The organism is Chryseobacterium sp. FG46 (genome assembly GCF_057809135.1).
The window spans coordinates 173,015-367,184 of record NZ_JBMDJJ010000001.1 but is presented as its reverse complement, the minus strand read 5'-3'; the positions used below and the strand labels follow the sequence as shown (position 1 = coordinate 367,184).

Annotated in this window: 169 protein-coding genes, 4 tRNA genes, 3 pseudogenes and 1 riboswitch (1 of these 177 only partly in view); of the genes and pseudogenes, 80 read left to right on the top strand and 96 right to left on the bottom strand. The window is 36.0% G+C overall.

Annotated features, from left to right (window positions below; genetic code table 11):
• Positions 1–1,220, top strand: a pseudogene (locus tag ACODR7_RS01605) (hypothetical protein); the annotation flags it as partial.
• Between the two features lie 99 nt (positions 1,221–1,319).
• On the opposite strand, the gene ACODR7_RS01600 reads toward ACODR7_RS01605, so the two are convergent.
• The 3 genes from ACODR7_RS01600 to ACODR7_RS01590 form a co-directional block, all read right to left on the bottom strand.
• Positions 1,320–2,357 carry a peptidylprolyl isomerase gene (locus tag ACODR7_RS01600; RefSeq protein WP_228402413.1) on the bottom strand — a complete coding sequence of 346 codons (1,038 nt, stop codon included), beginning with the start codon at positions 2,355–2,357 and terminating at the stop codon, positions 1,320–1,322.
• An 82-nt stretch (positions 2,358–2,439) separates the two neighbouring features.
• Positions 2,440–2,952, bottom strand: coding sequence for an FKBP-type peptidyl-prolyl cis-trans isomerase (locus ACODR7_RS01595; protein ID WP_488836726.1), 513 nt, complete (start codon positions 2,950–2,952; stop codon positions 2,440–2,442).
• Between the two features lie 170 nt (positions 2,953–3,122).
• The gene (locus ACODR7_RS01590; protein ID WP_488836724.1) at positions 3,123–4,193 is read right to left on the bottom strand and encodes a branched-chain amino acid aminotransferase; all 1,071 of its coding nucleotides are present in this window, start codon (positions 4,191–4,193) and stop codon (positions 3,123–3,125) included.
• Between the two features lie 85 nt (positions 4,194–4,278).
• Between ACODR7_RS01590 and mnmC2 the strand changes: the two genes are divergently transcribed.
• Positions 4,279–4,953, top strand: coding sequence for a tRNA (5-methylaminomethyl-2-thiouridine)(34)-methyltransferase MnmC2 (gene mnmC2, locus ACODR7_RS01585; RefSeq protein ID WP_488836722.1), 675 nt, complete (start codon positions 4,279–4,281; stop codon positions 4,951–4,953).
• 223 nt (positions 4,954–5,176) lie between these two features.
• The gene (locus ACODR7_RS01580) at positions 5,177–5,593 is read left to right on the top strand and encodes an NUDIX domain-containing protein (protein ID WP_488836720.1); all 417 of its coding nucleotides are present in this window, start codon (positions 5,177–5,179) and stop codon (positions 5,591–5,593) included.
• 21 nt (positions 5,594–5,614) lie between these two features.
• On the opposite strand, the gene ACODR7_RS01575 is transcribed toward ACODR7_RS01580, so the two are convergent.
• Positions 5,615–6,319 carry a DUF4294 domain-containing protein gene (locus ACODR7_RS01575; RefSeq protein ID WP_488836719.1) on the bottom strand — a complete coding sequence of 235 codons (705 nt, stop codon included), beginning with the start codon at positions 6,317–6,319 and terminating at the stop codon, positions 5,615–5,617.
• 51 nt (positions 6,320–6,370) lie between these two features.
• Here ACODR7_RS01575 and chrP point away from each other — a divergent pair, with 51 nt between their 5' ends.
• Positions 6,371–7,444, top strand: a complete 1,074-nt coding sequence (gene chrP / locus ACODR7_RS01570) for a chryseobasin maturation metalloprotease ChrP (protein WP_488836717.1) — start codon at positions 6,371–6,373, stop codon at positions 7,442–7,444.
• A gap of 356 nt (positions 7,445–7,800) precedes the next feature.
• Entirely contained in the window at positions 7,801–8,451 is a 651-nt protein-coding gene (gene rpe / locus ACODR7_RS01565) for a ribulose-phosphate 3-epimerase (protein ID WP_034698534.1), read from the top strand.
• Positions 8,452–8,884: 433 nt separating this feature from the next.
• Here the strand turns inward: rpe and chrH are convergent, their stop codons facing one another.
• A complete protein-coding gene (gene chrH / locus ACODR7_RS01560; RefSeq protein WP_488836715.1) occupies positions 8,885–9,982 on the bottom strand; it encodes an MNIO family chryseobactin maturase in 1,098 nt (365 codons plus the stop codon).
• A 3-nt stretch (positions 9,983–9,985) separates the two neighbouring features.
• Positions 9,986–10,207, bottom strand: coding sequence for an MNIO class RiPP chryseobasin precursor ChrA (chrA, locus tag ACODR7_RS01555; RefSeq protein ID WP_488836714.1), 222 nt, complete (start codon positions 10,205–10,207; stop codon positions 9,986–9,988).
• Between the two features lie 143 nt (positions 10,208–10,350).
• On the opposite strand from chrA, the gene ACODR7_RS01550 reads away from it, so the two are divergent.
• Complete coding sequence (locus ACODR7_RS01550; RefSeq protein ID WP_488836712.1) at positions 10,351–12,198, top strand: alpha-L-fucosidase; 1,848 nt, start codon at positions 10,351–10,353, stop codon at positions 12,196–12,198.
• Positions 12,199–12,275: 77 nt separating this feature from the next.
• Here the strand turns inward: ACODR7_RS01550 and ACODR7_RS01545 are convergent, their stop codons facing one another.
• The 9 genes from ACODR7_RS01545 to ACODR7_RS01505 form a co-directional block, all read right to left on the bottom strand.
• Positions 12,276–12,692 carry a nucleoside-diphosphate kinase gene (locus ACODR7_RS01545; RefSeq protein ID WP_034687444.1) on the bottom strand — a complete coding sequence of 139 codons (417 nt, stop codon included), beginning with the start codon at positions 12,690–12,692 and terminating at the stop codon, positions 12,276–12,278.
• A 659-nt stretch (positions 12,693–13,351) separates the two neighbouring features.
• On the bottom strand, positions 13,352–14,278 hold the full coding sequence (gene rsgA, locus ACODR7_RS01540; RefSeq protein ID WP_488836708.1) for a ribosome small subunit-dependent GTPase A: 927 nt from the start codon (positions 14,276–14,278) through the stop codon (positions 13,352–13,354).
• A 180-nt stretch (positions 14,279–14,458) separates the two neighbouring features.
• A complete protein-coding gene (locus ACODR7_RS01535; RefSeq protein WP_076594455.1) occupies positions 14,459–15,541 on the bottom strand; it encodes a chorismate mutase in 1,083 nt (360 codons plus the stop codon).
• A gap of 402 nt (positions 15,542–15,943) precedes the next feature.
• Positions 15,944–16,519, bottom strand: a complete 576-nt coding sequence (locus ACODR7_RS01530; protein ID WP_488836706.1) for a hypothetical protein — start codon at positions 16,517–16,519, stop codon at positions 15,944–15,946.
• A 38-nt stretch (positions 16,520–16,557) separates the two neighbouring features.
• Positions 16,558–17,643 (bottom strand): DNA polymerase III subunit gamma/tau, encoded by a 1,086-nt coding sequence (dnaX, locus tag ACODR7_RS01525; protein ID WP_076594454.1) that lies wholly within the window; start codon positions 17,641–17,643, stop codon positions 16,558–16,560.
• Positions 17,644–17,740: 97 nt separating this feature from the next.
• Complete coding sequence (locus tag ACODR7_RS01520; protein WP_047375406.1) at positions 17,741–18,373, bottom strand: TetR/AcrR family transcriptional regulator; 633 nt, start codon at positions 18,371–18,373, stop codon at positions 17,741–17,743.
• A 5-nt stretch (positions 18,374–18,378) separates the two neighbouring features.
• Positions 18,379–19,635 (bottom strand): aminotransferase class I/II-fold pyridoxal phosphate-dependent enzyme, encoded by a 1,257-nt coding sequence (locus tag ACODR7_RS01515; RefSeq protein ID WP_465089710.1) that lies wholly within the window; start codon positions 19,633–19,635, stop codon positions 18,379–18,381.
• A 427-nt stretch (positions 19,636–20,062) separates the two neighbouring features.
• Positions 20,063–20,419 (bottom strand): helix-turn-helix domain-containing protein, encoded by a 357-nt coding sequence (locus ACODR7_RS01510; RefSeq protein WP_488836703.1) that lies wholly within the window; start codon positions 20,417–20,419, stop codon positions 20,063–20,065.
• A 93-nt stretch (positions 20,420–20,512) separates the two neighbouring features.
• Entirely contained in the window at positions 20,513–21,250 is a 738-nt protein-coding gene (locus tag ACODR7_RS01505) for a response regulator transcription factor (protein WP_488836701.1), read from the bottom strand.
• 89 nt (positions 21,251–21,339) lie between these two features.
• Between ACODR7_RS01505 and ACODR7_RS01500 the strand changes: the two genes are divergently transcribed.
• The 3 genes from ACODR7_RS01500 (at position 21,340) to ACODR7_RS01490 (ending at position 26,337) form a co-directional block, all read left to right on the top strand.
• Positions 21,340–21,984 (top strand): DUF1349 domain-containing protein, encoded by a 645-nt coding sequence (locus tag ACODR7_RS01500; RefSeq protein ID WP_488836700.1) that lies wholly within the window; start codon positions 21,340–21,342, stop codon positions 21,982–21,984.
• A gap of 811 nt (positions 21,985–22,795) precedes the next feature.
• Positions 22,796–25,720 (top strand): ligand-binding sensor domain-containing protein, encoded by a 2,925-nt coding sequence (locus tag ACODR7_RS01495; RefSeq protein WP_488836698.1) that lies wholly within the window; start codon positions 22,796–22,798, stop codon positions 25,718–25,720.
• 5 nt (positions 25,721–25,725) lie between these two features.
• The gene (locus ACODR7_RS01490; RefSeq protein WP_076594449.1) at positions 25,726–26,337 is read left to right on the top strand and encodes a response regulator; all 612 of its coding nucleotides are present in this window, start codon (positions 25,726–25,728) and stop codon (positions 26,335–26,337) included.
• A gap of 134 nt (positions 26,338–26,471) precedes the next feature.
• Here ACODR7_RS01490 and ACODR7_RS01485 read toward each other — a convergent pair whose 3' ends face one another.
• Positions 26,472–27,317, bottom strand: a complete 846-nt coding sequence (locus tag ACODR7_RS01485; RefSeq protein WP_488836697.1) for a hypothetical protein — start codon at positions 27,315–27,317, stop codon at positions 26,472–26,474.
• A 272-nt stretch (positions 27,318–27,589) separates the two neighbouring features.
• Between ACODR7_RS01485 and ACODR7_RS01480 the strand changes: the two genes are divergently transcribed.
• The 5 genes from ACODR7_RS01480 to ACODR7_RS01460 all read left to right on the top strand — a co-directional run bounded on the left by ACODR7_RS01480 (position 27,590) and on the right by ACODR7_RS01460 (position 31,883).
• Positions 27,590–28,543: a helix-turn-helix domain-containing protein gene (locus ACODR7_RS01480; RefSeq protein WP_488836695.1), complete on the top strand. Its 954-nt coding sequence runs from the start codon at positions 27,590–27,592 to the stop codon at positions 28,541–28,543.
• A 117-nt stretch (positions 28,544–28,660) separates the two neighbouring features.
• Positions 28,661–29,863, top strand: a complete 1,203-nt coding sequence (locus ACODR7_RS01475; RefSeq protein WP_488836693.1) for an MFS transporter — start codon at positions 28,661–28,663, stop codon at positions 29,861–29,863.
• A gap of 196 nt (positions 29,864–30,059) precedes the next feature.
• Entirely contained in the window at positions 30,060–30,473 is a 414-nt protein-coding gene (locus ACODR7_RS01470; protein ID WP_488836692.1) for a hypothetical protein, read from the top strand.
• A 121-nt stretch (positions 30,474–30,594) separates the two neighbouring features.
• Positions 30,595–31,197 carry a Crp/Fnr family transcriptional regulator gene (locus tag ACODR7_RS01465; protein WP_488836690.1) on the top strand — a complete coding sequence of 201 codons (603 nt, stop codon included), beginning with the start codon at positions 30,595–30,597 and terminating at the stop codon, positions 31,195–31,197.
• 65 nt (positions 31,198–31,262) lie between these two features.
• Positions 31,263–31,883, top strand: a complete 621-nt coding sequence (locus ACODR7_RS01460; RefSeq protein ID WP_488836688.1) for a hypothetical protein — start codon at positions 31,263–31,265, stop codon at positions 31,881–31,883.
• A gap of 182 nt (positions 31,884–32,065) precedes the next feature.
• Here ACODR7_RS01460 and metE read toward each other — a convergent pair whose 3' ends face one another.
• On the bottom strand, positions 32,066–34,369 hold the full coding sequence (gene metE, locus ACODR7_RS01455) for a 5-methyltetrahydropteroyltriglutamate--homocysteine S-methyltransferase (RefSeq protein WP_488836687.1): 2,304 nt from the start codon (positions 34,367–34,369) through the stop codon (positions 32,066–32,068).
• 174 nt (positions 34,370–34,543) lie between these two features.
• Positions 34,544–34,729: riboswitch (cobalamin riboswitch) on the bottom strand.
• A gap of 195 nt (positions 34,730–34,924) precedes the next feature.
• On the opposite strand from metE, the gene ACODR7_RS01450 reads away from it, so the two are divergent.
• Positions 34,925–35,386, top strand: coding sequence for an Lrp/AsnC family transcriptional regulator (locus ACODR7_RS01450; protein WP_488836686.1), 462 nt, complete (start codon positions 34,925–34,927; stop codon positions 35,384–35,386).
• An 87-nt stretch (positions 35,387–35,473) separates the two neighbouring features.
• On the opposite strand, the gene ACODR7_RS01445 is transcribed toward ACODR7_RS01450, so the two are convergent.
• The 3 genes from ACODR7_RS01445 to ACODR7_RS01435 form a co-directional block, all read right to left on the bottom strand.
• Positions 35,474–36,016, bottom strand: coding sequence for a hypothetical protein (locus ACODR7_RS01445; protein ID WP_488836684.1), 543 nt, complete (start codon positions 36,014–36,016; stop codon positions 35,474–35,476).
• Positions 36,017–36,118: 102 nt separating this feature from the next.
• Positions 36,119–36,487 carry a VOC family protein gene (locus ACODR7_RS01440; RefSeq protein WP_488836682.1) on the bottom strand — a complete coding sequence of 123 codons (369 nt, stop codon included), beginning with the start codon at positions 36,485–36,487 and terminating at the stop codon, positions 36,119–36,121.
• Positions 36,488–36,538: 51 nt separating this feature from the next.
• Positions 36,539–37,399: an alpha/beta fold hydrolase gene (locus ACODR7_RS01435; RefSeq protein ID WP_488836680.1), complete on the bottom strand. Its 861-nt coding sequence runs from the start codon at positions 37,397–37,399 to the stop codon at positions 36,539–36,541.
• A 269-nt stretch (positions 37,400–37,668) separates the two neighbouring features.
• On the opposite strand from ACODR7_RS01435, the gene ACODR7_RS01430 reads away from it, so the two are divergent.
• Both ACODR7_RS01430 and ACODR7_RS01425 read left to right on the top strand, forming a co-directional pair.
• Entirely contained in the window at positions 37,669–37,812 is a 144-nt protein-coding gene (locus ACODR7_RS01430; RefSeq protein WP_002980068.1) for a bacteriocin-like protein, read from the top strand.
• 27 nt (positions 37,813–37,839) lie between these two features.
• Positions 37,840–37,986, top strand: coding sequence for a bacteriocin-like protein (locus tag ACODR7_RS01425; protein ID WP_410493433.1), 147 nt, complete (start codon positions 37,840–37,842; stop codon positions 37,984–37,986).
• 118 nt (positions 37,987–38,104) lie between these two features.
• Here the strand turns inward: ACODR7_RS01425 and ACODR7_RS01420 are convergent.
• Both ACODR7_RS01420 and ACODR7_RS01415 read right to left on the bottom strand, forming a co-directional pair.
• Positions 38,105–38,189: transfer RNA gene (locus tag ACODR7_RS01420), tRNA-Ser, on the bottom strand.
• A gap of 834 nt (positions 38,190–39,023) precedes the next feature.
• The gene (locus ACODR7_RS01415) at positions 39,024–40,787 is read right to left on the bottom strand and encodes a S41 family peptidase (protein WP_488836678.1); all 1,764 of its coding nucleotides are present in this window, start codon (positions 40,785–40,787) and stop codon (positions 39,024–39,026) included.
• Between the two features lie 440 nt (positions 40,788–41,227).
• Here ACODR7_RS01415 and ACODR7_RS01410 point away from each other — a divergent pair, with 440 nt between their 5' ends.
• Entirely contained in the window at positions 41,228–42,364 is a 1,137-nt protein-coding gene (locus tag ACODR7_RS01410; protein WP_488836676.1) for a tetratricopeptide repeat protein, read from the top strand.
• Positions 42,365–42,718: 354 nt separating this feature from the next.
• Here ACODR7_RS01410 and putP read toward each other — a convergent pair whose 3' ends face one another.
• The 3 genes from putP to ACODR7_RS01395 all read right to left on the bottom strand — a co-directional run bounded on the left by putP (position 42,719) and on the right by ACODR7_RS01395 (position 44,730).
• Positions 42,719–44,215: a sodium/proline symporter PutP gene (putP, locus tag ACODR7_RS01405; RefSeq protein ID WP_488836674.1), complete on the bottom strand. Its 1,497-nt coding sequence runs from the start codon at positions 44,213–44,215 to the stop codon at positions 42,719–42,721.
• Positions 44,216–44,408: 193 nt separating this feature from the next.
• A complete protein-coding gene (locus ACODR7_RS01400; RefSeq protein ID WP_488836672.1) occupies positions 44,409–44,564 on the bottom strand; it encodes a hypothetical protein in 156 nt (51 codons plus the stop codon).
• Positions 44,551–44,730, bottom strand: coding sequence for a hypothetical protein (locus tag ACODR7_RS01395; RefSeq protein WP_488836670.1), 180 nt, complete (start codon positions 44,728–44,730; stop codon positions 44,551–44,553). The genes ACODR7_RS01400 and ACODR7_RS01395 overlap by 14 nt, the downstream gene beginning before the upstream one ends.
• Positions 44,731–44,966: 236 nt before the next feature.
• Between ACODR7_RS01395 and ACODR7_RS01390 the strand changes: the two genes are divergently transcribed.
• From ACODR7_RS01390 to ACODR7_RS01360, 7 genes are all read left to right on the top strand, one after another.
• Positions 44,967–45,848, top strand: a complete 882-nt coding sequence (locus tag ACODR7_RS01390; protein WP_076594435.1) for a cupin-like domain-containing protein — start codon at positions 44,967–44,969, stop codon at positions 45,846–45,848.
• A gap of 129 nt (positions 45,849–45,977) precedes the next feature.
• Entirely contained in the window at positions 45,978–46,691 is a 714-nt protein-coding gene (locus tag ACODR7_RS01385; protein WP_488836668.1) for a hypothetical protein, read from the top strand.
• Positions 46,692–46,754: 63 nt separating this feature from the next.
• Positions 46,755–47,291, top strand: a complete 537-nt coding sequence (locus ACODR7_RS01380; RefSeq protein WP_488836667.1) for a TetR/AcrR family transcriptional regulator — start codon at positions 46,755–46,757, stop codon at positions 47,289–47,291.
• 10 nt (positions 47,292–47,301) lie between these two features.
• Positions 47,302–47,835: a Crp/Fnr family transcriptional regulator gene (locus ACODR7_RS01375; protein WP_488836665.1), complete on the top strand. Its 534-nt coding sequence runs from the start codon at positions 47,302–47,304 to the stop codon at positions 47,833–47,835.
• Positions 47,836–47,902: 67 nt separating this feature from the next.
• Complete coding sequence (locus ACODR7_RS01370) at positions 47,903–48,286, top strand: hypothetical protein (RefSeq protein ID WP_488836663.1); 384 nt, start codon at positions 47,903–47,905, stop codon at positions 48,284–48,286.
• 134 nt (positions 48,287–48,420) lie between these two features.
• The gene (locus ACODR7_RS01365) at positions 48,421–51,231 is read left to right on the top strand and encodes a TonB-dependent receptor (protein ID WP_488836661.1); all 2,811 of its coding nucleotides are present in this window, start codon (positions 48,421–48,423) and stop codon (positions 51,229–51,231) included.
• A 7-nt stretch (positions 51,232–51,238) separates the two neighbouring features.
• On the top strand, positions 51,239–52,279 hold the full coding sequence (locus ACODR7_RS01360) for a phytase (RefSeq protein ID WP_488836659.1): 1,041 nt from the start codon (positions 51,239–51,241) through the stop codon (positions 52,277–52,279).
• Positions 52,280–52,623: 344 nt separating this feature from the next.
• Here ACODR7_RS01360 and ACODR7_RS01355 read toward each other — a convergent pair whose 3' ends face one another.
• The 9 genes from ACODR7_RS01355 to ACODR7_RS01315 form a co-directional block, all read right to left on the bottom strand.
• Entirely contained in the window at positions 52,624–53,346 is a 723-nt protein-coding gene (locus ACODR7_RS01355; protein ID WP_488836657.1) for a sterol desaturase family protein, read from the bottom strand.
• A 79-nt stretch (positions 53,347–53,425) separates the two neighbouring features.
• On the bottom strand, positions 53,426–53,695 hold the full coding sequence (locus ACODR7_RS01350; RefSeq protein ID WP_062670440.1) for a hypothetical protein: 270 nt from the start codon (positions 53,693–53,695) through the stop codon (positions 53,426–53,428).
• 128 nt (positions 53,696–53,823) lie between these two features.
• The gene (locus ACODR7_RS01345) at positions 53,824–55,164 is read right to left on the bottom strand and encodes a S41 family peptidase (protein ID WP_488836655.1); all 1,341 of its coding nucleotides are present in this window, start codon (positions 55,162–55,164) and stop codon (positions 53,824–53,826) included.
• A 6-nt stretch (positions 55,165–55,170) separates the two neighbouring features.
• Complete coding sequence (locus tag ACODR7_RS01340) at positions 55,171–55,914, bottom strand: hypothetical protein (protein WP_488836653.1); 744 nt, start codon at positions 55,912–55,914, stop codon at positions 55,171–55,173.
• Positions 55,915–56,091: 177 nt separating this feature from the next.
• A complete protein-coding gene (locus ACODR7_RS01335; protein WP_488836651.1) occupies positions 56,092–57,015 on the bottom strand; it encodes a T9SS type A sorting domain-containing protein in 924 nt (307 codons plus the stop codon).
• Between the two features lie 77 nt (positions 57,016–57,092).
• Complete coding sequence (locus ACODR7_RS01330) at positions 57,093–58,385, bottom strand: hypothetical protein (protein WP_488836649.1); 1,293 nt, start codon at positions 58,383–58,385, stop codon at positions 57,093–57,095.
• A gap of 53 nt (positions 58,386–58,438) precedes the next feature.
• The gene (locus tag ACODR7_RS01325) at positions 58,439–58,603 is read right to left on the bottom strand and encodes a hypothetical protein (protein ID WP_488836647.1); all 165 of its coding nucleotides are present in this window, start codon (positions 58,601–58,603) and stop codon (positions 58,439–58,441) included.
• Between the two features lie 85 nt (positions 58,604–58,688).
• Positions 58,689–61,976 (bottom strand): TonB-dependent receptor, encoded by a 3,288-nt coding sequence (locus ACODR7_RS01320; protein ID WP_488836646.1) that lies wholly within the window; start codon positions 61,974–61,976, stop codon positions 58,689–58,691.
• Between the two features lie 51 nt (positions 61,977–62,027).
• The gene (locus tag ACODR7_RS01315; RefSeq protein WP_488836644.1) at positions 62,028–62,984 is read right to left on the bottom strand and encodes a FecR family protein; all 957 of its coding nucleotides are present in this window, start codon (positions 62,982–62,984) and stop codon (positions 62,028–62,030) included.
• Between the two features lie 240 nt (positions 62,985–63,224).
• On the opposite strand from ACODR7_RS01315, the gene ACODR7_RS01310 reads away from it, so the two are divergent.
• Positions 63,225–63,851, top strand: a complete 627-nt coding sequence (locus ACODR7_RS01310) for an RNA polymerase sigma factor (RefSeq protein ID WP_488836642.1) — start codon at positions 63,225–63,227, stop codon at positions 63,849–63,851.
• 190 nt (positions 63,852–64,041) lie between these two features.
• Here the strand turns inward: ACODR7_RS01310 and hxpB are convergent, their stop codons facing one another.
• Positions 64,042–64,689: a hexitol phosphatase HxpB gene (gene hxpB / locus ACODR7_RS01305; RefSeq protein WP_488836640.1), complete on the bottom strand. Its 648-nt coding sequence runs from the start codon at positions 64,687–64,689 to the stop codon at positions 64,042–64,044.
• A gap of 21 nt (positions 64,690–64,710) precedes the next feature.
• On the bottom strand, positions 64,711–65,331 hold the full coding sequence (locus ACODR7_RS01300; protein ID WP_488836638.1) for a helix-turn-helix transcriptional regulator: 621 nt from the start codon (positions 65,329–65,331) through the stop codon (positions 64,711–64,713).
• A 194-nt stretch (positions 65,332–65,525) separates the two neighbouring features.
• On the opposite strand from ACODR7_RS01300, the gene ACODR7_RS01295 reads away from it, so the two are divergent.
• The 4 genes from ACODR7_RS01295 to ACODR7_RS01280 all read left to right on the top strand — a co-directional run bounded on the left by ACODR7_RS01295 (position 65,526) and on the right by ACODR7_RS01280 (position 67,745).
• The gene (locus ACODR7_RS01295; protein ID WP_488836636.1) at positions 65,526–66,152 is read left to right on the top strand and encodes a superoxide dismutase; all 627 of its coding nucleotides are present in this window, start codon (positions 65,526–65,528) and stop codon (positions 66,150–66,152) included.
• Between the two features lie 23 nt (positions 66,153–66,175).
• Positions 66,176–66,676, top strand: a complete 501-nt coding sequence (locus ACODR7_RS01290) for a DUF2480 family protein (protein ID WP_488836634.1) — start codon at positions 66,176–66,178, stop codon at positions 66,674–66,676.
• A gap of 3 nt (positions 66,677–66,679) precedes the next feature.
• Positions 66,680–67,237 carry an NADPH-dependent FMN reductase gene (locus ACODR7_RS01285; RefSeq protein ID WP_488836632.1) on the top strand — a complete coding sequence of 186 codons (558 nt, stop codon included), beginning with the start codon at positions 66,680–66,682 and terminating at the stop codon, positions 67,235–67,237.
• Positions 67,238–67,394: 157 nt separating this feature from the next.
• The gene (locus ACODR7_RS01280; protein WP_488836630.1) at positions 67,395–67,745 is read left to right on the top strand and encodes a 4Fe-4S dicluster domain-containing protein; all 351 of its coding nucleotides are present in this window, start codon (positions 67,395–67,397) and stop codon (positions 67,743–67,745) included.
• A 91-nt stretch (positions 67,746–67,836) separates the two neighbouring features.
• On the opposite strand, the gene ACODR7_RS01275 is transcribed toward ACODR7_RS01280, so the two are convergent.
• Both ACODR7_RS01275 and ACODR7_RS01270 read right to left on the bottom strand, forming a co-directional pair.
• Positions 67,837–68,772, bottom strand: coding sequence for a ketopantoate reductase family protein (locus ACODR7_RS01275; protein WP_488836628.1), 936 nt, complete (start codon positions 68,770–68,772; stop codon positions 67,837–67,839).
• A gap of 64 nt (positions 68,773–68,836) precedes the next feature.
• Positions 68,837–69,418: a Crp/Fnr family transcriptional regulator gene (locus tag ACODR7_RS01270; RefSeq protein ID WP_488836626.1), complete on the bottom strand. Its 582-nt coding sequence runs from the start codon at positions 69,416–69,418 to the stop codon at positions 68,837–68,839.
• Between the two features lie 150 nt (positions 69,419–69,568).
• Here ACODR7_RS01270 and ACODR7_RS01265 point away from each other — a divergent pair, with 150 nt between their 5' ends.
• On the top strand, positions 69,569–70,324 hold the full coding sequence (locus ACODR7_RS01265; RefSeq protein ID WP_488836624.1) for a helix-turn-helix domain-containing protein: 756 nt from the start codon (positions 69,569–69,571) through the stop codon (positions 70,322–70,324).
• Positions 70,325–70,351: 27 nt separating this feature from the next.
• A complete protein-coding gene (locus tag ACODR7_RS01260; protein ID WP_488836623.1) occupies positions 70,352–71,515 on the top strand; it encodes an FAD-dependent oxidoreductase in 1,164 nt (387 codons plus the stop codon).
• 100 nt (positions 71,516–71,615) lie between these two features.
• On the opposite strand, the gene ACODR7_RS01255 is transcribed toward ACODR7_RS01260, so the two are convergent.
• From ACODR7_RS01255 to ACODR7_RS01245, 3 genes are all read right to left on the bottom strand, one after another.
• Entirely contained in the window at positions 71,616–74,651 is a 3,036-nt protein-coding gene (locus tag ACODR7_RS01255) for a reprolysin-like metallopeptidase (RefSeq protein ID WP_488836621.1), read from the bottom strand.
• A 674-nt stretch (positions 74,652–75,325) separates the two neighbouring features.
• Positions 75,326–76,750 carry a tetratricopeptide repeat protein gene (locus tag ACODR7_RS01250; RefSeq protein WP_488836620.1) on the bottom strand — a complete coding sequence of 475 codons (1,425 nt, stop codon included), beginning with the start codon at positions 76,748–76,750 and terminating at the stop codon, positions 75,326–75,328.
• A gap of 171 nt (positions 76,751–76,921) precedes the next feature.
• Positions 76,922–78,415 carry a tetratricopeptide repeat protein gene (locus ACODR7_RS01245; protein WP_488836618.1) on the bottom strand — a complete coding sequence of 498 codons (1,494 nt, stop codon included), beginning with the start codon at positions 78,413–78,415 and terminating at the stop codon, positions 76,922–76,924.
• A 750-nt stretch (positions 78,416–79,165) separates the two neighbouring features.
• Here ACODR7_RS01245 and ACODR7_RS01240 point away from each other — a divergent pair.
• Positions 79,166–80,032 carry an alpha/beta hydrolase family protein gene (locus ACODR7_RS01240; protein WP_488836616.1) on the top strand — a complete coding sequence of 289 codons (867 nt, stop codon included), beginning with the start codon at positions 79,166–79,168 and terminating at the stop codon, positions 80,030–80,032.
• A gap of 296 nt (positions 80,033–80,328) precedes the next feature.
• Here ACODR7_RS01240 and ACODR7_RS01235 read toward each other — a convergent pair whose 3' ends face one another.
• The 10 genes and pseudogenes from ACODR7_RS01235 to ACODR7_RS01190 all read right to left on the bottom strand — a co-directional run bounded on the left by ACODR7_RS01235 (position 80,329) and on the right by ACODR7_RS01190 (position 92,815).
• Entirely contained in the window at positions 80,329–81,519 is a 1,191-nt protein-coding gene (locus tag ACODR7_RS01235; RefSeq protein WP_488836614.1) for a DUF3570 domain-containing protein, read from the bottom strand.
• Between the two features lie 38 nt (positions 81,520–81,557).
• Positions 81,558–81,788: a DUF4266 domain-containing protein gene (locus ACODR7_RS01230; protein ID WP_465089687.1), complete on the bottom strand. Its 231-nt coding sequence runs from the start codon at positions 81,786–81,788 to the stop codon at positions 81,558–81,560.
• Positions 81,785–82,711, bottom strand: coding sequence for an FAD:protein FMN transferase (locus ACODR7_RS01225; RefSeq protein WP_488836612.1), 927 nt, complete (start codon positions 82,709–82,711; stop codon positions 81,785–81,787). Before ACODR7_RS01225 ends, ACODR7_RS01230 begins: the two co-directional genes overlap by 4 nt.
• Before the next feature lie 7 nt (positions 82,712–82,718).
• Positions 82,719–83,162, bottom strand: a complete 444-nt coding sequence (locus ACODR7_RS01220; RefSeq protein WP_488836610.1) for a thioredoxin family protein — start codon at positions 83,160–83,162, stop codon at positions 82,719–82,721.
• A 107-nt stretch (positions 83,163–83,269) separates the two neighbouring features.
• Complete coding sequence (locus ACODR7_RS01215) at positions 83,270–83,659, bottom strand: hypothetical protein (protein ID WP_488836608.1); 390 nt, start codon at positions 83,657–83,659, stop codon at positions 83,270–83,272.
• Positions 83,660–83,697: 38 nt separating this feature from the next.
• The gene (locus ACODR7_RS01210) at positions 83,698–86,205 is read right to left on the bottom strand and encodes a cation-translocating P-type ATPase (protein ID WP_488836606.1); all 2,508 of its coding nucleotides are present in this window, start codon (positions 86,203–86,205) and stop codon (positions 83,698–83,700) included.
• A gap of 77 nt (positions 86,206–86,282) precedes the next feature.
• On the bottom strand, positions 86,283–86,747 hold the full coding sequence (locus ACODR7_RS01205) for a heme-binding domain-containing protein (protein ID WP_488836604.1): 465 nt from the start codon (positions 86,745–86,747) through the stop codon (positions 86,283–86,285).
• A 42-nt stretch (positions 86,748–86,789) separates the two neighbouring features.
• The gene (locus ACODR7_RS01200) at positions 86,790–87,938 is read right to left on the bottom strand and encodes an efflux RND transporter periplasmic adaptor subunit (RefSeq protein WP_488836602.1); all 1,149 of its coding nucleotides are present in this window, start codon (positions 87,936–87,938) and stop codon (positions 86,790–86,792) included.
• 2 nt (positions 87,939–87,940) lie between these two features.
• Positions 87,941–92,288: pseudogene (locus ACODR7_RS01195) on the bottom strand (CusA/CzcA family heavy metal efflux RND transporter).
• A gap of 140 nt (positions 92,289–92,428) precedes the next feature.
• Positions 92,429–92,815, bottom strand: coding sequence for a hypothetical protein (locus ACODR7_RS01190; RefSeq protein ID WP_488836600.1), 387 nt, complete (start codon positions 92,813–92,815; stop codon positions 92,429–92,431).
• Between the two features lie 516 nt (positions 92,816–93,331).
• On the opposite strand from ACODR7_RS01190, the gene ACODR7_RS01185 reads away from it, so the two are divergent.
• The 15 genes from ACODR7_RS01185 (at position 93,332) to ACODR7_RS01115 (ending at position 113,028) form a co-directional block, all read left to right on the top strand.
• Entirely contained in the window at positions 93,332–94,681 is a 1,350-nt protein-coding gene (locus ACODR7_RS01185) for a sigma-54-dependent transcriptional regulator (protein ID WP_488836598.1), read from the top strand.
• A complete protein-coding gene (locus ACODR7_RS01180; protein ID WP_488836596.1) occupies positions 94,682–95,818 on the top strand; it encodes an FIST signal transduction protein in 1,137 nt (378 codons plus the stop codon).
• Between the two features lie 2 nt (positions 95,819–95,820).
• Positions 95,821–98,088, top strand: coding sequence for a PAS domain-containing hybrid sensor histidine kinase/response regulator (locus ACODR7_RS01175; protein WP_488836594.1), 2,268 nt, complete (start codon positions 95,821–95,823; stop codon positions 98,086–98,088).
• Between the two features lie 115 nt (positions 98,089–98,203).
• The gene (locus ACODR7_RS01170) at positions 98,204–98,644 is read left to right on the top strand and encodes a response regulator (RefSeq protein ID WP_488836592.1); all 441 of its coding nucleotides are present in this window, start codon (positions 98,204–98,206) and stop codon (positions 98,642–98,644) included.
• 6 nt (positions 98,645–98,650) lie between these two features.
• Entirely contained in the window at positions 98,651–99,382 is a 732-nt protein-coding gene (locus ACODR7_RS01165) for a polysaccharide biosynthesis/export family protein (RefSeq protein WP_488836590.1), read from the top strand.
• A gap of 10 nt (positions 99,383–99,392) precedes the next feature.
• Positions 99,393–101,540 (top strand): GumC family protein, encoded by a 2,148-nt coding sequence (locus ACODR7_RS01160; protein WP_488836588.1) that lies wholly within the window; start codon positions 99,393–99,395, stop codon positions 101,538–101,540.
• Entirely contained in the window at positions 101,537–102,763 is a 1,227-nt protein-coding gene (locus ACODR7_RS01155; RefSeq protein ID WP_488836586.1) for a lipopolysaccharide biosynthesis protein, read from the top strand. Before ACODR7_RS01160 ends, ACODR7_RS01155 begins: the two co-directional genes overlap by 4 nt.
• Positions 102,754–103,869: a glycosyltransferase family 4 protein gene (locus tag ACODR7_RS01150; protein ID WP_488836584.1), complete on the top strand. Its 1,116-nt coding sequence runs from the start codon at positions 102,754–102,756 to the stop codon at positions 103,867–103,869. The genes ACODR7_RS01155 and ACODR7_RS01150 overlap by 10 nt, the downstream gene beginning before the upstream one ends.
• A 1-nt stretch (position 103,870) precedes the next feature.
• Positions 103,871–105,175, top strand: coding sequence for an O-antigen ligase family protein (locus tag ACODR7_RS01145; protein WP_488836582.1), 1,305 nt, complete (start codon positions 103,871–103,873; stop codon positions 105,173–105,175).
• Between the two features lie 118 nt (positions 105,176–105,293).
• Positions 105,294–107,603 carry a nucleoside/nucleotide kinase family protein gene (locus ACODR7_RS01140; RefSeq protein ID WP_488836581.1) on the top strand — a complete coding sequence of 770 codons (2,310 nt, stop codon included), beginning with the start codon at positions 105,294–105,296 and terminating at the stop codon, positions 107,601–107,603.
• On the top strand, positions 107,600–108,343 hold the full coding sequence (locus ACODR7_RS01135; RefSeq protein ID WP_488836579.1) for an acyltransferase: 744 nt from the start codon (positions 107,600–107,602) through the stop codon (positions 108,341–108,343). The genes ACODR7_RS01140 and ACODR7_RS01135 overlap by 4 nt, the downstream gene beginning before the upstream one ends.
• The gene (locus ACODR7_RS01130; protein WP_488836577.1) at positions 108,288–109,523 is read left to right on the top strand and encodes a glycosyltransferase family 4 protein; all 1,236 of its coding nucleotides are present in this window, start codon (positions 108,288–108,290) and stop codon (positions 109,521–109,523) included. The genes ACODR7_RS01135 and ACODR7_RS01130 overlap by 56 nt, the downstream gene beginning before the upstream one ends.
• Before the next feature lies 1 nt (position 109,524).
• Complete coding sequence (locus ACODR7_RS01125) at positions 109,525–110,601, top strand: glycosyltransferase family 4 protein (RefSeq protein WP_488836575.1); 1,077 nt, start codon at positions 109,525–109,527, stop codon at positions 110,599–110,601.
• A gap of 127 nt (positions 110,602–110,728) precedes the next feature.
• Entirely contained in the window at positions 110,729–111,949 is a 1,221-nt protein-coding gene (locus ACODR7_RS01120; RefSeq protein ID WP_488836573.1) for a DUF1972 domain-containing protein, read from the top strand.
• Between the two features lie 92 nt (positions 111,950–112,041).
• Positions 112,042–113,028: an MraY family glycosyltransferase gene (locus ACODR7_RS01115; protein ID WP_488836571.1), complete on the top strand. Its 987-nt coding sequence runs from the start codon at positions 112,042–112,044 to the stop codon at positions 113,026–113,028.
• Positions 113,029–113,282: 254 nt separating this feature from the next.
• On the opposite strand, the gene ACODR7_RS01110 is transcribed toward ACODR7_RS01115, so the two are convergent.
• Positions 113,283–113,355 (bottom strand) — tRNA-Lys (locus tag ACODR7_RS01110).
• 324 nt (positions 113,356–113,679) lie between these two features.
• On the opposite strand from ACODR7_RS01110, the gene ACODR7_RS01105 reads away from it, so the two are divergent.
• Positions 113,680–113,841, top strand: a complete 162-nt coding sequence (locus tag ACODR7_RS01105) for a hypothetical protein (RefSeq protein WP_171006229.1) — start codon at positions 113,680–113,682, stop codon at positions 113,839–113,841.
• Between the two features lie 188 nt (positions 113,842–114,029).
• Here ACODR7_RS01105 and ACODR7_RS01100 read toward each other — a convergent pair.
• The 6 genes from ACODR7_RS01100 to ACODR7_RS01075 form a co-directional block, all read right to left on the bottom strand.
• A tRNA-Lys gene (locus tag ACODR7_RS01100) sits at positions 114,030–114,102 on the bottom strand.
• 259 nt (positions 114,103–114,361) lie between these two features.
• Positions 114,362–114,988, bottom strand: coding sequence for a DJ-1/PfpI family protein (locus tag ACODR7_RS01095; RefSeq protein WP_488836569.1), 627 nt, complete (start codon positions 114,986–114,988; stop codon positions 114,362–114,364).
• 106 nt (positions 114,989–115,094) lie between these two features.
• The gene (locus ACODR7_RS01090) at positions 115,095–116,069 is read right to left on the bottom strand and encodes a GlxA family transcriptional regulator (RefSeq protein ID WP_488836567.1); all 975 of its coding nucleotides are present in this window, start codon (positions 116,067–116,069) and stop codon (positions 115,095–115,097) included.
• A 222-nt stretch (positions 116,070–116,291) separates the two neighbouring features.
• Entirely contained in the window at positions 116,292–117,884 is a 1,593-nt protein-coding gene (locus ACODR7_RS01085) for an efflux MFS transporter permease (protein ID WP_488836566.1), read from the bottom strand.
• Entirely contained in the window at positions 117,877–118,941 is a 1,065-nt protein-coding gene (locus ACODR7_RS01080) for an HlyD family secretion protein (RefSeq protein ID WP_488836565.1), read from the bottom strand. The genes ACODR7_RS01085 and ACODR7_RS01080 overlap by 8 nt, the downstream gene beginning before the upstream one ends.
• Positions 118,942–118,945: 4 nt before the next feature.
• On the bottom strand, positions 118,946–120,268 hold the full coding sequence (locus tag ACODR7_RS01075) for a TolC family protein (protein ID WP_488836563.1): 1,323 nt from the start codon (positions 120,266–120,268) through the stop codon (positions 118,946–118,948).
• A 131-nt stretch (positions 120,269–120,399) separates the two neighbouring features.
• Here ACODR7_RS01075 and ACODR7_RS01070 point away from each other — a divergent pair, with 131 nt between their 5' ends.
• Entirely contained in the window at positions 120,400–121,212 is an 813-nt protein-coding gene (locus tag ACODR7_RS01070; RefSeq protein WP_488836561.1) for an AraC family transcriptional regulator, read from the top strand.
• A gap of 82 nt (positions 121,213–121,294) precedes the next feature.
• On the opposite strand, the gene ACODR7_RS01065 is transcribed toward ACODR7_RS01070, so the two are convergent.
• The 5 genes from ACODR7_RS01065 to ACODR7_RS01045 form a co-directional block, all read right to left on the bottom strand.
• Positions 121,295–124,780, bottom strand: coding sequence for a glycosyltransferase family 117 protein (locus tag ACODR7_RS01065; RefSeq protein WP_488836559.1), 3,486 nt, complete (start codon positions 124,778–124,780; stop codon positions 121,295–121,297).
• Between the two features lie 62 nt (positions 124,781–124,842).
• A complete protein-coding gene (locus ACODR7_RS01060; RefSeq protein WP_488836557.1) occupies positions 124,843–125,199 on the bottom strand; it encodes a hypothetical protein in 357 nt (118 codons plus the stop codon).
• A 225-nt stretch (positions 125,200–125,424) separates the two neighbouring features.
• Complete coding sequence (locus ACODR7_RS01055) at positions 125,425–126,213, bottom strand: SDR family oxidoreductase (protein WP_488836556.1); 789 nt, start codon at positions 126,211–126,213, stop codon at positions 125,425–125,427.
• A 181-nt stretch (positions 126,214–126,394) separates the two neighbouring features.
• A complete protein-coding gene (locus ACODR7_RS01050; RefSeq protein WP_488836554.1) occupies positions 126,395–127,207 on the bottom strand; it encodes a hypothetical protein in 813 nt (270 codons plus the stop codon).
• A 252-nt stretch (positions 127,208–127,459) separates the two neighbouring features.
• On the bottom strand, positions 127,460–128,062 hold the full coding sequence (locus tag ACODR7_RS01045; protein ID WP_488836553.1) for a TlpA family protein disulfide reductase: 603 nt from the start codon (positions 128,060–128,062) through the stop codon (positions 127,460–127,462).
• Positions 128,063–128,273: 211 nt separating this feature from the next.
• Here ACODR7_RS01045 and ACODR7_RS01040 point away from each other — a divergent pair, with 211 nt between their 5' ends.
• A complete protein-coding gene (locus ACODR7_RS01040) occupies positions 128,274–130,604 on the top strand; it encodes a TonB-dependent receptor (protein WP_488836551.1) in 2,331 nt (776 codons plus the stop codon).
• A 3-nt stretch (positions 130,605–130,607) separates the two neighbouring features.
• Positions 130,608–131,426: a DUF4249 domain-containing protein gene (locus ACODR7_RS01035; RefSeq protein WP_488836550.1), complete on the top strand. Its 819-nt coding sequence runs from the start codon at positions 130,608–130,610 to the stop codon at positions 131,424–131,426.
• 50 nt (positions 131,427–131,476) lie between these two features.
• Here the strand turns inward: ACODR7_RS01035 and ACODR7_RS01030 are convergent, their stop codons facing one another.
• On the bottom strand, positions 131,477–132,202 hold the full coding sequence (locus ACODR7_RS01030; protein WP_488836549.1) for a YoaK family protein: 726 nt from the start codon (positions 132,200–132,202) through the stop codon (positions 131,477–131,479).
• A gap of 368 nt (positions 132,203–132,570) precedes the next feature.
• On the opposite strand from ACODR7_RS01030, the gene ACODR7_RS01025 reads away from it, so the two are divergent.
• Both ACODR7_RS01025 and ACODR7_RS01020 read left to right on the top strand, forming a co-directional pair.
• Complete coding sequence (locus tag ACODR7_RS01025) at positions 132,571–133,257, top strand: Crp/Fnr family transcriptional regulator (RefSeq protein WP_488836547.1); 687 nt, start codon at positions 132,571–132,573, stop codon at positions 133,255–133,257.
• 101 nt (positions 133,258–133,358) lie between these two features.
• On the top strand, positions 133,359–133,754 hold the full coding sequence (locus ACODR7_RS01020; protein WP_488836546.1) for a VOC family protein: 396 nt from the start codon (positions 133,359–133,361) through the stop codon (positions 133,752–133,754).
• A gap of 692 nt (positions 133,755–134,446) precedes the next feature.
• Here the strand turns inward: ACODR7_RS01020 and ACODR7_RS01015 are convergent.
• Complete coding sequence (locus ACODR7_RS01015; protein ID WP_488836544.1) at positions 134,447–135,100, bottom strand: LuxR C-terminal-related transcriptional regulator; 654 nt, start codon at positions 135,098–135,100, stop codon at positions 134,447–134,449.
• Positions 135,078–136,814, bottom strand: a complete 1,737-nt coding sequence (locus ACODR7_RS01010; protein WP_488836542.1) for a sensor histidine kinase — start codon at positions 136,812–136,814, stop codon at positions 135,078–135,080. Before ACODR7_RS01010 ends, ACODR7_RS01015 begins: the two co-directional genes overlap by 23 nt.
• A 685-nt stretch (positions 136,815–137,499) precedes the next feature.
• Here ACODR7_RS01010 and ACODR7_RS01005 point away from each other — a divergent pair.
• The 4 genes from ACODR7_RS01005 (at position 137,500) to ACODR7_RS00990 (ending at position 143,424) form a co-directional block, all read left to right on the top strand.
• Positions 137,500–138,687 (top strand): FAD-dependent oxidoreductase, encoded by a 1,188-nt coding sequence (locus ACODR7_RS01005; protein WP_488836541.1) that lies wholly within the window; start codon positions 137,500–137,502, stop codon positions 138,685–138,687.
• 13 nt (positions 138,688–138,700) lie between these two features.
• Positions 138,701–140,473 carry a flavin monoamine oxidase family protein gene (locus ACODR7_RS01000; protein WP_488836540.1) on the top strand — a complete coding sequence of 591 codons (1,773 nt, stop codon included), beginning with the start codon at positions 138,701–138,703 and terminating at the stop codon, positions 140,471–140,473.
• A 294-nt stretch (positions 140,474–140,767) separates the two neighbouring features.
• Entirely contained in the window at positions 140,768–141,907 is a 1,140-nt protein-coding gene (locus ACODR7_RS00995; RefSeq protein ID WP_488836539.1) for a vWA domain-containing protein, read from the top strand.
• A 62-nt stretch (positions 141,908–141,969) separates the two neighbouring features.
• Positions 141,970–143,424 carry a sigma 54-interacting transcriptional regulator gene (locus ACODR7_RS00990; RefSeq protein WP_488836538.1) on the top strand — a complete coding sequence of 485 codons (1,455 nt, stop codon included), beginning with the start codon at positions 141,970–141,972 and terminating at the stop codon, positions 143,422–143,424.
• A gap of 76 nt (positions 143,425–143,500) precedes the next feature.
• Here ACODR7_RS00990 and ACODR7_RS00985 read toward each other — a convergent pair whose 3' ends face one another.
• Positions 143,501–143,908 (bottom strand): YybH family protein, encoded by a 408-nt coding sequence (locus ACODR7_RS00985; RefSeq protein WP_488836537.1) that lies wholly within the window; start codon positions 143,906–143,908, stop codon positions 143,501–143,503.
• Entirely contained in the window at positions 143,909–144,157 is a 249-nt protein-coding gene (locus ACODR7_RS00980; RefSeq protein WP_488836535.1) for an FUSC family protein, read from the bottom strand.
• Between the two features lie 167 nt (positions 144,158–144,324).
• On the opposite strand from ACODR7_RS00980, the gene ACODR7_RS00975 reads away from it, so the two are divergent.
• The 9 genes and pseudogenes from ACODR7_RS00975 to ACODR7_RS00935 all read left to right on the top strand — a co-directional run bounded on the left by ACODR7_RS00975 (position 144,325) and on the right by ACODR7_RS00935 (position 150,001).
• On the top strand, positions 144,325–144,456 hold the full coding sequence (locus ACODR7_RS00975; protein WP_488836533.1) for a hypothetical protein: 132 nt from the start codon (positions 144,325–144,327) through the stop codon (positions 144,454–144,456).
• Between the two features lie 109 nt (positions 144,457–144,565).
• Positions 144,566–145,507: an MBL fold metallo-hydrolase gene (locus ACODR7_RS00970; RefSeq protein WP_488836531.1), complete on the top strand. Its 942-nt coding sequence runs from the start codon at positions 144,566–144,568 to the stop codon at positions 145,505–145,507.
• A 183-nt stretch (positions 145,508–145,690) separates the two neighbouring features.
• Positions 145,691–146,020 (top strand): ArsR/SmtB family transcription factor, encoded by a 330-nt coding sequence (locus tag ACODR7_RS00965; protein ID WP_488836529.1) that lies wholly within the window; start codon positions 145,691–145,693, stop codon positions 146,018–146,020.
• Between the two features lie 76 nt (positions 146,021–146,096).
• Positions 146,097–146,570: a DUF6428 family protein gene (locus ACODR7_RS00960; protein WP_488836527.1), complete on the top strand. Its 474-nt coding sequence runs from the start codon at positions 146,097–146,099 to the stop codon at positions 146,568–146,570.
• A 19-nt stretch (positions 146,571–146,589) separates the two neighbouring features.
• Positions 146,590–147,201, top strand: coding sequence for an arsenate-mycothiol transferase ArsC (locus ACODR7_RS00955; protein ID WP_488836525.1), 612 nt, complete (start codon positions 146,590–146,592; stop codon positions 147,199–147,201).
• Positions 147,202–147,203: 2 nt separating this feature from the next.
• A complete protein-coding gene (gene arsB, locus ACODR7_RS00950; RefSeq protein ID WP_488836523.1) occupies positions 147,204–148,235 on the top strand; it encodes an ACR3 family arsenite efflux transporter in 1,032 nt (343 codons plus the stop codon).
• Positions 148,236–148,475: 240 nt separating this feature from the next.
• Positions 148,476–149,264: a PhzF family phenazine biosynthesis protein gene (locus ACODR7_RS00945; protein ID WP_488836521.1), complete on the top strand. Its 789-nt coding sequence runs from the start codon at positions 148,476–148,478 to the stop codon at positions 149,262–149,264.
• A 91-nt stretch (positions 149,265–149,355) separates the two neighbouring features.
• Positions 149,356–149,726 (top strand): annotated as a pseudogene (locus tag ACODR7_RS00940) (ATP-binding protein).
• Positions 149,681–150,001: an ATP-binding protein gene (locus ACODR7_RS00935; protein ID WP_488836519.1), complete on the top strand. Its 321-nt coding sequence runs from the start codon at positions 149,681–149,683 to the stop codon at positions 149,999–150,001. Before ACODR7_RS00940 ends, ACODR7_RS00935 begins: the two are co-directional and overlap by 46 nt.
• A gap of 240 nt (positions 150,002–150,241) precedes the next feature.
• Here ACODR7_RS00935 and ACODR7_RS00930 read toward each other — a convergent pair whose 3' ends face one another.
• The 4 genes from ACODR7_RS00930 to ACODR7_RS00915 all read right to left on the bottom strand — a co-directional run bounded on the left by ACODR7_RS00930 (position 150,242) and on the right by ACODR7_RS00915 (position 158,738).
• Entirely contained in the window at positions 150,242–153,304 is a 3,063-nt protein-coding gene (locus tag ACODR7_RS00930; RefSeq protein ID WP_488836518.1) for a non-ribosomal peptide synthetase, read from the bottom strand.
• 1,517 nt (positions 153,305–154,821) lie between these two features.
• Entirely contained in the window at positions 154,822–156,132 is a 1,311-nt protein-coding gene (locus ACODR7_RS00925) for a hypothetical protein (RefSeq protein ID WP_488836517.1), read from the bottom strand.
• 133 nt (positions 156,133–156,265) lie between these two features.
• Entirely contained in the window at positions 156,266–157,735 is a 1,470-nt protein-coding gene (locus ACODR7_RS00920; protein WP_488836516.1) for a helix-turn-helix domain-containing protein, read from the bottom strand.
• Between the two features lie 640 nt (positions 157,736–158,375).
• Positions 158,376–158,738, bottom strand: a complete 363-nt coding sequence (locus tag ACODR7_RS00915) for a winged helix-turn-helix transcriptional regulator (protein WP_488836514.1) — start codon at positions 158,736–158,738, stop codon at positions 158,376–158,378.
• Between the two features lie 161 nt (positions 158,739–158,899).
• Between ACODR7_RS00915 and ACODR7_RS00910 the strand changes: the two genes are divergently transcribed.
• From ACODR7_RS00910 to ACODR7_RS00900, 3 genes are all read left to right on the top strand, one after another.
• Positions 158,900–159,307, top strand: coding sequence for a nuclear transport factor 2 family protein (locus tag ACODR7_RS00910; protein ID WP_488836513.1), 408 nt, complete (start codon positions 158,900–158,902; stop codon positions 159,305–159,307).
• Between the two features lie 77 nt (positions 159,308–159,384).
• On the top strand, positions 159,385–160,245 hold the full coding sequence (locus tag ACODR7_RS00905; RefSeq protein WP_488836511.1) for an SDR family oxidoreductase: 861 nt from the start codon (positions 159,385–159,387) through the stop codon (positions 160,243–160,245).
• 49 nt (positions 160,246–160,294) lie between these two features.
• Positions 160,295–160,600: a YciI family protein gene (locus ACODR7_RS00900; protein WP_488836510.1), complete on the top strand. Its 306-nt coding sequence runs from the start codon at positions 160,295–160,297 to the stop codon at positions 160,598–160,600.
• Between the two features lie 306 nt (positions 160,601–160,906).
• Here the strand turns inward: ACODR7_RS00900 and ACODR7_RS00895 are convergent, their stop codons facing one another.
• A complete protein-coding gene (locus tag ACODR7_RS00895; RefSeq protein ID WP_488836508.1) occupies positions 160,907–161,236 on the bottom strand; it encodes an EthD family reductase in 330 nt (109 codons plus the stop codon).
• A 17-nt stretch (positions 161,237–161,253) separates the two neighbouring features.
• A complete protein-coding gene (locus ACODR7_RS00890; RefSeq protein WP_488836506.1) occupies positions 161,254–162,279 on the bottom strand; it encodes a methyltransferase in 1,026 nt (341 codons plus the stop codon).
• Between the two features lie 105 nt (positions 162,280–162,384).
• On the opposite strand from ACODR7_RS00890, the gene ACODR7_RS00885 reads away from it, so the two are divergent.
• The gene (locus ACODR7_RS00885) at positions 162,385–168,456 is read left to right on the top strand and encodes a non-ribosomal peptide synthetase (RefSeq protein WP_488836505.1); all 6,072 of its coding nucleotides are present in this window, start codon (positions 162,385–162,387) and stop codon (positions 168,454–168,456) included.
• A gap of 278 nt (positions 168,457–168,734) precedes the next feature.
• On the opposite strand, the gene ACODR7_RS00880 is transcribed toward ACODR7_RS00885, so the two are convergent.
• Positions 168,735–169,322 carry an Arm DNA-binding domain-containing protein gene (locus tag ACODR7_RS00880; protein ID WP_488836503.1) on the bottom strand — a complete coding sequence of 196 codons (588 nt, stop codon included), beginning with the start codon at positions 169,320–169,322 and terminating at the stop codon, positions 168,735–168,737.
• A gap of 402 nt (positions 169,323–169,724) precedes the next feature.
• Positions 169,725–170,177 (bottom strand): Hsp20/alpha crystallin family protein, encoded by a 453-nt coding sequence (locus tag ACODR7_RS00875; protein ID WP_488836502.1) that lies wholly within the window; start codon positions 170,175–170,177, stop codon positions 169,725–169,727.
• Between the two features lie 472 nt (positions 170,178–170,649).
• Here ACODR7_RS00875 and ACODR7_RS00870 point away from each other — a divergent pair, with 472 nt between their 5' ends.
• On the top strand, positions 170,650–171,300 hold the full coding sequence (locus ACODR7_RS00870; protein ID WP_488836500.1) for a lysoplasmalogenase: 651 nt from the start codon (positions 170,650–170,652) through the stop codon (positions 171,298–171,300).
• Between the two features lie 11 nt (positions 171,301–171,311).
• A complete protein-coding gene (locus tag ACODR7_RS00865; protein ID WP_488836498.1) occupies positions 171,312–172,292 on the top strand; it encodes a sterol desaturase family protein in 981 nt (326 codons plus the stop codon).
• A gap of 115 nt (positions 172,293–172,407) precedes the next feature.
• Here ACODR7_RS00865 and ACODR7_RS00860 read toward each other — a convergent pair whose 3' ends face one another.
• From ACODR7_RS00860 to ACODR7_RS00850, 3 genes are all read right to left on the bottom strand, one after another.
• Entirely contained in the window at positions 172,408–173,250 is an 843-nt protein-coding gene (locus ACODR7_RS00860) for a GLPGLI family protein (RefSeq protein ID WP_488836496.1), read from the bottom strand.
• Positions 173,251–173,261: 11 nt separating this feature from the next.
• On the bottom strand, positions 173,262–173,441 hold the full coding sequence (locus ACODR7_RS00855; RefSeq protein WP_488836494.1) for a bacteriocin-like protein: 180 nt from the start codon (positions 173,439–173,441) through the stop codon (positions 173,262–173,264).
• Positions 173,442–173,761: 320 nt separating this feature from the next.
• Positions 173,762–173,846 (bottom strand) — tRNA-Ser (locus ACODR7_RS00850).
• Positions 173,847–174,129: 283 nt separating this feature from the next.
• On the opposite strand from ACODR7_RS00850, the gene ACODR7_RS00845 reads away from it, so the two are divergent.
• Positions 174,130–174,501, top strand: a complete 372-nt coding sequence (locus tag ACODR7_RS00845; protein WP_488836492.1) for a helix-turn-helix domain-containing protein — start codon at positions 174,130–174,132, stop codon at positions 174,499–174,501.
• 173 nt (positions 174,502–174,674) lie between these two features.
• On the opposite strand, the gene ACODR7_RS00840 is transcribed toward ACODR7_RS00845, so the two are convergent.
• From ACODR7_RS00840 to holA, 3 genes are all read right to left on the bottom strand, one after another.
• Positions 174,675–174,887 carry a glyceraldehyde-3-phosphate dehydrogenase gene (locus tag ACODR7_RS00840; RefSeq protein WP_076594341.1) on the bottom strand — a complete coding sequence of 71 codons (213 nt, stop codon included), beginning with the start codon at positions 174,885–174,887 and terminating at the stop codon, positions 174,675–174,677.
• A gap of 431 nt (positions 174,888–175,318) precedes the next feature.
• Entirely contained in the window at positions 175,319–176,260 is a 942-nt protein-coding gene (gene trxB, locus ACODR7_RS00835) for a thioredoxin-disulfide reductase (protein ID WP_076594340.1), read from the bottom strand.
• Between the two features lie 228 nt (positions 176,261–176,488).
• Positions 176,489–177,526 carry a DNA polymerase III subunit delta gene (gene holA, locus ACODR7_RS00830; protein ID WP_488836490.1) on the bottom strand — a complete coding sequence of 346 codons (1,038 nt, stop codon included), beginning with the start codon at positions 177,524–177,526 and terminating at the stop codon, positions 176,489–176,491.
• Between the two features lie 7 nt (positions 177,527–177,533).
• On the opposite strand from holA, the gene ACODR7_RS00825 reads away from it, so the two are divergent.
• The 3 genes from ACODR7_RS00825 to ACODR7_RS00815 all read left to right on the top strand — a co-directional run bounded on the left by ACODR7_RS00825 (position 177,534) and on the right by ACODR7_RS00815 (position 179,523).
• Entirely contained in the window at positions 177,534–177,965 is a 432-nt protein-coding gene (locus tag ACODR7_RS00825) for a type I restriction enzyme HsdR N-terminal domain-containing protein (RefSeq protein ID WP_488836488.1), read from the top strand.
• 149 nt (positions 177,966–178,114) lie between these two features.
• On the top strand, positions 178,115–178,726 hold the full coding sequence (locus ACODR7_RS00820) for an HAD family hydrolase (RefSeq protein WP_488836486.1): 612 nt from the start codon (positions 178,115–178,117) through the stop codon (positions 178,724–178,726).
• Positions 178,727–178,779: 53 nt separating this feature from the next.
• Positions 178,780–179,523, top strand: a complete 744-nt coding sequence (locus ACODR7_RS00815; protein WP_488836484.1) for a dienelactone hydrolase family protein — start codon at positions 178,780–178,782, stop codon at positions 179,521–179,523.
• Between the two features lie 151 nt (positions 179,524–179,674).
• Here the strand turns inward: ACODR7_RS00815 and ACODR7_RS00810 are convergent, their stop codons facing one another.
• From ACODR7_RS00810 to ACODR7_RS00780, 7 genes are all read right to left on the bottom strand, one after another.
• Positions 179,675–180,046, bottom strand: a complete 372-nt coding sequence (locus ACODR7_RS00810; protein WP_488836483.1) for a cupin domain-containing protein — start codon at positions 180,044–180,046, stop codon at positions 179,675–179,677.
• Positions 180,043–180,570 carry a GNAT family N-acetyltransferase gene (locus tag ACODR7_RS00805; protein ID WP_488836481.1) on the bottom strand — a complete coding sequence of 176 codons (528 nt, stop codon included), beginning with the start codon at positions 180,568–180,570 and terminating at the stop codon, positions 180,043–180,045. Before ACODR7_RS00805 ends, ACODR7_RS00810 begins: the two co-directional genes overlap by 4 nt.
• A gap of 3 nt (positions 180,571–180,573) precedes the next feature.
• On the bottom strand, positions 180,574–181,176 hold the full coding sequence (locus tag ACODR7_RS00800) for a DUF2911 domain-containing protein (RefSeq protein WP_076594530.1): 603 nt from the start codon (positions 181,174–181,176) through the stop codon (positions 180,574–180,576).
• A 128-nt stretch (positions 181,177–181,304) separates the two neighbouring features.
• Positions 181,305–181,910, bottom strand: coding sequence for a CDP-alcohol phosphatidyltransferase family protein (locus ACODR7_RS00795; protein ID WP_488836479.1), 606 nt, complete (start codon positions 181,908–181,910; stop codon positions 181,305–181,307).
• Between the two features lie 59 nt (positions 181,911–181,969).
• Positions 181,970–182,482: a methylated-DNA--[protein]-cysteine S-methyltransferase gene (locus ACODR7_RS00790; RefSeq protein ID WP_488836478.1), complete on the bottom strand. Its 513-nt coding sequence runs from the start codon at positions 182,480–182,482 to the stop codon at positions 181,970–181,972.
• A 39-nt stretch (positions 182,483–182,521) separates the two neighbouring features.
• A complete protein-coding gene (locus tag ACODR7_RS00785) occupies positions 182,522–183,067 on the bottom strand; it encodes a DinB family protein (RefSeq protein ID WP_488836477.1) in 546 nt (181 codons plus the stop codon).
• Between the two features lie 52 nt (positions 183,068–183,119).
• The gene (locus ACODR7_RS00780) at positions 183,120–183,638 is read right to left on the bottom strand and encodes a Crp/Fnr family transcriptional regulator (RefSeq protein WP_488836475.1); all 519 of its coding nucleotides are present in this window, start codon (positions 183,636–183,638) and stop codon (positions 183,120–183,122) included.
• A gap of 69 nt (positions 183,639–183,707) precedes the next feature.
• Here ACODR7_RS00780 and ACODR7_RS00775 point away from each other — a divergent pair, with 69 nt between their 5' ends.
• Together ACODR7_RS00775 and ACODR7_RS00770 are read left to right on the top strand one after the other, a co-directional pair.
• Positions 183,708–184,562, top strand: a complete 855-nt coding sequence (locus tag ACODR7_RS00775) for a hypothetical protein (RefSeq protein ID WP_488836474.1) — start codon at positions 183,708–183,710, stop codon at positions 184,560–184,562.
• A 3-nt stretch (positions 184,563–184,565) separates the two neighbouring features.
• Positions 184,566–185,609 (top strand): hypothetical protein, encoded by a 1,044-nt coding sequence (locus ACODR7_RS00770; protein WP_488836472.1) that lies wholly within the window; start codon positions 184,566–184,568, stop codon positions 185,607–185,609.
• Between the two features lie 175 nt (positions 185,610–185,784).
• Here ACODR7_RS00770 and ACODR7_RS00765 read toward each other — a convergent pair whose 3' ends face one another.
• The 6 genes from ACODR7_RS00765 to ACODR7_RS00740 all read right to left on the bottom strand — a co-directional run bounded on the left by ACODR7_RS00765 (position 185,785) and on the right by ACODR7_RS00740 (position 192,713).
• Complete coding sequence (locus tag ACODR7_RS00765) at positions 185,785–186,285, bottom strand: hypothetical protein (RefSeq protein WP_488836470.1); 501 nt, start codon at positions 186,283–186,285, stop codon at positions 185,785–185,787.
• A 157-nt stretch (positions 186,286–186,442) separates the two neighbouring features.
• Entirely contained in the window at positions 186,443–186,814 is a 372-nt protein-coding gene (locus tag ACODR7_RS00760) for a hypothetical protein (protein WP_488836468.1), read from the bottom strand.
• A gap of 131 nt (positions 186,815–186,945) precedes the next feature.
• Positions 186,946–190,128 (bottom strand): carbamoyl-phosphate synthase large subunit, encoded by a 3,183-nt coding sequence (carB, locus tag ACODR7_RS00755; RefSeq protein WP_488836466.1) that lies wholly within the window; start codon positions 190,126–190,128, stop codon positions 186,946–186,948.
• 58 nt (positions 190,129–190,186) lie between these two features.
• Positions 190,187–190,537 carry a four helix bundle protein gene (locus ACODR7_RS00750; protein ID WP_309511378.1) on the bottom strand — a complete coding sequence of 117 codons (351 nt, stop codon included), beginning with the start codon at positions 190,535–190,537 and terminating at the stop codon, positions 190,187–190,189.
• A gap of 47 nt (positions 190,538–190,584) precedes the next feature.
• Positions 190,585–191,658 carry a carbamoyl phosphate synthase small subunit gene (locus tag ACODR7_RS00745; RefSeq protein ID WP_488836464.1) on the bottom strand — a complete coding sequence of 358 codons (1,074 nt, stop codon included), beginning with the start codon at positions 191,656–191,658 and terminating at the stop codon, positions 190,585–190,587.
• Positions 191,659–191,822: 164 nt separating this feature from the next.
• Positions 191,823–192,713, bottom strand: a complete 891-nt coding sequence (locus ACODR7_RS00740; protein WP_488836462.1) for an aspartate carbamoyltransferase catalytic subunit — start codon at positions 192,711–192,713, stop codon at positions 191,823–191,825.
• Positions 192,714–192,953: 240 nt separating this feature from the next.
• Between ACODR7_RS00740 and ACODR7_RS00735 the strand changes: the two genes are divergently transcribed.
• A complete protein-coding gene (locus ACODR7_RS00735) occupies positions 192,954–193,415 on the top strand; it encodes an Lrp/AsnC family transcriptional regulator (protein ID WP_002980286.1) in 462 nt (153 codons plus the stop codon).
• A 436-nt stretch (positions 193,416–193,851) separates the two neighbouring features.
• Here the strand turns inward: ACODR7_RS00735 and argH are convergent, their stop codons facing one another.
• Positions 193,852–194,170 carry the 3' portion of an argininosuccinate lyase gene (gene argH / locus ACODR7_RS00730; protein ID WP_488836460.1) on the bottom strand. It continues 986 nt past the right edge of the window, so the window shows 319 of its 1,305 coding nt (coding positions 987–1,305); the start codon falls outside the window, past its right edge; the stop codon is at positions 193,852–193,854.

Below are 194,170 nucleotides of genomic sequence, written 5' to 3'. Positions count from 1 at the left end.
CAATCACCTCAAATGGAAATGTAGGAGTAGCAACCAATACACCCGATACGAAACTAACCGTACAGACACCGGATAATAGTTTTGGAATCAACCACACCAATGGTTCGATTAATCTGAAAACCTATATTGGGGGAGGAGCTGCCTATATGGGAACCGTTACTCCCAATGATTTTAATTTGACGACCAATAATACATCTAAAGTTACAATCACCTCAAATGGAAATGTAGGAGTAGCAACCAATACACCCGATACGAAACTGACTGTCCAGACACCGGATAATAGTTTTGGAATCAACCACACCAATGGTTCGATTAATCTGAAAACCTATATTGGGGGAGGAGCTGCCTATATGGGAACCGTTACTCCCAATGATTTTAATTTGACGACCAATAATACATCTAAAGTTACAATCACCTCAAATGGAAATGTAGGAGTAGCAACCAATACACCCGATACGAAACTGACTGTCCAGACACCGGATAATAGTTTTGGAATCAACCACACCAATGGTTCGATTAATCTGAAAACCTATATCGGGGGAGGAGCTGCTTATGTAGGAACTACTACTGCTAATGCTCTAAATCTTAACACTAATAATACGCCTAGAGTAACAATCACCTCAAATGGAAATGTAGGCGTTGGCCTGAACAATCCAAATCGGACGCTGGATGTAAATGGTAATGCAAGAATCCGAAAGATAGATTATGTCAATACTGCTCTTAATTCAGGAATTGTACTGGCAGACAGTGGCGGTGCTATTTCGCAAATCAGCACCAGCAACTTTATCAATTCCCTGAAAATACCTAATAATATTTTCAATGCCCAACAAACATCATCTATCCCGACTTATATGCCAGGAAATGGGGCGATGAACACTGTAAAATTCGGATCAGTCAACATTAATTCATCAGGCTCAGGTACCTGGAATGCATCAGGCAGCACATACACAGTGGCAAAGACAGGAGTGTATCAGATTGTAGCAGGAGTAAAGCTTGAGAATATAGATCCAAATGCTGCGGTTAGTTTATATATTAACGCAGGCCAGGATAGCTGGGCATTTTCCGGCACCAAACTAGTAGGAAGTAAAAGGTCTTTTGGGGGAACCTTTGTAAAATTACTGAATGCGGGAGAAGTAATAAGCTGTGTAACAAGTTCAGGAGGAACAGCCAGCTATACTCAGGGTGTTTCTTTTTTACACATTATTTATACACCGCTATAGAGCTTGTAATCAAACAAATGATAATAACTTAATTAAAGTACACAATTATAATTAAGATAACAATAAAATAGGCTGCCCCTCAGGCAGCCTATTTTATTGTTATTTCACTTTTACAAGCTCAACATCGAAAACTAACCAGGAATTTGGCGGGATCACTCCTCCTGCTCCTCTTTCTCCGTAAGCCATTGCTGGCGGGATCAATAATGTAGCAGTTTCACCTTCTTTCAATAACAGGATACCTTCATCCCATCCTTTGATTACTCTTCCCATTCCGATTGGAATTTCGATGGGTTCGTTTCTCTTGAACGAAGAATCAAATTCAGTTCCGTCTACCAATTTACCTGCATAGTGTACAGATACGTTATCACCCGCTTTAGGAGCTTTACCGTCAGCTGTTTTTGTGATTTTATAGTAAAGACCTGATTCAGTTTTTTGCATACCAGCTTTTAGGTTTTCCACCAATTTCTCCTGGTTAGCTTTAAATTCTTCTTCTCTTTTCTTCTTTTCAGCTTCTTCTTTAGCGATGAAAGCTTTATTGTTTTCTGCAATTTTAGCTTTTCCTTCATTGAAAGTTTTAGCCGCATCGTAGTGCTTGTACTCGTCACCTTTGCTGAAAACAGAAACTTTTTCTAAAACGATATCAGTTTTAGGTTTATCCTGAGCTCCTTTCTCAACGTTGGCAATCGCATCAATCACATCATTTCCTTTTACCACTTTTCCGAAGATCGTGTGTCTTCCGTCTAACCAAGGTGTAGCTACTTCAGTAATGAAGAATTGAGAGCCGTTGGTATTGGGTCCAGAGTTCGCCATAGAAAGAATACCTTTTCCTGTATGCTTAAGATCGTTTTTCTCATCCTCGAATTTATATCCGGGATCTCCCATTCCAGTTCCCTGAGGATCACCTCCCTGGATCATGAAATCTTTGATTACTCTGTGGAAAATAGTTCCGTCATAGTAAGGAACTCCTTTAGCCTTAGCTTTGTTGTCGATTTTCCCTTCTGCAAGACCGATAAAGTTGGCTACAGTTACTGGTGCTTTCTTGTCCTCAAACTTTACAATTAAGTTACCTTTTGTAGTTTGAAGATTGGCATAAAGTCCGTCATTAAGACCTTCGTAAGTTTCTTTGTCTACGTTCATTTTTTTATAAATTGGGGTACAACTCATCAGCGAAATACTTGCCGCTGCCAGAATTATATTCTTGTTAAACAATTTCATATTTTTATAAAGCTTTTAATTTTATGATTAATGGAATGTCGTTGTCTATTTTTTTTTCGTCTCCGTAAGTTCCGTAGGCCAAAGAAGACGGTACCAAAAGTGTTACTTCCTCTCCATCATGTATAAAACGCAAAGCGTTCTCCACTGCTCTCAGTTCATCAAAGTGCCCGAATTTGGCATCTCTTCTTTCAAAAGGCTGATCATAGATTTTAGTCTGATCAAAATCATACAGATCATAAGAATAGGAAATTGTAGTTTCATCTTTCCTTCTTTCCCTTTGATCATAACCTTCTACCGTTACCCAATAATTAAGCTGTGTTGGATAATACTTTACAGACTGGCCGCTGATCCAATCCTGAATCTGCCCACGTTCTATAATATTAAGATTTTTCATCCTGTTCTTAGAAACATCCAGATCTTTCTGGCTCAAAACACCACCTACAGGAGGATGGGCCGTCTGTGCATTTCTGTTGCAACTCAACAGGCTTATGGCTGATATGAAGATTATTTTTTTCATAAACTTTTGCGAAAATACACATTTCGCGAATCAATTACAAAACTTGACACACAAATATGTAAATGTTGTAACGTATTGATCTCCGCTAAAACGCTTCGTATATTTTACGTGAATACTTCAATACGAAAAAGCCGGGAAAACCCGGCTTTCATATCGTTATATCAATAGTATTACACTGTTTCCAATACGTGATCTACCATCACTCTCCATCCGAACGGATCTTCAGATAAGTTGGTTTGTAAGTCTACCAAATCTTTCTTAAGAAGAGCCGCATAGCTTTCTTCATCAGATAATCTTGGAAGTTCAAGTTTTTCTCCCTGATATCCTAATGCCTGGAACTGAGTGGTTACTACTGCTGTACCTACTCCCCATACTTCTTTAAGCTCCCCTTTCTTTAAAGCTTCGATTACTGTTTTCACAGGAATTGGTTCTATTTTTACTTCGATACCTCTTTTCTTAGCTAATTGAATGAAGCTGTCTCTTGTTACTCCGTCAAGGATTTTCTCAGATGTTGGAGGGGTGTAGATTGTATCATTAATTCTAACAAACACATTCATTGTACCACTCTCTTCGAAATATTCGTGAGTAGCATCATCAGTCCAGATGATTTGCTCATAACCTTCTTCAATAGCCAACTGTGTTGGATAGAAAGAAGCCGCATAGTTACCTGCAGCTTTTGCAGAACCTACACCTCCGTTTGCCGCTCTTGAATAGTGATCAGAAATTTTCACAGATACCGGCTCAGAATAATAGCTCTTTGCAGGTGTTGCAACAATGGCAAACATATATTTATTTGATACTCTTGCTTTCAAAGCTTCCTCTGTGGCAAAAATCAAAGGTCTGATATAAAGTGACATTCCTTCCCCCTGTGGAATCCACTCTCTGTCAATATCTACCAAAGCTTTCAATCCGTCTAAAAACATTTCTTCAGTCACTTCCGGCATAGCAAGACGCTTCGCTGACTTATTGATACGTTCAAAATTCTTTTCAGGCCTGAAAAGGAAAACCTGCCCGTCTTTGTCTTTATAGGCTTTCATACCTTCAAAACAAGCTTGTCCATAATTTACTCCCATCATGGCAGGTGTAAATGGAATCGGACCGTAAGGAACTAATTTTACATCACCCCATTTTCCGTTTTCATACTCACAAATGATCATATGATCAATGAAAGTACCACCAAATGAAAAATTGTTAGGGTCAAATGTAGAAATTCTGGAGTTTTCAGTTTTTTGAATTATCATTTTTTAAAATTTTTACGATGTTCTACAAATTTAACATAATTTTCTAAATATAAAAATTTTAGAGTAAATTTGACAAAAAAATAGCTTGAAAAGAGAAATAAAGACCACCAACGACGGCAGTAAAACATTGTTTATCAATGATTTAAATGAAAACTATCATTCTCATCACGGAGCCTTGCAGGAAGCCGAACATGTGTTTATCAAAAATGGACTTAATTTAGTAAATGATTGCGAAATTAATATTTTAGAACTCGGTTTTGGAACAGGTTTGAATGTTTTGGTAACAATTAATGAATATTTAAAAACTGACAAAAATCATGTCATCAATTATTTTTCGCTGGAAAAATACCCCATAAATGAATCCGAAGTTAAGGATTTGGCTTACTTTGAACTTTTCGATAACCCAGAGTTTAAAAATATTTATCAGAAAATTCATCTGGCAGATTGGGAAAAGTCAGTAGAAATCATTAGTGGATTCAATTTAAAAAAGATAGAATGTGATTTTTTCGACCTGAAAGACATTGATCTGCCAAAAATAAACCTTGTTTACTTTGACTGTTTTGGAGCCAGAGTACAGCCAGATCTTTGGGAAAAGCCATTATTTGAACTGGTTTCTGACAAAATGGCCATTAATGGATTATTAACCACCTACTCTTCTAAAGGCAGTGTGAGAAGAATCCTTCATGAACTGAATTTCCAGGTTGAGAAAAAGCAAGGACCTCCTGGAAAGAGAGAGATGATTAATGCTATCAAATTATAGGATGGAAGATGGAAGCTTGAAGTTGGATGTTGGATGTTTACAGCCCGCTGCTTAATTAATTTGATTTTTTATTTAAAAATAACAATCAATATATATAAGATATGCTACTTCAACATTATTAAGAATAAATAGTGTTAAAACTCCCAGCTTCGCACTTCCAACTTCCAGCTTTTTCTCAACAAAATTTCTTACATTAGCTATACAAATATTATACATTATATATATGATAGATAAGATCAACATTAGAGTGTATGCGTGTGCAGTAAAAAACAAACAAGTTCTGACTTTATTTGAGGAATATGCCGGCGAACCTTTAATGAAATTTCCGGGTGGCGGATTAGAATTCGGTGAAGGCGTACTGGAATGCCTGCATCGTGAGTTTGATGAAGAACTTAACGTGAAGATCAATGTTCTGGAACATCTTTATACTCAGGAAAACTTTCTTGTATCCCGTTTCAGAGAGAATGAGCAGCTTCTTACCATATATTATGTAGTAGATATTGTTAACGAGGAAGATTTTATTATTTTGGATCCCTGCATCGAAAAAACAGAATGGATTGATATAGACAGACCAGACAATCCCTTCCCTCTTCCAATAGATAAAATTGTATTCGATAAATTAAAAGAAAAATTCCTGTAAGTATTCTTACAGGAATTTATATTATTTTTTTACTTTAAAATCATTGGCTCCGGGATAAGGCTGCAGATAACCTGAGTTCCAGTTGGATTGCAGTAACGACTCTATAAATTCATCACTTCTGTTAGCGTGAGGATCATAGCGTTCTTTCAGATCAATATCAGCCATTCTTCCTTTTACATTCCACCAGAAAGCACTCCATCCACCTCTTAATTCCTTGATAATTTCAAATACATTTTTATCGGTTGCCCTGTTCATCAGCTTTGCAAAAACCTGCCCTTCGGTAGTCGTAAGATCTCTTAATTGTTTTTCATATTGGTCAGCAAGCATATTTTGTCTTTCTCTTACAAATTTTCTTTTGGCTTTACTGTCCATGTCATTCATATCTTTCTGGATATCTCTGTACTGCTGGAGTGCAGTAACAAACAAAGGATAAACTCTGTACAGCTTTTTATTCAGGAAGTAATAGTAATTCTTATCCAGCTGGTTATTAAATCGTGGTTTATTTACTAAAACCAACTCATCTAAAACGACTACAGGCTCACCATTGATTTCATACACCTTAATCTTCTGCTGCTCGTCATAATAATATTTATTACCAAGCTCATCCACTTTCAGGGATTCAGGCGGATACTGATTAAGCGGTTTTGCGACAATACCATCCTTCTGGCCAAAAACATTGACTCCAAAAAAGAGAATAAAAAGGCAGATAGTCTTACTAAAATTCATTATTTTTACACTTATAACAACGAAAATTAAACGCAAAAATCATTCCTTTTTATGAAATTTGAAAAGAAATCTTTGAAATTTTTAGAGAAATATTTAAACACTTCATCACCAACCGGTTACGAACATAAAGGACAGGAAGTCTGGATGGACTACATCAGACCTTACGTTGACAAAGTAGAAGTAGATCATTATGGAACCTGCTATGGGATCATCAATCCTGAAGCTGAATTTAAAGTAGTAATTGAAGCACATGCTGATGAAATCTCATGGTACGTCAATTATATTACGGATGACGGATTGATCTACGTGATCAGAAACGGAGGTTCTGACCAGACGATTGCTCCTTCAAAAGTTGTTCATATTCACGGTGAAAACGGAATTGTAAAAGGAGTATTCGGATGGCCGGCTATTCACACAAGGACCAATCAAAATGAACCTACTCCAAAAATCGAAAATATCTTTATCGACTGTGGTGCTACTTCTAAAAAGGAAGTAGAAGAAATGGGAATCTTTGTAGGATGTATGATCACTTACCCGGATGAATTCTTTGAAATGAACGACAGATATTTTGTCTGCAGAGCTCTGGACAACAGAATCGGTGGTTTCATGATTGCTGAAGTTGCCAGACTTTTAAAGGAAAATAAGAAATCTATCCCATTCGGACTTTATATTACAAACTCTGTGCAGGAAGAAGTAGGTTTATACGGTGCGGATATGATTGCTGACACCATCAAACCGAATATTGCTATCGTAACTGACGTTACCCATGATACTACCACTCCGATGATTGAAAAGAAAAAAGAAGGAGATCAGAAATGTGGTGTCGGACCGGTCGTATTTTTTGCACCAAGTGTTCATCATACCATCAGAGAACTGATTATTGATACTGCAAAGACCAAGAAAATACCTTTCCAAAGAGCTGCCGCCAGCCGAGCTACCGGAACTGACACAGATGCTTTTGCCCATTCTAACGGCGGAGTACCAAGTGCTTTAATTTCCTTACCTTTGCGTTATATGCATACTACAGTAGAAATGGTATCTAAAGAAGATGTAGGTAATGTGATTAAACTTATCTATGAAACGGTTCTTAAGATCAAGCCAGAAATGAAACTGAAGTATCATTAATAAAAATGAAAAACGTCTTTTATCATCTAATCCGAAAACCAACTTTTATATCAGTTTTAACTGTTGTCTTTTTTAGCTATATCATCTTTTTAGCTGTATATAAAATATTTTATCCTCCCAAAATAGGGTCAGCATATAACATGATCCTTGAGATGTTGATAATTGTCAGTTTTGTACCTTTAGGATTATTTATAATTGACAGATTATTAGTTATTAAAATTAATCATATCAGATTAACAATCGTAGAAGCTATTATATTCGGATGTATTTCCCTGTATTATTTTTTGGTTGTTAATCCATTTTAAAGAAAGAAAGAAAGAAAGAAAGAAATCTAAGTAAAAGTATAAAAAGTAAAAATGAAAACGAAGCTTATTGCTCCATCCCTTTTATCGGCAGACTTTGGGAATCTGCAAAGAGACATTGAAATGCTGAATAATTCCCAGGCTGACTGGTTTCACATTGATGTAATGGACGGAAGATTTGTGCCTAACATTTCTTTTGGGTTTCCGGTAATGAAAACCGTTCAGCAGCATGCTAAAAAATTCGTAGATGTTCATCTGATGATCGTAGAACCTGAAAAATATGTTGATGAATTCATCAATCATGGTGCTGATCTTGTTTCTGTACATTATGAGGCATGTACTCACCTTCACAGAACCATCCACCACATTCAGAGTAAGGGAGCAAAAGCAGGTGTTGTTTTAAATCCTTCTACTCCGGTATTAATGCTTGAAGACATTATTGCTGATGTGGATCTTGTATTATTAATGAGCGTAAATCCAGGTTTTGGAGGCCAGAAATTTATTGAGAATACTTATAAAAAGATAGCCGAAACCAAAGATCTGATCTTAAGCAACAACTCTACGGCGCTTATCGAGGTAGACGGAGGAGTAAATCTTGACAACGCTTCCAAATTATTTGAAGCCGGAGCTGATGTTCTTGTTGCAGGAAATGCTGTTTTCTCAGCCGAAAGTCCGGAAAGAACAATTGAACTTTTAAAGATATAAAAGAATCAAAACAATAAACAAAAGGCAGCCATTGGCTGCCTTTTCTCTTGTTTGGAAATTTAAGTCGTCTTGGTTATAATCTTTTTTTCAACTTATTTGAAAATGTTTAAAACTATCTTGCTAACAACACAAAGATCTGAATAAAGCCAGACGTACACATGCGTAGAAACACCTAATTTAACAGTAAGTATTTTTACTTAATCCATTATATTTTTCATACTTTTTTGTTCCAGACACAGGCACAGACCACAAAAATGATCAAAATCACGGAAAAAACGGTTCTGATATTATTCAGAAAATTCCATCTGTTTTCAAAACTCTCCCGCATCTGCCTGAAAACTCTCCTATCAGAGCAGTGAGAACAGCAGCAGTAATGATCAATACTAATATTGTCATTTTCATATCATTTGATTTTGTTCGCCAGAGAATGGAATTAATAGGGATTCCATTTTTTAATGATATTCTGGGCAGTAAGAATCATTTCAGCATCCCATTTTTCAGTTTTAAAATAATAAAAATCCAGATCTTTAATGGTTTCAACATCTGCATTATCATAAAGAAGTTGGGTAAGCCTTGATTGTTCTTCATATAAAACCAGGTCTTCCAAAGGTTTTTCCGAAAGTTCCACTTCCATCTTGCTCCAGTTACTTTTTTCTTTCCCATTCAACTCTGAAGCTTCAATGATCATTTTAACTTTACTAAAATCATCCAGGAAGTGATCTCTTTCTTCGTCTGTCTTTAAAGTATGGCCGAGTCTTTCAATGATCATATATTCAAGATTTTCGCATTGTGTAAGTACAGATGGCAGTACAGAAAGAATATCCTGAGGAATAATATCATCATGAGTATCTCTTCTCACCTGTTTTTTTCCATATACACTATCCTGCCAGCTTCCTCCCGAAAGATGAATTTCTTTGACTTTATCCAGCGGGTACAAATCAATGATCTCCTGCATCTCTAATTCAAAATTACAGGATTGACAGTAAATATTATGAAGATCAAGAATTAGAAATCCATTGGTATCTTCCGTGAGCTTGTCAAGAAAAACGCCTTGTTCTTTCACATCTTCAATGGAAAATGAAAATGCCAGATTTTCTATCCCCACAGGAATATTTACGGCTTCCTGCAGCCTGTATAATCTGTCTTTTCCTATTTGTAAAGTTTTGGAGTGTAAAGATACCGGCAACGGTACTCCCTGATGAAAATTTTCGGTATTCATGAAACCAAAATGTTCCGTAATATGATTGTATTTCCGCAGATTAACTTCTTCTTTTAGTTTTTTCAGCCATTCTTCCTGTCTTTCCGTCCACCTGGCATCAAATAAAGAGTAATAAACCCCATGTCCTATCAAGCGGTTATTTTCAGCATAAAAATTCAACAGATCCCTGAGCCAATCCGATTCATTGGCATGATAAAGGGTGTCAAAAGACCACTCCATCACGTCGATGGAATTATTCTGCAACAATGGCAAAACAGCAGAAACAAAATCCGCTTCTGCCATCATTGACACTCCTAACATTGGTTTTTTCATCTTCTACCCCATTCCGCAAGCCGGGCAGCCATGTCCACGGAGCACAAGTGTATCTTTTTTAACAACCGGCTTGGGCGTTCCTGGTTTTTTCTTTTCAACCGTATCTGTAGAAGTGGCTTTCTTTACTTTTTTAACGGACTTTTTTGTTTTACCTTCCGGTTTAGTAGTCTGCGCAGATACACTCACCGCTAATAAACTTGCCATTAATATTGCTGGAATTTTCATAATTTCTTTTCAAATCAATTTTACAATAAACGTTCTATTTATAAAAATACAATAATAAGAAACGTTTTGATAACAATTATCAGAAACTATTTTATACTATAATAATTTCTTTATCTATATTTAATGCTAAAATAAATCTGGATATGAAAAGTAGTCTGATTAAAGCTGTTTTCCTTGGATTGATGTTATCTGCACACAGTATCGATGCACAGGTTCAGACAGTGGACAACAGCAAAAAAATGGAATGGTTCAACAATGCAAAACTGGGTATTTTTATTCATTGGGGAATCTACTCCGTCAATGGAATATCCGAATCATGGTCCTTCTTCAATAATTATATTAATCACGAAAATTACATGAAACAGCTGAATGGTTTTTCAGCTTCAAAATACCAACCCGAACAATGGGTAAATCTTATTAAGGAATCCGGAGCAAAATATGCTGTCATTACAACAAAACATCATGATGGAGTATCACTATGGAACTCAAAAGCAGAAAAAGCGACAAGCATTCCTCAAAACTCTCTGGCAAAAAAGGATGTTTTAACCCCTTTTGTTTCAGCTCTGAAAAAATCAGGATTAAAAACAGGACTTTATTTTTCGTTGCCGGATTGGACTCATCCGTATTATGATATCAATACCCGGACAAAAAAGCGTTACGAACTTAAAAGTGATCCGGCACGCTGGCAGAATTTTTTAAGCTATTATCAAGGTCAGCTTAATGAGCTTTCTAGCCAATATTCTCCGGATCTTCTTTGGTTCGATGGAGACTGGGAACATACTTCCGAAGAATGGAAAGCTTCTCAAACCCTGGATTTACTCAAGAAATACAATTCCAATATCATCATTAATTCGAGGCTTAACAATCACGGAGATTACGATACTCCTGAACAGGGTATTCCTGTTGTTGCACCACAAAATCCATACTGGGAGCTTTGTTACACCATGAATGATTCCTGGGGATATCAGCCTTTTGACAAAAATTATAAGACACCCAACATGATTGTAAGAACACTTGCAGATGTGATCAGCATGGGAGGGAATCTTCTGCTTGATATAGGACCCAGGTCGGACGGAACCATTCCGGAAGAGCAAATTGAAATTCTTAAAAATCTGGGGCGATGGACTTCCAAAAATCAGCATGCCATTTATGAAACCACCCGAGGTATTCCTTTTGACAATTATAAAGGAAAATCTTCTTTATCAATCTCCAAAAAATCTTTATTCCTTTATCTGGAAGAAGTCAAAAACTTTACAAAAATCTATGGAGTGACAACAAAACCTATTTCCGCAAAAATCCTGGGAGATCCATCTGCTGTTATCACAATGGCTTATAATGCTGAAAAAACACTGACACTGAATTTCTCCAATGTAAAATTTGACAAAGATGTCACCGTGGCAGAAATTACTTTTGACACACCTCCTGCGTTTCTGAAAGATTTTAAGAAAGAAGATCATCCTCTTTCCGAAATACTGGAAAACAAAAATACCCGGGAAGCAGCCTATGATATCGCCAATGCTCTGAACTATAATCAAAATTTACTGACACAAAAAGGTCTTACCAATGATGGTCTCGACATGAAAATAAAAAAAACACCTAAAACAAATCCAGAAACCACAGAATGGATAAGCAAACATGCTGAAACTTTATTTGAGACAGGAAAAGGGCTTCCTGCTGGTCATTACTCAGGAATGAGCGCTCTGTCAAAAGACAAACAGACTCTTTATCTTTTTGTGGAAGGAGTGCCTACCGGCCCTATTGCTCTGAAAGGAATAAAAAATGAGATTGCCAGAATAAGAGTGGTTGGTGAAGGCACTATGCTGCCTCATACCATCTACAATAAACTGTACTGGAGCGACAGACCGGGAATTATTTATATTGATGTTCCAAAGGAAAAACTTGATAAACAAATGACTGTCATTGCTGTTTTACTGAATAAACCTCTGGAACTCTACAGAGAAAATGTGGGAGCTATTGAAAACAACCTTTAATATATATGGAACACCCATTTATATCAAAACAAAATCCGGAGAAAACTCCGGATTTTTTATTTTGTAAGATGATTTTCTTAGAAAATCTCTCTTCCTGAAAAATGAAACTGAGCTTCGATTAATGCATTCTCATCAGAATCTGAACCATGAACTGCATTTTCTCCGATGCTTCTTGCAAACATTTTTCTGATAGTACCTTCTGCAGCTTCTGCAGGGTTAGTAGCACCGATTAATGTTCTGAAGTCTTCAACTGCATTGTCTTTTTCTAAAACTGCTGCAACGATAGGACCAGAGCTCATGAATTCTACTAATTCTCCATAAAATGGTCTTTCAGCGTGTACTTCATAGAATTTTTTTGCATCAGCAACTGTAAGCTGAGTTAATTTTAAAGCTTTGATTTTAAAACCTCCTTCAGCAATCTTACCCAATATAGCACCGATATGTCCGTCTGCAACAGCATCAGGCTTAATCATAGTGAATGTAATGTTAGACATAAATGTATATTTTTTTAATGGCGCAAAATTACAAAAAATATCTTTGATTTTTATTTTAATTTTTTTTTAACATAAAAATAACTTTTATTAAGAAATCGTAACACAAACTTTGGCACAGTAATTGTTTATTATTTTCCGATTCTCATGTTTAATTTGAGTTTTCATGGTTATTAGTTTTTACCCAGCTTCGGCTGGGTTTTTTATTTTCAAAAAACAGTGGTTTTTTTTATTAATTATATAATTTTATACTTGATATTGGATTATATTTAATGATTTTCTACATTTTATTTAAATTAGCAAAATAATTTCATTTTTTGAAAATACAATTTCAGGATTGACAAAAATATGACAAAAGTGGAGTTATCTGCCAAAATTGTAAACCTAAAAAGTAGAGTTATTTAAAAACGAATATTTTTTTGATCTTAAATAAAAAAATATTCGCAGTAAATATTATCATTTAACAGCAAGAAGGTTTGAAATCTTGGCAAGGGTTTATTTCAGTAAAATAATTTTTAAAACAAAAAAAGAGACCATACAATGAGAGTCTCTGTATATTTTATTTCTAACGAATACATCAAAATCATTTATATTCTACAGCCACAGGAAGTTCGTCATTTATCTAATCAATCTGTAACGGTTAAAATAAAAGATTTTATTGATTATTTTTGAGAAGCTTCTTCTGCCTCATCCATCAGTTTAATGTAAGTAGCGTAGCGCGAATGCTGAATCTCTCCTGTCTCAAGAGCATCGATAACGGCACATTTCGGTTCATTGATGTGAAGACAGTTGTGAAACTTGCACTCTTCTCTCTTCTTGAAAATCTCGGGAAAGTAATGCTGTACTTCTTCTTTTTCAATATCAATCATTGCAAATTCACGAACGCCGGGAGTATCGATAACGTTTCCGCCAAAATGCCAAAAGTGCATCTGTGCAAAAGTTGTTGTGTGCTTTCCTTTCAAGTGAGTGTCTGAAATTTCAGATGTTTTTAAATTCAGTCCTGGCTGCAGAGCATTCACTAAAGTAGATTTCCCGCAACCTGAGTGACCAAAGAATACTGACGTTTTGTCTTTAAGAATTTCCTGAAGCTGATCCAGATTCAATTTTGAATAGGATGAAATTTCCAGGGTATCATATCCTATTTCCTGATATAAGAATTCAATATCTTTTACCATTTCAATCTCCTCTTCATGCAATACATCAATCTTATTGAAAAGAATCAGCGGTGTAATGTTATAGGCTTCACAGCATGCCAGAAACCTGTCCAGAAATCCTAATGACGTTTCAGGATGTTTCAGGGTAAAGATAAAGCAAGCCAAATCAATATTGGACGCAATAATATGGGCTTCTTTTGAAAGGTTTACTGATTTTCTGATCAGATAATTGGAGCGCGGTTCAATTTTTGTGATCCATGCGATATCATCCTGTTCCAGTTGAAACTCAACAAAATCTCCTACAGCAAGTGGATTGGTAAGCCTTGTTTTTATTAATTTGAATTTCCCCCTGATTCTGGCCTCGAAAATTTTATTTGTTTCCAATTCCAAAACCTGGTACCAACTGCCTGTAGATTTAATGATTTTTCCTTTCATAGATAATGCTGGTGCAAATATACGCAATTAGGGCTTAGCATTCAGGAAATAGGTTTAAAAACACATGTTTCAATTGCCCTAAATACCAATGCATAAGCCCTAATTTGTATTTTTTCTAAAATTTTGGTTTTAATTTTCAGGAATTAAATCAAAATCCCAATCTTTAAAACGCGCTGCAATTTATCTTTTGTCGATCATAATATTATTCTGAACTTCAATAGACTCTTCGTGAATAGCTTTGAATACTTTTTCAATGAATTCCTGAGACATTCCTGTTTCTTTTGCTTTTTGAGTAGCATATTCTGTGATTACTTTCCAACGTTCAGGCTGGAAGATCGCAATGTCATTTTCTTTTTTAAGCTTACCGATCTTTTCAGAAATTTTCATTCTTTGAGAAAGAAGTTCAATTAACTGGAAATCAAGATCAGAGATCAAAGTTCTGTGTCTTCCCATCTCTCCTTCAAAACCTGCAAGATTAGAGCTTCTCACTTTCAGATTTCCGATAAGCTCTGCAAGAACTTCAGGAGTAATCTGCTGTGAAGCATCGCTCCACGCTTCATCAGGATTACAGTGTGATTCAATGATTGCTCCCTGGTATCCTACGTTAAGTGCTTCCTGAGTGATATCCGCAAGACCTGTTCTATTTCCGCAGATGTGAGAAGGGTCGATTAACATTGGAATATTGGGAAACTGGCTCTTGAAATCAAGGGCAATCTGCCAGTTCGGGTTATTTCTGTATTTTGTTTTCTGGTATGTTGAAAATCCTCTGTGGATTACACCCAGGTTTTTTATATCCTGTCCTAAAAGTCTTTCCAAAGCTCCGATCCATAATGCAAGATCCGGATTCACAGGGTTTTTCACAAACACAGGCTTATCTGTTCCTCTTAAAGCCATTGCTATTTCCTGTACTGTAAAAGGGTTCACTGTAGAACGTGCTCCAATCCAAAGAACATCTACATCTGCTTCCAGAGCTGCAAACACATGGTGTGCGTTGGCTACTTCAGTTGCTGTTTTAAAACCATACTCTTCTTTTACTTTTTTCAGCCAGTTTAAACCAATCACTCCTACTCCTTCAAAACCGTTTGGTTTGGTACGGGGCTTCCAGATTCCTGCACGGAAAACCGATACATTAGCATTGGATTCCTTAATTCTCCTGGCCGTTTCAAGCATTTGAGCTTCACTTTCCGCACTACATGGTCCTGCAATCATTAGAGGCTGTGTAAGCCCATCGATCCACTCATTTTTTAAATCATTTAAATTCATTATTCTAAATTTTTGTTGTTTTTTTTATATTATTTATTCATTGACAGCAATAGCCCTTTGGATTATAAAATTTAATTTATAATTCTTTTCAAAAAATGCCGTTCAAAACTGTTTAAAGGAATCAGGAAAATAATAGGGCTCTACTTCTCCTGTATTTTTTGGAAAGAAATTCAGTTAACAGTACCAATAAAATCGGTAATACGTTCTGAAATTTCTATAATAAGAAGCAGAAAAACTAAAATAACCGCTAAAAAAGTAATTAGCGGGTGCAAAAAAAGACTGATATGTGTTAATCAATTTTTCCATTCTATTCTGGAAATGTCTTGTTTTAGCTTTTCTGGTTGTAATTTGTTTTTGTCAAAAACTTATTTCTGACAGAAATATTTGACAAATATATAAAAATTATGTCAAATCAAACTTCATTAAATCATCAAGATCTTTTAAAAGTGGATTTTTTTCTATAAATTTTTCAAACATTTTTCTCTTCGTCACCACCTCAATCTTCAGATTTTCAACGTCTCTGACGTATTCTACATCAATAATATGGTTCTGAATTTTTCTTTTAAAATGATTAAAAAATTCTCCACTTATTTTATCAAATTCTACTTTTGCAGAATCTGAAGGGAATAAAACTTTGATTTTATGCTCTCCCGCTTTTTCCAGCTTGAAGGTTTTTACCGCATTAAATACAAAGTTATTTTTTACCTGAAGCTGTTTAAGCATAATTTTCCATTCCATCTGCAGATCTGTATCTGTAAAATGGTTTTGGGGAAGGTTTTCAGTTTTCACCACAACATTCTCTGTTGTTTCAACTTTATCCTCCTTATTCAGGAAAGAGTTGATGCTAAAACCAGAAGAAATTCCTTGTCTTGATAATGGTTTGGTTGTTTTTGTTACTGAAACTGCCTGAACTTCCTGAGAAGCTACAGATTGTTGTTCTTCTTTAACGTCTTTCTTCTCCGGAGTTTTTTCCGGCATCTTCACCTCCTGTTTCTCACTGAGAAACGGAGCCAGTATCAGGAATTTTTTTTTTTAGTATCGCCTAAATTAGCTGTCAGTGAAGCCAGCTGCATTAATGCAATTTCAACCGTAAGTCTAGGGTTTTTGGAATTTTTATAATTAATATCTGCATGATTGCAGATTTCAATACCATCAATAAGCTGCTGGGCGGCCCATTTCTGTCCCTGCTCTACAAACCTGGCCTTGGTTTTCTCTCCTACTTCTATGAGTTCCATTGTGGAAGCATTCTGTGCCATCATCAGATCTCTGAAATGATTTCCTAATCCGGCAATAAAGATATGGGGATCAAAACCTTTTTTTACAATCTCATTAAACGCGAAAAGCACTTCAGGAATTTTATTTTCCCTGGCGAGATCCACGATGTTGAGATATTGATCATAATCCAGAATATTCAATACCTCGGCGGCTTTGGCCAGTGTAATATTTTTCTGGGAGAAAGTAGAAAGTCTGTCGAAGATGGAGAGTGCATCTCTTAATGCGCCGTCAGCTTTCTGAGCAATCAGATACAATGCATCATCTTCATACCGGATATTTTCTTTTTGGGCTATGTTTCTCAGATGATTCTGAATGTCTTCAATGACGATTCTTTTGAAGTCATAGATCTGACAGCGGGATAAAATTGTTGGTATAATTTTATGTTTCTCCGTGGTAGCCAAAATAAAAATAGCATGAGCAGGCGGCTCTTCCAGCGTTTTAAGGAAAGCATTGAAAGCGGCAGAAGACAGCATATGAACCTCATCTATGATATATACTTTGTATTTACCCACCTGAGGTGCAAAACGTACCTGATCTATAAGTTCTCTGATATCATCTACAGAGTTATTGGATGCAGCATCCAGCTCATAGATATTATAAGCAAAGCCATCTTCTGAAACCGAGCCATCTTTCTCATTGATCTTTCTTGCCAGAATTCTGGCGCAAGTAGTTTTACCCACACCACGAGGACCGCAAAAAAGCAATGCCTGAGCTAATTGGCTTTCTTCAATTGCATGTTCTAAAGTATCCGTAATATGGGATTGCCCTACAACCGTATCAAACTCCTGAGGACGATATTTTCTTGCAGATACTATAAAATTTTCCATTGTCCAAAAGTAAGAAATATAGTTTTAATTTGAAAATTAAAAGTTTTCAAATATCAACAAAAACGTATTTTTGCTCAAATCGGAAAACTTTCAATTTCTACTTTTTTTTGCTGTATGCAAAGTCGATCAACTCAACAATAGCGCCTTCTATCTCTTTTCTTCCTTCTTCGGTCTTCAGATCAATACCGCAGAACTTATTGGCGTTGTATCCTGTATAAAGATTAAGATAGTAAGCACCAGAAACGATTAAAGCCATAATTGCCCTATGCCTTGTTGCTACCCCTTCTCCGAAATAAGGATCTGAGATGTTTCCAAATAAGACTTCTCCTACTTCTTCACGCTGCTCAACCAGTTTCTTAAGAATAGGCTTACTTTCTGAAAGCTCCCAAAGGATAATTTTCTGAAGTTCTTTATTTTTCTTCAGGTTTTCGAACTGATTAAGTACCACCATTTTGGTAAGTTCATGCCCGCCATCAGAGAAATCCATATCAACATCCTGGTTGACCTGGCTCCAGTAATCCTGTGATTTGATATACTCATCGATCAGCTTATCAGTACTTCCAAAGTACTCATAGATCAATTTTTTATCAAATCCGGCAACGGCAGCTATTTTGCTTACTTTTAATCCGGAATACCCTTTTACTCTTAAAATTTTACCAACTGCAGCAAGCAGTTTCTGTTTTGTTTTTTCTTTGTCCCTAATGGGACCCTGCACTACTTTTCTAGGCATAATTATTATTTTTTCGCAATATGCAATTTTTTATTAATATCATCAAACGCATTAAGCGTTTTGTTGAGATGTTCTTTTTCGTGTCTTGCCGTTACGCTCATCCTGATACGCGCATCTTTTCTTGGTACAGCCGGATAAAGAATCGGATTGGTGTAGATTCCTTTTTCTATTAGTAGTTTTCCGGCTTCTCCTGTTACATAGGGATCTCCAATTTTTACGGGGATAATGGCAGAGCAGGTAACACCGGTATCTAATCCTAAATCGTCAAGTCCTTTTTTGAAATAATTGATGTTATCCCAGAGTTTTTCTCTCCAGATAGGTTCTTCGTCAATTAAATCAATGGCCTTAACAATTCCTGCGGATGATGGTGGAGCTGTAGCTGAGAAGATCTGCTGGCGTGAATGGAATCTGATGAATGCAGCTATTTTTTTATCTGCAATAACATATCCTCCAAGGTTTCCAAATGTTTTGCTGAATGTACCTGTGATGATGTCTACTTTATCCAATAACCCAGCCTGTTCCAAAGTACCTCTTCCGGTTTCTCCAAGGATGCCGACCCCATGTACGTCGTCTACCATAAGAAAGGCATTATACTTTTTCACAAGGTCATAGATCTCATTAATACGGGAGGTATCACCATCCTGGGAATACACTCCATCCACAATAACGAGTTTCGTACGGTACAGATTTTCAGATACCTTCAAAATGTGTTCCAAAGATTCCAAATTATTGTGCGGAAATGTTTTTTTATTAGTAAAAGCACATCCTTCGTGCACGCTGGCATGTACTGCCATATCTAAAATAGCCAGATCTTCCTTCTGCATTAAACATTGTAAACTCGCACTATTAGCAGTATAACCTGTTGTAAATACTACGGCTTCATCTTCTGTTCTTTTAAAGAAACCTGAAATTTTCTTTTCTAACGCATTGTGGTAATCAAAATACCCGCCGATAAGAGGAGTTGCTCCGGTACCGGTACCATATTTTTCTATTCCCTCAATGGCAGCTTGTTTTACTTTCGGGTGCTGTGTAAATCCCAAATAATCACTTGATACAAAACTAACAAATTCTCTGTTATGGTTTGCAATATTTACATTCAGTATTGCATTGGTTCCTGAAGTATTCTTCAGTCGGTAATTCATGTGTCCATTAGACTTTACATAGTCTAAATATTCATAAAAAATTTCAGCCCTTTGAGCCATATTATTGTCTGGTATATTCTCAAAGTCTTTGATAGTTGCTGTTGTGAAATTGATGCTCATCCTTAATCTTGTTTGTTGTGGTTTTAAAAAACAAATATATAACTATTTAGAGGGGTTAAGCTCCTTTATTAAGATTAAATATTATTAAAGACACAATAATTTATTCTTATACTCTGGAAACCAAACTCAATTGTATATACATGTTTCTTTTTAACATTTATCTTTTTTGAATTAATTAGTTTTTTCTTACCTAAATTTAATAAAAAAAGTAAACAATAAAGAAATATTAATAAATAAATAATAAAAAAAGTCAATTATTTTTTACAACCACCTCATTTATAAAAGATTATTTTCCGGTAATTTTAACATTATAATTCACTAAATCGCCTTTTACAGCAGGAATTCAGAATGATTAAAACCCTACCCAGAGACGAAAAGGGCATCGAAACTCCTGTGGCAGGAATTTTAAAGAATAAAAACAGTCAGTTCAGACAGTGTGGGAATCTCTGAATTTTCCAGGAGTAAAACCGGTCATTTTTTTGAAAAATTTTGAAAAATTGGAAGGATCGTAAGTAAAAATACGGGCAATTTCTGCTACAGATTTATCCGTAACAATAAGCATATGTTTGGCTTCCCCGATAATTTTTTCATCATAAAAAAAACAGGGATGCTGTCCGGTTTCTTTTTTAATGGTATCGGTAAGATGTTTGTGAGAGACGGCAAGTTTTCCGGCAATTTCATTCAGTTCCAGAAATTCAGGAGCTGTTCCTGAAATAACCTCATGGATATGTTGGTCTAAAAAGGTAAAATACTGATGGGTAATTTCTTCACTTCTTTTCATCATGTATGGTTCTTGCTAATGTGTATTCAAGATATAAAATTAAATATAAGATACAAAATAACATGGTGAACTTTTCGGATGTTTCAAGCTGAATATTTAAGAAAAACTGTCTTTAAAAGCCTGGGTAGAATTTTTTACTTTCAACTTTTCCAGTATATTCTGACGGTGTCTGTTTACCGTATTGATGCTTATAGAAAGAAGACCTGCAATTTCTTTACTGGCATATCCCTCTCCTATAAATTTTAAAACTTCCAGTTCTCTTGGGCTTAAAATATTCTTATAGTCAAGTTTATCTTTCACCACCACTTTCCCTTTTATTATATTAACAATCATGAAATCAGGAACATTAGATGAAGTAAGAGCCATATGATAAAGACAGAGAGCAAACCTCAATCGTCCGTTATCAGGTGAATAAATATAAAACATACGATGTTTTACCCATCTGTATGCATCATTTTTATCTTTCATTCTGATTTTTGAAACGACACTAAATTCCGTACGTTCCTGCGTTTCCATTGTATCCAGTAATTTGAAAAAACGAAGCTCATGAATGTATTTTTTCAAACGGTCATCAGGATGTATCTTTCTCAGCAGCTCTTCTTCCCAGATAGAGTCTATTTCTACCGGATTTTCATCCATCTTTAACCCAAGTTCATCTGCCGCTGCAGACTTATAAATAAAACTCTTATTCTTCTGCATATCGCTCAGCACAGCTATGGCACCTTCCATCTGAGCATATGCTAACGCTCTCTGTTGATAGATCTCTATATCAAGCTGGCATTTTTTCGAAGTGTTATCCAGTAATTTATCACTGAGCTGTTCACGGATTTCCATAATGGTTATTTATCAGTATTGACGCAAATAAAGTTTAACAATACTTTTGCTAAAATAATAATTTACCCTTAGAACACATCCCAAAGAACATGAAGAAATTGATTTTAGGCTTTTGTGCCTTATTCCTTATTCAAAAGTTTTCTGCCCAGAGTCTTGAGAAAATGACCTGGTTTAATGAACCCGCAAAATGGGAAATCAAAAACAACAGCCTCTCTATGTTTGTAACCCCACAGAGTGATTACTGGAGGGTTTCACATTATGGATTCACGGTAGATGACGCTCCTTTCTATTACACTACATATGGTGGAGAATTTGAGGCAAAAGTAAAAATAACCGGCAGTTATAAAGCAAGGTTTGATCAGATGGGTCTTATGCTGAGAACAGATCAGGAACATTATATCAAAGCCGGAGTAGAATTTGTTGATGGCAAATACAATCTCAGCACCGTGGTAACTCACCATAAAAGCGACTGGAGTGTCATTACATTAGAAAAAACACCTCCTGCCATCTGGATAAAAGCAGTGAGAAGACTGGATGCTGTGGAGATATTTTATTCTTTTGATGATAAAAATTATATTATGATGCGAAATGCTCCTCTTCAGGACAACACGCCTGTAATGGTTGGCTTAATGGCAGCCTGTCCTGACGGAGAGGGATTCAATGCTGTTTTTGAAAACTTTAAAGTAAAACACTTACCGGATCAGCGGAGACTAAAGTGGCTTGAAACCCATTAATAACGATTGAATTACACTTCAATATACAGTTAATTTTATTCACCTCCCATCATTTCCGGGAGGTTTTTTTTGATTAAAAAAGATATTCTGAGTGTTTAATAACAAAAAAGAGACTGTTTACTCTTGTACAGTCTCTTTTGTTTTTGAGATAAAAACCGTTTGTGTTCTTAGAATCATTATTTTGACAATAAAGCTTCTTACTTGTTGCGAGAATATTTTTGCAAAAATATGAATATCCATAAGCCCTGACAAAGCTATCATGTAGAATAAACCGTCTTTTTTTTGTCGAATTTTTACTACAAAATCATTTAAACAAAACTTCAACTATTAATCAAAAATTAATAAAATTATTCAAGCACAACAATAACTTTAGTTTATAAAATTCTAAAACAAACCACAAATCCAGTACAATACCAAGATCTTTAGACGAAAATTTACAATGAATATGGCATAAATTTATCACATATTATTGAAATACGACAAGATTGAGAAAAATTTTGAATCTCTTATTGTCTGCAATACATGATAAAACTTACAGAAAACAGGACACGCAATACTAATTTATCTCCATAATTTCACTATTTTTACACGATCAAAAAATATAAAACACAAAAGACCAGAAAACTTCAATGATAAAAATTTATTCTCAATCGTTCCTACCCTTTAAAAAAACATTGACTTGTACAAATACTATTATTAACCGTCTCCTGCATTAGCAGCAGATATAGATCAGTTTTGCACATATATGAGAGTTTGGGTATTTATTTTTGCTTGTATTTATCTAAATATTTCCGGGCAGCACTACACCTCTATGTGGTACAACATAGACAACGGACTGCCGCAAAGCAGTGCAAAGGCCATTGTAAAAGACAAATATGGCTTCATTTGGATTTCTACTGAAAACGGACTCGTACGATATGACGGAAGTTCATTCATTACCTTTAATAACTTCAAGGTAAATAATCTACATTTTGGTGAATTTATAGGAGATCCGTGTCTTGACAGCATAACAGTTCTTAATAATTTCCAGAAAAATAAAATTATTATTAAAAACAGGTTTCCCAAACTGGCAGATCTTACTGCCGGTGATAAAATGACCTACTGCAACGGCAATGATATTCTGCACCGCATTGCCAATAATATCATTACCTCGGATTTCTATAATGACATCCAATATTTTATTCAGCTTAAAAATTCTGTTTATCATTTCACAGAAAAGAATGCCATCATCTATAAGGAAGGAAAAAAGGAAATAAAAATTATCCTTCCTTTTACCAATGAAGATCTGAATTACATTTTTGTACTGAATAATCACCTGTTCATCAATGATCTGAAAAAAAGAAAAACCTACTCCATCTACAAGGGACATCTTTCTGTTTCTGATCAACCTACCCTTTTTAATCACCCAGACACTAAAATCTTTTGGCAACAGATTACCAATCAGACATTTATTATCAACCATGATAATATTTACCTTTTGGAAGGAAATGAAAAGGATCTCCGTTTGAAATTTCTTGTCAATTTTGAAGAAATCGGTAATCACTCTTATTGCTCTATGTATTATGATGAGAGTTTCAACAAATTGTATCTGGGAACTCTCAATAACGGACTGAACGTACTTCAGCTTTCCAATTTCTATGTTTCAAGGAAAAAAGCTGATTTCTCCAGTAATGTATATTTTGCATCTCTCCCTTTCAGTCAAAATACAATTATTGCTGAGGATGGTACAGAATTCGGAAGAAATGGGATTGTAAACAACCATCTTTTCGGAAACAATGACAACTATCTGATGATGTATGATAATTCCGGAAACATTCTGATCAGAAAACGAAACCGTATTATCAGGTTTTATAAAAATTCTGGATATAAAAAAAAGGATTCGTCTTTTGTAAAAAAAGGACTCGAAACGTTTATGAAAAGCGGAACCCTTTATGGAACAACCTTTACAGATCTTACAGGAACGAAGCTTCATCTTTACAGAAAAGATATATTTAGCCAACCGGATTTCACCTATACTTTTAAAAGTTTTATCAATACTTTTTATCAATACAATGAGAATGAAATTCTGACAGGAAACAGTGATGGACTTTATTCCATAACATTGGGAAGCAATACTATAACTCCTTTAATTAAAAACGTCAATGTCAAAAGTATTATCAGAACAAAGGATAATCTGATATGGATTACTACCAATAAAGAAGGATTTTATCTTTTCAGGAATCACCAACTTATCAAGATGCCGAACGACGTTAATGATTATCTCCAGTCAGCTCATTATATTCTTGAAGACCAAAAGGGATATTATTGGATTTCTTCAAATAATGGGATGTTTAAGGTCTCTAAAAAACAATTGCTACAGTATGCAGAAAACAAAAAAACTCCGGTTTTTTATTATCGCTTTACTAAAAAAGACGGCTTTCTGACCAATGAGTTTAATGGAAGTTCAGAACCCAATGCCTATGCTCTTGAGAATGGGGATTTTGTATTTCCTTCAATGGACGGTTTTGTGTTTTTTAATCCGGAAAGTATTCAGACTTATTATCCGGGAAGAAACAAGATTTACATTGAACGGGTAAAAATAGGAAATTCTGAGCCTCGGTATTTTCACCAGATTCTTAATTTGAAAAATAATTACAAAACGGCAGATATCTTTATTGATATTCCTTATTTTTCCAATCCTGAAAATCTTTATATTGAAGCAAAGATATCAGGAAAAGAAAATACTGAATGGGAAAAGATTGCAACAGGAAAAGAATTAAAATACACCATCAGCAACCTTTCTCCCGGTGATTATACTCTGAGTGTAAGGGTATTGATTTCTGCAGATGGAAGATATGAAGAAAAGACAGTACGCTTCAAAATTCAGCCACTTTTTTATCAGACCTTGTTATTCAGAGTCTCTGCTTCCATTGTTATTCTTATTTTGATTATCATTATCGTTCAGTTAACCACCAACTTTCTAAGAATAAAAAATAAAGCTTTAAAACAGATTGTTCATAATAAAAATTCTGAACTGAGAGAAACCTCTCTTCACCTGGAGGTTGTTAAAAACAACCTGCAAAAAGAAACCGAATATCAGAAAAAACTGGTGGAAACCATCAGCCATGATATCACCACTCCAATCAGATTTATTGCCATGCTTTCTCAGAAACTTCATGAATCTGATGATGTGGAGCTTCAGAAAAAATACTTTGACAGTATTTATAAATCTTCCGAACAGCTGTATCAGTTTACCCTGAATTTAAAAGAATATACTGAACTTTATAAAGCTGAAAATATTTTTGAAGAAAAGGAATATCCAATCAACAGAATTCTGGAAATCAAGAATAAATTATTCTGTGAAATTGCAAAAGAAAAAGGGACTATAATTACCAATCTTACTGAAGGAATCGTATATTCTAAAGTAAATGAAAGTATTTTAACAGCCATTATTCATAACATTCTTGATAATGCTGTGAAAAATACCTTTGAAGGAAATATAACCCTTACGGTTACAGAAAATCTACAAAAAACCACCATAATAATTACTGATACAGGAACAGGGATGTCCGAAGAACAGATTTCTGTTTATATGAACCTGTTCAGAAATCCTACATTGGAAACACCTAGTTTTAAAGGAAAAGGATTGGGTCTGCATATGGTTATCCATCTGGTAAAAAAGATCAATGCTGAAATGAACTTCAGACAAAACCAGCCTAAAGGAACAGTTGTGGAAATAACACTCAATAAAAACTAATATTTATGAATGAAAGAATTCTAATCGCTGATGATCATTATGTGGTAAGGGCGGGAACCTCTTTGGTTCTTGAAACAGCTTATCCGTTACTGAATATAGATTTTGCGGAAAATTATGAACAGGTGAAAAAGAAGCTGGAAGATCAACGGTATGACCTTATTATTTTAGATATTGATATGCCGGGAACTCAGTATAAGAAAATGGTTCCGGAGCTTAAAGATATACAGAATGACCTTAAAATTCTCATATTCTCAGGATATGACAAAGATGTTGCGATTCAATATATCAGAGAAGGCGCTGAAGGCTATCTGAATAAACAAAGTAGTGAAGAAGAAATTAAGAACGCCGTGAAAACAGTAATTGAGAAGGGATATTTTTACCCTGCAGAACTGATTGGCCTTATTATTCAAAACAAAAGAGATAATCCCGTAGAAAAGTTATCATCCAGGGAATACGAAATTTTCAAACTTCTGGCGGACGGCAACGGTAATCTGGAAATTGCCAACAGGCTTAATATTCAGATGTCTACGGTAAGCACTTATAAAAAAAGAATTTTTCAAAAGCTTAATGTCGGAAATATTGCAGAGCTGATTAAAGTCTATGAAATGATGCATTAAGAAAATGGGGCTGAATTTCTTATTATTCCAGCCCCAGAAAAAACACAAATCTCATTAGATTTTTAAACAGCTAACCCATTGATTTTGTATAGTTTTATATAATCACTGTATTTTTAGAATCTTCGGACAACCTATTAGTACAGCCTCTGTACAGAGAGAAACAGCTCTCTTGTGTTATCAGAAGTATTGGAATCTGTGGTCGTAGCATCACTGCTTCCCGTTACAGATTTATTATCTACACGAAATGCATAATACACTCTGTACCATCTTGGTTCCGGCTCTTGTATTGTAATATCAAATGTTACGGTCTCATTGTGAGTCTGAGTAAGATAAACTCCATCATCAAACTGTCTGTAAGCTCCCGGTGATAATTTAATATTTCCGTTGTCAGAATCACCGGTATGGGTAGACATTTCCGAAACCCAGATTTTCACATCTGAAGTTCCTACATTATAAAGTCTGGGATTAAAAGTGGTAGCCGCTCCTGTTCCTGCTGAACTGCTGTTAAATTGGGCATCAAGTCTCAGGAAACCTCCCAAAACAGGAAGGTCTGTAAGATAGGTACTGGCTAATGTGCCAGCTCCGGAAGTACCTGCAGGAATACTTCCATGATAGTAGATCAGGTCTCCAATGGTAATATCATCATCTTTTCCTCCGAAAGCAAATTTCCAGGTGGTCCCGTTGAACATATAATAACCGGCTTTATCTACTTTTGCTGTTTTTACAGAAGGAGCGGTTACGGCCTGCGTTACGTAGACCAAAGCTCCGGTCTGAGCTGCTAAATAGACATCATCTTTCGCTCTTAACTGATCTCCTGTCATTCTTGGAGCCATCACTCCGTCTGCCGCAGTAGCCACATCTGGTTTTCCTTCTACATGTAACGTTACTTTAGGAGAATCTGTATTAATCCCTACCTGGGAAAATGTAGCTACTGAAAAACACATCATTATGCTGGCAAAAGGTAATTTTATTTTTTTCATTTTAGTATATTTGTTTAAAAATTATTTGATTTATTTAAGAATTGAATAAATCATGCAGGACCAATTAACCTATCATCAATCAGCCTTTGTTGAGCTAGCTGGTGCAAAGTTATCCACGTTGACAAATCAAATTCATTAATAATCAATGAAAAACCGGAAACGGCTCATGAAAACACAAATAACTAACAATCAATATTTTAACCTAGTCATTTTTTAATATTTGACTGTTATAGAAACGTATTGAAATGATTTAAAATTATTTATTACCGCAAATGAGCATCGAAAAAGAAATAAAAATTGAACAGTACAAAAGACAACTGGTGTATTATTATAATATTCTGATGTCTGTTATTCTTGCCCTATTTGGTTTAATATTTACTTTTATTATTCCCGATAAAATAATGGCCTGGTATCTTTTCGGAGGACTTTTTTTAATGGTTTATACTTATCTGATTGTTCGTAAAACCTATTCGGTTAATGCAATGGTGCATTCCTACATTATTATTGCAACACTTTATAATTTTTACATCATGCTGGCTTTCTGGAACAATTCTATAGCGAGTTTTGTATGGCTTATTCCCATTCCTCTGGCAGCCTATGTCTTTTTTTCAAGAAAGTATATATTTATTTACAGCATATTTGTTTTGCTGAATATTATTATAGGATATCTTATTTCCAAAACCTTCAGCTTTAAATTTCCGATACATCGGCCTGAAGATGTGAGAATTACCGACACCATCCTTATGATTTCCAATGTAGCTGTCATATCACTCCTGCTCTATTTTAAGGATAAAATAAAACGAGTTGAAATGTACCATGAAATTGAAGAAAAGAATGCAAGTGCTGTAATTCAACCGGTCTCTGTGGCAGAGAAAGTTCCTTTTGCAGATGAACTGTTTGAAAAAATTGAATCTGTGATGAGAGAAAAACAGCTTTATAAAGACGTTAATTTTAATATTTCCAAGCTTTCCGCGGAAATAGAAATCAACAGTAGTTATATCTCAAAATCAATTCGTGCTAAAGGATATCCCAACTTCAATAATTATCTGAATATGCACAGGATTGAATGTGTAAAAAGACTTCTCAAGGAAAATGATCTTGAAAAAGTAACCCTCATGTATATTTATACTGATGCAGGATTCTCCAATCAGTCTACCTTCAACCGGGTATTCAAGCAGATGGAAAATATTACTCCTTCAGAATACATCAGCAGTTTGCAGCTTTAATGATTTATTTCACCAATCAATATCATTGCGATAATGATTTTTAAATTCCGAAAATAATCAGGAAATTTACAGAACTTAATTTTCTTTCAAACCACTGCATTTTAATTGCAAAAAATCATGAATTCATCTGAAAAAGCTCTTAAGGGAAGCTCACGTTTCCAATCTATAAAACTTTGTATTTTCTTTTCAGGACTCTCGGTTTTTGCACAGCTTTATCTTTTCCAGCCGATACTGCCTATGGCTGCAGAACAGTTTGGGGTATCTGTAGGTGATACTTCCCTGCTGGTATCATCATCCACAATAGGTATGGCATTGGGATTACTGTTTTTTGCTTTTAAAGCCGACAGTTATTCCAGAAAAAATCTCATGGTTTTCTCGTTGATTTCATCTGCAAGTTTAACTATTATTTCTACCTGGATTCCAGACTTAAGCCTCCTTATTGCTGTCGGAGTACTGAAAGGCTTCGTTGTTTCCGGGGTTTCTGCAGTTGCTCTCGCTTATCTTACAGAAGAAGTGGATGCGTTGGTAGTACCTGCCGCCATCAGCATGTATCTCAGTGGCAATACAATTGGAGGAATGAGCGGAAGGATAATGGCTACCTTGTTTGCAGGGGAATTCGGCTGGCGGAATGCCGTTCTTCTGATTGGGATAGAAAGTTTCATTCTCGGTCTTGTATTCTGGAAACTGTTTCCGGAGTCAAAATTTTTCAATCCACAGAAAACGGATTATCATCTTAAGGTAAAACAGATGAAGTTTTTCCTTACCAATCCTTATATGCTTCGCTTATATTGTACCGCAGCATTACTGATGGGAGTTTTTGTAAGCGCTTATAATTACCTTACATTCAGACTGGAAGCAAGCCCTTTTTCATTAAGCCACTTTATTATTGCTTTTATCTTTCTGATGTATATTTTTGGAGTTTTCGGAACGATGATTGTAGGCCGTCTTTCAAGAAAATTTCCTATGAATAGCATTCTGAGGGCTTCTATTCTGTCCATGCTTACCGGAACCACTCTACTATTATCTGAAAATATTTATATCCTTATTTTCGGACTTGGGCTTTTTACCCTTTCATTTTTCGCTGCACACACGATGGCCAGCCAGATGACAGCTTTGTATGCCAAACGTGGAAAATCCTCAGCCACATCTATTTACTGGCTGTTTTATTATTTTGGCTCAAGCATCCTGGGAAGTGGTACCGGTTATCTGCTTCATGCCTATTCCTGGAACGTTTTCATAGCAGTTCTTATGATATCTGTTATAGCCGCCCTTCTTCTGACCACTTTTAATACAGCTCCAAAAGCAGGAATAAAAAATTAGTACCACATACATACCACATTCTATATTTCATATTCATGTGATAATTCGCTAATAAACGTACTATTTTAACGTATTATTAAATTTTTATATCAAAAATTTAACCTAACTTTTCCAAAACACGGCATAACAATACAATGCCGGGCATGCTATTTGCTATTTTACCGGAGACCATATCACCATTTAAAATCAAAATATTATGAACGTAGCAGATCTAAAAATCAAGAACTTAGTTGAGTATAAAAATCAGATTTATACCATTACTGAGATCTTTCAAAATGTCGAACAGGCTTATTTTGTTAAAATTGAAAATGATATTCAAAGTATTTCAGTCCCGGCAGCAGCAATTAAACCGATTAAAATAACGGAAGAATGGCTTGAAAAGCTAGGATTTTCAAGGACAGACAGTTCAGATCAGAGTATACGGTATGAAAGACCGGAAGCTTTTATAAAATATGATATAGACTTGAGTTCCAGAAAAATAATGGAAGGACTTAAAATATATGGAAATGCTATAAAATGTAAATATATTCATGAGTTTCAGAATATTTTCTCAAGTTTATTCGGAAAAGAAACAGCTTTGCATTATGGTTATTTGAAAACAGAATTGTAGTTAAATAGTCCTTAGTTGTTGAAGACCACAATTTATATTGTAAATTGTGGTCTTCTTATATACAATCCCTTAATTTAATATTTACGTAAATTTGTACCTGCCGCTATACGTACAAAATCTAATGATAAATACAGATCCAATCCTTTTACAGCTGATAGAACATTTTAAAGAAATAGTTACCTTAGAAGATAAAGATATTGACTGTATTACTTCCAAATTGGAAATCATACAGCTTAAAAAGAAAGATTTTCTGCTTCGTGAAGGGCAGGTTTCAAGGCATATGAGATTCATTGCAAAGGGAAGCCTGTCTGCTTATCATATTGATGAAAAGGGAAAAGAAAATACCACTCAGCTGGGGATTGAAAACTGGTGGGTAAATGATCTTTACAGCTATCTGAGCGGGCTGCCTTCAAGAATGTTTATTCAGGCTAATGAGGATAGCATCATCATACAGATCAGTAAAAATAATCTGGAATTATTATACAAAGAAGTTCCTGCTGTCTCAGAATTCTGGCGTCTGAAAATGCAGTCGGCCTATGTTACTTTGCAGGAAAGAACCTTTGAACATTCCCGTGTTGATGCTTACACCAAATACCGAACATTCGTCACAACCTACCGCAATATAGAACAGCGTTTCCCTCAATATATGATCGCTTCCTACCTTGGAATAACTGTAGAATATCTGAGCTATCTGAGAAAAAAACACTTGTCTGACGTTTCTTAAGATTTCTTAAGTTTATTCCGTTCCGGCCTGAATAATTTTGCTCACAGAATTTTAATGAGTGAAATATGAAGGCAAAATTCATCGCCATAACAGCCCTTGCATCAGCATTCCTGAATCTGAATGCACAGAAACTTTCCTATACTCCGGATCTGGTTTTAGGACACCGCTCCTACACTTACATGCACAATGTCAATTATCAGCTGAATGAGCGGTTGAAATTAAACAATCTTACCCTGTTTGATACAGAATATACCAAGGATAAAGAAAACATATTCTTCATCAGAAATACCCTTGCATATAATCTTACCAAAAGACTGAGTGCCAATGCTGCATTTGGAATGAAAAATCCCAGAGCATTTTTCAGTGTTCATCTACAGTACAAAATTATCCGCCCTTCCTATTATGTGTCCTACTCTATAGGCACTACGTATCAGAAAGGGTTTTCTCTGGAACAGTCTGTATCTTTTGAGTACACACCTTATCTGACAGAAAATCTTAAGGGATATCTCAGCGTGCTTGCTATTGGAAACCTCGATGACAGCGGATATCCCAGAGGCCTTCAGTTTATAAGACTGGGAGTAAAACAAGATAAAATGATGTACGGACTTGCTTCCAATTTTGATCAGTTTAATAACGGAAAAAAGACCCTGGAAAATATCGGGGCATTCGTAAAATATAACTTTTAAAAATGAACACGTTCCAACTTTTATTTTTTGAACTATTAAGATGTTAAGATTATGAAGACAGTTCGCTTAAATTTTAAGTCAGAATGGTTCTTAACTATACTTTAATTATTCAAAATAACAGATCGTGCTATGAAAATCATAACACAATCTGAATTATTGAATCTAATTATTTTAAGAGTTTTCTAAAGTGCATATTCTACTGAAGCTTCTTTAGCGGCGGCAACCATTGCTATTAAAGCTTTTTCAGTTTCGTCCCAGTGTCTTGTCTTCAGTCCGCAGTCCGGATTTACCCAAAGCTGATTGGCAGGAATTACATTCTGAGCTTTTCTCAGCAGTTCAATCATTTCTTCTTTCGATGGTACTCTTGGTGAATGGATGTCATATACTCCCGGACCAATTTCATTCGGATATTTAAAGTCTGCAAAAGCGTTCAGCAGTTCCATTTGAGAGCGGGAACATTCTATCGTAATCACGTCGGCATCCATATCGGCAATATTTTCAATAATATCATTGAATTCTGAATAGCACATATGCGTATGGATCTGGGTAGCATCTTCCACTCCGCTTGCTGAAATTCTGAAAGCTTCTACAGCCCATTTCAGATAGTACTGCCAGTCGGTTTTTCTTAATGGAAGACCTTCTCTTATGGCAGGCTCATCAATCTGAATAATTCTGATTCCTGCTTTTTCCAGATCTACCACCTCGTCACGAATAGCCAAAGCAATCTGCTTACATGTTTCTGAGCGGGGCTGGTCATCACGGACAAAAGACCACTGCAAAATGGTAACCGGGCCTGTCAACATTCCTTTCACCCATTTTTCAGTCTGGGATTGGGCATATTGGGACCAATAAACCGTCATAGGAGCCGGGCGGGAAACGTCACCGAAGATCACCGGAGGTTTTACACAGCGGCTTCCGTAGCTTTGTACCCATCCGTTTTTGGTGAATACAAATCCTTCCAACTGTTCTCCGAAGTATTCTACCATGTCGTTACGCTCAAATTCTCCGTGAACCAGTACATCGATACCAATTTCTTCCTGCCAGCCGATTGTTCTCTGAGTTTCCTCTTTCAGTAAAGTATCATACTGTTCTGCGGTCAGTTCCCCTTTTTTGAATTTCGCTCTCCAGCTTCTTACCTCTGTGGTTTGCGGGAATGACCCTATTGTAGTGGTTGGGAATAAAGGAAGCTGCAATACTTCCTGCTGCTTTTTTTTACGGATTTTGAAAGGGTTTATTCTCTGAGCATCTTTTTCAGAAACAGCATTTGCTCTTTGCTTTACCTGGTGATTATGAATAAGAGAAGAAGTTCTTCTGCTTTCAATTGCTTTTTTATTTTCTTCAAATGCTTTAAGAATCTGTTCATTTTCTGTTCCGGAAGCAAGTTCTTTAAGTGTTACGACTTCTTTTACTTTTTGTTTAGCAAAAGCCAGCCAGCTTTTAATTTCCGGGTTAAGATGGGTTTCAAAATCCAGATCACAAGGTGAATGAAGCAATGAACATGATGGAGCGATCAAAATCCTTTCAGATCCTAATTTTTCAACAGCTTTTGTAATGAAAGACAGCGACTTTTCATAATCATTTTTCCAGATATTCCGGCCATCAATTACCCCTAATGAAAGGCATAAATTTTCCGGAATACTATTCAGAATATCATCCAGTTGTTCAGGATTTCTCACCAGATCAACATGCAATGTATTCACAGGAAGTGAAACGGCAAGTGATGCATTATCTTTTAATCCGTCGAAATAAGTGGCTACAATAAATTTCAGTTTTGGGAATCGTTTTCTGATTTCGGCATACACAAAAAGGTAAGTTTCTTTGGCTTTTTCTGTTAAATCCAAGGCTAAAAAAGGTTCATCAAACTGAATCCATTCCGCACCCTGATCCTGAAGTTTGGTTAAAATCTCCGTATAGACCGGAAGAAGATTTTTCGCCAGATCCAGTTTATCAAATCCTTCTTCTTTTTCTTTTCCCAATAACAGATAAGAAACCAGTCCGATAATCACCGGTTTTGCATTGATTCCCGCTTGTTTTGCTCCTGCAAATTCATTGAAAATTTTATCTGAACTCAGCTTAAACTGTTGGTTATTATAAAATTCCGGAACGATATAGTGATAATTGGTATCGAACCACTTGGTCATTTCCATTGCGGTGATGTCCAGTCCGTCTTTCTGATATCCTCTTGCCATTGCAAAATAAAGATCAAGCTCAGTATTGTTTTTTTTAAGCACTACTTCATGATACCGTGTTGGAATTGCTCCTACTACAAGGCTCATATCCAATACCTGATCATAGTATGAAAAATCATTACACGGGATAAGGTCTATTCCGGCTTCTTTCTGGATATTCCAGTTTTGGGTACAGATAGTTCTTCCGGTGTTCAGAAGCTCTTCCAGAAGGATTTTACCTGACCAATACTGCTCGCAGGCTTTTTTGAGTTCTCTTTTGCTACCAATACGCGGATAGCCAAGGATGTGAGTTTGCATTTTTTTAAACTTTTTAGTTAAACTTATTGTGAAAGTCCCTTAAAATGCTTCGTTATGTTTTTGCGGAGAAAATTTCAGGAAATAATGACATAGCAGGCAATGCATTTCCAATTGAGAGAAAATACATATCTGATATACCATCTGTATGACCCAAAAGCTTCAGCCCGCGAAAGCATTGTCAATTCAGTAAAGGCAGGTCTCCTGACTTGTAACAGTTTCCGTCATCCTTCCCGTTTTTGGCAGTGGATATGCAAGGACAGAAACTTTTGGCATGTTACTTACAGTTGCGCGACAGCTCGTGATTTGCACACGATTCCCTATTAATCTACCTTAAGTAAAACCTTTCCTGTTTGATGAAGTATCTGCAAAGAACTGTACTTTTACCTTTAACAAAGATTATCAGTAAAAGTTTTTAATTTTGTGTAAAATTAGCAATACCGAATAAAAATACAATTCATAATAAATAATTAAGCAAATTAAACTTTTAAAAATAAAAATAGAAGCATATAATTCTTTACATTTGACTGTTTTAATCATTTAAAAGAATAATATTCTGTGGAACAACTCGATGATAAGGATTTACAGCTGCTCAGGCTGCTCCAGAAAAATGCTAAACTGACTGTTAAGGAACTTGCGAAAGAAGTGAACCTCTCTACCTCTCCGGTTTTTGAAAGGGTAAAAAGGCTTGAACAGGAAGGTTTTGTTAAAAGGTATGCAGCCATTCTTGATGCTGAAAAACTGAACCGCGGTTTTACGGTTTTCTGCCAGATCAAGCTCAAAATTCATGACCGGTCTGTAGGTTATGATTTTGTAAAAGAGATTTTAGAAATTGAAGAAGTTGCCGAATGTTACAATATTTCCGGAGATTTTGATTTCCTTCTGAAAGTTCAGGTAAGAGATATGAAACATTATCAGGATTTTGTATTTAACAAGCTGGGATCTGTAGATTCTATAGGCAGCACTCACAGTACTTTTGTGATGGCTGAGGTAAAAAACAACTATGGATTAACAATATAATTAAATTTATAACTAGGGCTTCATTATAAGAATAAAAAAACCGCCAGATAATGACGGATCTTATGTTGTTTTGAAGCCTCTCATCGGTTAATTAGCTGCCGGATCAATCATTTCTTCTGTAAGTCCTAATGATTTTAAAAGGTTTTTGCTGTCGAAAAATAATGTTGCATAATGTTTTCCTTTTTTAAAAACCAGTTTTGATCCATCTGGAAATTCATTGTCTGCTGCTAATTTTTGTGTTTTGGCATTGTACTTCCTGAACTTCGTTTTACTGTCCTGTAATGTACTTTTATTCAGAACAAGACCAAAAGGAAGTCCCTCAACAATTACAGGTTTATTATCTGAAGCAACAAAAAACATCTCATTCACAGTATTGTTTTTTCCCAAGCTGCAATAAAGTTCCAGCCCTGTTTTAATGGGCCATTTGGCATATTTCTCTTCATTGGCATCTTCATAAAAGATGGCTTTTACATTCAACTCTTTTGAGATTTTATCAGGAGCTTGCGGGAATATAAATTCTGAATTTCTATCCAATAAAGAACCCAAAGCGGCTGTTTTTTGTGAAAATACAGTCACACTTACTACCAGAAAAAATACGGTTACAATAAAATTGAATGGTTTTGTCTGCATGAGAATATTTTAAAATTTTAAGGATTTGATGGTTAAAGGTATTAAAATTTTGGATACAGCCCCATTTTAAGCAATTTTTATACATCGTATTTCTGTTTTTCACTATTTTCTTTCCTGTAAATTGAATACGGTACCGGCAGGATCGGTAATCCAGTGCATATTTTCAGGAAGTTCTTCAATTTCGTCACAGGTTTCCCTACCGTTTGACAGCAGATATTGTGTAGCGGCTTCTACATCGGGTACGGTGAGCTGAAGCCATGTTTCAGAATGGGTGTAATTGTCTACACAATCCAGCCATATAATATTATGTCCAAATTTTACTTCATGCGTTCTGGAAACAGTGGGATTTTGTATTGGTTTTTCCTCAACCTCCAATTTTAAAATATCCCGGTAAAAAGCAACTGTTTTTACGTATTTATTTTTGGGAATTTTTATAGCAATATTAATTCCTGCTTCAAATTTTGTATTCATTTTGTAGATTTTGAACGTTATAAATAGATTTCAATCCTCTAATGGCATTAATTATTTCAAAAAAGCATTCAGATAGTTTAGAATCATTGCCGTCTGCATCATTAGGCTCACGTGGGTTTGCCCCGGAGCAATAGCCAACTGAGATTTTGGCATTGCGCCCATGTCTGCAAAAACGTCACCACCCAATAATTTATAGGTTTTTGTAAGTTCTGTTTTATCCAGGCCATCATTATCACCAGCTATGATTAAAACCGGTACAGGAATTTTAGAAATATTACCATCACCAAGGTCAAAAGGCTGTCCGGCAGAAGCTATCATCTGCTCCAGAAATTTTGTCCATTTTGTTTTATCAGGTGCTACAGCATTGTAGGCGGTATGCATAGGGCTGTTTGTAAAGAGTTCAGGCTTCATTCCTTCAAGGGCTTTATTCACTTCAGGCAGCCAGCCTTGGGTTTTGTAGGTTGATGAAATAATAACCAGTTTGCTCAGTTTTTCCGGACTTTGTATAGCCATCTGATAGGCCACTTCTCCTCCAAAACTGTAGCCTGCAACATCTGCTTTATCAATTTTCAGATAGTCCATTACCTTTGTTACATCACTGGCCAAAGTAGCATGTGATAATTTCCTTTCGGAAAAAGGAGTATGTCCATGTCCCTGTAATTCAAGTGCAATTACTTTTCTGTTTTTAGACAATTCCGGAATCAGCTCCCCCCAATTCATATCGATTGTCATGAAGGCACCATGTAACAATACAAGAGGTTTTCCTTTGCCATAGACTTCATAGTAGACTTTGATGCCATTAACAGGTGCATAACCGCTTTCAGCAGGTTTTATTTTTTGCCCATATACCTGAGAGTTAGCAAGAATAATAATAAAGAACAATACTGCTGAGAATTTGAATAAACTTTTCATAATATCAGATTTAGTGGATGAATGTTAAGTCAAAGTTACCAACCCAATCGGAAAAAGGACTTGTCACAGGACAAGATTTTATGGAAATGAGAAAACTCTTTGGGAAGCCGTTTCAAAGCTTACACAAAAAAAAATAATTTTACTTAACTCTATAAAACAAACATAAAATATACTACAATTAAAAAAATAAAATAAATATTTTTACAATAATTCTACAATAGTTGATAAAATTTTATTAATTTCGAATTAAGCTAAACGTAAAAATTATTATGAAAAATTTAAAGAAAATCGAAAGACAGGAATTGAAAACAATTAAGGGAGGAATTGACTGCAGAGGCGGTCAGCTATGTTTAATTGGTGGTAAGTGGCAATGTATGCCTTACGACGGATGTGGTGGTGGAAACCAGCCTTAATTTTAAGTTTAACACATTTACTTGACTATGAAAAATTCTAAAAAAATTTCAAGAGACCAATTGAAAAGTATTAACGGCGGAGCAGCAACCTGCTCTGAAGCGTGTTGTCCACCCCCGGAAATCAAAAGATGCCCTTGGGTGTATTGTGTAGCGCCATGTGAGATTTTAAGCTAAGAGAAGAGTCTATTCTCAATACTAAGTCCTGTAATTTTGCAAATTGCAGGGCTTTTTATTGCTAGTTACTGCTGTAAAAATAAAAACCCTTAAATCAATTGATTTAAGGGTTTCTTTGCGGAGAGTGAGGGATTCGAACCCCCGGACCTGTTACAGTCAACAGTTTTCAAGACTGCCGCAATCGACCACTCTGCCAACTCTCCTTTAACTCCGGTAATACCGTTGTTTTCAGTGGTGCAAATATAGAAAGTTTTTTATTACTGACAAAATATTTCTTCAATAAAATTCGGATTTCCGGAGTTTTAAAGAGACAGTTCTGTTCTCAACAAAAGAAAACATGAATATTAAGAACTCAACATCAAACATTTAGATTCACGCATGAAACATTTCTAGTTCATTATTTTTTTTAAAATAATTTTATATAGCATCAGTTACGAAGGTCAAAAACATCTTCCTCCCTATTCGGATCATTTACATTAGCATATAATCTCATATTATTACCCGCTAAACCAATTGGATCTCTACTAATAAAAGGCCACTATTGCTATCATAATATCTGAAATGGTTATAATTAAGACCATCCGTTTCTATATCTTCATATTGCCTCAGCTGTCTGAAGGGAATAAATATTTATTTTTAAGTTTTTCAGATTCCCCTAAGTATCATAACCTGTGCTCCAAATCAGCTTCCCTTCTTCATTATAAGCCTATACTGCCCTTCCGATATAACCAGAAATAATACTATAACTCTCTCCTTTTACAATTTTGTCACATGAAACATACGAATTTCGCTCATAGATCCATGTAACTATATTTTTAACAGGTTGTTTACCTAAAAGGATATTTTTTAATTGATTGGGTCTCAGATTTTCTTAAGCCTGAAACTGATCTATTAAAACCATTCAGAATGGATTAAGAAATAAAATATAGTTAAGATTAATCATATTGATTTTTAAGCTTAAAGCGAAGTAACATTACTACTTTCGCATCTTAATACGGCCTGAATGTTTCAAAAAATAAACGTTCAAACAAATTCATTTATTGTTTTCTAAGTTCTGCTACTTTTTTCAGATAAACATCGGTCTGGTCAAGAAATTCCTGATCGGTCTGCTGTATTGTAATGTGAGGAATAATTCCTTGTCCTCTTTTCTGATCAGGAAGATTTTGTGCATCCTGAATAACGTGAACAATAGAAAATCCCGTCTGGATTCCGGTATTGGGAAGCTCATACACCAATGGAAGATGACCATTATGTTCATAGTAGCCTCCTACCGTTTCTTTTCCGATCACAACAGCGTTGGTATAGGATTTAATAAGGGAAGCAAGGTGTGACGCAGCAGAAGCTACTCTTTGATCTACAAGCAGATAAAGCTGCCCTTTAAAAGTTCTTTCATTAGGCATAACGGAAGGATTCTTATCATCTGCCCAATAATATTTCCCCTGAACACTTTTAGGGTAAAGCTGTTTCAGATAGGCATTCAGCCCATGTTTATCCTGAACTCCATTAGAGAGAAAAAGTGGTGTTATAATCAGCTTTTCCTCCAAAGGAACTTCATTGAATCGGGTATAAGCATAGTGACTATCACGGAAAGGTCTTTGTGTAAGATAGGAAAACACTTTTTCATAAAGAGCTCCTGTGCCTCCCGTATTTCCTCTGAGATCAATGATCAGATTCTGTATTTTTTCCTGTTCCAGAGTATCCATCATCTGATCAAGAAAAACACTGAATTTTTTATAGGCAGGGTCTTCTTTTCCGGTGGCAAAATCAAATCCTCTCAAAGATAATCTGTAAATTCCTTCTTCTTTACTGAAACTATATTTTTCAGACATCAGCTTTTTGTCAAAGACAAGCGAATATCTTGATTCCTGAAGTTTCTTAAAATTTTCCAAGGGTATTCCCGCCAGAGAAACTTCTTTTACGGCTTCATTCCATTTATATTGGATCACATAATTTTTATGGTTACCGAATTCCATGTAAAACTTGTCCAGCATTCCTCTTTCAAAACCTGTTGTTTCCTTGTATGGCATGGAATATCCGTCAGAAAAATAGTATTGTGAGAAACGGCTGATCATTTCTTTTGCACGAACTCCGTTGATGGATAGAATTTCGGCCCCAAGAGGTATTGCTGCATCTTTTGAATCCTGAAGCAGACGTCCATCAATATTCTTCAGAGTGATGGGCAAATATTCAGGCTTCTGGGTAAGATAATAGGAAGCATGATTGGGTAAATCTGTGTAATTATGACAGCTTCCTTCAAATCCGGTAAGTTTGGCAATAACTTTATAGAAATCAAAAATATTTTTACTGTTTCTGGCTTCTGCTTCCGCCTGCTGGTAGATGCTGTCTATCTGTTTTTTACTTCTATACACATACAATCCGGAATTTGCTTTTTCCCGGATCAGGCGGAATGTCCTGAGATCTTCCACAAACTGATCGGAACTGAACTTACCATTCAGAACAGGTACATTTTTGGATTCAGCAATAGATATTTTTGCGGTTTTACTTTTTTCAAGATAAGATTTAGCCCAGATCTTCACTTCATATTTTTTTCCTTTTTCAGGAGTAAAATATAAGCGCTCCACACTTTTTATTCCTCTGGAATCATCCTGCTCTTTAAGTTTTTTTCCATTCATGAATAAAGCAATTCCCAGGTTAGCTTCAGACGACTGTACTGATATCCATGATGGTTTGAGAGATTGTGGTGAATATTTCAGGGTATCTCCCGGTTTAAGCTCCAGATGAGTCTGTGCATATGCACTGTTTAAGAACAGCAAAAGAAGGATGATAAGAGGTCTGGTCATTATTATTTTTTTAAATTGGCTAATATACAAATTAACCTTAACCGACTGAACATTCTTTAGCCATTCCCTTTCAGCACTATAGTTTCAGGCCTATTTCCTGTACTTATTTTGCAGAATGTCCATAAATCTGAGGTGTTTTTACATCCGGAAGGTTCAGACAGATATATAATTCTGCTCTGTGATGGATTTCATATTTTATTATGGCTAAAGTCTCATCTGATCATCAATGGTTTCAGTAAATATGGTTATCCCTTCTCTTATTTCCCCATAATAATCAAGGAATGACCGGACAATTTTTATTTCCATATCTCTCGTTTTAGCTTTTTCTGTAAAGTGAATGTAAGAAATCTAATGATATCCGATTTAAGGTTACCCCCCAATATGTGAGTCCATAATTTGGAAGCTTAGTAAATAAGCAATATTTTAGTTAAAAAATAACCATGATGAAAATAGGAATCTGTTTTTGTATTATTATGTCAGCATTTAACAATATCACGGCTCAATCTGCAAAAATTGATACTGAAAAGCTTCTTGAATATTATGAAACACAACGTTATGCTGATGCTGCCCAATATCTTCAGACCATATATTCCGGAGATACACAGGATATAAAGGCTCTTTCACAAATAGCTTATTGTAATATGATGGCCGGAAAACTTCCGGAAGCTGAGAAAAGTTATCTGAAAATAAATACCCTTCAACCCAATAATCTCCCTACTTTATTCAGTTTGGCCAGTATCAATTCCAGACGGGGAAATGCTTCTAATGCCAGGAATTATCTTCAGCAGATCATTCAAATTGACAGTCTTAATTTCAGTGCTTATAAACAGCTTGCTATCTATGCAGAAACGCCTGAATCTAAACTTAATTATCTCAAAAAAGCCAATGCCCTTAATTCTACCGACCCTGATGTGGCTTATGATCTGTCCATTACCTACAGCGGACTCAAACAATATCTGCCTGCTTATGAGGTATTGAAAACAGCCATTGCTGCCGATACTGAAAATTTCACTTTACAGCAGGCTCTGCTACCAGTTGCCAATCAGTTAACCAAATATCCGGAAGTAATTGAAATCGGTGAAAAGCTCCTGAAAAATCATGCTGATGTTAATGTAATGAACGATATGGGACAGGCTTATTTTTACGTAAAAAATTATCAGAAATGTATTATGCTTTACAAAATGCTGGAAGATACGGGAGTACAAAATGAAGGCACATTATATTTTATGGCACTGAGCTATCGTGAACTGAAAGATTATAACAATGCTGCAATCTATGCGCAAAAGACTATTGATGAAGCTATTTCAGACCATACCAATCTTTACTATGCTGCGCTGGCAGGTATTTATGAAGCTAAAAACCAGTATAATGATGCTTTAACCGCTTATAAAAAAGGATTGACTTTTGGGGTCAGCAATATTATTTATTACCGTTTAGGACTTCTGTATGATCTCAACCTGAAACAGCCTAAGAATGCAGCAATATACTATCAGATGTACCTCAAAAATAATCCTGACCAGGAAAAGGAAAAAGACCAGATCGCCTATGCAAAAGGAAGAATGCTTGTCCTAAAATAATACAAAAAAAATGGAGGAGGTATTTTTGTGACGGGAAGTCATCTTATACCCATGGCCTGGGAATTGATTCACTCCGGTGGATCCCTGATCAGTAATGTGAATATAGCTTCAGATTCTTCAGAATTCATCAACAAAAGCAAAATGCACTAAAATCTATTGATAATGAATTATTTTCTGAATTCACCCATCCATTTCAACCACCTTTTCCTCCTTGTTTTTTGAGGTTATAATGGTATAAAAGTAAGTATACAAAAGCTAAATTATCATATAAAAATATAAATAACCCCAGAAAAACGAAAACCCTTGCCGTTTGGTAAGGGTATATCATTGTTAAATCGTTGCAAAGTTTCTATATTACTCCTGCATAATCTTTTGAACTTCATTAAACTCTTTTTCAATCACAGCATCTGGCTTATAAGTGAATAAAGAAACGATCACATTGGTTAATAAAGAAAGTGTAAACCCGGGAATGATTTCGTACCAGTCTTTCAGTGGATGCTGAAGATAGACCCAGGCTAATACGGTAATTCCTCCTACCATCATTCCGGCAAAGCCTCCCTGCCATGTCGCTTTTTTCCATAAAAGAGACAGCAGAATCAGCGGTCCGAATGCAGAACCAAAGCCAGCCCATGCATTTCCCACGAGATTAAGAATACTATCCTTAGGGTTGAGGGATAAAAGTACCGCAATAACCGCTACAAGTAAAACAGAAAGCCTGCTTGCCATTAATAATTGCCCGGAAGTTGCTTTTTTATTAAGAAAAGCTTTGTAAATATCTTCTGTTAATGAGCTTGAGGTCACCAATAACTGAGAAGAAATAGTACTCATTACCGCTGCAAGAATTGCCGTAAGTAAAAATCCTGCAATAAACGGATGGAATAATATACGGGAGAAATAAATGAAAATAGTTTCTGCTTCCGTCTTTGATCCGTCAAATTTCAACATCATATTCATGTCGAACTTTTGCAGATAAGCGATTCCTACCAATCCTATGGCCAAGGCTCCGGCAACAGTAAAGATCATCCATGTAATTCCTATACGTCTTGCTTTGATCAGATCTTTTGGTTTATCAATGGCCATAAAACGTACCAGAATATGGGGCTGACCACAGTATCCTAATCCCCATGCCAATAAAGAAACAATACTTACGGTTGTTGTTCCTCTGAACAAATCCAGATATTTTGTATTTTTTGCTTCAATCAGAGAGAATGTCTCTCCCACGCTTCCGATTTGGGTAATCGCTACAATCGGAACAATCACCAATGCCAGTACCATGATGGTGCCTTGTACAAAATCAGTAAGACTTACTGCCAGAAATCCGCCTAGAAATGTATACAGTACTACGACCAGACTTGTCAGGAGTAGGCCTGCCGTATAATCCATTCCGAAAGCGGATTCGAATAGTTTTCCTCCGGATACCATTCCTGCAGAAGTGTACAGGGTAAAAAATACCAGAATGAAAACAGACGACGTGATCTTCAGAAGCTGATTTTTATTTTTAAATCTGTTTTCAAAAAATACAGGTAACGTAATGGCATTCTGTGCCACCTCCGTATAAATTCTGAGCCTTGGTGCTACAATAATATAATTGAGATAAGCACCAATAGTTAACCCTATCGCAATCCAGGAGCTTGAAATTCCGGACAGATACATTGCTCCCGGAACTCCCATTAAAAGCCAGCCGCTCATATCAGCCGCTCCCGCAGACAATGCTGTTACGGCAGCTCCCATTTTTCGGCCGCCAATTAAAAATTCTTCTGAATTACTTGTTGATTTTCTATAAGAATATATGCCTATACCTATCATTAGTAACAGATACAACCCCACAGAAATCCCTTCATATACTTGCATATCATTATTTTTACGAAGCCGAATATACTTTTTTTTTGAAAAAGAGCGAATTTTCTTCTATCACTAAAATCTCATGAAAAGTCTAAAAAAATCAGAAAATCAATAAAACTTTAAGACATTAAAAACAATAAAACCAAGGATAAACGGAATTCATTCTCACATCCCAATTGTTAAATATCCACTTGCGAAAAAACTACTTATTGCCGGTTTTAAACTTGATAAGAAGGTTCTCATCTTTCAGAAGATACCCTTCTTTAGAAATAAAGCCTTTATTGGTAAGTATAAACTCATACCCTTTATTGGGTTTAAGATCTACTAATACCAGCAAAGTTTTATTATTGTTTTCCATCCCTGCTATTCATAAGATCCAGCTTTCCGGAGTAATCATTTGTTTTTTGAATGCTGTCATAAGCCACCCAAAAGTTATCAATATCTGAAGTAAAAATCCTGGTTGAATTCTGTGAAAAAGCAATGCCAAATACAAGTGAAAAAATAATAGTAGTAAAACGTTTCATGGTTATTTTTAATACAATAATTATACATACAATTATTGTATTTCACAACTATCCTTTACCGTATAAACACTATAGATTTTAAAAGAACAGAAGGCAAAATCATATCATAATAACTCCAAAAAAAGCAAAGTCAAAACAGGTGTTTTATTATTTATTTATATTAATTCCAAATAATTTTAATTCTTTCCATTTTATTGTCGCAAATATTTAATACTTTAGCTTAATAATTTGAACGAATGGGAATAATCCTTAAACCAATTGATATTGTAGATGACATTTCACAAGAAGATTTCCGTGAAAAATATCTAAAGCCATGTAAGCCAGTGGTAATCAGAAATATGGCAAGAAAGTGGCCCGCCTATCAAAAATGGACGATGGATTACATGAAGGAAGTAGTAGGCGACGTTGAAGTTCCCCTTTATGACAGTGCCAAAGCAGATCCTGCCGCTCCTATCAATACTCCGACTACGAAAATGCCCTTCCGTGATTATGTGGACCTTATTCAGAGAGAGCCTACTGATCTGAGAATTTTCTTCTTTGATCCTATAAAATTTGCTCCCAAACTGTTGGACGACTATGTTCCGCCAAAGAACCTTATGGGCGGATTTTTAGATAAATATCCAAGTATGTTTTTCGGAGGTAAAGGTTCTGTGACTTTCCTTCATTACGATATCGACATGCCGCATATTTTCCACACTCACTTCAATGGAAGAAAACATGTCCTTCTGTTTGAATACAAATGGAAAACACGTCTGTATAAGCTTCCTTATGCCACCTATGCACTGGAAGATTATGATATTTCCAATCCTGATTTTGAAAAATTTCCGGCATTGGATGGTATAGAAGGAATTGAGTGTTTCCTGGAGCACGGAGATACATTATTCATGCCTACAGGTTGGTGGCACTGGATGAAATATCTGGATGGATCTTTTTCTATTTCACTGCGTGCATGGGATAAAAGCTGGGCTGTAAAAGCACATTCTCTTTGGAATCTTGCCGTTCAGCGTAATTTTGATAATTTTATGAAAGGCCGATACAAAAAAAGGTATATGGACTGGAAGGAAAGAAAGGCCGTAGAAAAGGCCCATATTGCTTTAAAAAAAGGGCTTCCGAAATAGTGATACGCTTTTAAGATAATAAATGAGTGGATGATTTAACGTGAGTCATCCACTTTTTTATTATCTTTTAAAATGCAATTCAAAAAATAATTAAATTGCAAAACGTTCCCTTAATGCAAATACACATATATGTTTGAAAAATTAATCGATAGCTTTGAGAAGTTGTGCCTGCAGATTATTATTGAAATATTGCTGGTTCCCGTAACCATCATCAAATTGTTTCAGGATCCCCGTCGCTGCTATGATTTGTCTGTTCACGAGATGGAAAAAGAAGAGACTGAACGTTTTCACGACTTCCTCTCTCCTATCAAACTTTCTGTTTATACCTCTGTGATTGTTTCCGTACTTTTAATGGATTATGGTGGTCAGCACAATATTATTTCCAAAATCAAAGGGCTAAGCATGGTAGAAAAAGCGCTCTTTATATTTTTGATGAATAATATTACTGCGGTAGTATTCACTGTTGCTATATTATGGTATAAAAAAGAGAAAGTGAATACAGTCACCTTCAGAACGTTATTATTTTCTTTTATTTATACAACGGTGTATACATCTACCCCTCTTTTTATATTAATCAGCTCGGCTATGTTTCTGGGACAAACTATGAATGTAGATGCTTATGTGGAAAACCTGGGTAAGATAAAAAACCATGGAACAAGAGATAATATATTTTTTACGGCTTTTCTGGTTTTTATCATCATTTCAATTATTGGGATTTTCAAGCTTTTCAAAGCTTTACACTATATCCTCAAGAATAATTTCAGCTACCATCCTTATATTCTATGGTTTTTTACAGTACTTTTCTTCATTATTCAGCTTTATTATACCATGGTATTTATTTAAAATTAATGTTTTTTTTCAAACATACCAGTCTGTTTATTTCTACATTTGTAAAAAGTTTATATCATGCCCAAACCTCGCGAAAGAATAGTAAGCACTGCTATGGTGCTCTTCCATAGACAAGGTTACAACAATACGGGGATTAATCAAATTATTGACGAAGCTGATGTATCCAAGGCCAGTTTCTACCAGTATTTTAAATCTAAAGATGAACTTTGCATTGAATTTCTTAATAAGAGATATGATTACTGGGTGTCTGAACTTGAAAAATTTACATCGGAAGCAGAAACACTGCAGGAAAAATTCCAAAAGTCCTTTGATTTCCTGATTTACATGAATGAAAGAGAAGATTTCAGAGGGTGCAGCTTTCTGAATATTCTGTCGGAAATTCCTGCAGATAAGGACGAAATTCACAAGGTAATCCGTCATCATAAAAATAAGCTGAGAGAATGCTTCAATGAAGACATTCAAAACGATATGGTTTCAGCACACATCTATCTTCTTTTTGAAAGTTCCATCCTTACCAGCCAGCTTTACAGATCAAATGAATTGATAGAAAAATCTAAAATAATTGTACAGGATTTACTGAACGTCTCCCATTAATCCTTCAGATATGCACATTCCGGATCTTCACTTTTTCTTGAAAACTGACCTTCATTTATTGGCAGAGGTTACTTATCCTGCTAAAACAATCCTGCTTGAAGAAGGAAAAGTTTCAGAAAAAATGTTCCTGGTAAAAAACGGAGCGTTAAGAGTATTTTTCTATCAGGACGAAAAAGAACTTACCCTGGAATTTATAACAGAAAACCAGGCTGTTTCATCTTTTGACAGCTTCCTGAATGGTATTCCCAGCGATTTTGTGATTGAAGCTCTGGAATCAACTACCGTTTACGAATTACACACTGAAACCTTTCACAGGCTCATGGAAAATCAGGAATTCCAACATACTTTTCAGCCGCTTTTTTACCAACGTTTCAGTGAAATCAATAAACGGCTGATCTCTTTTATCAGAGATTCTCCTCAGGAAAGGTATCAACAGCTTCTCAAAAACAGACCGGAGCTTCTTCTGCGCTTTCCACAACATTATATTGCCTCTTATCTTGGCATTACAAGTGTTTCATTAAGCAGAATACGAAACCGCAGGTAATTTCTTTACAATTGTTATCGTTCAGTCATTCATCTGTAAGGTAATTTTGCTTCAAAACAATAAAGTTATGAAACATTTTATCCGGCAGGTATTTAAAGAAGTATTAGAAAACCCTGTATTTGACGAATTATTAATTGAAAAATATTTTTCAAAGGAATACATTCAGCTTGTAGACCATTCTCAACTGAACTATGAAGAATTTGTTCTGCACATCAAAAAACTCAAAGAAAAAGTAACTGAACAAAAACTCGAGATCATTAACTATGCGGAAAACGGTACTGTCATATTTACCAAACACATCGCAAAATCCACACTAAAAGACGGAAGTAAGGTGGTACATAAAGTATTGGCGGAATTTACCATCCAAAATCATCAGATTATACGATGTGATGAACTGACTTTGCTTGTAGAAGGAAATCATACTGAAAAGAATTTAGGATCCGAAAGGTAAATGACAGTTCTATACTACCCTTCAATATTGCGTTTCTATATTAACAATTCTTAAGAAAACCTTAATTTTCTCTTTAACACCTTTTCCAAACAGACGTTTAATTTTGTTGTGATTTTTATCTAAAAATAAGAAAAGTGAGAAAAATTTTTACATCTGTTTTATTTTGTGCCTCTGTTTTTTTCTATGCACAAACCGGTTCTTTGTCCGGAAACATCAATGACGACTCAAAAATTGCTCTGCCCGGAGCCAGAATTTCTCTAAGTCCGGGAAATATATATACTGCCTCGGATGAACATGGAAACTTTGTATTCCTGAATGTTCCTCCGGGAAATTATACCATGAAAATTGACTACCTTGGTTATGGTGTGCATGAATATGCTGTAACGGTAGAACCCGAAAAAAATACCCGCCAGAATATTATTTTTGATAAGAAAGAAACATCAATTGCTGCCATTGTCGTTTCGGGAGCTACTCTGAAAAATCAGGCAAGAGCTTTAAACAAGCAAAGAAATAACGCCAATATAACCAATGTGATTTCTTCCGATCAGATCGGACGTTTTCCTGATGCCAATATTGGGGATGCCTTGAAGCGTGTTCCGGGAATCACCATACAGAATGATCAGGGTGAAGCCAGAAATCTTATCATCAGAGGACTAGCGCCCAATCTTAATTCAGTTACCCTGAATGGAGATAGGATTCCGTCCGCTGAGGGAGACAACCGTAATGTCCAGATGGACCTGATTCCGTCCGACATGATTTCCACCATAGAAGTTAATAAGACTTTAACTCCGGATATGGATGCCGATGCCATCGGAGGTTCTGTAAATCTTATTACCAGAGCTTCCCCGAACGGACAAAGAATCTCTGCCACCGTTGCCGGAGGATACAATCCCATCCGTGAAAAAGGAAATTATACCGCCGGTTTTGTCTATGGAAACCGATTTTTAAATAAAAAATTGGGTGCAGTATTCAGCTTTTCTTATAATAACAATAATTTCGGTTCAGACAATATAGAACCTGTATGGAGCCAGGCCAATGACCTTGCCCAGACGGTTTATGTAAGCAAGATGGGAGTACGTTACTATAATGAACACCGTATCAGGCATAGTTTTGATCTTAATATGGATTACGAATTCAATTCCAAAAATAAGATCTACGCTTCTGCAATGTACAACTTCAGGAATGATAAGGAAACCAGACTTGCATTGGGATATAAAATAAAACCTGTTTACAATGCCGATGAAACTGAGATTACAGACTGGAAAGGTAGTATCACAAGACAGAACAAAGGAGGTGATGCCGATAATAACAACACCCGCCTGGAAAAACAGAAAGTTCAGAACTATGCCTTGAGAGGAGAACATTTATTAGGTTCTAAAGTGGATCTGGATTGGTCTGTAAACTATGCAATAGCAAGTGAAGATAAGCCTCATCAACGTTATATCGAGTTTGAAAACAGTAAAATGAGCTTCGCTCCAGACCTTAGCAATCCTGAAAAACCTATGTTCAATCTTCTGGCAGCAGATAATCTGGGCAGCTATAAGTTAAGTGATCTTTCGGATGCCAATAACTTTACCCAGGAAAAAGAACTGGGAGCAAAAGTGAATGTACGTTTTCCTTTTTCTGTAATTGATGGTCAGAAAGGACGTCTTCGTACCGGCTTCCGCATGCGCTTGAAGAAAAAGGAAAGAGAGAATGATTTCTATGCTTTTACTCCGGTCAACAGTATGGGAAGTCTCTTATCCGTACCCACCATAAATCTTAACGGGGAGAACTTCCAGCCAGGAAATTATGTTCCGGGAATATTCGTTGATCCTGCTTTCCTTGGAGGGTTGGATTTATTCAATCCTAATTTATTTAATAGCAAGCTGAAACCTGAAAAATATCTTTCCGGCAATTACAATGCAAAGGAGCAGATCTATGCAGGTTATATCCGTTGGGATCAGGATTTCAATGATAAATTATCCATGATTGTGGGAGCGCGTGTTGAAACCACCCAGATTGATTACACCGGAAATTATGTAATGAATGAAAAGGATCTTGTAGGACAAATTAACAACACCAATACTTACACAAATATTCTTCCAAATATTTCCTTCAAATATGTTCCGATGCAGGATCTTGTGCTTCGTGCAGCATTTACTACAGCTCTTGCCCGCCCGAATTATTATTCTTTGGTTCCTTATCTGAATGTTATTTCAGAAGATGAGATTGTTGCAGCCGGAAATCCGAATCTGAAAGCGACGTATGCCTACAATTTTGATTTCATGGCTGAAAAATATTTCAAATCTGTAGGGATTCTTTCCGGAGGAGTTTTCTATAAAAACCTGAACAACTTTATTTATACGTATTCGAAAAGGAATTATACGGCCAACGACTTCGCGAATGATTTTGCAGGACAGACCAACCCGATTCCTGCCGGAGAAAGCAACTGGAAATTTACCCAGCAGCGTAATGGGGACAATGTAGATATTTATGGTTTTGAAGTTGCTTTACAAAGACAGCTTGATTTTATTCCGGGAGCTTTCTGGAAGGGACTTGGAGTCTATGTGAACTATACGTACACCCAATCTAAAGCAAAAGGAATCACCAATGAAGAAGGCATTGAAAGAACGGATGTAGGGTTTCCCGGAGCGGCTCCTCATATGTTCAACGGATCTCTTTCATGGGAGAACAAACGGTTCTCGGCCAGAGTTTCTATGAACTATGCCTCTCATTATATTGACGAACTTGGTGGCAAGGCGTTTGATGACCGTTATTACGACAAACAGTTTTTCCTTGATGCCAATGCTTCCTACAAGGTTACAAGCCAGCTCAGAGTTTTTGCAGAAGCCAATAATCTGACCAATCAGCCGTTAAGATACTATCAGGGAATCCAAAGCAGAACCGCTCAGGCTGAATATTACAGACCGAGGTTTACGATGGGAGTGAAATTTGATTTTTAAAATACGAATGAAAAACATACAATATATACTGGCTCTTTCAGTTCTTCCTTTAGTGATCAGCTGTACAGGGCAGAAAGAAGTAACAGAAAAATTAAAACCTGCTGTCATTACGGAAACAGTGGTTCATGACACGGATGATCCTGCCATATGGATCAATCCTCAGGATGCTTCAAAAAGTATCATCATCGGAACAGATAAAGATACGGATGGAGGCTTATATGCCTTCGATCTCAACGGGAAAATCATCAACAAGGTTTCAGGATTAAAACGTCCCAACAACGTTGATCTTGAATATGGTTTTATTTTAAATGGAAAGAAAACAGATATTGCAGCGGTAACAGAAAGGGAAACCAACAAAGTAAAATTATACTCGCTTCCTGAACTGAAAGAAGTGGGGGAAATCTCTGTATTTGACGGAGAAACAGAACGTGGCCCAATGGGAATTTCAATGTATAAAAATCCGGACACAGGAGAAACATTTGTGATTGTGGGAAGAAAATCTGGTCCTGCTGACGGCTATTTGTGGCAATATAAGCTTTCTGAAAAAAACGGTTCCATCACCGGAGATGTTGTTCGCAAATTTGGAAAATACAGCGGTCTGAAAGAGATTGAAAGCATTGCTGTAGATGATGAAATGGGCTATATTTATTATTCTGATGAACAGTTCGGGGTTCACAAATATTATGCAGATCCGGGTAAAGGCAATGAAGAATTAGCTGTTTTCGGAAAAGGCGATTTTAAATCTGATGTGGAAGGAATTTCCATTTATCCGACCTCTAAAGGAAAAGGATATATTCTGGTCTCGAACCAGCAGAATGATATCTTCAATGTGTATTTAAGAGAAGATCAGTCCAAAGGAAGAATTGCAGAAATCCCTGTTTCTACGCTGGAAAGTGATGGTTCTGAAGTGACACATATTAACTTAGGTCCGAAATTTCCTAAAGGCGTTTTTGTTGCGATGAGCAATGGCAGAATATTTCACTTTTATGATTGGAGAATGGTTGAAAAATCCATAAAATCAGCCCTAAAAAACGGTAATAAAAAATAATCTTTAAGTCATTAAGGCTGATAAGGTTTTAAGAGTATTAAGTTGAACTGTATTGTCATTGCAAACCGTAGGTGAAGCAATCTCATGAGTGAAGTTCAACTTAATACTTTTCATTCTTTCATTGTTCTTAATGGTTTATAATTTTAATGTTTTTCAGCACAAAGCTTATTTTAAATTTCGTAATATTTTAAGAAAGCAAAGAAAGAGTTGATTTGCTATCAACCGATGAAGCGTAATTCCTATCCATGAACTTTTCAAGCAGCTTGCTGCAAAACTTTGCGTGAAAATAATTGTATTTTCATCACGCTTCAACAACTTCCCTCTTCCAGCCTCCATGTTCCCTCCTACTTATACGTCCCAAAAATTCTATCCCAGACAGAAGTATAAAATCCGAAATTTTTACCTTCATCCAGATGATGCTGATTGTGAAACCTCGTTGTTCCCACAAAAAAGAAATCAAAAGAAGCTGGAAAAAATTCTCTGTTCAGGTGCCCGATAGTTCCCCAGATGAGATTAAGCAAAAGATATATTGAAATCGAAATCACAGAAAAATCATATCCTACGAATAAAACCAGCAACATTAGTCCGAATCCTATCGTTTCAAAAGGATGAAGAACAAAAAGGCTCAAAAAATTGGTACTGACATGTTCATGATGTTTTTCATGCAAAACTTTGTAGATAAAAGGTAAATGTGCTGCAAAATGAAAGAAAAACATCAGAAGATCCATTAAGAGAAGTAGCGCAGCAACTTCCATAATTATTCCCATGAAGGACTCTGTCTGCCCCAGCACTATCCATCCGTTTTTCCATAAAAAAGTTCCGAGTAACATGACAAAGCTGTTGCATAATATGGTAAGCAGACTAAGATAAAAATCGGATCTTGTAACAGGATGATTTTTTTCCTGTAACTGACTTTTCCGGCAGGTCTTTTCGATAAAAACATACAAACCTATGGAAAACAGGTAAAGGAGAATATTAGCCATCAGACTGAATATGATCCATTCCGGCCATGAAAACTGCCAAAATATCTGTAAATAACCGGAAAGTTCTGCCTGGGTAAAATTCATAAGTCCTTCATCCTTCTGCTTGATGTTATAAAGGTATGAATTTCACCGTAAAATCAACCGATAAAGTACATTCCTGATCTTATTTCTGTCTTGCTTTTCTTCTGAGCTCCCGCAGTCTTGACGTGAGTTTTTTTCTCAAATCGTTATGATAGGCGCGGTAATTTTTAATGCTGTTTTCAAGATTTTTTTTGTTAAGCAGATATTCTTCATACAGATGACCCAGCTCTGAAATCTGTGTAATCACCTCCGAAGGCTGGCTTTCAGGATCTTCCGCTGCTTCTATCAGCAGACGGTAATATTCAATACGGCTGGTCAGGTTCATGTGAAGTTTTGGTTCTATTCCCTGCATGATTTTATGATTTTATTGTGTTTCTGAATAGGTAAAAGGGCAAAAAAATTTTATACTTTTACTATTCGATATATTATTTTACTTTTGAGTTTGTTTAAACTTTTCTTTATTTGCCTTTTCTGTCCGCATTATTGCTGCATCATAACCGGAGGCACATCACTCTGAAATAAAATTTTGATATTCCCATCCTTTTCGTGAGCTGGCAATTTGAAATACCCTCCGTTCAAAGCAGAAGAGATAAGGGTTTCCTCTGGATCTCCCAAAGGTAATAATGGCAGACCTGCAAATTCATTGACATTGATCTGCGGGGAAATTCCATTGCTGTATTCTCCCGCTCCACTGGCATTAAATACTTTATAAATCACCGGATGAATCTGCCAGGAAATTTTTCTGGGTTTACGCTTGTCTTCCACTACAAATCCTGCCATATCTTTCCCCAGTGTAGTTTCTCCTATTTGAATCACCTGCATATATGGTTTCAGATTGTTCACCACAATTTCGGCTGCAGAGGCTGTACTGCTCGATGTGAGGATGAATACTTTCTGTAATCCTAATGCATTGGCGCGTAAGGTTGCAAAGTCCAAAGCTTTGGGATCATAAGTAATCTGTTGGGCAAATGTTCTTTTTACTTCGCCTCCGTTTTTATTTCCTTTAAAAATGATGAATGGTGAGCCGGAGGATAATCCTGAAGGAATAAGTGAGCACAGTGCTGCGACAGAGGATACTGAACCTCCGTAATTGTATCGGAGATCCAGAATTAATTCCTTCACTCCGGCGGCTTTCAATTCCCCAAACTTTTGGTACAAAGTCTGCGTCATTCCGTCCGGAAAATCATAGATGTACAGATAGCCCACTTTTTTACCGTTTTTTTCAAAAATTTTAGATAAAACAGGTTGTTCAAAAGAGAAACCATAGTAAACAGTGATGGTTTTTTCCTCCGTAATGCCTCCGTTTTGCCACTTTCCAACGGTAAGTTCTACAACGGTCTTATCTTTAATGGATGAAGCCATTGCTTCAGCATTCGCGGCAGTCATTGCTTTTCCATTCACTTTAGTAATGATCATTCCTCTTTCCAGACCGGAATTAAAAGCCGGAGAATTTTGAAGCACCAGCTTTATTACAGTAACCACTTCATTATTGGCAAGCTGAACAACCGTGTAATCAAAACCGTACATATTCCTTATAGAGCGTGGATAGGAAGAAGAATCTTCAGTATTTACCATGAAAGAAAACCGGTCGCCTGAGGACAGCAGACTTTTGAAAAAATCTTTTACGGGAAGCTTATAATCCGGCTTTGCAGGCATCTGATCTGCCCAGTAATAGTATCTTTTCATACTGTCCTGAACCCATAGATTCACAGATTCTGTACTTCCTTCAGGAAAAACAGGTACGCTTTCTTCATTATTATTCGTACACGAAATGAGAAAGACAGCAATAGCAATACATTGAAGTTTTAAAAAGTTTTTCATACGTGATTACAGATATTCTACTATATCGATATCTCCTTTTACCACCCATTCTCCATTTTCCATTTTTTCCTGAAGAACAATCATATTGGCACCTGTGTGTTGTTTTATTTTCACCTGAATCATTTTAGATCCTGCGTAAGGCTCTGTAGTTCCCGGCTTGTATAACTCAAGGTATACCGGAGCTGTTGAACTGAAAAAACTATATATTTTCACTGCAGTAAAATTGTCTTTCCCAATGCTCTCAAAATCACCAAGTACTACTCCATTTTCTCTTTTCAGAACGCCTTTCACATCTTTCAGTGAGGTTCCGGAAAATTCGCCAAGATTGGGGAAAATAAATTCAAAACCTACTTTCCCGAAGTTCACCTGCGGTTTTACAGCATAGGTCTGCAGATAAATTCCGGGAAGATTAAAGAAGTACAGGTCTTTATAATCATTTATATTGTCATATGTAATATTGTATTTTGCAATTTCAGTACCTGTTTCATTGTTATAGACAGATAGTTTATTGGTTTCTCCCTGATCCAGAACAAACTGAAGCTGGGTTTCAATTTTGTTGGTATAAGACGTTTTACCGTCAATAGATACAGGTTGTCCGTTGAACCTCAGCTGAAGAGCATCTGGTTTGGAAAATCCTTTGATATTAACCTCTCCGGGTTTCTGTACTTTATCATACAACTCCATTGTATTGTTGTCTGTACATGAAAAAAGTATGGTGAAAAATAGTAGCAATGCGAAGATTTTATTCATCTTTCTTTAATTATTTCATTGTAAAACTTAAAAATATTGCCCAACCCGTGAGCCGGGCAATATATAATTATAAAAAAACTAGTTGGATATGTTCTGAATAGTATTTTTTCAACTCCTATCCATTATTGTATTTTAAATTTCTGGTGTTTCTAAAATCAGTTTCTAAGGCCAGAAGAATTATTTTTTAATAAACTTCAGTCTTTCCGTAGTCTTTCCGTCTGTAATTTCTGCAATATAATGCCCTGCAGTAAGCCCTGCCACATGGATAACCCTGGAATACTGAGTGGTAAGTACTTTCTGCCCCGCTGCATTGTAAATATTCACTGCAGTTGTATTTTCTTTCAATGCCGGATTAAGCTGCAGCTGTAAAGATTCTTTTACCGGGTTTTCTGCTATTTGTGTTACAATTTTGTTTCTTTTTACATCCTTAGTTCCCAAAAATGAAGTAGCATAAATTCCTATTTCATCAATATTAATGTTCTGAACATTATTTCCGCTTGTTTTTCTGTTTGACCACATTCCGATATAGATCTTTTTCCCGGCAAAAGCAGAAAGATCTACAAGGGACTGTACAAACTGGGTAAGATCCGCCGGAAAAGGATTGGCTGAATCACCTACCTGTATTTTATAAATACTCTGAACGTCATTTCCATCTGCATCTACTGTCATTGCCTGGAAATCCGATAGCATAGGAACTTCTTTCTGCGGTGTGCTTACATAGATAAAAAGTTCTCTGGCAACAATGGTATGAGTAGATCTCTGTCTCCCGATATTTGCCGCCAGGGTAATAGTCCCGGTAGTGTTGGTAAGATCAATCTGAGGAGAAATAATCCAGTCATTTTCTGTAGTAAATCCGTTAGCATTTCCAGTTGGAACCGAATTGATAGAATGGCGGAGAACACCTGCAGTTCCATAGGCCAAGGTAGTTCCGTTATGATAGATATTCTGTCCCTGTACCCATCCGTTGCCATTGTTGTTCAGGTCATGAAATGTCCAGCCCTGAAGATCGGCAGGAGTATCAAAAGAATTACCCCATACCAGAGACTGTGCTGCAGCCAGTTGAGATAAAAACAGAAGTGATGATAAAATTATTTTTTTCATAATGCTGATGATTAAAATTTTTGAAGTAAAAGCAAGGAATCAGCGTGTGCTGTTCCCTGCTTTTTAAAAGTTTTTTATTATTCTACAATGGAGAAATTGTATTTTGTCCAAAGTCCCTGGAAGTTTCCACAGTTTCTTGGAGATACATTCCAACCACCTTCGTTGAAGAAAGGCTGGCTCATACCCCAAAGAGATGCAGGAGTACCAGTCGCCAGGTTAGCTGCAGGGATTCCTGCTGTACCTGTACCTGTAACAGAAGTAGTAAATCCGTGAACCTGGATTGTGCTGTATGCTGAAGCTGAAGAAAGTTCAGAACCTGTACCTTCTACTTTGATACCCACAGGGTAACCTGTAACGACAGCGTTATTTAATGTTAATCTTCCGTGTCTTCTGATGTGGATACCGTTTTCATATAAAACACCTTTAGAAGAGTTCTTAGCACCGATAATAGTAAGGTTGTTGATCACCGGATGAGTCAATAATGTTGTAGAAGAACCTTCTGAGTTGTTATCAAGCTCGATACCGTTAGAATCCGGGCTTGCTCCGCTAAGACTGTGTGTAGAGTTGTAATCTGCCAAAGCTAATGCACAAGTAATCGTTCCTGTAAATCCGTTATCGAAGTCGAAGTTATCGTCATCTGCTGCAAAAGAAACCAGGTTTGAAGCGTTTACCGTTCCTCCGAAGAATTCAAAAGAATCATCTTTTCCGAAAGAAACCTGAATATGATCTAAAGTAGTTCCGTTTCCTACTCCTCCTAACGTAAGACCGTTGATTTCGTTACCTGAATTCGGAGCTAAAAGATCATATCCTGCAAACTCGATACGTACATATTTAAATGTTCCTCCGTTATGGGAAGCATTAGTACCTCCGTAATAGAAATCAGGACCTGATAATCCTTCAATTGTTTTTGTGAATGGAGTGTTTGTAGGAGCATCACCTAATATAACAACCCCTCCGAAATCACCAGGAGCGGCTGTTGTATCTTCGTTTCCGTCTAACAATTTGTAGCTGGTGAAAATAATAGGCTGAGCTTCTGTACCTGCTGCGTTGATTTTTCCTGTTTTAGCAATAACCAAAACTCCTGTAGCTGTGTTGTTTGCGCTTGGCTTGGCTTTAATGAATGTACCCGGCTGAATTGTTAATGTAGCACCATTTTTTACGGTTACAATTCCATCTAATTCAACTACTCCGCTCCATGTAGTATTTGAAGTAATAGCACCACTTACGGTAGTTACCGGAAGAGCAGATGCTGTAAGGTACTCAGCAGAAGTAGATTTCATTTCGAACGGAGAAGATGAATCTGCCAGTTGATCATTTTGACAAGCTGTAAGAGATAATGCTGCCACTGCAATTAGAGTTAGTCTTTTCATTGTTACAATTTTTAATAAATCCGGTCGTGTTATTTTTATACCAGATCAGTTTTTTATTCAGGAATATCTTCCTCTCTATTCCTTCGATTTGTTTTTTGGTGTTCATCCCATCTCCGCAGGAGGAACTGCATTGCGGGAGTTCCCATGAAAACCGTTAATGCCTGGGAAAAGCTGTTAACGTCCGGTTTTTTCTTAACTGTACTGCTTGTGCGCATCATCAGTATTTTTCAGCTTTTGATCAGGTTACCGAAACCTGTACGTTTCTATCATTAAGATATCTTTCTATATTGTTGGTATGCTTATCTAAAAAGTATAATTCACACTAAGACTGAACATTCTTCCGCTGTAAGCTCGGAACATAATTGTGTCAATATTTTTATCATACTTATCCGTTGCTCCAGGAAGAAGATCCCAGGCTTCTCTTACTGTACCTATATTGCTTCCTCCTACCTCTTTTGCAGCCAGATAAGAATTATAGTTGTTGTAATATTCCTTTACCCTGTTGAAGATGTTTCTTACATTAAATTTTAATTCAAGATTTTTATTGCGAAGGAATTTATAGGAGACCTGTGCGTCTGCCACCGCATAAGGACGCTGTATTTCTTCTCCTTTGTAAGCATATCCTACGGTGATATACTGATCTCCTTTAGCATTGTATAAAAAGCTCAGGCCCAAACGGTCGCCATCATAGGTCAGTCCAAAGTTATAGGCATATGGAGTCTGTCCATATAGCGGACGTTTTACTTCATAGGTTTCATCATTGTCTCCTGTTTTATAAAGATCTATAAAGGATACTACCTTTGTATGATTATAGGTAAAATTTCCGCTTATAAAAAGCTTTTTCAGAAAGGTTTCGTCTGCTATAAATCCTAAATTCTTTCTTACCTCGGCTTCCACACCCAATAATTTTGCATTTTTTGAATTACCGTTATAGAGATATAGATTCCCTTCACTGGAGATATGCCCTTCACGTTCTATGGGTCTGTCTATATTTTTATAGTAAAGCCCTGCAGAAAATATTTCTCCCAATCCTGGAAACCACTCAAATTTGAAATCATAATTATTAATGACAGAAGAGGTCATTTCCGTATTGTAAATCAAACCGTTGGCCACCGGATCGAAATAAGGAAGTCCTGTTCTTTCATTAAACTGCGGACGGATGACAGATTTATTATAGGCAAGTCTCAAATTGATTTTATTCGTAGGGCTATAAGTAAAATTTGCAGAGGGCATAAATTGCCATGGCTTATCCTCAATAGCTGCTCTTTCAATATTCTTATCATCAGTTGTGTCCAGTTGCTGGGAAATAAGGTCATACTTAAAGTACTCTGCACGAAGTCCCCATACCAATCTTAAATTCTTCCAACGGTTATCAAACATAACATAAAGAGCGTGCTGTTTTACTTCTCCTTCATATTTATCGTTTTTATACAATGCTTTGGTTTCCCACCCGATACCTCCCGGTACATACTGAGATCCATTGAACCAATCCGCAAGGGTACCATACATCGTCAGGTAATTTTTTTCACTATTCGGAACATCCCGGTTCTCATCTACCCTTAAGAAGAACTTCTGCTGCTGGTTGGTGTTATTCTTTAATGTTCCTGCGTATCCTGTCTTCACCGTATTTTTAAAATTCCCTGTATCCAGATCCCATTTCACGGAAGCTCCGTAATTGTAATCCGTTTCTTTATTGGCGATATATCCTCTGTAAAAATTTGCTCCGGTGTTATAAATTTTATGATAGGCCAGAATTTCACTTCCAATAAAATCATAAAGGGTCAAATATTGGGTATAATCTTTCGTATCAGAAGTTATCCCTGTTCTTGCTGCAAACCAGCTGACTTCAGTATTGCCTATTTTATGGTTCCCTTCCAGTTTATTCTGCAAAAGGGTCTGAAAAATGGGATAGTTGGTATTATCAGTATAAGGTCTGTCCAGGTTTTTAATCTGGGAAGGATCATTATTGGGGATGATTCCGTTATAAAAATAATTGTAGGCTAATTCTGCATTGGAAGCCATGCCACTGTTAGTAGTATACTCATTCCAGCCGGTAATTCTTGTTAATGTATTATCAAAAATATGAGTGTAGGAATTACGGAATGAAATTCTGTTTTTCCCCAGCTGCAACCCAAAGTTCAACATCCCTGCCAGTGTAGAGTTATAATTGTAGGAAGCTCCGCTGTTTTTGAAGTTATAGAATGGAATCTGCCCGTTGGCATCGGGTATTCCTGTTGTATCCAGCCAGTTTCCTCTTCCTGTGTGGTCAATGTCCAGTTTATTCTGTTCATTTCTGATGACAAATGCTCCGGCAAAACCCCATTTATTATTGTTTTTAAGCGCATACGTTCTTCCTAATGCCAGCTGTATATTAGATCCCATGTCACCTCTTGTTTTATAGGTGCTGAAATTATCATGGGTAAACTGTCTGGACTGTTCAAAAAATCTTGGGTCTGTCCAGTTCATCGGTTCTAATCCTTTGGGAAAATCCCTTGTTCCGTCATCATACCCGAAATAGTCGTACTTTCCTCGCTTACGGGTCAGAAATTCTTTGAAAGCCGACTGGTCATTATACGAAGTTCCTAACGTTACGGTTGTAAAATTTTCATTGGGAATATCCTTGGTTCTTACTTCTACATAACCTCCTGCAAAACTGGCGTTCATATCAGGAGTAGCAGATTTGCTTACTACTACACTTTCTACCATTGCTGTAGGAATGATATCAAATGAAAAGTTCTGGTTATATGCTTCCGTACTTGGCAGGTTGATTCCATCCATGGCAGCAGTGTTCCAGCGTTCTCCCATAGATCGTACTACTACATATTTATTATCAATGGTGGTAATTCCTGTTACCCTTTTCAAAGTTCCTCCTACATCGCTATCCGGCGTTTTGGAAATCTGTTCCGCTGAAATACCATCACTCATCTGGGCTGCTTTTTTCTGCTGGGCAAGAAGCCCGGCCTGAGTATCTGCTTTACGCGCTGCGGTAATCACCACTTCTTTGATGTCTGTAATTTTATCAGAAGCTTTGTTTAAAGCAAATGAAACCGAGCTTGTTTCTTTATTGCTAACAGACAGCTTTTCAACCCTCAGCGTATTATATTTAGGAGCTTTTATGGTCAGATTATAAGATCCCGAAGGAAGATCTATGGTAAAATCTCCGTTATTGTCAGTCAAAACCGTCCTTTGAGCTACAATAACTTCTGCTCCGGTAATGGGATTTCCCACCTCATCCACTATTTTACCGGAAATTCGTCCGTTTCCCAATACGGAGAGGTTAGAATTTTCATATTTTATCGAGATCAGATCACCATGCAGCCGGTACACAACAGGAAGTCCGCTGGTAATATCTTTCAGGCAGTTATTGACAGAAGTATTTTCACATTTTACCCCTCTTACCTTCAGCTCTTTAATATCTACTTTGGAATAAGCCAGTCTCATCCCTGTTTTTCCGGCAAACTCTTCTAAAACTTCAATCAGCGGTCTGTTAGCAGGTACAGAAAATGTTACTTTCTGAACCAGCTCCTGAGCTTCTGCGGCTACAGTAAAAAATAAGGCTGCTATGGTAATCCCACATTTCAAACTTTTCATACTTAATAGTGTTCTCTTGATTATGATTAATTATTTTTTTTGAATAATGATTTATTTCTTAAGGATATAGGTATTTTCTTTTTTATGTACTTCCAATCCCAGGATGAAGGCCAGTGACTCAATATTCTCACCCACAGTACCACCAGTGAAATCAGCAGTGATCTTCTTATCTTCAGCTTCCTTAGGATACTGAACCTTTGTATGGTAATTGCTTTCCAGGACTGCTGCTACTTCTTTTAAAGGAACATCGTTAAAGCTCAAAGACAATATTGCAGGAGCTTTGTTTACTGAGCTTTTCACAGGTTTCAATGAAATAATTGCTGTAGTATGAGCAATTCCGAAATTGGTCCATTTCTGATTAGGCTTAAGGAAAGAAACCGGAACGCCCGGGGAAGAAACAGCCACCTTCCCTTCATAAAGATCAACCGCTTTTTTCTTGCCTGACTGTGAAATTTTAAATACTGTTCCCAATACTTTAGTACTGAAACCATCCGCACGAACGATGAAAGGATGCGTTTTAGATTTTGCCACAGAGAATATAGCATCTCCTTTTAAATCCACCACCCTTGTAGAAGCAGGAAAAGATTTTTCTACGGTCAGTTCAGCGCCAGGCAAAAGAGTAACTACAGATCCGTCTTCAAGATGAACAATACGGCTGCCGGATTCTGCAAGATAAACATCCGGCTTAATGAACATGGTGTAGGTAAAAACTCCGCCCAATGATAAAAGCAGGATAATAACCGCAGCTATTTTATAGAGATGTGTGGTAAAGCTTTTTGCAGATCGGATAGAAATAGTATCTGTCTGAGAAAAGTAATGTTCCAGTCCGGATAATACCCTTTCTCCGGATTCTTTAAGATGAACAATATCCAGATCTTTTTCTGCAAGATTTTTCCATTGCTTTAAAAGTTCATTTTCTTTTTCAGAAATTGAGTCTTCCGTAACTTCCCGTTCCCAAAGTCTGAAAACAAAGGCTTCAATATTTTTATATATTAAACGTTTTTTCATAAGGTCTTTCATGTATTCACAGATACTTCTATCTATAAGACCGTGAAAATGAAAAACTTCCCCAGGGTATCCTTAACGTTACATTCACATTACAACCAAATTGTTAATAATTTTCATCAATTTTCACATTTACTCAACATTAGCATCCCATTTAAGTCTTGTTTTTCAGAAATATTTAATCTTATCACACCCAAAGTTCACAAAAAGTTAATTTTCCTTTAGGTAATTTTGTATCACAATATGAGCCCAACAGATTATACATTATTAAAGAAAATAAAATCAGGCGACCGTCCTGCATTTATGCTGCTGTATGACCGGTATTGGGATAGTCTGTATCGCTTTGTTTTTATACGGACACGGGATAAGGAAGTTTCTGAAGAAATTCTGCAGAACTTATGGATGAAAATTCTTGAGAATACGGATGCCATACAGACCGATGATACAGAAAGTGCCAAAGGCTACCTTCTCCGCCATCTTCATTATCGGATTATTGATTTTTATAACAGCTATAAAAAAGCGCCTCCAACTCTGAGTATTGACGAGTTTGATATTCCAAATGAAATGGAAATAGCAGATTCCGAGTATTTTGAAATCCTTGAGGAAAATGAGATCAGTGCTTTATTAACCATGATTGATGAAGTAGTTTCCCAGCTTCCCTCAACGGAACAGCAGGTCTACGATATGAGAATCCGGAAAAATATGTCTGTTAATGAAACAGCAGAAGCTCTGGGCATCAGTAACAAGACGGTAAGTAATAAATTAAGCAAAGCTTTGGGAGAAATCCGCGAACAGCTGAATCCGGAGTATCAGTCCTCTAAAAAACTGGTCTCTGTTCTTTTATTGATGGAGGTTTTGACGAGGTATTGAGAATGGGTGCGGGGTTGCGTGAATGGTCAATTTGCTGCGCAGTCAATCGTCAATTTTTTAAACTTACCATCAAAATTCACAGCGAAGCGGATTTACTATTCACCTTTCACTTTTAAAGTGAATGGTCAATTTGCTATGCAGTCAATCGTCAATTTTATGATCATCATTAATTCACAGCGAAGCAGATTCACTATTCACCAAATACTGGCAGCAAAACGGTATTAAAATCCAGGATTTTAAAATCAGCAAGGGTTGAATCTATATTTTCGTTATTATTGGTGAAAATGATGGTCTGCATTCCGGCTTCTTTTGCGGCCCTTAAACCTGACTGGCTGTCTTCAATGGCAATACACTGTTCCGGGGAAACTCCAAGATTTTTTGCAGAAGTAAGATATACGGCAGGATGAGGTTTTCCCTGAGTTTCAAATTCTGATGAGTGAATGGTATCAAACAGATCATGAACCTGAAGTTTTTCAAGGACTGCATATGCCACACGCAAAGGGGCATTGGTAGCCAGCCCTATTTTGTATTCTTTACTCTTAAGGTTTTTTATAAACTTCTCTACACCAGAGATTGTACAGTTTTCGGTCTGTATCATTTCAATCACTCTTGTAACCACTTTATTTTCCAGATCAGATGAATCAAAATTTTCCCATGGGAATCTTTTATACCAGAATTCTGTAACTTCCTGAGTGGTCATATATTTGGTTTGTGCAGCAAGATCATCCGTAATCTGCACTCCATAGGATGAAAATACATCCAGTTCTGCCTGGGTCCAGAATTTTTCTGAATCTATCAGAACACCGTCCATATCGAATATTACTGCTTTTAAAATCATTTTTAAATAATAAATGATGAATTATTGGCTGATTTTATACACACAGCGCTGCCCTCCGGAAATAATATGGTCTGTTCTCTCCACTTTATACTCTTTTCCTATCAGCGATTGGAAATTAGACAGTTCTGCACGGCAGAACCCCTGGCATTCTTTTGCTGCAGCGCATATCGGGCAATGATTCTCAATCAGATAATAATCTTCACCTTCTTTTTTCCATTCTGCCATATAGCCTTCTTCACTACGCACTTTTGAAAGAGATTCAAGGCGCTGTTCCAGTGATCTGGTCTTTGAAAGTACTTTTTCATAACGCTCATGAGTATTTTTTTCCCGGTCACTGATTAATAAGTCCAATGCATTTTCACCTAAAAGATTTTTTACTGATTTCAAAATCTGAACTGTGACATCTGCGTGCGTATCCGGAAATTGAGACAGTCCTTTCTCTGTAAGCGTATAATAAGTAGAAGGACGGCCAACACCTTCGCTTTTTACCGAAGACCGGATCAATCCTTCATGAGCAAGATTCAGCAAATGCTTCCTTGCCCCTTCCTTGGTAATCGACAATTCTTCAGCAATAAGAAGCGATGTAGCCTCACCCCTCATCTTTAAAAACATCAGAATACGATCCGCAGCCGGCTTCTTCATTTGACAATATTTAGGTTGTTTTATTTTTCAACAACAAATATAGTCATTTTCTATAATCTCAAAAATTAAAGGTTAAGACGAAGATTTACAATGTTTTATTCATTCCAAATACGAAACCAATAAAACAACTAAAAAGTTGTTTTATTGAAATATATTTCTACCTTTGTATCACATTAATCAAAAAAATAAATACGATGACTCCATTTACATTACCACAGTTACCTTATGCTTATGATGCTTTGGTTCCTTTTATAGATAAAGAAACGATGACCATTCACCATCAAAAACATCACCAGGCTTATGTAGACAACCTGAATGCTGCACTGGCACAAACCAATGAGGTCAATCCGGATCTGGATTCTCTACTGCAGAGAATAAGCGAGTATAGTCCTGCTGTAAGGAATAATGGCGGAGGTCATTATAATCATTCTTTATTCTGGGAAATTCTTTCACCACAACCTAATCTGAATCCTACAGGCACACTTGATGAAGCTATCGTTTCAACTTTTGGTAGTCTTGAAAATCTTAAGGCAGAAATGAAGAAAACAGGTTTATCACAGTTCGGCTCCGGATGGGTATGGTTATTTGTAAAGTTCAATGGATCACTGGCCATAAGTTCTACTCCTAACCAGGATAATCCGATGATGGATGTTCTTTCGATGAACAGAGGTTTTCCTATTCTTGGGATAGACATTTGGGAACATGCCTATTATCTGAATTATCAGAATAAACGTGCAGATTATCTGGATGCTTTCTGGTCTGTACTTGATTGGTCGGCTGTTGAAAGAAAATATGAAGAAGCTTTGTCGAAAGTAAGATAAGTAACACTGAAAGTAAACCAACTATGACTGAGGAAAATTTTATCAATAAAGCAAAGGCTTCAGGCATTATTGCTCTTGACCTTTCAGAATACAAACCGACTACGGAAATTGTAGAACTGGATATCAAAGATCACCTTTTCATGGGAATGATTGTTAAGGAGAAAGAATTTAAAGAATCAATTGCTGCGGTGGATTTTTCTGTTTACAATGAAAAAGCAGTAGCAATCATCTGTTCTACGGATGCTGTCATTCCACCCTGGGCCTATATGCTGATCATGGAAAAATTGTCTCCATATGCTTCTTACGTTGATCTAAACAATGCAGAAACTGTTCTCCTGGATCTCTGGAAACGACGTCTCATCTATGCAGACCTGAAACAGTATAGAAATCAGAAAGTGGTTGTCCGGGCAAGTACCTATCATGATCCTTCTCTATATTTATTAGCAGCAGGATTATTGAAACCTCTGGTTAAAACACTGATGTATGGTGAGATAGGTTTACCCAAAGTAATTTTTAAACAATAAAAAATGAAAGCTATTATATTCAACGGATCGCTGGAAAGAAGAACTTTATCTACTTCCGGATTGATTTCAGACTATTTTTCAGAACGCATAAAAATGCTGGGAATTCAGACTGATATTTTTACCCTTGCTGATTCCGGCATTCCTTTATTCGATGTTACACTCACCAAAACTCCTTTGGCAGTAGAGCGTATGATACAGATGTTCACGGATGCTGATCTGCATATCTGGCTGGCTCCTCTTTACCATGGTAGCATTCCGGGAGTGATGAAAAACTGTCTGGACTGGCTTGAGGTAACCGCCAACAGGTACGAGCCTTATCTCACGGATAAAACCGTAGGACTGGTGTGCTGGGCAGACGGGCTGCAGGCCATGCAGGGAATCAACACTATGGATTCTATAGCCAAATCATTGCGTGCCTGGCCACTGCCATTCAGCGTTCCGATTGTCAGATCATCATTATTTAGTGCTGCCCCATCCACTCAAATTTCAGAACTCTATTCCGGGAAGTTTGATAAACTTATCAGCATTGCAACTTCTAAAAAAATTGTCATTATTGATTAAATCACTGCATATTAAAGATTTAAAATAAAAACAGCACACTTTATGCTGCTTATTTTCAAAGAACAGTGTTAAACTGCTGTCATTAAGTTTAGCGGGGATTTCCCAATCGTTCAACGTTGAAGAAATCCCTTTTTTAAACCCTTTAAATTCAAACCATATGGCTATAAAAATAACAGATGCCTGTATCAACTGTGGAGCCTGCGAACCGGAATGCCCCAACTCAGCCATTTACGAAGGTGCTATCGACTGGCGCTGGAAAGACAAAACCAAACTTTCAGGACATATCATATTCCCTGACGGTACGGAAGGTGATGCCGATGCATACCATCCGGCTGTCTCAGATGAAGTGTATTATATTGTATCCGGAAAATGTACGGAGTGTAAAGGTTTTCATGAAGAACCTCAATGTAAAGCGGTATGCCCTGTAGACTGCTGTGTGGATGACCCTGATCACCGGGAAACTGAAGAAGTACTATTGAAAAGACAAAAATTCATGCACAGTGCTTAATAAACTTCTATCTTTTATATTTAATTTCAATGTAGGGCGGGCTAAAGCGCGCCCTATTATATTTAGATTCTTCTTCGGTTTCAGCTAAAATTTATTTCTCTATAATTTCAGTGTAGATTTTTTGTGTAAAAGGAGTTTCTATTCCAAGTTCAGCTCCATATTTTAAAACGGCTCCTGCAAATAATTCCAGCTCATTATCCTTTTTTCCGGAATGAATATCAAGCTGTAAGGAAGTTGGAGTCTCAAAAGGAAATGCAGACGCTTTTTCAAAAGTTTTATCAACGATATCTTCCTGAAAATAGATTCCTTTTTCATCTGCAATCTGTTTGATTTCTTTCATAATTTCAGTCGCTTCTTGTTTCTGTTGTTCATCTTTACATACAGTTCCAATAGATGAATTATATTTTGCTGTTACCAATCCGAAACTGGCAATGAAAATAAATTTCGTCCAGATATCTGATAATGAATTATCTTTAAAATCAAATTCAATTTTACTTTCACTCAATAGCTCGGTAATCCATTCTAAAGATACAGCAAAATGTTCAGGATCTCTTCCCACAATGATTTTCCCTGCATTACCTATATGTTCTACAGTTCCTTTTTCCTTAATATGGGATGCCACATATACACACGTTGGAAGAACGGTATGATCCGGAATAATGTTACGGATTCTGTCATAGATATCCGCTCCGTTCATCATCGGAAGCAGTACAGTATTTTTATTAATAACCGGCAGTAACTGCTTACAGACACTTTCAAGATCATATTCTTTTACACAAATCAAAACCAGATCAGGATTTTTGATCTCACTGATGTACTGCACTATATCATTGGGATGAGTCTGTGAATTGGAATGCTCCGGAGACAGCAATGTCAATCCGTTTTCTTTTACTTTATCATACGTTTCTCCGCGGGCAACAAAAGAAATGGTATATTTTCCTATGTTTTCATTGGCCTGATTGATTTTAAAACCAAAATAACCGCCTACACCACCCAATCCTACTAAAACAATATGTTTTTTGTTCATGAAATTATTTTTAAACAAAGATCAGGGATGAGATGTAAAATATCACTTGACAAATGAAAAGAAATTACAATTTATGAATATCCCTTCTGATCCGGCTCAGGGAACTGTCTTTTATTCCCAGATAGGAAGCAATCACCTTCAAAGGGACATGTTGAAAAATATCAGGATCTTTCTTCATCAGGTTAAAATATCTTGTGGAAGCCTTCTGACTCGCCATTTCGATCAGTCTGTCATGAATATTATAATAATTAAGAACAAAAAGAAGCCTGCTGAACTCCCTGAATTCAGGAATATTATGGAAATTATGCTGCACATTTTCCAATCCTGTTTCCCAGAAAACGCATTCAGTTACCGTCTGATATATTTCTTTGGCAGGCTGTTGTCTGAAAAAGGACAGAAAATCATTAACAAAGCAGGGAGCTGTGTAAATATTGGTGGTAATTTCTTCATTATCCTCATTCAATATATAAGACCTTACATAGCCTTTTTCCAGAAAGTATGTTTTGGTACTGATCGCATCTTGATCCAGCAAAACGGTATTAGCTTTTAATTCAAAATGGATAAACTTTTCTGTGATCTTTTCAACTATCTCTTCTTTGATGCTGAACAGGGAATGAAAGTAAGTGTTAAGTGATGATTTGTCCATGAGAATAAGAACTATTATACTTTAATTTTAAAATCTCTCAAAACAAAAATAGTATTTAAAATCTTAGCATTTGCTTTAATCTTGTACAATAAGGAATATCTTGTCAGTCTATTCCAAATTTTGTAATTTTCTGCAAGCATAATTATGATTATGAACAACGATTTCTATTATAACTTCATCGAACCTAATAAGGAGATCGCGGATTTCGTTGAAAATCTGGGTACTTTTCAAAACCTTTCAGATGAAGCTAAAGAAGTTGTGATTATTCCTGACGGAAGAATTGATTTATTTTTTTCACAGTCGGCTTCAGAGCCTTTTCATATTACTCTTCTCGGGTTGGAAACTTATCCGGAGCAAAGATATATCGCTCCTCATATGACTGCTTTTGTTATCAGTTTTAAACCTATTGCTGCTGAATATATTTTAAACACTTCTATTGCTGATCTACTAAATACAGGAAAAGAACTTTCTTCTGAGTTCTGGGATTTTAAAGCTGATGATTTACAAAACTTTGGTCTTTGCTGCCTAAAAGCAACCCAAAAAATTAAAGATCTGCTTCCCCAAAAGGCAGATGAAAGAAAACGCAGGCTTTTTAAACTGGTGTATGCTTCAAAAGGGGAAATGAGCGTACAGGAACTTTCTGAAAAAACAGGCTGGAGCAGCAGACAGATCAACCGTTATTTTACCAAACAGCTTGGCTTATCATTAAAAGCCTACTCTACTATTTTACGTTTCAGGGCATCTCTGGAACACATCGCACAGGGAAGACTCTTTCCGGAACTCAATTACACTGATCAAAACCATTTCATCAAAGAAGTGAAAAAATTTTCAGGAGTCGCTCCTAAAGAGTTATCTAAAAACAAAAATGACCGATTTGTACTATTATCCGTATTGAAAGGAAAATAAATTTGCATTGTAAAATTTAAATTGACAATGCTGATAGACAATAAATCAATAGCAATCGTTGGTGGCGGTCCCGCAGGGCTTACACTGGCAAGACTTTTACAATTGAAAGGTGCAGAGGTAAAAGTATATGAAAGAGATTTTAATAAAAATGCGCGTGTACAGGGTTCTCCACTCGACATGCATGAAGATTCAGGTTTGGCAGCCATCCGTAAAGCAGAACTTCTGGAGGAGTTTAAACAGGCTTTCCGTCCCGGCGCAGACAGAACACTGATTATGAATGAAAAGGCAGAAATATTTTTTGATGATCATGAGACGAAACCTGAAGAAGATTTCGGACATGAACATTTCCGCCCTGAAATAGACCGTGGCCCATTAAGAAATATGCTGCTGGAATCTCTAGAGCCTGAAACCGTTGTCTGGGACAGTCATTTTCTCTCTATGGAGCGCCATAATAAAGGTTGGATATTATATTTTAAAAATGGAACTTCTGCATATGCAGACCTTGTGATTGCCGGAGACGGAGCCAATTCTAAAATACGGTCTTATCTTACCCATATTAAACCTGTTTATTCCGGAATTATCATGCTGGAAGGAAATGTTTCAAAAGAAAATGCTCCTCAGATTGATGCTTTGATCAAAGGGGGAAAAATAATGGCATTCGGGAATACCAAAAATATTTTACTGGGACAGAAAGGTAATGGAGATCTGGGATTTTATGCAAGCTTTAAAGCCGATGAAAACTGGCCTGCGGACAGCGGTCTTGATTTTTCTGATAATGCACAAATGCTAAAATGGTTCAAAACAGAATACTCTGAATGGGCTACTATCTGGGAAGAATTGTTTGAAAATGCTGTAACTCCTTTTATTCCACGTCTGATTTACTATATGCCGTTTGATCAAACATGGGAAGCTCAGCCCAACCTCACACTAATTGGGGATGCTGCCCACGTAATGCCTCCATTTGCAGGAGAAGGTGCCAATATGGCGATGCTGGATGCCCTTGAACTAAGTGAGTATTTAACAGATGATCATTACAATACTTTACAGGAAGCTATTTCCGCCTACGAACACCGTATGAGAAAGAGAGCTGCCGCTGCCACACAGGAATCTCTTGAAAATGGAGAAAGGATGCATTCGGAAAAATCATTAACCACAATGCTTAAATTTTTTAACAGTCACCTGAATTCATAAGTAAGAACAAAAGGCTGCCCCTTGATGAGACAGCCTTTTTCAGTTCAATAAATCTTTTTTCTCCCCGCTTTTTAGATCCTGATGCGGAGATTCATTTGTATTATTTCTTGATCAATTTAGTATTATAAGTGTTCTTCTCATCTTTTATAGTGATCACATACATTCCTTTTATCAGAGAAGCAACGTTGATCTTTCCTTCAATTTTACCTTCCTGAACTAATCTTCCGTCTGCACTGTAGATTTTGTAATCTGCTTTACCTTTAAGGTTTTTCACTTCTACAAATGTATCCGCAGGGTTAGGATAAATAGATACTTCGGATGATTTTGTATTCGCTATATCTCTCACAGCAAGGTTAGCATTTTCCGAAATTCTAACAGAAAAATCTCTGAAAGATCCTACAGAAAGGATTCCTCCACCATTTACAGGTACCGTAGGGCTTCCACAAGGTCCGCTGGCTGCATTAAAGAAAGTACTTGCGACTCTCATTCTCAGCAATTTTTCACCAGAGTATGCCGTATCAGGTACTGTAAATGTTACATTTCCATCACGAAGGTAAGCCTGTGCTGCAGCAACATAGGCAGGAAGTGCTCCGTTAGTTGCTACTTTTTCAGAGCTTTCAAATACTCCGTTCCTGTTGTAATCTATCCAGATTTCAAGCCAGTCATTATAATTTCCTCCAGCAAGGTTTCTAAAGCTTGCAGTATACTGAGTTCCTTTTGTTAAATTAACAACTTTGGTTGCATCTTCACTAAAGTCAAGATATGTTTTGTAAACATCCAATCCGGTAAATACATAAGCCAGGTTAGATAATGTCAATCTAACAAGACCGCTATTAAAACTTCCACCGTTTCCTCCTGTGGTCATTAAACAATAATCCGTACCAGTTCTCAACCCTTTTGTTTTAAAAGTATAATTAGTTGAGAATGTACCAGGAACATTATTCACAACAGCAGCTACCTGTACTTCATAATTGGTTTCATCTTCGAGGTTTGACAGCAATACAGAGTTTACAGCGCTTGTTGTATTCGACCAGCTTGCAGCCCCTGTTTTTCTGTAATTGACAGAGTAAGTAGCTCCCGGTACTTTATTCCATGATATTCTTGCTGTTGTTTTTAAAACTTCTGTGTCTATTACAGAGACTCCTGTTGGAGCTGCCGTAGTAGAAGTAGGAGCTGCCCCTACTGTTACAGCCGTAGATACAGCATAGAAAATATTTCCTACTGCTGATATTCTTAATTTAACAGCACCAGTTACATTAGCAGGCATTTGTACAGCATAGCTTCCCGTATTAGGTGTAGAGGCTACCAGATCTGTCCATGTAGTCCCATTATTGGTTGTATAATCTATTTTTACAGCAGCTACATTATAAGGAGCGTTATTGGTGTTTGCAACATCCCATGTGATGGTGTTGGATGCATCATTATATAAAACAGATGTTGTTGTAAGTCCGCTGAACTTGAAAGGTCCGTCATTACCTACTGTTACAACTGTCTCAGCAGTGGAAGTCATTGGTCTTAATGCATTCTGATCTCTTACGGTTACTGCATAGTTCAATGTTCTTGGGATATAGGAAACGGTTTCCCATACTTGTTTGTCTGTCAGTACACCATTCATTACGGTTTCCAGTTTAGGGAAATATCTTCTGCCGTTAGCTGTTCCCGGTAAAGATCTTGCGATAGCTCCTTCTGCATTATATCCCCATCCGCTATCCCCGGAAATGGTATTTCTGTCTCCTACACTGTTGTATTGTTCCCATGTATAGGTAAAAGGGTCACTTTCTGCATCTGCTGCTACAGCATCAAGATAATAGGCAGTTCCTTTAGGAATAGAATAATTAGCCAGTGGGGTAATCACCGGTGCAGTATTGTTGATGATATCAACAGCAACACCACATCCTACTTTAGCTTCAAGGTTATTTAATACCTGAGAAATAGATTTATAATGGAAATATCCATCCATATTGGCCTGAATATTATCCTGAGTAATTCCTGGATATCCCATGATCGTTGTTCCCCCCCAAGGCTCTACATTGGCACCTGAAGCTTCAGTTCTCATAGAGAAGGTATGGTTGGCTCCCAGCTGGTGTCCCATTTCATGAGCTGCCATTAAATCAAATACTTCTCCTACAGGGTCAGGGCTCATTGAAAAAGCGGCACCTTTTCCTAAAGAAGTATTAGTGGCAGGATTTGTACAAACAATTCCTATTCCTCCGGCATTTCCATTTCTGCTTTGTCCTGCATTGCAATGAAATACGTGTCCAATATCATAATTGGCATTTCCAACATCAGCTGTCAGCTTTTGCTGCAGCTGTAAATTTAATGACGGATCACCTGCCGCCGCCTGAGGTATATAAAAATCGTTAGCAGGATCTGTATAAATAATTCCAGGAAGATCCAACACATTAAAATGAGCTCCAAAATCTCTCTCAAAAACCCCATTGATCCTTGTCATTGTGTTATTGATAGCAGCGACAGCTCCTGCAACTGTACCCCCGTGAAATTGTGTATATTCACCGGTAACAGCCATAGCCATTCTGAAAGTTCTGTATTTGGTATTAGTAGGTCTGTTGGTAATGCCTACATTAGAAAGCATTTTTTTCCCGTTTTCCACCAATTTACCAATCTCTTTAAGATCATGCTCCGTATCACATTCAAACCCATGCATGTCTCCTTTCTCCTTTGTTTTATAAAAAACACCATAAGTTTGTTTATCAGCACTTATTGGCTCTATAAACTGGAATATACCGTCTTTAATGATCATAGACTGCATATCTGTAGGGGATGTACTGAATCTTAAATACTTAGAAGCATCATCCACACCAATCCCGACATATGAGCCTAGCTGATATCTGTCTACAAGAGATTGATCCATTACAGGATTGCTATAGACCGCAAATTTTTCAATCTTTCCTTCTGCTGTTGGTAAAGAAATAATAACAGGACGTGCATTTTTTCCAGTCTCTTCAGCATTTTTCAGCATTTCTCTCAGAGATTTCAAATCCACTCTGTAAGAATGCTGCACCTCTACTCCATCTCTTATCTGTGAATTTTTCTGAGAGACAGACTCCCATCTCTGAGCATTGAAAACCGTAAAACAAGACGCTAATGCGCAAACAAATAAAATTCTTTTTTTCATAGATTTATTTAAAGTTATTTTGAGAAGCTCATTGAAAATATTATCTAAAAACTGTTTCAACTTTTATTTTTTAGAGATATTAATGACAAATAAATCATTATCATAAATTCAACAAAATGAAACATATTATAAAACATTCACAATAAAACTCCCTGCAAAACTTATATATTTTCAATAAAAAACAAAAAAAGAAGATACTACACACATACACTTTTATTGTAAATATCTAAATATCAATAATTTACATTTCGCCTCTTTTGTATTCATTAATCAGCAACATTTTAAATGATAAAATACATTGGATATTCTGATCAAAATATACCCGGAAAAACAAATTGAAAATCAGAAAGAAAGTGATACTTATATGTTACTTAAGTATATGCAAAAAAGATAAATTATAAATATAGGGACTTACAAAATAAAGCAATTTAGAATCGTCGTGTCTTTTTTTTCATCAATAAACCTCCAAAACACCCAATAACAACAACTAACTATATATCAATAACTTAAAATCACAAACAAATGGTGTAGTACCCGTGTAGTAGAGTGTTTTTTTCTGTTTCCGTTAAAAATTTTCATATTTGAGCACTGAGACCGCTAAAAAAGCCGAGTGGTGAAAAGAGAATATTTTCGAGTACTGTCTGACCTGATACATCAGACAGTTTTTTTTTGAATTATTTTAAGGTATCAAAAAAATGATAAATATCTGTTTCTCCGGGAATATTCAATTTTTTTCTGATCCTGTATTTTTTCTGCTGAATACTCCTGTGCTGAACCATAGTATAGTTTGCTATTTCTTTAGAAGTAAAATGGAGTTTAAGCATCGCACAAAAAATCAGTTCAGAATTTTCAAGACTTGGATTAATCGTTAAAAGCCGGGTTATAAAATCAGGATAGGTTTCTTTAAAACGATCCAAAAATTCGGGATCATTCTTTTTGCCGAGTTCTATGATTTCTTCCTGCTTGTTGTCATTCATTCTTATTTTCAGATTTTCGGCTTCTATAGCAAGAACTTTTTTCCTTTTTTTCAAGCCAAGAATAATTCTCCAGGCATATAATCCCAGCAGGCAAAGACCCATAAATGACAGGGAAACAATCCAGTATATTTTATTTTTATGATGATCGGCATCCTGCTGAGTTACTGTAATAAAAGATTCCATATCCTGATTGATGGTAGCCAGTAAGGATGTATTTGTTCTATAAAAAGCATCTGTATACGCTTTCAAATAAAAATAGGCCTTCTCTTTATCTCCGGTACGTTCATATAAAACTCTGAGGTCATTATAGATATACTTGGCATAATACGCATAAATACGTTTTGTTTTTTCATTGATTTTCAAAGCTTTATTAAGAGCTATTTCTGCCTTATCATACTGTTTATAATTAAGAAAATATTCTCCCATAATGGTATTGGCATAGAGGGCTATTCCATCTTCTTTACCACTGATATTCGCTTTGTTGTAAGCCATTGTTATGTACTTATATGCAGAATCTTTGTTTTTATGCATATAGACATAATCGCTTATCGCACAATCTGCAAGGCCGGTATTATTTAATTTTTTTGCTTTATGGAAATAGTTGAGTGCTTTTTCATATTCTTTTTTTTGGCTGAAATAAATACCCTGCCTCAGATAAATACTGAAAAGGATTTCGTTTTTAAGTTCTGAATTGTTGCTTTTCTTTATATAATTCATTGCTTCATTATTATATTGAAAAGCTTTATCAAGCCTTCGAAGATCAGCATTAAAGCGGCCATAAACGTTATAAAACCTTGCTTTGTGCAGATTGTCTTCCGAATTATCCAGAATCTTTTTTGCGTTATCAAAAAGAATCTGCGACTTCTGAAAATTTTCCAGTGATATATTGAGTTCTGCCAGATTAATATAACACAGTGCCTTTCCATCTTCATAATTCATTTTATCGGCCTGTTTATAATATCTTTTATTAAGATTAATCAACGAGTCATACTCTCCGCCAAGTCTGAACTTTTCATTCTGTTTCAGTAAAGCAGTATCAAATTTCTCTTCTGCCTCTTTCTGTGAGTGAGAATGGCACGAAACTAAAATAAAAAGTAAAACAGAAAGAAAAATACGTATCATATGTTTCTGTAATTAAGCTAAATTCCTATATAAATCTATGGTTACACAATGACCTTCTTACTATGACAATTTTGTATCATAAAAAAATTCTCACTGGTTATTTCTGATAAGATCAACAATAAAATCTCTTCATAAAACAAGATCCTGCTGTTTTTATTGTGATCTGTTTAATTATTCTGCCAGGTTTTCAAAAAAGTCATAAATATCTGTTTCTCCTGGAATATTCAGCCTTTTTCTGATCCTGTATTTCTTCTGTTGCACAGATTTGTGTTGTACAAAAGTATAATCTGCAATCTCTTTGGATGAAAAACGTAATTTCAGCATTGCACAGAAAGCCAGCTCTGAATTCTCAAGATCCGGGTTGATCTCCAGAAGCGACTTAATAAATTCAGGGTAGAATTCTTTGAATTTCAACAAGAAAGAAGAATCGTTCTTTTTAGCAAGCTCAATCACTTCATTCCGCTGCTTTGTCCGGACATGGTTTTTCAAAGTATCGGTTTGCTCTTTTAAAGTATTTTTCTTTTTTTGTAATCTATTTATTATCTTCCGGACATATACTCCTGAAACCGTAAGTACAGTGATAGACAATGCAATAAATAACGGAAGATCATTTTTATGCCAGTCCGATTCCTGTTTCATTTCCGAAATAAAATCTTCGGTAGCTTTATTCATAACGGCAAATCGTTCTGCATCAAACCTTCCTTCTTCTTCCATATATTTCTTCAGATAAAAATAGGCCTTGCCTCCGTCATTTTTTTTCTTGTATAATTCCGCAAGTGCTTTGTAAACTTCTTTTATATGTGAAGAATAGGTTCGTCTTGTTTTAATATTGATTTCCAGCGCTTTTTTAAGTGCTATTTCAGCTTGTTGACTATTGTTAATTTCATTATAGTAATATCCCATTGTATAATATACCCAAAGAGATTCCACATCTGTTGTTTTCTGGTTGATCATTTTTTCATCTGCCCTGGCAATATATATTCCGGCAGAATCAGGTTTATGGGTAAATAAATAGTATTGGGCTACCATACAATTGGTATATGCCGAATTTTCCAGCACATTTGCTTTTGTAAAGCATTTTAAAGAAGTTCCGAACCATCCTTTCCATGCATAGTAAATTCCTTTGTTGACATACAGTCTTGGCAGAAGTTTTTGGGTGAGTTTCGTTTTTTTTGCCTGTTTTAAATAGTAAAACGCTTTTTTATTGCATTCTATAGCCTTATCATTTATTTCAAGATGAGAATAATACAGACTGTAATCATCATAGAATACTGCTTTATGATAAGCATTTTCAGAATTGATCAGATCTTTTTCTGCTTTATTGAAAAAAACACGGGCTTTTTCATAATTTCCGGCAGAAACATTTACCCCTGCCATATTCAGATAGCAGAGTCCTTTTCCCTCTTTATACTTTATTTTTGCTGCTTTCTTCAGATATTCCTTATTAAGCTTAACAACAGCCTCATATTCACCGGAAAGCTGAAGCTCAGAACTTTGAGTCAGCAGAGATAGATCAAAATTTTCCTGGTCCGTATGATGAGATTCATTATGACATGAAAACATAACCAGAAGCAGAAGCATGCAGGTTGTAAAGGCTGTTATATTTTTTATAGCCTTTGAGTGTATCGTTTTATTTTTAATAATGATTAAATTAATTTTTCCCATCAGCACCACTTTTCCCTATGTATCTACATATCTACCTATTCACTTATTCAAAAATAAGTTGATAATTTTCTACCGCTATTTAAATATTATTCCCCGATTAGTGTTATAAATATACATAAATTATCATGTTCATTGTGAAATAAACAGATTATTTCGCAAAAATGTAACATTCAAATAAATAATGTAATATTTCCCCCTTTACACAAAGACTTATAAATTTGACAGACTGCTTTTATAGGCTTTCTGATCAAAAAATATATGTTGTGTTTACAATAAGACTATCTGAAATGAAATTTGTTACAAATAGATTAAATCGATTTAAAATTTTAATGAATTATTTAAACTTCCGTCAAGGCAGGCAAAATTCTCCACACATTTGTATATGGATGTAAATGAAAAACTTATCTGTATGCATATTAAGAACATTGGTCAGGAATTGCCTGAAGCTGTTATTCCAGAAGCAGGCAGACAATTTAATGATATTGAATTTTTTTAGAAGTTGCTCCCGGAAATGATAAAGCTTATCATTTATACAGAAAGACAGGATTTCAGGAGATCTCAGCACCTGTAGTAAGATGAGATGTATACCTAAATAAAAAATCCAGTAATATTCAAAATCCTGATACGGAAACCAAGTACTGCATAGTTAAATATGATAATGGAATGAGGGTATTTACTAAATTTAACAGAGAAAAGAGATACAATTTTTATAATACAACGTATCGTTAATTTTTTAAGTTAAATCAATACATGAAATCGGAAAATTTTGAAACAGTATGTGAAGACGGTGTAAAGCTTAAAGGCATTCTTCTTATTCCGGAACATCCGAAGGCTGTCATTCAGTTTAACTGCGGTACCGGAACAAAAAAAGAATTTTATATGTCTTTCCTAACCTATCTTACTGAACATGATTTCCTGTGCTGTCTTTGGGACTACAGGGGAAGCGGAGATTCTTCTTCCGGAAATCTGAAAAACTGTGAGTTCACCTTTTCAGATTATGGAGTAAAAGATATGCCCGCAATCAAAGATTTTCTGAATAACAGATTTCCTGATCTTCCGTTTATGATTGTTGCTCACAGTGCCGGCGGGCAGCAAATAGGATTTATGAAAAACCTGGATAATGTAAAAGGAATAATCAATTTTGCCGTATCAGCAGGTTATTACATGAATATGCCGCTTTCTTACAGAATGAAAGCCTATTTTTATTTTTACATTTTTGCACCCATAAGTGTTTTGATGACAGGATATGTAAAAGCCAAAACCTTTGGGTTAATGGAAAACCTGCCAAAAAATGTAGTCTATGAGTGGCGAACCTGGCTTGAAAAGAAAGATTATTTTTTCGATGCTCAATTTTATGGCACAACAGTTCCTACAGGGCATTTCAAGAATTATACATTTCCCATTCATTTATTCTGGACTACAGACGATACCATTTCAAGCCAGAAAAACACTGAAACGTATTGGCAGCACATCAGCAGTAAAGAAGAGATTACTTTCACCAAACTGATCCCTTCAGAATTAGGATTAAAAAAAATTGACCATTTCGGCTTTTTCAAAAAAAATATAAAAGACAGTCTTTGGGAGAATGTGGTGGACAAATTAAACAGTTTTCTTTAAATACTCAATTATGAATATTTTTTAGAATTGACATTTTATATTTCAGGTATTCTGATCTTTTAATTAATTCGCTAAAAAAATAAATTTAAAACAAATAAAAACGGACAGACCATTAAAAAATGATTTGTCCGTTTATGTAATCGTAGAAATACTGTTTTCAAACACATTTATAGTAGATCCGATGGAACTTGCTTAACTTGCTTACACTTAAATCTTTGTCCAAGATATATAGGTAGGATTACACGTTTTAATACAAAGATCCAGAGTTTTCTAAAAAAGTTTAGACATTTTTATTACTACTTGAATCTGAGATTCAGAGAAATAATATCTGAACTCATTCCTACAGATTTTGTATAATGCCCATACCTGATCTCCAACATATTCAGACGCTCTATTCCAAACAATCCATTTTTAGGATTAAACCGTATTCCTGCTCCGTAAAAATTACTGTTAAAAGTAGAAAGGTCATAATTGCTCGTATAATAATCATCAAAAGCTGTATGCTGTTCATAAGGCGCAAAATATTTTGTCCCTTTCTGTGAATAATACCTATAGAACGGACTTACTGAAACAAAAGGAGATATTTTTACCGGAGTCTCAATATTGAATGTATTTGACCTGATGCCCCAGCTGTCTGTATAATACCGGTAATAGGTCCTGAAGATAAAGCGGTCTCCAAGAAAATAATTGGCACGCACTCCCAATGGAAGTTTAAATCTCTTATCCGGAAGTGTTTCCTGATGTACAGAGCCATCTGTGAAATAAACCCTGTGAAAAGGCAGACTTAAAAAACCGGTCTGCTGTACAGCATCCGTCAGAAATTCTACCTGAAAATTCTGGTTGATGATCTGAGAATAGGCTAAAGACAATGCAAAAGTATTTCTTCCGCTCGTACCATAGTTTTCATGCTCTCTGCCTGTTGAATTTCCTGTACGAAGTTCTATAGGAGTTACCAGCTTTACCTGATCAAGATAGGTCTGAAACTTGGCGGTAAACTCCCCCATCCTGTTGGCTGTTTTCTGGGCAAAACCAATATTGGCCCCGTAAGACTGATAATCAAATTCTGTAGAAAATGAGAGTCCTCCGAAGATGGTACTTCCTTTACTTTCATTCTCCCGGCTCCACTGAAACGAAGGATATATTCTTGTATCCGCATGAGAAGCCGAAGAATTGGCTTTAAGATCAATCATATCGGAAGAAGCTGACGTATAATGATCTACTCCAACACTAAGATTGAATTTATTTTTTCTCTGCTTATTGTCATATTTTACCATCGTAACGTCAATTGTATTGGAAAAATCACTAAGCTTTTCCGATCCTACACCTCCTGTCACAGCAGAGTTGTTGCCGTCCTGATGGTAGTAGCTGGATACCAGATTGGCTTCATCAAAACTCAATTTTTTTGAAAGTGCTGTATTGGTATTTTCCTGAGCTTTAGAGGTCATGAATCCAAAAAGGACCCAAACACTCATTACAATTTTTTTCATGTGAGATTCTTCTAAATTTTATAAACTGTAACAACTCATTAATTACATCCACATCCACCTCCCACTTTTCCGGAATTAGCTCCTGAAGAACCTTCCCGGTAAGATTGGAAACTAAGTTCTGTTTTCTCTATAGTCCTGTTGCCCAATGCCATTTCAGCATCATTCAGCTTTCCTTTTTCATATTCTTTCAAAGCAGTACAGGAATTAATCAGGCTTATGATAGCAACAGCTACCAGACCTCTTTTTATTTTTTTTATATTGTTTTTCATTGTAAATTAATGTTTTGAGATGAATAGACAGTATTGTCATCATCTATAATGATACATTCCAGCTGGTGGATCTGATTCACCAGATCCAATGCTTCTTTAATTCCCATAATACCGACAGGAGTTGCCATGGCATCTGCTATTTCTGCATTAGGACAGAAAATAGTGACGCTTTTAATTCCTGAAACGAGCATTCCGGTTTTGGGATTGATGGTATGAGAATACTTTTTGCCGTCAATCATGACAAATTTTTCATAATTTCCGGATGTTGCCACAGCCATATCTGTAATATTCATGTAAGAAAAAGGTTGTCCGGAATGATCCGGGTCTGCAATTCCTATCGTCCATGGCTTTCCGTTACTCTGCGTTCCCCATGCGGTAAGATCACCGGAAGCATTGACAATTCCTGATTCCACACCTCTTTTTTGAAGCATTCTTTTTGCCATCTCAGCGGCATACCCTTTTCCAATGCCACCAAAACCTATCCTCATTCCCTCCTCCTTAAGAAAAACACTCTGATCCCTGGGGTTGAGAATAATATTCTCATAATTTACCAGTTTCAAATGCTCCTTAATAGTCTTCGGATCAGGAAGCTGCTTCATATTACGGTCAAAATTCCAGAAACCTTTATCTATTCCTCCGTATGAAATATCAAAATATCCGTCAGTAATGCGGCTGATGCGAACGCTTCTTTCAATCAGATCAAAAACCTCCCTGTCAACCTTTACAGGTTCTAATCCTGCATTATTGTTGATCAGGCTGGTCTGGCTGTTCTCACTGAAAGTAGTCAGCAGGTTTTCAATTCTTTGAATTTCTGCTACCGCCGCATCTATATGCAAATAAGCATTTTTTTCATTTTCGTCTACTACAGTAATTTCAAAAGCATTTCCCATCAGCCTTTGAGGCTTTCTGAATTCTCTAAGCATCTTTTTCTTATTTTCTTTGCTGTTGTATATCCCTTATTTCTTTACTAAAAGCCAATGCGCTTTCAGTAGGCAGCCCTTCCCAGCTTTTCAGCACTTTCCCATCCTGATCCAGCAGAAGAGTATAAGGAAAAAGTCCTTTTGGGTTATATTGATCGGCAAGCCCAGCGTTTTCCTTTTTCATACCGGCAGAAAGCTGATTTTTTTTATTTCTAGGAAAGTCGGCATTGACATAGACAATAATATTTTCCGTTTCCAGCTTTTTAAATTCATCAGTTTCGATGATATTCTTATGGAGCTTTATACAAGGTATACACCAGTCGGAACCGGAAAAATTAAGTAAAATCAGTTCTTTATTTTCTAAGGCCTGCTTTTTTGCATTATCTAAACGGTTCTGAGCCTGAATGCTAACGGCAGTTATAACCATGAATATGGCTAAAAATATTGTTTTCATTATTTAAAATGGATAACGATTGTTATAGTAAGTTGAATAATGTACACCTAACATGGCATACAGTACATAACGGCTGGCAACAGATGAAAGCCGGTTTTGAAAAAATATCAGGAAAATAAATACCTTGGTGGTTCCCAGGCTGTCCTTAGAAACCCCTTATAACAGAAGTTGTCATTTTTTGATGGTATTTTCCTCGACTTTACTTGTTTAAATTGATCATTCTTAAGTTCAAAATGAAATATGTTCCCAATGATAAAGACCAATGCAAGTGGTGTTGTATGAATAATAAAGGGTAATTTCTGATCTTTACCATAATCACCATCTTTAACGGGATGATCATAGTGTGTTCTCAGAAATGCCGTAAGCGTCATATCCGGGTTTAATTCTTTATGCTCGATGTAATGCTCAATCAGTTCCGGGATTTTCAAAAGCTGATACAATTCGGTTGTAGAAACCAAATATAAAAACAACAACAATATGGAAATCAACTTTTTCACTAATCAAAATTATGAAATATTTTATTACGAATTATTTTTCATTTTCTTCCCAAATGTCTTTTCACCAGCTTATAAACCTCGAACCACAAGACCGAAATAACAGCAACAATCAATGTCATTCCTAATTCTTTTATACTAAGAGCTTTCACACTAAAGAATCCTGATACCGGCTTTACATAAAGAATAACAAACAATAATACAAGTACCAGCAATGAAATTCCTGCCAATAAAAAATTACGATTTTTAAAACTGTCAAAAATACTGTAATAGAAAGATCGGTTTACCAAACTCAGTAATATATTAGCAAATATCAAAGTACTGAACACCAAAGATCTTGTTTTAAGCTCATCATTGCCGAGATCAACAGAATATTGATATATCCAAAGTATTCCTGCGGTGATCACTAATCCCTGGATAATACTTACCATAAGCTCCCTCCAGCTCAGAAATGTATCTGTTAATGCCCTCGGAGGTCTTTGCATCGCATTTTTTTCCATAGGCTCATTCTCATATACAATAGAGCATGTAGGTCCCATAACCAGCTCAAGAAAGATTACATGCACCGGAGTAAATATATGTGGAAATACCCAACCCAGAAATAATGGTAAGGAAACAGTAAGTATAATTGGGATGTGAATGGAAAGGATATACTGAACGGCCTTCTTTATATTAGCATAGATTCTGCGTCCGGCAGCTATACCGGTAACAAGTTTATCCAGATCATCATTGGTAATGACCAGAGCTGCGGCTGATTTGGCAATTTCAGTTCCTTTATTTCCCATTGCCACTCCGATATGAGCAGCTTTCAATGCAGGTCCGTCATTTACGCCATCCCCAAGCATCGCCACTACATGACCTTGTTTTTTTAATGCTTTAACAACTTCAAGCTTCGCTTCCGGGAACATTCTTGTAAACAGGGTTGCTTTTTCAGAAAGTTTTAATAAATCTTCTTCTGAACTTGTAGTAATTTCACTTCCGTTAATAGCCGGAGCATTGTTTTCAATTCCCGCCTGCAATGCAATAGCCTTTGTAGTATCTGCATTATCTCCTGTAATGACTTTTACCTGAATACCGGCATCGTAAATATGCTTAAATACTTCTTTTATTCCTTTTTTAGGAGGATCATAAAATACGGTCAATCCTAAAAAGTCAAATTTAAAATCCTGCTGCTTATCAGGAAAATCATTTCCTTCAAATTGAGATCTGGCAACACCAAGAACCCTGTATCCCTGCTCTCCAAAGTCTTTAATTAACTTTCTTATTTTGTTTTTCTCTTCTTCTGAAAGACTGGAAACACTGATGATAGCTTCCGGAGCTCCTTTAGCTGCAATAATCCGGTTTTTCTGTTCGTTTTCAAAAAGATGGGTCATCATCGGTGGTTTGCCTTCCAGCGGATATTCATGAAACAGCTGATAATCTTTTCTCTGATCTGGCTTCTGGGTCTGTTCATAGATCTTATGGAGCGTTATTTCCATGGGGTCAAAAGGTACAGGCTCACTACTCCACATCGCATAATCAATAAGGTCATTGAGCGCTGTTGTATTGAACTCTGCTTCTTCATAAATTTTGTCAGAACGGAAATCATAAAGATGTTTCAGCTGCATGGAGTTTTCTGTAATCGTACCTGTTTTATCTGTGCAAATTACGGAAACGCTTCCCAGGGTCTCCACAATACTGCTTCGCTTAATGATAATTCCTTCCCGCATCAGCTTCCAGGCCCCCAAAGCCATAAATGTTGTGAAGGCTACAGGAATTTCTTCAGGAAGCACGGACATTGCCAATGTAAGCCCGCTGAGTAAACTGGTCACAAAATCTCCCGTTTTAACAAAACTGAAAATGCATACTGCAAAAAAAATAATGACTCCGATAACAGCCATCCCCTTTACAAAATTCCGGATCTGAAGCTGTAAAGGAGATATTTCTGTTTTTATACCCAATATAGACTGTCCTATTTTTCCTACTTTGGTTTCTTTTCCTATATTTTCGACCTCAAAAACGGCAAGCCCGGACACAGTGATTGTTCCGCTGTAGACTCTGTTATCTTCGGATCTGCTGTCCTTGAAAACAGAAAAACTCTCGCCCGTAAGGGAAGATTCGTTGACAGAAAAATCGTTGCTGTGAACAATTTTTCCGTCTGCATTGATGAGTTTTCCTTCTTCGGTAATGCACAAATCTCCCACTGCTATTTCAAAAGTAGGAATCTCTATAATCTTTGAATCCCTGATCACCTTGCTTAAAGGTTCATTCAGTTTTTCAAGTTCTTCCAGCGCCTTTTTGCTCCGGTTATCCTGGTAAAAAGAAATGGCGGTAACTCCAACAATAGCAGCAAACATAAATAAAGCCTCGCCATAATCTCCTGTAAGCACATAAATAAAGGAAACACATATAAGAAGAATCAGCATCGGTTCTTTAAGGATGTTGAGAAGAAGATCTGCCCATGATTCTTTCTTAATTGCTTCAAGGCGGTTATATCCGTATTTTTTTCTGGAAGCGGCTACTTCAGATGCTGTAAGGCCTTTCAGATCTTCCGGTATATTGTAATTCATACGAAATGGATATGATATTAAATTTACTGATTGTTTTTGTTATATCAGAATACTATTTCTGTTTTTTTAACAGCCTGCTATTCAATCTGCTTTTTCACCTCTTTTACCCATTGTTCAATTTCTGACTTTTGGGTATCAGATAACTTTGCATTCTGATGAACAACAGTATAAGAAGTAAGAGGCATTTCACCTTCTCTTATGGTTTCTGCAACCTCATCAAGTTTCTTTAATTTTTTTTCTTTTGAATAGCTGTTAAATTCATCAAAATTGAAGTGCCGCTTTCCCGAGTTCACATGATCTGCCAGCCACCATTTTACAGGCTGTATGTTATTGTACCACGGATAAGCTGTAGTGTTGGAATGACAGTCATAACAGCTTGTTTTTAATAATCCCTGTACATGATCCGGAACCTGGTAATGCTTTTCAATAGCATTTTCAGAAGGAACCGCCGCAATATTTTTATCCGTATCAAAAAACTGAATCACAATCAGAAGCAGGACTATAAAACCTGCTCCTGTTTTTATTAAAGATGATGTTTTCATAATTTGTATTTATTTATAAGTTCTTTTATTTTACTATAATTTTTATTCATCTGCTGTGTTCTTAAGTTTCATAAGAAGTGTATATGCATTTCTGATGACAATCTTCTTATTCTTAAAATCATCAGCATTCATGATCTGTACAAATCCGTTTTCTGTTTCACCTAATGTTACAGGAGTCAATCGGTAGGTCTGTTTTTTTTCTTCAACGAAGACAAAGTCTTTTCCTTCAAAATTGACAATACTCTCTTCAGGAACAGCATTGGAAAAAGAAGTACTGGTCTCGATCTCGGCATTCATATACATTCCCGGTACAAGGCTCTGGTCATATTTTTCAAAATGACAGTGTACTTCAGCCCATCCGCCTGGATTAACATCCTTGCTGATCAGCAGAATTTCACCATAGTATTTTTTATCCGGTTCGGCATTGGTATACGCGGCAAACCTCTGCCCCTTCTTCAGATTCGCCAGATCTTTTTCATATACTTTAAGATTTAGATGAATATCATCCGGATTAATGAGTTCAAAAAGAACATCGGAAGGATTCACATATTTACCGATATTCACGTTGACCTTGCTTACAAAGCCATTGATACTGCTGTAAACAGGTACGCTTTTCTGAATATTTCCCGAATTCAGAGATCCAGGATTGATATTGATAAGACGGAGCTGCTGAGCTAGGGAGTTCATCAGGATCTTCTGGCTGTTCATTTCAGACTGAGCCTGCTGCATCACCTTATCGCTGGTGGCCTGACTTTGGTTGAGGATTTTCTGGCGGTTATAATCCAACTGGGCAAAATGATTTTTAGACTTTGCCATTAAATAATCCTGCTGAAGCTGAATAAACTGCGGATTTTCTATCACAGCAATCACCTGCCCTTTTGACACCGGCTTTCCCGGAAGCAGGCTGCTCGATTTAAGGTATCCGCCTAAAGGAATACTGACAGAGACCAGATTTTGTGGCGGTACATCTATCATTCCGTTAAGTTTTAAAACAGAGGAAATCTTCTGTAGAGAAAGTAATGTTGTTACTACAGGTACATTTTTCAGTTGAGCATCGGTAAGCGTTACAACGTTTTCATCTTTCGGACTGGCAGCTGGCGGTTCCTGTTTTACATGATCTTTACACTCATAAAACATGAGCAATCCTATTATTGACAGGGAATATGATATAATTTTAAATTTACGTTTCATTGTTATGGATTTAAAGTAAGGTATTCCAGCTCTATAGCACTCTGATTCAGTTTCCAGACTGCATCGGTGTAGCTGTTTTTTAAAGTAACTGCCTGATTGATCAGGATAACAAATTCCAGATAATTGATCTCACCTGCAAGAAACTGTTTTTTGGCTGTTTCAGTGATGATATCGGCGTTTTTCAATTCCGAACTCTCATATTGGGAAACAATGTCAAGGTTAGCCTGATAAATCCCGGATGCCTTTCTGTACTGATTCTGCAGATTGAATTCCATGTTGGCAATATCACTTTCCACAACAGATTCAGCAATTTTTGCGGCCTGAATTCTGGCTTTCTGCCCACCTGAAAAAACAGGAACAGAAACCCCAAGCTGTACAGAATGAAACTGTGGTGCCCCGTTGTACACTTTATCATCAGCACCCATCCCTCTGAAACTGTTGAGGTTGTAGGCCAGCTGAAGTCCGGGAAGCATTTTTGCCTTTTCAAGGGCAATCTGCTGTTCTGAAATGTTTTTCTGTTGCTGCAATACTTTAATAGCCGGATGTAAGCTAAGCTCCTCTTTAAGACCTCCATGATAAATTTTCTGATCTTCCGGAAGGAAATCTGTTTCTGTATTTAAAAGCCACTGAAGCTGATATCCCAGCACTGAAAGCTCCTGGCGTAATTGCTTTAGCTGAATTTCAATGGAAGATTTCTGATTGGAAGCCGTAGTTTTTTCCAGAATATTACTTTCTCCTGCTTTCAGACGGATGTTTGCCTTATCCAGAAAATCAGTGTACAGCTTTAATGTTTCCAGAAGAAGCTTTTCTTTTTGTTTCCCATACAGAATATTATAAAAGGTAAGGCTCACGGCTTTCTTCAGTTCATATTCTTTAAGAGAAACATTCAGCAGAGATTTTTTCCATTCTTCGGTGTATACGTTCTTCTGCTTTTTATATACGGTTGGAAATGCTATATTCTGTGAAATGCCGAATTTCATATCCGTCAGAGCACTGTTGATCTGCCCATAATCTACTGTGACTCCCGTCTGAGGAATATCAGATGATGATCTGATAAGCGCTTTTGTATATTCTGATTTTAATTTTTCATTTTTAAGATTTCTGTTATTTTTCAAAGCAATATCAACAGCATCCTGCAATGTAACGGGAGTCTGGGAGTTGACCAGCCCCGCAAAACCGAAGCATACAAAAAAAGCCAGAGCGGAAATCTGTTTTTTATTTTTTATTTCTTTCATTTTTAAATCCTTTTTCAATAGTTACATACAATAATGGTAAGACAAATAAGGTAAGAAAAGTTGCCACCATCAGCCCTCCAATAACCACCGTTGCAAGAGGTCGCTGTACTTCTGCTCCCGCTCCGTTGCTGACAGCCATCGGAATAAAGCCCAGTGAAGCGACAAAGGCCGTCATCAGCACCGGCCGAAGCCTCGATTCTCCACCATCAATAATGATTCTTACAATATTTTTAATTCCTTTCTTGTGAAGACGGTTAAACTCTGAGATCAACACAATTCCGTTCAGTACTGCCACTCCGAAGAGTGCAATAAATCCCACTCCTGCACTGATGCTGAAAGGCATTCCTCTAAGCGCCATCAGAAATACACCGCCAATAATAGAAAGAGGAATCGCAGTGTAAATGAGCAAACTTTCTTTAACAGAATTAAAGGCCAGGAAAAGCATAACGAAAATAAGAGCCAGAGCAATGGGAACTGCTATCATGAGGCGCTGTTTGGCGTTATTGAGATTTTCAAACGAGCCTCCATACGTCATGTAATATCCCGTAGGAAGCTTCATCTTCTGATCTACCTTATGCTGAAGTTCTTCTACAATACTCTGAACATCCCTGCCTTTGATATTAAAACCTACAACAATTCTTCGCTGGGCATTTTCCCTCTGAATCTGGTTAGGGCCGTTTTTCACTTCCACTCTGGCAAGCTGAGACAGCGGAATCTGATTTCCAAACGGTGTAGGGACCAAAAGGTTTTTAATATCGGTCACATTTTTCCGGTCTTTGGTGTCCAGACGTACGACCATATCGAAGCGTTTTTCACCTTCAAAAACCAATCCGGTACTTTGCCCCGCAAATGCAGTATTAACCACCCGGTTGATATCTGAAACGGATAAATGATACTGAGCGATCAGAGGACGGTTGTATTCAATGATTACCTGGGGCATTCCCGAAACAGGTTCTATATAGAGATTCTGGGTTCCTTCCACTGTTTCTATAATTTTCCCGAGCTTCTGTGCATTTTGGGAAAGTACATCAAGGTCTTCTCCAAAAATTTTGATCACGACATCCTGTCTTGCTCCGGTCATTAATTCATTAAAACGCATCTGTACAGGATATTGAAAACTGGCAGTAATTCCAGGTATATCCTGCAGCTGTTTACCCATCTTATCTGCCAGCTCCGGGAAAGTGGACGCAGAAGTCCATTCCTTTTTATCCTTTAAAATAACCATCATATCAGAAGCATCCATCGGCATCGGATCGGTAGGGACTTCCCCGCTACCAATTTTTGTGACCACTTTTTCCACTTCGGGAAATCTGGATTTGAGAATGTATGCTGCTTTCTGGGTACTTTCAATCGTTGTTGTCAGGTTACTTCCAGGTAAAACTCTGGTATCTACGGCAAAATCACCTTCTTCAAGGGAAGGAATAAATTCACCACCCATTTTGGATAAGATGAAAACAGCAGTTATAAATAAGACTGCCACTGCACCAAAAACTATTTTGGGGACTCTGAGTAGTTTGAGCAAAACTGTAAGATAGATCTTTTCTACCTTTTTCATCATTCTGTCTGATAAAGTAGGTTTGTCGCTTCTTTTTCTCAGCAATAGCGCACTCATCATCGGAATATAGGTTAATGAAAGCAAAAACGCTCCCAGCAGTGCAAAAGCTACAGTCTGAGCCATAGGCTTGAACATTTTCCCTTCGATTCCCTGCAGGGTAAGGATCGGGAGATAGACGATCAGAATGATAATCTGTCCGAAAACGGCGCTGTTCATCATTTTTCCTGCAGATTCAATAACGACAGTATCCATTTCCGATTTTCCGACAGAGAAAATCTTTTTAAACTTCGAATTATGACTGAACTGATGTAAGACAGATTCTACAATAATCACTGCTCCATCGATAATCAGCCCGAAATCCAAGGCTCCAAGACTCATCAGATTTCCACTGACTCCAAAGAGGTTCATCATACATATTGCAAAAAGCATCGCCAAAGGAATAACAGAGGCGACCAGCAAACCTGCTCTTATATTCCCCAAAAATAAAACCAGTACGAAGACTACAATCAAAGCTCCTTCCGTCAGGTTTTTTTCTACTGTTCCGATGGCGTTGTTCACCATTTTGGTTCTGTCCAGAAAAGGCTCTATCACCACTCCTTTCGGAAGTGATTTCTGAACCTGGGCAATTTTTTCCTTTACATTTTTTATGACCTGATTACTGTTCTCGCCTTTGAGCATCATTACTACAGCTCCTGACACTTCTCCCTGGTCATTAAAGGTCATCGCTCCATAACGGGTAGCAAAACCTGGCTTTACCTCAGCAATATCCCGTATAAACAGCGGTACATCATTTGTTTTTGTTGCAATAGAAATATTATTGATTTCTTCAATACTTCCTACTAACCCTTCACTCCTGATGTATAGAACAGTGGGGCCCTTTTCGATATAAGCACCTCCGGTATTCTGATTATTGGCCTGTAATGCATCAAATACATCATTGATTGTTATTCCATAAGCATTAAGCCTGTCCGGATTTACAGCAATTTCATATTGTTTCAGCTTGCCTCCAAAGCTGCTTACTTCCGCCACTCCTTTTACTCCCAAAAGCTGTCTTCTTACAATCCAGTCCTGAATGGTACGGAGTTCTGTGATATTGTACTTTTTTTCATATCCTTTTTCTGGCCTTACCACATACTGGAAAATTTCGCCAAGCCCTGTGGAGATAGGTCCAAGCTGTGGATTTCCTATTCCCTGCGGAATCACCGCCTGTATCTGCTGAAGTCTTTCGGCAACCTGCTGTCTTGCCCAGTAGATGTCTACATCATCTTCAAAGACAATGGTAACCAAAGAAAGCCCAAACCTGGAGAAACTTCTGATCTCCTTTAATCCTGAAATATTATTGTTGGCCTGCTCTATAGGAAAAGTAACAAGCCGTTCTATATCTGTTGCACCAAAAGATGGTGCAGTGGTAATAACCTGTACCTGATTGTTGGTAATATCCGGTACCGCATCTATCGGCAGTTTGGTAACCTGATAGGCGCCTATACCAATAAGTCCCAATACCAACAATGCAATAATGAGTTTATTCTTTACAGAAAACTCAATGATTTTTGTAAGCATATTATGATTAATTAATCTTAATTATCGTGATAAAATTTCCGGTATTCTGATGCATAGATCCATGCATCCGTATTACATACAGATACTTATTAAAAAAACAGAATACCCTTCCCAATCAAAAAATGACTGAGAAAAATAGATTAAGATTGACGAAATCTTGGCGGCTGCCAGATAGAATTAAGAATTTCCTTATTGTAAAGCGCACTTTTGTAAAAAGTCTTCTTGATTTCAATAGGAGTAAATACCTTCTCAATACAAAGAAAATCTAAGGAAGGATTAACAGTAAAAACCACAGACAGCAGGCTTGCATGTGATACAAAAGGCAATCTCTGGTCCTGATCATGGTCACTGTCTTTCACAGGATGATCGTAATGGGTTTTCAGAAATGCAGTAAGTGACATTTCAGGATTCAGGTCTTTATGCTGAATATAATGCTCAATGAGCAGAGGCATTTTCAAAAGCTGATACAGTTCGGTTGTAGAAACCAAATACAATGTTAATAACAATATAGAAATCAGCTTTTTCACTCTATCAAAATTACAACTTTTTTCATTAAGAATGATTTTAAATAAGCAATTTCACACTCTAGCTTTGTTTCTTCCAATTCATTGCGAAGCCTCAATAACCTTTCCCTTATCGGGTCAGAGGAAATTTGCTTTTCTTTTGTAAGTTTAGCCTCTCTGTGAAGTTTTCTTCAAGTGACCAAAATTTCTTTACAGATTCCAAGCTCCTTGGCTACTGAAGAAACATTACCTCTTTGCTCACTTAATGAAACTGCTTGGATCTTAAATTCTAAACGGTAATTTTTTCTAACTCTTTTCATAGCATTAAAGTTAAAGAGTATAAGAACCGTGTCCTACAAAGGTAGCAACTGCAGTGCGGGAAGAGTTTCATCAGGAAGATTTTGATTAAATAACTCCACACAAAATATTCAACAATAATAAATTATTATTTCAAATTATTAATCTTTATGATAAAATAGTTCATCACATAATTAAAATTCATTATTTTAGTAGTAAACATAAAAACTAAAACCTGCGCAAATGTGTAAAATATTTATAGTTGACGATGATATTTTCATAGGAGAAATGTTAAAGTATCATCTCCAACTAAATCCTGATTATGAAGTTCTGCTATTCAGCAATGCAAAAGACTGTCTTTCCAATCTTTACCATAATCCTGATATCATTTGTATTGATTTTGGGTTACCAGACATTCAGGGAGATGAACTTTTTAAACAGATTAAAAACCTATATCCTGAACTTCCGATTATTGTTATAAGCGGACAGGAAAATATTGAAGTTGCCATCAATTTTCTAAAGCAGGGAGCAAAAGATTATATTGTAAAAAACGAGCATACCAAAGAACTTTTGTGGAATTCTATCATGAGATTAAATGAAAATATCAACCTAAAGCAGGAGGTTGAAGACCTTAAAGATGAGCTCGAAAAAAAATATACGTTTGAAAAAACAATTATTGGGCAAAGCGATCCCATAAAAAATATATTTTCTAAAATTAATAAAGCACTTACGTCCAACATCAATGTTTCCATTACCGGTGAAACAGGTACTGGTAAAGAAGTTGTTGCTAAGGCAATCCATTATAATTCATCAAGAAAAAACAAACCTTTTATTGCGGTAAACATGGCTGCTATTCCTAAAGAATTAGTGGAAAGTGAGTTTTTTGGCCATGAAAAAGGTGCTTTTACAGGGGCTACAGAAAGAGCCATCGGAAAGTTTGAGCAGGCTAATGGAGGAACTATTTTTTTAGATGAAATTGCAGAACTGGATCTTAATATTCAAAGTAAATTACTACGTGCCCTACAGGAAAGAGAAATCACAAGAGTAGGCGGAAAGCAAAAAATTGAACTCAATGTCAGGATTATTACAGCTACGCACAAAAATCTTGTACAGGAAGTCAAAAAAGGCAACTTCCGGGAAGATCTCTATTACCGGATTATTGGTCTTCCTATTGAACTTCCTCCTTTACGGGAAAGGGATCAGGATATTTTGATTTTGGCCAAACATTTTATAGAGCTTTTCGCAAAAGAAAACAAGGTTAAACCTTTGTCTTTATCTTCGGATGCAAGGAAAAAACTTTTAGCTTATCATTTTCCGGGAAATGTAAGAGAATTAAAGTCTGTTGTTGATCTTGCTTGTGTTATGTCTGATAATCACGAAATAACAGCAGAAGATATTAATTTCTTTAATCTGGAAAAAAGTTCAGAATCTTTTCTCAATGAACAAAAAACACTAAAACAATATACTACCGATATCATTTTACATTTTCTAAAAAATAATAATAATGATGTCATTAAAACCGCAAAACTATTAGATATAGGCAAATCAACTATATATAATCTTATTAATAACCTTGAAATTGAAAATAAATAGATGAAAGTTGCTAAATTACTTTTTAAGGACGGAGCATTCAAATCAGAAAGAAATGATGAAAAGCTTAACTATCAGGAAGCTCAGATCATTATAGGATATGGAGCCAGAAGTATTATTGAAGAGGATAACTTTTATCTTCTTTTAAAGGAAACGTTTCCTAATGCAGAGATAGCCCTGTCTTCTTCTTCGGGAGAAATTTTCTGTAATGAAGTGTATGATGATACGGTAGCTTTAACTATAATCAGTTTTTCAACATCTTACATAAAGACTTCACAGATTGATATTGAAGATTTTTCATGCAGCTATGATGCAGGAAAAAAATTAATTGAAAACCTTCCTTCAAAAGAACTTAAATGGGTTTTTATTTTGTCTGACGGCAGTAAGGTTAACGGCAGTCAATTAGTGCGCGGACTTAACGCCAGTCGCCCCCAAGAAGTTTTGATTTCAGGCGGTCTGGCCGGGGATGGTGATAAATTTGAAAAAACTGTAGTCGGACTCAATCAGGTTCCTGAACCCAATAAGATTCTGGCGATTGGATTTTATGGAACGAACCTGGAATTATCTCATTCTTCAATTGGCGGCTGGGAAAGCTTTGGGCTTGAAAGAGTGGTCACCAAGTCACATGATAATGTTCTTTATGAAATTGATCATAAAAATGCATTGGATCTTTATAAAAAATATTTGGGAAGGTACGCCGAAGACCTTCCCGCCTCTGCTCTACTTTTTCCATTGTCTCTTACGTTACATCAAGATTCTTTATCAGTAGTGAGAACAATTCTCTCCATTAAAGATAACACGATGATTTTTGCAGGAGATCTGCCGGAAGGAAGTAAAGTAAGGTTTATGAAAGCCAATATGGACAGACTTATTGATGCAGCTAATGATGCAGCCCATCAATGTCTTAAAATGAATACAAATCCTCCTAAACTGGGAATCATTATAAGCTGTGTAGGAAGAAAAATGGTATTGGGAGACAGAGTTTATGAAGAAGTGGATATAGTGCGGGATGTTTTCAAATCAAATACGGCAATAACCGGATTTTACTCATACGGAGAGCTATCTCCTTTAAGCCCGTTTGGCGACTGTGCTCTGCACAATCAGACTATTACCATCACCACAGTTAATGAAATTGAATAACTATGGAAACCAAATTTCACAATTTACTCGAGAGACAGATCAATAAATATCTTACGGAAGACTGCAAAAATCATCCGCAATTTAAAAATTTTATTCATGCAGTTAATGAATCTTACAAATCATTTGAAAGGGATAAAGAACTTATGGACTATGCTTTCAAACAAAGTGAAGAAGAATATCAGGAGCTGTATCAAAATCTTAAAAATGAAAATACACTTAAACATGAATCTATCAGCAACCTCTATGAATCATTAAAAATTATTGATTCTGATATTGAAATAAAAAAATCGGAAGATCTTAAAGAACTGTCACTGTATCTCTCTGAACAGCTAAGAAAAAGAAAAAGAGCGGAAGATTATATAAAGCAGCAAGAGGAAAAATATCGGAATATTATTGCTAACATGAACCTGGGACTCATTGAAGTAGATAATGATGAAATTATTCGCTATGCAAACCAAAGCTTTTGTAATGTCTCAGGGTTTGAACTGGATGAAGTAATTGGTAAAAACCCAAGTACACTCTTTTTGTACGGAGAAAATCACGTCCGGTTTTTGCAAGAACAGATAGAACTGAGAAAAAAAGGAATTTCCAGTGTATATCAGCTCCCTGTAAGAAACAAGAGAGGAGAAATAAGATGGTGGGCAGTAAGCGGAGCTCCAAATTATGACGACCTGGGAAATTTGTTAGGTTCCATAGGAATCCATCTTGATATTACCGATCAAAAAAAATTGGAAGAAGAATTAAAACTTGAAAAAGCAAAAGCATTGGAAGCGTCCAAGGCTAAAGAGGTTTTTCTTGCCAATATGAGCCATGAAATACGAACCCCTCTTAACGGTATCATTGGTTTTCTGCGAGAGCTCAAAAGAAGTAACCTCCCTGATGAACAGAAACAATTTGTAGAAAACAGCTATAACGCTTCACAGCACTTATTATCAATTATTAATAACATACTCGATATTTCTAAAATTGAATCTGGAGAAATGTCTTTAGAGCACAAGAGTTTTTCTTTAAAAGACAGTATTCAAAAAGTCATTTCCGTTCTTAAGCCAAAAGCAGAAGAAAAAAACCTTAAAATTATGACAGATTTCTCTGCGGATATTTTCCCGGTTTTAAAAGGAGATTCTCTAAGACTTGAACAGGTGTTATACAATATCATTGGTAATTCTTTGAAATTCACCAACGAAGGGCATATCAAAGTTGAATCTAATGTGCTGAAAAGTTTTTCAAACCAACAAACGATTTCGATCAGCATTACGGATACCGGTATTGGAATGAGCGAAGAATATGTACGTAATATATTCAAAAAATTTAATCAGGAAGACAGTTCAATTTCAAGAAAATATGGAGGTACAGGTCTTGGAATGTCTATTACCAAAGAACTTGTTCACCTTATGAAAGGAGAAATTAATGTAAAAAGTGAAAAAAACTCAGGAACATGTATTACAATAGTTCTGATTTTAGACAGGGGTGATGAAAAAGCCTTAAAAGAAAATACCTGGAAAAATCAAAATATGTCCATTGCAGGTACAAAAGTTCTGCTGGTAGAAGATAATGCACTTAATCAGCTGGTGGCAGAAAGATCTCTTAAACATTTTGAATGTAGTGTTGTTAAAGCTGAAAATGGTAAAATAGCCCTAGAAATATTAAGCAGAGAACAATTTGACATTATTCTGATGGATTTGCAAATGCCAGAAATGGATGGTATTGAAGCAACTAAAATATTACGGAAGGAACTTAGAATTAAAGCCCCTGTGATAGCACTTACCGCTAACGCTTTTAAAACAGAAATAGATAACTGTATTAATGCGGGAATGAATGATTATATCACCAAACCCTTTAATGAAGAAAATTTACTCAAAACAATTTACAAGTACGTTAAAATCCCCGAAAAAACAATAGAGACAATGTCGGACGCTGGCGAAACTTTCTACAACCTCAAAAATATACAGATTCTCAGCAGAGGGGATAAAGATTTTATGCGGAAAATGCTATTAATATTTATTGGACAGACTGAAACAACACTTCCATTAATGAAAAAGGCGTTTGATGAGAAAAACTATGTTGAAATTGGAAAACTGATGCATAGAATAAGACCTAGTATACAAGCCATAGGAATAAGTTCTATTGAAAATGAAGTAAAGCAACTTGAATTACTTACAATAGAGGAAAATAAAGAATTCCCTGAATTATATTCCTTGTTTGAAAAAATAAAGGAAACCCTTGAAATAGTGGTCACTCAATTGAAAGATGAAATAAACCAATCTATTTAATCCAAAATCAAGAAGCTATTCCATATTCTGGAAAAAAACACAAACACAAGCAATTGATAAACAACGGGTTATAAAAAGGTATAGAAATAGAGATATTGTTTTCAAAATAAATAAAATGGAAGCAAATAATCAACATTTAAAACTCTTTATTGTAGATGATGACAGGTTTTGTTCAAATGTTTATCAGCAGTATCTGAAAAACCATCATTATGAAGACATTACCTCCTTTAGCTGTGGAGAAGATTGTCTGGATGAACTTTATCAGAAGCCGGACATTATTTTTCTAGACTATAATATGGAAGATCTGAACGGGTTTGAAGTTTTAAAAAAAATAAAACGTTTTGATCCCAATATTTACGTTATCATGGTTTCCGGGCAGGAAAATATAGATACAGCAGTAAATGCACTTAAATACGGAGCATTTGATTATTTAACTAAAAATACAAATGTCTGCGAAAAAATGGTAAAAACCATAGAAAAAATTTTAAAAATAAAAGAAGAAATCTCTCAAAGCAAGTTAAAAGGCTTTCGCAAATTTTTTTCAATGATATTTTAATAATCTATGACAAAAAAACTCATCATATCATTTATCTTTCTCTTACTGCTTAGTTCTTGTAAGACATATAATGTACTGGAAGAAGAGCAGGCATCCAGAGATATGCAGGATTTCAACTTTAATCCGGAGTACGAATACAAAATACGGAAAGATGATAAAATTACTCTGTCTGTGTGGGGTCAGGATGATTTAAGCGTAGGCTCAGTCTACGGAATTTATAATTCTAACGAAGTATATGGCAAATGGCTTCTGGTTGATAAAAATGGCAATATTGAAATTCCCAGGCTGGGAACCACTTTTGTCGTTGGAAAATCGGTTCCTGAACTGAAAGAGGAAATTAAAACCAGGTTAAAAAAGTGGCTTGTAAATCCAGTCATCGATGTCAAAGTACTTAATAAAGAAATAACGGTAATGGGTGAAGTAAGAAACCCGGCTGTTATACAGGTAGATAAAGATCAGAATACATTACTTGAGCTGGTTTCAAAAGCAGGAGGTTTTGAAATGTACGCCAATCTCAGGTTAATAAAAATTTTAAGACAGGAGGGCGAAAATGTGAGGGTTACTAATATTGACCTCAGTAAAATGAAAGATGTTCCCAATCAGAATATTGTTCTTCATCCTGGAGATTACGTGATTGTCCCCTCTAAGAAAAGTAAAGATTTTGACAAAAGAATCTCAACCATTATTCCTTTTGCAACCGTTACCTCTGCAGCTGCCATTTTAATAGGTCTGTTATAAAACTTATACCATGAACAACGAAAATGTACGATTCCTGAAACCTCTTTTAAGAGGACTGCCTATAGTAGTTCTTGCAATGATAATTTCTGTTTTGGCCATAAAAAAATATCTCAATTATGTTACACCAATGTATGAAAGTACGGCCAAACTAAAACTTGCGGATACACAAGAAGGAGTTCCCAGTGCAAATCTTTTCAAAGACTTTGATGTATTTGCATCAGCCAACAAAATCAGTACAGAAATTGAAGTTCTCAAATCCTCTTCTCTCATCGAAAAAACTTTAAAAAAATTATCCTTTTCTACAGAAATTTACCGCAAAGGAAAAATGCATTCAGTCGAGCTTTTTAATGACTCTCCAATAAAAGTTGAAGCAACATTTGCCGACAAAAAAAACTTTGACAAAAAATTCTCATTAAATGTCCTATCATCTGCAAACTATATACTCACTACTTCAGAATCCCCAAAAGAATTAAAAGGTGTATTTGGTATTCCCACCAATATTGAAGGAGGTAAAATCCTGATTACAAAAAACGAAGAATATCTGCTTTCCAAACCTAATGCAAAAATCATTGATCATTACGAACTGGTATTTTTAAGCAGAGAAAAGCTTCTCGAAAAAGTTAATAAAAATCTTGACATTGTAGCCGTAGACAAAGATGTACCGGTTATCAGAATCAATTTTAAAAGCAATGTACCCGCCAAGGCAAGTCTCCTTGTCAATACCCTGGCTGAGACATATATTGAAGATTATATTGAAAATAAATACCGGGCAGCCAATACTACTGTTGATTTTCTAAAAGGAGAAATAGGACAGGCTAACAATAAATTATCCGAAACAGAAAACCGTATTGAAAATTACAGAAACAAAGAAAATATTATCAATATTCCACAAGAGACAGAAACGGATCTGAGAAAGATAGCCCAGCTTAAAATCCAGCAAAGTAATCTCAAAATGAATCTTGATGCCATCAAAAATCTTAACAGCTATATTACAGAAGGGAAAGATAATTATCTTGATCTGGCTACAAACTTTGAAGCATTCAACGATCTCCTTTCTACCGAAATGGTAAAAAACATGAAACAGCTACAGGCAGAAAAAAAAGAATTATTACTTACCTACACTCCTGAGCATGAAAAAGTAAAAATCATTGACACAAAAATTAAAGACCTTACCGATTATCAAACTGAAAGCATAAAAAACACTCAGAAAAATTTACAGATAAAATACAATGATATAGAGCGCGATATTCAGACTGCAGAAAGTGCTTTCATTGGTCTTCCTGAAAAAGAAAAGCTATTAAACATTATGAATAGGGAATTTAATCTCTATGAAAAAAACTATAATTTTCTGAATGAAAAAAGAATAGATGCCGAGATTGCAAAAGCTGCAAAGATCTCATTCCATAAAATTATTTCCCGAGGGGAATTGCCACAGGAGCCTGTATCACCAATGCGCTCCATCATTATTATTGTTGCTGCCATTATGAGTATGGTTGCTTCTATTTTTCTGATTTACGCAGTACATTTTGCCAAAGCCAAAGTAAATGATATTTCTACCATTGAAAAAAACAGTTCCATACCGATAGCATTCACTACCCCATTTATCAAAAAGAAAGAAAAAATAATGCACCATTTTCTGGAAAATGTTTTGGAAATGGAGCTTAAAGAAATAATAAAAGATAAAAAGCAGATTTGTATTACTTCATATGATAAAGCACAACAGCATACATTTCATGCAAAAAATATCATCAGAGCATTACAACTGCAATCCAGAAAGGTTCTGCTAGTAGATGTAGCAGGTACCTTAAGCAATTCAGGGGCTGATCATTATATCAATTTTTCAGCCGAAGAAAATCTACGACTGACAGCTCGGGAAGTGAGAGATCTTATCAATGAAAAAATGAGAGAATGTGATATTTGTGTCATCAATAATCAAGCAATAAAGCAGGGCAAGCTTCCCTTACTTTTCATGAATATTTCAGACCAGAACCTGTTCATACTTGACAGCCGGAAAACTGCCGTTAAAAATATAATAAACATAGAACTCTTAAAAGATGAATATAAACTGTCCAATCTTTGGTTCGTTTTGAATAAAGAAGGATACAACCCTAGCCTGATAACTACCATTAAAGGAATTATAAACAAATACAAATCGTGAAAAGATTCCATGAAATATTTAAAAGCGCCTCTGTTTTGGTTTTTACAGATCAGCTCATATTCAGCGGGAGCAATTTTCTTCTGACCTTTTTATTGGTGAGAAAATTAAGTATTTCTGAATTTGGAATATTTTCATCTATTCTTTTAATAACCTATTTTCTGGTAGGTATTTCTAACGCTTTTATTGTTCAGCCTTTTCAGATTTTATCAGCAAAGAATTTCAGTAAAAAATCGCTGGGCTTTGCATTTCTGGCTGCATTGGTTTTGATCTCCATATTCAGCCTCATTATTTTCTTTATTACCCTTCTCCCTATTCCGGCCATAGCATTTTTAAAAAACAATCTTTCTGCCATCATAATTTTCATTTCAGCTTATATTTTACAGGATTTTCTCAGGAAAATATTGCTTATCACAGATCATATTAAAATTGTCATTTTTATTGATACTGTCTTTATTATTGTTTTCCCCTTAATTTGGCTTGAAACGTCCCTTAGCTTATGGAAGAGCCTATATATTATTGGTATGGTAAACTTTGCGGCATCTATTCCCGCTATGGGATATCTTATAAAAAATGCAGACTTCAGTCTTAAAAACACTTCACTTTTACACTATTATTTTACCGAGGGTAAATGGCTATTAAGCGCCTCTGTTCTTCAGTGGCTTTCGGGTAATTTTTTTACTCTTGCTGCAGGGGTATACCTAGGGATCAATGCTTTGGGAGCATTAAGGCTTGTTCAGTCCTTCTTCGGAATTATCAATGTTATCTTACAAACCATTGAAAACTATTACCTTCCTAAAACAGCTCAGCTTTATTATCAAAATAAAAACCAGGAGAAAAAGGAGCTTCTTCTCAAGATGATGAAAGCAATAGCCGTATTAGCCATTATAATCATTTGTTTTTTCACTTTTTCAGAATCGTTGATTATTATGCTCGGAGGAGAAAAATATCATCAATATGGATTTGTCATTAAGCTGGTTTCAGCATTATATATTGTAATTCTATACAGTTATCCAACCCGGATTTCCATCAGAGTTTTAGAACAAAATAAGGCATTCTTTATCGGATATTGTATATCCTTTGTTTTCTCGGTTCTGAGTTTCCATTTTTTATTAAAGTACGGGCAGCTATATGGTGCTGTAACTGGCTTAGCTATGAACCAGATTATCATGATTGTGTATTGGAAAATAATTCTCAACAAAAAACAAATTTCGGTATGGGCATAGTACATGTAATATTAGGAAAAGCGAATCCCGAAAAAATGAACGGCGTTAATAAAGTCGTGTATAATATTGCAACAAAACAGGCACAAAACAAAGAGAACGTAGAAGTATGGGGTATTTCTGAAAATACAGAAATCAACTATCCCGAAAGAATATTTGTAACCAGGATTTTCAAGAAAAAAAGAAATCCTTTTTCTATTCCTGATGATCTTAAAAAAGAAATTCTGGCTGCTGATCAGGCAACAATTTTTCATTTTCATGGAGGATGGATTCCCTTATTTTCTTCTTTAAGTAAATTATTAAAGAAAAATAACTACCGATACGTAATAACTCCTCATGGAGCATATAATAGTATTGCCATGGAGAAAAGCAAATATACAAAGAAGATCTACTTTGAAATATTTGAGAAAAAAGTCATTGAAAATGCTTCTAAAATCCATTGTATAGGAGAAAGTGAAATAGAAGGTCTCCATTCTGTTTTTCCAGCCTCAAAAAGCGTTCTGATTACCTATGGCTATGATAGAATAAATACAGGCTTTTATTCCGGCAATCTCAAAGAACCTATCATTTTCGGATTTGTTGGCAGATTGGATATTCATACAAAAGGTCTGGATATTCTCATTAACAGTTTCGCTTCTTTTTCCAGCAAAAAACCTCATTCCAAACTCTGGATTGTAGGAGACGGAGCTGAGAAAAATGAGCTCATCCATCTACTGAAATCATATCATATAAGTGATAAAGTAGAATTGTTTGGAAGTAAGTTTGGAGAAGAAAAAAATGATCTGATCAAAAAAATGCATGTCTTCGTACATCCTTCCAGAAATGAAGGCCTTCCTGTCTCAGTCATTGAAGCAGCTGATTTTGGAAAACCCTGTATTGTCACCAAAAATACGAATATCGGACATCTGGTAGAAAAATACAATGCCGGCATCAGTATCGCTACCCCGGATTCTGCTCTGCTTACCAATTCTTTTATTATGATGTCTGAAATATGGGAAAATCAGAATGAATATAAGAAGATGTCTGAAAATGCCATGAAAATGGTGGAAGAAGCTTTTGACTGGAACAGAATTCTTGAAGACATGAATACCCAACTCTACAACAGATGATATGGAATCCTTAGCGCATAAACATCAGCACTTTCTCAAAAAAACGAATAATCAGCTTTTTATTATCCTGCTGCTGATGGTAGCTTGTTTTTTTACCTGGAGTGAAAATGTTGCCATCACCCGGGGAATAAAAGTAGTGGGAAGAATGGGCGTAATGATCTCTTCTATTCTCGTCTACCAGAAAATTATTAATTATGGAAGTGTCAATTCTTTAGCCTATAAAAATATCTTCTCTCCTATTCTATACATGGCCTATCTTACATTAGGCTTTATATCATTTTCATGGAGCACCAATCCTGGATTCAGTGCCCTGCAGTGGTTTATGACGTTCCAGAGTTTTGTCTTTACCTACTTCTTTGTAAAAAGTTTAAAAATACTGGATGTGTATTTTGAGGGCCATAGTATTCGTCTTTATCATCTTTTAGGCAACACTGTTTTTGTGCTGCAACTTGTCTTTGTTATCGGAATGTGGATTGCACCAGATGTTTTTTTCCGTCTCACCGACGGAGGTGAAGAAGCCAGACTTGGCGGTACATTAATGAACCCTAATGAACTAGGAATGCTCGCCGGTGTTGGCTGTGCATGTCTTATTTTTGACCTTTACCGCTTCAAAAATAAAGCCTGGACGATTATAAAAATACTGATCATTATGTATGCCCTTTATATGACCGGTTCAAGATCTTCTCTGATCGGAATCCTACTCATTATCTTTTTTCATATTAATCAGACTAAAAAAAAGACATTAAAATTTGCTATCATTGGGGTGGTGGCTGCAATTGCACCTTTTGCTGTTTACAGCATAATCTTAAAAGGCGGCGATCAATCTCGCCTGGAGGAAGTGATGAGCCTTACAGGAAGACTTCCTTTCTGGAAAGCTCTGATTAATGAAGGATTGCCAAGAGAACCCCTTTTAGGCTTTGGATTTATGAGAATAGACTATAAAGAGTTTTTTCAGAGTGCCCACACCTATCCGGGAAAAATGACCCATAACACATTTATGCAGGTTCTTATGAACCTTGGTTTTATTGGGCTCACCATTGTTCTTTTTCAGGTATTTTTTACCCTGAAATCAATACTGTCACAACCAAAAGAAACGAAGCTTATGCTCATTGGAATTCTAATTCCCATCATAATCAACTCTTTTACTGAGTTTGGAATATTTGGAGAAAGCAACTACGGAATTTTATTTTACCAAATTATTATCTTTTCAGTGACCCTCAAAAACAGTAACTATCTTACCAGGCTGCAAAAAATTGTTCTTAAGAGAAAAAGGCCGGATCTTATAGAAGAAAATTCCATTCTCTAGTTTTTTTTCCATTTTCTGGAAAGCCCAATTTATCTCAAACACCACAAGTTGCTTATTATCAATTATTTGCATAAATGGCAAGATGTTTATATCCTTTGTTAATATAAAATGGTACATCATGAGAAACTTATTTAAAAACACAGGATACAAGCTGTATTTAAAACATCAGTCAGGAAGTAAAAGAATCTCGTTTTCTTATATTCCCAACCAGGATGGAAGTGTACGATGGTTTTGGAATTCCGGATCAAAAAAGCCTTTATTCCTAAAGTTTTATAATATAACAACAATTAAAGGAAAATTATTTGCTTTCGTTGTACATATGATATTCTTTCTGCGTCTGCAGAGACTATTATTCAAAAAAGAGACTTTATATTATACTTCAGAAGAAAACCCTTTATTTGACATCATGAATGATTGGGCCATATTTACCGGAACTCAAGGTCCTAACAACAAAGCCGTTTTATTTGCAGACAATTGCTTCTTCAAAATTGCTTCAACAAAAAATGCAAAAAAACTTATCAATAAAGAATATAAAATCATTACGTACTCCGGAATCAACAGATTGTATTCAGTACCTTCTGCATCTTTAATTAATGATTGTGTACTAAAACTTTCTGATATTTCAAATAATGGAAAGAGGCAAAAAAAATTCAGTGAAGTTCATGCTAAAGCTCTTCATGGAATCAAAGAAAAACATCAGAATATGATTAAAATTTCCAATTGGAAGCATTTTGACACATTGATAGAAAACTTTACCACAATTGATGATAACCGGATTCCTCCCAATCTGACACGAAAATTGAAAATAATTCTGGAAAACATTGATAAAGATGAAATGATACACTTATCCTTTTCTCATGGTGATTTTACTCCCTGGAACTGCTGTGTAAAAGACGATATACTTGGAATATATGATTGGGAACTAGCTTCATTTGAAAAACCCAAAGGATTTGATTTCTTTCACTTTATTATACAGAACGGTATACTGGTACAACATATTCCCTGGAAAGATATCTTGGCCCAGATCAGGAAACATAATAAAATTGCATTTAATTTTGATGACAATGATCTTAAAAAGTATCTTAAATTCTATCTGCTTACCAATGTACTTTATTACCTGAAACTGTATTCTGAACAAGAGCAGTGGCATCTTCAGATTCATTGGCTTTTAAAAGTATGGTCAGAAGCTTTGAATATGTATCTTACTGAAATCAAAACTGAAAGAGAGCTTCTTATTATGGATATTTTTGATTATCTGTATCATCAGAAATATGCAACCCTGAAATTTCATGATAAAGAACCTGAAAACCTCCCTCTGAACTCTGATATTGATATCGTTATCTCCTGTCATGATGCTTCAAAAATGGCTTTATTTCTAAAACAGAACAGCCTGATCAACAGAATGAAAATAGTAAAAAAATCATTCATGTACAAGATAAGACTTATAACTCATGATCTTCAGATTCTTAATCTGGACCTTATTTACCAGCTAAAATGGAAAAATCTTGAGTATATGGAAACAAATGGAATGATAAACCATGCAGAAATGAACAGGCATGGAGTTAAAATATCATCTCCCCAGGATACTGCAAAATACATCTATTATTTTTATACTCTTAATAATAGTGAAATTCCTGATGCATATAAAAATTTCGTATATGAGAATACCTCAGAAAAAATGAGAAAAAGTAAAACAGAATGTATTACAATGATGAAAAGGAAAAGATCTAACAGAGGATTTTTATTCCTTAAGAATCTCTGCTGCTACTTTAAAGATTTTTTTTCAGAAAATGGATTCATTATTACTTTCAGTGGTGTAGATGGTGTTGGAAAATCAACAGTTATTTCTGAAGTTTCGGAGCTTATTGAAAAACGTTACCGAAGACCTGTAAAAGTTCTCAGACACAGACCTTCTCTCCTTCCGATATTGAGTGTATTTACGAAAGGAAAAGAAAAAGCGCATCAGGATATTGTAAATTCTCTGCCAAGACAGGGCAAAAATGACCATTTTTTCTCCTCTTTGCTAAGATTTACATATTACTATACAGATTATATCATCGGGCAATTTATTATTTATCTGAAATATGTGTTAAGAGGAAAAATTGTATTGTATGATAGATATTATTTTGATTTTATTGCAGATAGCAAAAGAAGCAATATCAAACTTCCGGAAGGTATCACAGAAAACGGATACCACCTGCTGTTAAAGCCCAAATTCAATTTTTTTCTTTATGCTGACCCGGAAAAAATTCTTGACAGAAAAAAAGAACTCTCCTATCACTCAATATGTGATCTGACGGCATCATATGGCAGATTATTTTCAAAACTGGAAAAAAAAGATCCGAAGATCAAATATCTTTCCATTGAAAATAATGATTTGGACACCACTTTAGGCACTATAATGAACACTATAACTGCTGCAAAATGAAAACAATTATTGAAAAAATCATTAAACTCAGAAATCCGGATTTTACTTTAGATAAAGCATTAAACTCCGGAGCTGTATTCCAGCTGATTTGGGTTCAGTTCTGGAGCCTGTTCAGAGGACTAAAGATGATATTCTTTTTAAGAAATCCGAAAGGAATGCTTTTAGGAAAACGTATAGGATTCTTCAATATTTCAAAAATACAATGGGGAAAATTTCTGAGGCTGGGAAATGATGTTTACATTTCTGCACTGGCCAAACAAGGAATAGAATTCGGAAATAATGTTTCTATAGGGGCTTTCAGCAGAATTATAGTTTCTACTTCATTGAATAATATCGGAGAAGAAATAAAGATAGGAAACAATGTGGGTATTGGAGAATTTGCTTATCTGGGCGGTTCCGGAGGTCTTGAAATTGGTGATGACTGTATTATAGGACAATACCTCAGCTGCCATCCGGAAAATCACAATTATCAAGATCCGGATATTTCCATACGCCATCAGGGAGTAAACCGAAAAGGCATTAAAATAGGTAAAAACTGTTGGATTGGAAGCAAAGTTACAATTTTGGACAGCGTAGAAATTGGCTCCGGCTGTATTTTAGCCGCAGGAAGTGTTATTACAAAATCATTTCCAGACAACAGTATTATAGGAGGTGTACCTGCAAAACTAATAAAAATGAGAACTTATGATGACTATCAATCAGACTATACTGGCAACCTGCTATGCCGTAAATCCATTTAAAGGTTCGGAAGATGCCATGGGCTGGAATTTTGTATATCAGATTGCCAGGTTCAGAAAAGTTATTGCCATTACAAGGGAAAATAATAAAATCCATATTGAAAAATATATGGAAGAAAATCCTGATGCCGTATATATGAATATCAAATTCCTTTATTTTGATCTTCCCTACTGGATGCGCTTCTGGAAAAAAGGAAACTTCGGAGCTATGCTTTATTATTATCTGTGGCAGAAGAAAGTTGTTTCTTTCATCAAAAAACAAAAACTGGATTTTGATATTGCTCATAATGTCAATTTTCATAATGACTGGACTCCGAGTTTTTTATGGAAACTTCATAAACCTATGGTTTGGGGACCGGTAGGACATCATCCCCTGATTCCAAAACAATATCTCAAAGACTATTCAATAAAATATTTTATTAAAGACCGTCTTATCTGGCTGATTAAAAATTGTTTCTGGAAGTTTTCAGTATCGTTGAAAAATACAGTTGAGCATTCAGATCATATATGGTGTATGAATAGTAAAGTTCCCGAAAAGCTAAAGATTAATAAAAAGAAATATTCAATCTATCCTTCAGTTGCATCAGAAGACTTTTTCCCAAAAAAAGAACTACTTCCAAAATCAGACTTTAAGGTTATCAGCGCAGGAAGGTTTGTTCCGTTAAAAGGATTTGACTTAACAATAAGATCTTTTGCCCAATTCATGGATCAGATTTCCGAAAAGGATCAAGCATTATGCAAGCTTACTCTTATTGGAACAGGTGAACAGAAAAAATTTTACCAGACCCTTATCAGCAGTCTTGAAATGAATAAATTCATTGAAATCAGGGAATGGATTGACAGAAAAGAACTTATGAAAATCTATGAACAATCATCCGTATTTTTATTTTCATCACATGAAGGAGCAGGAATGGTAGTTCCGGAAGCACTCTCATTTGGATTACCGGTGATATGCCTCGAAAATGAAGGTCCGGGAGAATTCATCAATCATACCTGTGGTTTTACCATTCCCCAGCAGGAATATAACCCAACTATAGACGGGTTGAGTAACGCATTACTCAGATTGTTTCTGGACAAAAAGCTACAGAAAGAAATGAGTATTGGAGCCAGAAATCATTATCTGGAAAAATTTTCCTGGGAAAAAAGAGGTGAACATCTTAATACAATTTTTAATCAGATCTGAAATGAAGAGAATTGTTGCCATCCATTTATTAAATGACTACAGCGGAAGTCCAAAGGTATTGATGCAGCTATTAAAAACCTGGACCCAACACGGTATTGAAACCCACCTGTTTACTTCAGGCGGAAGAAAAGGTTTTCTTTCTGATATTTCTCAAGTGAAAAATCATTCTTTTTGGTATCGTTTTTCGTCCAATCCTATCATAAGAATACATAATTTCTTTCTCTGTCAGTTCCTATTAATGATAAAGCTATTGTTTTTTCTGAATAGAAAAGATATTCTCTATATCAATACTGTACTGCCTTTTGGAGCGGCTGTTGCCGGAAAAATAAAAGGCTGCAAAGTAATCTATCATATCCACGAAACTTCAATCAAGCCTGCTATCTTTAAGAATTTACTTTTTGGAATAGCAAAATTTACCGCTCATAAAGTTGTTTATGTTTCAGAATTTCTTTTGAAACAGGAATCCCTTATCAATAATCAGGTTCTTCTTTACAATGTATTGGAAAAAGATTTTGTTGAAAAAGCAAATCAATTTCAAAGCCAGGAAAAGACAGTTCCTATAGTTTTAATGATATGTTCTTTGAAAATTTATAAAGGAGTAAATGAATTTTTGCAGCTGGCTCAGAAAAATGCCCATTATATTTTCAAACTGGTTGTCAATGCTTCTGAAAAGGAAATTAAGGATTATTTCGGAATGAGAAAAATACCGGAAAATCTAAAAATCTACTCTACCCAAACCGATACACACCCTTTTTACCGTGAGGCCAGTCTCATTGTCAATCTCTCTCATACTGATCTGTGGGTTGAAACTTTTGGACTGACTATTCTGGAAGGAATGCGATATAGACTTCCTGCTATCGTTCCGCCCATTGGGGGAGTTACAGAGCTTGTGACCAATGGTGAGAATGGTTTTTGGATTAATTCTAAAAATATAGATGAACTATCTGAAAAAATAAACTATATATTGGAAAATAAAATGGTTTATCAATCTTTCAGTAATGCATCTTATGCTAAAAGTCTAATGTTCTCAGAGGAATATTTTGAGAAAGAGTCAATCAGTATTATTTCCAGTTTATAATAAATTTTCCATTTTTTGGAATTACGCACAACCTATTTGAAATTATAAAAATTTGATTATCAGATAATTAAATATAAATTTACTTTTGGAACATGAATAGTTATACTATTTTTAAATATAAATAATTATGAAAACAAAAGTAGCAATAATCGGAACTGTGGGTTTACCCGCAAAGTATGGAGGCTTTGAAACTTTGGCGGCTCATCTTGTTGAAGAACTTTCGAATACGTATGATTTTACAGTATACTGTTCTTCAAAAAAATATTCCGGAAAAGAAAGGTGTAAAAGCTGGAAAGGAGCGCACCTGAAATATATTCCTTTAGATGCCAATGGAATTCAAAGTATTCTTTATGATACATGGTCTATTATTCATTCATTATTTTTTAGTGATGTTTTACTGATTTTGGGAGTAGCAGGAGCATGGCTGCTGCCCTTTGTAAAGCTGTTTACCAATAAAAAAGTCATTATTTCTATAGATGGAATTGAATGGAAAAGAGATAAATGGTCCTTACCTGCAAAATTATATTTATGGTGGGCAGAAAAACTTGCTGTAAAATTTTCTGATATTGATATTTCTGATAACGAATCTATCCAGGATTATACTTCTTTAAGATACAATACCATAAGCCGCGTAATAGAATACGGTGCAGATCACACAAGAACAAATCTGGTTGCTACCGGCGAAAATATAGAAAAATATCCCTTTTTACAGGATGAATATGCCGTAAAAGTATGCAGGATAGAGCCTGAGAATCACGTTCATACTATTCTAGAGGTGTTCAGCGAATTTCCTGAACGTAAACTGGTAATGGTGGGTAACTGGAACAACAGTCAGTATGGGATAGAATTGAAACGGCAATACTCAGATTTTGAGAATATTTATCTCTTAGATCCAATTTATGAACAGGAAATCATAGATCTTATTCGTGGAAATGCTTCGCTTTATGTTCACGGCCATTCTGCTGGTGGTACCAACCCTTCTTTAGTGGAAGCCATGTTTTTAGGACTGCCTATTATCAGTAACGGAGTTTCCTATAACAGAACCACTACAGAAAATCAGGCTTACTATTTTTCAAATGCAGAAGAGCTGAAAAAAATTGTAGCACAACTGAAGAAAGAAGACCTTCAAAACTGTGCCATCAGGATGAAAAGAATAGCAGAACGGAGATATACCTGGAAAAAGATCGCAAGGAAATACCACAATCTTATTGAAGAAGTATTTGCTGCAAAAAACAAGACAAAAGTATATCCCGCAATTGGTAACCTGGAGAAAAAAATCCTTGAGAAGTACAATTTAGAACATCTGAAAAACATCCAGCTATTCAATAATTCCAGTGAAACAGCTTAAAACAAAATACTATGAAAAATTTTATTGAATTATTAATATCGGGAGTTCTTGCATTCGTTTTATCAATTTGTATAATTCCCATAATGAGAATCATGGCCCAGAAATTTAGATTGGTAGATGTTCCCAATACAAGAAAAGTACATTATACTCCTATTCCATTAATTGGAGGTTTGGCTATTGGAATGATTATTTTACTATTAATTGAAATTTCCGGAGACAATGGCTGGAGAACAATACTTCCCATTATTGTAACATCTTATATTTTACTTCTTGTGGGAGTCTTGGATGACAAAACTGATATTAAAGCAGTTCACAAACTAATCATTCAAGTTTGTGTAAGCATTATTATAGCAATTTCCGGAATAAGAATTTCATCTTTATACGGACTCTTTGGGATCTACGAAATCAGCACATACTTCCAATATCTGCTCACCATTCTGGTTATTGTAACAGCAGTTAATGCTTTTAATCTTATAGACGGTGTGGATGGACTGGCAGGCAGTGTAGCAGGAGTAGGATTCTTTCTGTTTTTTATTATCATGTTAATAGAAGGCAACTTAGGACTGGCAAGAATAGCCATACTTTTTGTCGGAAGTATTATAGCTTTCCTGAAATATAATCTTTCTCAGAAAAATAAAATATTCTTAGGGAATTCAGGTTCCTTATTTTTAGGATATCTGCTGATATGTCTGGGAATTTATATCACAAAGTTGGACAACAATACAACAACATTTCCTTATGGTGTATTTTTTATACTTTTTGTATTTGCTATTCCTGTAATTGATTCTATACGAGTATACATTGATAGAGTATCAAGAGGAAAATCACCATTTAAAGCAGATAAGACACATATTCATCACCATCTGCTTTTATTGGGCTTTTCCCATAAAAAAATAAGTGTCACTTTTATTTTAATCAATATTCTAACATTTGTTATTCAATATATTTTTTTTAAAAGTTATCCTATTTATTCTTCACTTATTTCATTTTGTACATTTGTATTAGCTTTCAAAATTATCAAGAGTATAAATCTTTTTATTGTATGGAAAAAAAAGATAAAAGATTTGGAATACAGCTAAGGTTGTCTCCTTTATTTATATTTTCATAAGAGGTATCCATCGTAAAGATATTTACTATCATTTTTAGAACCTCTTGTATAAATTTTCCGGAGCTGTGGAATTTACGGTAATGTTAAAGTTTGTATTATTTTAATCCCGCTTATTACTGAAGGAAAATTAAAAACACCATCCGAACTTCCAGTGTAAGAGATATGGAAATCTGATGGGTCTAAATTGTATGAATTTGTACAGACAGCATTATAATTTGCTACTAGTGACCCGGCTGGGATTCGAACCCAGGACCCATACATTAAAAGTGTATTGCTCTACCAGCTGAGCTACCGAGTCGGCCACTTACTTTTTTAAGTAAATCCCTTTGTTTAAGGGACTGCAAAGATAGAAACTTTTTCTTTATTTACAATACTTCCGCAACATTTTACGTACTGAATTCTGCTAACATTTACAAAATCAGAGACAAAAATTTCTTGCTCCGGAGCAGGTCTGTTAATTAAACTTCAACAATGAACAAAAAGGCTTCCAATGAAAAAATGAGCAGTTCACGAATCTCTTGTTTCTCCTGCTCTATTACTACAACAATCTTATTTTCTTAAAATTAAAACAATCTTAAAATGAATAATTTGTTTTTTTCAAATAAATTTACTATATTAACATATGAAAAAAAATGAGCGTCAGGATAATATAACACATGCTGGCAAAGTTAACGAGCGAACAAAAGCATTGGAGGTCCTTGAAAAAGCGAAAAAAGTTCAGGGAAAAATTACATTTCTCCGTCAGGGAGTCGGAAGAAACTTTAAACCGAAAAATGAAGAGTAAAGATATTGCTAAATTTCAATTGCAATAGAACAAGTACAATCAAAATGGTCAGTAATGAAAATTTTTAATAATAACCATTTTGAAACATTATAGTTACCCTATAAATAAAAAACCTGCAAAATAATTTGCAGGTTTTTTATTGTTTTCTGATGTTTTCGAAAATTTTCATTTTCACATCTTTTGGATTGTGACCCGGCTGGGATTCGAACCCAGGACCCATACATTAAAAGTGTATTGCTCTACCAGCTGAGCTACCGAGTCGGCCACTTACTTTTTTAAGTAAATCCCTTTGTTTAAGGGACTGCAAAGATAGGAAAACACTTCTTAAATCCAAATTTTTTAAAGCTTTTTTACAATAAAATTCACATCAAAAAAGTCAAACACCTGTTTATAAATTAATTACGTTTATTATTTTTTTAATAACAATTTCAGAATCTGCAGTCCTTTAATTAAAAATAAAATTTTAACCGATTTTTACAATTCACGAAAATTTTAAAATCTCTCTATTTTTCTTTTAAACTTAACTTTCAGATTTCTTATTCTGATATTCAAAAATATGAATAACCTTATCCATTGTTTTCTGACCATGATGTTTTCCAACCAGGTAAAGAGCGGCGTCAATTCCAGCGGTAATTCCAGCAGTAGTTATCAACTGTTCCTGATCCACATAACGAATATTTCTGATCACATTTGCCTCCGGATTATACTGTTCTAAAGTATCTAAAAGCATGCTATGGGTGGTGATATCATGATCTGCGAGGATACCTGTCCCGGAAAGCAGCATACTTCCTGTACATACTGTAAACACAACAGTTCCGGTATCATAATGCGTTTTAATCCATTGTAAAACTGTTCCCTGAAAATCCTTATCCTGAAGATATTTCATAATGTATTCAGGATTTGCTCCGGGAACCACTATCATATCCGGCTTAGGACATGTATGGATATCGTAGGTAGGAATAGCAGCCATCGTATTGGCTTCCATATACACCGGTTCTTTTGTTCTTCCAACAGTGAAGCATTGATAGCTGCCCGGATGGATGACATTCGCCTTAACGAAAACATCCAAAGGACCATTTAAGTCAAGAGCTTCTACCTGATCATAAATTAAAAATGCTACATTCATTGTTTTAGTGTCTTGTTTCATAATTTTTATATTTTTAAGATGATTATTTTTTGGATAAAGGCATAGTTCTTCCCTACCGACCTTTGAAGATGATCGGTTTCATTTTAAATCTTTAAGAGAAAAAATATTATTCTGTAGTTTTAAATCCTTTCCGGTATTGCGCCGGAGAAAGGAAAATATTTTTAAGGAATACCCGGCGAAGCGAAACGGCATTGCTAAATCCACATTTAGTGGCAATCATATCAACACTCATCTCAGTATATTCCAGCATATTTTTAGCCTGATCCAGCCTCATTTTTTCCAGAAACCGGCCGGGAGTCATTCCTGATTCTTTTAGAAATACTCTGGAAAAATTACGGGGACTCATGTTCAGTGACTCAGCAATATATTCTACTGTTACAGCTTCATTCAGCTTATCTTTCAAAAAGTCACACACTTCTTTTGTAAAAGGAGACATTATTTCATATTCCGGCAGCGCATCTCCAAACTGCGACTGCATTCCGGCTCTTTTTAGAGGCAGAACAAGATGACGGGCAACTTCTATGGCCAATGGCTTTCCAAAATCTTCTTCCAAAAGAGCCAATGCAAGATCCATCCCGGAAGAAACACCTCCCGAAGTATAGATAGGCTTATCACGAATAAAAAAAGGATTGAAATTCACTTCCAGCCTGGGATAAGATTTCTGCAGTGTATCTGCAAATTTCCAGTGGGTAGTTACCTGCTTACCATCCAACAGCCCTGCTTTGGCCAGAACAAATGCGCCTACGCAAACAGATCCCAGCCGTCTTACGTCTGATTTTATATTCTGAAGATAATGATAGAGATCGTGGCTGATTTCCTCCAGTACACTCAACGTTGTCCCTGCTACAAGTAAAGTGTCTACAGGAAAATCGATATCATAAATGGTATGGCTGCATGATAATGGCATTCCTGAACCGGAATAGATAACCTTCTCTGAATTTCCGGAAACGAGATACACATGATAGCCGATATCCTCTTGATCAATATTCAGAAAACGGTTGGCTGCTGTAAAAACGTCCCATGGTCCGGCGATATCAAGCAGCTGTACCTGTGGCAAGGCCAGAAGTACTATATTTTTCATTCCTGTATGTTGTCCTTCTTTCTTCATATCTCGTTCTGTATGAGTACAAATGTAGAGAGAAAGGATCTTGTCTGCAATGACAAAAAACATACAATTCCGGCCAGAAGTGCACATCCCTTTTCGAACAAAATGAAAGAGACTGCCCTATCAGACAGTCTCAGCACTCTACTATAAAATTAGCTGACAAGCTATACTTTTGATTGATAAAAAATAAAATTTCACTTATGCAGGTGACAGTCTGCGGGATTTCAGATAAAGAGCGGTACGGTTGAGATAGGGAAAAAGAAAAATCAATAACAGTGAAGCAGCAAGAAGCCACACCATCATTTCATAATAATCCATCGCAAAACGGACATGATCCTGAACATTCATTCTTGCTACCAATAACTTATTGGCAGCTTTTACAGCCTTTTCTTCAGGCATTCCTCTTGCAATAAGCTTAGCCGTCTGCAGACGGAGAAAACTTTTAACTTCCGGATCTACAGCACTTAAATGATCCTGAAAAGCATTGTAATGACGACTTTTTTCAAAGAGTTCAAAAAAATTGATCAGGGCAATGCTGATACAAAATCCGAGATATCGTATTGCTAATGCTGTTGCAGCAGCGGAAGGCCCAATAACAGCAGGAACGGAAGAAATAATATAAATAATCGTCGGAACCATAATCAATCCCACACCCAATCCCTGAATAAATAACGGAATGTAGTAATTAAACTCATCAGCCTGAACATCAAAAGAATAGTACATTAAGCCATGAAAGATCAACAGCACTAAAAAGCCAGGTCCCCAGATATACCGAATATTTTTCTTTTGTAAAACCATACAGCAGGCGATAATGACTCCAACAACCAACCCTGCAAGGTTAAAAATATTAATATAAGAAATATGAAACGGATCCAGATGCAGTTCTGATGCAAAATAAGTGTTGACAATTCCTGAAGCAAACCGGCAGATATACATCACAAAAAGGATAAGCAGACCTACTTTGAAGTTCCTATATCTGAAAACCCGCAGATCAATATAAGGCCTTTTAATCGCCTGCTGGCGAACTATTGATATCCCCGCCAAAACCATAATTCCGACCACACTTCCCAGAATCCGGTTATCTTCCAGCCAATAATATTCCTGTCCAAAAATAGTTATATACCCGATTAATACCAATAAAGCACTGAATAGCCCAAAACTCTGCCAGTCCAGTTTATACAGATGAAATCTTGCATGTGTTCTGTAATGGCTCATGGCTAAAGTCAGGAAAATAAGTCCCGGAAGATAGGAGAAGATGGCTGTTTTATAAACGATATTAAAATTATAGGAATCGATAAGATCTGCGGTAATGAGATTATTAAACGGCAAAGCACAAATTAAGATTCCAAAAAATACTGAAAAACTGATTTCCCGGCCTCTTTCACTGCTCAGTCGTGTAAAAATAAGGGTTAGTGAAAGGTTTACATTTCCTGCAAATAACATTCCCTGCAAGAAACGAATTGGAAACAAAATATAAACTTCATGGGTGAAATAACATATCAGACAGGCCAGAATCTGCAGGGTAGTAAAAAGAAGAAAATATTCTTTTGCGGCAAGAAAACTGAAAAATCTTCTTTCCAGGCTGTAAAACCCTACATAACCAGCATAAAACAACGCTACTGAAAACTGGATATCTGCCGGTTCACATCCATAATATCCGGCGGCGGTATTCACATTAGACAATGGCAGAAAAAAGATAATGATTCCCGGAAGCGTCATTGAAAAAAGAATAATCTTCACCAGCCATTCCGGAGCCCATTTTTTGAAATAGGGCATTTTTCTTTTAGCCATTGGAATGCTTTTTATTGGCGTATACATTCACGTTCATTCCCATTTTCAGAACATCAAGCTGTCTTCTTTGTCCATCCACTCTGATTCTTACAGGAATACGCTGTACAATTTTCACGTAATTTCCAGTGGAGTTATCCGGTGGAAGCAATGAAAAACTTGAACCTGTTGCCGGGGAAAGCGAGATAATTGTTCCTTTAAATTCCCTGTCAGGATAAGAATCCGCAACAATTTTCACATGATCTCCGATATGCATATCCCTGATCTGCGTTTCTTTATAATTGGCTACCACCCATTTATCAGTTTCATTATTGACAATAAAAGCCAGCGTTTCTCCGGCATCAATCATCTGCCCCACCTCAACGGTTCTACGCCCCATCCGTCCGTCATAAGCAGCGGTGACAGCTGTATAACTTACATCCAGTTTGTGACGGTCCAGCAGTGCTTCCAGTCTTGCAATTTCTGCCAAAACCACGGCTTTTTCTGCCCGTATATCATTAATCTTGGATACAGAAGCTGCATAATTATCCTGTGAAGATTTATAATCACTTTCGTTGACATCCAGTGTTGCTTTCACATCTTCAAGGCGCTGTCTGGTAGCAGATTCTTCATCATACAGTTTTTTATATCTGTTATAATCAAGCTGCTGTTTCCAGACTTTTGCTTTATTGGCATCCACCTGGGCCATCGCTGCGGCAGCTTCCTTTTCTGTAGTTCCCGTAGTACTTTCCAATACTCTCAGTTGGGCACGGGCTTTCTGAAGGGCTGCCTGAGTCTGCTTTTCCTGAAGGACATATTCACGGTTATCAATAATTAAAAGAGTATCGCCCTTTTTTACTTCCTGATTTTCTTCAAATTTCACCGCAACAATAAATCCTCCGGCTCTTGAAATAATGGGGTTAACATATTCCTGAACCTGCGCATCATTGGTCTGTTCATATGCATAATAATTTTTTAAGGTAAAACCGCCCCACACTGCAAGTGCAGCAACGATTACAACTGAAATCCATCCTGTGATCTTCGTGATCATTCTATCGGTGGGAGTATATTTTTTTTTCATGGTATTATAAAACGCCTGTAATGTTTTGTAATAAATAATAATTGTTCTGTGCCATAATTTTAGCCGCTTCCAGTTCAAATTTTGTCTGAAGCAGCTGTATATCTGCATCCAGCAGTTCTGTAATAAGGGAAGTCTGGCTGAAGTAAGTATTTTTGATAATACGTGCATTTTCCTTTGCCTGAGCGACATTGGCTTCTGCCACTTTTATCTGTTCCAAAGCTTCCTGGTACCTTAAATAAGCTTCTTTCACCTGTTGTCTTACCTTATCTTCCGTATCCTTGTGTACTTCCTCTTCCTTTTCAAACTCCAGCTGAGCTGCCTTTACTTTATGAGTATTATGGTAAAGAGAAGAGATCGAAAATGAAGCTTTAATTCCAACGATTCCCAATGAATACCAATAAGGATTATAGGGATAAAGAAAAATCTGTGGATTGGCATAATAAAATTCGCCATACATCCCTATTTTAGGTCTTACATTCGCTTTTACCTGTTTCAGTCTGATCATACTCAGTGTTGTCTGCTGTTCAGAAACATGATAATCAAAAGAATGATCCAATGCCAGTTTCAGATACTCATTATAAGTTGTACTCTCATTCCACTGATTAAACGGTGCTTCAGGAATAACAATCTGCTCATCGGGAATACCCAAAATAATATTCAGTTTCTGCATCGCGATGAGAATATCATTTTCTATGGTCACCAGCGCCATTTTTCTTTTGGAAAGCTCCAGTTCAATCCTTAAAACATCGCTTTTTAATACCACTCCATTTTTATAAAGAGTCTGTATTTCTTTCAATTGTGTTTTCTGATCAGCAATATCCTGCTTGATAAGATCCCTGAAGATGAATGTTTTCTGTAATTCAAGATAAAGTGATGCTGTTTTGTAATGAATATCTGAAACCGACTGTTCTTTCTGAATATCTTTAATTTTCTGAAGGGTCTGATTTTCCTTAATCTTAAGATTCAGTTTATTTCCGTTATAAATATTCAGGTAAAAATCCGCTCCGGCTCTGTAAAGCGTATGAATCACTTCATGCTGTGTTGGTTTGGAAAAGATTCCGTTCTCATAGATGGGAATGTTGGAAGCCTTTTCTGCAGAGCCTTTAACTTCTATTTCCGGGAGGCGCTCTCTTTTGGCATCTTTTACTTCGGCTTCGGCAATGTCTACGTTGATGGTATTGATTCTGATATGGCGGCTGTTTTCTTCCGCTCTCTGCCATGCGTCTTTTAACGAGAGTCGTATGGTATCCTTTGCTGGACTGCCGGTTTGAGCTGATATGGTGGAGGAAATCCCCAACATCAGCAATCCGGCGACATAAATTTTCATTTGAATTTTTGAATTATTGCATTGCAAATTTATTGGCAATCCGGAAAATTTATTTATCTAAAATAGTCAACTTTTACATGATTCCGGCCAAATGATTATATTTGTATATTCTTTGGGATTTAAACTTTTTTATGGGATTAATTGCTGCACTTCCGGACATTGATAAAGACGATAAAAGTGTATTTGTCATGCACGAAAAATCAGAAAAACTGATTCCTTTTCACAAACATACGAAAGGACAGCTGAGCTATGTGGAAGGGGGGATCGCCTATATTACGATTGACAACAGGACCTATGTGGTTCCGGCAAGGCATTTCTTCTGGATTCCGCAGGGAATGGAGCATATTTTAGAGATCGGACATACGGCAACGGTACTGCGTTCTCTATATTTCTATGCCCATGATGATATTTCAGATTCTTTCTACAGCAGACTGGGCATTTATCCGGCATCAGAACTCCTGATTCAGATGATCAAATATTCTGAAATCTGGGATGAAAAGCATGTAACGGCAAAAGATGAAAATTTTGAATTTTTAGTGGCTTTAAAAAAAATCCTTCCTAAAACCCATCAACAGCCCTTACCTATTATTCTTCCTGCCACCCATAATAAACAAATGATGAAAATCGTATCTTATCTGGAATGGAATATCGGGGAAAAATTGACGCTGTCCAATGTCAGCAGCAGATTTGGTTTGAGTGAACGCTCCCTGTCACGACTTTTCAAGGCGGATATGGATATTTCTTTCCTTCAGTATTTAAAAACACTAAGAATCATCAAAGCCATTGAACTGCTTTTAAATACAGACAAACCCATCAATGAAATTGCCGATGATGTGGGCTACAGTTCTATCAGCGCCTTCAGTGATACCTTTCATGAATTTACCCAGTCGAGACCCTCTGATCTTAGAAAGAGTAATAAGGCGACCCAAAATATGATGGGATAATCTGTTTTTTTAGAATACATGATTTTTCTAAAGTAAAAACAAAAGCCTTTACATCTAGTGTTAAAGGCTTTTTATTATTAATCTACTGTGTCACTTTCATCATCGCATTCGTAATTTCAATTTCTTTTTTTCTGGAATAGGTGGAATCAAACCGTTCCATGACATTGAATAAGTACTGATAAAAAGGAGCAATCTGGCGTACATTTTCAGCTTCCTTACCCGCTTTTTCCTTACCCATCTGCTCAAGTCTTTTTATAAAAATACTGAATTTCTTATCAACAGGCTCCATTGATTTTAATGCGTAAGCATGGGCTTTTTCATTCTGTCCTAAAGTTTTGTAGGCTTCTGTAACGGCTGCGACAACAAGCGCATATTCCATAGGTTTAGACCTCATCTGTCTTTTGGCCATTGCTTTAAATGAAGGAGAAAGATTCTGATAATAATCATATTCTTCAAATATTGTTTTTTTGAGCTTTTCTGCCATCTGAAGACCTTTTTGCTCCTTTCCTGCAACAATATATCCGGTAACCATGGCACTTAGTGAACGTGGATCATTGTATTTCTCAACAGGAATTTCTTTGGCACCAAGATCCAACAACTCCAATGCTTTAGCTTTCTGTCCATTTAGAACCAATGCAGACACGGCCCTGCTGACAGACATTCTGTAGCCCAAAATATTTGACGTAGCCGTTTCATCATAATAAATACTCAGGTCTTTAAAATTACCCCATCTGAAATTTTTTACCACCTGATAAAGGGAATTCGCATCTACCCTTCCTTTGTCTCCATCCGGTTTCTGAGGAGTGTGAATAGGAACCAGCCTGTAGCTGAAACCGTCAAACTGAAGATATTCATCAAGATAAAAAATATTTTCGCTATCATACATTCCGCCTGAAGAGAAATTGACAGGCCGTTTCCAATCAAAATTAGCCAGCATATCCAACATCATCAGATTGCTTTTGTAAAGGGTATTCGCTTCATAATTGATCGTGATCTGGTCTACAGCTTGTGGAAGATCGGACTGATTAATAATTCCTGCTTTTACTGCATTTTCTTTGTTGACGGGAAGGATAAATTTACTCACCGGAAGGATATTGTATTTTTCATATTGCTTTTCTCCGAAGTACATCTTCAGCAGTTCATCTTTTGCGGATGATTGTAATTTCAGGAATTTCAACGCTTCCTTAAGAGTCATTGAATCCTGAGTCAGATATTTTCTGAATTCCTGAAAAGCAGTTTCCGGCGCTCCCTGTTCTTTCAGCATTTGGAAAAGTCCTTCCCAGTCTTCTTTTTTCATCAGATACACCTGCTCATTTACCCCATCTCTATATTCTTCATGCGTTAATTCACCCGGAATTCCTTTTGCATTGTAAGTTCTTCTTTTCACCTGATCAATACTCCATGGAGTGGCCAGGAGGGTAAAGTTGACCGTTTTCACGTCATCTCTGAATCTTTCCGTTTCCTGAATTGCCCATACCGGAAAGGTATCATTATCACCATAAATGAAAATAATATCGTCTTTTGGCAACGATCTTAAAAATGAATAGGCGTAATCACGGGCTGCTGTCTTCTTACTTCTGTCATGGGAAGCATAATTCTGGAATCCCATCATCAGAGGAATTCCCAGCAATACAGCTCCCAGTATAATGTTGGCTGCATTGGATTTAATCTTAGACTGAATCAGCCAAAGTATGGCTCCTGCTCCCAGACCAATCCAGACGGCAAAGGCATAAAATGAACCTACCATGGCATAATCTCTTTCCCTTACTTCAAATGGTTTCACTCCGGTGTAGAAAACAATTCCCATACTTGTCAGAACAAACAGCGAAAGCATGGCATAAAATCTTCCGAAATCTCTGTTGAGCTGGAAAAAGAAGCCAATCAATCCTAAAATTAGCGGTAAAAAGAAAAACTTTACAGTACTTTCATTTTTAAATTGGGCAGGCATATGATCCTGATCTCCCCATAAAGCATTATCAATAAAAGAAAATCCTGAGATCCAGTTTCCATTGGTATTCTCCATATGCCCCTGAAAGTCATTCTGCCTTCCTGCAAAATTCCACATCAGATATCTTACAAAATAATATCCGTTCTGAAATGATATAAAATACTCCATATTCTGAGCGAAGGATGGACGTTGCACCTTGATAAGATCATACGGCTTCACTTTCAGATAATCTTCTGCTGTGATAGAATCTCCTTCATATTTTGCTCTCAGTTCTTCGAAAATTCTTTTCGCTTCCGGATTGTCCGCAATGTCTTCATTATCATAATTAAAAGTAAAATCAGGAGCTCCGTATAATGAAATGTAATTGGCGGTCACCTCTTTATCTTCATTGAACATCCTAGGCATGAAGCTTATGTGAGATTTATTAAACACATAGTTGAATCTTTCCCCGGTTTTTCTGTAAGTTCCGGATTTTTCGTCTTTTTCGTAAATATCTCCGGTGATGTCTCTTTTATAACCTCCGTCTTCGTCTTTTTCCAGTCCGTTTTTATCAAGAAATGCAGTGTAATTCTGTCCGTAAATAGTAGGCCAGTCACCGTATTGCACTCTGTTATAATAATCTCGCATCCCAATGGCTGTATCCGGATCATTAAGGTTCATCGGAGGATTGGCATTGGCTCTTATCGGAATTACCAGCCAGCATGAAAATCCGATGACCATATAGACCAGAGATAAAACAACAGTCTGATATAGTTTTCCTTTTGTTGTTCCCGCATATTTAATAAGAAGATAACTTATGATGGTCATGAGTACAAATGCCACAATTGTCCCTGAATGGAAAGGAAGTTCCAGCCCGTTCACGAAGAAAATTTCAAGCTTTCCGAACATTGTCATTATCAAAGGGAAAATAATCTTGAATACGAAGGCAAGAATTCCCAGCGTAATCAGATTGGCCAGTATAAAACTCTTCCACGAAAAAGTATAATTTCGGGTATAATAAACCAGGCATATGGCCGGAATAGCCAGCATACACATCATATGCACTCCTACGGAAAGCCCTATGATAAAGAAAATAAGAATAATCCATCTCTCGCTGTCTGCTGCTTTATATTCATTTTCCCATTTGGTGATGAGCCAGACCAGCAATGCGATAAACATAGAAGCCATCGCATACACTTCTCCTTCTACTGCTGAAAACCAGAATGTATCTGAAAATGTAAAGCATAAAGCGCCAATCACTCCGGCAAACAGGATTGAGATTTCCTGATGTTTTGTAATTTCTTCAACATCTTTATGTAAAAGCCTTCTTAAAAAATGGGTAATCGTCCAGAACAGAAAGAGGATCGTAAATGCACTGAACAATGCTGACATAGCATTGATTACAATAGAATAATTTTCAGCATTCCCTAATGCAAAAATACTTGCTACAGCTCCCATAATCTGAAATAAAGCAGCCCCCGGAGCATGGGTTACCTCCAGTTTCACGGCTGAAGAAATATATTCTCCACAGTCCCAAAAACTCAGGGAATGTTCTATTGTTGAAAGATAAGTAATAAACGCAACAGCGAAAAGGAACCATCCCAGTACGGTGTTCCATTTTTTAAAAGACCAGTTTTTCATATCATATTTTCCAATATGTATATGACAACCGGGGAAAGGGTTTATTACATGAATTGGCGAGTTTATTCTTTATTTTTCAATTTCAACTTTGGAAAACCCTTTTCTATAGGTTCAAAATACTTTTTAATGCTATTATATTTGTATTTTGAAGTCAATAGTTCTTCAGTTTTTTCTGAAATTCTTTCATCATGTAAAGTCAGGAGGTTATTTTCAAACTCATATTTTCCAAAATAATGCCGGCTTTCACCATGCCAGTATTCATTGATCCTGTAGGTTTTATCTTTATATAACTTAATTTCATATCCATTAGATTTCAATTGATGGTCAGGAGAAATATAACATGAATATTTTACTTCCTTTTCGGATTGAACACTATTCAAATAAAGGTTTATTCCAAAAAGAGCAACTAAAAAAATCAATAATAAATTTGTGACTTTATGCTTCTCTTTATTTTTTGATTCATAAATATAAATCAGAATAAAATTGACAAATATGAGTCCTGCTACTAAAGGAAGAATAATGATGTTAGAATTTGACGCCGTAAAATCATAATAAGTATGAGTATAATGAATAAGAAGTAAGAAAAGTAAAATTACAGTTCCATATTTAATTAACACTTTCATATCACATTCTCTTCAGTGAGATTAATAGGTATTATTCAATCCTCCATCCAAAGGAATACTTGTTCCGGTAAGATAATTTGAATATTCCGAAGCCAGAAACGCCACCAGATGACCATATTCCTCAGGCTGTCCGAATCTTTTCATCGGAATTTTATTTTCCCTCGCCTTTTTTATTTCCTCTGCTGCTGCACCACTTTGCTGAGCTTCATGAGCCACCAGTTTTTGAATTCTTTCAGTATCGAAATACCCTGTTAAGACATTATTTACCGTAATATTATGTTGTGCAATTTCATTGGAAAGCGTTTTGGCCCAGGCAATCACTGCAGAACGGATAGAATTGGACAAGGCCAGATTTCCAATCGGTTCTTTTACGGATAAAGAAGAAACATTAATGATACGTCCGTTTTTCTGTTGAATCATATGGGGCAAAGCCAGTAATGTTGTTTCACAAACGGTTTTGAACAGAAGATCAAATGCGGTCTGATAATCATCACTATTTTTATCCAGTGCTAAACCAGGTTCGGGACCATTGGTATTGTTCACCAGAATATCTATCGAATGATTATTAAAATATCCAGCTATAATTTTTCTATAACTTTTAAAATCTGAAAAATCTGCTACCAGGTATCCATGTTTCTGATCAGGATTGATAACCGGCAGTGCAGAAACGAAATCTTTAAGCTTTGCCTCACTACGGGCCATAACGGTCACATTAGCTCCGCATTTAGCCAGCTCAATGGCAATTCCGGCTCCTATTCCCTGTGTAGCACCTCCTATTAAAACATGTTTTGAAAAAAGCTGAATATTCATCTTGATAATGATTACGGATTGATCTCTATAAAGGTATGAAAAGCTTTAGTTTAAAAAAACCGATTAATGAATATACCAATAGCTTTCTGAATACAATAAAGCACCAGTATCAACCAGCGCTTTAGTATTTGTGTCATTAGAATCTTTCTTGGATAATCATTTTTAGGGAACATTAAAAAGATTAATCTCCGATTCTGAAGACCAGTACCTGGGTAGATTTTGCGGAAAGATTCATTCCTGCACCTAAGCAGTTACCTGACTGCCCTCTTCCTAAAGCTATTGTCCAGCTTGTGTTAGCCGGAACGGTAGTGGCATAGGTAATTGTTCCTCCGTGATTAGAAACTCCTCCCTGAGAATGTGCTCCCGTACTGTGGATTCTTGAAGTTCCAGTGTCAAGAGGGAAATCAACAAAATAAGAACTAACCGTACATCCTGTAGCATTATGGGTCGCCTCATACACAAATGTGATCTGATACGTTCCTGCCGGAAAAGTTACTGAATTTGTCCCTGCATTATAGGTAAGCCCAGGAATAGAATTCTTTATAAGAGTCATAGGTACTACCTGAGTTCCTCCAATCCCTTGAGCCTGTAAAAAATTAGCCTGTGCAGTTTCTAATCGGAAAACAGCAGGACTAGGAATAGATAAAGCTCCCAGCGTACCAATATTCTTTACAACTCCGTTAGCATCAACTACCAATAATTGATCTGTGCTGCTATTTCCGGTTCCAACTCCCTGAAGACGTAATGGGTTTGAACCGTTTATATGAAGTTTATTGGTAGGAGCTGTAGTTCCTATCCCCATATCTCCTCCAACAGTAACCGCTACATCATTGGCTTGTTGTGCTACAGATGGTATTCCTGTAGTTGGATTATCCTTTGCACCATCAATATTAAATACTCCTTGTGGATTCGATGTATTAATGCCTACCTGTGCATTAAAAAAAATAAAATTACTTGTCAAAAGAAGTAAAAGATAGACGAGCTTACATTTCATAATAAATTCTGTTTAGTTAATATTTAATACCTTTCTGAAATATGAAAGTGATTATTTCATTAAAATTCAATATTGATAATCGCTTTTTCACTAAATCAAATATAGTGAATCTCACAAATAAGTGAACCCTTTTAAGTGAAAAATAACACCTTGCCATTTCCATAGATTAACTGTTCTTCTTTTCCATTGTCTTGAATTTGTTAAATGCTACATATTCAATATTCTTACAGCATAAAAATACGCTTTAAATGACTAAAGTTTTTGTTGCAGAAGCTCATCAATCTGTTTATAAAATGAATCTTTACTGTAATCCGCAAGCCCTTTATGATGCAGGCGTATTTCTCCTTTTTTATCCAGTACAACCGTTGTTGGTAAAGATCCACTATACAATACATCAGGAATATTTCCTGCCGGTGTAAGAAAAGGAACCGTAAAGCCTTTCTCCTTTAAATAAGATTTTCCAAGAGCGGCATTATCATCCAGGTTTACGGTAAGAAATACCACATCCGGATTATTTTTGTAATGATCATACATTTTCTGGACAGACGGAAATTCGGCACGGCACGGAGGGCACCATGATGCCCAAAAGTTAATGAAAACCACTTTATTCTGAAAGGCAGAAGTATCTGTTATCTTTCCATCCTCATTTTTCAGCATAAATCCGGCATAGGAAATCTTGGTTGAATTATTTGGGGTTTCTTTTGGTTCTGATATGCTTGAATTAAGAAATCCTGTGGAAGCTACCTGTCTCATCAGCCATGCTTTTGCATCTTTATTTATCAGGATAACAATAAACAATACAGTCAGTATTGCAGTGAAGCCATTTTTCTTTAGCCATATTTTCAGATTTTCCATATATTTAGCTTAATTCTTTGCCAATATAAGGTTAATATTTTGGTTAAAAGGCTGAAAAGATTGTTTTATCATTTCCTGAAACCTGATTTTTCAATGGATTTAATTCATCATTAATTGGTTATATGTAACAATTCCCCTATTCATCCAACTAATCGTACATCATCAAAACATCAATTCATATACAAGAGATCTACTACTTTAAAATAAACTAATGCAAACATCCTTTCTAAAAATTACCGCCGCCACTGCTGCACTCTGTTTCAGTACCCTGGCAATAGCCCAGCAAACGTATTCCGTAAGTGGAACCGTGAAAGACAAAAAAAACGGTGAATTGCTCATCGGAGTATCTGTAAAAGTAAATGAAGATCCCACCATCAATGTTATAGCCAATGAATATGGGTTTTATTCTCTTTCCTTACCTCAAGGAAATTATACCATCATTATTTCCACTCCCGGGTATCAAGATTTTGAGCAGAAGGTTAATGTAGATCAGAATATAAAACTCGATCTTCCCCTGCTTCCATCAGAATCTGTAGCTAAAGCCATTGATGAGGTGGTGATAACCGGTATTAAAAAGGATAAAAACTTAACCTCAGCTCAGATGGGAGCAGAGACCCTAAGCATTAAAAATATAGAAAAACTTCCTGTTCTATTCGGAGAAAAGGATGTGATGAAAACCATACAGCTTTTACCAGGGATCAAAAGTAACGGTGAAGGAAGCAGTGGGTTTAGTGTAAGAGGAGGTGCTCCAGACCAAAACCTGATCTTACTGGATGAAGCCCCTGTTTATAATGCCTCTCATCTTCTTGGATTTTTCAGTACATTCAACAGTGATGCCCTGAAAGATGCCAGCATTATTAAGGGAAACAGCCCCGCACAATACGGAGGCCGTCTTTCTTCTGTATTGGATGTTAAAATGAAGGATGGAAACAATAAAGACTATAACATCAACGGAGGAATTGGTCTGATCAGCAGCAGACTGAGTGTGGAAGGCCCTATTCAGAAGGAAAAATCATCATTCATCGTTTCAGGAAGAAGAACGTATGCCGATCTTTTTCTTAAAACCAACAAAGATTATAAAGACAATAAATTATATTTCTACGATCTGAACCTGAAAGCCAATTATCAGATTAATGAGAACAACCGTATTTATCTGTCCGGATATTTTGGAAGAGATGTACTGGGGCTGGGTGATACTTTCAATACTGACTGGGGAAATACGACTGCTACTTTGAGATGGAACAGCATTATCAGCAATAAACTATTCTCCAATACGTCATTTATCTACAGTAATTATGATTATAAAATAAGTCTGAAGAATGATGATACGGTATTTGATTTAAATTCAAAAATCCGTGACTGGAATCTTAAGCAGGATTTTACCTGGTTTGCAGGAAACAAACACTCTGTACGTTTCGGTCTGCAGTCTATTTACCATACCCTTACCCCAAGCAGTGCTTCCGGTACTACAGTGAGCAGTTTTGTAAGAAATCCGAGATATTCATGGGAAAATGCCGTTTACATCAATGATGATTATAAAGCAACGGAAAAACTGACCATTAATTATGGGGCAAGGCTTTCCATGTTCAGTATATTGGGAGGAGACACCTTCAATACCTATGAGAACGGTGTTCTTACCGACAGTAAATTCTTAGAGAAAGGAAAATTCGGGAAAACCTACGTGAATATTGAACCTCGTATTAGTGCCAACTACCGAATCAACGAAGTCAGCAGTGTGAAAGGAGGCTATTCCAGAAACACCCAGAATCTTCACCTATTGAGCAACAGCAACAGTGGAAACCCTACCGATCAGTGGATAGGAAGCAGCTATACGGTAAAACCTGAAATTGCAGATCAGATCAGCCTTGGTTACAGCAGAAATTTCAACAATAATAATTATGAACTGAACGCTGAAATCTACTATAAAGACATGAAAAATCAAATCGACTTCAAGAACGGGGCGCAGATTGGTTTTGATACCGGAGCCGATGTAGAAAGTGAATTGCTGTTCGGAAAAGGAAGAGCTTATGGTCTGGAACTTATTGCCAAAAAGAAAAGCGGAAAACTGACAGGATGGATCTCCTATACCCTTTCCAAAACAGAAAGAAAGATCAACGGAATCAATAATAATGAATGGTATAACGCCAGAATGGATAAAACCCACGATCTTTCTATTGTGGCCACCTATCAGCTTAATCCAAAATGGAGTTTTTCAGGGCTATTTGTTTACAGCACAGGAAATGCAGTTACCTTCCCTACAGGAAAATATGAACTCAACGGACAAACCATATTCCAGTACAGCAATAGAAATGCAGACAGAATGCCGGCCTATCACAGAATGGATCTGAGTGCAACGTATGAACCAAGTACCAATAAACGATTCCGTGGTTCATGGACATTTGGTATTTACAACCTGTATGGTAGAGAAAATGCCTATACCATCAACTTTGAAGACAATCCTGACCGCCCCGGAACAACCCGTGCGATGCAGACCTCTTTATTCCGTTGGGTACCCAACATCACTTATAATTTCAAATTCTAAATCATGAAAAATACATTTTATATCATAGTATCCCTTTTTGCATTAACTTCTTGTGAAAAGGAGATCGATCTTGATCTGAATGATCAAAGCGGAAATATTGTCATTGAAGGAAATGTTACCAATCAACCAGGACCTTATACAGTGAAAATCACAAAATCCGTAAGTTTTTCATCACCTAATCAATATCCGGCTGTCACCGGAGCTCAGGTTATTTTAAGTGACGATATGGGACAAACTGAAACCCTTCACTATGTAGGAAACGGAGTCTATCAAACGACTGCTTTTTCCGGAGAGCCTGGCAGAACCTATACTTTGAAAGTAGAGTCCGAAGGAAAACAATATAGCGCTCATAGTAAAATGCCTGAAGTGGTATATTTTGACGGATTACAGCAGAGTTCTTTCAAATTTGGAGATAAAACCACATATACCCTGCTGCCATTATTTACAGATCCAATGCCATTGGGGAACCGATACCTTTTCAGCTTTACGATCAATGATCTTACTAAAAAGTACATGAATACTTTTTCAGACAATGTGAATAACGGATTACCCAATCAACAACCTCTCATTCTTCCTAATGACGATAATAAAGGCAGAGATCATGAAGTGGTAGTAGGAGATAAAATTCATGTAGAAATGCAGTGTATTGACAACAATATATTCACGTATTACAGTTCTTTGCTTCAGATTTCAGGTGGCAATGGCGGAACTGCTACTCCAGCCAACCCTCCAAGTAACATCAGTAACGGAGCTTTGGGGTATTTTTCAGCGCATACGACAGATACACAAACTTTGGTCATTGAACAGATGACCACTCCATAAATTTTAAAAGGATATTCCGCTCATTGGAATATCCTTTTTTATTCTCTGTTTTATCTTAGCTTTCTTTTTAAAGCATAATAGCTGTACAGAAGCTTATCATACCTGATCACACAAAGCAGTAATCCTGCAGTTGCAATCAGTACCTTTAAGCCGATCATCCTGTAACCCAAACCACCTGTTACACATCCTGAAAAAAAGCAGGCAATAATCACCAGTTTCAAGGCAATATTCTTTTTAAGCTGCTTCTTTTCCTTTTCCCTTTCCTTAAAAAAAAGTTTTGACAGTTCTATTCCCAGATCAGTAAATAATCCCGTAAGATGAGTAGTTCTCACTACAGATTGTGATACTCTTGTTACCAATGAATTCTGAACCCCCATTGCAAAAAGTAAAAGCCCTGCAACCGCATTAGGAGATATTACGATATCCAATGTATTATCATCTGCTATTCCCACAAAACTTAATATCAGAATTTCGATGACCAAAGGAATAAAATGCGGACGGAACATTTTACGTCCGGAAGAAAATTCGACCATAAAGCTTGAACAGAATGCTCCTCCCAGAAAACATAAAATAAAGATAAGATAAGTAAGGGCTTCACTGTAATGATTAAGAAGAATCTCTTCGGAAAAGAAAGCAAAGTGCCCTGTTATATTGGTGGTAAGCACCTGAACAGATAATACTCCTACAATATTCACTATTCCGGCAACAAATGAAAGTGCTGATGCCAGCTTAAGATTGTGAAAATAAGTTCTGTTTTTTCCCCTGTGTCTGAACATTTTAAATTTCTGTAAGGGCTTTATCTTTAGAAAAAGAACAGCTGGATACAATAAATAAGTAAAAAAAAATAATTAGAAATGTCAGTGTCAAACTGTGAAAAACATGTCCGCTTAAATATTTATCCAGTGTTCTTTATAGATCTACTCTTTCCCCTTTAACGTAAAATCCTATTTTTCAGTAATGAATGATTACTCTGAAAAGGCATCCACAGACCTCAATAAATGTTCTGTTTCTTATTTCAGCATCAATTTTATTACTTTTGTAAAAGTAATTCGTTCAGGAAAAAAATCTTGTGATTTGGATCGGCCCAAAATGTGATTTAAATTAAAAACTGAACGTACATTCAATAGCCTGTATAGAAAAAATTATGATCTCAAAATTTATTTTTAATAATCAGTATCTTTTTGATGAACTTCCTGAATATGATAAGAATCTGCTTACAGAAGCTATGAAAACCAAAAACTACCGTAAAAACGAGCCCATATTTACTGACGGAACAAAACCTAATGGCGTTTACTATCTTAATGAGGGTAAGATAAAAAAATACAAAGTTGATAATGACGGAAGGGAGCAGATTATTTACATTTACAGCTCCGGAGAATTTTTTGGATATTCTGCCATTCTGAGTAATGAATCTTATGGGGATACGACCTCAACCCTTGAAAATTCTGTCATCTCATTTATTTCAAAAGACAGTTTTCTGGATATTCTGAGCCAGTCATCCGTGCTTTCAAGGCTGTTATTGAAATCTCTGAGTCATGAATTCAGTGTAATGGCGAACCTTATTGCCGTTTTATCTCATCGTACAGTCCGTGAAAGGGCAGCCCTCAGTTTACTTATTCTTCATGATAAATATAAATCAAATGATACCCCTGATGACGAAGTGTTCATTTCTCTTTCCCGTGTGGATCTTGCCAATATGGTGGGAACAGCAAGAGAAACTTTAGCCCGCATTATCAATGATTTCAAACAGGAAAAACTGATCAGATCCGAAGGACGGAAAATACAGATCACGGACTTTAAGCGCTTAATTCATATTGCTAATTTTTATTAATAAAGTTATTCAGATTAAAATCTATCATATCTACTGACAGCCTGTTGTCATAAGCGTCCATTACCTTTGTTTAAAATTAGTTTAAACAAATAAGTATCCTTATGAAACTTACCTCATTAAGAATTATCAGCAAAGACATTCAATCAGCAGTAGCATTTTATGAACAGATTACCGGATTTTCTGCCACCTGGTATACGGAAGATTTTGCAGAACTCTCTGCTGATTCAATTACAATCGCTATCGGAAGTACCCGGACCATGCAAATGTTTTCGGAAGATTTTACAGATTTAGCAGGTTCAAAGTCAACCATTATTGAATTTATGGTTAAAAATGTTGATGAAGAATATGAAAGGATTAAAAGTAAAGTTTCCAGAATTATTCAAGAACCGACAACGATGCCTTGGGGAAACAGATCTCTTCTATTTTGTGATCCGGATGGTAATATGATTAACTTTTTTACTCCTGTGAGTGAAGAGGCTGTGAAGAAATTCAGCTAAAGTTGAACCACTTAAGTTTTTTAGAGCCAGGCTTTACATAATAAGCATACCTAAGCTTTGTAAAGTTAAACAACTTTATCATAAAAATAAAATCTCACTGACCAGCAGCGAAGTTTTATTCTAATTTTTTTTAAGTCAATCTTACTGTGCGAGGAACTAACTCAATGGTTTTGTTTACAAATGTATGGTAATACTGATAAAAAGAAGCATGTCCTGAATCAGTACCGCTAAGTCTTTTTCTCCTGACATCTTTTTTCTCATCCAAAAACACAAAAAGGAAGCATTATGCCTCCTTTTTGTGTTTGTAATGTAACCTATCAACTGAACCTCACTATATGTGTTTGTGTTTTTTTCTGATCATTTGGCTTTTTTAAGAAGTCCGTTTAAGGTTATTCATACACTTCTTTAATTTCATCTGTGTTTATTAAATTTTTTCATCATTTGTGTTTCTATAACTACAGCTTATTATTTGTATAGTTATAATCATTTGTTGTTTTTTGTGTATGAAACTTCAGAAGTTTAAAAGCATTTCTCAGTTGCTTTTTCATTACTTAAATTTCACAGTACAAAGGAACAACATTCCCAAATAAAATCTTCTATAAACCCCATCGATACATATCGATCAGCCTATAGATATTTATCGATGAAATATAATATTCGGACTCTTTGAAGTGGTAATTACCTTAAAACATTTATAGTTTATGATGGGTTTTGACAAGGTCAACAAGCTCAACCATATTTTCAATCTTAAGCTTTTCAAAGATATTTTTTTTGATGGTGCTTACTGTGTTCTGTTTGATATTCAGGCTGTTTGAAATTTCCAGATTTCCGTATCCTTCGGCATAGAGTTCTGCAATCTGAAGCTCTCTTTTGGTTAAACTGTTGAGCGGACTTATCAGATCCGGGTTGGAAACAAGCTGTATCAATAGGTTTCGTAAAAGATCAGAAAAATATTCCCCCTTCTCAATAAAGGTTGTAATTGCTTCTCTTACTTCTTCCTCTTCACTCAGTTTACTCAGGTAGCCATCAGCACCGGCTTTGACGAATTTAAGGCCATGCAGCTCTTCTTCAAGTCCTGTAAAAATCAAAATTTTAAGATCAGGATTTACACTTTTCATCTGTGGTAAAATATGAAGACTGTTTCCGTCCGGGAAATGGGCATCAATGACAGCCATTTCGATTCCTTTTGATTCTATCAGTTCCAATACCTGATGTAAAGATGAAGTCTGATACACTTTAGCATTAGGAACAATATCACTGATAACAATCTCCATTCCCTGGCGTACAATGCTGTGATCGTCTGCCAGAAGGAATATAATCTCTTTATTTTGAATTGGTGTTTCCATTATTATTATTACGATTTAAATTGATCCTGAATGTTACTTTAGTTCCTTTATGTAATTTACTTTCAACGGATATATCGCCATCGAAAAGTTCTACAATTTCTTTTACCAGATTAAGCCCAAGTCCTGCTCCCAGATTATCTACTTCATCAGACACCATACCCTGATAATAGGGGTCAAAAATTTTACCGAGATCAGATTCTGATATTCCTACTCCGGTATCTCCTACCGTTGTAATCAGGCAAATTTTATTTTCTCCAAGAGGCTCTGTAGCCATTACAAGATCAATTTGCCCGTTTTCTGTAAACTTATTGGCATTTCCCAGAATATTCATAAAAATCTGATTGATTCTGATATTATCCGAATATACTACCAGATGATCAGGAATTCTGTCTGTAACCATAAATCTGTTATTTCTCGTTTCCAGATACGGAGTAATCACTTTTACAATAGAACTGATTTCATCTTTAAGATTGAAAACGGACTGTATAAGCTCTTTTTCAGCATTTTCATTTTTGGTATATTCCAGAATCTGGTTAGATTGCAGAAGCAAAGTGCTGTTGGTAAACTTAATTGATTTAAGATAATCCTTTATCGTTTCATCTTCAGTAGTTCTGTGGATTTTATCTATGAAAATATTGATGATTTTCAAAGGAGATCTCAAGTCATGGCTTAACATTCCCAGAATCCTGTTCTTGAAATTAAGGTTCTTCTTAATTTCTTTATTGGCAGTATCCAGTTTTTGTTCGTAGACAAACGCCATTCTTGTAAAATACATGATCAGGATAGAAACAATAAACATCAGAATCATCAGCCCCAATACCAGATAAGTCCTTATCCTGTTATTATTGGAGCTCTGTTCATTATACTCTCTTTCCAATTCAGATTTAAAATCCCTGATGGCATTTTCATACACTTCTATTAAGTTATTACTATACACCAACAGCTTACTGAAATTGCTGTAAAACTGTAAATTATTCTTCTGACTAATGGCTGCAAGCAGCTGAACCTTCTTTACTTCGGCAGCATAATGCTTGTCTATAGATTTTATCGTATTGTCCATTTTGGATTTTACCTGAGAAAGATCTATGGTTTTATTATTAGTCATTGTGATCACAGTACTCTCCTTCTGAACATCTACTTTTCCTGTTACGGCATCTTTTAAACGTCCGAAAAAGCCTTTCTTTTTTACAGTATCTGCATAAGTACGGGTTTGAATCTTGAAATCTTCAAAATCATTTTTATATTTAGCCGGCTCATATTGCTTATCCTCAATTTTTTTTGGTGGATTCAGAGAAGTCTGGTACACTGAATCTATTAATGTCTTCAGTTTCGCAGCTTTTAAAGTATCCTGACTACGAAGGGCCAGATTTTTTTTCAATCTGGGACTTGTATTTTCGTATTCACCAATTTTATCAAAATTAGTCTTAAGTTTTCTCAACGACTTGAAATAGAGCTGCAGATCATTCTTATCCTGAGTAGCCATATATTTCTGAAGATGATCCTGTGCATCCATGAAATCTTTCCTGGAGTTATCAGTTAAACCTCCCAATGCACGGCTTTCCTCAAGCTGATCTTTAATAAACTTCAGCTTCTTTCCGTTGACAAATTCATTGTAGAAAAATATGGCAATAATGACCTGTATCAGTAAAATACAAAGGATCAATGAGTAATGAACAAGTTTTCTCAATTTAAAATTTAAGAATTTATTTTTCATATTTGTTTATCAGTTAAATTAATTTCCTGATGACGTAAGTCCATTAGATATTAGCTTTTAACAATATAGCATTATTTTCAATAATTTCATAATAATCATATATCGTTCAATTCGCAAAGTTAAAGTAATTTTTGTCTTCTTATAATAATGAATATTTGATTAAACCCATAGAATTTATTTTTTTTTACTATTAAAAAGCCTTGTAAACATTCAGTTTTATTTATGTAAATCTTTTTTTTTAGATCAATTGCAAAAGTTAAGGCTCAGTAAAAGATTCTTTTCCTGCATATTTTATTCCAAATAACACATATTAAGTTAGAAAAATGAACGGGAAAACCCCTAGATCATTTATTCTTTATACTCTTAATGATTATTGAAACAGCCTTCTGTATATGGATTTCCTATCATTCCGTATTTCTACTCAATGCAATATTTGGTTGTTTACACTCTAAGAACTTATACTCTCTTCTTTGTTAATTTGAAATGCTTATTAATAGTGACAATATTCAATGGAAAACCAGAATATTAACCTGTACCGGAAGATTCATCTCTACACTTCAACTATTGTAGTGGACAAAATTCCGAAAATAGTGAAGATCATTAATGATGGAACATTCCTCCATATTGATGTCTTTACTGTTGGGTTTCCCTCCAATACAATTATAAAAATAAAAACAAATAACCTATGATTACAGAAAACTACGACGTAATTGTCATTGGCGGAGGAGCAATAGGACTTGCTACAGCTTATCATCTTGGCCAGCGTCAGGCTAAAACTTTAGTACTGGAACAATATACTTTTGTCAATCAGCTGGGAAGTTCTGCAGGAGTATCACGCCAGTTCCGTATTCCTTATCCTGATGAATATATGGTACAAATGGCTCTGGATGCACAGCCTTATTGGGACGAACTGCAGAAAAAAACAGATACCCAACTGCTTGATAAAGTAGGAACACTATGGTTTGGAGACCCTGAAGTTCATTCCACCGAAGGGAATATTGCTGAAGCAGAAAAAGCTTTAAAAGCTTTAGGAGTTCCTTATACTACTTTAACTTCAAAAGAAATTGAAGAGCAGTATCATTTCAAAAACCTGCCCGATAATTACACCGGACTCTTTCAGCCGGATGGTGCCAGCATCAATTTTAAGGCAACTATTGAAACACTTTTAGACCTTTGCCAGAAAGAAGAAACCGTAGAACTCAGAGAAGATTCTCCAGTACTTGAGATTAAACAAAACGGTGATCTTTTTGAGCTAACCACTCCCAATGGAATTTATATCGCTAAAAAACTGGCCATCATTCCCGGACCTTATATCAACAGTGTGATCAACTTGCTTGATTTTAAAATAGAAGCCACTTACTGGAATATGTCTTCTGCTTATTTTAAAAAGACAGATCCTTCTATACAATATACAACATGGTTTGTATTTCAGAATGCAACGGGAGACAATGGCAATCAGTTTTATGGCTTTCCTTCCGTGGAATGGGATCATCCCGAATACATCCGTGTAGCACCGGATTTTGTGATCAAACCTTTGGAAGAACCGAGCGACAGAACATTAATTCCCAATCCCCAGGAACTGGCCTACACTTCCCAATGGATTGAAAATCATATGACCGGGCTAAGCATCATTCCGGAATATACTTCAACATGTCTTATCGCTTTAAGTACAATTCCCAATAAAGAACTGCTGATTGATTTTGCCCCGTCTTATGTACCCAATCATAAAAACATTGTGGTGTATGCTACAGGATGGGCTGCCAAATTCACACCGTTCTTAGGAAAAATCATGTCGGATCTTGCATTAGACGGGCATACTGATTTTGACATTACTCCATTCCGATTAGGATATAAATATTTCTTAGCACTTTAAAAATTATAACATCATGAATCAAGAAAACGTCAATAAAAATACACCGCTCTATCCGGGCATGCAGCCTGATCTGAAGGTAGAAGTAGCCATTATAGGTGCCGGAACTTCCGGACTATACACTGCTTTTCGTTTGGTAACAGACAATAAGTATAAAGGTCACGAAGTACAGATCTTCGACATGAGCGACAGATTAGGCGGAAGACTGGAATCTGTAATTATGCCGGGAATGAATTTCTGGGGAGAACTCGGGGGAATGCGCTATCTCACCTCTCAGGAAATTGTAACAACACTCATAGAGGGTTACCCGTTGAAAGAAGCAGATCTGAACAAAAGAACGCCTGTTCTGAAAGATAAAATGACCCCTATCCCATTTCATATGGGAGAACCTGAAAAGCTTCTGATGTACATCCGGAAAGAACGTTTCAAACAAAATGCATGGACAGAAGAACAGAAACATGATAACAAACTGATTACACGCTATTATCTCAATGAAAATGATGAAGGATTCAGCTCTGATCAGTTATTCAATAAAATTATCTATAATGTTTTAATGTCAGACCCATGGGTAGCTGCCACCTATAAAGATCTGATTATTGCAGATCCTAATGGCTATGACTTTACTTTCAAACTGACCAGCCGCGACTGGGATGCTATAAAACCAAAAATGGTTTACAATTTCCCGGGTTCTCCCTATGACAAACGTCTGGTAAATGATATCGGTTTCTGGAACTTAATCAAAGATCAGGTCTCCCAGGAAGGCTACGAATTCTTAGCAAATGCCGGAGGATACTACTCCAACACAATCAACTGGAACTCTGCCGAAGCATTTCCTTATATGGTAGGAGACTTTTCTGCAGACACAACTTACAAAACCATTGAGGAAGGTTACGACAGTATTGCCTATGCAGTAGCCAACACGTATATGGAATATGAAGGAGCACGCATCTGGTCTGAAAACAAGCTGATTACTTTCACCAAAGATCATCATTTGACCGCTACTCATAAATACGAATTAACCTTCCTGAATATACAAAGCAACGAAACATGGAAAGTGTACGCTAATTCAATCGTATTGGGTATGCCAAGAAAATCACTTGAACTTCTGGATCAGAATAATTTCTTCTTTGACGCTAACAGGCATCAGAAACTGAACAAAAACATCCGTTCTATCATCATGGAGCCTGCCTTTAAAATCCTTATGGGCTTTGAACGCCCTTGGTGGAGAGAACTGGGAATTGATTCCGGGCATTCCATTACAGATTTGCCGATGAGACAGTGCTATTATTTCGGTACTGATACTGAAACCAAAAATTCAATGTTATTGGGAAGTTACGGTGATATGGAAACAGAAACATTCTGGAAAGCCTTATCTGATGACAAAGTTCTGTTTAAAGTAAGAGCTGCAAGATCTGCATCATTGGAAGAACTGCATAAGTTTGACGATGTTCAGGCTACAGAATTAATGGTGAATGAATTGATGAACCAGCTTAGAGAACTGCATGGTATAGATATTCCGGAACCTTATGTAACCTACTTCAGAGACTGGACAGATGATCCCTACGGCGCAGGATATCACGCTTGGAAAGCAGGTTTCTCCGTAAAAGATGTGATGCCTTATATGAGAAAACCATTGGTGGATGAACAGATTCATATTATTGGGGAAGCCTATTCTGATCAGCAGGGCTGGGTGGAAGGTGCTTTCTGTGAAGCGGAAAAAATGCTTCAGACCCATTTTAAATTAGACTGGCCATACTGGTTAGATCCTGAATATTATTTAGGATGGTAATCTTGAATATATAATGATAAGATGATGTGTATAGATAAAGCTCCGGAGTATTTCGGAGCTTTATCCCATTTATGGATATAAGAGTTTTTTTGATTTATAATCTGTACAATCTGATGAGCATTATATTCTTATTCCATATCACAATCATTAGTATTTTCTATTTTTCTAAGGGAATCTTGAGATGATATTTTCCTAACTTTTCAGTTTGAAACGAATTAAAGAATACTTCAGACAATTCATTATATTATCTGAAATATTCAAACGCAAATAACTGCAAAATCTCTTTATCATCTTATGACAGATAAAAATTTTAATCCCGGAAAAGGATTTATATTCAGTAAACATGTGCCGGAGGAATTATCACATTTTGACCGGGTCTTTGATGTTTTTAAAGATTTGCTCACCCACACCTCCGGAGATATTGAAGAAGCCTTCGATTGGCTGGATATGCTTGATCAGGAATATGATATTTTCAGTGATGAGTATACCCTTCAGGATTTTGAAGAAGACTTGAAAAAACGTGGTTATATCAAAGAAAAAGATCCTGAAGAAGGCAATACGGGAAGTGGAAAAGGTAAAAATATATTAACGCCTAAACTGGAAGCTGCCCTTCGTGAATATGCGCTGGATCAGATTTTCGGAAAACTGAAGAAAAACGGAGCGGGAAATCACCGTACCAACAAAACAGGAATTGGAGATGAACGTGATGGCGAAAACCGTTCCTTCCAGTATGGAGATGATCTTGCTGCCGTGAATATGACAGAAAGCCTGAAAAATGCACAGATCAACAGCGGAATTTCAGATCTGCGCCTTACAGAAGAAGACCTCATCGTAGAAGAGACAAAACATAAGGCTCAAATGAGTACTGTCCTGATGATCGACATCAGCCACTCTATGATTTTATATGGTGAAGACCGGATTACTCCAGCCAAAAAAGTAGCGATGGCACTCGTGGAATTGATTAAAAGAAAATATCCGAAAGATTCCATTGATATCATTGTTTTTGGAAATGAGGCATGGCCCATTAAGATTAAAGATCTTCCCTATCTGAAAGTAGGCCCTTATCACACCAATACGGTAGCCGGACTTGAGCTGGCCATGGATATCCTTCGCAGAAAAAGAAATACTAACAAACAGATTTTTATGATCACCGATGGAAAACCAAGCTGTATTCAGCTACCCAGCGGTGAGTTTTATATGAACAGTTTCGGCTTGGATGAAAAAATTGTTAACCAATGTTTCAACAGAGCAGCACAGGCAAGAAAACTGAAAATTCCGATCACGACATTTATGATTGCACAGGATCCTTACCTCCGTCAGTTTGTGGAAGAATTTACAGCCCAGAACAAAGGAAAAGCATTCCTCACCGGACTATCTGGTTTAGGACAAATGATTTTTGAAGATTACGAAAAAAACAGAATAAGAAGAATATAAAGGTCAGATTTCAGACTTTAAAGCATTAAAATAAAATCTTACCCGATAAAGTATTACAAGAAATGAAAAACGATATTACATTTAAAGAATTAAAAGACTCTGGTTATACTCATAAAACGATTAATGAGGAAATTCAGGCCAATTTAATTGCCAGGATTAAAGCTAAAGAACCTGTATTTGAAGGACTTTGGGGTTATGAAGACACCGTAGTTCCCCAATTGAAAAAAGCAATTCTTGCCGGCCACCACATCAATTTACTAGGACTGCGCGGACAGGCAAAAACCAGAATTGCAAGAAGCATGGTTAATCTGCTGGATGAATATATGCCCATCGTAAAGGGATCAGAAATTAATGACAGTCCTTTTCATCCTATTTCAAAATTTGCCAGAGATCTGATTGATGAACTGGGTGATGAAACCCCAATTTCCTGGGTGCACCGTTCTCACCGTTTCTACGAAAAACTGGCTACTCCCGATGTGAATGTGGCTGACTTAATTGGGGATATAGATCCTATTAAAGCCGCTACCTTAAAACTGCCCTATTCCGATGAACGTGTTTTACACTACGGAATGATTCCGCGTGCGAACCGTTCTATTTTTGTTTTAAATGAATTACCGGATCTGCAGGCCAGAATTCAGGTTTCCCTGTTTAATATTTTACAGGAAGGAGATATCCAGATCCGTGGATTCCAGCTAAGAATGCCGCTGGATATTCAGTTTGTTTTTACCGCTAATCCGGAAGATTATACCAACAGAGGAAGTATTGTAACTCCACTGAAAGACAGAATCGGATCTCAGATTTTCACCCATTACCCAAAAACTATCGCTCTTGCCAGACAGATTACAGAACAGGAAGCATTGATTTCGGCTGAAGATAAAGCACAGATCCAGATTCCTGATCTGGCGAAAGATCTTTTGGAAGAAGTTGCTTTTGCGGCCCGTATCAGCGAATATGTAGACGCGAAAAGTGGTGTCAGTGCCCGTCTTACCATCAGTGCTATGGAAAATTTAATGGCAGCAGCCAAATTACGTTTAATTGAATCCGGTGCAGAAAGGACCACGGTACGTCTGCTTGATTTCATGTCGATCATTCCATCCATTACAGGAAAGATCGAACTGGTATATGAAGGCGAACAGGAAGGAGCTGATTACGTAGCCAAAATATTAATTGACAAAGCCGTAATGACGCAATTTGAAAGCCTGTTTCCGCGTATTTCAAAGCTGGAAAAAGAAGGGATCAAAACACCGTATACTGACCTGATCAGATGGTTCAACAAAAATCATTTAGAACTTAACTACAATGATACAGATGAAGAGTTTTATGCTAAACTTGATCAAATAAAACCTTTGACCACTGTAGTGGAAGAAAATGCCTCTGAATTGAGCAAAGAAGATCAGAATTTCTGCAAAGAACTGGTGCTTTGGGCATTAACCATCAGCAATAAAATTGACAAATCTGAAAATCAGAATGCATTCACTTTTGATTCTCCGGGAATCGGGCAATTCTTACGCAACTAAAATCAGTAAAATAATATAAAAGTAAAACCTTCAGTGCATCTGAAGGTTTTTTATTTTTTAAGAAACAAGATCATTTTTATACCAGGTTATCATTTTTAAGTACAGCAGAACCGAAAGGATTATCAACCAACCATAACCACTCGCCTTCTGCATTTCTTTTCATGATACAGGAAGTATTGCCTGTCATATGAATAGGATGTCCATCCGGAGCAGTTCCCGTCATTTCCCACTGATCCTGCCACATCGCCAGGTCATTTACAACAGTTATATGGGGAGTTTCCCCTTGGATATCCATTTTTAAACGGCAAATCTCATGAATGGCCAATGCTATCTGATCAAGCCCTCTCAGCTCCCGTCCATCCCTGTCAATGTATACTGCATCAGGATGAAAACAGCTTAATGCTCCCGCTGCATCTCCGTTCTTTATACAATAACGGAAATAGGCTACAGCACCTGCTTCTGTTTTTCGGTTAAAATTCTGCATTTACTTTAGATTTCTGGAAATTAATTCCTTTTCTAGTGCTTTCTTGTTTTTATTCCAGCTGTTCACAGCAAGACCTACAAATACCAGAGGCAACACTGTAAAAAGTCCAAAGCCTTTGGTTGCGGCACTATAAATCGAAATACCCACCAATACACCCAATATTACGGCATTGAGAATCTCGTTGGACTTGAATTTTCTTTTCTTCTCCAGCAGTTCCTGATCGTTTAGCTCTGATAATTCTTTTTCCATGGTTGGTTTCAGGTTTTTTCAGTTATTCTCTATTTTAAAACGATAAAATGTATGATTTCTTTATCTATTTTTATTGAAAGCTAAAATACAATATTGTGGAGACATTTTTTAATTTCTTTTATTTGTAATTTATTTCAGACCTAATATTGCTAAAAATATTGAAGCGTATGGAAGACAACCTGAATTGTATTTACAGAGTTATCAATTTCATGGAAAAGAATTATGATCAGCCTATTTCTGTAAAGGAACTGGAAGATATTTCTCACTCTTCTTACCGGAATATCCAAGAGTCAAAATAAAGCCTGCTCATTTTCCGCAGGCTTTACAGATACAGGGCTTCAATCCTCAGAAAATAACGTAAATTTGCTTTATCCATCCCGAAAAAGATGGTTTTCTATTATACGTATTATGAAAAAAACAGCACTTTCTTTATTGGTTCTTCTGAATATTGTTTGCCAGGCACAAAATTTTGATCTCATTCCCTTAGGAATATATGGTGGTGAGCAGGAAGACAATTTATCAGCCTATCTTGTAGGCGCTCCGAAAGACAATGCCTTTCTCTGTCTTGATGCCGGTACCGTAAATGCAGGAATCCGAAAAGCAATTGAGCTTAAAAGTCTCGACGGAACAACAGAAACAGTTCTGAAAGATCAGATAAAAGGATATTTTGTATCACACGGCCATCTGGATCATTTATCAGGTCTTATCATCAATTCTCCGGCAGATTCCAAGAAAGATATTTTTGCTATAGCTCCTGTGATTCAGATTTTGCAGAATCATTATTTTATCACAGATACCTGGATCAATTTTGCAGATCAGGGACAAAAACCTACCCTTGGAAAATACCATTACAATGAACTTCAGGAAGGAACTGAAATTCCTGCGCCTAAAACACCTTTTTTCATCACAGGCTTTGAACTAAGCCACGTAAATCCGTATAAAAGCAGTGCTGCATTGGTAAGAAGAGATGATCACTATCTGCTTTATCTGGGAGATACGGGTGCAGACCGTATAGAAAAATCAGATCGTCTTGATCAACTTTGGAATAGGGCAGCTCCTCTTGTTAAAAAAAGACAGCTTAATACGATATTAATTGAAGTTTCTTTCCCCAACAGCCAGCCGGAGCATCTGCTGTTTGGACACCTTACTCCTAATCTGCTGATTGAGGAATTGAGCAAACTCAAAGAAAAGACAGGACAAAGCAGCCTTGAAGGTCTCAATGTCGTAGTTACCCATAGAAAACCTACAGGTGATAATCCTGAACTCATCAAAAAGGAATTATTGAAAGACAATCCTTTAAAAATAAATTATATCTTCCCGGAACAGGGTAAAAAGATTAGTCTGCCATAACAACAAGCCAAAAGATGAAGCCTGTTTCGGCTTCATCTTTTTTATTTTCAAGGTTACCATTCATGATGGAATGATTTTAAAATACTGACATTCAGCAACTTAATTCTATATATCTGAAATTAACAAGTTTTTTCATGGCTATATTAAATTATCATCGTAATATTGCAATATAAAAATAAATCAATGGGAGTTACTAAAACAGAAATTTATACAGAAGAACAAAATAAGCTGGCTTCTCTTCTTAAAGTTTTGGGACATCCGGCAAGAATCGCTATTCTACAATATATTATTAATAAAAAGGCATGTATCTGTAATGATCTTGTTGAAGAACTCGGATTGGCTCAGGCCACCATTTCTCAGCATTTAAAAGAGCTGAAGAATATTGAAATTATTAAGGGTTCAATTGAAGGAAAGTCAATTTGTTACTGTATTAATGAAAATACCTGGAAACAGTTTCAGAATGAATTCAACCTGTTTTTTAATCAGGATGTTACTATAAAACAATGCTGTTAAAGGCATTTTTTTAAACAAATACATCGTAATATTGCAATATAACATTAAAAATTATAATACTCAATTTTAATCTATTATGAGACTATCAGAAATCAAAGAAATTCTACCTGCACTGGAAAATGTTGAATTTCAATTAGAAAACGGAAGTTTTGTCCCTGAACATTTCCATGTAACAGAAGTGGGTCAGATTATAAAAAACTTTATCGATTGCGGCGGAGTAATCAGAAATGAAAAAACAGTCAGCTTCCAGCTATGGAATGCGGATGATTACGAACACCGTCTTAAACCGGGAAAACTGCTTCATATCATTCAGCTTTCTGAGGAAAAACTAGGAATAGAAGACTCGGAAATTGAAGTTGAATATCAGGGAGAAACGATTGGAAAATATGATCTTGAATTTAACGGAAAAAATTTCGTTCTGAAAAACAAAACAACAGCCTGCCTTGCCCAGGAAGCCTGTGGAATTCCTTCTGAAAAACAAAAGAAAAACCTGTCTGAATTATCCGTAAACTCTACATCAGCTTGTACTCCGGGATCAGGATGCTGCTAATTAATTCTATTAAAATATCATGTATCAAGAATTAGTAAACACGGTTCAATCTCTGAAATGGGAAAATACAGATCCCGCTAGAAAAGAGATTCTGCAGCCATTGATCAGCTTTATTCAGCAAAAAACAGATAACGGCAAAGAGGTCAATCTGAATTTTATCTGCACTCACAATTCACGCCGGAGCCATCTGGCACAGGTTTGGGCACAGGCAGCCGCTTCTTTCTTTGCGATTCCGGAAGTTCACTGCTATTCGGGAGGAACGGAAACAACAGCATTATTTCCTAAAGTCGCGGAAGTCCTGGCAGAACAAGGTTTTTCTGTTTTCAGCATTGCAGAGACTATCAATCCTGTATATGCTGTAAAATATGATGATAACAGCCTTCCGGTAATTGGTTTTTCAAAAAAATACGACAGTCCGTTCAATCCTGTATCCGGTTTTGCCGCAATTATGACCTGTTCACAGGCAGATGACGGATGTCCTTTTATTCCCGGTGCAGAAAAAAGAATTCCGATCACATTTGAAGATCCTAAGATTTCAGATAACACACCGGAACAGGGAGCAATATATACTGAAAGAAGCTTACAAATTGCACAAGAAATGTTTTATGTTTTTTCTAAAATCAAAAGATAATCATGAAGCCCAGATTACAATTTCTTGACCGTTATCTTACCTTATGGATTTTTCTTGCGATGGGTATAGGGATTGCTTTGGGACATTTTTTCCCGTCTATTCCTACTCTTATCAATTCACAGTCTGTTGGCACTACTAATATTCCTCTGGCTATAGGACTCATTTTAATGATGTATCCGCCATTGGCTAAGGTTGACTACTCTCTTCTCCCATTGGTTTTTAAAGATAAAAAAGTAATCGGAATTTCTTTATTCCTCAACTGGATCATTGGTCCGGTTCTGATGTTTGGTCTTGCCATCCTGTTTTTAAGACATGAACCTGATTATATGGCAGGTTTGATCCTCATCGGTCTGGCCAGATGTATTGCCATGGTGATTGTCTGGAATGATCTCGCTAAAGGTAACAGAGAATATGCAGCTTTGCTGGTTGCTTTAAACAGTATCTTTCAGGTATTCACTTATAGCTTTCTGGTATGGCTGTTTATCAATGTACTTCCTTATCAACTGGGTATCGCAAGCTTTAATGCCCATGTTTCTATGCAGGATATCACAGAAAGCGTATTGATTTATCTGGGAATTCCTTTTCTGGCAGGCTTTCTCACACGGTATTTTCTGATAAAATCAAAAGGTGCAGACTGGTACAACAGAAAATTTGTGCCTAAGATATCTCCTGTTACACTGTACGCTTTATTATTTACCATCGTACTGATGTTTAGCTTAAAAGGCTCTAAAATACTGGAATTGCCAATGGATGTCATTAAGATAGCAGTGCCATTGGTTATCTATTTTGTTTTGATGTTTTTTGTAAGTTTTATAATCAACAAAACATTGAAAATCCCTTATGATAAAAATGCGTCTATAGCCTTTACTGCTTCCGGAAACAATTTTGAACTGGCCATTGCTGTGGCCATTTCGGTCTTTGGTATTCATTCACCGCAGGCATTTGTAGGAGTAATTGGCCCTTTGGTAGAAGTTCCGGTATTAATACTTCTGGTAAAAGCAAGTTTACTATTGAAAAGGAAATGGTATCATTAATTTCATTACAAAACAAGAAGCATCGCCGAAACAGTGATGCTTTTTTAGTGGATATTACTTCTTACTCAATTTATAATTGACACCTCCTTCATTTTTATTTACCACGTAATTATTACAAACCGGAGAATGAAGAAGTAACTGTTTATTTACATAAAAAGGATCTGAAACCTTTTTTAAGAATACCTGAGGTTTGCCTGTCTGAAATAGATTATCTTTATACTTCACAAATTTTTACAACCTATGAAGTTAGAATTATATCAGATAGATGCTTTTACAGAATCTGTTTTCCATGGAAATCCGGCATGTGTTGTTCCATTAAAAAATTGGTTACCCGATGAAATCCTTTTAAAAATAGCCCGTGAAAATGCGGTAGCAGAAACTGCTTTCTTTACTGACAATGGAGATCGTATTCATCTGAGATGGTTTACCCCTGAAATAGAAATGGATTTATGCGGCCACGCTACCCTTGCTACTGCTCATTGTCTTGTTTCCATCCTGAATTATGAGCGCAATAGAATCATTTTTGAAACCAAAAGTGGTGAACTGACAGTAGATGTTAAAGATGGGATGTATTATATGGACTTTCCGTCCAGAATGCCCGAAGCCACTACTCTTCCGGATACGATATCCAGATCGCTTACTATACAGCCTAAAGAAGTCTTCAAAGCGAGAGATTATGTTCTGGTATACGATTCTGAAGAAGATGTAAAAAATATCAGGATTGAAAGATCCGTTTTTGATCTTATTAATCTTGATCCGGGCGGTGTTGTAGTAACAGCAGCAGGTACTGATTGTGATTTTGTTTCAAGGTATTTTACCCCGCAGTCCTCCATTCTTGAAGATCCGGTTACCGGCTCTGCACACTGTTCACTGATTCCCTTCTGGTCATCAAGATTAGGAAAAGATAAGCTTTTTGCGCGTCAGATCTCTGAAAGAGGCGGCCAGCTCTATTGTGAGAACAAAAACGAAAGGGTAATTGTGGCGGGGAAAGCCCAAACATATTCTGCAGGGCATTTTTGGATTGAATAAGAATGTTATCCTGTATTCATTAATAAATATAAAAAAGCCTTGAATCAAATAATTCAAGGCTTTTTGGGACACTATCCCAATCATCATATAGATGATGTACACGGTAGCCTACTTGATTGAATCCGAGTATGACGACAGGGAAAGCAGAAAGGTAGAAAGATTAATTACTACAACTAAGTTCAGACACAGGGCATTTATAGAAGAGATTACTGCCTCTTCTTCAAGGAATATTGATAAGAATACTATTGGACGGTTATCTTCCTGCGATTTTTCTCTCAGAAACAGAATATTCTTATTACAGGAAGTACAGGAGTTGGAAAAAGTTTTATAGCAACTGCCATTGGCTACAAAGCCTGTACAATGGGATATAAAGTCATGTACTTCAGCATCAACAAACTCTTTTCTCAAAGCTTAAGATGGCTAAGGCAGACGGATCTTACCTTAAAGAGATTGCCCCTATAGAAAAGCAGGATCTTATTATACTTGATGATATTGGATTACAATCGCTGGATAATCTGAAAAAGCTGGATTTTATGGAGATTATAGAAGACAGACAAGGAAAACGTTCCACTATAATGGCTTCACAACTGCCTGCAAGTGAATGGAATGAAGCAATTACAGAACAAACAATAGCCGATGCAATACTTGACAGAATGGTTCACAACTCCCTGAGAATAGACCTTAAAGGAGAATCAATGAGAAGAAAAAAAGCTGATCAGAAAATCAGCTCAGAATAAAGATTTATTTTATATTTTTAAACCATCTTTTAGACACCGTTTTTGACTTTATTCTTAGTGGTCAATATCACTGGAATTTACACCAAGCCATATGAAAGAACAACATTTCTTCATCTATCAATGTATTTGCTGATCATTCACTGTCAAAATAAATTAACAAATAAACATAATTTACTAAAATTTGATGATTCTTTAAAATTCAATAATCTGTATAATAACCAACTTTAAGGCTACAATACATTAAATCATCTTCATAAAGCGAAGATAGGCTTCTATTACTTTCTTATTAAAAATAGCAGGCCGGATATCCGTATCTTTTAAAAAACGCTCTGTATTATCACTTTTAAAGTAATAGGTGTTTTCATAGGATTCTACGAGAGATTTACCCTCATGAACATCATCGGTAAATAAATAAAGCAGGGAATAAATTGGCAGTTCCTGATTTCGTCTCCAATGCTCAAACCATTTTTGAAAATCTATGCCTTTCATTTCCAAACCGCAGTAGTCGCTTATACGTACACAAAAATCTGTAAGCGACAAATCGTGTTCCGGTAATGGATTAAGGTTAAAATTCAATCCTACGGCATCCGGTTTCTGACTAATATAAGCAATGGCTTTACAAACGTAATCAACGGTAACAACTTCATCTTTCAGCCCCATCACCAAGGGAAATGCTTTTAATTCAATACAAGAGCGCATTAAAGAGCTCCACCATTGATTCAAAGGCGTTGCACCAGTATCTCCATGGCATACAACAAAGCCTAAACGGAAATTAATCACAGGAAGCCCCTTATCACGAGCTTTGGAAGCCATGCTTTCCATTACCCATTTACTTCGTATATATCCCATATCGCGGCATACAGCAGGAAGATTCTGCTCTATTGGCTCATCTTCGGTCATCCACGTTTTCCCTGTAAAACTTCTGCCCCAGCTGTATACTCCCATTGAAGAAGAAATGATGAGAAACTTAATTTTACCATTTACCGCCAGATGCAGTATATTAGCCATTCCATCAACATTAGGCTTTTTGATATGCTCATATGGCTGAACATAACTTACATCGCTGCCCATATGATAAATGACTTCCATTTCCATTTGAAGCTCCTGGTATAAGTTTTCATCAACTCCAAGATTAGGCTTCGTCAGATCTCCCAATACAATTTTTATTTTGTCTTCGTACGTTGCTTTCCATACCAACTTGAACTTTGAGAATGTACTTTTGATCCGTTCCATACCAAGCTTTTCATTTTCAGCACGCACAAGGCAGTATATGATGGCATTGGGATTTTTTGGGATAAGCTCTTCTAAAATATGTGAGCCTACAAATCCGGTAACCCCTGTAAGAAAGATTCTTGAAGGATTGGCCAGAACCTGAGGATCCGGCTGTTCTGTAATTTCGAAATCAAAAGGTAATTCAGAATCTTTTAATAATTGCTCTTCTACCAAGCGGGCCTTTTGCTGTTGTGTAACTTCATTCTGAGTCAAACGGTTTTTGGCTTCTGTTACAAAGAGATTAATTGTTGGGAAACGGTACAATTCTGGTAATGAAACTTTTTTACGGACATTTAATGGCAGACGATCGTGCATTTGGGCCAACATTAAAGAATGTCCTCCCAATTCAAAGAAGTTGTCATTTTCGTCAATTTCATTCAGATTAAGCAGATCCATCCAGATTTCAGTCATTTCCTGCTTAAGATCTGAAGCATCAACTTTTTCTTTGGCCTTTTTAACGACTTGCTGTAGCGGAATATGGAGTTTGTTTTTATCAATTTTTCCAGTTAAAGTGAGTGGAAGTTTATCATAAAGAACAATTTTTTCGGGAAGCATATAAGTAGGAAGACTCTGTTTTAATCTTCCCCTTATGTCTTCTAGCGTTATGTGTTCTTTATCAGTATCGTAAAGCTCAAGAAAAGCAACAAGCATGGGCAGTCCATGCTCCGGACGGTGGACTTTTACGGCTGCATTGGCAACCTGTGCAAGCTTTCCTATATGGTGTTCAATTTCTTTCAATTCAATTCTAAAGCCTCTTAACTTAACCTGGTCATCGAGTCTTCCTACAAACTCAATATTGCCGTCTTCTCTCCAAAATGCACGGTCACCTGATTTGTATAATCGGCAATCTGTTCCATAGGCCGATTTCATCCACTCTGGTCCTTCAATATAGACTTCGGAAGTTTCCAGAGGCCTATTGATATAGCCTTTTGCCAATTGCTTACCACCTATATATATTTCTCCGGTGACACCCTGGTTTACTTGTTCAAGATTTTTATCCAGTATGTATATCTGGGCGCTGCTTAGAGGTTTTCCTATGAGGTGAGGGTTTGTGTCTTCTTCTTGAAACTGATGGCTCACCACACTCACTGTAGTTTCCGTAGGACCATAGACATTAATGAGCCGAACACGACTGCACCAGTTCTTTACCGTTTGTTCCGAAGGAGCCTCCCCTGCAATGGATAAAGTATGAAGAGATCCGATGGGAATATCCGTAGGAAGTGTACTTAATACCGCAGGAGGAAGATACGGGACAGTATCAATTTTATGATCAATAATAAAATCTAACAAAGGCTTTCCTATAATTTTATTATCCGGATACAAAACTATAGTGGCACCGGTTAATAAAGGTATCCAGATATCAATGATGGACACATCAAAGCCTATGGAGCTGAATTGAAGAGTTTTGTCCTTGCTGGAAAAACCCCAGAGTTCCGTAAAAGACTGTACAAAGGTACAGAAAGCTTCATGATGAATTTCAACGCCTTTTGGTGTTCCTGTACTTCCAGATGTATAGATGATATATGCAGTCTGCATTGGATTGATATCATCAGGATTCATGATCTCAGTGTTCACTTCCATTGGCTTAGCTTTCCATTGATCTATATTTATCAATTGGATGGACGTTTCTGAAAACTTCTCAATATAGGTGTTTTCAGTGATGATAAGTTCCGTTTGAGAGTCTTCAATCATCATTGTAATCCTGCTTTCCGGTAACTGTCCATCAATAGGAATATAAGCAGCACCTATTTTGAGTACCGCTAAAAAAGATATGATTCTTTCCACAGACTGAGACATGCAGACTGCTATAAATGTCCCTTTTTTCAGCTGTAAGGAAAGCAGGTGCCCCGCCAACTCATCAGACCTACGGTCCAGCTCTTCATATGAAAGAGATCTTTCCTCTGAAATCAAAGCTACTTTCTTAGGAATAGATTGACTTACTTTCTTAAAAATAGACATCACATTTTTGAATTGATTTTGCTGAATGTGAAAATCATCATTAACATTTTCATGAATGGTTTGGTTTTTCATTGTTTTAGTTTTTCATTAATATTATTGAACTTGGTATTCTGTTACTAATAATAAATTTGTTACTGCATTATTTACGTTTTAGCTATACCCATTAACGGTCTAGGTCCTCAAAGACATAGTACAATAACAACAGTAAGGTTCAAGAAGTGTTCATTACAGTACTATAATTCTATGATGGATACTTTAAGCCGATCTGTAAATACAAACCATTCTTATATAAGTTCCCTTTAGCCATATAGCAGCAGATAAAGTATCTATAGCACTCACAAATACAATTTATTTGCAGTGTATGTATTGGAGAGTTTGATTCAATTCCTAATCTGAACTTTGAATTTCAATGTTTGCTCTGATATTGAGCATAATAAATTTTCATGGTAAATAGTTTTTAGTTTTGGTTATACTAAAATAATTATTTTTCAACTAATTATTAATTATTTTTCATTAATAACTAATAAAAATATTTAAAAAAAACTATATGATTAAAAAAATCTAAAGCATAAAGGATATTTTTTAACAATCTATCCCATCTATAGATTTTATGTAATTTACATTTAACGTGAGCCTAGAAATACCGATCCAACCGTCAGATTAAGTCTCCTTGGACAAGACACTATTCTATTCACAACTTGGTACATATTAAATTTTTCTCTTCATAAAATGCAATATGCAGCAATATACAATTGGTTTCTAGCTGATACAGCAAACTTATACCAGTGGGAATATTTCCAATAAGTGGAGCGTAAAACATTATATAGCTGAATCCAGTTGTTTATTTTAATTCAACTGACTGAGGATCAATAAAAAAACAAGTAAGAATAGCACTTACTTGTTGTTAGGAATTTTTAAATAAATCAGTTTCTTCTTATTTAGAAAATTCTTTTTGTATTCCAAGAAATTTTTCTGCATCAAATACACTAAACAAAGCATGCCTTTTCATGAGCTTTAATAAAGCTAGCACGCCTGGCAATGAATTGAAGCATATCGTAATAGAAACACATCCAAAAAAAAGCCAATAACAAAGACTTTATGTTTAAGAAACAAGTCTTCTATACTATATAAAATATATATCTTTTGCAGAAAGCTCAAAATTAAAGATGTTCATATTTTGATCAAATGCTCCTTCTGAACTGATTTTGGAATTATCAAAACCTCAGATTAGATCAATCAACTAAACACTATTCATTTTATATAGCTGAGCAAATTAAAAATTTCTACTATATCATGATTATTTACTTATAGTTTTTATATCTATATTTTTTGGATGTGTTAATTCCAAACTCTTATTATTAAAAAAACGTATGGGAAAAAAGAAAATTTCATCTTATTTGATTTTTAGAATCATTAAAAAAATTATATAAGTAAATATTTCAGTTCATAGTAGAATATAAACCTTCATCTTTATCAATCTCACTGATTTATTTTGTAAGATTTATTCAAATTGTTAAAAAGTGACGACCTTTTTGATTCTACATGTATTTTTTATCTCCTGGGATTTTTATTTTTTATTCAGACTATAATCAGTTAGCATTTACTCTAATCCATTCTCCAGAACCTAAATGTATATATTCTGCAGATGTATTAATCTGTATGGAAGTATTATTATCAGACATTATAGAACCACCAGTAGGAGGATTTGTACTTATATTTTGTGCACTTTTATTGACTATAAGAAGCGATTTACCTGCCGGATAGGAAGAAGTAAAAGTATAGGTAACAGGAACAGCGGCATCGTTTACAACTATTTCATCAGTATCTAAAATGGTACGGCTTTGAGTCGTTCTGACAATAGCACGGCTTTGAGATGCAGAAGTGCCGGGCGTTCTCCACACTGCTTTTAATTTAGTTATGTCGCTGGGATTTTGCACTAATGTTAAAACCTGACCTGCCGTTTCAGTTGATGGAGTTACATTTTCTAAATCAGTTAAATACAGGTCTGTATTTTTTATTGTTACCGTTGATCTATAAACACCGGCGCTGATTTCTGTACCCGTGCCATTGATAACTATTGGTGTAGTTGAATTATCAAAGGCATAATTAGTTAAATTTAGGTCTGCATCCACTACAAAAGAAATAATCCCAGGATTTGCAACAATTTTACTTTCAGGTATCCCTCCTATAAAAAGCTCGTTTTGAGAACTTCCCGGTACTCCTCTTCCCGTAACCATCTGCCAAAGTCTTGCTCCATCTAATTGATTATTTGAGAAGAGGTAACTGTATTTAGGATAATTCCCTAATGTATTATTAGTGAATAAAGTACCTGTTGATTCAAATTTATAATCAACAGAATTTAACGATGATCCATTGAGAAATACCATATTGTTCGTTTCTCCTCCTATAAATGAAAAAGTTGGCATACGCGTTTTTTGACTAGTACTATAATTAATAGCACTAGCATTAAAACCAAGTCTAGAAGCTGATGCAGCAGCGGTATACATTCTAACCGTACGAAATGGATTAGTAATAGTACCATCATTGGTGTAGATATTCTGGTTTGCGACTTTTTGCCATAACGCTCCATCAAAATAGTAATATCCTATAGCATTAACATTAATACGTTGACCTAAAGCATCTCCTCCAGTAATATCAGTAATGTATACTAACGCACCCTCTTGATTGGTACCATAAGGTGCAGTAAGAGAAGCAAGTTCTGCTCTGGTTAATCTGGGGGCCTGCAACCCATAAGTTTGCGCTGTGTCAGTTAAAACATTAGATGAATTTCGTTTTGCAGAGACATCAAATGTTGTTTTGGGTTCTGCAGTATTTATACCTACTTGAGCCGTAGTTAATCCTGAAATTAACACCGAAAATAAAATTGCTTTTCTTGTCATTAATCTTTTATTTTTATGGTTAGTATTTTCAGTAATATTATGGCATAAAATGAAAATAAAAAACATTTTAGATATGAAAAGCTTAGATTTGATGAATGCAATAATCTATTAATACATTGATTTCCAGTATAAATTATTTGTAAATCATTGATTTTTCGGTTTCAGATTTCCTCTGTTCGATAAACATAGAAGGCGATATACCTGTGTGTTTTTTGAATACCAAAGCAAAAGTATTATGCGAATTGAACCCAGAAATATCTGCCAGATGACTGATTTTATAATTGAGGAACTTTGAATCGCTATAAATTTCTTTTATGATGTAATCAATTCTTAATTCATTGATATATGTATTAAAATTTTTATTCTTCGATCTATTGATTATATCTGATAAATAGGAAGCATTGGTGTTTAATTCTACAGCTATCGTTGACAAGGTAAGATCTTTCTTCAAAAACCTTTTTTTTGCTTCAAACTTATCTAATTTTTCAATAATATCTAATTCGGTTTTAGTAAATTCTAATTTAGATACACCTACATTTTTTATCTTCTTAGAGACTTCTGCTTGTGGTTTATTACTTATTTGAAACTCTAAATTGCTTATAATGTCTTGATATCTTTCTCCTTCTCTTCTCAGATTAGTTTTATACCTTCTGAATAAAAGATAGATAATAAGTATTGATAACAAGACTCCAAATATGATAATGATCTGTAAAAAAGCATGTTGTTGTTCTTTTTTATTTAATTCATTATCAACTTTAACAAGTATATCTTTCAATGCGTGAGACTGCTGTGTGGACATTAAAGACTTGACCGACGCAATAGACAGTTTTTCTCTCTCCGCTTTTATATTATCCCCTATTTCTTTATAGGCATGATATAAGCTTTCGTGAATATCAAGTTGAAAAGGAGGCTCTATATTTTTATCATCTTTTAAAGACTCCAGTATTGTGATAGCTTCCTGCGGTCTGTTTGTTCTGGAATATATTGTTCCTAATCTTATATTATTTATAAGTGAAATATAGAAATAATTAGCACTGGTTCCCATTAATTTATCAGCCTTATCAGCATAGATTTCGGCTTTTCTGAAGTCGTTAAGAAGCATGTAAACATTACTGGTCTCTGAGTTGAGCTGGGTAATGTAAATCATTTTAGTCTCTAGCTGTTTTGGATCATTTACTTTATTGAAATAATGCAAAGCTTTAGAATACTGTAAAAGAGTTTCCTTGTATTTTTTTTGATCTAATAAAATATTGGCATAAACCGCATAAATCATCCCCTTTAAACTATTATTTTCAGGATCTTTTTTTTCGATTAGCGCAATTGTTTTTTTTATTTCAGATACACTTCTGTCGATCAAACCTATGCGATAATAAGTTTCGATAAGGCACATATTATTATAAACAATCTGATCCGTTGATATTTTATTTCTAGAAAGTTCTTCCTGAGCTTTCAGACAATTTCTGAAAGAATTGAGATAATCACCAATACTGTAATAAGAAAGCCCTAATGTAGAATAGCAGTGAGCTTTTATACTGTCATTGTCACAATTTTCAAGAATATCCAAACCTATTTTAATAGATTTTTTCGCATCACTTACACTCATCTCTTTTTGTCTGGCAATTTCATTTTTCCAATCGGGAATTGTATTATTACAGTAGAAGAAAGCCGATATAAAAAGAGCGATAATAGAAAAATTGTGATGTGAAAAGGGCATAAATTAATTTTTCAGTTAGAATATATATTTAAATTGAGATATTTATCCAAAAATAAAGCATTTAACATCAAAAACAAAAAACATTCAACATAAATAAGAAACAATTAAAATCAATAATGATTTTATATTAAACATTTTAAATTATCATTACAGAATTTTCCTTACTACTACATAAACGTTAGAAATAAGGTTTGAAAATAGGGTCAATATGATCACCTGTTACTAATATTTACAGAAGCATCCATTCTTTAAGTACCCGTAAATTGGAGACTAGAAACACTAAAGCCACTTAAAACTAATGTTTTAAGTAGCTTTTTAACTATTTGCTACTATTAATCAAAATTATCTTACTGCATCAAGATTATGAAATCTTTCATTAAAAAAAATTTTAAATAACATGAAGAGGGCTTATCTCAGTTTATGAGTCTGGATTATTGAATATAGTTTTTAAGTATAAATCTACCAAAACAAAGTACATTTCTTGCATTATGTAATATTGGATAAGATTCATTTCTATTCATTGTATTGACTATATTTCGTTCTTCCTAAACAAGGTTTCTCTATAATCAATTCCCCATTGTGCAATAGCATCAATTACAGGCTCCAGTGTCTTTCCAAATTCTGTCAATTCATATTCTACGGTTATCGGTTTGGTATTTTTTACGGTTCTGGTAACCAAATGATTCATTTCCATGTCTTGCAATTCTTTGGATAACATTTTGGAACCAATACCAGCCACTTCACGCTGTAAATCCATAAATCGCATTTTTCCACCATACAATAATGTGCCTAATATATGTATTTTCCATTTTCCTGTAAAGATATCCATACTGTCTTTCACAGCATTAATTCTAAATCTGCAAAAGCCTATAAACTGTTCTGAATCATTCATATTTTACTATTATACAATAACAAATATAAGTTAATATCTGATTTTTTGTATACCCGCTTTCCTGTTGGAAAGTACTTTCCTGTAGGAAGGTGATATTATTTTTTATAGATGTCCTTTATATTTTTGTGATCTACAATTTAATCAATTAAAAAAATAAAATTATGTCAACATCAGCAAGACAAATAATAGATGAAATGTTCGCCGCATTTGCGACTAAAAATGTAGATTCCGTAATAGAAAAATTTTCAAATGATGCCGAGCTAATTTATCACGGTACACAGGTAATGCCAGCGGCAAAATTCAAAGGAAAAGAAGGCGCAAGAATGTTTTTTGAGTTCAATATCAATGCCTTGGATGTGGTTTTTTTTAATACCAATCAGTTTGTGGAAGAGGGAAATACAATAATCGTTTTAGGTAACGAACATTTTATTTCCAAACAGGATGGTACGCATCTTAAAAACCAATGGGTACAGGTATATACTGTAACCAACGGCCTGATTTCCAAAATGGAGGAATTTGCAACATCCGCACAGCCAGATCAATACGGTGGTAACACGGGAGGGCAATGATTTTAAGTCAAACAACCAATATTTCCTGATCCTTCTATAGTTAATATTGAGATTAGGGATTTTAATAGAAAAATAATATGATACTAATAACAGGAGCCACCGGTAATTTGGGCTCTGCTGTAATTACTCAGCTTTTAAAAACTTTGTCACCGGAAAACTTTGTTGCAACATCCAGCAATGCTGAAGGTGTGGAAAAACTGAAAGCTAAGGGATTGCAATCACGATTAGCAAATTTCAGCGATCCTATTACATTGAATGAAGCATTTAAAGGAATAGATAAATTGCTGCTGATTTCCACGATGGATCAAAACCGTTACGGGCAACACAAAAACGTAGTGGATGCGGCTAAGAAACAAGGGGTAAAACAAATCATTTATACCGGTTTGGCTATAAAAGACATTCATACCTCCGCTGTGAAAGATTTGATGATAAGTCATTTCCAGACCGAAGATTACATCAAAGAAAGCGGCTTAACCTATACTATCCTGAGAAACACAATGTATGCTGATGCATTGATGCAAATTTTAGGTTCCAATGCTTTACACCAAGACATCAATCTACCCGGTGGAAGCGGAAAAGTACCTTATGCTCTGAGAAGAGAAATAGGAGAAGCTACAGCTAATCTACTGTTGCAAGATGGCCACGAAAATAATACATATAACATCACGGGTTCAAATAGTTTGGGTTATACGGAGTTAGCAGCAGTACTTTCTAACCTTAAACGAGATACGATTAAGTACAATGATATTTCAGAAGATGATCTGAAAGTATTTTTGAAGCAAATCGGTTTCCCTGACTTTGCGATCTATCTACACTCGGGCACTATTCACGATATCAAAATGGCACAATACGAAATAGAAAGCCATACGATGGAAACCTTATTGGGCCGTCCTACAGCATCTATTGAAGATATTATGGAGGAATTATTTAAAAGTTAAATCAAATACAATGAAAAATTTTGTTTGATTATTAAGAGCAAACACAAATATGAATCCCGGGGCTTTCACAGATCCTAAAGAAGGAGCAGACAGAGCGCAATGGTTGGAAGATGTAAAAGCGCAAGGAGCTATCAAAAACCTGGGAGGAACAATGCCTCCAATACCAGCTATGGCAAGTTCAATTTTTGCTGACGGGACTTTTAAAGAAGGACCTTTTATGGAAGTAGCACACTTTTTAACAGGTTTTTTGATGATAGAAACCGAAGACTTAGAAGCCGCTCAAAAAATTGCAAAATCAAACCCTATTTTAAAAGCAGGCGGAAGTGTAGAAATTAGAGAAATAATGCTTCGATAACAATAAATTTAGATAATGATATATCATTATCTAAATTTATATGAAAGCAGTAAAACATCCACCGAAATCGCCTATTTTAAGAGTTTTTTTTAATTAAAACAAGTAAAAAAATGAACCTAAATAAACAAAAAAAAATTAAATTCTTTGTTTTGGACACCATTAGGTCATTCAGAATCCAAATCATCTTAAGCTTCTTAATAATTTTTTTGCCATTTCACACCCCCGCAAACTATCCAAATTCTTACCAGATCAAACCCATCAATCAAATACGAAAAACGAATCAGTAGAAGCAGCAGTAAAAAATAATCACTCATAATGATCGCAGACAATTACTCTGCATATCTGTAAAATAGGATCTACGTTAGTATAGTTTTGACTATCCTTTCTAAGGAGTTCTTCGTTGGGCAGAAAGTTAAGGTAGAAGTCTTCAACTTTTTCAAAAAAAAGATGCCCGATAACTTTGTAAGGATATTGATAGGCTTCATTTTTTTCATCGTTATAAGCTTCTTCTATAGCCAATCCCTTTAACGATTTTCCGAAAACAGATCTTGATAATGGAACGTGCTTTTGGATATAATACTCCATATCAAACCAGTCATTTTCTTTAACAGGATAAAAAATAGTGACTTTAAACATCGCTTTATTGGTACTTATTACACTTTTTCACATTCAACGATGCTTGAGACTTCAGTATCAGTCTGAATGAGTCTTTTAAAGGTCAATCCTGCTTTTTCAATCAGAATTTTGAATTCGTTCAATGTTCTTTCTTTTCCTGTGGTCATCGCCATAATATTGATATCCAATAATTTTCCGGCATGCGGAGTGTTTCGTGAATCATCAGGGATAACAGAATCAATAATCAACAGTCTCCCGCCTACGGGCATTGCTTTATAAACATTGCTTAAAATTTTGATTGCCTCCTCGTCATTCCAGTCATGGATTACCCATTTCGTCGTATAAAGATCAGCTCCTGCAGGAATTTCTTCAAAAAAACTTCCTCCGAAAACCGTACATCTTTCCTTCAAATCTTCCGGAATGAGCAGAGCGGTCTGCTGTATCACATAAGGCTCATCGAAAATGATGCCGGTACTTTCTGAAGATGCGTTCAAAACAGCAAACATCAAAGCTCCGTTTCCTCCTCCAATATCAACCATCGTTTTGTATGATGAAAAATCGTAGGTATCTATAATCGTTTTCAGAACAGCTCCAGACATCCCAGCCATTGCTTTGGCAAGATTCATCCCAGCGGCAGGATTCTGTTTATAGTATTCCCAGACAGGGATTCCATGGGCATGTTCAAAAGGAACTTTTCCAGTTTTCACGCCATAGGTTAATTCTCCAAAAGCCGGATAGTGCTCTCCGAGATTAGCCAGAGCCCATGGTTTTACTGATCCGGGAACGTCGCTTAGTAAAACAGCTCCCAAATCATTTAGTTCAAACGCTCCGTCTTCTTTTTCGTTAAAAATGCCTACACTGGTTATTGCCCTTAATAATCGATACAAAGACGTTTCATCACATTCTGTTTCGATCGCCAGCTGTGACAAAGTTTTAGGGCCGCTAAGTAATTTATCCGCGATATCAAGCTGTACTGCTGAACGGATACAGGAAGCCACCCAATACCCGCTTATCAATTCATACATTTTAAAGGTGAGCTCCGGTTTTTGAGGTAATTTCTCCATATGGTATTATATTTTTTGTATTTTTAATTACAATAACGTGAATTTAGTGTTTTATTTATAATTTTATTGTTTAAAAAAAAAAATTTAACCATAAAACTCAATAAAATGTTAAAATTCAAATCAATCCTATCGCATCTTGAGGATACAGTACATTTGTGCCCATCTAAACCGGCACTGATTTACGAAAATTCAACGCTTACATTTGAAAAACTAGACATTTTTTCGAATCAATTAGCACATTATTTAAAACAAAGAGGAAATTTTTCAAATATTCCTCTTTGTTTCTGTTTAGACCAGTCTCTGGAAAAAGTAATTGCTATGCTCGCTATATGGAAAGCTGAAGGCGCTTATGTTTCTCTCGATCCGCTCTATCCGGAAGCAAGACTTCAGCATGTTCTAGAAGACACAGAAAGTCCTCTCCTTATCACAACACGATCTTATGCCGAAAAATTTTCTTTTTTTAAAGGACAGATCATACTCATCGATGAACAGAAAGAGGAAATCAAACAGATGCCTGAAAGCACTCCAAAATATAAAATTGCAGAAGGCATGGCTTATTTGGCCTATACCTCAGGCAGTACAGGGGTACCTAAAGCAGTAATGGCTGAACACAGGGGACTCAATAATTTTGTAGAGCAATTTGGCATTTTTCTGGATCCTCAAAAAGAAGATACAGCCCTTACCATCTCATCATCCAATTTTGATGGTATCGTACTGGATCTCTGGGTTCCGCTTTCAAAAGGAATGACCGTATTCCTTTATCCTGATAACAGAATGGTAGGAGAACCTCTCCTTCATTATATTCGCGAAAGTGGGATCACTATCCTGCCTTATGTTCCTGTGTCTATTCTGGCAACATTACCCACTGATCAACCTATTGGAAAGCTTAGAAAAATATGTACCGGCGGAGAAGCTCCGATACCGTCAGTAATAGAATCCTGGAAGAAAAGAACGGAGCTGATAAATATCTATGGCCCCACAGAAACGACAGTAGTCGTAAGCGGATTTAAATTTGATGAAAGCCATCCGATAAATACAATCGGGAAGCCTCTTCCTAATGTAGATTTTTATGTGCTGGATGATAAAATGAATCCTCTTCCCGCAAACGAAACCGGAGAGCTTTATATTGGAGGAATTCAAGTGGCAAGAGGTTATTACAACCGTCCGGATTTAACTGCTGAGAGATTTTTAGAGTATAAAACCCCTGAAAATAAAACAGTAAGGGTCTATAAAACAGGAGACCTGGTACGTCGTTTAAAAGATGATACCATAGAGTTTGCAGGAAGAGCAGACCAGCAGGTGAAAGTAAGGGGATTCCGTGTAGAACCGGCTGAAATCGAAGAAAATATCCGGCAGTCTGGTCTTGTAGAAAACTGCATCATTATTGTAAAACAAAAACAGGATGTAAAACAGCTCATTTGCTTTTATAAAAATAAAAGAGATAAAAATTCATATCCTGAAGATATCAGATCCTATTTATTTGAGCGTCTTCCGTCTTATATGATTCCTTTTAAATTTCTGGAAGTAGAAAGTTTTCCGCTAACTGCTAATGGAAAAATTGATAAATCTGTTTTAAGTACCGATGAAATTACAGAAGAGAAAAGAAAATCTTTTGTTGCGCCTCAGAGCCCATTACAGAATCTTTTGGCTGATGCATGGAGTGCGATTTTAGGAATGAGATCAATAGGTATTTATGATAACTTTTTCCACTTTGGTGGTAATTCAATTTTAGCATACCGCTTAGTTTCTCTTCTCCGCAGAGAATTTAATCTTTCTTTACAGGCAGCAGATTTATTTTTACATCCAAACATTCACCAACTTGAGAATTATATTACAAAACAAGACAATCGTAATCAGACGGATGAAATAGATATTCTGGATCAGTATGATCCTGTACCGCTGTCATCGCAGCAGCAAAACTTATGGTTTATTGACAAGTTATATGGCAGTACCCCTTATAACATTGGTGTACTTTATCCTATGCATAAAGACGTTTCTTTTTCAATATTAGAAAATGCCCTGCACAGGCTTGTCAAAAAGCACAGTATACTAAGAACCACTATAGAGGAAAAGGATAATCACCCATACGTTTCGGTAATTAATGCAGACCACTGGTTATTGCATACACAGCACGGTTCAGACAATATAAAAAACCTTGTCACTATACCTTTTGACCTTCAGAGGGACTATATGCTCAGAGCCTATATTATTTATGATTCAAACGCGGCGGCTTCTTTATTATTGGTAATTCATCATATGGTTACAGATGGCTGGTCTATGCCGTTAATTGTTCAGGAAATTAATACATTATATCAAGAGATCATAAACAACAAAGCAGAAGAAAATTTTAATCCGATTATAGAATATAAACACTATGCAGTCTGGCAGTCTAAGCAGAATATAGGGGACGGAATTACTTTTTGGAAAGAATATCTCGAGGATGTTCCTGTACTGCAGACAGCTCATGATTTCAAAAAATTACATAATCATACTGATTCGGGAGAACAGTATCAATTTGAAATTGATGAAGAACTTACTGAAAACCTTAAAAATATTTCAGAAGAGCAGTCTGCTACTTTATATATGACACTGCTTTCTGCGTTCAGTCTATTGATGCAGTATTACAGCGGGCAGCAGGACATCTGTATTGGAAGCCCGTCTGCCAACCGGCCGCATCCTTTTGATACAACAATCGGCTATTTTGCCAATATGCTTCCCATCCGCATTAAAATCGATGGAAACCCTGTATTTGTCGATTTTTTACAACAAATCCGAAATATGATTCCACAGATTTTCAGGCATCAGGGAGTTCCTATAGACATTATAGTAAGCCAAGTGATTAAAGACCGTTTTGCAGGGCACAATCCATTATTCCAGAATATTTTTGTCCTTCAGGATCCTGTAGAAAAGTCCGAAAATTCATTTCCTGTACAGGCTGAAAAAGTACAATGGATTCATAACAAACATATAAAATTTGATCTGCAGTTTGAGGTTCTTCAGACTGATGGAAAATTAAAAGTAAACATTGATTATTCTGATGCTTTATTTAAAAAGGAGACTATCATGGAAATGGCAGCAAGATTCAGGTATCTGCTGCAATCAATAACTTTAGATCCTAATCAAAAAATTGGGGATATTGACTTGTATGCTGCTGTATCTGAAAAAAATATCGAAACTCAAAAACATATTGAAATTCCCAAAACACTCGTACAGATGTTTGAAGAACAGGTGCAAAAAACACCGGATAAAACAGCCTTGATATTATCCGGAATAAGTATTTCTTACCGCAGTTTAGATGAGAAATCAAGTTGTGTTGCAAACCATCTCATTCATCTAGGAATTAAAAGAGGTGATTTTGCGGCCTGTTATCATGAACAATCTATTGAACGGATTATCAGTTTATTAGGAGTTTTGAAAGCCGGTGCAGCCTATGTTCCTTTAGACACCACTTATCCGATGGAGAGAATTAAGCTCCTCATGGAAGATACTCAACCCAAAGTTATCATTGGATCAGCAAAATTCAGTCAGATAAAAAGGGAGGTCAAACAGCCGGTATATTTCATTGAAGATCTCCTCAAAAATCGATCTGAAACTATACTGCAGAGTTATTGCAGTACCCACACCCATACCGATCTCGCCTATGTCATTCACACTTCCGGAACTACGGGAATGCCTAAAGGAGTTCTCATTGAGCATCAGTCATTGGGAAATTTCATTACAGAATACGGTAATCTTCTTGACATTAGTGAAGAAGACAGAACGCTCCAGTTCTCGCCTTATAATTTTGACGGGTCAGTCATAGATCTTTGGATTCCGCTTACTAAAGGAGCTACCGTTCACCTTTATCCCAATAACAAACTGCTTGGAGAACATTTATCTGAATTTATTTTCCTTCATGCAATTACAGTCATTCCATTCATTTCTCCTTCAGTACTTTCTACCCTGCCTCAAACTTTTGATCTTCCTTCCATAAGAGTAATTGGCACCGGAGCAGAAACATGTCCTTCACAGGTAAGTCAATATTGGAGGCCACTTGTAAAACTGGTGAATATGTATGGTCCTACAGAAACAACAGTGGCTGTCAATGAATTTGTATTTGATGATATTCATCCTGATCATACGATTGGTAAAGCAATTAAAAATATGCGTCTTTATGTTTTGGATCAATATCTCCGAAAGGTTCCTACCGGGGTCACTGGTGAACTTTATATTTCGGGAATCCAGCTTTCGAGAGGATACCTGAATCAGCCGGAACTTACCGCAGAGAAATTTATTAAAAATCATTTTATAAACGAAGAAAGTATCATTTACAGCAGACTGTATAAAACTGGAGATCAAGCGAAAACATTATCTGACGGTATACTTGAATACATTGGAAGAAGCGATCAGCAAGTGAAAGTGAGAGGATACCGGATCGAACTTGCTGAAATCGAAAATGCACTGTTGCAGATCAAAGGAATAAAAAATGCAAAAGTACATGTTCATAATGAGTCACAAACCATAAAGTCATTAAGAGCATTTGTAACCGGAGACTCTCATATTTCCAATATTAGAAGTGAATTGAGCAGAAAACTCCCTACCTACATGGTTCCGAATGAAATTTTCACTGTCGATATGATCCCCATAAAATCAAACGGAAAAATAGATATGGAAGCCCTTGCCTCTCTGGCAGAACATAAGACTGCAGCAACATTAGAAATAGAAGATGAACCTTGCAATGAATACGAAAAAGTCATCAAAGAGATATGGACTGAGGTACTGGAATGTAGAATTCCAGGTATGGAAGACGATTTTTTCCATCTTGGCGGGCATTCTTTGTTACTGACCAAAATGTATAATAAGCTTTTCAAACAATTTCCAAATACCATTACTCTCAGTGAATTGTATACCAACAGTACAATCAGAAAACAGGCTTTATTAATTGAAGAAAGAGAGAAGAATCCGCATACCCTACATTATGGGCTGGGAAAGGACCCTTTAAGTAATGAAATAAGAAAAGACGCTGATGTAAAGCATGAAAAATTCAAATTCAATATTTCAATAAAAGGAAATTTTGAAAATCCTGAAGAAATTTTACTGACAGGAGTAACAGGGTTTGTAGGAGTAAATATGCTTGTGGAATTATTGAAATCCACCGCTGCAAATATTTATCTTTTAATTCGTGCAGATGATGAACGTGCTGCTGAAAAAAGATTATTAAAAGCTATGGAGGATCAGCTCATTCCTTTAGAAATGTATGATAAGAAAAGAGTTACATTACTGCCAGGAGATCTTGCAAAGCCATTTCTGGGCCTTACCCCTCAGAAATATGAGGACCTTACTAAAACCATCGATGTCGTACATCATGCCGGAAGTGCGGTAAACTTTATCCAGCCCTATTCCTACATGAGAGCTGCCAATGTTGATGCTTTACATACTATGATTCAATTTGTAACAACGTACAAGTTGAAACAATTATCTCTTTTATCTACTGTAGGGGTTTTTAGCTGGGAACATTATTTTACCAAACCTGCAATGATCATGGAAAATACAGACAGCACATCTGCCTTTAAATATTTAAGCAGGGATATGGGCTATATACAGAGTAAATGGGTCATGGAACAGGTTGCCCAAGCAGCTATACAACAGGGTGTCCCCATCGTTATTTTCCGGTTAGGATATGTATTCTGCCACAGCGTAACAGGCGCTACAGCACGGTATCAATGGTGGGGACTTTTAGTAAAAACCTGTATCCAATTAAAAGCTTACCCCATATTAATTGACCAGAAAGAAGAATTGGTTATGGTAGATTTTGTAAGCAAAGCAATTGCTCATATTGCTAAAAATTCAGGCTCTACAGGAGAGATATTTCATTTAAGTCCTGCAGCCGAAGATAATATGACCGTAATGGAATTTTTTGAACTCCTGCATACCGAATTGAACTTTGATCTTAAGCCCGCTCCTTATCTTGAATGGAGAGCTCTTTGGGAAAATGATGAGACCAGCCCACTCTACCCGCTTTTGAGTTTGTTTAAATTTCCTGCTTATGATAATAAATCGATAATTGAAATTCATCAAAACACCCCGGATTTTGATATCAGCAACACCAATAGATTCTTAAAAGGAAGTTCAATTGAGAATAAAAAAATAAACCGTGCTACAGTAGAAGCGTTCTGTAAATATTTAGGAGTTCTTTAATATGGGAATACTTATTTTTTATACTCAGTCTAATGATGATAATAAAGCAGCCATTAATAATAAATGGCTGTTTTTTTACCTTCCAAATTCCAGAAAATCAACCTACGATTTCATAATGAAGATGACAGGATAAGAAATTTATCAGGGAAATTACTTCTTTCTGAAGCTGTAAAACATCTCGGATATGATTCAATCACACTTCATGACCTCTATTACAATCAATTCAAAAAACCTTATTTATCACCAGATTTTGATTTTAGTATAACGCATTCGGGATGTTATGCTTTCTGTGCTATATCAAGTAATATACACCTGGGAATTGATATTGAAGAAATAAAACCTATAGATTTTTTTAGCGTTAAAGAAAGTATAAAAGCATGGTCGATTTTAGTAATATCAATATCAGAAGTTTTGTATTTCCAGTTGAGAAATTCCTGCGTATGTTTTAAAGAGGTTTTGTACCGCTCCAATGTTCCGGGTGCAAAATCCTGATCAACTAAAACCTTAACTTTATCATTATGATCCTGAAAAATAGGAATGAGCATTCTTGTAGAGACATCAGTTCCAAGCAGTTTAGATTTTAAACTTTCTGATGTTACAAAATCTTCTTCTTTCAGCATCAGGTAATGATAATCGTAAACTTGTTGTTCCACAGTTTTAAGATAGAGGTTTAGTATTTTAGATTCCTGAGTATTACCTAGTGCCTTGTGTGATTTAGTGTTCCATTTCTGTGGATCGATATACCTTTTAGCAGCAATGTCCACAGCTTTGCCATCTATCGTGATTCGTAAATAGATGGGAGCGGTTCCGTTTGTTCTGATTTTATTCTTTTTTATAAAGAATAATAGGTTGAATGTTTTGTTCATTGTGTGGTAACTTTAATTGTTAATAAATTACTTTTTGTTACCACTTTCTGCAAGATGTACAATAGTTAGACTACCTGTTAGTCGGCTTTCCCTGATTTTTTCGTGACCCATTTACAATTTTCAGGATGGGTCACGGAATAGGTCATATAAATCGTGGATCAGTCTCAAAAGTTGGGGAGAAAATTAAAAAAATATAACTTTGTTGTATGTTGAGCGAACAAGAATTACTAAAGTTTTTGCTTCCACCATACTCTGTGGGATATTTCTGGATAGAGTAAGAGAATACAATATTGTAAGACATCTTTGAATCAAATAATTCAAAGATGTAAGCTAATCTGTCTGTATTTTCAAAAAATATAAAAAAATTGGCTACTCTTTTGGTAGCCAATTTTGTAGTTATTTCTATGCTATTTCAATCATTCTTGGTGGTTTCTGTTTCGCATCTTCTTTTTTCGGGATGGTTAACATTAAAAGGCCATTTTCATATTTTGCATTAATATTATCCTGATCCACAACATCTTTTGGAAGCTCAAAACTTCTCTGGAAAGATTGGTAACTGAATTCTCTTCGTGTGAAATTTTCATCTTTTGTCTCTTTGCGATCTTCCTTCGCTGATGAAATAGTAAGCAGGTTACCATCCAGCCTGATCTGAAAATCATTTTTATCCATACCTGGTGCTGCAACCTGAACTTCATAAGCCTCTCCGTTCTCCTTTATATTTACCGATGGTACGGTTGTACTGGTAGATGAGTAATTGTTATTGCCCCAGTTAAAAAGTTCACGACCAAAAAAATCATCAAAGACATTTGAAAAGCCCAAATTGCTGTTTCCGTTTCTTCTTATTAGATTATTCATTGCAATCATTTTTAATTAAGTTTAACAATCATTAAAAAACACGTCAGCTGGCCAGCTGTACATAAAAATTTACAAAAAAAATACCATTTTAGTAAGAGTGAAATTTTTTCCGATCTACTGTCATTTTTTCAGCATTTCTGACACAAAACCCTGATCCTTAGAACATTAACTACTTTTAATAGTAGTCATACAATCCTAAAGTTCAAGGATGAAGAATTTTCCAAAAAATTCGAAAAATTACTTTGGAAAAGATGTGATTATACTGTATAAACTTAAATAATATTTCAAATAATAATGTATTTCTAAAATATAAAATAAACTAAAGTGTAATGCATTGTATTTTACATTTCAAAAGTATTTTTATCTTCATTTTATTTGTAATTTAACAATCTGAGCTAAGTGTCACATATAGAATAACTTGGTGCAAACCTGAGATATCCATATTGTAACAAGTAAAAAGATAAATAATACCATGATAAAATCTTTCAATATCAAATTGTTATTAGTCCTTCTTTCCATTGTTTTTGCATTTGACTTAGTATTTATTGCTATGGATCATAGCTCCTGGCGGTTTTTTACCAAGCCACTGTTATTACCTATTATTATCTGGCTTTATTCTACTTATTCTAAACAAAATGTATTTCGGATCAACCAATGGTTTTTGTCTGGATTAATTCTGAGCTTTTTGGGTGATGTGTTTTTGTTATTTGGATGGGGATTTATGCCCGGTTTGGGAAGCTTTTTATTGGCTCATATTTGTTACATCATTTATTTTTTAAAGATTAAAAAGAAAAATGTATGGAGTTGGCTTCCCTTTGTTTTTCTATATTTAGGCTCATTTATTTACTATATATATCCTTATTTAAACGAAATGAAGATCCCCGTGGTGATTTACGGAATTACCATTGCTACGATGCTGTATTTTAGTATCAGAACTTATTCTTCATTATTAATCCTGGGAGCTGTTTTGTTTGTAATATCAGATTCCGTATTGGCCATTAATATGTTCGTACAGCGTAGTATTGGGAAAGAACTTGTTGTGATGATTACTTATGTTTTAGCCCAATTGATTTTGGTGTTGGGAGTGGTTGGTATTGAAAAAAAGAACAGAATTATTCGATAAAATCAAGACTTATGAAAAGAAAAGATAACCGATTTTTTCATAGTATTGGCCTATTCTGCCCATTGGATTTTACTGATCCTGTTACTTATTTCATTCCTGTGTTTATCTTGTTGATATTAGGGGAGATATTTTTGTATCAGATTCCTCAAAAAGTATTCACAAAAAGACTCATCAAAGATAATGTATCGAGTATAGGATTGGGGATAGGGGCAGTAATGTTAGACTTTGGGATGAAAGCTATTTCATTATCCTACTTTTTTTGGATTTACAATCATTTTAGGCTTACTGATATTTTCGGGATCAAAGATTTCAATAAATTCTTCACTTTAAAATGGCATGCAGATCACTGGTGGCTTTGGTTATTGGTTATGATTGTCCAGGATTTTGGCTTTTACTGGCATCATCGGTTGAGTCATAAAATCAGATTATTTTGGACAGGTCATGTCAATCATCATTCGGCTACTCATTTGAGTCTTGCTATTGCATTGCGTCAGGGATGGTTTGAAATCATATATCGGGACATTTGGTATATCCCTTTTATCATGATTGGTTTTCATCCTATTATGATTGCTATGATGCATCAGTTTAATTTGATTTTTCAATTTTGGCCGCATACCAATGCTATTGGAAAATTAGGGTGGTTCGATAAAGTATTCAATTCTCCTTCCAACCATCGGGTGCATCATTCCCGAAAAATTGAGGATTTAGATAATAACTATGGGGGCATTTTGATGATTTGGGATCATCTTTTCGGCACGTACAAAGCGGAAGAAAAGAAAACGACGGATTACGGAATCTATCATAACATCCATACTTATAATGTTTTTCATATCGTCTTTGATGAGTTTGGAAATATGATAAAGGATGTCCGGAATGCACCTACATGGAAAGCGAAACTGGGGTATATATTCAATGCTCCGGGCTGGCATCATCATGATAAAGATGAGCGGATTTCTACTTTGAAGCGGGAATTAGAAGAAAAGATGAATTGATGGTTGTCTTGCATGAAAAGTGCAAATTACTGATAAAACTCTTTATTAATTCAGAAACAGACATAAACCTTCTACGACTTGTTAGACAAAGTAATGTTAAGAAAATAAATTTTCATTACTCCAATTCAATTGGATTATATGGTAGTGGGTCTGATTTAACAGATATCTGACTACCATCTTCATTGTAGGCTTTACCATGAAAAAAGCCAGGATTATCATTGTAGTTTTGTAATACTTTTCTGAATTGTTCTCTTGTTACTGTTAATATTCTTTTTTCGTTCCTCAGATAGATTCTGTTAGGCTTTTTATCCATTGCTATTGCAGTAAAATGGAAATTACTTTTACTATCCTCAATTTCTAAAATTAAACCAGGTAAATTTTGAAAAACATACGGTCCGTTATTAATTGGGATTTCTTTAGAATACCAAGCTGTATATTTTCTACCTCTATATTTAGTTGTGGCTTTATTACATAAGTAACCCAATATATCTTTTGTCTCATTTTCGAGCTTCCATTCTATTACTGGCTGGTTCTCTTCATATTGATAAGTTACATTTGCTCTATCCTGTACGATAACTTTATTTATTGAAAAATCTTTAACCAAAACATTTTTCCATTTATCAGGTAAATTAAGTGTTTGGTTTAATTCTTTAGCTCCTAGTTTTTCTAAATGACTAAAAATTAACATTAAAGAATCCTTTCGTAAGGAATTAAAATCTGAAAACCTTGAAAAATTCTTTCCCATTTGAAGTAAGCATATTGTTTCCAACTTCTTTTTTTTAGGGTCTTTTACAAATTCTAATTTGTAATAAATATTTTGATAACTACTGTCTATAATTTTTTCTTCATAGGAATCAGGTTTCATAGAGAAATTACCTGTTACAGTAATTTGAGCATTTGAAAAGAATCCAATCACTAAAAAAAATAACCGTAAGAAATTACGGTTACTATTAATCATACCGATTTGTTTTAGCATTTCACATCATTAAAATATTCTGCTGCTTCTTGTAATTCAGCCCAGCCATTATAATTATCTGTGCATAAAGAATATGAAGCTCCACAAGGTGCAGTAACACCAACCCATTGACTACAAGTTCCTCCTGCTACTTTTTTAAGATCATTTCGAGATAATTTTTTTAATTTTTTCATTTTTGTAATATTTTAAATTAGATAGCTAATATAACAATATAAATCATTATAAAGAGAAAAATTTCATCATGTTAACCAGTTGTGAATAAATGATTTATGCCAACTTGTGCGTTATTATGATTTACAGATATGTGATATAAATGATTGATAGAATTTTGGGTTTATCCAGAATGTGAAGACCCATTTCAATACCTGAACCAGCTTTTTATATGTAGTTTAACTACCTATATGAACAACGAGCCTCTCCCTTTGCCGACCGGAAATCAAGCAATTTAGGGCACAAAAAAAGGAGACGTTAAAAAAATAAACGTCTCCCTAAGCGGAGAGTGAGGGATTCGAACCCCCGGACCTGTTACAGTCAACAGTTTTCAAGACTGCCGCAATCGACCACTCTGCCAACTCTCCCTAAACTCCGGCTATACCGTTGTTTTCAGTGGTGCAAATATAGAACGATTTTTAATTTCTGCAAAACTTTTCCTACACAAATTTTAACAAAACTTAATAATAGACTAGGAATCAGGGGAATTATTTTTCGCTCTTTCATAAAAGTTTCAATATAAAAATCTAAAACGCCCATGTTTTCGGAAATGCCATTATAGAAAGGCATTTGTATAACAAAACTTACAGCTCTATTTACAAACACACATATTTTTCACTACATTTGTAAAAACACAGGTATCCTATGACAATGGAAAAACTAAGAACATTAAGAAAACAGAAAGGTTATACTCAGCAGCAGATTGCTGATCTTCTTGCCACCGATGTCTCCAACTACAGCAGAAAAGAAAGTGGAGATGTCAGAATATTTGATGACGAATGGGAAAAACTGGCTAAAGCTTTGGAAGTTCCTGTAGAAGATATTAAGGAAGAGAAAGAACCGAATGTTGTACAAAAAAATGAAAACATAACATTTAATGATACTAGTTCATTTCATCAGTCTGGCATCTATAATTGTAATGTTCCAAATTATCTTTTAGAAAACCAGCAGGAATATATTCATCTTCTGAAAGAGCAGATTAAAGCTTTAAAAGAAGAAAATGAAAAACTAAAAAAGGGATAATCACCTCCGCATAAAGAATAAAATGAAGCCGTCTCACAACTCGTGAAAACGGCCTTTTTTATGAAAATTTCCTGTATCCCTATACGAGAAGGGTTTTCGTTTAAGCGATTCTCAACCCACATCATCTAGTTGTGATACACCTTCGTTTTTATTTTATATCTGTGAAAGGCTGCCTATTCCCGATCAACAATAGAAATGAAGCTGTTTTTTAAAAAATCAGACGGATATACAAACTGGTCTCCATCTTCTCCCTTTACTACAATAGCAGCCTGTTCATCATTAAGGCATTTATCCAGCTGGGTTTTCATATCATTAAGCGCTCCATTGGGAACTTCAATGATATAGGTTCCGGTAACGTGTGTAACTTTTATGATCTTTGTTTCCATTTTGTTTTTAATTAGAAGCCAAATTTAGGAATTTTACAATTCTAATGGAATGCAAATTCAGGATCGTTTTGCCGTTTCACAAATATGTCAATGTTTTGTTAGTTGTTTCACGATTCTGATTAAATTTTTGATGGATACTGCTGGAAAGTGCAAAGGCGCAAGAAATAGAAATATGAAGACCCTTTTAAGGCGCCAGGATTTTATCTGTGATAAAATTGATACCGTATACTCTTTGCTGAAAATCTCATATTGAGCGAAGTCGAAATGTTCTTGTGCCTTAAAAACTATAGATAGGATTAGAAAAAATTGACTTCTTTGCGATTACCTGACAAAAAATTAATAATAAAATACGTTGTGTTAAAAAAGAATCCATAAATAAACAAAAAAGCGCACCCATAGGGCACGCTTTGTATTGTATAAGCTAAATAAGATTAGTGTAATTCAGCTAAATATTTCTCTGCATCCATTGCCGCCATACATCCGCTTCCTGCAGCTGTAATAGCCTGTCTGTAGATATGATCCTGAACATCTCCTGCCGCAAATACTCCAGGAAGATTGGTTCTTGTAGAACCTTTTTCAGTTACGATATATCCATTTTCATCAAGATCTACCTGACCCACGAAGATATCCGTATTCGGTTTGTGACCGATTGCGATAAAGATACCTTCCACATCTACTGTAGATTTCTCCTGAGTCTGGTTATTGATAATTACCGCTCTTTCTACAAGGCTGTTTTCTCCTTCAATCCCGATTAATTCATGGTGAAATTTTACTTCAATATTCGGAGTACTTTCCACTCTGTGAACCATTGCTTTTGAAGCTCTGAAAACGTCTTTTCTCACCAACAATGTCACTTTCTTACATAATTTTGCAAGATAAGTAGCTTCTTCTGCAGCTGTATCTCCTGCTCCTACTACCACAACGTCTTTTCCTCTGTAAAAGAAACCGTCACACGTAGCACAAGCTGAAACACCACCGCCTGCATATTTTTTCTCATCTTCAAGCCCTAAATATTTTGCAGTAGCTCCTGTAGAGATAATTACTGTTCTGGCAAGGATCTCTTTGTTTCCTGCATATAATTTGTGAACACCGCCTGCTTCCCTGGAGAATTCAGCTTTAGTGATCATTTCGTAATGAACTTTGGTATCAAATCTTTCTGCCTGTTTTTGCAGATCCATCATCATTTCAGGACCTGTAATCCCGGCTGGATACCCTGGGAAGTTATCCACTTCCGTAGTTGTAGTTAATTGTCCGCCCGGCTCCAAACCTGTAAACAATTCAGGTTTTAAGTCTGCTCTTGCTGCGTAGATAGCAGCTGTGAAACCAGAAGGCCCAGATCCAACGATCACACAATCTAAAATGTTTTGCTCCATAATTTGCTTTGTTCGAAAAGATTTAATTTGAATTAGACCGCTAATTTCGGAATTTTTAATTTCTTTTTAAAGTTATTTTAATGATACTTGTCAATATCTGATATGTTGAATTTCAATGGTAGCTGTTCCGAGGTTCGGGTTGGTGTAAATTTAACATTTCTGTTTTCATTTCCTTTGCCATCATACCTCAAATTGTGCATCTTGCATCCCGCTAGCTCATCGCTCGCCTCACACCTTCATTTTAATCTTATCTACATTGATAATCTTGTACACAAGCTCTCTGATGAGTTCAGCTTCTCCCATGTTTACTGCTCCAAGTCCTTTTCCTTTCATATCAAATTCGCGGAGAATAGAAATGACTCTTGTGGCATGTTTCAGAGGATAAAGCCTGGCACTTTCTGCATAGTCTTTGATAAAATAAGGATTCACTCCCATCTGTGAAGCAATCGTCTGCGGAGACTGTCCTGCCATCGTCTGATAAATAATAATGTTTGAAAAATAATTGTAAAGGCTTGCCAGCATCATGACAAAAGGATTATTCTTCGGATTTTTACCCATAAAATGAGCAATTTTAAAAGCAGCATTGGCATTCTTAGTTCCCAAAGCCTTCTGAAGCTCAAAAATATTGTATTCTTTACTGATTCCGATATGGTTTTCAACAATTGTTCCGTCAAGAATTTCTCCTTCTTTAAGAATCATCTTCAGTTTGTTCAGTTCGTTGGCAATTCTTGAAAGGTCATTCCCCAGATATTCTGCCAGAAGATGAGAAATATTGGGAGCTGTATTGATTTTAAGCTTTGCACATTCATCCGAAATCCATTTCGGAAGATGGCTCTCCTTTACAGACTCACTCAGGAAGAGGGCTTTGGCTTTATCCAGGGCTTTGGCCGCCTTTTTTCTGCTATCCAGCTTTTTGTGCTTATGAGCAAAAACCAAAACTGTAGAAGGCACCGGGTTGTCTACGTAAGATTCCAGAATTCTGTTTTCCTCTTCATTGAATCGTAAATCCTGAGCTTCTTTCACAATAATCACCTGCTTATCTCCCATCATCGGAAACTGTCTTGCCAGAGAAAGAACTTCCTGATAAGAGGTATCTTTTCCGTAAGTAACGGTTTGGTTGAAAGCTTTTTCATCTTCTTCCAAGAAGTTATGTTCAAGGGCTTTTACCGCAACATCAATGAAGTAAGCTTCTTCTCCGTGGAAAAAATAAATAGGTAAAACTTCTTTATTTTTAATATTTTTGAGGATTAAATCTAATTCTTTCATCTTATTAATGGAACTTCCAAAACTGAATTTTCAGGAAACTTTTGATTTTAAATTCAAGAAAGACAAAGATAAGTTTTTTATTTATGATTTGGTTCGCAAAACTTATCTTCTGCTCACTCCTGAGGAATGGGTCAGACAGCACTGGATACATTATTACCTTACCGTAAAATCCTACTCCACCTCGGCTCTGATTACCGAAAAAAAGATTGTTCTGAATGGTCTTACCAAAAGAATTGATCTGCTGGTTACTGAAAAAACAGAACCCGTCATTCTGATTGAATGTAAAGCTCCGCAGATCAAACTAACAGAAAAAACATTTGAGCAAACCGCCAGATACAATTCTGTTATCGGAGCAAAGGAAATTATTCTGACCAACGGACTTCAGCATATCAATGCTTATTATGAAGACGGCCAGTACCAGTTTTACAGACCGGAATAAATAAAAAATACAAAATCATTTCCGTTTTCACAATCATTACAACTGAAGACGTGATCATTCCCCTCTTCTGGAGTGGCGAAAATTTAAAAAATTTTTGACGGGGTGGTTCATAAAAATAGCAGTAACTCACAACAATATTATTAAGTATTATGAAAATAAAAAATATTATATTCGACTTCGGAGGGGTACTTATGGACTGGAATCCGAGATATTATTTCAAAGATTATTTTAATGATGACGAGAAAATGGAATACTTCCTTGAAAATATCGCACAGGATGAATGGAATATTGAACAGGACCGAGGAAGAAGCCTTGCCGAAGGAACAGAAATTCAGGTAAAGAAATTTCCTGAGTGGGAAAAAGAAATCCGTGCTTTCTATGACAACTGGACAGTAATGCTGAAAAGCGATATTCCGCAAAACGTTGAAGTTCTCAGAAAACTTAAAAATACAGATTATAACCTATTTGGATTGACCAACTGGTCCGAAGAAACCTTCCCTTACGCTCTGGAAAACTATGATTTTTTTGAGATTTTCGAAGGTAAAATTGTAGTTTCAGGAACAGAAAAACTGATCAAACCAGATCCTGAAATCTGGCATGTTCTGTTAGACAGATACAATATCAAGGCTGAAGAATCGGTTTTCATTGATGATAATACAAAGAATATTAAAATGGCAAAATCGCTGGGATTCATTACCATTCAGGTTTTTCCGGATACAGATTTAACAAAAGAACTGAATGAATTGGGAGTAAAGGTTTAATTCTTTAAATATTTCCTTAGTTTTACAACCTACTAATTCACAAACCATTACTTATGATACGTTCTATCTTATTAACTGCGATGATTACGGCTTCGGGAAACCTTTTCAGCCAGAAACTTAAACCTGTTTCCTATCAGGACGGTTCACAGAAACTGAATGGCCTCATCACTTCGAATGCAGGAAAAAAACTTCCCGGAGTACTGATTCTTCCAGCCTGGAAAGGTATTGACGAAGAGGCTAAAACAGCAGCTATTGAACTTGAAAAGCAAGGGTATATTGCTTTCATTGCTGATATTTACGGTGAGGGAAAAATTCCCACTGACAATGAATCTGCAGCAAAGAGTTCAGGATATTATAAACAGAATTTTCAGGAATACCAGAAAAAAATTTCTCTGGCATTGGAGCAGCTGAAGAAAAACGGAGCAGTTTCTGATAAAGTAGCTGTTATTGGTTATTGTTTTGGAGGTACAGGAGCTTTAGAATCCGCAAGAGGACATCTTCCTGTAGCAGGTGTGGTTTCTATCCACGGAAGTCTGGGCAGAGATCAAAGCCGAAAAAATGAAGCATTGAGCGCTAAAATCCTTGTTGAAAATCCTGCGGATGATAAAAGTGTAACTCCTGATGATTACAACAACCTCATCAAAGAAATGAATGAAGGAAATGCCGACTGGCAGATTATCACATATGCCCACTCCAAACATACATTCACAGATCCGAAATCACCGGATTACAACCCAACAATGGCCAAAAGAGCGTGGAATCACACCCTTATGTTCCTGAAAGAAATTTTAAAATAATCATAAAAAGAGGCCGTCTCACAACTCGTGAAAACGGCCTTTTTTATGAAAATTTCCTGTATCCCTATACGAGAAGGGTTTTCGTTTAAGCGATTCTCAACCCACATCATCTAGTTGTGATACACCTTCTTTTTATATTTTTGAAATGTTGTTAATCTACTCCTTCTTCTTCCCTGTGCACCAGCTGCATAGAAAATGCAGGCAGACAGATCGCAAGATATTCGCAAGATTCTGAAAAAGGATTACTGTAGCGGATTCTTGCTCCTTTTTCAATAAGGATGCTTTGTCCTTTTTCAAGAACAACAATCTCACCGTCTATTTCAAATTGCTTTTTCCCTGAAATAATATAGGTAAACTCATCAAATTCAGGAGTCTGGTGAGGCTCACTCCAATCCGGAGGTGCTACCATATGGGCAATGGAAATAGTAGAATTCCCTGTAGAGTTTCCCCAATGTTCTTCTATCAGTTTTCCGTCTGTAGTAGGCACTACAAATGGTGATTGTTGGATCTTATATTTCTTCATGTCCAGTCTTCTTTTTTGATTTCATAAACAAAATTGGTTCTTGAAGGCTCTGCAAAATAAGCCACTTCTTCTTCAGATATTTTTTGTCCCCCCAATCTTTCCAAAGCTGTCTGCGAACGGAAATTCTCTTTTCCGATATGGAAGTGAACCTTATCTACAAACTGGAAGATATAATCCAGCATCAGCTTTTTAACCTGAGGATTAATACCTTTTCCCCATGATTTTGTTCCATAGAAAGTATATCCGATGAAAATATGATTATCTCCTTCATCAAAATCATAATAACGGCTGCTTCCCAATACATCACCGGTTGCTTTCTCTATAATTTTGAAAGCACCTTTACTTTCCATAGCTCCCGTGAAAAAGTTTTCAAAAACTTCTCTCTTGTAACGATCTTTGTTGGGATGTTGCTCCCATACTTTCGGGTCAGAAGCTACTTCATACAAAGATTCGAAATCCCCTTGCTGTAAGGGGATTAATTGAAACTCTTCATTCTCTAAAACAGGCTGAACAGAAAAATTCATTATTTAGCTCTTTTTAGTAGAATCAGATTCTATTTTCTTGATTTCTTTCAACTTGTCGGAAATCTTGATTACGGTGTCTAATTTTGATGGTTTCAATGGTACTTCTGCCTGAGCCATATCCCATTTGATTACCAGGTTACCTGAATTTTCATCAGTAGGATTTAAAGTGATTTCAAACCACTCCTGTTTGTCAGCCAGCTTATTAACCGGCACAGTAACATCTACTACATCCTGTTTAGGATCGTATGTATAAGCTCCCCATTGCTGGAAATCTTTATTCAGGATTACTTTCCATTCTTTTTCTGTAGGAACGATAAATAATCCGTATGTTCCCGCTTGCACTGTTTTCCCACCGAAGTTAACGGCTTGTCCGAAAGTAATTTTCGTAGAAGAGTTAGCTCCTGCTCTCCAAACCTGGCCATAAGGAACCAATTCTCCGAAGATCTTACGCCCCTTCACTCCCGGTCTTCCATAATCAATGGTAATTTTGGACATTGAAAACTGCTGCTCTACTTTTTGGCGAGGACTTGCTGCCGGTACAGAATAATCCTGAGCAAAACTGAATGCTGAAACTGAAATGCAAACTGCTATTATTAACTTTTTCACGTGTAAATTTTTGCTTAAAATTACAAAAATCAAAACAAAATAGCTTTCACAAACTTCGTTAATTTTTGTTTTACCGATATTTTTCTATGAAGATATTTTTTAAACAAATGCTTGTAAAAACTAAACTATCAACTATTGAACAATTTACTTTTCTTAATAGTTTTCCCTTTTCTAAGTTGGATGGAATGAAAAACGGAAGGAACATCATGAGTCCATTTTTTCAATAGTAAAAGAATCGCTATAATCTCTGCTCTGGTTAGCAGCCCGACCCAGAAACAAAGATTAAACAGAATAAGTGACTGGCATTCTAAAATAACCTGTATTAATGTTCCAAAAAGCAATAAAGTCCAGATCTTGGCACCAATAGAGTGTGTAGCGACTTCTTTTCGGAATTTTAAAAAGCTTACCAGATAAATAAGAACTTCAGATCCTGCAAGAATACCTATTTTGTAAACATTTGTTTCAAAAAAAACAGGACACTGTATATACGTAGCTACTCCCACTGATACGAAAAACAGCTGATCCACCGTAGAATCCAGACGTCTGAGTTTCTGAGTGGAAATATCAAGATATCGTGCTATAATTCCATCAAAAATATCTGTCAATAATCCTATGGATAAAAGAATGACAGCAATTATCTGATAATTTTCTGTTTTAATAAGGCTTAAAGAAATGATGACCAATCCAATAATCAGTCTGGAAAAAATGAGAATAACCGGAATTTTCGATTTCATAAAAAGATGGAAAACATATTGTAGCGACGAAAGATAAGAATAAATTGTTTTTCATATTTCTAAAATAAAATAGCCTTTTCCAACTCCAGCAGCTTTTGCTTTCTCCAGATTCCTCCGGCATAGCCTATCAACTCACCGTTTGAACCTATCACACGATGACAGGGAATTAAAATAGCAATTTTATTGATTCCGTTGGCTGTTCCTACAGCACGTATTGCCTTAGGGTTTCCTAATATTTCTGACTGCTGTTTATAGGTTCTTATTTCACCCATCGGAATTTCACGCAGCAGCTGCCAGACCTTCTCCTGAAACTCTGTTCCCGTAGTAAACAACGGAACATCAAATTGACTCCTTTTTCCCTCAAAATATTCTTTCAATTCCTTTTCCAGCTGCACAAAATGAAGATGTTCCTTTTCTACTATCTCTGCTTTTAAGACCTTTGATAAAGCCTTCAGCTGTTTCTCAATACTCTTCCGGTCTGTAAATTCAAGCAGACAGATTCCCTGATCTACAGCACAGGCGATCATTTCTCCCAACGGAGTTGATATGTTTTTTTGGTGTATCATTTCCATTCGTTTAAAATTAAGCTTTTTGGAAATCATATATTCTTTTTAATGCATTAAAATTCTTTTTATCTGTTCAACATGTCTTGCATTATGATAAATAACAAAACAAAAGGTATCTCCCAGCCTTAGTTTGATTAGTTTTGAAATGCTTATGCTTGTTTTTGTTTTTTCTAAGTCAATACATTGAGCCTCTTCCAGTAATTCAAGCAATTTTCCTTGATGATTAATGAATGTTTCCACTACCCTTTTATCCAGATTGCTGTGGATCGGATTCATGGCTTTAAGCGTTTTCATTGTATTCAGTTTCTCTTTGGGAAGCATACTTTTAGCAAAATAATTTCCAAGAATTCCGGGTTTAAAATAGGATTGGGAAGACTTTCCGGCAGAAGAAACAGCCCGGCTGATTTCAGGAATATAAAAATCTCCGTATCGGTTAAGATGTTCCAGACATTCCAATGTACTCCAGCTTTCTGCTGAAGTTCTGAAATTCAGATCATGTTCCGGCTTTACAGACAACATTTCAGCATAGTGTAAATGCCCTTCTGTCCTAATTGTTAATTCATTCAGTAATTCTGAGGTTGAAATTTTCATTATTTTTTTATACAAATATGCTGATCCGGATGTTCTTAAATCTTGACTGAACTCAAGATTTTTTAAGTCTGGACAAAGTTTCCGGCGACATTCTCAGGTAATTGGCAATATATTTATTGGGAACTTCCTGAAACAGTTTTGGACTTCGTTTTAAAACCCTTTCAAAACGTTCTCCGGGAGCATTGATGAGCAAATCTTTTTCTCTTTCAAGCTGCTGTAATACGAGATCTTCCAATACGTTCATCCAGAATTGCATGTGTTCTTCATCCGATTGCACGAACGCATAGAAATCCTTTTTTGAAGCTACTTTTACCGTTGTTTTCTTAATCGCCTGAATATAAAGATCCGAAGGTTTTCCCGATAAAAAAGAATCCAGGCTGACAATAATATTTCCTGTGTATCCGAAACGAATGATCCTTTCTTCATTTTCATCCATCATAAAAATCCGGACACTTCCGTTTTCAATAAAATAAATAGAGGTATCTGTACTGCCTGAAATCTTCAGGAACTCATTCCGTTTGAATGCTTTCTTTTCCCAATGGATTCCACTTTGAAGCAATTTTTCAACCATTTCATTTTAGTATTTGCTTTTCCAAAGATAATAGGTAATTTTAAAGTTTTAAAACACTAATCACTGATAATGCTCAAAAGAACAGTACTTTTTATACTGCTTTCTGCCGGATCTTATGGTATGAAAGCACAGGAAACCATCCCTTTCCGCATCACAAAGCACAATAATATCATTGTCAAGACCCTTGTCAACAAAAAGGATTCTTTGGATCTGATGTTCCAGATCGCCATGAAAGAGTATTCAATTTCTCCCGACAGCAAGCGGAAAGCAGATCATATTATTTTCAACAAAGAAGAACTCAGCGACCACAATACCGTACAAATTGGAAAAATCACTCAGAAAAATGCACGTTTTTTTGACAATCAGTTAACGGGTCATGAGGCAGACGGAAAAATTGGGACCGGAATTTTTGAAGGTAAAGCATTTAAAATGGATTACGATAACAGCCAGTTTGTGATCTATGACAAAATGCCGGATCTAAAAGATTACCAACCTATTAACATCATCCTGGATCATGACAGCTTTTATCTGGCCGCAGATAATATCCTGGATGGAAATCAACAGCAGGAAGCTTATTTTGTTTTACAATCCGGATTTTCCGGAGCTATTCTTTACAGCAATGAGTTTGCTGAAGAAAAACATCTGGAGAAAAAACTAAAGGTAACAGGAGAGAAAACACTAAAGAATTCTGAAGGTAAAACTTTAACGACCAAACAAGCTGTTCTTCCCTATTTTAAATTGGGAAAAAGTGTGTTTAAAGATGTTTCAGTAGGATATTTCTCGGGAGAACTGAAAACACAAAATGTAAGTTATCTGGGCGCTGATATGCTCCGCAGGTTCATTTGGATCTTTGATGCTGAGAGAAAAATGGCTTACATTAAACCCAGCAAATACTTTTCCGAACCTTATTACAAAATGAATTAGAATATGATAAACACTTTAATGCTAAAAAAGATCGTGAAACCCAAAACGGTTGCTGCTCTTTTACTTTTGCCATTGGCTGTTGTATGCTGTAAGAAAGAAGAAAAAAAAGCAGTGACTACAGAAATAAAAACCTCGAATGATTCAATAAAAACGGTAAAAACTGAAGAGAAAATTAATTATACCGATTTTAATATTTTCAGTCTGTCCATCATTTCATCTGCAGAAAAGAATACTGATATGGATATTTTCATTTCTGTTTCAGACATCTATAAAGGAGAGCAGCCAATTCCTGCAGCTATTATGAAAAACCAGAAGCAGATGACCTACGAGGAACGCCAGCATTTTGAACTGGATGCACCCAGCAGAAAAAAACTGCTCAACGGAATTCAGCTCACGGAAAATGATTCTCTGTATATTTATGAATATGGCTCTAACAAACTTCAAAGAATGCCGATCAGCCAATTAAAAGCTGTAGCTTATTTAAGTCCTTATTCAGATGATGAAGATTTAGATCCGGATTCTTATATGATGGGATTTCAGATAGCCACTCACCAAAAAACTACAGACTACGACCGATACAATAATGCCATCGCTTATTTTGGGAATAAAAATCCTTTCGTAGACAATAAAATGAAAGCTGTGAAATGGCAAAAAGCTGATGGAGCTATTTCAAAAAAATATTTTACCCATTCAAAATTAGCTCAGGGAAAAACCTATCAGGCACAGTATGAAAATATGACCTATTACCTTCAGGATTATCTTGAAGAAGGAAATATTGTAGATCGTAAACTGGCTGTCATCAATGATCGTAAAGAAAAAATTGCGGAGAAGACATTTTCCCTTGCAGGAAGTGATGGTGGAGAATTCCTCCCTCTGTACGGTATAGACACCGATGAAGCCAATATTTTCCAATATACAGGTCACCTTTTCAAAGGAAAACCTCCTGTTATTTTTGGATTCATTGCCCAGTCTTTTGGCTGTCCTTCTATTAGCTTTTTAGATCAAAAGGAGAAGGATTTCCCGATCAATTGTGATAACAGACATTAGAAAAGTGAGAAAGCAAAAAAGCAAATCAATACATCCGGAAATATCAGCATAGGGATTTCTGGTAATGAATCGGCTAATCGGATATTTTGCAGGATTGATGGTAAAATTAAAAGCGAAAGAAAATCTTTCGCTTTTATGATTAATTATTTCTGTTAAAGTATTAAATTATATTTTTTTATATGACAGCAGCAGCCATCATAGACATATAGTAATTGGCGCAGTGTAATGCATTAATTAACACAATTTCTTTCTCCGGAAAGGTTTCAAAGGCATCAGATGTTGTGATCTGGTATTCGTAATTCATGGAAGTCCATTTTAAATGCGGCTTGATGATCATAAGCTCAACGCCGTCCTGGTCTGTAAGAACAAATGATTCTTTAAAAATACCTCTGTGCTTGAAAAGATAGCCATTCTTCACTCCGTCAAAATAGGTCTGCACCACAATTTCTCCGTTCCAGTTCATTCTGAATTTCAGAAGAACTCTTTCATGATCTTTAAGCTCAATGGTTGTTCCCCAAAAACCTTTTGGCTCCACCTGATAAGTTTGTCCATCGGCAATTTCAATAACAGCATTAAATTTAAACCAGCTAGTATAGATAAGTTTTCCAATTAATTTTTCTTCTCTTGTAACCTCAAAAGATAAAGAATTGCTTGATTTTGCGTAATATTCTGCCATGGTTATATTTTGATTTGGTGGAATTTTTATTAGTTTTTAAATAATAATAACAGCTTGAATTTTAACGCTCTAATTTATAAATAATTCGGTAAAGATAAATGCATTTTTAAGCGGGTGTGATAAAAATGATTGAGAATTAGTTGGGAGTTATGATTTTTCAATCAAGTTTTTCATAATAATGATTCGAATCTGCATTTAGAACAATCTTAGGTTTTTCAAAAATCCCATTTAAAAAATAGGTTTTATAAGCAGCTGGCTGACCAAAATCTGTATAATGAAGTTCTATTTCAGGATTTATTCCATTATCTAATTGATATGTCCCAATTCCGTAAAATTTACTTTTAAACGTATTATCTTTATATAAAACTAAAGTGTCAGCGGTATGAGGAGCTTCCACACAGCAAATTGGCTTATCAAAATTCATATTAATATATTTTCCATAGATATCCTGCTTTTTTAATGGAAAATTGATATTGAGAATAAATATAACTCCTAATACAAAAGTGAATATAAAAAGTCTTTTTTTCATAGAATCATTGATAATGGCACGATATCCTTTTTGATCGAAATATTTACTGATCTAAATTATAGAATTTATATAAAAAAACCTCATAGGTTTTTGAAATCTATGAGGTTTACAATATTTATTCTAGCTCGAAATTACATCGTCTCCATTTTGAAGCTCATGCTTTCGATTACTTTTAGAATTGCTTCTACCGTATCCATTGAAGTTAAACAAGGAACACCGTTTTCCACACTCATTCTTCTGATCTGGAATCCGTCTCTTTCTGCCTGCTTACCTTTTGTAGTGGTATTTACAACATACTGAACTTTTCCTTTCTGGATCAGATCGATAAGATTTACACTTTCTTCACCGATTTTGTATCCGATTTTGCAAGGAATTCCTTTTTCTTCGAAGAACTTCGCAGTCCCTTCCGTAGCCCAGATTCTGAATCCTACTTCATGGAATCTTGCTGCCAGAGCTGCTGCCTCATCTTTATGCTTATCTGCTACCGTAAACAGGATAGAACCGTGCATAGGAACTTTTCTTCCCGCGGCTACCAATCCTTTGTAAAGTGCTTTTTCAAGGGTTGTATCTTTCCCCATAACTTCTCCTGTAGACTTCATTTCAGGGCCTAAAGAGATATCCACTTTCGTTAGTTTAGAGAAAGAGAATACCGGTACTTTTACAAATACGCCTTCTTTGTTTGGAACCAATCCGTTTTCGTATCCTAAATCTTTTAGTTTTTGTCCCAGGATAGCCTTTGTTGCAAGGTTCGCCATTGGCACTTCTGTGATTTTAGACAAGAAAGGAACTGTTCTTGAAGAACGAGGGTTTACTTCGATTACATATACATTTCCTTCGAAAAGAACGTACTGGATATTCATTAATCCAATAACCTTTAATCCTTTTGCCAGTCTCTGTGTGTAGTCTACCAAAGTCTCAATCTCGCTTTGAGAGATATTCTGTGGAGGATATACCGCGATAGAGTCTCCGGAGTGAACTCCCGCTCTTTCGATGTGCTCCATAATTCCCGGAATCACTACTGTTTCACCGTCACAGATGGCATCTACTTCAATTTCCTTTCCTACCATGTATTTGTCTACCAATACAGGGTGCTCAGGGCTGGCTTCTACTGCATTTTCCATGTAGTGGGCCAGTTCTGCTTCTGCGTATACAATTTCCATTGCTCTACCTCCAAGAACATAGCTCGGACGTACCAATACCGGGTAACCGATTTCGTTTGCGATTTTTATCGCTTCTTCTTTAGAAGTTGAAGTTCTTCCTTTTGGCTGAGGAATTCCCAATTCCTGAAGAGCTTTTTCGAATTTATCTCTGTTTTCAGCTCTGTCAAGGTCTTCCAGTGAAGTTCCTAAGATCTGTACTCCGTGAGAGGCTAATTTATCAGCAAGGTTAATGGCAGTCTGTCCTCCAAACTGTACCACTACTCCTTTTGGCTTTTCAAGCTCAATGATGTTCATCACATCTTCTTCTGTAAGCGGCTCGAAGTATAGTTTATCAGAGATAGAGAAGTCTGTAGAAACTGTTTCAGGGTTGTTGTTGATGATAATCGCTTCATAACCCATTTCTTTGATCGCCCATACTGAGTGAACGGTTGCGTAGTCAAATTCTACTCCCTGTCCGATTCTGATTGGTCCTGAACCCAGTACGATGATTTTTTCTTTGTCTGAAACAACACTTTCGTTTTCTTCTTCGTAAGTTCCGTAGAAATAAGGGGTTTCAGATTCAAACTCAGCAGCGCAAGTGTCTACCATTTTGTACACCGGCATGATTCCGTTTTCTTTTCTGAAGTTGAAAACCTCACGCTCTTTTACATCCCAAAGAACAGCAATATTGATATCTGCGAAACCTAGTCTCTTCGCTTCAATTAATGTTTCTTTATCGAATTTGTTTTCAGCGATTACTTTTTCGAAGTCCACTAACTTTTTCAGTTTCCAGATAAAGAACTTGTCGATTTTACTCCATTCTACGATTTGCTCCCAGTCGTATCCTCTTCTTAAAGCATCCCCGATGATGAATAATCTCTCATCGTCGCATACTCTGATTCTTCTTTCGATTTCTTCAGCAGTAAGTGCCTGAGCCTGCTTGGTTTTTAATCCTAAATGTTTGATTCCTGTTTCTAATGAACGGATGGCTTTCTGTAAAGATTCCTCAAGGTTTCTTCCGATTGCCATTACTTCACCGGTTGCTTTCATCTGAGTGGAAAGTCTTCTGTCTGCTGTTTCGAATTTATCGAATGGGAATCTTGGGAATTTTGTTACTACGTAGTCAAGAGCCGGCTCAAAACATGCGTATGTTTTTCCTGTTACCGGGTTCATGATTTCATCCAGAGTTAATCCAACTGCGATCTTCGCAGCAATCTTTGCAATCGGGTAACCTGTTGCTTTACTTGCTAATGCTGATGAACGGGAAACTCTAGGGTTTACTTCGATGATATAGTAATCGAATGAATGCGGATCTAAAGCTAACTGTACATTACATCCACCTTCAATTCCTAACGCTCTGATGATTTTCAGGGAAGCATTTCTCAGCAGCTGATATTCTCTGTCTGAAAGTGTCTGAGAAGGTGCTACTACGATAGAGTCTCCTGTGTGAACGCCTACCGGATCTATATTTTCCATGTTACAAACTACAATGGCGTTGTCGTTTGCATCACGCATTACTTCATATTCAATTTCTTTGAAACCTGCGATTGATTTTTCAATAAGACACTGTGTAACAGGGCTGTGTTTTAGTCCCAATTCAGCAATCTCTTTCAATTCAACCTCTGTAGAAGCGATACCACCTCCGGTTCCTCCCATGGTAAAAGCAGGACGAACAATTACTGGATATCCGATTTCATCTGCGAAAGCAAGGGCTCCTTCTACCGTGTTTACGATATCAGATTCCGGAACCGGTTCGTTCAGTTCTCTCATCAGCTCACGGAAAAGGTCTCTGTCTTCTGCTCTGTTGATGGCAGAAAGCTTTGTTCCCAAAACTTCCACTTTGCATTCTTCAAGAATTCCTGATTTCTCCAGTTCTACCGCCATGTTAAGACCTGTCTGGCCTCCAAGAGTTGGTAATAATGCATCCGGACGTTCTTTTCTGATGATGTGGCTTACAAACTGTAATGAAATCGGCTCGATATATACTTTATCAGCGATTTCAACATCTGTCATGATCGTTGCAGGGTTTGAGTTGATCAAAATTACCTTGTAGCCTTCTTCCTTCAAAGACAGACAAGCCTGCGTTCCTGCGTAATCAAATTCAGCTGCCTGACCGATGATGATAGGTCCTGAACCGATTACTAAAATTGTTTTTATATCTGTACGTTTTGCCATTTTTCTTTTTGTTAATTAGAGTCTAGAACCTAGAGCCAATAGCCAAGATTTCCAGACTTTATTTTAAATTATTTTTAAATGAGTAAATCATTCTTTGAATTTCAGAAACTTCATTGAGTAAAACATTTACTTTTTCTTCAGCTAAAAGATTCAACTCTTTTACCAGAATCAATTGAGTTTGCAATTCAAATGCAGAACCTAAAGCGATAGCAAGAAAATGATTAAACTCTTTATTGCTATTTCTTCCAGAACCTTCAGCAATGTTAGAGGGAATAGAGATAGTACACCTTTTAATCTGTGAAATTAATCCATACTTTTCATCATTACTGATCTCTAGACAAATAATGTATACATGTTTTGCCAATGCAATTGATTTCTGCCAGAAAAGTAATTTTTCAAAGTTGTGCATATATTTTCTCTCTTAAGTCTTGACTCTTGGTTCTTGGCTCTTGAATCTTACTTTTTAAAGTCCTCCATCATTTGAATGAACTCATCAAACAGGTAGTTTGCATCTTCAGGACCAGGGCTCGCTTCAGGGTGATACTGAACTGAGAAGCAAGGGTGAATTTTATGTTTCAACCCTTCATTTGTTCTGTCGTTCAATGCGATGTGCGTTTCGATAAGGTCTGTTCCTTTTAAGCTTTCCTGATCTACCGCGTATCCGTGGTTTTGAGAAGTAATAGCTACTGTATTTTTCTCCAGATCCAATACCGGGTGATTTCCTCCTCTGTGTCCGAATTTCAGTTTGAAAGTTTTCGCTCCACAGGCAAGACCAATTAGCTGGTGTCCCAAACAGATTCCGAAGATTGGGACTTTTCCTAATAATCCTCTGATCATATCCAATGCGTGTGGTACATCTTCCGGGTCACCAGGACCGTTTGACAACATAATTCCGTCCGGATCCATCAACAGGATTTCTTCTGCTGTAGTATCCTGGGAAACCACAATGATATCACAGTTTCTTTGAGACAGTTCTCTGATAATTCCCAATTTTGCCCCGAAATCTACCAATACTACTTTAAAACCTCTGTTTGGGTTAGCATAAGGTGTTTTTGTAGAAACTTCCTCTACCTGATTGGTTGGGAAACTCGTTGCCTTCAATTCTGAAGCTACTGCAGCTTCATCAGTATCTGCATTTACAATTTTTCCTTTTACTACTCCATGGTTACGAAGAACTCTTGTCAGTCTTCTTGTGTCAATTCCTGAAATTCCTGAAAGGTTTTTCTTTTTAAATAATTCGTCTAAAGTAATCTGAGTACGGAAATTGGAAGGAAGATCGCAAAGTTCTTTTACGATAAGCCCTTTGATTGCCGGCTCAATACTTTCATAATCATCACGGTTAATACCATAATTTCCGATAAGCGGATAGGTCATACAAACTATCTGACCGCAATACGATGGGTCAGAAATCAGTTCCTGATACCCTGTCATTCCGGTATTGAAAACTACTTCCCCTGCAGTTTCCAATTCTGCTCCGAAACCTTCTCCATGAAACACTTCACCGGACTCCAGTATTAATTTTTTCTTCATTTTAAACTTTTATCTCTTATTATTTATATATGTCATTAACAGGTCGCCCTTACAGGGCTTGGATTGTATACATCCTTTTATTTTATGGGGTTCTCTCCCATTGCTATTAACAGGCCGCCCCTACGGGGCTCTTTAACTTTACCTTCTTACTTTTACCCTGGCTCTTATTTAAAAGTATATCCTTTACTTTCCAATGCTTCTTTCAAAATGGCCATTCTCGCGAAAACACCATTCTGCATTTGCTTGAAAACTCTTGATCTTTCGCATTCTACAAGATCTGAATCTATTTCCACTCCTCTGTTGATCGGAGCCGGATGCATGATGATCGCTTCTTTTTTCATGGCTTTTTCTCTTTCTTTCGTCAGTCCATATCTTTTATGGTATTCTGAAGCGGTGAAGCTCATTGCAGCATCGTGTCTTTCGTGCTGGATTCTTAATAACATTAAAACATCCACTTCGCCGATCAGCTCATCTACTGACATATAAGTCCCGTTGATTAAGGCTCCTTCATCAAACCATTGTTCCGGTCCTGAGAAGTATACTTTAGCGCCTAACCTTCTTAAAGCCTCCGCATTGGAGTTCGCTACACGGCTGTGTTTTACATCTCCTACAATTCCTACTTTCAATCCTTCAAACTTTCCGAATTCCTGATAGATCGTCAGCAGATCCAGCATACATTGTGAAGGATGGTTTCCTGTTCCATCTCCTCCGTTGATTACCGGAATATTAATATTTTTCAGCTCCTCGAAGTATCTGTCTTTCTTATCACGGATCACCACAAGGTTTACTCCTATACTTTCAATAGTCTTTACTGTGTCATAAAGACTTTCGCCTTTGTTTACCGAACTGTGTGATGCATCAAAGGGAACAACCTGAAGTCCCAGCTTTCTTTCTGCAAGATCAAAACTTGTTTTTGTTCTTGTACTGTCTTCGAAGAAAAGGTTTGAGCAAAAAACTTCCCCTTCAATTTTAGCAGTTTTACCGTTTGCAAAAGCCAGCGCTTCTGTCAGTATACTGTTGATTCTCTCGGTGCTTAGTTCTGTAATCGTAAACATAATTCTTATTTTTGGGCATAAAAAAAGCGAAGACAACAATCTTCGCTAATAACAATAAATATCGTAAAGGGCGCTTTCGCCCGGTAAATCTAATGATATAAATGCTTTTTTATTCATTAGGTGCAAAGATACAACAATTTTATGAACCGGCAAAAATTATGTTTAAAATAAATTAAAAACCTCAGTCTTTCCTTATTCTCATTTAAAATTAATATTTTTGTTAACACACAAATTTATTCTATGGATTTAAAAGACAAAATGATTCTCAGTATTATTCAGGAAGACTCTACATTATCGGTTAAAGAAATTTCCGAAAAGATAGGTCTTACCTTTACTCCTACGTATGAGCGAATCAAACAACTGGAGAAGCAGGGGATCATTCAGAAATATGTCGGGCTTTTAAACCGTGAAAAATTGGGTTTGAATATTGTGGTCTACTGTAACGTCCGTCTTAAGGAACAATCCAAGAAAGTATTGGAAACCTTTGAGAACCATATCGGAAAATATGATGAAGTACAGGAAATCATCAGCCTTTCCGGAGAGTATGACTATATGTTGAAGATTATTGCCAAGGACATCAATTCTTATAACGAGTTTGCTGTTAATGTTATTTCAAATATTCCCAATATCGGACAATACCACAGTTCCATTGTACTTCACGAGGTGAAAAAATCTACCAAATTCAAAATTGATTTAGAATAATCCTTCTATTTTTAAACCAAAACTGATTTAAACTCCTTGCTGAAAATCAAGGATTTTCTTGCGCCTTAAAATCCAAATACATTTTTTGTATTATTTCTTGCGCCTTTGCGTATACCAACTTCTTTTATAAACTCGTATTTTGTTAGAAACAAAAGAAATTCATAAACTTCATGTTGTAGGGCGCAAAGATTTTATCTCCGATAAAATTTTATGCAGTAGATTTTCTTAACTTACTTTAAAATATTAATCAACCTTAATGGTTCAATTTATCAATCATCAAATTCAAAGAACGGGATTACAATCAAGCCATTAAGGTCACTTAAGCAGATAAGATTTAAGATTAAGGCTTTCACAACGAAAAGACAGCAGGCTAAAATAATTTTAGAATTTCCACTGGTTTTTGCCTAAGTTTTTGCTGACCTTAATGGCTTAGATTCTAACCCAATAATTTATTTTTCAGTTTATTAAACTGATATTCTATTTTATCCAGACAAAGATTCCCAATACTTCCCTGATGGGTATGTTCAAGATTTCCAGGTTCGAATTCAAATGCATTGTTTTCAATCTCCTGCCCTACTTTTACATAAGCATCCCGGAATGAGCTTCCGTTTTTCACTTCTTCATTAATCTTTTCTACGCTGAAAAGATATTTGTACTTTTCATCCTTCAGAATCCCGTCTTTCACCTTAATATTCGGTAAAGTATAGCTTAAAATTTCCAGACATTCCTTTAAAGAATCTATCGCAGGGAAAAGT

Coding starts and splice junctions, on each gene's coding strand:
- ACODR7_RS01600 (WP_228402413.1), bottom strand. CDS start 2,357: ATGAACGTAGACAAAGAAACTTACGAAGGTCTTAATGACGGACTTTAT.
- ACODR7_RS01595 (WP_488836726.1), bottom strand. CDS start 2,952: ATGAAAAAAATAATCTTCATATCAGCCATAAGCCTGTTGAGTTGCAAC.
- ACODR7_RS01590 (WP_488836724.1), bottom strand. CDS start 4,193: ATGATAATTCAAAAAACTGAAAACTCCAGAATTTCTACATTTGACCCT.
- ACODR7_RS01580 (WP_488836720.1), top strand. CDS start 5,177: ATGATAGATAAGATCAACATTAGAGTGTATGCGTGTGCAGTAAAAAAC.
- ACODR7_RS01575 (WP_488836719.1), bottom strand. CDS start 6,319: ATGAATTTTAGTAAGACTATCTGCCTTTTTATTCTCTTTTTTGGAGTC.
- chrP (WP_488836717.1), top strand. CDS start 6,371: ATGAAATTTGAAAAGAAATCTTTGAAATTTTTAGAGAAATATTTAAAC.
- rpe (WP_034698534.1), top strand. CDS start 7,801: ATGAAAACGAAGCTTATTGCTCCATCCCTTTTATCGGCAGACTTTGGG.
- chrH (WP_488836715.1), bottom strand. CDS start 9,982: ATGAAAAAACCAATGTTAGGAGTGTCAATGATGGCAGAAGCGGATTTT.
- chrA (WP_488836714.1), bottom strand. CDS start 10,207: ATGAAAATTCCAGCAATATTAATGGCAAGTTTATTAGCGGTGAGTGTA.
- ACODR7_RS01550 (WP_488836712.1), top strand. CDS start 10,351: ATGAAAAGTAGTCTGATTAAAGCTGTTTTCCTTGGATTGATGTTATCT.
- ACODR7_RS01545 (WP_034687444.1), bottom strand. CDS start 12,692: ATGTCTAACATTACATTCACTATGATTAAGCCTGATGCTGTTGCAGAC.
- rsgA (WP_488836708.1), bottom strand. CDS start 14,278: ATGAAAGGAAAAATCATTAAATCTACAGGCAGTTGGTACCAGGTTTTG.
- ACODR7_RS01535 (WP_076594455.1), bottom strand. CDS start 15,541: ATGAATTTAAATGATTTAAAAAATGAGTGGATCGATGGGCTTACACAG.
- ACODR7_RS01530 (WP_488836706.1), bottom strand. CDS start 16,519: ATGCCGGAAAAAACTCCGGAGAAGAAAGACGTTAAAGAAGAACAACAA.
- dnaX (WP_076594454.1), bottom strand. CDS start 17,643: ATGGAAAATTTTATAGTATCTGCAAGAAAATATCGTCCTCAGGAGTTT.
- ACODR7_RS01520 (WP_047375406.1), bottom strand. CDS start 18,373: ATGCCTAGAAAAGTAGTGCAGGGTCCCATTAGGGACAAAGAAAAAACA.
- ACODR7_RS01515 (WP_465089710.1), bottom strand. CDS start 19,635: ATGAGCATCAATTTCACAACAGCAACTATCAAAGACTTTGAGAATATA.
- ACODR7_RS01510 (WP_488836703.1), bottom strand. CDS start 20,419: ATGATGAAAAGAAGTGAAGAAATTACCCATCAGTATTTTACCTTTTTA.
- ACODR7_RS01505 (WP_488836701.1), bottom strand. CDS start 21,250: ATGGAAATCCGTGAACAGCTCAGTGATAAATTACTGGATAACACTTCG.
- ACODR7_RS01500 (WP_488836700.1), top strand. CDS start 21,340: ATGAAGAAATTGATTTTAGGCTTTTGTGCCTTATTCCTTATTCAAAAG.
- ACODR7_RS01495 (WP_488836698.1), top strand. CDS start 22,796: ATGTGGTACAACATAGACAACGGACTGCCGCAAAGCAGTGCAAAGGCC.
- ACODR7_RS01490 (WP_076594449.1), top strand. CDS start 25,726: ATGAATGAAAGAATTCTAATCGCTGATGATCATTATGTGGTAAGGGCG.
- ACODR7_RS01485 (WP_488836697.1), bottom strand. CDS start 27,317: ATGAAAAAAATAAAATTACCTTTTGCCAGCATAATGATGTGTTTTTCA.
- ACODR7_RS01480 (WP_488836695.1), top strand. CDS start 27,590: ATGAGCATCGAAAAAGAAATAAAAATTGAACAGTACAAAAGACAACTG.
- ACODR7_RS01475 (WP_488836693.1), top strand. CDS start 28,661: ATGAATTCATCTGAAAAAGCTCTTAAGGGAAGCTCACGTTTCCAATCT.
- ACODR7_RS01470 (WP_488836692.1), top strand. CDS start 30,060: ATGAACGTAGCAGATCTAAAAATCAAGAACTTAGTTGAGTATAAAAAT.
- ACODR7_RS01465 (WP_488836690.1), top strand. CDS start 30,595: ATGATAAATACAGATCCAATCCTTTTACAGCTGATAGAACATTTTAAA.
- ACODR7_RS01460 (WP_488836688.1), top strand. CDS start 31,263: ATGAAGGCAAAATTCATCGCCATAACAGCCCTTGCATCAGCATTCCTG.
- metE (WP_488836687.1), bottom strand. CDS start 34,369: ATGCAAACTCACATCCTTGGCTATCCGCGTATTGGTAGCAAAAGAGAA.
- ACODR7_RS01445 (WP_488836684.1), bottom strand. CDS start 36,016: ATGCAGACAAAACCATTCAATTTTATTGTAACCGTATTTTTTCTGGTA.
- ACODR7_RS01440 (WP_488836682.1), bottom strand. CDS start 36,487: ATGAATACAAAATTTGAAGCAGGAATTAATATTGCTATAAAAATTCCC.
- ACODR7_RS01435 (WP_488836680.1), bottom strand. CDS start 37,399: ATGAAAAGTTTATTCAAATTCTCAGCAGTATTGTTCTTTATTATTATT.
- ACODR7_RS01430 (WP_002980068.1), top strand. CDS start 37,669: ATGAAAAATTTAAAGAAAATCGAAAGACAGGAATTGAAAACAATTAAG.
- ACODR7_RS01425 (WP_410493433.1), top strand. CDS start 37,840: ATGAAAAATTCTAAAAAAATTTCAAGAGACCAATTGAAAAGTATTAAC.
- ACODR7_RS01415 (WP_488836678.1), bottom strand. CDS start 40,787: ATGACCAGACCTCTTATCATCCTTCTTTTGCTGTTCTTAAACAGTGCA.
- ACODR7_RS01410 (WP_488836676.1), top strand. CDS start 41,228: ATGATGAAAATAGGAATCTGTTTTTGTATTATTATGTCAGCATTTAAC.
- putP (WP_488836674.1), bottom strand. CDS start 44,215: ATGCAAGTATATGAAGGGATTTCTGTGGGGTTGTATCTGTTACTAATG.
- ACODR7_RS01400 (WP_488836672.1), bottom strand. CDS start 44,564: ATGGAAAACAATAATAAAACTTTGCTGGTATTAGTAGATCTTAAACCC.
- ACODR7_RS01395 (WP_488836670.1), bottom strand. CDS start 44,730: ATGAAACGTTTTACTACTATTATTTTTTCACTTGTATTTGGCATTGCT.
- ACODR7_RS01390 (WP_076594435.1), top strand. CDS start 44,967: ATGGGAATAATCCTTAAACCAATTGATATTGTAGATGACATTTCACAA.
- ACODR7_RS01385 (WP_488836668.1), top strand. CDS start 45,978: ATGTTTGAAAAATTAATCGATAGCTTTGAGAAGTTGTGCCTGCAGATT.
- ACODR7_RS01380 (WP_488836667.1), top strand. CDS start 46,755: ATGCCCAAACCTCGCGAAAGAATAGTAAGCACTGCTATGGTGCTCTTC.
- ACODR7_RS01375 (WP_488836665.1), top strand. CDS start 47,302: ATGCACATTCCGGATCTTCACTTTTTCTTGAAAACTGACCTTCATTTA.
- ACODR7_RS01370 (WP_488836663.1), top strand. CDS start 47,903: ATGAAACATTTTATCCGGCAGGTATTTAAAGAAGTATTAGAAAACCCT.
- ACODR7_RS01360 (WP_488836659.1), top strand. CDS start 51,239: ATGAAAAACATACAATATATACTGGCTCTTTCAGTTCTTCCTTTAGTG.
- ACODR7_RS01355 (WP_488836657.1), bottom strand. CDS start 53,346: ATGAATTTTACCCAGGCAGAACTTTCCGGTTATTTACAGATATTTTGG.
- ACODR7_RS01350 (WP_062670440.1), bottom strand. CDS start 53,695: ATGCAGGGAATAGAACCAAAACTTCACATGAACCTGACCAGCCGTATT.
- ACODR7_RS01345 (WP_488836655.1), bottom strand. CDS start 55,164: ATGAAAAACTTTTTAAAACTTCAATGTATTGCTATTGCTGTCTTTCTC.
- ACODR7_RS01340 (WP_488836653.1), bottom strand. CDS start 55,914: ATGAATAAAATCTTCGCATTGCTACTATTTTTCACCATACTTTTTTCA.
- ACODR7_RS01335 (WP_488836651.1), bottom strand. CDS start 57,015: ATGAAAAAAATAATTTTATCATCACTTCTGTTTTTATCTCAACTGGCT.
- ACODR7_RS01330 (WP_488836649.1), bottom strand. CDS start 58,385: ATGAAAAGACTAACTCTAATTGCAGTGGCAGCATTATCTCTTACAGCT.
- ACODR7_RS01325 (WP_488836647.1), bottom strand. CDS start 58,603: ATGATGCGCACAAGCAGTACAGTTAAGAAAAAACCGGACGTTAACAGC.
- ACODR7_RS01320 (WP_488836646.1), bottom strand. CDS start 61,976: ATGAAAAGTTTGAAATGTGGGATTACCATAGCAGCCTTATTTTTTACT.
- ACODR7_RS01315 (WP_488836644.1), bottom strand. CDS start 62,984: ATGAAAAAACGTTTAATATATAAAAATATTGAAGCCTTTGTTTTCAGA.
- ACODR7_RS01310 (WP_488836642.1), top strand. CDS start 63,225: ATGAGCCCAACAGATTATACATTATTAAAGAAAATAAAATCAGGCGAC.
- hxpB (WP_488836640.1), bottom strand. CDS start 64,689: ATGATTTTAAAAGCAGTAATATTCGATATGGACGGTGTTCTGATAGAT.
- ACODR7_RS01300 (WP_488836638.1), bottom strand. CDS start 65,331: ATGAAGAAGCCGGCTGCGGATCGTATTCTGATGTTTTTAAAGATGAGG.
- ACODR7_RS01295 (WP_488836636.1), top strand. CDS start 65,526: ATGACTCCATTTACATTACCACAGTTACCTTATGCTTATGATGCTTTG.
- ACODR7_RS01290 (WP_488836634.1), top strand. CDS start 66,176: ATGACTGAGGAAAATTTTATCAATAAAGCAAAGGCTTCAGGCATTATT.
- ACODR7_RS01285 (WP_488836632.1), top strand. CDS start 66,680: ATGAAAGCTATTATATTCAACGGATCGCTGGAAAGAAGAACTTTATCT.
- ACODR7_RS01280 (WP_488836630.1), top strand. CDS start 67,395: ATGGCTATAAAAATAACAGATGCCTGTATCAACTGTGGAGCCTGCGAA.
- ACODR7_RS01275 (WP_488836628.1), bottom strand. CDS start 68,772: ATGAACAAAAAACATATTGTTTTAGTAGGATTGGGTGGTGTAGGCGGT.
- ACODR7_RS01270 (WP_488836626.1), bottom strand. CDS start 69,418: ATGGACAAATCATCACTTAACACTTACTTTCATTCCCTGTTCAGCATC.
- ACODR7_RS01265 (WP_488836624.1), top strand. CDS start 69,569: ATGAACAACGATTTCTATTATAACTTCATCGAACCTAATAAGGAGATC.
- ACODR7_RS01260 (WP_488836623.1), top strand. CDS start 70,352: ATGCTGATAGACAATAAATCAATAGCAATCGTTGGTGGCGGTCCCGCA.
- ACODR7_RS01255 (WP_488836621.1), bottom strand. CDS start 74,651: ATGAAAAAAAGAATTTTATTTGTTTGCGCATTAGCGTCTTGTTTTACG.
- ACODR7_RS01250 (WP_488836620.1), bottom strand. CDS start 76,750: ATGATACGTATTTTTCTTTCTGTTTTACTTTTTATTTTAGTTTCGTGC.
- ACODR7_RS01245 (WP_488836618.1), bottom strand. CDS start 78,415: ATGGGAAAAATTAATTTAATCATTATTAAAAATAAAACGATACACTCA.
- ACODR7_RS01240 (WP_488836616.1), top strand. CDS start 79,166: ATGAAATCGGAAAATTTTGAAACAGTATGTGAAGACGGTGTAAAGCTT.
- ACODR7_RS01235 (WP_488836614.1), bottom strand. CDS start 81,519: ATGAAAAAAATTGTAATGAGTGTTTGGGTCCTTTTTGGATTCATGACC.
- ACODR7_RS01230 (WP_465089687.1), bottom strand. CDS start 81,788: ATGAAAAACAATATAAAAAAAATAAAAAGAGGTCTGGTAGCTGTTGCT.
- ACODR7_RS01225 (WP_488836612.1), bottom strand. CDS start 82,711: ATGCTTAGAGAATTCAGAAAGCCTCAAAGGCTGATGGGAAATGCTTTT.
- ACODR7_RS01220 (WP_488836610.1), bottom strand. CDS start 83,162: ATGAAAACAATATTTTTAGCCATATTCATGGTTATAACTGCCGTTAGC.
- ACODR7_RS01210 (WP_488836606.1), bottom strand. CDS start 86,205: ATGAATTACAATATACCGGAAGATCTGAAAGGCCTTACAGCATCTGAA.
- ACODR7_RS01205 (WP_488836604.1), bottom strand. CDS start 86,747: ATGAAAACATCATCTTTAATAAAAACAGGAGCAGGTTTTATAGTCCTG.
- ACODR7_RS01200 (WP_488836602.1), bottom strand. CDS start 87,938: ATGAAACGTAAATTTAAAATTATATCATATTCCCTGTCAATAATAGGA.
- ACODR7_RS01185 (WP_488836598.1), top strand. CDS start 93,332: ATGTGTAAAATATTTATAGTTGACGATGATATTTTCATAGGAGAAATG.
- ACODR7_RS01180 (WP_488836596.1), top strand. CDS start 94,682: ATGAAAGTTGCTAAATTACTTTTTAAGGACGGAGCATTCAAATCAGAA.
- ACODR7_RS01175 (WP_488836594.1), top strand. CDS start 95,821: ATGGAAACCAAATTTCACAATTTACTCGAGAGACAGATCAATAAATAT.
- ACODR7_RS01170 (WP_488836592.1), top strand. CDS start 98,204: ATGGAAGCAAATAATCAACATTTAAAACTCTTTATTGTAGATGATGAC.
- ACODR7_RS01165 (WP_488836590.1), top strand. CDS start 98,651: ATGACAAAAAAACTCATCATATCATTTATCTTTCTCTTACTGCTTAGT.
- ACODR7_RS01160 (WP_488836588.1), top strand. CDS start 99,393: ATGAACAACGAAAATGTACGATTCCTGAAACCTCTTTTAAGAGGACTG.
- ACODR7_RS01150 (WP_488836584.1), top strand. CDS start 102,754: ATGGGCATAGTACATGTAATATTAGGAAAAGCGAATCCCGAAAAAATG.
- ACODR7_RS01145 (WP_488836582.1), top strand. CDS start 103,871: ATGGAATCCTTAGCGCATAAACATCAGCACTTTCTCAAAAAAACGAAT.
- ACODR7_RS01140 (WP_488836581.1), top strand. CDS start 105,294: ATGAGAAACTTATTTAAAAACACAGGATACAAGCTGTATTTAAAACAT.
- ACODR7_RS01135 (WP_488836579.1), top strand. CDS start 107,600: ATGAAAACAATTATTGAAAAAATCATTAAACTCAGAAATCCGGATTTT.
- ACODR7_RS01130 (WP_488836577.1), top strand. CDS start 108,288: ATGATGACTATCAATCAGACTATACTGGCAACCTGCTATGCCGTAAAT.
- ACODR7_RS01125 (WP_488836575.1), top strand. CDS start 109,525: ATGAAGAGAATTGTTGCCATCCATTTATTAAATGACTACAGCGGAAGT.
- ACODR7_RS01120 (WP_488836573.1), top strand. CDS start 110,729: ATGAAAACAAAAGTAGCAATAATCGGAACTGTGGGTTTACCCGCAAAG.
- ACODR7_RS01115 (WP_488836571.1), top strand. CDS start 112,042: ATGGCCCAGAAATTTAGATTGGTAGATGTTCCCAATACAAGAAAAGTA.
- ACODR7_RS01105 (WP_171006229.1), top strand. CDS start 113,680: ATGAAAAAAAATGAGCGTCAGGATAATATAACACATGCTGGCAAAGTT.
- ACODR7_RS01095 (WP_488836569.1), bottom strand. CDS start 114,988: ATGAAACAAGACACTAAAACAATGAATGTAGCATTTTTAATTTATGAT.
- ACODR7_RS01090 (WP_488836567.1), bottom strand. CDS start 116,069: ATGAAAAATATAGTACTTCTGGCCTTGCCACAGGTACAGCTGCTTGAT.
- ACODR7_RS01085 (WP_488836566.1), bottom strand. CDS start 117,884: ATGGCTAAAAGAAAAATGCCCTATTTCAAAAAATGGGCTCCGGAATGG.
- ACODR7_RS01080 (WP_488836565.1), bottom strand. CDS start 118,941: ATGAAAAAAAAATATACTCCCACCGATAGAATGATCACGAAGATCACA.
- ACODR7_RS01075 (WP_488836563.1), bottom strand. CDS start 120,268: ATGAAAATTTATGTCGCCGGATTGCTGATGTTGGGGATTTCCTCCACC.
- ACODR7_RS01070 (WP_488836561.1), top strand. CDS start 120,400: ATGGGATTAATTGCTGCACTTCCGGACATTGATAAAGACGATAAAAGT.
- ACODR7_RS01065 (WP_488836559.1), bottom strand. CDS start 124,780: ATGAAAAACTGGTCTTTTAAAAAATGGAACACCGTACTGGGATGGTTC.
- ACODR7_RS01055 (WP_488836556.1), bottom strand. CDS start 126,213: ATGAATATTCAGCTTTTTTCAAAACATGTTTTAATAGGAGGTGCTACA.
- ACODR7_RS01050 (WP_488836554.1), bottom strand. CDS start 127,207: ATGAAATGTAAGCTCGTCTATCTTTTACTTCTTTTGACAAGTAATTTT.
- ACODR7_RS01045 (WP_488836553.1), bottom strand. CDS start 128,062: ATGGAAAATCTGAAAATATGGCTAAAGAAAAATGGCTTCACTGCAATA.
- ACODR7_RS01040 (WP_488836551.1), top strand. CDS start 128,274: ATGCAAACATCCTTTCTAAAAATTACCGCCGCCACTGCTGCACTCTGT.
- ACODR7_RS01035 (WP_488836550.1), top strand. CDS start 130,608: ATGAAAAATACATTTTATATCATAGTATCCCTTTTTGCATTAACTTCT.
- ACODR7_RS01030 (WP_488836549.1), bottom strand. CDS start 132,202: ATGTTCAGACACAGGGGAAAAAACAGAACTTATTTTCACAATCTTAAG.
- ACODR7_RS01025 (WP_488836547.1), top strand. CDS start 132,571: ATGATCTCAAAATTTATTTTTAATAATCAGTATCTTTTTGATGAACTT.
- ACODR7_RS01020 (WP_488836546.1), top strand. CDS start 133,359: ATGAAACTTACCTCATTAAGAATTATCAGCAAAGACATTCAATCAGCA.
- ACODR7_RS01015 (WP_488836544.1), bottom strand. CDS start 135,100: ATGGAAACACCAATTCAAAATAAAGAGATTATATTCCTTCTGGCAGAC.
- ACODR7_RS01010 (WP_488836542.1), bottom strand. CDS start 136,814: ATGAAAAATAAATTCTTAAATTTTAAATTGAGAAAACTTGTTCATTAC.
- ACODR7_RS01005 (WP_488836541.1), top strand. CDS start 137,500: ATGATTACAGAAAACTACGACGTAATTGTCATTGGCGGAGGAGCAATA.
- ACODR7_RS01000 (WP_488836540.1), top strand. CDS start 138,701: ATGAATCAAGAAAACGTCAATAAAAATACACCGCTCTATCCGGGCATG.
- ACODR7_RS00995 (WP_488836539.1), top strand. CDS start 140,768: ATGACAGATAAAAATTTTAATCCCGGAAAAGGATTTATATTCAGTAAA.
- ACODR7_RS00990 (WP_488836538.1), top strand. CDS start 141,970: ATGAAAAACGATATTACATTTAAAGAATTAAAAGACTCTGGTTATACT.
- ACODR7_RS00985 (WP_488836537.1), bottom strand. CDS start 143,908: ATGCAGAATTTTAACCGAAAAACAGAAGCAGGTGCTGTAGCCTATTTC.
- ACODR7_RS00980 (WP_488836535.1), bottom strand. CDS start 144,157: ATGGAAAAAGAATTATCAGAGCTAAACGATCAGGAACTGCTGGAGAAG.
- ACODR7_RS00975 (WP_488836533.1), top strand. CDS start 144,325: ATGGAAGACAACCTGAATTGTATTTACAGAGTTATCAATTTCATGGAA.
- ACODR7_RS00970 (WP_488836531.1), top strand. CDS start 144,566: ATGAAAAAAACAGCACTTTCTTTATTGGTTCTTCTGAATATTGTTTGC.
- ACODR7_RS00965 (WP_488836529.1), top strand. CDS start 145,691: ATGGGAGTTACTAAAACAGAAATTTATACAGAAGAACAAAATAAGCTG.
- ACODR7_RS00960 (WP_488836527.1), top strand. CDS start 146,097: ATGAGACTATCAGAAATCAAAGAAATTCTACCTGCACTGGAAAATGTT.
- ACODR7_RS00955 (WP_488836525.1), top strand. CDS start 146,590: ATGTATCAAGAATTAGTAAACACGGTTCAATCTCTGAAATGGGAAAAT.
- arsB (WP_488836523.1), top strand. CDS start 147,204: ATGAAGCCCAGATTACAATTTCTTGACCGTTATCTTACCTTATGGATT.
- ACODR7_RS00945 (WP_488836521.1), top strand. CDS start 148,476: ATGAAGTTAGAATTATATCAGATAGATGCTTTTACAGAATCTGTTTTC.
- ACODR7_RS00935 (WP_488836519.1), top strand. CDS start 149,681: ATGGCTAAGGCAGACGGATCTTACCTTAAAGAGATTGCCCCTATAGAA.
- ACODR7_RS00930 (WP_488836518.1), bottom strand. CDS start 153,304: ATGAAAAACCAAACCATTCATGAAAATGTTAATGATGATTTTCACATT.
- ACODR7_RS00925 (WP_488836517.1), bottom strand. CDS start 156,132: ATGACAAGAAAAGCAATTTTATTTTCGGTGTTAATTTCAGGATTAACT.
- ACODR7_RS00920 (WP_488836516.1), bottom strand. CDS start 157,735: ATGAGTGTAAGTGATGCGAAAAAATCTATTAAAATAGGTTTGGATATT.
- ACODR7_RS00915 (WP_488836514.1), bottom strand. CDS start 158,738: ATGAATGATTCAGAACAGTTTATAGGCTTTTGCAGATTTAGAATTAAT.
- ACODR7_RS00910 (WP_488836513.1), top strand. CDS start 158,900: ATGTCAACATCAGCAAGACAAATAATAGATGAAATGTTCGCCGCATTT.
- ACODR7_RS00905 (WP_488836511.1), top strand. CDS start 159,385: ATGATACTAATAACAGGAGCCACCGGTAATTTGGGCTCTGCTGTAATT.
- ACODR7_RS00900 (WP_488836510.1), top strand. CDS start 160,295: ATGAATCCCGGGGCTTTCACAGATCCTAAAGAAGGAGCAGACAGAGCG.
- ACODR7_RS00895 (WP_488836508.1), bottom strand. CDS start 161,236: ATGTTTAAAGTCACTATTTTTTATCCTGTTAAAGAAAATGACTGGTTT.
- ACODR7_RS00890 (WP_488836506.1), bottom strand. CDS start 162,279: ATGGAGAAATTACCTCAAAAACCGGAGCTCACCTTTAAAATGTATGAA.
- ACODR7_RS00885 (WP_488836505.1), top strand. CDS start 162,385: ATGTTAAAATTCAAATCAATCCTATCGCATCTTGAGGATACAGTACAT.
- ACODR7_RS00880 (WP_488836503.1), bottom strand. CDS start 169,322: ATGAACAAAACATTCAACCTATTATTCTTTATAAAAAAGAATAAAATC.
- ACODR7_RS00875 (WP_488836502.1), bottom strand. CDS start 170,177: ATGAATAATCTAATAAGAAGAAACGGAAACAGCAATTTGGGCTTTTCA.
- ACODR7_RS00870 (WP_488836500.1), top strand. CDS start 170,650: ATGATAAAATCTTTCAATATCAAATTGTTATTAGTCCTTCTTTCCATT.
- ACODR7_RS00865 (WP_488836498.1), top strand. CDS start 171,312: ATGAAAAGAAAAGATAACCGATTTTTTCATAGTATTGGCCTATTCTGC.
- ACODR7_RS00860 (WP_488836496.1), bottom strand. CDS start 173,250: ATGATTAATAGTAACCGTAATTTCTTACGGTTATTTTTTTTAGTGATT.
- ACODR7_RS00855 (WP_488836494.1), bottom strand. CDS start 173,441: ATGAAAAAATTAAAAAAATTATCTCGAAATGATCTTAAAAAAGTAGCA.
- ACODR7_RS00845 (WP_488836492.1), top strand. CDS start 174,130: ATGGAAAAACTAAGAACATTAAGAAAACAGAAAGGTTATACTCAGCAG.
- ACODR7_RS00840 (WP_076594341.1), bottom strand. CDS start 174,887: ATGGAAACAAAGATCATAAAAGTTACACACGTTACCGGAACCTATATC.
- trxB (WP_076594340.1), bottom strand. CDS start 176,260: ATGGAGCAAAACATTTTAGATTGTGTGATCGTTGGATCTGGGCCTTCT.
- holA (WP_488836490.1), bottom strand. CDS start 177,526: ATGAAAGAATTAGATTTAATCCTCAAAAATATTAAAAATAAAGAAGTT.
- ACODR7_RS00825 (WP_488836488.1), top strand. CDS start 177,534: ATGGAACTTCCAAAACTGAATTTTCAGGAAACTTTTGATTTTAAATTC.
- ACODR7_RS00820 (WP_488836486.1), top strand. CDS start 178,115: ATGAAAATAAAAAATATTATATTCGACTTCGGAGGGGTACTTATGGAC.
- ACODR7_RS00815 (WP_488836484.1), top strand. CDS start 178,780: ATGATACGTTCTATCTTATTAACTGCGATGATTACGGCTTCGGGAAAC.
- ACODR7_RS00810 (WP_488836483.1), bottom strand. CDS start 180,046: ATGAAGAAATATAAGATCCAACAATCACCATTTGTAGTGCCTACTACA.
- ACODR7_RS00805 (WP_488836481.1), bottom strand. CDS start 180,570: ATGAATTTTTCTGTTCAGCCTGTTTTAGAGAATGAAGAGTTTCAATTA.
- ACODR7_RS00795 (WP_488836479.1), bottom strand. CDS start 181,910: ATGAAATCGAAAATTCCGGTTATTCTCATTTTTTCCAGACTGATTATT.
- ACODR7_RS00790 (WP_488836478.1), bottom strand. CDS start 182,482: ATGGAAATGATACACCAAAAAAACATATCAACTCCGTTGGGAGAAATG.
- ACODR7_RS00785 (WP_488836477.1), bottom strand. CDS start 183,067: ATGAAAATTTCAACCTCAGAATTACTGAATGAATTAACAATTAGGACA.
- ACODR7_RS00780 (WP_488836475.1), bottom strand. CDS start 183,638: ATGGTTGAAAAATTGCTTCAAAGTGGAATCCATTGGGAAAAGAAAGCA.
- ACODR7_RS00775 (WP_488836474.1), top strand. CDS start 183,708: ATGCTCAAAAGAACAGTACTTTTTATACTGCTTTCTGCCGGATCTTAT.
- ACODR7_RS00770 (WP_488836472.1), top strand. CDS start 184,566: ATGATAAACACTTTAATGCTAAAAAAGATCGTGAAACCCAAAACGGTT.
- ACODR7_RS00765 (WP_488836470.1), bottom strand. CDS start 186,285: ATGGCAGAATATTACGCAAAATCAAGCAATTCTTTATCTTTTGAGGTT.
- ACODR7_RS00760 (WP_488836468.1), bottom strand. CDS start 186,814: ATGAAAAAAAGACTTTTTATATTCACTTTTGTATTAGGAGTTATATTT.
- carB (WP_488836466.1), bottom strand. CDS start 190,128: ATGGCAAAACGTACAGATATAAAAACAATTTTAGTAATCGGTTCAGGA.
- ACODR7_RS00750 (WP_309511378.1), bottom strand. CDS start 190,537: ATGCACAACTTTGAAAAATTACTTTTCTGGCAGAAATCAATTGCATTG.
- ACODR7_RS00745 (WP_488836464.1), bottom strand. CDS start 191,658: ATGAAGAAAAAATTAATACTGGAGTCCGGTGAAGTGTTTCATGGAGAA.
- ACODR7_RS00740 (WP_488836462.1), bottom strand. CDS start 192,713: ATGTTTACGATTACAGAACTAAGCACCGAGAGAATCAACAGTATACTG.
- ACODR7_RS00735 (WP_002980286.1), top strand. CDS start 192,954: ATGGATTTAAAAGACAAAATGATTCTCAGTATTATTCAGGAAGACTCT.